The 230,686-nt window shown below is 62.7% G+C and carries 192 protein-coding genes, 1 tRNA gene, 2 pseudogenes, 1 CRISPR repeat array and 1 riboswitch (1 of these 197 running past the window's edge); of the genes and pseudogenes, 70 read left to right on the forward strand and 125 right to left on the reverse strand.

The window, feature by feature from the left end; genetic code table 11:
- Positions 1 to 25: 25 nt before the first annotated feature.
- Complete coding sequence (locus D5125_05620; protein QFY88995.2) at positions 26 to 2,776, reverse strand: glycosyltransferase; 2,751 nt, start codon at positions 2,774 to 2,776, stop codon at positions 26 to 28.
- A gap of 563 nt (positions 2,777 to 3,339) precedes the next feature.
- Between D5125_05620 and D5125_05625 the strand changes: the two genes are divergently transcribed.
- The 4 genes from D5125_05625 to D5125_05640 all read left to right on the forward strand — a co-directional run bounded on the left by D5125_05625 (position 3,340) and on the right by D5125_05640 (position 8,780).
- The gene (locus tag D5125_05625; protein QFY88996.1) at positions 3,340 to 5,052 is read left to right on the forward strand and encodes a type I secretion system permease/ATPase; all 1,713 of its coding nucleotides are present in this window, start codon (positions 3,340 to 3,342) and stop codon (positions 5,050 to 5,052) included.
- Between the two features lie 33 nt (positions 5,053 to 5,085).
- Positions 5,086 to 6,507, forward strand: coding sequence for an HlyD family type I secretion periplasmic adaptor subunit (locus tag D5125_05630; protein ID QFY88997.1), 1,422 nt, complete (start codon positions 5,086 to 5,088; stop codon positions 6,505 to 6,507).
- 3 nt (positions 6,508 to 6,510) lie between these two features.
- A complete protein-coding gene (locus D5125_05635; protein QFY88998.1) occupies positions 6,511 to 7,824 on the forward strand; it encodes a TolC family outer membrane protein in 1,314 nt (437 codons plus the stop codon).
- Between the two features lie 167 nt (positions 7,825 to 7,991).
- Positions 7,992 to 8,780: a SapC family protein gene (locus D5125_05640; GenBank protein ID QFY88999.2), complete on the forward strand. Its 789-nt coding sequence runs from the start codon at positions 7,992 to 7,994 to the stop codon at positions 8,778 to 8,780.
- A gap of 227 nt (positions 8,781 to 9,007) precedes the next feature.
- On the opposite strand, the gene aroK is transcribed toward D5125_05640, so the two are convergent.
- The 4 genes from aroK to D5125_05660 all read right to left on the reverse strand — a co-directional run bounded on the left by aroK (position 9,008) and on the right by D5125_05660 (position 12,763).
- The gene (gene aroK, locus D5125_05645) at positions 9,008 to 9,508 is read right to left on the reverse strand and encodes a shikimate kinase AroK (GenBank protein QFY89000.1); all 501 of its coding nucleotides are present in this window, start codon (positions 9,506 to 9,508) and stop codon (positions 9,008 to 9,010) included.
- Positions 9,509 to 10,148: 640 nt separating this feature from the next.
- Complete coding sequence (locus D5125_05650) at positions 10,149 to 11,444, reverse strand: FAD-dependent oxidoreductase (protein QFY89001.1); 1,296 nt, start codon at positions 11,442 to 11,444, stop codon at positions 10,149 to 10,151.
- Between the two features lie 10 nt (positions 11,445 to 11,454).
- Entirely contained in the window at positions 11,455 to 12,039 is a 585-nt protein-coding gene (locus tag D5125_05655) for a c-type cytochrome (GenBank protein QFY89002.1), read from the reverse strand.
- A gap of 154 nt (positions 12,040 to 12,193) precedes the next feature.
- Positions 12,194 to 12,763, reverse strand: coding sequence for a NapC/NirT family cytochrome c (locus tag D5125_05660; protein ID QFY89003.1), 570 nt, complete (start codon positions 12,761 to 12,763; stop codon positions 12,194 to 12,196).
- 840 nt (positions 12,764 to 13,603) lie between these two features.
- Between D5125_05660 and djlA the strand changes: the two genes are divergently transcribed.
- From djlA to D5125_05675, 3 genes are all read left to right on the forward strand, one after another.
- Positions 13,604 to 14,410, forward strand: coding sequence for a co-chaperone DjlA (djlA, locus tag D5125_05665; GenBank protein ID QFY89004.1), 807 nt, complete (start codon positions 13,604 to 13,606; stop codon positions 14,408 to 14,410).
- A gap of 51 nt (positions 14,411 to 14,461) precedes the next feature.
- A riboswitch (cobalamin riboswitch) is annotated at positions 14,462 to 14,700 on the forward strand.
- Between the two features lie 30 nt (positions 14,701 to 14,730).
- Positions 14,731 to 16,569, forward strand: a complete 1,839-nt coding sequence (btuB, locus tag D5125_05670; protein QFY89005.1) for a TonB-dependent vitamin B12 receptor — start codon at positions 14,731 to 14,733, stop codon at positions 16,567 to 16,569.
- Positions 16,563 to 17,408 carry a cobalamin-binding protein gene (locus D5125_05675; GenBank protein ID QFY89006.1) on the forward strand — a complete coding sequence of 282 codons (846 nt, stop codon included), beginning with the start codon at positions 16,563 to 16,565 and terminating at the stop codon, positions 17,406 to 17,408. The genes btuB and D5125_05675 overlap by 7 nt, the downstream gene beginning before the upstream one ends.
- A gap of 11 nt (positions 17,409 to 17,419) precedes the next feature.
- Here the strand turns inward: D5125_05675 and D5125_05680 are convergent, their stop codons facing one another.
- Positions 17,420 to 18,232, reverse strand: a complete 813-nt coding sequence (locus tag D5125_05680) for a DUF3530 family protein (protein ID QFY89007.2) — start codon at positions 18,230 to 18,232, stop codon at positions 17,420 to 17,422.
- Positions 18,233 to 18,778: 546 nt separating this feature from the next.
- On the opposite strand from D5125_05680, the gene rpe reads away from it, so the two are divergent.
- From rpe to D5125_05710, 6 genes are all read left to right on the forward strand, one after another.
- Positions 18,779 to 19,471: a ribulose-phosphate 3-epimerase gene (gene rpe / locus D5125_05685; GenBank protein QFY89008.1), complete on the forward strand. Its 693-nt coding sequence runs from the start codon at positions 18,779 to 18,781 to the stop codon at positions 19,469 to 19,471.
- Between the two features lie 50 nt (positions 19,472 to 19,521).
- Positions 19,522 to 19,899, forward strand: coding sequence for a GxxExxY protein (locus D5125_05690; GenBank protein QFY89009.1), 378 nt, complete (start codon positions 19,522 to 19,524; stop codon positions 19,897 to 19,899).
- A gap of 55 nt (positions 19,900 to 19,954) precedes the next feature.
- Positions 19,955 to 20,632, forward strand: coding sequence for a phosphoglycolate phosphatase (locus D5125_05695; GenBank protein ID QFY89010.1), 678 nt, complete (start codon positions 19,955 to 19,957; stop codon positions 20,630 to 20,632).
- A gap of 215 nt (positions 20,633 to 20,847) precedes the next feature.
- The gene (locus D5125_05700; GenBank protein QFY89011.1) at positions 20,848 to 22,215 is read left to right on the forward strand and encodes a protein kinase; all 1,368 of its coding nucleotides are present in this window, start codon (positions 20,848 to 20,850) and stop codon (positions 22,213 to 22,215) included.
- A 206-nt stretch (positions 22,216 to 22,421) separates the two neighbouring features.
- Positions 22,422 to 23,276, forward strand: a complete 855-nt coding sequence (locus D5125_05705; protein ID QFY89012.1) for a pentapeptide repeat-containing protein — start codon at positions 22,422 to 22,424, stop codon at positions 23,274 to 23,276.
- A 59-nt stretch (positions 23,277 to 23,335) separates the two neighbouring features.
- Positions 23,336 to 24,022, forward strand: coding sequence for a tRNA 2-thiocytidine biosynthesis protein TtcA (locus D5125_05710; protein ID QFY89013.1), 687 nt, complete (start codon positions 23,336 to 23,338; stop codon positions 24,020 to 24,022).
- Positions 24,023 to 24,432: 410 nt separating this feature from the next.
- Here D5125_05710 and D5125_05715 read toward each other — a convergent pair whose 3' ends face one another.
- Positions 24,433 to 24,936: a chemotaxis protein CheW gene (locus D5125_05715; GenBank protein QFY89014.1), complete on the reverse strand. Its 504-nt coding sequence runs from the start codon at positions 24,934 to 24,936 to the stop codon at positions 24,433 to 24,435.
- Between the two features lie 5 nt (positions 24,937 to 24,941).
- Positions 24,942 to 25,577 carry a YihA family ribosome biogenesis GTP-binding protein gene (locus D5125_05720; protein ID QFY89015.1) on the reverse strand — a complete coding sequence of 212 codons (636 nt, stop codon included), beginning with the start codon at positions 25,575 to 25,577 and terminating at the stop codon, positions 24,942 to 24,944.
- A 142-nt stretch (positions 25,578 to 25,719) separates the two neighbouring features.
- Between D5125_05720 and D5125_05725 the strand changes: the two genes are divergently transcribed.
- Both D5125_05725 and D5125_05730 read left to right on the forward strand, forming a co-directional pair.
- Positions 25,720 to 26,334 carry an SCO family protein gene (locus D5125_05725; GenBank protein ID QFY89016.1) on the forward strand — a complete coding sequence of 205 codons (615 nt, stop codon included), beginning with the start codon at positions 25,720 to 25,722 and terminating at the stop codon, positions 26,332 to 26,334.
- Between the two features lie 15 nt (positions 26,335 to 26,349).
- On the forward strand, positions 26,350 to 26,802 hold the full coding sequence (locus D5125_05730; protein QFY89017.1) for a copper chaperone PCu(A)C: 453 nt from the start codon (positions 26,350 to 26,352) through the stop codon (positions 26,800 to 26,802).
- 122 nt (positions 26,803 to 26,924) lie between these two features.
- Here the strand turns inward: D5125_05730 and D5125_05735 are convergent, their stop codons facing one another.
- The 6 genes from D5125_05735 to D5125_05760 all read right to left on the reverse strand — a co-directional run bounded on the left by D5125_05735 (position 26,925) and on the right by D5125_05760 (position 33,568).
- Positions 26,925 to 28,175, reverse strand: coding sequence for a heme biosynthesis protein HemY (locus tag D5125_05735; GenBank protein QFY91066.2), 1,251 nt, complete (start codon positions 28,173 to 28,175; stop codon positions 26,925 to 26,927).
- Between the two features lie 2 nt (positions 28,176 to 28,177).
- Entirely contained in the window at positions 28,178 to 29,371 is a 1,194-nt protein-coding gene (locus tag D5125_05740) for a uroporphyrinogen-III C-methyltransferase (GenBank protein ID QFY89018.1), read from the reverse strand.
- A 300-nt stretch (positions 29,372 to 29,671) separates the two neighbouring features.
- Positions 29,672 to 30,412, reverse strand: coding sequence for a uroporphyrinogen-III synthase (locus D5125_05745; GenBank protein QFY89019.1), 741 nt, complete (start codon positions 30,410 to 30,412; stop codon positions 29,672 to 29,674).
- 178 nt (positions 30,413 to 30,590) lie between these two features.
- Positions 30,591 to 31,520, reverse strand: a complete 930-nt coding sequence (gene hemC / locus D5125_05750; protein QFY89020.1) for a hydroxymethylbilane synthase — start codon at positions 31,518 to 31,520, stop codon at positions 30,591 to 30,593.
- 147 nt (positions 31,521 to 31,667) lie between these two features.
- Positions 31,668 to 32,420: a response regulator transcription factor gene (locus D5125_05755; protein QFY89021.1), complete on the reverse strand. Its 753-nt coding sequence runs from the start codon at positions 32,418 to 32,420 to the stop codon at positions 31,668 to 31,670.
- Between the two features lie 104 nt (positions 32,421 to 32,524).
- Positions 32,525 to 33,568 carry a histidine kinase gene (locus tag D5125_05760; GenBank protein QFY89022.1) on the reverse strand — a complete coding sequence of 348 codons (1,044 nt, stop codon included), beginning with the start codon at positions 33,566 to 33,568 and terminating at the stop codon, positions 32,525 to 32,527.
- A 177-nt stretch (positions 33,569 to 33,745) separates the two neighbouring features.
- On the opposite strand from D5125_05760, the gene argH reads away from it, so the two are divergent.
- From argH to xerC, 8 genes are all read left to right on the forward strand, one after another.
- Positions 33,746 to 35,134 carry an argininosuccinate lyase gene (gene argH, locus D5125_05765; protein ID QFY89023.1) on the forward strand — a complete coding sequence of 463 codons (1,389 nt, stop codon included), beginning with the start codon at positions 33,746 to 33,748 and terminating at the stop codon, positions 35,132 to 35,134.
- Between the two features lie 746 nt (positions 35,135 to 35,880).
- A complete protein-coding gene (locus tag D5125_05770) occupies positions 35,881 to 36,264 on the forward strand; it encodes a nucleotide pyrophosphohydrolase (GenBank protein QFY89024.1) in 384 nt (127 codons plus the stop codon).
- A complete protein-coding gene (locus tag D5125_05775; GenBank protein QFY89025.2) occupies positions 36,251 to 39,049 on the forward strand; it encodes a class I adenylate cyclase in 2,799 nt (932 codons plus the stop codon). The genes D5125_05770 and D5125_05775 overlap by 14 nt, the downstream gene beginning before the upstream one ends.
- A gap of 186 nt (positions 39,050 to 39,235) precedes the next feature.
- Positions 39,236 to 40,483, forward strand: coding sequence for a diaminopimelate decarboxylase (gene lysA, locus D5125_05780; GenBank protein QFY89026.1), 1,248 nt, complete (start codon positions 39,236 to 39,238; stop codon positions 40,481 to 40,483).
- Positions 40,484 to 40,835: 352 nt separating this feature from the next.
- On the forward strand, positions 40,836 to 41,045 hold the full coding sequence (locus tag D5125_05790) for a hypothetical protein (protein ID QFY89028.1): 210 nt from the start codon (positions 40,836 to 40,838) through the stop codon (positions 41,043 to 41,045).
- Between the two features lie 281 nt (positions 41,046 to 41,326).
- Entirely contained in the window at positions 41,327 to 42,157 is an 831-nt protein-coding gene (dapF, locus tag D5125_05795; protein QFY89029.1) for a diaminopimelate epimerase, read from the forward strand.
- Positions 42,154 to 42,831 (forward strand): DUF484 family protein, encoded by a 678-nt coding sequence (locus tag D5125_05800; protein QFY89030.2) that lies wholly within the window; start codon positions 42,154 to 42,156, stop codon positions 42,829 to 42,831. The genes dapF and D5125_05800 overlap by 4 nt, the downstream gene beginning before the upstream one ends.
- Positions 42,832 to 42,844: 13 nt before the next feature.
- The gene (xerC, locus tag D5125_05805) at positions 42,845 to 43,828 is read left to right on the forward strand and encodes a tyrosine recombinase XerC (GenBank protein ID QFY89031.1); all 984 of its coding nucleotides are present in this window, start codon (positions 42,845 to 42,847) and stop codon (positions 43,826 to 43,828) included.
- A 38-nt stretch (positions 43,829 to 43,866) separates the two neighbouring features.
- Here the strand turns inward: xerC and D5125_05810 are convergent, their stop codons facing one another.
- The 3 genes from D5125_05810 to soxB form a co-directional block, all read right to left on the reverse strand.
- Positions 43,867 to 44,703, reverse strand: coding sequence for a symmetrical bis(5'-nucleosyl)-tetraphosphatase (locus D5125_05810; GenBank protein QFY89032.1), 837 nt, complete (start codon positions 44,701 to 44,703; stop codon positions 43,867 to 43,869).
- 89 nt (positions 44,704 to 44,792) lie between these two features.
- Positions 44,793 to 45,191, reverse strand: a complete 399-nt coding sequence (gene apaG / locus D5125_05815) for a Co2+/Mg2+ efflux protein ApaG (GenBank protein ID QFY89033.1) — start codon at positions 45,189 to 45,191, stop codon at positions 44,793 to 44,795.
- A 186-nt stretch (positions 45,192 to 45,377) separates the two neighbouring features.
- Positions 45,378 to 47,141 carry a thiosulfohydrolase SoxB gene (gene soxB / locus D5125_05820; protein ID QFY89034.1) on the reverse strand — a complete coding sequence of 588 codons (1,764 nt, stop codon included), beginning with the start codon at positions 47,139 to 47,141 and terminating at the stop codon, positions 45,378 to 45,380.
- A 442-nt stretch (positions 47,142 to 47,583) separates the two neighbouring features.
- On the opposite strand from soxB, the gene D5125_05825 reads away from it, so the two are divergent.
- A complete protein-coding gene (locus tag D5125_05825; protein QFY91067.1) occupies positions 47,584 to 48,606 on the forward strand; it encodes a response regulator in 1,023 nt (340 codons plus the stop codon).
- On the opposite strand, the gene D5125_05830 is transcribed toward D5125_05825, so the two are convergent.
- The 5 genes from D5125_05830 to D5125_05850 all read right to left on the reverse strand — a co-directional run bounded on the left by D5125_05830 (position 48,591) and on the right by D5125_05850 (position 52,916).
- Positions 48,591 to 50,309, reverse strand: coding sequence for a fused response regulator/phosphatase (locus D5125_05830; GenBank protein QFY89035.2), 1,719 nt, complete (start codon positions 50,307 to 50,309; stop codon positions 48,591 to 48,593). The two genes, D5125_05825 and D5125_05830, sit on opposite strands and share 16 nt — an antisense overlap.
- A complete protein-coding gene (locus D5125_05835) occupies positions 50,306 to 50,608 on the reverse strand; it encodes an STAS domain-containing protein (GenBank protein QFY89036.1) in 303 nt (100 codons plus the stop codon). The genes D5125_05830 and D5125_05835 overlap by 4 nt, the downstream gene beginning before the upstream one ends.
- 129 nt (positions 50,609 to 50,737) lie before the next feature.
- Positions 50,738 to 51,025: a heavy-metal-associated domain-containing protein gene (locus tag D5125_05840; GenBank protein QFY89037.1), complete on the reverse strand. Its 288-nt coding sequence runs from the start codon at positions 51,023 to 51,025 to the stop codon at positions 50,738 to 50,740.
- Positions 51,026 to 51,367: 342 nt separating this feature from the next.
- Positions 51,368 to 52,258 carry a sigma-54-dependent Fis family transcriptional regulator gene (locus D5125_05845; GenBank protein QFY89038.1) on the reverse strand — a complete coding sequence of 297 codons (891 nt, stop codon included), beginning with the start codon at positions 52,256 to 52,258 and terminating at the stop codon, positions 51,368 to 51,370.
- Positions 52,259 to 52,265: 7 nt separating this feature from the next.
- Entirely contained in the window at positions 52,266 to 52,916 is a 651-nt protein-coding gene (locus D5125_05850) for a sulfite exporter TauE/SafE family protein (protein QFY91068.1), read from the reverse strand.
- Between the two features lie 297 nt (positions 52,917 to 53,213).
- Between D5125_05850 and D5125_05855 the strand changes: the two genes are divergently transcribed.
- The 3 genes from D5125_05855 (at position 53,214) to D5125_05865 (ending at position 59,369) form a co-directional block, all read left to right on the forward strand.
- Positions 53,214 to 55,142 (forward strand): TonB-dependent receptor, encoded by a 1,929-nt coding sequence (locus D5125_05855; GenBank protein QFY89039.1) that lies wholly within the window; start codon positions 53,214 to 53,216, stop codon positions 55,140 to 55,142.
- Between the two features lie 227 nt (positions 55,143 to 55,369).
- Positions 55,370 to 56,821 (forward strand): 4Fe-4S binding protein, encoded by a 1,452-nt coding sequence (locus D5125_05860; protein QFY89040.1) that lies wholly within the window; start codon positions 55,370 to 55,372, stop codon positions 56,819 to 56,821.
- A gap of 241 nt (positions 56,822 to 57,062) precedes the next feature.
- Positions 57,063 to 59,369 carry a TonB-dependent receptor gene (locus D5125_05865; GenBank protein QFY89041.2) on the forward strand — a complete coding sequence of 769 codons (2,307 nt, stop codon included), beginning with the start codon at positions 57,063 to 57,065 and terminating at the stop codon, positions 59,367 to 59,369.
- A 190-nt stretch (positions 59,370 to 59,559) separates the two neighbouring features.
- Here D5125_05865 and D5125_05870 read toward each other — a convergent pair whose 3' ends face one another.
- The 3 genes from D5125_05870 to ribF form a co-directional block, all read right to left on the reverse strand.
- On the reverse strand, positions 59,560 to 60,396 hold the full coding sequence (locus D5125_05870; protein QFY89042.1) for a glycosyltransferase: 837 nt from the start codon (positions 60,394 to 60,396) through the stop codon (positions 59,560 to 59,562).
- 22 nt (positions 60,397 to 60,418) lie between these two features.
- Positions 60,419 to 61,210, reverse strand: coding sequence for a DUF3782 domain-containing protein (locus D5125_05875; GenBank protein QFY91069.1), 792 nt, complete (start codon positions 61,208 to 61,210; stop codon positions 60,419 to 60,421).
- 156 nt (positions 61,211 to 61,366) lie between these two features.
- Complete coding sequence (ribF, locus tag D5125_05880) at positions 61,367 to 62,332, reverse strand: bifunctional riboflavin kinase/FAD synthetase (GenBank protein ID QFY89043.1); 966 nt, start codon at positions 62,330 to 62,332, stop codon at positions 61,367 to 61,369.
- 241 nt (positions 62,333 to 62,573) lie between these two features.
- Between ribF and glgB the strand changes: the two genes are divergently transcribed.
- The 8 genes from glgB (at position 62,574) to D5125_05920 (ending at position 69,604) form a co-directional block, all read left to right on the forward strand.
- Positions 62,574 to 64,757 carry a 1,4-alpha-glucan branching protein GlgB gene (gene glgB / locus D5125_05885; protein QFY89044.1) on the forward strand — a complete coding sequence of 728 codons (2,184 nt, stop codon included), beginning with the start codon at positions 62,574 to 62,576 and terminating at the stop codon, positions 64,755 to 64,757.
- A 65-nt stretch (positions 64,758 to 64,822) separates the two neighbouring features.
- The gene (locus tag D5125_05890) at positions 64,823 to 65,152 is read left to right on the forward strand and encodes a hypothetical protein (protein QFY89045.1); all 330 of its coding nucleotides are present in this window, start codon (positions 64,823 to 64,825) and stop codon (positions 65,150 to 65,152) included.
- 249 nt (positions 65,153 to 65,401) lie between these two features.
- Complete coding sequence (locus D5125_05895) at positions 65,402 to 66,241, forward strand: response regulator (protein ID QFY89046.1); 840 nt, start codon at positions 65,402 to 65,404, stop codon at positions 66,239 to 66,241.
- Between the two features lie 47 nt (positions 66,242 to 66,288).
- A complete protein-coding gene (locus tag D5125_05900) occupies positions 66,289 to 67,434 on the forward strand; it encodes a response regulator (GenBank protein QFY89047.1) in 1,146 nt (381 codons plus the stop codon).
- A gap of 181 nt (positions 67,435 to 67,615) precedes the next feature.
- Complete coding sequence (gene ispB, locus D5125_05905) at positions 67,616 to 68,584, forward strand: octaprenyl diphosphate synthase (protein QFY89048.1); 969 nt, start codon at positions 67,616 to 67,618, stop codon at positions 68,582 to 68,584.
- A 12-nt stretch (positions 68,585 to 68,596) separates the two neighbouring features.
- Positions 68,597 to 68,673 (forward strand) — tRNA-Pro (locus D5125_05910).
- A gap of 360 nt (positions 68,674 to 69,033) precedes the next feature.
- The gene (locus D5125_05915) at positions 69,034 to 69,276 is read left to right on the forward strand and encodes a ribbon-helix-helix protein, CopG family (GenBank protein QFY89049.1); all 243 of its coding nucleotides are present in this window, start codon (positions 69,034 to 69,036) and stop codon (positions 69,274 to 69,276) included.
- Positions 69,266 to 69,604 carry a type II toxin-antitoxin system RelE/ParE family toxin gene (locus D5125_05920; GenBank protein QFY91070.1) on the forward strand — a complete coding sequence of 113 codons (339 nt, stop codon included), beginning with the start codon at positions 69,266 to 69,268 and terminating at the stop codon, positions 69,602 to 69,604. The genes D5125_05915 and D5125_05920 overlap by 11 nt, the downstream gene beginning before the upstream one ends.
- Here D5125_05920 and rnhB read toward each other — a convergent pair.
- The 25 genes and pseudogenes from rnhB to rpsB form a co-directional block, all read right to left on the reverse strand.
- Positions 69,564 to 70,166: a ribonuclease HII gene (rnhB, locus tag D5125_05925; GenBank protein ID QFY89050.1), complete on the reverse strand. Its 603-nt coding sequence runs from the start codon at positions 70,164 to 70,166 to the stop codon at positions 69,564 to 69,566. The two genes, D5125_05920 and rnhB, sit on opposite strands and share 41 nt — an antisense overlap.
- Positions 70,156 to 71,304, reverse strand: a complete 1,149-nt coding sequence (gene lpxB, locus D5125_05930; protein ID QFY89051.1) for a lipid-A-disaccharide synthase — start codon at positions 71,302 to 71,304, stop codon at positions 70,156 to 70,158. The genes rnhB and lpxB overlap by 11 nt, the downstream gene beginning before the upstream one ends.
- Positions 71,305 to 71,625: 321 nt before the next feature.
- Positions 71,626 to 72,147, reverse strand: a complete 522-nt coding sequence (locus D5125_05940; protein QPB72216.1) for a hypothetical protein — start codon at positions 72,145 to 72,147, stop codon at positions 71,626 to 71,628.
- Between the two features lie 32 nt (positions 72,148 to 72,179).
- Positions 72,180 to 73,199, reverse strand: coding sequence for an IS630 family transposase (locus D5125_05945; GenBank protein QFY89053.1), 1,020 nt, complete (start codon positions 73,197 to 73,199; stop codon positions 72,180 to 72,182).
- A gap of 51 nt (positions 73,200 to 73,250) precedes the next feature.
- Positions 73,251 to 75,398 (reverse strand): annotated as a pseudogene (locus D5125_05950) (DEAD/DEAH box helicase family protein).
- Positions 75,395 to 76,159, reverse strand: a pseudogene (locus D5125_05955) (DUF1016 family protein). Before D5125_05955 ends, D5125_05950 begins: the two co-directional pseudogenes overlap by 4 nt.
- Before the next feature lie 5 nt (positions 76,160 to 76,164).
- On the reverse strand, positions 76,165 to 77,349 hold the full coding sequence (locus tag D5125_05960; protein QFY89054.1) for an IS4 family transposase: 1,185 nt from the start codon (positions 77,347 to 77,349) through the stop codon (positions 76,165 to 76,167).
- A gap of 137 nt (positions 77,350 to 77,486) precedes the next feature.
- The gene (locus tag D5125_05965) at positions 77,487 to 77,909 is read right to left on the reverse strand and encodes a DUF1016 family protein (protein QFY89055.1); all 423 of its coding nucleotides are present in this window, start codon (positions 77,907 to 77,909) and stop codon (positions 77,487 to 77,489) included.
- Position 77,910: 1 nt separating this feature from the next.
- Positions 77,911 to 79,593, reverse strand: coding sequence for a site-specific DNA-methyltransferase (locus D5125_05970; GenBank protein ID QFY89056.1), 1,683 nt, complete (start codon positions 79,591 to 79,593; stop codon positions 77,911 to 77,913).
- A 23-nt stretch (positions 79,594 to 79,616) separates the two neighbouring features.
- Entirely contained in the window at positions 79,617 to 80,270 is a 654-nt protein-coding gene (locus D5125_05975) for a DUF4276 family protein (protein QFY89057.1), read from the reverse strand.
- Entirely contained in the window at positions 80,267 to 81,367 is a 1,101-nt protein-coding gene (locus D5125_05980) for an AAA family ATPase (GenBank protein ID QFY89058.1), read from the reverse strand. The genes D5125_05975 and D5125_05980 overlap by 4 nt, the downstream gene beginning before the upstream one ends.
- 799 nt (positions 81,368 to 82,166) lie before the next feature.
- On the reverse strand, positions 82,167 to 82,937 hold the full coding sequence (lpxA, locus tag D5125_05990; GenBank protein ID QFY89060.1) for an acyl-ACP--UDP-N-acetylglucosamine O-acyltransferase: 771 nt from the start codon (positions 82,935 to 82,937) through the stop codon (positions 82,167 to 82,169).
- Between the two features lies 1 nt (position 82,938).
- Entirely contained in the window at positions 82,939 to 83,373 is a 435-nt protein-coding gene (fabZ, locus tag D5125_05995; protein ID QFY89061.1) for a 3-hydroxyacyl-ACP dehydratase FabZ, read from the reverse strand.
- Positions 83,374 to 83,378: 5 nt separating this feature from the next.
- Complete coding sequence (gene lpxD, locus D5125_06000) at positions 83,379 to 84,449, reverse strand: UDP-3-O-(3-hydroxymyristoyl)glucosamine N-acyltransferase (GenBank protein ID QFY89062.1); 1,071 nt, start codon at positions 84,447 to 84,449, stop codon at positions 83,379 to 83,381.
- Positions 84,450 to 84,464: 15 nt separating this feature from the next.
- Complete coding sequence (locus tag D5125_06005) at positions 84,465 to 84,965, reverse strand: OmpH family outer membrane protein (protein ID QFY89063.1); 501 nt, start codon at positions 84,963 to 84,965, stop codon at positions 84,465 to 84,467.
- Positions 84,966 to 84,993: 28 nt separating this feature from the next.
- Positions 84,994 to 87,294 carry an outer membrane protein assembly factor BamA gene (gene bamA / locus D5125_06010; protein QFY89064.1) on the reverse strand — a complete coding sequence of 767 codons (2,301 nt, stop codon included), beginning with the start codon at positions 87,292 to 87,294 and terminating at the stop codon, positions 84,994 to 84,996.
- A gap of 209 nt (positions 87,295 to 87,503) precedes the next feature.
- Entirely contained in the window at positions 87,504 to 88,859 is a 1,356-nt protein-coding gene (rseP, locus tag D5125_06015) for an RIP metalloprotease RseP (protein QFY89065.1), read from the reverse strand.
- 143 nt (positions 88,860 to 89,002) lie between these two features.
- Complete coding sequence (locus D5125_06020) at positions 89,003 to 89,263, reverse strand: type II toxin-antitoxin system Phd/YefM family antitoxin (protein QFY89066.1); 261 nt, start codon at positions 89,261 to 89,263, stop codon at positions 89,003 to 89,005.
- A 131-nt stretch (positions 89,264 to 89,394) separates the two neighbouring features.
- A complete protein-coding gene (locus D5125_06025; GenBank protein ID QFY89067.1) occupies positions 89,395 to 90,609 on the reverse strand; it encodes a 1-deoxy-D-xylulose-5-phosphate reductoisomerase in 1,215 nt (404 codons plus the stop codon).
- On the reverse strand, positions 90,606 to 91,424 hold the full coding sequence (locus tag D5125_06030) for a phosphatidate cytidylyltransferase (GenBank protein ID QFY89068.1): 819 nt from the start codon (positions 91,422 to 91,424) through the stop codon (positions 90,606 to 90,608). Before D5125_06030 ends, D5125_06025 begins: the two co-directional genes overlap by 4 nt.
- Positions 91,418 to 92,161, reverse strand: coding sequence for a di-trans,poly-cis-decaprenylcistransferase (uppS, locus tag D5125_06035; protein ID QFY89069.1), 744 nt, complete (start codon positions 92,159 to 92,161; stop codon positions 91,418 to 91,420). The genes D5125_06030 and uppS overlap by 7 nt, the downstream gene beginning before the upstream one ends.
- A 160-nt stretch (positions 92,162 to 92,321) precedes the next feature.
- Entirely contained in the window at positions 92,322 to 92,879 is a 558-nt protein-coding gene (gene frr / locus D5125_06040) for a ribosome recycling factor (GenBank protein ID QFY89070.1), read from the reverse strand.
- A gap of 1 nt (position 92,880) precedes the next feature.
- Complete coding sequence (pyrH, locus tag D5125_06045; GenBank protein ID QFY89071.1) at positions 92,881 to 93,603, reverse strand: UMP kinase; 723 nt, start codon at positions 93,601 to 93,603, stop codon at positions 92,881 to 92,883.
- A gap of 110 nt (positions 93,604 to 93,713) precedes the next feature.
- The gene (locus D5125_06050) at positions 93,714 to 94,598 is read right to left on the reverse strand and encodes an elongation factor Ts (protein ID QFY89072.1); all 885 of its coding nucleotides are present in this window, start codon (positions 94,596 to 94,598) and stop codon (positions 93,714 to 93,716) included.
- Positions 94,599 to 94,880: 282 nt separating this feature from the next.
- Positions 94,881 to 95,615, reverse strand: a complete 735-nt coding sequence (gene rpsB / locus D5125_06055) for a 30S ribosomal protein S2 (GenBank protein ID QFY89073.1) — start codon at positions 95,613 to 95,615, stop codon at positions 94,881 to 94,883.
- Positions 95,616 to 95,852: 237 nt separating this feature from the next.
- On the opposite strand from rpsB, the gene map reads away from it, so the two are divergent.
- Positions 95,853 to 96,632: a type I methionyl aminopeptidase gene (gene map / locus D5125_06060; protein QFY89074.1), complete on the forward strand. Its 780-nt coding sequence runs from the start codon at positions 95,853 to 95,855 to the stop codon at positions 96,630 to 96,632.
- A complete protein-coding gene (gene glnD, locus D5125_06065) occupies positions 96,619 to 99,267 on the forward strand; it encodes a [protein-PII] uridylyltransferase (protein ID QFY89075.1) in 2,649 nt (882 codons plus the stop codon). The genes map and glnD overlap by 14 nt, the downstream gene beginning before the upstream one ends.
- Before the next feature lie 9 nt (positions 99,268 to 99,276).
- Here the strand turns inward: glnD and D5125_06070 are convergent, their stop codons facing one another.
- The 27 genes from D5125_06070 to cas1e all read right to left on the reverse strand — a co-directional run bounded on the left by D5125_06070 (position 99,277) and on the right by cas1e (position 138,926).
- Entirely contained in the window at positions 99,277 to 100,206 is a 930-nt protein-coding gene (locus D5125_06070; protein QFY89076.1) for a hypothetical protein, read from the reverse strand.
- Positions 100,207 to 100,287: 81 nt separating this feature from the next.
- On the reverse strand, positions 100,288 to 100,944 hold the full coding sequence (gene adk / locus D5125_06075; protein QFY89077.1) for an adenylate kinase: 657 nt from the start codon (positions 100,942 to 100,944) through the stop codon (positions 100,288 to 100,290).
- A 308-nt stretch (positions 100,945 to 101,252) separates the two neighbouring features.
- Complete coding sequence (gene pssA, locus D5125_06080) at positions 101,253 to 102,026, reverse strand: CDP-diacylglycerol--serine O-phosphatidyltransferase (GenBank protein ID QFY89078.1); 774 nt, start codon at positions 102,024 to 102,026, stop codon at positions 101,253 to 101,255.
- A gap of 246 nt (positions 102,027 to 102,272) precedes the next feature.
- On the reverse strand, positions 102,273 to 103,283 hold the full coding sequence (gene ilvC, locus D5125_06085) for a ketol-acid reductoisomerase (GenBank protein ID QFY91071.1): 1,011 nt from the start codon (positions 103,281 to 103,283) through the stop codon (positions 102,273 to 102,275).
- Between the two features lie 315 nt (positions 103,284 to 103,598).
- On the reverse strand, positions 103,599 to 104,090 hold the full coding sequence (gene ilvN, locus D5125_06090; protein ID QFY89079.1) for an acetolactate synthase small subunit: 492 nt from the start codon (positions 104,088 to 104,090) through the stop codon (positions 103,599 to 103,601).
- Entirely contained in the window at positions 104,090 to 105,820 is a 1,731-nt protein-coding gene (locus D5125_06095; GenBank protein ID QFY91072.1) for an acetolactate synthase 3 large subunit, read from the reverse strand. The genes ilvN and D5125_06095 overlap by 1 nt, the downstream gene beginning before the upstream one ends.
- A gap of 184 nt (positions 105,821 to 106,004) precedes the next feature.
- Positions 106,005 to 107,096 (reverse strand): redox-regulated ATPase YchF, encoded by a 1,092-nt coding sequence (gene ychF / locus D5125_06100; protein ID QFY89080.1) that lies wholly within the window; start codon positions 107,094 to 107,096, stop codon positions 106,005 to 106,007.
- A gap of 149 nt (positions 107,097 to 107,245) precedes the next feature.
- Positions 107,246 to 107,548: an STAS domain-containing protein gene (locus D5125_06105; protein ID QFY89081.1), complete on the reverse strand. Its 303-nt coding sequence runs from the start codon at positions 107,546 to 107,548 to the stop codon at positions 107,246 to 107,248.
- 43 nt (positions 107,549 to 107,591) lie between these two features.
- Entirely contained in the window at positions 107,592 to 109,307 is a 1,716-nt protein-coding gene (locus tag D5125_06110) for a SpoIIE family protein phosphatase (protein ID QFY89082.1), read from the reverse strand.
- Between the two features lie 110 nt (positions 109,308 to 109,417).
- On the reverse strand, positions 109,418 to 110,653 hold the full coding sequence (locus tag D5125_06115) for a hypothetical protein (GenBank protein QFY89083.1): 1,236 nt from the start codon (positions 110,651 to 110,653) through the stop codon (positions 109,418 to 109,420).
- Between the two features lie 339 nt (positions 110,654 to 110,992).
- Positions 110,993 to 112,048 carry a chemotaxis response regulator protein-glutamate methylesterase gene (locus tag D5125_06120; protein ID QFY89084.1) on the reverse strand — a complete coding sequence of 352 codons (1,056 nt, stop codon included), beginning with the start codon at positions 112,046 to 112,048 and terminating at the stop codon, positions 110,993 to 110,995.
- Between the two features lie 113 nt (positions 112,049 to 112,161).
- Positions 112,162 to 112,800: a chemoreceptor glutamine deamidase CheD gene (gene cheD, locus D5125_06125; protein QFY89085.1), complete on the reverse strand. Its 639-nt coding sequence runs from the start codon at positions 112,798 to 112,800 to the stop codon at positions 112,162 to 112,164.
- Positions 112,800 to 113,645 (reverse strand): protein-glutamate O-methyltransferase CheR, encoded by an 846-nt coding sequence (locus D5125_06130; protein QFY89086.1) that lies wholly within the window; start codon positions 113,643 to 113,645, stop codon positions 112,800 to 112,802. The genes cheD and D5125_06130 overlap by 1 nt, the downstream gene beginning before the upstream one ends.
- Before the next feature lie 22 nt (positions 113,646 to 113,667).
- Positions 113,668 to 114,198, reverse strand: a complete 531-nt coding sequence (locus D5125_06135) for a hypothetical protein (protein ID QFY89087.1) — start codon at positions 114,196 to 114,198, stop codon at positions 113,668 to 113,670.
- A complete protein-coding gene (locus D5125_06140; protein ID QFY89088.1) occupies positions 114,195 to 114,710 on the reverse strand; it encodes an STAS domain-containing protein in 516 nt (171 codons plus the stop codon). Before D5125_06140 ends, D5125_06135 begins: the two co-directional genes overlap by 4 nt.
- Positions 114,707 to 115,471 (reverse strand): ParA family protein, encoded by a 765-nt coding sequence (locus D5125_06145; protein ID QFY89089.1) that lies wholly within the window; start codon positions 115,469 to 115,471, stop codon positions 114,707 to 114,709. The genes D5125_06140 and D5125_06145 overlap by 4 nt, the downstream gene beginning before the upstream one ends.
- 220 nt (positions 115,472 to 115,691) lie before the next feature.
- Positions 115,692 to 116,183 carry a purine-binding chemotaxis protein CheW gene (locus D5125_06150; GenBank protein ID QFY89090.1) on the reverse strand — a complete coding sequence of 164 codons (492 nt, stop codon included), beginning with the start codon at positions 116,181 to 116,183 and terminating at the stop codon, positions 115,692 to 115,694.
- A 186-nt stretch (positions 116,184 to 116,369) separates the two neighbouring features.
- Positions 116,370 to 118,343 (reverse strand): HAMP domain-containing protein, encoded by a 1,974-nt coding sequence (locus tag D5125_06155; GenBank protein QFY91073.1) that lies wholly within the window; start codon positions 118,341 to 118,343, stop codon positions 116,370 to 116,372.
- Positions 118,344 to 119,239: 896 nt separating this feature from the next.
- The gene (locus tag D5125_06160; protein ID QFY89091.1) at positions 119,240 to 119,761 is read right to left on the reverse strand and encodes a purine-binding chemotaxis protein CheW; all 522 of its coding nucleotides are present in this window, start codon (positions 119,759 to 119,761) and stop codon (positions 119,240 to 119,242) included.
- A gap of 14 nt (positions 119,762 to 119,775) precedes the next feature.
- Entirely contained in the window at positions 119,776 to 121,881 is a 2,106-nt protein-coding gene (locus tag D5125_06165) for a chemotaxis protein CheA (protein ID QFY89092.1), read from the reverse strand.
- A 41-nt stretch (positions 121,882 to 121,922) separates the two neighbouring features.
- The gene (locus D5125_06170) at positions 121,923 to 122,285 is read right to left on the reverse strand and encodes a response regulator (GenBank protein QFY89093.1); all 363 of its coding nucleotides are present in this window, start codon (positions 122,283 to 122,285) and stop codon (positions 121,923 to 121,925) included.
- A 746-nt stretch (positions 122,286 to 123,031) separates the two neighbouring features.
- On the reverse strand, positions 123,032 to 124,300 hold the full coding sequence (locus D5125_06175; protein QFY89094.1) for a DEAD/DEAH box helicase: 1,269 nt from the start codon (positions 124,298 to 124,300) through the stop codon (positions 123,032 to 123,034).
- Between the two features lie 162 nt (positions 124,301 to 124,462).
- Positions 124,463 to 125,914, reverse strand: a complete 1,452-nt coding sequence (gene sbcB / locus D5125_06180) for an exodeoxyribonuclease I (GenBank protein QFY89095.1) — start codon at positions 125,912 to 125,914, stop codon at positions 124,463 to 124,465.
- A gap of 448 nt (positions 125,915 to 126,362) precedes the next feature.
- On the reverse strand, positions 126,363 to 126,548 hold the full coding sequence (locus D5125_06185; protein ID QFY89096.1) for a hypothetical protein: 186 nt from the start codon (positions 126,546 to 126,548) through the stop codon (positions 126,363 to 126,365).
- Positions 126,549 to 126,564: 16 nt separating this feature from the next.
- Positions 126,565 to 127,035 (reverse strand): hypothetical protein, encoded by a 471-nt coding sequence (locus tag D5125_06190; protein QFY89097.2) that lies wholly within the window; start codon positions 127,033 to 127,035, stop codon positions 126,565 to 126,567.
- 68 nt (positions 127,036 to 127,103) lie between these two features.
- Positions 127,104 to 137,588: a CRISPR direct-repeat array (repeat unit 29 nt; unit sequence CGGTTCATCCCCGCAGGCGCGGGGAACAC).
- Positions 137,589 to 137,725: 137 nt separating this feature from the next.
- Positions 137,726 to 138,034, reverse strand: a complete 309-nt coding sequence (gene cas2, locus D5125_06195) for a type I-E CRISPR-associated endoribonuclease Cas2 (protein ID QFY89098.1) — start codon at positions 138,032 to 138,034, stop codon at positions 137,726 to 137,728.
- Positions 138,015 to 138,926, reverse strand: coding sequence for a type I-E CRISPR-associated endonuclease Cas1 (gene cas1e / locus D5125_06200; protein ID QFY89099.1), 912 nt, complete (start codon positions 138,924 to 138,926; stop codon positions 138,015 to 138,017). Before cas1e ends, cas2 begins: the two co-directional genes overlap by 20 nt.
- A gap of 264 nt (positions 138,927 to 139,190) precedes the next feature.
- Here cas1e and D5125_06205 point away from each other — a divergent pair, with 264 nt between their 5' ends.
- Genes D5125_06205 through D5125_06210 form a run of 3 tightly spaced genes read left to right on the forward strand, consistent with a single transcriptional unit; the run spans position 139,191 to position 140,069 of the window.
- Positions 139,191 to 139,466, forward strand: coding sequence for a hypothetical protein (locus D5125_06205; GenBank protein ID QFY89100.1), 276 nt, complete (start codon positions 139,191 to 139,193; stop codon positions 139,464 to 139,466).
- 43 nt (positions 139,467 to 139,509) lie between these two features.
- Positions 139,510 to 139,863: a hypothetical protein gene (locus D5125_16945; protein ID QPB72217.1), complete on the forward strand. Its 354-nt coding sequence runs from the start codon at positions 139,510 to 139,512 to the stop codon at positions 139,861 to 139,863.
- Positions 139,860 to 140,069: a DUF4926 domain-containing protein gene (locus D5125_06210; protein QFY89101.1), complete on the forward strand. Its 210-nt coding sequence runs from the start codon at positions 139,860 to 139,862 to the stop codon at positions 140,067 to 140,069. The genes D5125_16945 and D5125_06210 overlap by 4 nt, the downstream gene beginning before the upstream one ends.
- Before the next feature lie 224 nt (positions 140,070 to 140,293).
- Here the strand turns inward: D5125_06210 and D5125_06215 are convergent, their stop codons facing one another.
- From D5125_06215 to rnd, 18 genes are all read right to left on the reverse strand, one after another.
- On the reverse strand, positions 140,294 to 140,578 hold the full coding sequence (locus tag D5125_06215; GenBank protein ID QFY89102.1) for a type I-E CRISPR-associated protein Cas6/Cse3/CasE: 285 nt from the start codon (positions 140,576 to 140,578) through the stop codon (positions 140,294 to 140,296).
- A gap of 180 nt (positions 140,579 to 140,758) precedes the next feature.
- Positions 140,759 to 141,439 (reverse strand): type I-E CRISPR-associated protein Cas6/Cse3/CasE, encoded by a 681-nt coding sequence (gene cas6e / locus D5125_06220; GenBank protein ID QFY89103.2) that lies wholly within the window; start codon positions 141,437 to 141,439, stop codon positions 140,759 to 140,761.
- Positions 141,440 to 141,448: 9 nt separating this feature from the next.
- Entirely contained in the window at positions 141,449 to 142,201 is a 753-nt protein-coding gene (cas5e, locus tag D5125_06225) for a type I-E CRISPR-associated protein Cas5/CasD (protein QFY89104.1), read from the reverse strand.
- Between the two features lie 4 nt (positions 142,202 to 142,205).
- Positions 142,206 to 143,261 carry a type I-E CRISPR-associated protein Cas7/Cse4/CasC gene (gene cas7e / locus D5125_06230; protein QFY89105.1) on the reverse strand — a complete coding sequence of 352 codons (1,056 nt, stop codon included), beginning with the start codon at positions 143,259 to 143,261 and terminating at the stop codon, positions 142,206 to 142,208.
- 40 nt (positions 143,262 to 143,301) lie between these two features.
- Positions 143,302 to 143,808, reverse strand: a complete 507-nt coding sequence (casB, locus tag D5125_06235) for a type I-E CRISPR-associated protein Cse2/CasB (protein QFY89106.1) — start codon at positions 143,806 to 143,808, stop codon at positions 143,302 to 143,304.
- A gap of 79 nt (positions 143,809 to 143,887) precedes the next feature.
- A complete protein-coding gene (gene casA, locus D5125_06240; GenBank protein QFY89107.1) occupies positions 143,888 to 145,471 on the reverse strand; it encodes a type I-E CRISPR-associated protein Cse1/CasA in 1,584 nt (527 codons plus the stop codon).
- Between the two features lie 251 nt (positions 145,472 to 145,722).
- Entirely contained in the window at positions 145,723 to 148,377 is a 2,655-nt protein-coding gene (gene cas3 / locus D5125_06245; GenBank protein ID QFY89108.2) for a CRISPR-associated helicase Cas3', read from the reverse strand.
- Positions 148,378 to 148,587: 210 nt separating this feature from the next.
- The gene (locus D5125_06250) at positions 148,588 to 148,899 is read right to left on the reverse strand and encodes a succinate dehydrogenase assembly factor 2 (protein QFY89109.1); all 312 of its coding nucleotides are present in this window, start codon (positions 148,897 to 148,899) and stop codon (positions 148,588 to 148,590) included.
- Positions 148,889 to 149,587, reverse strand: coding sequence for a succinate dehydrogenase iron-sulfur subunit (locus D5125_06255; GenBank protein ID QFY89110.2), 699 nt, complete (start codon positions 149,585 to 149,587; stop codon positions 148,889 to 148,891). The genes D5125_06250 and D5125_06255 overlap by 11 nt, the downstream gene beginning before the upstream one ends.
- An 85-nt stretch (positions 149,588 to 149,672) precedes the next feature.
- Entirely contained in the window at positions 149,673 to 151,436 is a 1,764-nt protein-coding gene (gene sdhA, locus D5125_06260) for a succinate dehydrogenase flavoprotein subunit (GenBank protein ID QFY89111.1), read from the reverse strand.
- Positions 151,437 to 151,609: 173 nt separating this feature from the next.
- Positions 151,610 to 151,951: a succinate dehydrogenase, hydrophobic membrane anchor protein gene (sdhD, locus tag D5125_06265; GenBank protein ID QFY89112.1), complete on the reverse strand. Its 342-nt coding sequence runs from the start codon at positions 151,949 to 151,951 to the stop codon at positions 151,610 to 151,612.
- Complete coding sequence (sdhC, locus tag D5125_06270) at positions 151,948 to 152,325, reverse strand: succinate dehydrogenase, cytochrome b556 subunit (GenBank protein QFY89113.1); 378 nt, start codon at positions 152,323 to 152,325, stop codon at positions 151,948 to 151,950. The genes sdhD and sdhC overlap by 4 nt, the downstream gene beginning before the upstream one ends.
- 284 nt (positions 152,326 to 152,609) lie before the next feature.
- Positions 152,610 to 154,859 (reverse strand): NADP-dependent malic enzyme, encoded by a 2,250-nt coding sequence (locus D5125_06275; GenBank protein QFY89114.1) that lies wholly within the window; start codon positions 154,857 to 154,859, stop codon positions 152,610 to 152,612.
- Positions 154,860 to 155,038: 179 nt separating this feature from the next.
- Positions 155,039 to 155,527, reverse strand: coding sequence for a universal stress protein (locus D5125_06280; GenBank protein ID QFY89115.2), 489 nt, complete (start codon positions 155,525 to 155,527; stop codon positions 155,039 to 155,041).
- Positions 155,528 to 155,774: 247 nt separating this feature from the next.
- Positions 155,775 to 157,172, reverse strand: coding sequence for a TRAP transporter large permease subunit (locus tag D5125_06285; protein QFY89116.1), 1,398 nt, complete (start codon positions 157,170 to 157,172; stop codon positions 155,775 to 155,777).
- Positions 157,169 to 157,714, reverse strand: coding sequence for a TRAP transporter small permease (locus D5125_06290; protein ID QFY89117.1), 546 nt, complete (start codon positions 157,712 to 157,714; stop codon positions 157,169 to 157,171). Before D5125_06290 ends, D5125_06285 begins: the two co-directional genes overlap by 4 nt.
- Before the next feature lie 93 nt (positions 157,715 to 157,807).
- Positions 157,808 to 158,788: a TRAP transporter substrate-binding protein gene (locus D5125_06295; GenBank protein ID QFY89118.1), complete on the reverse strand. Its 981-nt coding sequence runs from the start codon at positions 158,786 to 158,788 to the stop codon at positions 157,808 to 157,810.
- 323 nt (positions 158,789 to 159,111) lie between these two features.
- Positions 159,112 to 160,299, reverse strand: a complete 1,188-nt coding sequence (gene rnd / locus D5125_06300) for a ribonuclease D (protein QFY89119.1) — start codon at positions 160,297 to 160,299, stop codon at positions 159,112 to 159,114.
- 335 nt (positions 160,300 to 160,634) lie between these two features.
- Here rnd and D5125_06305 point away from each other — a divergent pair, with 335 nt between their 5' ends.
- The 3 genes from D5125_06305 (at position 160,635) to D5125_06315 (ending at position 163,421) form a co-directional block, all read left to right on the forward strand.
- Positions 160,635 to 161,165, forward strand: coding sequence for a hypothetical protein (locus D5125_06305; protein ID QFY89120.1), 531 nt, complete (start codon positions 160,635 to 160,637; stop codon positions 161,163 to 161,165).
- The gene (mpl, locus tag D5125_06310) at positions 161,166 to 162,533 is read left to right on the forward strand and encodes a UDP-N-acetylmuramate:L-alanyl-gamma-D-glutamyl-meso-diaminopimelate ligase (GenBank protein ID QFY89121.1); all 1,368 of its coding nucleotides are present in this window, start codon (positions 161,166 to 161,168) and stop codon (positions 162,531 to 162,533) included.
- 279 nt (positions 162,534 to 162,812) lie between these two features.
- Complete coding sequence (locus D5125_06315; protein QFY89122.1) at positions 162,813 to 163,421, forward strand: UbiX family flavin prenyltransferase; 609 nt, start codon at positions 162,813 to 162,815, stop codon at positions 163,419 to 163,421.
- A 13-nt stretch (positions 163,422 to 163,434) separates the two neighbouring features.
- On the opposite strand, the gene D5125_06320 is transcribed toward D5125_06315, so the two are convergent.
- The 5 genes from D5125_06320 to D5125_06340 all read right to left on the reverse strand — a co-directional run bounded on the left by D5125_06320 (position 163,435) and on the right by D5125_06340 (position 168,985).
- Positions 163,435 to 164,037 (reverse strand): DedA family protein, encoded by a 603-nt coding sequence (locus D5125_06320; protein QFY89123.1) that lies wholly within the window; start codon positions 164,035 to 164,037, stop codon positions 163,435 to 163,437.
- A 35-nt stretch (positions 164,038 to 164,072) separates the two neighbouring features.
- Positions 164,073 to 165,704, reverse strand: a complete 1,632-nt coding sequence (locus D5125_06325) for a tetratricopeptide repeat protein (protein QFY89124.1) — start codon at positions 165,702 to 165,704, stop codon at positions 164,073 to 164,075.
- A 148-nt stretch (positions 165,705 to 165,852) separates the two neighbouring features.
- Positions 165,853 to 167,133 carry a glutamate-1-semialdehyde 2,1-aminomutase gene (hemL, locus tag D5125_06330; GenBank protein ID QFY89125.1) on the reverse strand — a complete coding sequence of 427 codons (1,281 nt, stop codon included), beginning with the start codon at positions 167,131 to 167,133 and terminating at the stop codon, positions 165,853 to 165,855.
- A 204-nt stretch (positions 167,134 to 167,337) separates the two neighbouring features.
- Positions 167,338 to 167,991 carry a thiamine phosphate synthase gene (locus tag D5125_06335; protein ID QFY89126.1) on the reverse strand — a complete coding sequence of 218 codons (654 nt, stop codon included), beginning with the start codon at positions 167,989 to 167,991 and terminating at the stop codon, positions 167,338 to 167,340.
- 205 nt (positions 167,992 to 168,196) lie between these two features.
- Positions 168,197 to 168,985, reverse strand: coding sequence for a hydroxymethylpyrimidine/phosphomethylpyrimidine kinase (locus D5125_06340; protein ID QFY89127.1), 789 nt, complete (start codon positions 168,983 to 168,985; stop codon positions 168,197 to 168,199).
- Positions 168,986 to 169,103: 118 nt separating this feature from the next.
- Here D5125_06340 and D5125_06345 point away from each other — a divergent pair, with 118 nt between their 5' ends.
- The 9 genes from D5125_06345 to ispH all read left to right on the forward strand — a co-directional run bounded on the left by D5125_06345 (position 169,104) and on the right by ispH (position 178,235).
- Positions 169,104 to 169,586 carry a DUF5063 domain-containing protein gene (locus tag D5125_06345; protein QFY89128.1) on the forward strand — a complete coding sequence of 161 codons (483 nt, stop codon included), beginning with the start codon at positions 169,104 to 169,106 and terminating at the stop codon, positions 169,584 to 169,586.
- Between the two features lie 144 nt (positions 169,587 to 169,730).
- The gene (locus tag D5125_06350; GenBank protein QFY89129.1) at positions 169,731 to 171,728 is read left to right on the forward strand and encodes a SpoIIE family protein phosphatase; all 1,998 of its coding nucleotides are present in this window, start codon (positions 169,731 to 169,733) and stop codon (positions 171,726 to 171,728) included.
- 92 nt (positions 171,729 to 171,820) lie between these two features.
- Entirely contained in the window at positions 171,821 to 172,363 is a 543-nt protein-coding gene (locus D5125_06355) for a hypothetical protein (protein QFY89130.1), read from the forward strand.
- Between the two features lie 67 nt (positions 172,364 to 172,430).
- Positions 172,431 to 172,814, forward strand: a complete 384-nt coding sequence (locus D5125_06360; GenBank protein QFY89131.1) for a DUF1987 domain-containing protein — start codon at positions 172,431 to 172,433, stop codon at positions 172,812 to 172,814.
- Complete coding sequence (locus D5125_06365) at positions 172,811 to 173,617, forward strand: GGDEF domain-containing protein (protein ID QFY89132.1); 807 nt, start codon at positions 172,811 to 172,813, stop codon at positions 173,615 to 173,617. Before D5125_06360 ends, D5125_06365 begins: the two co-directional genes overlap by 4 nt.
- Positions 173,618 to 173,649: 32 nt before the next feature.
- Positions 173,650 to 176,415, forward strand: a complete 2,766-nt coding sequence (locus D5125_06370) for a response regulator (GenBank protein ID QFY89133.1) — start codon at positions 173,650 to 173,652, stop codon at positions 176,413 to 176,415.
- A 281-nt stretch (positions 176,416 to 176,696) separates the two neighbouring features.
- Positions 176,697 to 176,837, forward strand: coding sequence for a hypothetical protein (locus tag D5125_16950; protein QPB72218.1), 141 nt, complete (start codon positions 176,697 to 176,699; stop codon positions 176,835 to 176,837).
- 4 nt (positions 176,838 to 176,841) lie between these two features.
- Positions 176,842 to 177,309, forward strand: a complete 468-nt coding sequence (locus D5125_06375) for an FKBP-type peptidyl-prolyl cis-trans isomerase (protein QFY89134.2) — start codon at positions 176,842 to 176,844, stop codon at positions 177,307 to 177,309.
- The gene (gene ispH, locus D5125_06380; protein ID QFY89135.1) at positions 177,306 to 178,235 is read left to right on the forward strand and encodes a 4-hydroxy-3-methylbut-2-enyl diphosphate reductase; all 930 of its coding nucleotides are present in this window, start codon (positions 177,306 to 177,308) and stop codon (positions 178,233 to 178,235) included. Before D5125_06375 ends, ispH begins: the two co-directional genes overlap by 4 nt.
- 156 nt (positions 178,236 to 178,391) lie before the next feature.
- Here the strand turns inward: ispH and D5125_06385 are convergent, their stop codons facing one another.
- Positions 178,392 to 179,159 carry a flagellar brake protein gene (locus tag D5125_06385; GenBank protein QFY89136.1) on the reverse strand — a complete coding sequence of 256 codons (768 nt, stop codon included), beginning with the start codon at positions 179,157 to 179,159 and terminating at the stop codon, positions 178,392 to 178,394.
- Between the two features lie 270 nt (positions 179,160 to 179,429).
- On the opposite strand from D5125_06385, the gene D5125_06390 reads away from it, so the two are divergent.
- On the forward strand, positions 179,430 to 181,982 hold the full coding sequence (locus D5125_06390) for an EAL domain-containing protein (protein QFY91074.1): 2,553 nt from the start codon (positions 179,430 to 179,432) through the stop codon (positions 181,980 to 181,982).
- A 111-nt stretch (positions 181,983 to 182,093) separates the two neighbouring features.
- Here the strand turns inward: D5125_06390 and D5125_06395 are convergent, their stop codons facing one another.
- The gene (locus tag D5125_06395; protein ID QFY89137.1) at positions 182,094 to 184,733 is read right to left on the reverse strand and encodes a PAS domain S-box protein; all 2,640 of its coding nucleotides are present in this window, start codon (positions 184,731 to 184,733) and stop codon (positions 182,094 to 182,096) included.
- A gap of 226 nt (positions 184,734 to 184,959) precedes the next feature.
- Here D5125_06395 and D5125_06400 point away from each other — a divergent pair, with 226 nt between their 5' ends.
- Positions 184,960 to 186,672, forward strand: coding sequence for a proline--tRNA ligase (locus D5125_06400; GenBank protein QFY89138.1), 1,713 nt, complete (start codon positions 184,960 to 184,962; stop codon positions 186,670 to 186,672).
- Positions 186,673 to 186,976: 304 nt separating this feature from the next.
- Positions 186,977 to 187,495, forward strand: coding sequence for a 3-hydroxyacyl-[acyl-carrier-protein] dehydratase FabA (gene fabA / locus D5125_06405; GenBank protein QFY89139.1), 519 nt, complete (start codon positions 186,977 to 186,979; stop codon positions 187,493 to 187,495).
- On the opposite strand, the gene D5125_06410 is transcribed toward fabA, so the two are convergent.
- From D5125_06410 to D5125_06450, 9 genes are all read right to left on the reverse strand, one after another.
- Positions 187,479 to 188,342 (reverse strand): 6-carboxytetrahydropterin synthase, encoded by an 864-nt coding sequence (locus D5125_06410; protein QFY89140.1) that lies wholly within the window; start codon positions 188,340 to 188,342, stop codon positions 187,479 to 187,481. The two genes, fabA and D5125_06410, sit on opposite strands and share 17 nt — an antisense overlap.
- A 244-nt stretch (positions 188,343 to 188,586) precedes the next feature.
- On the reverse strand, positions 188,587 to 188,847 hold the full coding sequence (fis, locus tag D5125_06415) for a DNA-binding transcriptional regulator Fis (protein QFY89141.1): 261 nt from the start codon (positions 188,845 to 188,847) through the stop codon (positions 188,587 to 188,589).
- Positions 188,844 to 189,818: a tRNA dihydrouridine synthase DusB gene (gene dusB / locus D5125_06420; GenBank protein ID QFY89142.1), complete on the reverse strand. Its 975-nt coding sequence runs from the start codon at positions 189,816 to 189,818 to the stop codon at positions 188,844 to 188,846. Before dusB ends, fis begins: the two co-directional genes overlap by 4 nt.
- A 463-nt stretch (positions 189,819 to 190,281) precedes the next feature.
- Entirely contained in the window at positions 190,282 to 190,842 is a 561-nt protein-coding gene (locus D5125_06425; protein ID QFY89143.1) for a DUF3426 domain-containing protein, read from the reverse strand.
- 429 nt (positions 190,843 to 191,271) lie between these two features.
- Complete coding sequence (gene prmA / locus D5125_06430) at positions 191,272 to 192,153, reverse strand: 50S ribosomal protein L11 methyltransferase (GenBank protein QFY89144.1); 882 nt, start codon at positions 192,151 to 192,153, stop codon at positions 191,272 to 191,274.
- A 9-nt stretch (positions 192,154 to 192,162) separates the two neighbouring features.
- Positions 192,163 to 193,503, reverse strand: coding sequence for an acetyl-CoA carboxylase biotin carboxylase subunit (gene accC, locus D5125_06435; protein QFY89145.1), 1,341 nt, complete (start codon positions 193,501 to 193,503; stop codon positions 192,163 to 192,165).
- A gap of 4 nt (positions 193,504 to 193,507) precedes the next feature.
- On the reverse strand, positions 193,508 to 193,969 hold the full coding sequence (locus D5125_06440; GenBank protein ID QFY89146.1) for an acetyl-CoA carboxylase biotin carboxyl carrier protein: 462 nt from the start codon (positions 193,967 to 193,969) through the stop codon (positions 193,508 to 193,510).
- 12 nt (positions 193,970 to 193,981) lie between these two features.
- Positions 193,982 to 194,431, reverse strand: a complete 450-nt coding sequence (aroQ, locus tag D5125_06445; protein ID QFY89147.1) for a type II 3-dehydroquinate dehydratase — start codon at positions 194,429 to 194,431, stop codon at positions 193,982 to 193,984.
- A 177-nt stretch (positions 194,432 to 194,608) separates the two neighbouring features.
- Positions 194,609 to 196,906: an IS4 family transposase gene (locus D5125_06450; protein QFY89148.1), complete on the reverse strand. Its 2,298-nt coding sequence runs from the start codon at positions 196,904 to 196,906 to the stop codon at positions 194,609 to 194,611.
- A 220-nt stretch (positions 196,907 to 197,126) separates the two neighbouring features.
- Between D5125_06450 and D5125_06455 the strand changes: the two genes are divergently transcribed.
- A complete protein-coding gene (locus tag D5125_06455; GenBank protein ID QFY89149.2) occupies positions 197,127 to 198,005 on the forward strand; it encodes an HPP family protein in 879 nt (292 codons plus the stop codon).
- 12 nt (positions 198,006 to 198,017) lie between these two features.
- Here the strand turns inward: D5125_06455 and D5125_06460 are convergent, their stop codons facing one another.
- The gene (locus D5125_06460; GenBank protein QFY89150.1) at positions 198,018 to 199,034 is read right to left on the reverse strand and encodes a phosphotransferase; all 1,017 of its coding nucleotides are present in this window, start codon (positions 199,032 to 199,034) and stop codon (positions 198,018 to 198,020) included.
- 308 nt (positions 199,035 to 199,342) lie between these two features.
- Between D5125_06460 and D5125_06465 the strand changes: the two genes are divergently transcribed.
- The 4 genes from D5125_06465 (at position 199,343) to D5125_06480 (ending at position 204,139) form a co-directional block, all read left to right on the forward strand.
- The gene (locus tag D5125_06465) at positions 199,343 to 199,702 is read left to right on the forward strand and encodes a hypothetical protein (protein ID QFY89151.1); all 360 of its coding nucleotides are present in this window, start codon (positions 199,343 to 199,345) and stop codon (positions 199,700 to 199,702) included.
- Positions 199,703 to 199,784: 82 nt separating this feature from the next.
- On the forward strand, positions 199,785 to 201,041 hold the full coding sequence (locus D5125_06470; GenBank protein QFY89152.1) for a 6-phosphofructokinase: 1,257 nt from the start codon (positions 199,785 to 199,787) through the stop codon (positions 201,039 to 201,041).
- Between the two features lie 230 nt (positions 201,042 to 201,271).
- Positions 201,272 to 203,293, forward strand: coding sequence for a sodium-translocating pyrophosphatase (locus tag D5125_06475; protein ID QFY89153.1), 2,022 nt, complete (start codon positions 201,272 to 201,274; stop codon positions 203,291 to 203,293).
- A gap of 132 nt (positions 203,294 to 203,425) precedes the next feature.
- The gene (locus tag D5125_06480; GenBank protein QFY89154.1) at positions 203,426 to 204,139 is read left to right on the forward strand and encodes a Fic family protein; all 714 of its coding nucleotides are present in this window, start codon (positions 203,426 to 203,428) and stop codon (positions 204,137 to 204,139) included.
- A gap of 78 nt (positions 204,140 to 204,217) precedes the next feature.
- On the opposite strand, the gene D5125_06485 is transcribed toward D5125_06480, so the two are convergent.
- On the reverse strand, positions 204,218 to 205,720 hold the full coding sequence (locus tag D5125_06485) for a YifB family Mg chelatase-like AAA ATPase (protein ID QFY89155.1): 1,503 nt from the start codon (positions 205,718 to 205,720) through the stop codon (positions 204,218 to 204,220).
- 111 nt (positions 205,721 to 205,831) lie between these two features.
- Positions 205,832 to 206,086 carry an accessory factor UbiK family protein gene (locus D5125_06490; protein ID QFY89156.1) on the reverse strand — a complete coding sequence of 85 codons (255 nt, stop codon included), beginning with the start codon at positions 206,084 to 206,086 and terminating at the stop codon, positions 205,832 to 205,834.
- A gap of 262 nt (positions 206,087 to 206,348) precedes the next feature.
- Here D5125_06490 and D5125_06495 point away from each other — a divergent pair, with 262 nt between their 5' ends.
- Together D5125_06495 and D5125_06500 are read left to right on the forward strand one after the other, a co-directional pair.
- Positions 206,349 to 206,687: a P-II family nitrogen regulator gene (locus D5125_06495; GenBank protein QFY89157.1), complete on the forward strand. Its 339-nt coding sequence runs from the start codon at positions 206,349 to 206,351 to the stop codon at positions 206,685 to 206,687.
- Positions 206,688 to 206,722: 35 nt separating this feature from the next.
- Entirely contained in the window at positions 206,723 to 208,006 is a 1,284-nt protein-coding gene (locus D5125_06500) for an ammonium transporter (protein ID QFY89158.1), read from the forward strand.
- A gap of 294 nt (positions 208,007 to 208,300) precedes the next feature.
- On the opposite strand, the gene D5125_06505 is transcribed toward D5125_06500, so the two are convergent.
- The 4 genes from D5125_06505 to metH form a co-directional block, all read right to left on the reverse strand.
- Positions 208,301 to 208,906, reverse strand: coding sequence for a diheme cytochrome c (locus D5125_06505; protein ID QFY89159.1), 606 nt, complete (start codon positions 208,904 to 208,906; stop codon positions 208,301 to 208,303).
- Positions 208,907 to 208,920: 14 nt separating this feature from the next.
- Positions 208,921 to 209,322, reverse strand: coding sequence for a DUF1924 domain-containing protein (locus D5125_06510; GenBank protein ID QFY89160.1), 402 nt, complete (start codon positions 209,320 to 209,322; stop codon positions 208,921 to 208,923).
- The gene (locus tag D5125_06515; GenBank protein ID QFY89161.1) at positions 209,315 to 209,908 is read right to left on the reverse strand and encodes a cytochrome b/b6 domain-containing protein; all 594 of its coding nucleotides are present in this window, start codon (positions 209,906 to 209,908) and stop codon (positions 209,315 to 209,317) included. The genes D5125_06510 and D5125_06515 overlap by 8 nt, the downstream gene beginning before the upstream one ends.
- Positions 209,909 to 210,374: 466 nt before the next feature.
- Positions 210,375 to 214,079, reverse strand: a complete 3,705-nt coding sequence (gene metH / locus D5125_06520) for a methionine synthase (GenBank protein ID QFY89162.1) — start codon at positions 214,077 to 214,079, stop codon at positions 210,375 to 210,377.
- Positions 214,080 to 214,175: 96 nt separating this feature from the next.
- On the opposite strand from metH, the gene D5125_06525 reads away from it, so the two are divergent.
- The 5 genes from D5125_06525 to D5125_06545 all read left to right on the forward strand — a co-directional run bounded on the left by D5125_06525 (position 214,176) and on the right by D5125_06545 (position 219,816).
- Entirely contained in the window at positions 214,176 to 214,841 is a 666-nt protein-coding gene (locus D5125_06525; GenBank protein QFY89163.1) for a hypothetical protein, read from the forward strand.
- A 16-nt stretch (positions 214,842 to 214,857) separates the two neighbouring features.
- Positions 214,858 to 216,924, forward strand: coding sequence for a VWA domain-containing protein (locus tag D5125_06530; GenBank protein ID QFY89164.1), 2,067 nt, complete (start codon positions 214,858 to 214,860; stop codon positions 216,922 to 216,924).
- A gap of 296 nt (positions 216,925 to 217,220) precedes the next feature.
- The gene (locus D5125_06535; protein ID QFY89165.1) at positions 217,221 to 217,985 is read left to right on the forward strand and encodes an ABC transporter ATP-binding protein; all 765 of its coding nucleotides are present in this window, start codon (positions 217,221 to 217,223) and stop codon (positions 217,983 to 217,985) included.
- Positions 217,985 to 219,190, forward strand: a complete 1,206-nt coding sequence (locus tag D5125_06540) for an ABC transporter permease (protein QFY89166.1) — start codon at positions 217,985 to 217,987, stop codon at positions 219,188 to 219,190. Before D5125_06535 ends, D5125_06540 begins: the two co-directional genes overlap by 1 nt.
- Positions 219,191 to 219,594: 404 nt before the next feature.
- Positions 219,595 to 219,816 carry a hypothetical protein gene (locus D5125_06545; protein ID QFY89167.1) on the forward strand — a complete coding sequence of 74 codons (222 nt, stop codon included), beginning with the start codon at positions 219,595 to 219,597 and terminating at the stop codon, positions 219,814 to 219,816.
- A gap of 593 nt (positions 219,817 to 220,409) precedes the next feature.
- On the opposite strand, the gene D5125_06550 is transcribed toward D5125_06545, so the two are convergent.
- The 6 genes from D5125_06550 to mamC all read right to left on the reverse strand — a co-directional run bounded on the left by D5125_06550 (position 220,410) and on the right by mamC (position 227,948).
- Positions 220,410 to 222,389, reverse strand: a complete 1,980-nt coding sequence (locus D5125_06550; protein QFY89168.1) for a transglutaminase domain-containing protein — start codon at positions 222,387 to 222,389, stop codon at positions 220,410 to 220,412.
- 1 nt (position 222,390) lies between these two features.
- Positions 222,391 to 223,776, reverse strand: a complete 1,386-nt coding sequence (locus D5125_06555) for a DUF58 domain-containing protein (GenBank protein ID QFY89169.1) — start codon at positions 223,774 to 223,776, stop codon at positions 222,391 to 222,393.
- A gap of 448 nt (positions 223,777 to 224,224) precedes the next feature.
- Positions 224,225 to 224,611, reverse strand: a complete 387-nt coding sequence (locus tag D5125_06560) for a hypothetical protein (protein QFY89170.1) — start codon at positions 224,609 to 224,611, stop codon at positions 224,225 to 224,227.
- Positions 224,612 to 224,707: 96 nt separating this feature from the next.
- Positions 224,708 to 225,466, reverse strand: a complete 759-nt coding sequence (locus D5125_06565) for a PDZ domain-containing protein (GenBank protein QFY89171.1) — start codon at positions 225,464 to 225,466, stop codon at positions 224,708 to 224,710.
- The gene (locus tag D5125_06570; protein ID QFY89172.1) at positions 225,463 to 227,400 is read right to left on the reverse strand and encodes a TSUP family transporter; all 1,938 of its coding nucleotides are present in this window, start codon (positions 227,398 to 227,400) and stop codon (positions 225,463 to 225,465) included. Before D5125_06570 ends, D5125_06565 begins: the two co-directional genes overlap by 4 nt.
- Before the next feature lie 197 nt (positions 227,401 to 227,597).
- A complete protein-coding gene (gene mamC, locus D5125_06575; protein QFY89173.2) occupies positions 227,598 to 227,948 on the reverse strand; it encodes a magnetosome protein MamC in 351 nt (116 codons plus the stop codon).
- A 323-nt stretch (positions 227,949 to 228,271) separates the two neighbouring features.
- Here mamC and D5125_06580 point away from each other — a divergent pair, with 323 nt between their 5' ends.
- The 3 genes from D5125_06580 to D5125_06590 all read left to right on the forward strand — a co-directional run bounded on the left by D5125_06580 (position 228,272) and on the right by D5125_06590 (position 230,036).
- The gene (locus tag D5125_06580) at positions 228,272 to 228,511 is read left to right on the forward strand and encodes a hypothetical protein (protein ID QFY89174.1); all 240 of its coding nucleotides are present in this window, start codon (positions 228,272 to 228,274) and stop codon (positions 228,509 to 228,511) included.
- A 289-nt stretch (positions 228,512 to 228,800) separates the two neighbouring features.
- A complete protein-coding gene (locus tag D5125_16955) occupies positions 228,801 to 229,736 on the forward strand; it encodes a hypothetical protein (protein QPB72219.1) in 936 nt (311 codons plus the stop codon).
- A 117-nt stretch (positions 229,737 to 229,853) separates the two neighbouring features.
- Complete coding sequence (locus D5125_06590; GenBank protein ID QFY89175.1) at positions 229,854 to 230,036, forward strand: hypothetical protein; 183 nt, start codon at positions 229,854 to 229,856, stop codon at positions 230,034 to 230,036.
- 33 nt (positions 230,037 to 230,069) lie between these two features.
- Here D5125_06590 and D5125_06595 read toward each other — a convergent pair whose 3' ends face one another.
- Positions 230,070 to 230,686, reverse strand: partial view of an ATP-binding cassette domain-containing protein gene (locus D5125_06595; protein QFY89176.1) — the 3' portion only. Its footprint extends 475 nt past the window's final position; only the last 617 of its 1,092 coding nucleotides appear in the window; the start codon falls outside the window, past its right edge; its stop codon occupies positions 230,070 to 230,072.

The following is a 230,686-nucleotide window of genomic DNA, read 5'->3' on the forward strand; positions in this document are numbered from 1 at the left end:
TTTCAGTCTTTGGCCGAGGGTCATACTAGGCGTCCGATGCCGTGATGGGCGGTACCCTGGGTGGCCAGGCCAGCGAGAAGTCCTCCCGATCCAGACTGAGATTGGGGCTGTAGGCCGGATCAAGCCTCAGCCGCTCCCCCCACTTGTCCTGCATGAAACGAACCTCTTGGGCAAAACGTTGTTGTTTTTCCGGCGTGGTCTCCAGGCCACGACTGGCAGACTCATGGTGATAGAGTTCGGCGTAGGGGGTCCAGATATTCCGGTGGCCCAGGGTTTCCAGCTTGAGACAGAAATCTATATCGTTGAAGGCGATGGCCAGATGCTCCTCGTCCAGTCCGTCCGCTGCCAGAAAAGTGGATCTGCGAACCACCAGACAGGCAGCGGTAACCGCCGAGAAGGATTGCAGCAGTATAGCCCTCTTGGCATAGCCCGGCGCGCCACGGGGCAGCCCCTTGTGGGCATGACCGGCAACCCCGCCGACCATGATGACCCCCGCGTGCTGCAATCTATCATCGGGGTACCACAGGCGGGCACCCACGGCACCTACCCCGGGTTGTGCCGCCAGGCTGACCATCTCTTCCAGCCAGTCGGGGCTGATGACCTCTATGTCATTATTCACCAATGCCACAAATTCGCAGTCCAACTCGGATACGGCCCGATTGTTCAATGCCGAATAATTGAAGGGCCGGTCATCTCTGAGAACACGAACCCCATGGTCACGCCCGAGGGCATCGAAGTAGCTCAGCACTTCGGGGTCATCCGAGCCGTTATCGACGATGAGAACCTGGTAATTGGGATAGGTGCTCTTGTTCAGGATGCTGCCAAGACAGGTCTTCAGAAGCTCCAGGCCATTGCGCGTGGGAATGATCAGTCCAACCCGTGGGGCAGGGTCCGGTAGCTGGTAGCGAACCCGATAATGCCCACCCGGCTGGAGTATTGCCTGGCCAGCTATGCCACGCCGCTGCAGGTGCTGGTTGAGGGCCTTCTCTCCGGCCTCCAGGGCATAGGGCTTAACCGATTCCTCCGAGGCCGTACTGGCATGATGACTGCGCCAGTGATAGAGCACGCGGGGGATGTGTCTGATCCGTTCGGGTGAAATCCGTTCGATCAGACGCAAGGCCAGGTCGTAATCCTGGGCACCGGACAGTGCTTCATTGAAGCCACCCAAGGCCCTGACCTGCGCGGCGTCATAGACACCGAGATGGCAGATCATGTTGTGCGAGAGGAACAGATCATAGTTCCAGTCACACTTGAAGTAGGGTGCATGACGCCTGTTCTGCTCGTCGATCTTGTCTTCATCGCTGTAGATCAGGGCTATGTCTTCCTGCTCCAGGGCCTTGGCTACATGGTAGAGGGCATCTGCAGCCAGCAGGTCGTCCTGATCCATCAGGGCGACGTAGGCCCCGCTGGCGATCTCCAGGGCACTGTTGCTGGCCGCCGCGATATGGCCATTGGTCTTGCGCAAGACCACTTTGATGCGCTGATCCTGAGTGGCCAGGCCCTGCAGCATCTGCCGCACCTCGGGCTGGGTCGATGCATCGTCGGCAATGCAGAGTTCCCAATGGGGGTAGATCTGCGCCAGAACCGAGTCAATGGCCTGTTGCAGCCAGCGCAGGTTGGGATTATAAACCGGCATGAGGATGGAGATTTTCGGTTGCCTGACGAAGGCCCGCATCTGCCTGTGCATGGCCTTTATCTCAGGCTCGCCGGGCTGGTCGTAGTGCTCGATCCAGAGTTGGTAGTCGTTTCCGGATAGCTGACCTGGGTCCGATGATAGCTCCCTTTTGCAACGCCACAAGAACCCCTGCCAACCTTCCTGCCGAACCAATTTGAGGGTCTTGCCTGCGGCATGTGCCAAGCCGCCCTGCTGGCGCACCAGCCGATTCAGATTCCTGCCCAGCTGCCTGGCGCGGGCCAGCACATCCCCTGCCCAGCGCAACGGGGTGGTGACACGCCAACTGGTCGATTGGAGGATTTTGTCGATCTCCGCCTGCAATTGCCGGATATGTACCCATAGGCGGTCTTTCTCAACCTCAAGGCCTTGCACCTTGCTCTGCAACTGTTGCGCATGCTGGCGTAGTGGCCGAGAGAAGTGCATTTCGCTATAGCCCAGCAATTCTTCTATCTCCTCGCCACTGAACCGCAGCCGCCATTTCTCGTAGATGGCCGCCCGCTGGCTGCTGACCGCCATGGCCGAGGGATTCACCGCCGAATTGCCGATATCCCGATAGGTGGCGCTTATTTTGGATAGATGCAGAAAATCCGTGTGGCGCGACATCTGCAACCAGAAATCCCAGTCCTCATAGACCTCCAGCGCCTCATCAAAGCGGCACTGGTCACGGAGAGAACGGTGAAACAGGACCGCGTGAATGGGTATGTAGTTGCCCAGCCGCAGCCTGACCGGCTCATAGGCCTCGTTGAACTCCCTGGCAGAGCCCGGATCAGGCCCTTGGAAACGCACCCCGGCATAGGCCGCCCGGATCTCGGGGTGCTGCTGCAGTAGCACGACGAGGCCCTCGACGTGATTGCTATCCAGCAAATCGTCATCATCCAGAAAACCAATATATTCACCCAACGCATGATCCAGTCCGACATTCGCCGCTGCGGGCCGAGACAGATTCTTGTCGCTGCCTATGGCGCGCACCGGGCATGGCCCGCAGTTTTCGGGTACAGGTCCATGCCGCGTGCCAGAAGCCTTGACCAGGACAACCTCGATAGGGGAATGGCTTTGCTCGCCAATGGATTCCAGGGCCTGCATCAGACAGGGCCTGTCCATGCTACGCACTATAATACTGACCAACGGCTTGGATGGCATTGTGATAAAGGTCCCAGGCTGGCCCATAATGGCTTTCCCAACAAGCTACGGATTGTGCAGGTTATTGCTTTTTTGCAGTAAGCGGGTTAAGGATGCCCGCAATCACCTGCCGGGCAAAGCCACCATCACCACTTTATGGAAACCTGTAGTTTAGATTGTTCTTTCCCGGATTGGCCCAAACCGGAAGAATGCGCGAATTCAGGCCGATCCGCAATCTTGTCAACTAGGAGCCTGTCGGGTTTAGGTGCCCGTAGCGAGCAAGGTGGGAGAGCGAGAACAAATTTTCACGATTTTGAGGCGCATAGTTGGCCTACGCAACGAAAAATCGGGGCCAATGTTTAAAACAATTCTGAGCCGTTCTTCCCACCGACGCAGTAGGAGCATCCTAAATCCGACAGGCTCCTAGTACACGCCCACACCGACATTGAAAAAAACGGGCCAAACCCCAATAATAGCCGGTTCTTACGGAAACCCCAGGCCGCTTGGCTCCCTGGCCCTGCTCACACCACGAGTACCGCTGCGTCATGAACAAAACCGACCACAAATCCCCCCTGGCCGAGGTCCTTTCCCGCGTCAGCCGTTCCTTTGTTGCCGCTGGGATATTCAGCTTTTTCATCAACTTGCTGATGCTGACCCCGCCGCTGTACATGCTCCAGCTGTACGACCGGGTGCTGACCAGCCGGAGTGAATCGACCCTGGTGATGCTGACCCTGGTGGTGGTGTTTCTGTTTATCAGCATGGCCATGCTGGAGTTCATCCGCTCGCGGGTGCTGATCCGGGTGGGCAGCCAGATCGAGGAGTCGCTCAATCAGCGCCTGTTCGATGCCTCGATGAAGCTGAGCCTGATGAACCCCGGCCAGGGCGGCTCCCAGCCGTTGCGGGACCTGACCACCCTGCGCCAGTACATGACCGGCAACGGCCTGTTCGCCTTCTTTGACAGCCCCTGGCTGCCGATTTATCTGGCCATTCTCTACCTGTTCCACCCCTATTACGGCATCTTTGCCACCCTGGCCGCGGTTGTTTTGGTGTCCCTGGCCTTTGTCAACGAGTGGCGCACCAAGAAGCTGCTGGCGGCGGCCAATGGGGAGAGTATCAAATCCTTCAACCGCGCCGCCAGTACCCAGCGCAATGCCGAGGTGGTACACGCCATGGGTATGCAGGACAACCTGCGCGGGCGCTGGCTGGAGGGGCACAACAAGTTCCTCGGCCTGCAGACCCAGGCCAGCGACCGGGCCAGCGTGTGGAGCAACGTGAGTAAGTCCATCCGCCTGACCTCGCAGTCGCTGATGCTGGGGCTGGGTGCCTATCTGGTGATCGAGATGGAGCTGACGCCGGGCATGATGATCGCCGGTTCCATCCTCATGGGCCGCGCCCTGGCCCCGCTGGATTTGCTGATCGGCAGCTGGAAGGGCTTTTCCGATGCCCGTTCGGCCTACGACCGGCTGAACAAGCTGCTGGAGCAGATCCCGGACGAGAAGGACCGCATGAGCCTGCCCGCGCCCCAGGGCCATCTGCTGGTGAAGGGGGTGATGGCCATGCCGCCGGCCAGCCAGAACGTGGTGCTCAGCGGGGTGGGCTTTGACCTGCCGGCCGGTGAGACCCTGGGCATCATCGGCCCCAGCGCGGCGGGCAAGTCGAGCCTGGCGCGGGTGATCCTGGGCCTGTGGCCGATCCGGGCCGGTGAGGTACGCCTGGACGGGGCCGATGTGACCCAGTGGAACCGCAATGAGCTGGGGCCTTACATCGGCTATCTGCCGCAGGATATCGAGCTGTTCGATGGCAGCATCTCGGAGAACATCGCCCGCTTTGGCGAGATCGACCCCGAGCAGGTGGTCAACGCGGCGAAGATGGCCGGGGTGCATGAGATGATACTGCAACTGCCGGAGGGCTACGATACAGTAATCGGCATGGCCGGGGGTGCCCTGTCCGGTGGCCAGCGCCAGCGCGTGGGCCTGGCCCGGGCCATCTATGGCCATCCTCGGCTGGTGGTGCTGGACGAGCCCAACTCCAACCTGGACGAGAACGGCGAGCGCGCCCTGACCGCGGCCATCAAGTCCCTGAAGGAGCGTAAGGTAACCGTCATCCTCATCACCCACCGCACCAGTATCATCGATGTGGTGGACCGGCTGCTGGTGCTGCAGAACGGTCAGGGGGTGATGTACGGCCCCAAGCAGGAGGTGTTGCAGAAGCTGGCCGCCGCTACCCAGGCCAAGCAGCCGCCGGCCCTGACCGCCTGATTGCCCGATTTCTACTTAGGATTGAACGCCTCCATGTCACAAGCCCCGAAAGATACCGAGACCCCCCTGGCCAAGCCCGCCGAGGGTGAGACCCAGATCCAGCCGCACAGCGCCAGGCCGCAGCCCGAGCCCGAGGCTGACGAGTTTGCCAATACCGGCGCGCCGGACTCCAACGACCGCAAGTACCGCCGCTTTGGCAACCTGGTGCTGCTGGTGATGCTGGGCGGCCTGGCCGCCTGGTCGGTCACCGCGCCGATCGACAGCGCCGTGCTGGCCACCGGCCAGGTCAAGGTGGAATCCAACCGCAAGACGGTGCAGCACCTGGAGGGCGGCCTGGTCAGCGAGATCGCCGTCAGCGATGGGGATTACGTGGACAAGGGCCAGCTGCTGCTGAAGCTGGACGACGTACAATCCCGGGTGCAGCTGGACATAGTCCGCTGGCAGTTCTACAACGAGCAGACCAAGCTGGCCCGCCTGCAGGCGGAGCGGGATGGATTGGACAAAATCGAATTCCCCGAGGTGGCCGACCAGGACTTCGATCAGTCGGAACTGGACGACCTGCGCCAGCAGGAGACGCGCCTGTTCGACTTCCGCCAGAGGTCCATGCAGGGCGAGATCGACGTACTGGAGAACCGCATCGAACAGCTCGGCCAGCAGATCGAGGGCCTGGAGGCTGTGTCCCGCATCAAACAGGACCGTATCGTGCTGTCCAGCGATGAGATCGCCGAGTGGCAGAGCCTGTATGACCGCCAGCTGGCGGACAAGCAGCAGCTGCGCCAGATCGAGCACCAGAAGCTGTCCCTTGAGGGCGAGGTGGCCCAGCACAAGGCCGACATCGCCCGCCTGAAGATCCAGATCGGCGAGGCCAAGTCGCAGATCCTGCTGCTCAAACAGCAGTTTCTCACCGATGTGCTGGCCCAGCTGCGCGAGAGCCTGGCCGCCCTGGCGGACTTCCGCGTGCGCATGATCTCGCTCAGCGACCGGGTCGAGCGCACCACCATCACGGCACCGGACAGCGGCCTGGTGGTGGGCATGGACATACATACCCTGGGCGCGGTGATCTCACCCGGCACGCCGATCATGCACATAGTGCCCCAGTCGCAGAAGTTCGTGGTGGACGCCCGCATCGAGACCACGGACATCGACCGGGTGTTTCCCAAGCAACCGGCGGATATCCGCTTTTCCGCCTTTGACATGACCGATACGCCGGTGATCGAGGGCGAGGTGCAGCGGGTCTCCGCCGATAGCCTGGTGGACGAACACAGCGGCGTGCCGTACTATGAGGTCAAGGTGCTGGTCACCGGAACAGGCATGCAACAGATGCAGGAATACAACCTGGAACTCATGTCCGGCATGCCCGCCGAGGTGATGATCAAGGCCGGGGCCCGTACCTTCGCCCAGTACCTGGTTCAACCCATCAGCAACATGTTTGCCCGCGCCTTCAAAGAGGAGTAAGCCATGTCCTTTCTGAGCGCGCCCCTGCGCCGCCCCCTGCTGCTTTGCTGCCTGTGCCTGCTGCCCGGCCTGGGGCAGGCCCAGGTCGGTCTGGCCGACGCCTTCCTGCTATCGCTGGACAACGATGCCCGCCTCTCCGCCGCCCGGCAGCGTAACCGAGCTACCGCCGAGGGCATAGACCAGGCCAGGGCGCAGATGCTGCCCAACATGGGCCTGTCCGCCAGCTATACCTCGGCGGACTACGAGCAGCGCGGGGTGGAAACACCCATCGAGAGCAGCAACATCAATCTCAACATCAGCCAGCCGGTATTCGACAAGCGACTGTTCTCCAGCTACGAACGGGCCAAGCTGAGCAAGGGCTCGGCCGATATCGAGCTGGAGGGCGAGCGCCAATCCCTGGCCCTGGGGGTGGCCGAGGCCTATCTGGCGATCCTGCTGGCAGACAGGCAGCTGGCCCTGTATCAGGCCGAGACCAAGCGCTACAAACAGGAGGCGGTGAAGGTATCCGCCGCCCTGGAACTGGGCCTGGCGAGCAAGGCCGATCTGCTCGACGCCAAGGCACGCAACGAGGAGGTCATGTCCCAGGTGACCAGCGCCCAGCGCCAGCTGGAACAGCAGCGCCTGGCCCTGCAACGACGGGTGGGCAGGCTGTTCAGCACCCAGGAACTCAAGACCCTGCCGGAATTCACCTACCGGCCGCCGGTGTTCGATGCCGAGGACTGGGTGGAGCGGGTGGCACGGCAAAACGTGAATGCCCGCCTGGCCGGTAGCGAGGTGCGGGTGGCCGACAGCAGCGTCAAGGTGGAGCGTGCCGACCACTTCCCCAAGCTCAGCCTGCAGGCGCGGGTAAGTGATTCGTCCAACGATGATTACTCCATCCAAAGCGGGCCGGACGCCCGTATCACCCTGGCCCTGGAAGTGCCTATCTACCGAGGCGGCTACACCAACTCACGGGTGCGCCAGGCCCTGGCGGAGAAGAATCAGGCCAGCGAGCGCCTGCGCGATGCCCACGAGCAGGCCCTGCTGGAGGCCCAGCAGGTGCTGCTGACCCTGGACTCCGGACGGGCCCGGATCCGTTTCCTGCGCTCGGCGGTCAAGGCCCGGCAAAGCTCCCTGGAAGCGGCCGAAGAATCGCGCAAGCTTGGGCTCAAGGACCTGGTCTATGTGCTGGACGCCCAGGCCAACCTGTACCAGACCCGGCGCGAACTCAATACCGCCATCCACGAACACCTGCTCAACCGCGCCTATCTCTACTCCCTGGCCGGCGAACTGAGCGAAGAGACCCTGGCACAGCTGGATCGCCTGCTGGTGAAGTGACATTAGCCGTCAGCTGTCAGCCATCAGCGGCCAGCTATGTGGCGTGTTGGGTGTGCTGACCTGATCTGCTCCCCCTCTCCCCAACCCCTCTCCCCAAAGGGGCGAGGGGCTTAACTTAGGCTGACAGCTGGCAGCTGATGGCTGGCAGCTTCAAATCGGAGACCCCCATGGCCAACTACAGCGTAATTTCCAAAGAACAACATGCCGACAAGGGCTGGCGGCGCTATTCCAGCTACGCCTTTGCCGCCGGTGACAACCTGGCACCCCTGGTGATGCAGGAGCTGCCACGGGCGGCGATGACCCTGCCCATTGGCTTCATCCAGGTAGAGGAGCACTTTGTGCCGGTGGCGGTGCAGGGTCTGGCCCAGGGCAAGAACCTGTTCGTTGCCGCCGATGGCCGCTGGCTGGCGGGCTACATCCCCGCCGCCTACCGCGCCTACCCGTTCAAGCTGGCGCGTACCGAAACCGATCAGCAGGTGCTGTGCATCGATGAAGACAGTGGCCTGATCTGCGCCCAGGGCGAGGGCGAGGCCTTTTTCGACGCCGAGGGCAAGGCCAGCCAGGCGGTAAGCGATGTGCTGAACTTCATCAGCCAGGTGGAGGCCAACCGCCAGGCCACCCAGACCCTGTGCGACCGGCTGGCCGAGCAGGGGTTGTTTCAGCCCTGGCCGATCAAGATCAAGCTGGCCGAGGGCGAACGCGATATCGGCGGCCTGTTCCGCATCGACGAGGCCCGGCTCAATAGCCTGGAGCCTGAGCAGTTCGAGGCCGTGCGCAAGGCCGGTGGTCTGCCCCTGATCTACTGCCAGCTGCTGTCCATGCAGCACCTGGCTATCCTCGGCAAACTGGCCGAGGCCCACGCCAAGGCCAGCCAGCCCCTGCCCCAGACCGCGCAAGGCGAGCTGGATCTGGAGTTTCTCAACCAGAGCGACACCATCAACTTCAGTGGGCTATGAATCGGAGGACAGAGGACAGAGACGGGAGACGGTTGTTGCTCTTGAACCAATTTAACCGAAGGGAGTTTGATGGGTAGAGAATTGGCCTCCCCCTTTGCAAAAGGGGGATTTGACGCTCTTTCCTTGGAGATGAGCCTGGGTGAGTAGTTGGATTTATCGAATATTTATCGCTCAAGCCGATTTATGCCCTGCGCCCTCTGCGTCCTGCCTTTTCCCCTCCGGCTTGTTCAGCCCTGGTCTTTTGTGGCGCTCTGTTCCAGGCGTTGCAGGATCTCGCGGGTAACTGACGTGGCCGGGCGTTTCTCCGTAATGATGGTGATGTCCGCCAGCTCGCGGTACAGGGGGTCACGCTGCTGGAACAGGGTCCTGAGCCGTGCCTGCGGGTCCGGCGTCTGTAGCAGGGGCCGGTTCTTGTCGTGGCGGGTGCGCTCGAACTGCTGCTCCGGGGTGCAGTAGAGATACACCACCCGGCCCCGGCCACTGAGGTGACGGCGGTTGTCGGCATCCAGCACCACGCCGCCGCCGGTGGCCAGCACCACCCCCTCCCGCCGACTGAGTTCCTCGATCATGTCACGCTCGCGCTGGCGAAAACCGGCCTCCCCCTCAAACTCGAAGATGGTGGGTATGTCCACCCCGGTTCGGTGCTGCAACTCGTGGTCGCTATCGACAAACTGCATGCCCAAGCGGGCGGCCAGCTGTCGGCCTATGGTGGTCTTGCCGGCACCCATGGGGCCGATAAGAAAGAGGTTTTGCTGTTTCACGCTACTGTTACTCGCTGTAAGGGGTCAGTGTACTGCCCCTCGGCCTAAACCGGAACGGCCGGAATCAAAGAAGGACGCAAAGAAGCGCGCAGACCGCAGAATTGAATCCATGAACCTAAAAAGAACATTTGGCCACAGAGCCACAGAGCACACAGAGAAAAAATCAATGAGTTAGAAAGCGAACATTCAACACCTTCTAGGTGAGTCTGGTCTGATGTGTAACTCTTTGAAACAACTCTGTGATCTCGGCTCTGGCTCCAGGCTTCGCTCTACCTCCTCCGTCCCTGGAGTCGTCGGCTCTGGCTCCAGGCTTCGCTCTACCTCCTCCGTCGGGCCTACAGGGAGGTAGGTCATGCCAAACCGATGACTGGATCATCGGTGGCCCTGGAGTCGTCTGTGTCTCTGTGGCTTAACTGAGGAATATAGGATGAAGTGCCGATTATCGCAGATCAAACAGCCCGGTTTCAGCTAATGAGCGCATTTCAAGGAATCAGCTGTCGAAGCGCTGCCCTGAGCCTGCCCCAAAACAAACCGCTCGCTGAGCGAAGCCGAAGCACAAAAAAGGGGCGCCGCAGCGCCCCAAACCTATTGCTATAGGCTTTTATTATCAGCCGAAGCTGTCATGCACTATGTTTTTGTACCAGGAATAGGCGTACTGCACCTCACGGGCGCGCATGGCGTCTGTGGTCTTGCCGTAGGGCGGGGTGAGGCCACCGGCTCCCTGCACGCCTGAGATCTTGCCGTCGGCATAGCGGTACACGGCGGCTACCGAGATACCGTCATCGGGGGCGATGATGGAGTAGCAGGTGTTGACATAGGCCGGGTCCGGGGCCTCCTGGCCGTTGAGCAGGGCCACCACGGCGGCGGCGCAGACCTTGCCCTGGGAGTTGGCGGAGTAGCCGGACTTGGACATGGGTGAGGCGATGGAGGCATCACCAATGACATGCACGCCGGCCTTGACGCTGGACTCAAAGGTCTTCTGGTTGACCGGGCACCAGCCCTTGTCGTTGGCCAGGCCTGAGTCCAGCGCGATCTTGCCGGCCTTCTGCGGCGGGATCAGGTTGAGCACATCGGCCTTGATTTCGTCAAAGGCGGTGGTCACGGTCTTGTTGGCCGCATTGATGGCGGTGACCTTGTTGTCATCGGCCCCCTCCGGGGTGCCACGCCACTCGATCATGTCGCCGTAGTGCTTCTTCCAACCGGCGGTGAACAGGCCCATCTTGGAGAACTTGGCCTTGGGGTCGAGGATGATGATCTTCGATTTGGGCTTGTGGTTCTTCAGATAGAGGGCCATCTGCGCGGCGCGCTCATAGGGCCCTGGCGGGCAGCGGAAGGGGTTGGGCGGGGCGACCATGACGACCACGCCGCCGTCTTTCATGTCCACCAGCTGCTTGCGCAGCAGGGCGGTCTGCGGTCCGGCCTTCCAGGCGTGGGGCACGGGGCCTTCGGAGGCCTCCTTGCTGTAGCCCTCATAGGCATCGTACATCAGGCTGATACCGGGGGAGACCACGCAGCGGTCGAAGGGGAAGTTGCCCTGATCGGTAACCACCTGCTTTTTATCGGCATCTACCTTGCTGGCCATGGCCTTGACCACCTTGATACCGTGCTTCTTCAGGCCATCGTAGCTGACGCTGATCTGTTCCATGGTGCGCACGCCGGCCAGTACCTCGTTGCTCAGGTAGCAGGTGTGGTAGATCGGATTGGGTTCGATCAGGGTAACCTCTATGCTGGGGTCTGCCATGCGGATGTATTTGGCGGCGGTGGCACCGCCGGTGCCGCCACCAACGACCACGACCTTTTTCGCCGCGCCGCCTATGGCGAAGGGGCTGAAACCCATAGTGGCGGCCGCCGCAGTGGCGCCACCGGTCAATTTGATAAAGTCTCTACGACTGAAATTACTCATTATCTCCCCCTTATTTCTGGCTGGCGTAGAAGTGCAGTAGCTGCTCTGCGGCACCCTTTCCGGCCCGTTTTTGCATCTTTTCTACCTGACGCTTCATCTTCTTCGGCATCTCACGCGCACCGCTCATGAAGTCCTCCATGGCATAGACCATGTAAGGCGTCCACTGACCGGCCAGGATGCCGCCATCCTCGGCCGAACGGCCGCCGTCTTCGTGGCACTTTTCGCAATAGCGCTCATGCACCTTGCCTCCCTTGTCCGCCAGGGCGGGGTCAAAGGGCTGATCGGCCGGTTGGAACTTCTGCCCGGCGAAGTATTCCGCCATGGCGGCAATTTCATCCTCGCTGTAGCCCTTGGCCAGACGCCCCATGATGGTGGAGGGACGGGAGTCGTCCTTGTAGGTGGTCATGGCATCGATGAATACCTCGGTATCCATGCCGGCAATGGTCGGGCTGGCCGGGCCCACACTGTTGCCGTTGGTGCCGTGACAGCCGGCACAGGTGTTGCCCAGCATGGCACCGCTGGGAGCGGCAAAGGTGGCGCCGCTCAACGCCAGACTGCACGCCAGCAGCGTGCCCTTGAGTTTCAATTTCTGCATCAGAGATCCTCCGCTTGGTTTTATTGACGCATTTATGGGCGGGATAACCTCCCGCAACTTATCATCCCATCCCTGTGGAAATCCTCTGATCGCTGCGCGCCATATCCCCCGGGTGATTGCCAGGGTCGGGGAACGATCAGTTAAATCTGTAGCCTCAGCCCTTGCTGCCATCCGTTGCCGCAGGCTCCGGCTCGGGTTCCGGCTCGTAGGGCATGTAGTGGGCCACGCCCTTGTGGCAATCGATACAGGTCTCGCCCGCCTCCATGCCCCTGGGGTGCTTGCGCCGGGCGGAGCGCCCCTGGGCGCTCAGGTCCATGTTCTCGAAGGCGTGGCAGCTGCGGCACTCGCGGGAGTCGTTGGCCTTCATCCGGTCCCAGACGGCATTGGCCATGTCCCAGCGGTGCGCCTCGTATTTCTCGGAGGTATCCACCGTGCCCATGATTTCATGATAGACATCCTTGGCCGCCAGCAGCTTGGCCTTGACCTTGGGGAAGAAGGCCTTGGGTACATGGCAATCGGCACAGGTGGCCTGCACGCCGGAGGCGCTCTTGAAATGGGCGGTTTCCTGATATTCCTCCAGATTCACCTTCATCGAGTGACAGGAGGTGCAGAATTCCATCTGGTTGGTGACGGCGAAAAAGCCGTTCACCCCGGCCAGGGAGACCATGCCGAAGACAAAGATGGCCACGGCAAAGATGAACTTGGCGGATAGGAGAAACTTCATGGCGCTGATATCACCCTGAGTGTTCCCGTTTGCCCACCCTGAGGGCGGCGCTGAACGGTCAGTTGTATGGTCATGATCTACCGGTGTGGGCAAAAGCCCGCCCTGCTCACCGGGCATCTAAGAGTAAAGGAACAAGAAGGATTTGAAAAGGGTTATTAGTGGATAATCGCTGTATTCACTGGCATTAGAGGGCAGGCATTTTGGTATATTACTTTATTTTGTTATTATGTTTTTAGCATATTAGAATGTTCTTGTTTAATGATTTTCTGTCCGTGGGTTTGCGCCGCTCGAAAGCGCGGGGCCACAGCCGCCGTTCACTTCGGCTTCGCTCAGTGAACGGTTACACTCAGGTATTTACGGTTGAGCCTATAAACCCTGGATGTAACCATTCTCCTGATTACCCACAAATCCCGGCCAATCGAATAGGCCGGCCCGTGGCCGCCGAGCACCCACTAGGGGCAGGCTTCATTGCCGTGGCTTGGCGGCGGACGCGGCCCGACCTATGCCAAAGGGGATTGAAGAAATCCCCCCTGCCCCCCTTTTGTAAAGGGGGGAGAAATATGAAGAAATCCCCCCTAGCCCCCCTTTTGTAAAGTGGAGAGAAATATTGAGAGGGATTGAGGGAATCCCCCCCCAGCCCCCCTTTTGTAAAGGGGGGAGAAATATTGAGGGAATCCCCCCTGCCCCCCTATTTGTAAAGGGGGGAGAAATATGAAGGAATCCCCCCTGCCCCCCTTTCGTAAAGGGGGGAGAGATTGAAGGGCGAGTAGTTACTGAAAATCCGCATAAATCTGTAAAATCCGTGGTTCAACTGCTCTTTCCAGGTTGAGGAGACATGCAATGGCGTGGTGGGGAAAACTGGTGGGCAGTGCCTTTGGGCTGCTGGTGGCCGGGCCGTTGGGGGCCTTGCTGGGCGCGGCTTTGGGGCATCGCTTTGACAAGGGGCTGGCCCATCTGGGGCAGGAGCCGGAATTGCTGGAGGGCGACAAGGAGCGGGTGCAGATGGCCTTCTTCACCGCCACCTTCTCGGTGATGGGCGCGGTGGCCAAGTCCGATGGCCATGTCACCCGCGAGGAGATCGCCCTGGCCGAGTCGGTGATCCGCGACATGGAGCTGAACCCCAGCCAGCGCGAGATCGCCATCCGCCTGTTCAATGAGGGCAAATCGGCCGACTTCCCCCTCGACGAGGTGATCGAGCAGCTGCGCCGGGAATGTCGGCGGCGCAAGAACCTGCTGCGCATGTTTATCGAGATCCAGCTGCAAGGGGCCTATGCCGATGGTGCCCTGCATCCCGCCGAGGAGGCCCTGCTGCTACGCCTGTGCCGCCAGCTGGGCCTGTCTGAGCTGAGCTTTCGCCTGCTGCGCCAGCGCATGGAGGCGGAGCGCCGCTTCAGTGGCAGCACGGGGCGCGGCCAGCGGGCGCGCTCGGGGCCACGGCTGGAGGCGGCCTACCAGCTGCTGGGCCTGACCCGCCAGGCCAGCGAGGCCGAGATCAAACGCGCCTACCGCCGCCTGATGAGCCAGCACCACCCGGACAAGCTGGTCTCCAAGGGCCTGCCCGAGGAGATGATCAAGGTGGCCGAGCAGAAGACCATAGAGATCAAGCAGGCCTATGAGCAGATCAAGGCGGCAAGGGGCCTAGGCTGACCGCTGGCCGCCACTGACCCCTTGCGCCAGCCTGCCCAATGGCGTAGATTCGCCGCCTCTTTTGTGTCAGGTGCCCCCGCCGAGGGGGTGAAACGGGAAGCCGGTCTGAGTCCGGCGCTGCCCCCGCAACGGTAGATGAGTGATCCTGGCCCGGACCTTGAACGTCCAACCCAGGACCAGGGATGCCAACGGCCACTGTCTGGACCCCGTGCAAGCGGGCCTGATGGGAAGGCGGCATCTCGACGGCCCGCTCATGAGCCCGGAGACCGGCCTGGCATATCACCCCGGAAAGGCGTACGGGTGGTGCGCCGGAGATTGCCATGAAAACCCCTCTGCTTGGGCTGGCCGCCTGCTGCGCCCTGCCCCTGCTCGCCGTTGCCGAGACCGACGAGGTCATCATCACCGCCTCACGCCTGGCCGAGACCGCCGATGCCAGCCTGGCCTCGGTCAGCGTCATCGACCGCACCGAGATCGAGCGCCGTCAGGCCCAGTCTCTGCCGGACCTGCTCGCCGGCCTGGCCGGGGTCGGCCTGGCCAATCAGGGCGGGCGCGGCAAGCTCTCCTCGCTGTTTGTGCGCGGCACCGAGTCGAATCACCTGCTGGTGCTGATCGACGGGGTCAAGGTCGGCAGCGCCAGCTCCGGCACCAGCGCCATCGAGCTGTTGCCGCTGGCGCAGATCGAGCGCATCGAGCTGGTGCGCGGGCCGCGCTCTGGCCTGTACGGCTCCGAGGCCATCGGCGGGGTGCTGCAGATCTTCACCCGCAGCGGCGCGGCCCCAAGCGGCCCCAGCCTGGGCCTGACCCTGGGCAGCGACAACCACCGCAAGGCCGATATCCAACTGGCCGGCGGCGACCAGCGGGCCTGGTACAGCCTGGGCCTGAGCGGCGAGGCCAGCGACGGCTTCAACGCCTGCACCGGCGACCCCCTGAGCTTTGCCGGTTGCGCCACCCTGGAGCCGGATGACGATGGCTTCGACAGCCTGTCCGGCCACCTGAGCGGCGGCTGGAGGCTCGCCAACGGGGCCGAGCTGCGCCTGAACTGGCTGCGCGCCGAGGGCGAGAGTGAATTCGACGGCAGCTATCAGAACCGCTCCGAGTATCGCCAGGAGGTGTTGGGCGGCCAGCTGGACCTGCCCCTGAACGGGCGCTGGCGCATGGAGTTCCGGGCCGGGCGCAGCATCGATGAGGGCGACTTCTTTAAGGAGCAGACCCCAAGGGGCCGCTTCCGAACCACCCGCGACAGCCTCTCCTGGCTGAATCATGTGCAGCTGAACGGGCAGCAACAGCTCAGCCTGGGGCTGGATTACCAGCGCGACCAACTGGCCAGTGATACCGCCTACAGCCGCAATACGCGGGACAACCGGGGCGGGTTTGGCCAGTATCTGGGGCAATTCGGCCGCCATAGCCTGCAACTGGCCCTGCGCCGGGACGACAACCAGCAGTTCGGCCAGCAAGACAGCGGCAGCCTGGCCTGGGGCTACGACCTGACCGATGGGCTGAGGCTGACAACCGCCTACGGCAGCGCCTTTGTCGCCCCCAGCTTCAACGACCTGTACTGGCCGGCCGACCCGGTCTGGGGCGGTGGCGGCAACCCCGATCTGGGCCCGGAGACCGCCCGCTCCCTGGAGCTGGGCCTGAGCGGTGAGCTGGCCAGGGGCGATTGGTCGATCAACCTCTACCGGACCCGGATCGAGGATCTGATTGCCTACGATTTTGCCAGCGGCGGCATGGTCAATCTGTCCCAGGCCCGCATCAGCGGGGTTGAGCTGAGCCTGCGCCAGCAACTGGCCGACTGGCGGCTGGCGGGCAACCTGACCTTGCAGGACCCGGAGGACAGGTCCGGCGGGCCCAACCAGGGCAATCAGCTCAATCGCCGCGCCCGCCAAATGCTGTCTGTCGATCTGGATCGGGACCTGGGCCGCTATAGCCTGGGTGCCAGCCTCCATGCCGAGGGCCGTCGCTATGATGACCTGGCCAACAGCCGCGAACTGGACGGCTACGGCCGGGTCGATCTGCGCGCCGGTTACCGCTTCAGCCGACGCCTGCGCTTGCAGGCCCGGCTGGAAAACCTGCTGGATGCCGATTATGAAACCGCCAGCTTCTACAACCAGCCCGGCCGCAGCCTGCTGCTCAGTCTAAGCTACCGACCGGAATGGTAAGGGCCATCGGGGGAGGCGGCCGCCGCTGGCGGCTTTGCTGGCTGCTGGCCGCAATCGGCTGGCTGCTGGTCGAGCCGACCCTGGCCGCGCCCCAGCGCTGGATCAGCCTGTCGCCGCACATCACCGAGCTGGTGTTTGCCGCCGGGGCCGGGGATTGGCTGGTGGGCGTGGCCGAGCACAGCGACTACCCGCCCGCCGCCCGCGCCATCCCCAGGGTGGGCGGCCACGGCGGCCTGGACTATGAGCGCATCCTCGCCCTGCGCCCCGACCTGGTGCTGGCCTGGCCCAGCGGCACCGGCAGCCGGGTGATGGAAAGGCTTAGAGCGCTGGGACTGAAGCTGGAGACCTCGGAGCCCCATAGCCTGAGCGCCATCGCCGATGACCTGGAGCGCATCGGCCAGCTCGGCCCGGACCCCGCCATCGCCCGCCAACGGGCAGAGCAACTGCGGCAGCGGATCATCCGCCTGCAACGCAGACACCACCTGCTGCGGCCGGTGCGGGTGTTCTATCAGATCTGGGATCGACCCCTGATGAGCATCAATGGCGAGCATATTCTGAACCAGGCAATTGAACTCTGCGGCGGCCTGAACCCCTTTGCCGAGCTGACCACCCTGACCCCGCATCTGTCACGGGAGGCGGTACTGCTGAGCCAGCCGGAGCTGGTACTGCTGCCTGTGGCCGAGGAACTGGCGCAACGCTGGCAGGCCGACTGGCAGCGCCTGCCCGCCAGCGCTGATTGGCAGTTCGCCCAGCTCGCCCCGGACCTGTTGCAGCGCCCCACCCCGCGCATGCTCGACGGGGTGGAACAGCTGTGCCGGGCGCTGGAGCGGGTGCGTTAGCGGGTCTGACCTCAGGGCCCTATACCCTTGTAGCTGCCCGGCTCATCCGGCTTTAGGTGGCGATTCAACCAGCCGACAATGCGCAGCAGCAGCATCTGCTCCCGATTGTAGAACTCATGATCGGCACCTATGATGCTCACCTGCCGATAGTTACGGTTGCCGCCGTAGCGCGCCGTCTTGCGTCGCAGCCGCTTGCTGGCCAGTACCGCCGGGCTGTCGCGCTGGCCCATCAGGTCGAGCAGGGGTAGCTGGATCTTGCGCAGCTGCTCCTTGCCGGCCTGATCCGCCTCATCCAGGGCCATGCCGATCAGCACCAGGCCACGGGCGCTGGCCGGTTGATTGCCGGCCAGGGCGGCCAGGGCCATGCGCGCCCCCAGGCCGTGGCCGATCAGCACCGTCTGCTTGATATTACGCTTGGCGTAATAATCGCCTGCCGCCTGGATGCGCGGCAGGGCCTGGGTGATCAGCCCCTGGCGCTCGAATTGCGGGGCACCCTCGCTGGCCAGGGGCAGTTGCAGGGAGAGGGTCTCCCAGCCGTGCCGGGTCAGGCCGATGCGCAGGTGCTGGATCACCCCCAGGCGGTCGGCATGGCCGTTCCAGTCGTGCAGCAGGATCACCCCACCCTTGATTTCCTGGCTGTCGGCCTCCTCGTGCAGGGCCAGAAACTCCCACTGACCGGCCTTGAGGCGCAGCGCCTGGCCAAAGCTCAGGTAGCGCTCTATGTCCGCGCTGATACGCTGTTCCCGGGCCAGGTCCGCCGCCGTCAGCAGGGCCGGGCCGCAGCAGAACAGACAAAGCAGCAGGAATCTGGGGGCTTGGATCAATCGATAAACCACGGATTACACCGATTATCGTAGATTAAATGTTTTATTTTCATAGGGTTAAAATAATTTAGCGCATTGCCGTGAAACACAGACTTGCAACCTAAACCATACCCATCCGTCATTCCGGCATGGACCGCCGGAATCCAGTCGCCAGGGAGGGCAAGGCCTGTTCATTGCGAAGGCTGCCATCCTTGGTACGGGCTTCCCGCCACTCCTTGGCGGGAATGACGAGGGAATAGGCCCTTACTGTGAAACATCCGTGGCAACTCACGAGTCCCGAGTCCCCAGTCCCGAGTCCCGGAGCCGCCAAGAGATGTTTCATGTTCCGGGGTATCGCTGTCCGCTCCATGTCCGTTAGTTTGCAACTTCATTAACTCTTTGCCTTCTTTTCGATCCGTTTTTGCATCCGGCTTCGCCGGGTTAGGATCACTGGAATTTTCATCGAATTCGGGTAGAGTGGCCGATTCTGAATTTTTTCTCAACGCCCTGGCCGGGCAATCCCTCGCCCGGCCAGGGCCTCAAGCACAGCCTAACAGGAGACCCCAGATGGCCCGTCAGCCCGATAAACTCGCCCCTTCCATCCTCTCTGCCGACTTCGCCAAGCTGGGCGAAGAGGTGGACCTGGTGCTCGCCTCCGGCGCCGAGATCGTCCACTTCGACGTCATGGACAACCACTATGTGCCCAACCTGACCATAGGCCCGCTGGTGTGCGAGGCCCTGCGCAAGCACGGCGTCAGCGCCGAGATCGACGTGCACATGATGGTCAAGCCGGTGGATCGCATCATCCCCGACTTCGCCAAGGCCGGTGCCAGCTACATCACCTTCCACCCGGAGGCCTCTGAGCACATCGACCGATCCCTGTCCCTGGTGCGCGAGCAGGGCTGCAAGTCCGGCCTGGTGTTCAACCCGGCCACGCCCCTGAGCTACCTCGACTATGTGCTGGATAAAGTCGATATGATCCTGCTGATGTCGGTCAACCCTGGCTTCGGCGGCCAGAGTTTCATCCCGGCCACCCTGGACAAGCTGCGCGCCTGCCGCAAGCTGATCGATGACTCAGGCTTTGACATTCGCCTGGAGATCGACGGCGGCGTCAAGGTCGATAACATCGCCGAGATCAAGGCCGCCGGTGCCGACACCTTCGTCGCCGGCTCGGGCATCTTCGGCTTCCCCGGCGAAAACGACCCCAACCGCTACGACAGCATTGTCGCCAAGATGAAAGCGGAACTGGCTAAAGTATAGTTTCTGGGACGCAGAGCTCGCAGAGAAGCGCAGAGAACGCAGAGGTCACCATGGATGAAAACCTTCTGACAGATCAGATCATCGGCGCGGCTATAGAAGTACACAAAAGCCTTGGGCCAGGGCTGCTGGAATCCAGTTACCAGCAGTGCCTGGCCCGAGAATTTGATCTGCGGCAGATTGCCTATCAGAGGGAAAAGCCTCTACAGGTCAGCTATAAGGGCATTCTGATCGAACAAGCCTACCGATCAGATTTTGTCGTAGGTGAACGGGTCATTGTCGAAATCAAGGCTGTCGATTGCATCGAACCGGTACATCGTGCCCAAGTGCTGACCTACTTGAAATGGTCGACTCTGAAGCTCGGTCTGCTACTGAATTTCAATGTACGGCTGATGAAATCGGGCATTCACCGCATTGTGAATAAACTCTAAAGACCTCTGCGGTCTCTGCGCTTCTCTGCGCACTCTGCGTCCTAAAGGATCAAACATGACCTTCAACAAACCTGAGATGATCCTCATTGATGTGGACGGCACCCTGGTGGACTCGGTGCCCGACCTGGCCTTTTGCGTCGATGAGTTGATGCGCCACCTGGGCCGTGCGCCCCATGGCGAGGCGCTGGTGCGCAACTGGGTGGGCAATGGCGTCGAGCGATTGTGTCGGCGGGCGCTGATTGGCCAACTCGATGGCGAACCCAGTGAGGCGGACTTTGCCCGCGCCTACCCGGTATTTCTTGAGCTTTACGCGGAGAACACCTGCAAGCGTTCGTGCCTCTACCCTGGGGTGCGCGAGGGCCTGGATTATCTGAAGGCCGCCGGTTACAAGCTCGGCTGCGTCACCAACAAGGCGGCCCAGTTCACCCTGCCGCTGCTGCGCGAGCTGGGGGTGCATGATGACTTTCAGATCATCGTCGCCGGTGACAGCCTGGCGCAGAAAAAGCCCGACCCGGCACCCCTGCTGCACGCTGCTGCCACCCTGGGTGCCGCCCCCGAACGCTCGCTGATGGTGGGTGACTCGCAAAGCGACGTCAAGGCCGCCCGCGCCGCCGGTTTCCAGATCATCTGCATGAGCTACGGCTACAACCACGGCGAAGACATCCGCAACTACCACCCAGACGCCGTCATCGACAGCCTGACCGAGCTGCATGGCCTGCTGGAATCGAGCTAAAGAGGGACGCAGAGGGCGTGAAGAAGCGCAGAGATCGCAGAGTTGAACAAGTTGTAGCTGGAAACTCAGCGATGTCTGCGCCATTAATCATCGCAGTTAAGACGAATAGGGCAAAAAGCGCAGAAGAGGCAGCGTTTTTAAAAATAATCTCTCTGCGCCCTCTGCGCTTCTTTGCGCCCTCTGCGTCCTAAACATCCACTGCGTCCTGAAATGCCATGCCCCACGACAGTACCTACCCGCAGATACCCGGCTACCGCATTGAGGCCTTGATTGCCGAGGGCGGCATGGCGCGGGTGTATCGCGCCCTGCAGGAGTCCCTGCAGCGGCCGGTGGCGCTGAAGTTGATGCAGGCCGCAGCGGACCCCAGCGACAACCGCCGTTTTCTTGAAGAGGCCCGCACCGTGGCCGCCCTGCGCCACCCCGGCATTGTCACCGTGTTTGACATCGGCAGCGCCGGGGATCAGCACTTCATCTCCATGGAGCTGGTGGAGGGGGGTGATCTGGAATCGCGCATCGGCAAGGGCATGGCCGAGGATCAGGCGCTGCGGATCGTCCGCCAGCTGGCCGAGGCCCTGGGCCATGTCCATGCCCAGGGCGTGGTGCATCGCGACATCAAGCCCGCCAACATCCTGTTTCGCGACGACAACGGCCCATTGCTCAGCGATTTCGGCATCGCCAAGCAGCTTAAGCTGGACCTCAAACTGACCCAGGCCGATCTGGCCCTGGGCAGCCCCTATTATCTCAGCCCGGAGCAGGCCCAGGGCAAGAAGATCGATGGCCGCAGTGATATCTATAGCCTGGGCATAGTCCTGTACGAGATGCTCAGCGGCAAGCTGCCCTTCCGGGGCAAAGAGGCGATGGACACCATCCTCATGCACCTCAACCAACCGCTGCCGCCGCTGAAGAAATCCCTGGCCCACCTGCAGCCCCTGCTGGAGCGGATGACCGCCAAGCAGCCCAGGCAGCGCTATGCCAACGCGGCCCAGCTGCTACAGGCCCTGGATGAACTGGCCCGCCAACCGCCCAAGCAGGGGCCAGCCAGGCCCGAACCAGCGGCCAAAAAGGCCCGCGTGCCCAAGCCCAGTGCCCCGCCGCAGGGGCCGCAGCCACCCCGCAACGCCCAGATCCCAGGCCAATCCCTGCGCCCCTGGTTGATCGGCGGCCTGCTGCTGGGTCTGTTTCTGCTATTCGATGGACCGGACTGGGTATTGCGCCAAGGCGGCCTGATCGGCCCCAGCGCACCCCGGCAGGCCGATGGGCTGGCCATTCGCTGGCGTGATCAGGAACAGGCGCAGCTGCGCCAGCTGTTGCAGGCCGGCCGCCAGGCCCTGGCCGAGGACCGCCTGAGCCTGCCTGCGGGCAACAGCGCGCGCGACCACTTTCGGCAGGCCCTGCAACTGCGCCCCGGCCACCCCGAGGCCCTGGCCGGGCTTGCGGCCATCGCCCAACGCTACCTGCAGCTGGCGCAGCAGGCCCGTCAGAGAGGCCAACAGGAGCAGGCCACCCGCTACATCCAACGCGGCCTGGCCCTGCAACCAGACCACCCAGAACTACGCGGGCTGGCACTTGAGATGCGGCAATAAGGGTATGCTTAGGGTGAACCTATATTCCTCAGTTAAGCCACAGAGACACAGAGATCACAGAGTTGTTTCAATGAGTGTAAGTACTCAGGCCATTAGGCCTCTCACCCCTTTGACATATTTCCTGTTCCGGGGTGTCGCTGCTCGCCCCATGCTCGTTAAAATGTATCCAGTCCACCACCCCCAGCCCACCAACCCGAGAGGTTCAGATGATCGAAATCAAACACCGTCACAGCGGAGAAGTCCTGGCCAGTTGGGCGGGCGATAGCCTGGCCAATGCCGATCTGCGTGCCATGGACCTGGCCGGCGCGGACCTGAGCGGCCAGGATCTGTGCTGCGCCCAGCTGCAGAACGTGGACCTGGAGGGGGCCGACCTGCGCGGTGCCAATCTGGGGCGGGCCAACCTGATGAATGCCTACCTGGCGCGCGCCGATCTGACCAGGGCCGACCTGACCAGCGCCCGGCTGGGCCATGACCACCGCGCCAAGGCGGCCAACCTGGCCGGGGCCGATCTGACCGGGGCCAATCTCGGCCGTGCCGATCTGCGCAAGGTCGATCTGCGCAACTGCAACCTGCAAGGGGCCGATCTGTCCCATGCCGACCTGCGCGATGCCGATCTGCAGGGCAGCAACATGCACGGCTGCAGGGCGGTCTTTGCCCTGTTCATCCGCGCCAACATGCAGGAGGTGCAGCTGGAGCAGGCCGACCTGCGCAACAGCCACCTCAACAGCGCCGATCTGCATCAGGCCAATCTGCGCCACAGCAATCTCGGCAGCAGCCAGGCAGAGGGCTTCACCGTGCTCAACCTGGCCAACCTGAAACGGGCCGATCTGAGCGGTGCCAACCTGGCCAACGCCTCCGCCGAGGATGCCGATTTCAGCAAGGCCAAGCTGGTCGATGTGGATCTGAGCCATGCCGTGATCAGCGGTGCCATCCTCGATCGCTGCGATGTCAGCGGGGCCAATTTCGATGGCGTGGAGCTGGCCACGGTATCCATGGACTTCGCCAACTTCTCCCAGGCGCAAAACGCCAACATCCCCTCCTACAAGGAAAACCTGCGCTGAGCGGCACCCCTCCCAAGGCCCTGCTGCGCAAGGTGGGCCGCGCCGTTGCCGATTTCGGCATGATCCGCGAAGGCGACCGCATCCTGCTCGGCGTGTCCGGCGGCAAGGACTCCCTAAGCCTGTTGCAGGTGCTCCGGCATCTACAGGGCTATGCCCCGGTGCGTTTCGAGCTGGGGGTACTCACCGTGGACCCCGAGGTGGAGGGCTTTGACCCCCAGGCCCTGAAGGACTACTACGACGGGCTGGGCCTGAGCTGGCACTACGAGCGGCAGCCGATCCTGGAACAGGCGCGGCGACACATGGACGGTGACTCCTTCTGCTCCTACTGCTCGCGCATGAAGCGCGGCATCATGTACAACTGCTGCCGCCAGCAGGGCTACAACGTGCTGGCCCTGGCCCAGCACCTGGACGACCTGGCGGAGAGCTTTCTCATGTCGGCCTTCCACGGTGGCCAGCTGCGCACCATGAAGGCCCACTACCGCAATCAGGACGGCGATATCCGCATCATCCGCCCCCTGGTCTATGTGCGCGAGACCCAGACCGCCGCCTTCGCCCAGGCCGCCGGGCTGCCGGTGATCGCCGACTCCTGCCCGGCCTGCTTCAGCGCCCCCACCCAGCGCGAACACATGAAGCGGCTACTGGCGGCAGAGGAGAGGCGCAACAGGCAGCTGTTCGCCAGCCTGCGCCAGGCCATGCGGGGGCTGATGATGGAACCGGGGCAAGAGGATTTGCTGCGCCCGGACTAGGAGCCTGTCGGGTTTAGGTGCCCGAAGCGAGCAAGGTGGGAGAGCGAGAACAAATTTTCACGATTTTGAGGCGCATAGTTGGTCTAGGCAACGAAAATCGGGGCCAATGTTCAAAACAATTCTGGGCCGTTCTTCCCACCGGCGCAGTAGGAGCATCCTAAATCCGACAGGCTCCTAGACTGGGGATTCAGACCCACTGGGAGCATTGCCTAATTATTCTAGCCAAATCAATAGGATAGACCCAGATAGGGAGCGGGCTTGGGCGCGATTCTAAAAAAACGCCCGCAGGGCTCATTCCTTCAAACTTCACCCCTCAAACTTCTAACTTTATCAAGCACCCTTCGCGGCCAAGGCCGCTCCTACACCCATGGGCTGTCCAGTGGGAGCGGGCTTGCCCATGATTCCAGCGACTATGTTCCCTGTTTGGCTTTAGGCCGCGTCGGCTTGGGGGGCAAAGATTCTGCCAGGCACTGGTTCAGGTAATCCAGGTCGGGTATCGCCAGCAGGCCCTCCTCGCTCTGCGCCCAGAGGCTGATACCGACTTGGCTTGGCTGCTGCGGGGCCGATTGCAGGCTGTCTTCGGAGGCGCGAAACAGGCGCGGCACATCGGTGGAGAGGATGCCGACATAGGGTGCCTGCTCCACCTGCCGACCCAGACCATAGAGCACTATGATGCGCCCCTTGATGCCGGGCGGGGCCATGTTGCCACCCACCAGGGCCTCGAAGGACACCAGCGGCAGCCCGACCCCGCGCCAGGCGACGCTGCCCAGCAGCCAGTCCGGGCTGTTGTCTATGGGGTCCGGCTGGACATAGCCGAATACCTCGGCCACCAGGGCATTGGGCAGCAGCAGGCGCATGTCGCTCAGGGGGATGAGCACCGAGCGGATGATCTGCTCTTCGGTCTGGCTCTTCATCGTGCTTACCTCGTTCGGGTTTGGCCTGGGTCCTGGGCTCGGGCGTCCCGCCCCAACCAGTCATCCAGCAGGGCATGTACCTGCTCCACGCCCTGTTTTTTCAGGCCGGAGAAGGGCTGCACGCTGGGCTGGGCGCTGTGTCCCTGCAACTGCGTCTGCAACCGCTGTGCCTGCGCCTGGGCGGCCTTCTGCCTGAGCTTGTCTGCCTTGGTCAGCAGGATATGGCAGGCCAGGCCCTGCTGGCCGGTCCAGTCGAGCATCTGCCCGTCAAACGGCTTGAGTGGGTTGCGGATATCCATCACCAGGATGATGCCACGCAGACAGCCGCGCTGGGCGAGAAATTCCCCCATGTTGTTCTGCCAGTCGCGCTTGACCGATTCGGCCACCTTGGCGTAGCCGTAGCCGGGCAGGTCCACCAGGCGCCGCTCTCCGTCCAGGGCGAAGAAGTTGAGCAACTGGGTCCGCCCCGGCGTCTTGGAGGTACGCGCCAGGGCCTTCTGGTCGCAGATGGCGTTCAGGGCGCTGGACTTGCCGGCATTGGAGCGGCCAACAAAGGCCACCTCATGGCCCTGATCGGGCGGTGCCTGGCCGATATGGCTGGCGCTGAGCAGGAAGCTGGCCTGGCGATAGAATGGGTTCATGCTAATAATTCAGTGATTTGACTCGACCCAGCGGGGCAAATGCCCGCACAATAACGGCTTTGGACCGCTGCCCTGGCCTGCTGTAGCGGCCCACGACAATTATCAAGCCAGCCACCCGTGCAATCCATTAGATTCTATCGCCATGAATGCCTCCAAACCGATCTCCCCCAATCCCCTGCTGCTCGCCGCCATTGCCCTGAGTCTGGCCGGCCTGCTCGTCGCCCTGCTGTTCTGGCAGCCTGCCCGCCCCGGTGCCGACAACGCGGCCCCGGCGGGCGGCGACTTCCAGCTCAACAGCCAGGCCGGGCCGGTCAGCCTGAGCGATTTTCGCGGCAAGCTGGTGTTGCTCTACTTTGGCTATACCCAGTGCCCGGACATCTGCCCCACCTCCCTGGCCTTTCTCACCCAGGCGGTGAACGAACTCAGCGCCGAGGAGCAGGCCCGGCTGCAGGTAATCTTCATCAGCGTTGACCCGGAGCGGGATTCCCTGGAGCATCTACAGGTCTATAGCAGCTATTTCCATCCCGACTACATCGGCCTGACCGCAAGCCCGGCGCAGGTGCGCCAGGTGGCGGACAACTACGGTGCCGGTTATCGCCGGGTGGATTCCGACTCCGAGATGGGCTACATCATCGACCATACCGCCGAGCTGTATCTGGTCGATGCCCAAGGCCAGTTGCAGACCCGCATTCCCCACGGCACCGAACCTGAACAGATCCTTCAGGTACTGCGCCAGTGGCTACCCACCCCACCCTGAACCCAGGAGCATTGCATGATCCACCAAGCCAGACAACTCTCTGTTTCCGCCCTGTTGCTGTTGGCCTCCGGCGGCCTGTTGGCCGAGTCGGCCATCGGCATCGACAACCCCTATGTACGCGCCGTGCCCCCCGGCACCCCGAACAGCGCCGCCTTTATGACCATCAACAACCGGGGCAGCGCCGATAACGCCCTGGTTGGTGCCGCCAGCCCTGCCTCCAAGGTAGTGGAGCTGCACACCCATGTGATGGAGGACGGCATGATGAAGATGCGCCAGGTGCAGCAGATCGACCTGCCCGCCGGCAAGGCCGCAGTGCTCGAACCCGGTGGCCTGCATATCATGCTGATCGGCCTCAAGGGCAATCTCAAGCCCGGCGAGCAGGTGGACCTGACCCTGAAGTTCGCCGATGGCGCAGAGCAGAAGCTAAGTGCCCCGGTGAAGAGCCCGATGGGCATGAAGATGCGCTAAAACAGAAGACAGAGGACGGAAGACAGGGGACAGAATTTTGCGTCGCTGCGCAACGGATCAATAAACCTGGCATGAAGCCCTCAGTCCTCTGCCATCTGTCCTCTGACCTCAGTCCCCTGTCCTCAGTCCTCTGACCCCTGTCCCCTGTCATCTGTCATCTGCCCCCTGTCCTCTGTCAGTAGCAGGGTCGGGGATTTGCCGCTGGTGGATAACTCCAGGCCCTTGCGGTAGCAGGCGCTGGCGGCCTGGGGCTCTTCCAGGCCCTCCAGCAGGGCACCCAGCTCACGATAGGCGGCGGGGGATTCAGACACGCCGATGCAGGCCTCCAGATAGGTACGCGCCTTGCCCCAAAGGCGGCCGCGCAGGGCCAGGCGGCCCAAGGCCAGCAACAGGGCCGGGTCACGCGGGCGCTGCTGCAGCCAGTGTTCGGCCTGGGTCAGCAGCTTCAGTGGCTCATCGCTGCCGAGCTGGCCGTAGAGTTCGATCAGGCCCTCGTCCCACTCCTGCTCCAGGCTTTCGCGCAGCAGCTGTTCCATCTCCTCGCAACGGCCCGTGCCGATCTGCAACCGGGCGTAGAGGCCCACCAGCTCGGGCTGCCGTTGCAGGGTGCGCGACATGTTCTCCCAGACGTGGCGCAGGGGGCCTTCGCCCCCCTTGGCGGCGGCCTGGTTGAGCAGATGCACCTGCAGCCGGACCTCCAGGGCATAGAGCTCGCCGCTGGCCAGGGTCTTTTGCTTGCGCAGGGTTGGCAGCAGCTCCACCAGGGCATCCCAGTCCTTCAACTCCTGCAGCACCTGGGCCAGCATCTTCAGCACCTGCTGGTGTTTGGGGGCCAGATTGTGCAGATGATTGAGGGTGGCCAGGGCCTGTTCCATCTGCTGATGACGGATGTGCAGCTCGGCCTGGATCAGGCCTACCGCCAGATCGGCTGCGGGCATGCTTTCATGGGCCAGACGCAGATATTGGTCGCGGCGCTCCTCGGCACCCTGCTCCTGGGCCACCCGGGCGCTGGCCAGGTAGTTGATCATAGGCATGTCGGACTGCTCGGCATGGCGCAACAGCTCCTTCTCCGCCGCCTGCCAGTTGCCCTCGGCCAGGGCGATCAGGCCCTTGGTCAGGGAGCTTCTGGCACGCTGGATCTGCCGCTGGCTGCGCCAGTCGCGCAGGCTGGCAGGCACCGCCAGCAGGTTGGACAGGCCACGCACCAGTCCATAACCAAGCAAAAACAGCAACAACACGCTGAGCACGAACAGGGCCAGACTGCCCTCCACCGTCCAGACCCCGTAGCCGAGCAGGAAATAGCCATTCTCCTCGCGCAACAGCAGGGTCAGGGCGACGCTGGAGAGCATGACCGCCAGGGCGGCAAACAACATCCTCATTGCCTTGCCCCCCCGTTGCCATCGGTGCCCGCCTCGGCATGACTCCCGGCCTTAGCATCACGATCCAGATAGGACTGCCGCATCTGTTGCTGCAATACCACCAGGGCGCTGGACACATCAGGCAGCTCCAGGCGAACCTTCAGACCGGCCAGCTGGGCCAGATCCTGGGCCATGGCCTGGGTACTGTCCGCCTCGGCCTCGAAGAATTCCTTGAGCCAGTCACGGGCCGTCTGCAGGGCACCGTCGTACAGGGCCTGGTCCCGCCGCAACAGGGCCAGGCGGGCCGATTCCAGCTGCAGACGCAGGTTCTGGCCGAGGAAGAAGCGCTGCTCCGGCGGCAGCATGGCGCTGATGGGCTGGTCATGACGGCGCACCACCACCAGGGAGCGCAAGCCCTGCCAGCCATCGGCCAGGACCTTTTTCCAATCCACCGGCTCCTCGCCCGTCTGGGCACCGTCCAGGGCGGGCTGGTTGAGCAGGGCGGTCTTCACCGGCAGCTGTTCCACCTGCTTGGCCAGCCCGGCCAGCCGTGCCGATAGCCCGGCATAATCCAGCGGGGCCAGCCCCTTGAGCCGGGCGATGTCCTGCGCCAATACCTCACGCACCGGCGTCCACAGCGGGTCGGCAGTATCCCGCAGACGCTCGTCGGCGGCCTGCAGAGCGCTCAGGGCGGTGCGCGGATCGGCCTCCAACTGCAGGCGGTGATTGGCCACCCGCACCAGGTATTCGGCCTCGGCGGCCATCCAGCGGCTGGTGCTGCGGCCCATGCGTTTTTGCAGGGCATCCAGCGCCTGCAGGGTCTCCTGTCGACCGCGCTCGTAGCGGGTGCGTTCCTTCTCCAGCATGGCCAGGCGCTGCTCGGCCTGCACCTCCTGTTGTTGCAGCAGGCTGTTTTGCTGGTTGATCATGTCCGCAAGCTCGCCCAGCTGCGATTTGGCCGCCGCAAGCCCGGCCAGATTGGCCTCGATACGCTGCTGCATCCCCGCCTGCAATTGTTCCAGCTGCTGCTTTTGTTGCTGGCCAAACCAGCCCAGGGCCGCCACCGCCGCCAGGGCCAGCAGACCCAGGACCAGGCCTATCAGCGGCAGCGCCGAGTTGTTATTCTGGGCCTGCTGCGCGCCGTCCTGCTCAACAAAATCGCCCTCCTCGGCCTGCATCTCCTTCAGGGGTTTGTCCGCCTCATCTGTCATGATTCGCTGTGCCTCTTGGTTTCAGTCGGTTGTTCAATTCAGTGTTCTGGGAGCCTTCGCGGCCAAGGCCGCTCCTACATCCTTGGGCTGGCCGGTGGGAGCGGGCTTGCCCGCGATTCCAGCCGTTTGCTTCATCCTATATTCCTCAGTTAAGCCACAGAGACACAGAGATCACAGAGTTGTTTCAAAGAGTTACATATCAGACCAGGCTCACCTAGAAGGTGTTGAATGTTCGCTTTCCAACACATTGATTTTTCTCTGTGCGCTCTGTGGCTCTGTGGCCAAATGCTCTTTTTAGGTTCATTCCTCTCTGCGTCCTCTGTCTTCTGCCGCCCAGCGCTGAATGGCGGCGAGCACCTTGGCGTCTTCCGCCCCCTCCGCCTGGATCACCCGGCTCAGGCCCAGTTGCCGGGCCAGGGCCAGGCCACGGGGGCTGACCACCAGCAGGTCCTTGTCCACCAGCAGGGCCTGGGCCTGGTCACCGAGCAGCGCGATGAGATTCTCCAGGGCCTCGGTGCTACTGGTGAGCAGCAGGTCGATCTGCGGCCAGAGCGCCAGCAGCGCCTCCCGCCCCTGATCGGGTGGCCGCCGCCGATAGACCTCGGCATAGTCCACCTCGGCCCCGCGCTGGCGCAGCTGTTCGGCCAGCAGGGCGCGACCGCCCTGGCCGCGCAGGATGAGCACCCGCTGGCCCTGCATCCGTTGCAGCTCGGGGCAGGCCAGCAGGCCCTCGGAATCGGCCGTGGTGCTGGGCTGCAGATCGACCCTGAGGCCGGCCCGGGCCAGTTCGGCGGCCGTGCCCTTGCCCACCACCGCCAACCGTGGCAACCGGCTGTGCAGGCGCGGCAGGCCATGCAGCACGGCGTTGCGGCTGACGAAGATCAGCCAATCATAGCCCGCCACGTCCAGTTCCGCGCCCGGCAAAGGCTCTATGCTCAGCAGGGGAAAGGCCAGGGGCCGCCAGCCCAGTCTCTCTACCTGCCGCAACAAGCCCTCGGCCTGGGCCTGGGGCCGGGTGACCAGAATACCTGGGGTGTGCATTGATGGGCCTATCCAATTCGGGATTGGGGACTTAAAAATTATCGCCTATGACTCCGGCTTGCCCTATTGCATAGGGCGGGCCGCGCCCGCCGCCAAGCCACTGGGCCAGGGCTCTGACAGGGCACGGCGGCCACGGGCCGCCCTATGCCCGTGGATCCTGCAATCTCCACCCCCGGCATCAATTCTGATACAGGGCCTGCAATATGGGGCCGGCACCCTGGGCAAGCAGTTCCTCGGCCAGGGCCAGGCCGAGCAGTTCGGCGTTTTCCGGGCGGTCGCGGCGCTCGGCGCGAATCACCCGGCTGCCGTCGATCTCCGCCACCAGGCCGCGCAGGCGCAGGCCGTTGCCGTCCAACTCGGCAAAACCGGCGATGGGCACCTGGCAGCCGCCGTTGAGGCGTCGGTTCATGGCCCGCTCGGCGGTCACCGTGGTGGCGCTTTGTGGGTGGTTGAGCGGGGCGATCAGGCGATTGACCCGCTCGTCATCGATACGGCATTCGATGCCCAGCGCCCCCTGACCTATGGCCGGCAGGCTCTGCTCCGGGCTCAGGCAAGAGCGGATGCGCCCATCAAAACCCATGCGCTTGAGACCGGAGGCGGCGAGGATGATGGCGTCGTAGTCACCGGCATCCAGCTTGGCCATGCGGGTGTGGATGTTGCCGCGCAGGCTGAGAATGCGCAGATCGGGCCGGTACTGCGCCACCTGGGCCTGACGGCGCAGGCTGGCGGTGCCCAGGCGGGCACCCTGGGGCAGCTGGTCGATGCTGGCGTAGTGATTGCTGAGGAAGGCATCGCGTGGGTCGTGGCGCTCCAGGATGGCGGCCAGGTGAAAGCCCTCGGGCAGGGTCACAGGTACGTCCTTCATGGAATGCACCGCCAGATCGGCGCTGCCATCCATCATGCCCTGCTCCAGTTCCTTGACGAACAGGCCCTTGCCTCCGATCTTGGCCAGGGGGGTGTCGAGAATCTTGTCGCCCTGGGTGCTCATGCCCACCAATTCCACCTGAAGCCCTGGGTGCAACTGCTTGAGCCGCGCCGCCACATGCTCGGCCTGCCACAGGGCCAAGAGGGACTTGCGGGTGGCAATGCGAAGAATCTGGCTGCTCATGGTCGAATCCTGGTCACTGAAAAATGCCGCCCATGCTAACGCCCAAGGGGCGGCGGCGCTAGTACAGAGGACGGAGGACGGAGGACAGAGTTTTGTGTCGCTGCGCGACAGATCAATAAACCTGGCACGAAGTGCCTCAGCACTCTGTCATTTGTCATCTGTCATCTGTCCCCTGCCCCGCAGCCAATCACGCACCTGGGGCAGCAGGCGGCGGCTGATCTCCAGGCAGGCATCACAGCCCTTGAGGGCGGCGCAGGGGTAGCCAGCGGGGTCTTTTTTCAGGCCGATCAGATAGCTGAGATTGACCAGGGCGTTGCGGTGAATACGCAGAAAACGCCCGCCGAAACGCTGCTCCAGGGTTTTCAGGCTATCCTCCAGCAGGGCCTCGCCGTCGCGGTGACGCACCAGCACGTACTTATCCTCGGCGCGGAAGAAATAGACATCATCAATCTCGATGCGCAAAAGCTCGCCGCGCAGGCGCACGCAGATGGCATCGGTCGGCCTGTCCTTGACCTGCTGCAGGCTGCGCAGCTGCACCCGGCTCAGTGCTTGCGCCCGGTCCAGGGCCTGCTGCAGGCGTTCCCTGCGGATCGGCTTGAGCAGGTAGTCCAGGGCCTGGCGCTCAAAGGCATCCAGGGCGCGCTCGGGGTAGGCGGTGGTAAAGATTACCACCGGGGCCGGTTGCAGCTGGCGCAGCTGGGCCGCCACCTGCATACCGTCCAGGCCGGGCATGCGGATATCCAGCAGCACCAGGTCAATATCCCCCTGGGCGCAGCGACGCAGCACCGCCGGGCCGTCGGCCACCTCGGCCGCCAGCCGCCAGGGCGGGCCGATCTCCTGTAACAGTCGGCCCAGGCGCTCCCGCGCCAGGGGCTCGTCATCGGCAATGAGAATACGCATGGGTGATCCTGACAAACCCTGAAAAAGGGCGCAGAGGGTGCCACAGCCAAGGGGTTAGCGCACCCTGCAACAAGCCCCACTCACCACTCACCATTCCCCAATCCTCAAGGCAAGGGCAGGGCCAGGCGCAGCCTGAAGCGGCCCTCGGCGCTGGTGGTGGTCAGTTCAAACCGGTTGGCGTAGAGGGCGCTGAGGCGGGCGCGGACGTTGTCCAGGCCCAGGCCGTGGCGCTGCCGCTGGCTGCCGACCCCGGTCCCTGTCGGCAGGGGGTTTTCCAGCTCCAGCAGCAGGCGGTCGCCCTCTACCCTGCTGCTGATGCGGATGCAGCCGCCCTCCAGCCGCCCCTCGATGCCATGATACACGGCATTCTCCAGCAGCGGTTGCAGGCTCAGGCGTGGCAGACCCAGGCCCTGGGGCAGGGCCTCAAGCCGCCAGTCCAGTTTGAGCCGCTGCCCCAGACGCAGGGCCTCGATGTTCAGATAACGCCGCGCCAGCTCCAGCTCTTCTTCCAGGCTGGAGAGCTGATCGGCCTGGGACAGGCTGGCGCGAAACAGATCGGCCAGGTCTATCACCAGCTGCTCGGCCAGCTCGGGCTGGCTGCGGGTAAGCCCGGCGATGGTGTTCATGCTGTTGAACAGAAAGTGCGGTCGGATACGCGATTGCAGGGCCTGAAAGCGGGCCTGGGCCTCGGCCTCGGCCTGCAGGCGCTGCAGGTATTGCACATAGAGATAGCGCAGCAACAGGCCGGTGAAGATCAGGCTGGCACCCCAGAAGCGCAGCAGGAACAGGCCCAGCTCTTCGCCGGGGCGCAGGAACCACCAGGCCCCGGCGCTGAGCAGCAGGCTCAGGCCACTGACCAGCAGCAGCGCCGCCATGCCCTGGCCACCCGGGCCATAGTGCCGGGCCAGCCAGGGCCGCAGCCGACAGAGCAGTGCGGCGCTGGTCAGCCCCAGCCATTGGCCGTAGAGGGAGCGCAGACCCAGTACAATGACATAGTTCTGATCCAGGGGATCGGCGGCCAGGCTGATGGCCATCACCAAAAGCTCGGTGGTGAGCACCACAAACAGCAGGATGCGCACCGCGCAGAAGTCCGGCAACAAGGGCTCCTGCGTGGCCTTGACGGAATCTGGGGCATTTTGCTGGGGCACCGGGTTATACTCCTTGCAGGAAGTTTGAAGGGGGAAGGGTGAAGTTTGAAGAGGTAAGTTCTAAGAGGGAAAGCCGGTTTAGGTAGCTTTTACTCTTCACACTTCCAACTTCTAACTTCCGACTGTGCGTGCTTTGCGATCCTGAATTAAGCACTGAAATCAACGGTAACTTCATACATGAGCGATAACAACAAACTCTGGGCCGGCCGTTTTCAGGAGCCGATCGATGCCTTTGTCGAGGCCTTCACCGCCTCGGTGGAGTTCGACAAGCGCCTGGCACCCTTTGATATTCAGGGCTCCATCGCCCACGCCCAGATGCTTGCCCGCCAGGGCATCATCAGCGCCGCGGAGAAGGACAGCATTGTCGCCGGTCTTTCGCAGATTGCCGAGCGCATCCAGCGCGGCGAGTTCACCTGGTCCATCGCCCGTGAAGATGTGCACATGAACATCGAGGCGGCGCTGACCGAGGCCATCGGCGAGGCGGGCAAGAAGCTGCACACCGGCCGCTCGCGTAACGATCAGGTGGCCACCGACGTGCGCCTCTGGCTGCGCGAGGAGATCGGCCTGATCCGCGCCGAGCTGATGCGCCTGCAGACCGCCCTGCTGGATAGCGCCGAGGCGGAAGCCGACACCCTGATGCCCGGCTTCACCCACCTGCAGACCGCCCAGCCGATCAGCTTCGGTCACCATCTGCTGGCCTGGTTCGAGATGCTCGAGCGCGACCGCGAGCGCCTGGCCGACTGCCTCAAGCGAGTCAACATCCTGCCCCTGGGCGCCGCCGCCCTGGCCGGCACCAGCTATCCCATCGACCGGGTCTATGTCGCCGAGCGGCTGGGCTTTGAGCGGCCGGCGGAAAACTCCCTGGATGCGGTGTCCGACCGCGACTTCGCCATCGAATTTGCCGCCGCCGCCAGCATTCTGATGATGCACCTGTCACGCATGTCCGAGGAGCTGATCATCTGGTCTTCGGCGCAGTTTGGCTTCATTGAGCTGTCGGACAGCTTCTGCACCGGCTCCTCGATCATGCCGCAGAAGAAGAACCCGGACGTGCCCGAGCTGGTGCGCGGCAAGAGCGGGCGGGTGTTCGGCCACCTGATGGGCCTGCTGACCCTGATGAAGGGCCAGCCCCTGGCCTACAACAAGGACAACCAGGAAGACAAGGAGCCCCTGTTTGACACCGCCGACACCCTCAGGGGCTGCCTCAAGGTGTTTGCCGACATGATCCCGGCCATCAGCCCGCGCCGCGAGACCATGCGCGCCGCCGCCCTCAAAGGCTTCGCCACCGCCACCGACCTGGCAGACTATCTGGTGCGCCAGGGCCTGGCCTTCCGCGATGCCCATGAGGTGGTGGGCAAGGCGGTGGCCCTGGGGGTGGCAAGCGGCCGCGACCTGGCGGAGATCCCCCTGGCCGAGCTACAGCCATTCTCGCCGCTGATCGGCGCGGACGTCTATACCGTACTCAGTCTGGAGGGCTCCCTGGCGGCGCGGGACCATATCGGCGGCACCGCCCCGCGCCAGGTGCGCGAGGCGATCCAGCGCGCCCGCCAGCGACTGGAGCTGAACTGAAAATGGGACGCAGAGAACGCAAAGGAGCGCAAAGGACGCAGAGAAGAATGAGGAAGAAGTTGTAGCCCGGATGCAGCGCAGCGATCCCTATCGGCATCCTGCCTCACAGGACACTCGCACATCCTTGTGCAGCGGAATCCGGGTTGGCAGCATCCACCCACTACCGGACCCTGGGGCAGAAATCATGGGACGCAGAGAACGCAAAGAAGCGCAAAGAACGCAGAGAAGAATGAGGGGAGCATTACCCACTTGTCTCACCTCGATCAGCAAGCGACTGGAATCGCAGGCAAGCCCGCTCCCATCGGCCAGCCCAGGGGTGTAGGAGCGGCCTTGGCCGCGAAGGGCGCTTGAAAAGTCAGAAGTTTGAAGGGTGAAGTTCGAAGGAATGAGCCCTTCGGGCGTTTTTTTAGGATCGCGGGCAAGCCCGCTCCCACTGGGCCTACCCTATCGATGCGGTGAAAAATGACCAGCTTGGGCTGGAACAAATGGGTAATGCTCCCAGAATGAGGAAGAAGCTGTAGCCCGGATGCAGCGCAGCGGTCCCTATCGGCATCCTGCCTCACAGGACACTCGCACATCCTTGTGCAGCGGAATCCGGGAGGCGGCGTCCATCCTCTGCGAACCCACGGCGGCCACGGGCCGCCCTATGCTGATGGCTGGCCGCTGGCAGCTGAAAAAACCCTTTGCGTCCGCGGTACTTCTTTGCGTACTCTGCGTCCCGGATTTCATCTAGTAAGAGCAGTAACATGGACTCACCACCCGATAGCCTGCAACGCCTGAATCAGACCCTGCTGGAGTTCGCCCGGGAGCGCGATTGGGAGCAGTTTCATTCGCCGAAAAACCTGTCCATGGCCCTGATTGCCGAGGCCGCCGAGCTGGTGGAGCATTTCCAGTGGCTCAGCCAGGAGCAGTCCTACCTGCGTGACCAGCCGGAGAAAAAAGCAGCGGTGGCCGAGGAGCTGGCCGATATCCTGATCTTTCTCATCCGAGCCGCCGAGCGCCTGGACATCGATCTGATTGCCGCCGCCGAGGCCAAGATTCTACGCAATCAGCAACGCTACCCCGCCGAGCGGGTGCGGGGCGATGCCCGCAGGGCCAGTGAATACGGACCGGGACATGCAGCCGATTGATCTCTCCCACGGCCTGGGGCGACGTGAGGTTCGCGCCATCACCTGCCGCTTTCTCGATCTGCACCGGCAGCGCCTGGAGCGTATCTACGAAGACCTGCACAGCACCAAGTCCGACGTACTCAGCGTACTGCCCCTGCTGCTGCATCTGAACCACCCCATGCTGCCCGGTTACGTCTCCGGCTCCACCCCGGCCGGCATCCCCGACTTCCAGGTCACCCCGGACCTGGCGCGCATCGCCAAGGGCATGTTCCGTGGCTTCAACGATACCCACCGCGCCCAGCCACGCTATGTGATCCACGGCCTCTACGTCATGGGCAGCGTTGGCAGCATGGCCTACAGCCGCCGCAGCGACCTGGATTTCTGGGTCTGTCACGACCCCAATCTGAACGAGACCGAGCTCGAGCAACTGCGCAGCAAGCTGGAGAAGATCGAGGTCTTTGCCGCCGATCACGGCCTGGAGGTGCATTTTTTTGCCATGAACCTGGAGCGCTTCCGCGCCGGCCAGAGCGAGGCCCTGTCCAAGGAGTCCAGCGGCAGCACCCAACATATCCTCCTGCTGGAGGAGTTCTACCGCACCGCCATCCACATCGCCGGCCGCTACCCCCTGTGGTGGATCGTGCCGGTTGCAGAAGAGGCCAATTACGAGGCCTTCTGCCAGCACCAGATCGGTCGCGGCATCATCAGCCTGGATGAGTTCATCGACTTCGGCGGCCTGCAGCGCATCCCGCCGGATGAGTTCTTCGGCACCGCCCACTGGCAGCTGTTCAAGGGCATAGGCTCGCCCTACAAATCGGTGCTCAAGATCCTGCTGGTGGAGGCCTATGCCCGCGAGTACCCGGATATCCACTGGCTGTGCAACGACATCAAGTCCGCCGTGTTCAGCGGCCAGGTGGAGCAGCTCGACCCCTATCTGCTGGTGTACAGGCGTATCGCCGCCTACCTCAGCCAGCGTGACGAGCTGGAGCGGCTGGAGCTGGCGCGGCGCTGCTTCTACTTCAAGGTGGACCGCAGCCTGACCAAGCAGCGTTCGCGCACGGCCAGCAACTGGCAGCTGGACCTGCTGGAGCAGCTGACCCAGGACTGGGACTGGGACAAGACCACCCTGATCAGCCTGGACAACCGGCGCGGCTGGAAGGTGCGCCAGGTGATCCAGGAGCGTGATCGGCTGGTACGCGAACTGACCCGCAGCTACAAGGTGCTGGTGGAATTCGCCCAACGCTTTGGCGACAGCAGCAAGATCAACCCGGTGGAGCTGAAGCTGCTCGGCCGCAAGCTCTACGCCAGCCTGGAGCGCCGTCCGGGCAAGATCGACAGCATCAACCCCGGCATCTCCACCGACCTGACCGAGCCCATGCTCTCCCTGCACCGCACCGGTCAGTACTGGAGCCTCTACCTGGGCGCGGTCAACCCGCAACAGACCAAGAACGAGCAGCCGCTGAAGCAATCCGAGATACTCACCGAGCTGATCGCCTGGCTGCACCTCAATGGCATCCTGGCCCAGGATAGCCGACTGCGCCCCTTTGCCCAGAACCTGCTGGGCGAGACGGAACTGCTGGCGCTGCGCCAGGCGGTGGCCAAATTCCTGCCAGATCGCAACGCCGTGTTCCGCAGCACCCTGCGCGCCCTGGGCCGACCGGCCCGGCTGCGCCAGTGCGGCCTGTTCATCAACCCCGAGGGCATGCAGGTCAGTGGCAGCCCGATCATCACCGACAGCTATGACCCACTCTGCTTCGGTCACAAAAAGAAAAATCTGATCAACAGCCTGGAGCAGATCCTCTGCACCAACTGGGGGGAGGTGCACTGTGCCCGCTATGAGGGTGGCCAAGGCCTGGTCGAGGCCCTGGTGAAATACCTGACCCTGAGTCTGGGCAGCGCCGGCACCCCCCACCTGCCGGAACTGGAGGTACACTGCGGCGATAAGCTCTACGGCAACAGTATCGCCCGCCGGGTGGATGAAATCTTCCGCCACGTCGGTCAGGTATTCGGCCCCGAGGGCAGTGGCGGCCGCTGTCGTTACATACTGCCCCTGGCCAACACCCATTACCTGATCCAGCGCCAGGGCGAGGGCTTCGGCTGGCAGGAGATCTCCAGCCAGAAGGAACTCTACCAGCTCATGGCCGAACCCATGGACCAGTTCAGCCCCCTGGTGCCCGACCCCCGCGCCTTCCCCGGATCACCCCTGACCAGCATCTGCAACCACGCCGAGGAGGGCTGCTTGCAGTTGTTTTATCTGCGCCAGCGGGCCTGCATTGATCTCTACTTCATGGACGAGAACGGCAGCATCTTCTACCAAAAGGTGACCGAGACCGACCCCCAATTCGTGCTGGCCCGGCAGCACCGCTTCCTAAGCAGCATCCAGCAATGGCAGGGGCTGACCTCCAACGATGCCATGGAAGCCCTGTTGCAGGAGCCGCCGCGCTATTTCCGCATGGAGCTGTCCGGTCAGGGTCAATGGCTGGCCATCCCCATGGCCCCGCCCGAGTCGGAGTTGGACAGCAACTACCTGCCCCTGCGCCTGATGGTGCTGAGCAACAAGCAGTTGGTGCTCAGCTGTGGCGATGTGGAGTTCAGCTCGGCGGTACACGGCAAGCAGCTGTTTCAGGCCATAGTCGAGCACATCCTGGCCCTGCGCCAGGGGCGCAAGGACTACCCCATCTACCTGACCGCGGTGCAGCCCCAGTCCCTCGACAGCAGCGATGCCTGGCATACCATGCGCCTGCTGCAATACCGCCGCCAGATCGAAACCCAGCTCAACCGCATCATGCAGCAGCTGACCCAGGCATAGCATCACCCAATCCTTAATCGTAGAATGCGAGTATCCACCCGCCACCCGGAGCATCGATGTCCAGCCCAACCCCCTACCTGCTGTTTTGCCTGATCCTGCTGGCCCTGATCCTCGGCGGCTGCGGTCAGAAGGGCGAGCTTACCCTGCCCGATCAGCCACAGACTCCATCCAGCCAACGGGACTGACATGGACCACTTCAACTACCGCGATGATCGCCTGTTTGCCGAAGAGATCCCCCTGGCCGATATCGCCGAACGCTTCGGCACCCCCTGCTACGTCTATTCCCGCGCCACACTGGAGCGCCACTGGCGGGCCTTTGACCGTGCCCTGGCCAATCACCCGCATCTGATCTGCTACGCGGTCAAGGCCAACTCCAACCTGGCCGTGCTCAATGTGCTGGCACGCCTGGGGTCGGGCTTTGACATCGTCTCGGTGGGGGAGCTGGAGCGGGTACGGGTGGCCGGTGGCGATCCGGCCAAGGTGGTGTTCTCCGGCGTCGGCAAGCGCGCCGATGAGATGCAACGCGCCCTGGAGTTGGGCATCCGCTGCTTCAATATCGAATCCGAGCCGGAACTGGAGCTGCTCGATCAAGTCGCCGCCGACATGGGACTGCAAGCGCCCGTATCCATCCGCGTCAACCCGGACGTGGATGCCCAGACCCACCCCTACATCTCCACCGGCCTGAGGGAAAACAAGTTCGGCATCGACATCAACCGCGCCCGCGCCGTCTATGCCCGTGCCGCCGAGCTGAGTCACATTCAGATACTGGGCATAGACTGCCACATCGGCTCCCAGCTCACCGGCCTGACCCCCTTCATCGATGCCCTGGAGCGGGTACTGACCCTGGTGGCGCAGCTCAGGGAGGACGGCATCGAGCTTAAGCACCTGGACCTGGGCGGCGGCCTGGGGGTGCGCTATGTGGATGAAGACCCGCCGGAGCCGGCCGACTACGCCGCGCAGATCGGCAACCGCCTGCTCAACCTGCCCTATGAAATACTCATCGAGCCGGGCCGGGCCATCGCCGCCAATGCCGGCCTACTGCTGACCCGGGTGGAATACCTGAAAAACGCCGAGTACAAGCACTTTGCCATCGTCGATGCGGCGATGAACGACCTCATGCGCCCGGCCCTGTATCAGGCCACCCAGGGCATCATCCCGGTGGACCGGCGTCGGCTGGGGGAGGAGCAGGTGTATGACGTGGTCGGCCCGGTGTGCGAGACCGGCGACTTCCTCGGCAAGGGCCGCCGCCTGAGCCTGCAACCGGGCGACCTGCTGGCGGTGCGCACCAGCGGTGCCTACGGCTTCAGCATGAGTTCCAACTACAACTCGCGCCCCCGCGCCGCCGAGGTCATGGTGGACGGCAGCTACAGCCACCTGGTACGCCGCCGCGAGAGCATCGAGGACCTCTACGCCCTGGAGTCGGTGTTGTTGTGAACAGCGGTCAGCCACATAAGCCCGGATGGAGCACTGCCCTGAACCAGCCGAAGGTAGAAAGGGCTGCCATGACAGGACAAGCCGTCACAGCCAGATCCACAACCCACTGACCCAAAAGAGGTGCCAGGATGCAAGCCATAGAATTTGACGCAGAGATCCACGATAGCATGATCAGGCTACCCGCAGAGTTGCAGCAATGGGAGGATCGACAGGTCAGGGTGATTTTACTGGAAACCCAAGCCCCGGCAGCCAGGTCAACCCCGCCTCGACGCCAACCACACCCGAGCATTGCCGGCAAGGGGAAAACCCAGGGCGACCTGCTCGCCCCCCTGGTTGATGAAGAAGACTGGGCATGTCTGACCTGATTCTGCTCGATAGTCATGTGTGGTTCTGGTGGATCAACCTGGAGCATGAGCGACTTTCCGAGACGATGCTGAAAGCCATAACTGTGTCCCAGCGCGTAGGCGTATCACCGGTCTCTTGTTATGAATTGGCCCTGGCGCACAAGCGCGGACGCCTGCAACTGCCAATGCCTGCCAATCAACCTATATTCCTCAGTTAAGCCACAGAGACACAGACGACTCCAGGGACGGAGGAGGTAGAGCGAAGCCTGGAGCCAAAGCCGAGATCACAGAGTTGTTTCAATGAGTTACCTATCAGACCGGGCTCACCTAGAAGGTGTTGAGTGTTCGCTTTCCAACACATTGATTTTTCTCTGTGTACTCTGTGGCTCTGTGGCCAAATGCTCTTTTTAGGATCAATGTTTCAATTTTGCCCTAACGGACATGGAGCGGGCCACATACTGGCCCCTCACCTCTGGCCGCTGAAGGCTGACAGCTCCCCATGAACCTCGAATTTTGCAAGATGCAGGGCCTGGGCAATGACTTTGTGGTGATTGACGCCACCCAGCGGCCCATCCACCTGGGCGCGGCGCAGATCCGCCACATCGCCGACCGCCATTTTGGCGTGGGTTGCGACCAGCTGTTGCTGGTGGAGCCTGCGCGCCTGCCCGGCACGGATTTTCATTACCGCATCTTCAACGCCGATGGCGGCGAGGTGGAGCAGTGCGGCAACGGTGCCCGCTGCTTTGCCCGCTTTGTGCGCGACCAGGGCCTGACCGACAAGGATGTGATCGACGTGGGCACCGCCGCCGGGCCGATCCGCCTGTACCTGCAAGACGATGGCCAGGTACGGGTAAACATGGGCGCGCCGCGTTTCGCCCCGGCCGGAATCCCCTTTCAGGCCGCCGCCGAGAGCGAGGTCTATGAACTGGAGGTGGATGGCGAGCGGCTGATGATCGGTGCCCTGTCCCTGGGCAACCCCCATGCGGTGCTGCGCGTGGCGGACCTGGCCCAGGCCGAGGTGGAGCGGCTGGGACCGCTGATCGAGGGCCACAGGCGCTTTGCGCAGCGGGTCAACGTGGGCTTTATGCAGCGCCACGACCGCCAGCACATCGGCCTGCGCGTGTATGAGCGCGGGGCCGGCGAGACCCTGGCCTGCGGCACCGGCGCCTGCGCCGCCGCCGTGGTGGGAATACGCTGGGGCCTGCTGGACAGCCCGGTGCGAGTGAGCCTGCCCGGCGGTGATCTTATGATAAGCTGGCAGGGCAATGCCGAGCCGGTATGGATGACCGGTCCCGCCACCCCTGTATTTCGAGGAGCCATGCCCCTGTGAGCCAACCCAGCGCCAATGATGACCCCTGCGAACTGGTCATAGATTACCTGCAAAAAAATCCGGATTTCTTCATCCTGCACGAGGATCTGCTGGCCCTGCTCAGCGTCCCCCACCCGAGCGGCGAGGCCGTGTCCCTGGTGGAGCGTCAGGTCAAGGTGCTGCGCCAGCAGCTGGATAGCTGCTCGCACAAGATCACCGAACTGGTGGCCATTGCGCGGGAGAACGAGCTGCTGGGTGATCGTATGCACCGCTTCAGCCTGGCCCTGTGCGGGGCGGATACCTTCGATGAGCTGATCAGCCTGCTGCAGGATGAGCTGTATGACCAGTTTCAGGCCGATGCGGTGGAGTTAAAGCTGTTCTCCAGCGCCGATCTGGACTGCCAGACCGGCCCGGATGTGCGGGTGCTGCGCCAGATCCGTGATTTCCTTGAGGCCGGCAAGCCCGCCTGCGGCCAGCTCGACCCCGAGCAGATGGCCTTCATCTTCGGCCCCCTGGCCGAGAGCGTGCAGTCCACCGCCATCATCCCCCTGCACAATGAGCGCAGCAGTGGCATCCTGGCCATCGGCAGCCGCGACCCGGAGCGCTTCAGCGCCAACAAGGGCACCCTGTTTCTCAGCCGCCTGGCCGAGCTGCTCAGCCAGCTGTTGCGCCGGGTCTCCCTGCCTGGGCTCTGATCCCCAAACGCCAATGCAAGCGCAGCTGGAGGCCTTTCTCGCCTATCTTAAATACGAGCGGCGGCTATCCCCCCACAGCCTGGAGGCCTACCGGCGTGATCTGGGCCAGCTGCTCGACTGGCTTGAGCCCCAGCCCATAGCCCAGTGGTCGCAGCTCAACCCCCATCTGGTGCGGGCCTTCATTGCCCAGCGCCACCGCCAGCAGATCGGCGGCAAGAGCATCCAGCGCCAGCTCTCGGCCATCCGCGCCCTGTTTCGCTACCTGCTGCGCGAGGGCCTGGTGCAGAACAACCCGGCCGACGGGGTGCGCGCCCCCAAGAGCGAGCGCCGCCTGCCGGACCACCTCGATGCCGACCAGCTGGGTGCCCTGCTCGATGGCGTGGCGGGCGAAGACCCCCTGAGCCGCCGCGATCGCGCCATCCTGGAGCTGTTCTATTCCTCCGGCCTGCGCCTGTCCGAGCTGGCCGGGCTGAATCTTGCCGACCTGCCCGCCGCCGGTGAACTGCTCCGCCTCACCGGCAAGGGCGGCAAGACCCGTCAGGTGCCCATCGGCGGCAAGGCACATGAGGCCCTGGAGCTGTGGCTGCAGGTACGCCCCCAGCTGGCCCCGGCGGGCGAACCGGCCCTGTTCGTCAACCACCGGGGCGGCCGCCTGGGCAACCGGGGTATGCAGAAACGCCTGCGCCAGCAGGGCATCCGCACCGGCACGGCACGCCCCATCCACCCCCATCTGCTGCGCCACTCCTTCGCCAGCCACCTGCTGGAGTCCTCCGGTGACCTGCGCGGGGTACAGGAACTGCTCGGTCACGCCGACATCGGCACCACCCAGATCTACACCCACCTGGACTTCCAGCACCTGGCCGAGGTGTATGACCGGGCCCATCCGAGGGCGAAACAGAGGACAGGGGACAGGGGACAGAGGACAGAGGACAGAGGACAGGGGACAGAAGACAGAGGACAGAAGACAGAGGACAGGGGACAGGGGACAGAGGATTGAGATTCAGTGCCCTTGGAGCGCAAAGCGTCCCGAGCCTTCTACTTGCCCTTGGGCTTGAGTATCCCTGGGCAGGGTTGAAAGATGGGTTCGGGTGCCTCGCCGTCCAGCCTCAGGGCGGTGAGATGTCCGCCCCAGAGACAGCCCGAGTCAATCGCCCAGACGTTGTGCTGATTGAGGTAGCCCAGGGTGGACCAGTGGCCGAAGACGATGCGCTGCTGGCGGGTCCTGCGGTCGGGCATCTTGAACCAGGGGTAGTAGCCGATACGCTGGCTGCCGGGCTTGCCCTTCTCCTTCAGCGCCAGGCGGCCGCGAAAATCGCAATAGCGCATACGGGTAAGACAGTTGGTAATGAAGCGATAACGCTCCATGCCCCTGAGGCCTGCCTTCCACTGCCTCGGCTCGTTGCCGTACATGTCCTGGAAATAGGCCTTCGCCTCACGCCCTTGCAGCACCGCCTCCACCTCTCGGGCGCACTGGCAGGCCAGGTCGATGTCCCACTGCGGCGGCAGGCCGGCGTGGATCAGGCAGAAGCCCAGCTGCCGGTCCCGGTGCAGCAGGGGTTGGGATTGCAGCCAGCCACAGAGTTCATCGCTGTCCTTGGCCTTGAGGATGGCCTTGAGGCCGTCCTCCTTGAGGCGCTTGCGGTTGCCGTTGAAGGCGGCCAGCAGGTGCAGGTCGTGGTTGCCCAGCACGGTCAGGGCGGCGGGCCCGAGCGCCTGTACAAAGCGCAGGGTTTGCAGGGACTTGGGGCCACGATTGACCAGGTCACCGGCAAACCAGAGTTGGTCGCGCCGGTCATCGAAGTCGATGCGTTGCAGCAGCCGTTGCAGGTCGTCGTAGCAACCCTGAATATCACCAATGGCGTAAACCGCCATGGCTCAACCCAGGATGCTTGGGGCGGGCCAGGCCAGCAGGCAGCGGGATTTCTGGGCCCTGTGCGGCGCGGGGCTCGGGTTGCGGGAAATCAATGCAGGATCCTGGGCACCGCCAGAGAAAAGGGGGGGATCACGGCCTCGAACTCCACACCCTCGTCGGTGACCATGCCGTAGCTGCCTTCCATGCTGCCCACCGGGGTCTTGAGGATGGTGCCGCTGGTGTACTGAAACTGCTCGCCCGGCCCCAGATAGGGCTGCTCGCCCACCACGCCCCGGCCACGCACCTCTTCCACCCCACCCTCGGCATCGGTGATCAGCCAGTGGCGATTGACCAGCTTGGCCGGGTATTCGCTCTGGTTGCTGATGGTGATGGTGTAGGAGAAGACATAGCGATTATCCTCCGGCGAGGATTGCTCATCCAGATAGCGGGTATAGACATCGATCTGAATCTGATACAGGCGGTCTTCGTCCAGGTCTTCTTCACTCATGCTCAATACAGCGTCTATGGCCAATGGGGGTCAGATTAGACCATGCCTGCCCCCAAGCAGCAAGGCCGACACCAGATGGCAAGGGCCTGCCGACGGGGCAAGCAAGCGGCGACAACCCGAGTGTGAAACATCCGTGGCAACTCCCGAGCCCGAGCCCCGAAGCGACCAAGAGACGCCCCATGATCCTCAGGCAAGACCGGGATTGCCCGCGACATTGACCAGTTTGGGCGTGTTGATCTTGTCCAGCTGGGCCGATTTGCGCTCGCGCAGGTAGTCGGCCACCTGATCCCACACCGGCGCGCCGGGGGATTGAGCGCCCACCGTGGCCCAGCCGGCCACCACATAGTTCTTGTCTGCCTGCACCTTGTCGCCGTTATCCAGCACCATATCCTGGATGCGCTGACCCATCTTGGCGGTGGGGTCGCAGACGTAGTCCAGCCCGCCGACGCGGACCATGTCGCCGCCCTGCTGATAATAGGGGTCGGGGTTGAACAGGTTGTCGCAGACGTCCTCCAGGATCAGCTTGATCTCGGCCCCCTTCATCTCCCGACGGTAGGTCTCGGGGTAGGTCATGCAGGTCTGATCCAGCACGTTTTCCATGCTGATGCTTTGGCCCGGCAGCACCGTGGTGCCCCAGCGGAAACCCGGTGAGAGGGAGACCTGGGCGTCGTTCTGCTGGCGCAGGGCATCGCAGATGAGCTGGTCGAAGGTGCCGTTGAAGTTGCCGCGGCGGTAGAGCAGCTGGTCGGCCACCGCCAGCTCCTCGTTGAGCCAGGCCAGGTGCGGCTGGCGCACCTGCTCGATGTAGGCGGCCATCTCGGCATCGGCCTCGATCAGGTTGGAGAAGATCGGCAGCAGGCGGTATTTGAAGCCCTGCACCTTGCCGTTGCGCACGTCCATGTCCATCACGCCGAGGAACTTGCCGTTGGAGCCGGCGTTGGTCACCAGGGTCTTGCCACCGGGGTTGGCGATTTCCATAGCGCCGGGCACGCCATCGTGGGTGTGGCCGCCAAAGATGACGTCTATGCCACTGACCACCGAGGCCATCTTCAGGTCCACATCCATGCCGTTGTGGGACAGCACCACCAGCAGGTCCGGCCGCTCCTTGGCGCGTACTTGATCCACCAGCTTCTGCATGGCATCGTCGTTGATGCCAAAGGTCCAATCGGGGATGAAGCGCTGCGGGTTGGCGATTGGGGTGTAGGGGAAGGCCTGGCCCACCACGGCCACCCGAACCCCGCCGAGATCCTTCATCACATAGGGCTTGAAGGCGTGACCTGAGTCCTCGTTGAAGCCGTCGAAATCGGTGAAGCGGTAATCGAACAGGGCGTCTTCCCGCACCTTGACGTTCTGACAGATGAAATCACCCTTGAATTCGTTAACATTCTGGATGATCTCATCGTCCTGATAGGTGAACTCCCAGTGCCCGGTCATCACATCTACGCCGAGCAGGTTACAGGCACCCACCATGTCCCTGCCCCGGGTCTTGAGCGAGGTGCCCGAGCCCTGCCAGGTATCGCCGCCATCCATCAGCAAGGTTTTGTCCGGGCCGAATTCGGCGCGCAGTCTGTCGGTCAGGGTCTTCAGGTGGGCAAAGCCGCCAACCTTGCCGTATTGCTCGGCGGCCGTTGCAAAATCCAGGTAGGTGAAGGCATGGGCCAGACGACCACCCTCGGGGATGTTGAAGCGCTCCAGCAGGGCCTGGCCCACCCGATGCGGTGGGCGGCCATAGGCATCGCCCAGGCCCAGATTAACGCTGGGCTCACGGAAGTAGATGGGCATCAGCTGGGCGTGGGTATCGGTGAAGTGCAGCAGGCGCAGATTGCCGAAGCTGGGTAGCTGATACAGGTCCGCCGGGGCCTGGCGATTGGCCAGCAGGGAACCGGGGAACATGCCTGCGGCACCGGCCAGGGCCAGGGTACGGATGAATTCGCGTCGGGATAGGCTCATGATGTGCTCTCTTCTTCTGGATTGGTTTACTGATAGGATCATAAAACAGATGAATAAAAAAGTCCCCCCTGGGCATTGGCCGATCAGCACTGCTGGCCTTGGGTAGCGGAATTTGATAGATTTCATGGAAAGTCAGGAGAAAGTCTGGGCCGCATTGAGCCCTCAATACTGCCCACTCAGGCCGCTCACCTCGGCCCTTTGACAGGCTTAGGGACAAACCCAGGACGGTGCCGTGCTCAGTGAACGGCCTATCAGGCCAAGGGTAGCGGCCTGCCTGAGCGGGTCTTACCTCAAGGACAGGCCCTATCGCCACCTCATCTTGCCGAGAGTATTCGCGCAGCGCCACAGAGAGCCGATCTTGGACAGCACAGACATCGACAAAGCAAACTGCAAGCTCCTGCTGGTGGATGATGAGCGGGCCAATATCCTGTTGCTGCAGCGCATGCTTGCCAGCGGCGGCTACCACAATCAGGTCAGCACCACGGATTCCCGTCAGGTCATGTCCCTGCTGGATGAGACCATCGATCTGGTGATCCTGGACCTGACCATGCCCTACCTGGATGGCTTCGAGGTGATGCAGTTGATCGCCGAATCGGACCTGGCGCACAAGCCGCCGATCCTGGTACTTACGGCGCTCAATGACCACCAATACTGCATCCGCGCCCTGCAGGGCGGTGCCCGCGATTTTCTCACCAAGCCCTTCGAGCGCCTGGAACTGCTTGCCCGCACGCGCAACCTGGTGGAGAACCACCTCTATCAGAAGGCCCTGTTACGGGAGAAGGAGAACCTGGAGCAAAGAGTAGAGGAGCGCACCCGAGAGCTGACCGAGACCCGCCTGCAGGTGATCCGCCAGCTGGGCCGGGCGGCGGAGTTCCGGGATAACGAGACGGGCATGCACATCATCCGCATGAGCCAGATGGCGGCGGCCATCGCCCAGGCCGCCGGGCTGAGCCCGGACGAGTGCAACCTGGTGCTCTACGCCAGCCCCATGCACGACGTGGGCAAGATCGGCATCCCCGACCAAATCCTGCTCAAGCCGGGCAAGCTGAACGCCGATGAATGGGCGATCATGCAGACCCATACCACCATAGGCGCTGACATCCTGGCCAGCGGGGATTCCGAGCTGATGCAGGCCGCGCGGGAGATCGCCCTCTACCACCACGAGCGCTGGGATGGCCAGGGCTACCCCCATGGCCTGAAGCGCGAGCAGATACCCCTGCTGGCGCGCATCACCGCCATTGCCGATGTCTATGACGCCCTCACCTCAGACCGCCCCTATAAGAAGGCCTGGCCGGTGGAGCAGGCGGTGAGGGTGATTCACGAGGGCTCCGGCAGCCAGTTTGACCCGCAACTGACGCGTCATCTGGACGACCTGCTGCCCATCTTCTCCACCATCCGCAGCGTCCACCCCGACCCGCCGGTGGATTACGACAACCCCATGCAGCGGCTTCAGGCCAACCGGTAGAACAGACGCGCCTGGCGGCCATGGTCGGCGTATTCCAGCCGTTCGCAAAAACGCTGCAACAGGGCCAGACCGCCAGTGCCGCAGGCCTCCTGAACCGGCTGGTGCGGAGAGGCCTCGGCGGCAAAGCCACGACCATTATCCTGCAGGCCTATTTCCAGCAGCCAGCCCTGGGCATCGCGGGACAGGGCAAGGCTGAGCTGGATACGCGCCTGCTCCAGCCCCTGCAGCCGCTCCTGGCGTTGCTGGTAGTACCCCAGCATGGCCTGGGGATCGTTCCGGTCCACCGCATCCAGGCCCAGCAGGCTGTGCTCCAGGGCGTTGCTGTAGAGCGCCGCAAGCAGGCTGTGGATCATGTCCTGGTGCGGCCGCAGGCCGGGTTGCTGGGCCAGCATGGCGCTGCACAGGCCGCTCGGGTCGAGCCTGCGGATATCCTCCGCGCCCAGCTCCAGCTCCAGGCGGAAGGGCATCAGGGGTGCCTGGGGCGGGCGCTCCTGGGGCCTGTCCGGGGCCTTCAGGATATCGCACACCGGGGCCAGGTCCAGCTCCACCAGGATGATGTCGTCCTCCTGCTCCAGGCCCTGGCGGTAGCCGGAAAAGGCCTCGATCACCTGCTCGAAGCGGCCCGCCTGGGGCTGGCTCAACAGCCTTTGCAGGCGCTGCGGACCAAACTCCTCGCCGGCCGCGTTGGTCATCTCGGTCAGGCCGTCGGTATGCAGATAGAGGTGGGCATCGAGGGGGATCTCCAGCACCTCCATGGTGGCGTCGAATTCGTCTTCCTCCAGCACCCCCAGGGGCATGTGGCGGGACGGTAGCTGGCGCAACAGATCCCCTGCGGGGCTGAACAGATAGGCATCGGGCATGGCCCCGCTCCACAGGCTCAGACGGCCGCGGTGCAGGTCCAGCTGCAACAGGATGGCGGCGCAGAAGATGTCCGGCGGCAGGAACTCGCGCAAGTGGTTGTTGATCTCGCGCGCCATGTCACTCAGCGAGGCACCCGCCTCGCTGAGCTGGAAGAAGCTCTGTTTGACCGGGAAGGTGCCCACCGCAGCCACCAGGCCGTGGCCGGTGAAATCGCCCAGCATGAGATAAAACAGCCCGCCCGGACCCAGGTCACTGAGCAGTAGGTCGCCATTGAAGCCGCTCACCGGGGCGATGTGGTCACGCACGCAGCAGCCCGGCTTGTAGTTGCGCCGATAGGCGTCTTTCAGCAGGTGCTGCACCAGACGGCGTTCGTGTCTGAGGTAGTGATTGAAGCGGTCCAGATCGGCATTGGTCTGCTCCAGCTGTTGGTACAGGGAGCGGATGCGCAGGTGGGCGTTGATCTTGGCCTCCAGCACCGGGAAGCTGATCGGCTTGCTGATGAAGTCATCGCCGCCGGCGGCCAGGGCCTCGACAAAGGCCTGTTGGGAATTCAGCGCGGTGACGTAGATGATGGGCAGGTGCAGGTGGCGATCATTGCGGCTTTGGCGGATCTGCCGCGTTGCCTCCTTGCCGTTCATGCCTTCCATCATGATGTCCATCAGGATCAGGTCATAGGCCGTTCGGGCATTGAGGTCCAGCGCCGCCTGGCCGGAATCCGCCTCGTCCACCCAGTAGCCCTTGCCCAGCAGGTAGCGTTTCAGCAGGGTGCGGTTGGCGGCCACGTCATCGACCACCAGGATGCGCCATTGTGGGGGAGAGGCATCCATTGACAGAGGGTTCAAAGGATCTCGAACTTCCTGTCGAAGCGGGCCATGAGCAGCAGCTTGAGGATATTGTCCGGCACCCGAATCAGACGGATCTCACGATCGGCGCTGCCCAGGGTCTGCTTCATGTTCAGCAGCATGCCCATGGCGGAGCTATCCATCGAGCTGACCTCGCCCAGGTCCAGCACCAACCTGGTCTTGGGGTCCAGCGACTCCAGCGCGGCGCGAAACTCGCTGTACAGGTCGAACCTGAAATCCCCTTTGATTGACAAGGTTGTTGTATCGCCGTTGACCACGGACTTGATGCTGGCCGTCATGGACCTTCCTCGATTGCTGGATGTATCTGCCGCAGACCGCCACCACAAGGACCCAAGGCCCCGGCGGGATTGGCGTGGAAAACCTATTGCGACATGGCCTGGCCCGGTGGATGGGGCCTGGGCGTCGTTTCAGCCGTGGGTCATGTTGTCAATCCGGCCCACGGCGCAGCTGACAAAGGACTTGGCCTTGCTGGTGGCGGCCTTGAAGCCCTCCACCGAGCCGACCTCGGGATAGCCCATGTGGGCCAGCGCGGCCACCAGGTCGTTGCGGCTGGCCTCATCGGCATCGATGCTGACCCGGCCCTCGGCGACATCCACCTCCACCGCGCGCACCCCCTCATGCTCTGCCAGCTTGTTGCGGATGCTGGTGGCGCAGCCATTGCATTTGATGTTCTCTACAGAAACGCTGAAGCTCATCGTCTTGCCCTCTTGCGAATGATTCTGAGCCTGAGTATAGACCAAAACCCAGAGCCTTGATCAACTATGACCGGTCAACCTAACGGACATGGAGCGGGCGGCATCATCCCGGAACCTGAAACAGCTCCTGACTACCTCGGGACTCGGCAGCCCCTGTGGCCCGGATCAGGTGCAACGAATTCCGGGGTGGCCAGCTGGGGCGGCCGACCTGAAGCCGCCGTATCGCGCAGCAAGGCCTCCCTCCCACCAGCGGAGCGGCATTTTGCACCTCCGCGCCAGCGCTCGGAACCCCAGGCAAGGGGCAGCGACAATACTGTTCACGGTCACTCTAAAGGGGCCGTCTCAGACATCCACGGCAAACTTCTGCAAGCGATAGAGAAAGGTGTCGCGGGAGATCTTCAACAGGCGCGCCGCCTTGCTGCGATTGCCCCCGGCCTGGAGCAGGGCCTGGCGCAGGATATCGGCCTCCAGCTGGTTCAGGTCGATGCCGCCCTCGGGCAGCTGGAACAGGCCGCCGCGGGCAGCGCCGGGCTGGCTCTTCATCTCCGTCGGCAGGCCTTCCGGCTGGATCAGCTGACCGGGCAGGAGGATCACCATGCGCTCGGCAAAGTTGCGCAATTCACGCACATTGCCGGGCCAGGTATAGGCCTTGAGCAGGTTCATCGCGCCGACCCCGAACTGCGGTGCCCGGCGCCCGTGCTGGCGCGCGAATTCTCGCACAAAGGCCTTGAGCAACAGGGGGATATCACCGTTTCGCTCGCTCAGCCGGGGCACCTCCAGGGGCACCACGTTGAGGCGGTGGTAGAGGTCCTGGCGGAACAGGCCCTGCTCGACCCGTTGCAGCATCTGCTCACTGGCCGAGGCGATCAGGCGCGCATCCAGCGGCCTGCCGGCCAGCTGCCCGGTCTCCAGCCAGGCCAGCAGGCCGGCCTGTAACGGCTGCGGCAGCTGATCCACATCGCCCAGGAAAATGCTGCCGCCGTCGCCCTCAAGCAAGGGCTGCAGGTCGTCGAGAATGGCGCAGTTGAAGCTGAACAGGTCCTGCTTGCGGCGCGTGCTCAAACGGTGGATCTCACCGGCCAGGCGGCAGCGACCGGAGCCGTCGGGGCCGCGCAAGAGCACCGAGGCCTCGGTGGCGGCGACCATCCGGGCGGCCTGCAATACACGCTGAAACTCTGCCGAGTTGCCTACCAGTTCGGTCTCTGGCGGCTGTTTATGGGGTTGTTTGTTCATCTGTATTTCACTCCAGCAAGCCCGGCGTTGCCTGTTTCCAGTCAATCAGCGCCGGATAGATCAAAACCAGTAAACCAAAGGCCGTCAGGCTGAGCCCGGCCAACAGCCGCAAGCGTGCGCGCCTGGCCCAGTCTTGCAGCTTGCCCGCCAACACCCCGGTGAGCATGACCGCCGGCAGGGTGCCCAGGCCAAACATCAGCATCAGTATCCCGCCATTGAGGGGCGACCCCTGACCGGCGGCTATGACCAGCATGGCATACACCAGACCACAGGGCAGCCAGCCCCAGATCAGGCCATAGAGCAGGGCCACCGGCAGCCGCTGTACCGGCATCAGCCGCCCGGCGATCGGGCTGAGGTAGCGCCACAGGGGCAGGCCCAGCCGTTCCAGGCCAATCAACTGCGGCAGCAGACCGGCCAGATAGAGGCCGATGATGACCATCACCAGCGCCGCCAGACGCTGCGGCCAGCCCTGTCCCAGCCAGGGTTCGAGCAGGTCGAACAGACCCGCGCCAAACACCCCGAACAGGGCCCCGGCCAGGCCGTAGCTGATCAACCGGCCCAGGTTGTAGGCCAGCAGAAACAACAGCAGACGGCGTGAGTTTTGCCGTACCTGCGGCGGCAGGCCAAAGGTCAGGGCACCCATGATGCCGCCGCACATGCCCACGCAATGCAGGCCGCTGAGCAGGCCCACGGTGAAGGCGACCGGTAACAGGGTCTCCACGTTGCATTCACTCCTGATCGTTTCCAGCGGGCAAGAATGCCGCGAAGCCTCGATCAGGGACAAGATGAAAGCGTGCTTTCCCGTTTTCTGGCCAACCCAACTGGGGGATATGGCGCAATCTCAACAGAAACCGGGCAAATGTTCAAGAAATCCGAGCCAGGACCTTTGAACCCCAGGGGTAATTGGTCGAAAGTGCCCCGTCATAATAAATTCAAAATCCCCGTGGAGAGAGCCATGCACCTGCAACCCCCATCCCCCCTGCCCGCCCCACTGGCCTGGACCGGCCCGATCAAGACCCCTTTGGCATCCGCCCTGCTTGCCCTGCTGCCCCTGGCCCAGGCCCAGGGGTTCGAGGACTATGACGAGGTCATCGTCTCGGCGACCCGTATCGAACAACCGGTGGAGGACGTCAACGCCTCGGTGCAGGTCATTTCACGGGAGCGCATCGAGAAGTTCTCGGGGCGCAGCATTTCCGATGTCCTGCAATCCGCCGATGGCGTGCTGGTGCGCGACGGCGGCAGCACCTCCACCATCAGCCTGCGCGGTTTCGACGCCGGCCACACCCTGATCCTGGTTGACGGCATGCGCCGCACGGAGAAATACGCCGGCAGCAACGTCAACAACGTCTCCCTGGAGAACGTCGAGCGCATCGAGATCGTGCGTGGCCCCATGTCGGCCCTGTATGGCTCTGAGGCCCTTGGCGGAGTCATCAACATAGTCACCCGACAGGCCGAGGGCAGCCCGTCCACCCGCGCCAAGCTGACCCTGGGGGCCACCGATGACGGCCAGCGCGAGACCGCTCTGCTGCATCTGTCCAGCGGCTGGGCGGGCGCGTCCAGCAGCCACCGCGTGGGGCTGGAGGCCAAATACCGCGACCCCTTCCGGCTTGACAAGGACAGCCTGGCCACCGATCTGCGTCAGGAGCAGCGGCTGTTTCTCAATTACGATGGCCGCTTCAATCTGGGCGCGGATGCCAAGCTGGGCATCAGCCTGGAGTACCTGGATCAGGATGACGAGGGCACCGGGCTGGACCGATTTGGCACCCCCTACGACCAGATCGAGCAGGAGACCCGGCATTTCGCCGGGGCCACCTACTCCAACCGGTTAGGACAGGGCACCCTCAGCCTGAACCTGGGCTACGGCAGCAGCAGCGCCACCGTCAATCGCGGCACGGTGACCGACGAAACCACGGAGTTCGACGAATTCCAGACAGAGATCGCCTACGCCTGGGAGGCCTCGGAGGCCCATCTGATCAATCTTGGCGCAGGCTACCGGTCTGACGACGTGGAGATCAGCCTGCTATCAAAACAGGCTGATCGGGATGTGAGTCATGTATTTATCCAGGATCAATGGGCGATATCGGAGCAGGTGGAGCTGACCCTGGGCGGCCGCTACGATGACTACAGTGATTTTGGCGACACCTTCAACCCCCGCGCCACCCTGGCCTGGCGGCCAGGAGACTGGGGCCTTAGGGTCAGTCACGGCACCGGCTTCAAGGCCCCCACCCTGCTCAATCTCTACATGCAGGACATGGTGCGCGGGCGTTATCTGATTCGCGGCAACGAGAACCTGCAACCCGAGGAGTCCAAGACCACGGAACTGGCCCTGACCTACGGCTTTGATCTGGGCCAGGTGGAGTTCATCGTCCATGATTCCAGCCTGACCGACCTGATCAGCTCACAGGCGACCGGCAATCTGGTGGGCGGCCTGGCGGAGATGGTCTATCAGAATGTGGATCAGGCCGAGATCAGCGGCGCGGAGTTTTTGCTCGACCTGGAACCGGCCGATGACACCCGCCTGCGCTTCGGTCTGGAATACCTGGATGCGCGTGACGCCCTCAGCCAGGAGCGCCTGACCGACCGGCCGCGCTGGCAGATGCATGTGGGACTGAGCAAACAGATCGGCCGCACCAGCCTGGACCTCAGGCTAAGGCACATGCGCGACTTCTGGGCCACCGACCCCGTGCCCTTCGCCAGCCCCTATGCCAGCAACTTCACCACCGCCAGCCTGCATCTGGACTATGAACTCTCCCCCTCGATCAACCTGTTTGGCGGGGTGGATAACCTGTTCGACCAGGAGATGCCGGAGAATATCGCCTTCCGTGGCACCCCGGACGACCCAGGTGCCCGGTATTTCTTTGTCGGCGTCAAGGGCTCGCTTTGACCTGAGCAGGACGCAGAGTACGCCAAGGGGCGCGGAGATCGCAGCGTTTTAACCTAAAAGGGAATTTAGCCGCAGAGCCACAGACGACTCCAGGGACTGAGGAGGTAGGTCATGCCAAACCGATGACTGGATCAGCTTGACCCACACCTAGCCCTAAAGGGCGGTAGGCGTGGGGCGGTGGCCCTGGAGTCGTCTGTGTCTCTGTGGCTTAACTGAGGAATATTAGGATGAACGAACAACAAGTGACCGTAAATCCGCCCGAGACTGACGATAACCGCCCGGGCAGGGCCTGGCGCTGGGATATCACCGCCACGCCAGCCCTGGCCTGGACGCTGCGCAAACCCTGGCCCCTGACCGGCCTGCGTCTGCTGGTACTGGGCCTGCTGCTACTGGGCATAGGCCACGGCCTGACCCAGCCGGACAGCAAGACCGGGCTGAGCCTGCTGCTGTTCTGGGGGCTGTTCTGGCCCCTGCTGACGGTGATGGTCACCCCCAGCTTCGGCAACCTGTTCTGCGCTATCTGTCCGCACGGCTTCATCGGCCGCTGGCTCTCCCCTGTGGGGCTGAAGCGGCGCTTCCCCAAGGCCCTGCGCGGCGGCATGATCGGCCTGTCCATCCTGGTGTTCGGCTACTGGTTCATCCACTACAGCATGCCCGGTCAGCTGGAGCGCTCGACCCAGGTGACGGCCTGGTATTTCCTGGGCTTCAGCCTGTTCGCCCTGGCCAGTTTCTACCTGTTTTACGGCATGGCCTATTGCAAGGAACTCTGCCCCCTGGGCCGGCTTTTGGCGGTATATGGCAAGCTGGGCGCGACCCGGATCAGCACCCGGAAAGCCGACTGCGCCAGCTGTCGCGGCTTTGAATGCGCCAAGGCCTGCCGCTACAAGCTATCCCCCTTTCTGTTCGAGAAAAACAACAACATGGAGCAGTGTACCCTGTGCATGGACTGCGTACAGGCCTGCGACAGCGTGCGCGTACAGCTGCAACCACCGGGGCTGAGCCTGTTCCAGCCGATCAAACGCATCGGCGGCTCCTCCGATTACTGGGTGCTGCTGGTGGTGCTTGCCGTTGCCGGGGTGGCGGTGCAGATGCTGCACGGCCTGCAGCACAGCGGGCTGCGCGACAGCCTGCCCTGGAATCTGGCCGGTGCCTGGCTCAATACGGCCCTCGGGGTGTCCCCCAAGGTGTTTGATTTTGGCCGCGTTCTGGGCCTTGGCCTGGCGCTGATCATGACCCTGATCGCCGCCGGGATCGGCTACCGCCGCGCCGCCCGACTGGCCGGCACGGATTATCTGACGGCCCGTCAGGGCCTGGTCTATGGCCTGGCCCCGGCGGTCATCCTTGGCCTTATGCCGCACACCCTGACGCGCTTTTTCACCAATGATGCCCACGCCCTGGCCAATGCCTTTTCCGGCCTGCTCGGCGGCAACCTGGCGCTGGAGCCCCTGGCCAGCCGTGGCGACCCCTGGCTGTTCTCCCTGAGCCTGCTGGCCTACCTGGGCATGATCTGGTCTCTGACCACCCTGTGGAAACGCAGCCGCCTGCTGACCCCCCATGCCGATCTGGGCCTGCGCCTGCGGGTCTGGTTCTGGGCCTGCCTGCCCCTGCTGCTGTTCATCGCCATCTACCTGTTCAAGGCCTGGGCCTTCATGACCTACGGCCCCGCGCCTCGCCATTGAGCCCAAGGGCATGGGGTGGGAGGTCGCCCCTGTCCGGCCTGGCCGATTGGCTGTGGTTTGTGGGCAATCAGGAAAAGGCATTTCCCCACGCGACCGCAACCGGCTGCGGCATATGCCGCAAATACAGCGAGATTTCGCCCTTTCGGTGCAAGAATCAGCCACCAAGGCTTGTCTCCGTCGGGGCTTTTGTCGATAGTGCGCCACTAGAACAATCGCCCCCTGATCCCAGCGGGCAACCTTGATGGAGAAAACCATGCACTTGCAACGCAGTCTATCCCTTGCCCTGCTTAGCGGAATTTCCTTCACCGCTCAGGCCGAACCCCTGGCCGATGAGATCCTCGTCACCGCCAGCAAGACCGAAACCCCGCCCGCCGCTGTGCGCCAGCTGGATACTGAGGACCTGCGGCCGCTGATGTCCGCCACCAACGACAGCGCCAGCCTGCTGCGCGATGTCCCCGGCATGAGCCTGTACGGTTCCGGCGGCGTGTCCAGCCTGCCGGTGATCCACGGCCTGGGGGATGACCGTTTGCGCACCAAGATCAATGGCATGGATATCATCTCCGCCTGCGGCAACCACATGAACTCGCCCCTGTCCTACATCGACCCGAGCAATGTCGGCAAGGTCACTGTGTTCTCCAACCTGGCCCCGGTCAGCTCCGGCGGTGATAGCATCGGCGGCACCATCATCGTCGAATCCGCCGCGCCCGAGTTTGCCGAGGCCGGTGGCATTCTGCGCAAGGGCAGCGCCGGGGTCTCCTACCGCAGCAACGGCGACGTGCTCAGCGGTAATCTCTCCGCCACCCTGGCCAGCGACCGCTTCAGCCTGAACTATCAGGGCGCTACCGTTGAATCAGAAAACTACACCGCCGGCGGCAACTTCAAGCCCGCTGGAGTGACCTACGCCAATGATGTGGGCGACCCCATCCTGGATGCCGATGAGGTCGGCTCCAGCCGCTACAAGGCCACCAATCAGGCCATCACCCTGGGGGTGCGCAACGACAACCACCTGTTCCAGCTCAAGGTCGGCGTGCAGGACATCCCCTACCAGGGCTGGCCCAACCAGCGCATGGACATGACCGGCAACGAGAGCGAGCAGTTCATCCTCAGCTACAACGGCGACTATAACTGGGGCAAGCTGGAGGCCAAGGCCTACAAGGAGCATACCCGCCACTGGATGCAGTTCGATCGTGACAAGCTGTACTGGTACGGCTCCAACAGCCCTGCCGCCGTGCCCTACTACCCCCAGGGCGTGCCCTGCCCGACCATCCCCGGCGCGCCGGGTACCAACGGCTGCGCCGCCGGTATGCCCATGGACACCGAGGCCGACAACCTGGGCTTCTCCCTCAAGGCCGACGTCAACCTCAACGAGCGTGACCTGCTGCGGATCGGCGCCGAGGCGCAGAACTACACCCTGGACGAATGGTGGAATGCCTCCGGCAAGGGCATGGCGCCCAACACCTACATCAACTTCAACAACGGCGAGCGTGACCGCCGCGCCCTGTTTGGCGAGTGGGAGGCCAGCTGGAGCCCGCAGTGGCTGACCCAGTTAGGCCTGCGCTATGAGCGGGTGAATATGGACACCGGTCCGGTGCAGGGTTACAGCCCGACCTATGAAGGCGTGGATGCCAGCCTGTTCAACGCCGCCGACCGCGCCCGGGAAGACGACAACATCGACCTCACCGCCATGGCCCGCTTCACCCCGGACGATACGCGCAGCATTGAGTTCGGTTACTCGCGCAAGACCCGCTCGCCCAACCTGTACGAACGCTATGCCTGGTCCACCCATGGCATGTCCATGCGCATGATCAACTGGGCCGGCGATGCCAACGGCTATGTGGGCAATCTGAATCTGGAGCCCGAGGTGGCCCACAGCCTCAGCGCCACCTTCAATCTGCATGACCCGGATCAGACCCGCTGGGGCCTGAGCATCACCCCCTACTACACCTACGTGGACGACTACATCGATGCGGCCCGTTGCGACAGAGGCGGCGCTGCGCCGAACAATGCCTGTACCGCAGCCAATATGAGCGGCAGCGACAAGTACGTCTATCTGGAGTTCGTCAACCAGTCGGCCATCCTCAAGGGTTTGGATATCTCCGGCCACGCCACCCTGGCCGAGGGCACTGCCCTGGGTACCATCACCCTCAACGGCCTGCTCAATGTGGTTGATGGCGAGAACGACACCACCGGCGACAACCTCTACAACATCATGCCGCTGAATGCCAAGCTGAGCCTGAATCAGGAGCTGGGCAACTGGAACAGCAGTCTGGAGCTGGTGCTGGTGGACAGCAAGGACGATGTCTCCGCCACCCGCAACGAGATGCAGACCGATGGCTACGCCCTGGTCAACCTGCGCGGCAGCTACCAGTACAAGCAGGCGCGCTTCGACTTCGGCGTGGAGAACCTGTTCGACCGCAACTACGACCACCCCCTGGGCGGCGCCTACATGGGTGAGGGCCAGACCATGGCCGGTACCGCCGTGCCCTGGGGCACCCCGGTGCCGGGCATGGGCCGCTCGGTCTATGCCGGGGTACAGGTGGATTTCTAACGGATCAGCGGCCCTCGCCCCCACCAAGGGGGCGAGGGGCCTGAGGGTCTGAGCAGTTACCACAGGGCTGGTCTTCCCGCCATTTTTTGAGCCAGCCTCTTTCAAGCCCCGCCATCTCCACGCCTCTTTGTGTTTTCCGCTTCCTGTAGCTTCCCTTCACCCCGTGTAATCCGGCCTTGCCCCTTGCCAGCTAATCATCCTTGTACATCAGCGCCGTGATCTGCTCCGATACCAGACCGATGAGAAATACCAGCATGGAGGTGGTAAAGAGCAATGCGCTCATGTTGGTAAAGCGCCAGGTAGCGAGGAAATAGCCCAGGGCGAGCAGAAAGAAACCCAGGCTTACCGGGGCGAAGAGCTTCAGGGGCGAGTACAGGGTGCCGACGCGGAAGATGATGAGCAGAAAACGCACCCCGTCCTTCAGTGGCTGGATGTGGCTTTTGCCCTCGCGCTTACCCGCCACTATGGGCAGGTAGCTGAGGGCATAGCCCGCCCGGAAGAAGGCCATGGTGATGGTGGTGGGGTAGGAGAAGCCGTTCGGCAACAGATAGAGGAACTGGCGGAATTTCTCGGCCCGGACAACGCGAAAGCCCGAGGTCAGGTCTTCGACCCGCTGACCTGTCATGTAGCTGGCCAGGCCGTTGTAGATGCCGTTGGCCAGGCCCCGCCCCAGGCTGGCCTGGGAGGCGAAGCTGCGCGCCCCTATGACCATCTCGAAGCCCTCGTCCAGGCGGGCCAGAAGGCGCGGGATGTCCGCCGGGTCGTGTTGGCCATCGGCATCCATGAACAGCAGTATATCCCCCTGGGCATGCCGGGCACCGTTCTTGATGGCGGCACCATTGCCCATGCGATAGGGGTTGTGAATGACCCGCGCACCGGCGGCCTTGGCCACCTGGGCGGTGTCGTCGCTGGAGCCATCGTTGACCACCAATACCTCGTCGGCCAGGTTCAGGGCGAAGATGCGTGGCAGCAGGTCGGCCAGGGATTTGGCCTCATTGCGGGCGGGGATGATGAGGGAGAGGCGCATGGTTTGGGACCCGGGTTGGGGGCTAGAGGGATTTGATGTCCAGGGTATCGGTAAAGACCTCAACACCCAAGCGTTGGGCCAGCTTCAGGGCCTTTTCTTCCACCATGGGCGAGACAAAGATCAGCCGGTCGGCCTTGCGCTGGTGGCGTCTTTCATAAAAACGGCATTTACGCTCAAAGAAATGGATATCCGCCTTGCTGGCGGAGGACTTCAGCTCAAACAGCAGCAGCGTGCCGTTGCTGATGACCACGTCCAGCTCTACCTGATCGGGCCGTCCAAATACCTCGCCGCTGTCATCAAACTCATTGACGTTGAATACCTCTACGGCAAAGTTCTCTGTCAGTACCGCAGCCAGGGCATTGCGGAAGGTGCGCTCGGAGGAAATGCCCCAACGCGCCCCCAGGGCACCAATGGAGCGCTCCTGTTTACGCGCCAGGTTCATGATCTCCTCATGCACCCGATCAAACTCCTGTCGGTACGCCTTATCCCGTTCCTCCCACTTGCGCTCGGACTCCTCACGGAATTTCTGCAGCTCGGCCCGATGCTCCGCCGATCTGCGTTCACACTCCTTGCGGTAGGCCTTCAGCTCGGCGCTGTGCTGCGCTGATCTAGCCTCGGACTCCTCGCGCAATTTTTGCAGACCGGCCTGATGCTCCGCCGATCTGCGTTCACACTCCTCGCGGTAGATCTGCAATTCGGCTCTATGTTGTTCCCACTTACGCTCGGATTCCTCACGGCTGCGCTGCAACTCGTCCATGACCCGATCAAAGCGTGACTCGGTTGTGCGCTGGTCGGCAAACTCACCACGCAGCATACGCGCCAGGGCCGCGCGGAAGGCGGGGTCCTGTTCAATCCACTGCGGAAGCTCCTGCAGTAGCTCATCGCGTACCTGTTCGCTCAGCAAGGCGGGCCCTCTCCAGAATCAACTTATGCAAATGACCCCTTGCACAGGCGCAGGAGACCTCTGTGATTATAGGCCATTTTTGTCTTGATCAGGGGACACGCCAGCCCCCAACACCTGCCTGGCCCTGAATCCGTCCAGCTCGATCTGACGACGCAATTGTTCGAAGGAGTCAAAGCGCCGCTCCTCGCGCAGGCGTTGCACAAACTCCACCTCCACCTGGCGGCCGTAGATCTGCTCTGTAAAATCGAACAGATGCACCTCCAGCAGGTAACGCGGTGGGCCGCTGACCGTGGGCCGGTTGCCGATATTGGCCACGCCCGGCAGGGCCTGGTTGGGGTAGAGGCCCCCCAGGCGCACGGCAAACACCCCCCGCAGGGGGCAGACCCGGCGCTTAAGATCCAGATTGGCGGTGGGAAAGCCGATGGTACGGCCCCGTTTGGCACCGTGGATGACCCGGCCGCAGACTCGATAGGGCCGCCCCAGGCAGGCGGCGGCCAGGGCCAGGTCGCCCTGCTCCAGGGCGGCGCGGATGCGCGTACTGCTGATGCGCGCGCCGCCCAGACTGCGGGTGCAGAGATTGTCCACCGCAAAGCCCAGCCGTCGGCCCATGCGCTCCAGCAGGGCCTTGTCGCCACCGCGCCCCTGGCCGAAGCGGAAATCATCGCCCACATAGAGGTGGCGCACCCCCAGACCATCCAGCAGAATACGCTGCACAAAATCCTCCGCCGTCATGGCCGCCAGGTGTGGATTGAACTCCAGCAGCAAGACCCGCTCGATACCACTGGCGGCGATAACCTGTAGCTTTTCCCGCAGCCGGGTCAGTCGCGCCGGTGCCCGCTGCGGGGCAAAGAACTCCAGGGGCTGTGGCTCAAAGCTGATAACGCAGGCGGGCAGGCCCAGCCGACGCCCCTCGGCCAGCAGTTCGGCGAATACCGCCTGATGGCCCAGGTGCACCCCATCGAAATTGCCGATGGTGGCAACACAGCCGCGATGCTCCGGTTTCAGGTTGTGCAATCCACGAATCAGTTGCATAGGCTCGGCATGGGTCAGGTCTGTGGCAGGATTAATGGGCAATTGTATCAACAAAGGGTCAAATCGCCCTTAACCCTCCGACCTCTGTCCTGCGCGGATCGCCATGGTCCGGTTACAACCGCGTATCAGCCGGGTACGACAAGATGGATTGGAAAAAAACCGCCCTTGGCGTTTCATCTGCCCGGATTTCGGCGGACAATAGACCAATACCGTCAATCAAAACCACGAGACCTGCCCTGTCATGGCCAAAAAATCCCCGATTAACCCAGACCTGCAACGCATCATCGACGCCCGCCATCAGGATCCCTTCGAGGTCCTCGGCCGCCACGAACAAGACGGTCAGGTGCTGGTGCGGGTGTTCCTGCCCCATGCCGAGCGGGTACAGATCGCCGAGGGCGGGCTTTCGCTTGAGCGCATCCCCGGCACCGATTTCTTCGAGTGGCGCGGCCCGGCCGAGCAGGTACCCTACCGTTACCGTCTGGTCTGGCATGACGATGAACACCACGAACAGGTCCATCACGACCCCTATTGCTTCCCGCCCCAGTTGGGGGACGTGGACCTGCACCTGTTCGGCGAGGGCCGTCACTGGCATGCCTATAGATTCCTCGGTGCCCATCTGCATCAGGTGGACGAGGTGGCCGGGGTGCTGTTTGCCGTCTGGGCACCCAACGCCGCCCGGGTCAGCGTGGTGGGCGACTTCAACCGCTGGGATGGCCGCGCCCACCCCATGCGCATGCGCACCGGCGGGGTCTGGGAGCTGTTCATCCCCAACCTACATGCCGGTCAGTTGTACAAGTTCGAGATCCGCAACGACAAATGGAACGCGGTATTCTCCAAGGCCGACCCCTATGGCCGCCGCCATGAGCTGCGCCCCCTGACCGCCTCCATCATCGAGGCACCCAGCCAGTACCAGTGGGGCGATGCCGAATGGCTCAAGCAGCGCGCCGACCACGACTGGCAGCACCGGCCCATGTCCATCTACGAGGTCCACCCGGGCTCCTGGCAGCGCGGCCCCGAGGGCGAGATGCTCAACTACCGCGAGCTGGCCCATCGTCTGGTGGACTATGTGCAGCAGCTGGGCTTCAGCCACATCGAGCTGCTGCCCATCACCGAGCATCCCTACGACCTGTCCTGGGGCTATCAGGCCACCGGTTACTACGCGCCCACCAGCCGGTTTGGCACGCCGGACGATTTCCGCTACTTTGTCGATCACTGTCACCGCAACGGCATTGGCGTGATCATGGACTGGGTGCCGGCCCACTTCCCCAAGGACGCCCACGGCCTGGCCCGCTTCGATGGCACGCCGCTGTACGAACATGAAGACCCGCGCCTGGGCGAGCACAAGGACTGGTCCACCCTGATCTATAACTTTGGCCGCTATGAGGTGAAGAACTTCCTGCTCTCCTCCGCCCTGTTCTGGCTGGAGGAAATGCACATCGACGGCCTGCGCGTGGATGCCGTGGCCTCCATGCTCTACCTGGACTACTCGCGCAAGGAGGGCGAGTGGCTGCCCAATCAGTTCGGCGGCCGCGAGAACCTGGAGGCCATCACCTTCATCCGCGATATGAACGAGGTGGTGCACGGCCAGGTGCCCGGCGTACTGACCATGGCCGAGGAGTCCACCTCCTGGCCCCAGGTCAGCCGCCCCACCTACGTCGGCGGCCTGGGCTTTGACCTGAAGTGGAACATGGGCTGGATGAACGACAGCCTCAGCTACTTCAGCTACGCCCCTATCTTCCGCCAGTACCATCAGGACATGCTCACCTTCAGCATGCTCTATGCCTTCACCGAGAACTTCCTGCTGCCTTTCTCCCACGACGAGGTGGTGCACGGCAAGGGCTCCATGCTGGGCAAGATGCCCGGCGACGAGTGGCAGCGCCATGCCAATCTGCGCCTGCTCTACACCTACCTGTTCACCCATCCGGGCAAGAAACTGCTGTTCATGGGCACCGAATTCGGCCAGGGCCGCGAATGGAACAGCGCCGAGGTGCTCGACTGGTATGTGCTCGACTACCCCCTGCACCAGGGTATGCAGACCCTGGTCAAGGACCTCAACGGGCTCTATCACCACAGCCCGGCGCTCTATCATTACGAGTTCGACTGGCAGGGTTTCGAGTGGATCGACTGCAGCGACGCCGCCCATTCCATCCTCATCTTCCTGCGCAAGGGTGCCCAGGGTGAGAGCCTGGTGGTGGCGCTGAACCTCACCCCCGAGGTACGCGAGGGCTACCGCATCGGCCTGCCCCAGAATGGTGCCTATCGGGAGATCTTCAACTCGGACTCGGAGTACTACGGCGGCAGCAACACCGGCAACGGCCCGAACCCGCTGCAGGCGGAGGAAAGGCCCTGGATGAACCGGCCCTATTCGATTGAACTGACCCTGCCGCCACTGGCGGGCATAGTTTTGCGGCCTGAACTCGGCTGATCAGCAGCGGCCAAAGGGCCAATCCATCTGCGGTTTTATAGGCATTCAATAGGAGTAGAATTCGGATGAACGACGATAGCTTCACCGCCAAACTGGTCTATATCCTCTATCTGGTCAGCCTGGTGTTTGGTATCACCGGCCTGGTCGGCCTGGTCATTGCCTACATCAACAAGGGCGACGGCAGCAGCTGGCTGGACAGCCACTACCGATTCCAGATTCGCACCTTCTGGATCGGCCTGCTGTATTCCATCATCGGCGGCCTGACGGTGATACTGCTGATCGGCTATGTCATCCTGCTGTTCACCCTGATCTGGTTCATCGTCCGCTGCGTGGTGGGTTACAAATACCTCAACCGCAATCAGGCCTACCCGGCACCGGCCAGTTGGTTGTTCTGAGCCACGACAGGAGCAGTACTCCTGGCGTTCTGGTAGGCTTTCGGCTCTATCGGATTTCATCAGGCAACGGTCATGCCCGTGTCATCATAAACAGGGAAGATGCCTCGCCTGGCAGATAGCAGGCATCCACGCCCTGGGCATGAATACCGCCAGGAAAACCCGGTTACCGGAGCCGCTGCCCGATCTGCGCCCGATCCGTGCCCAATTTAGGTAAGCGACACCACAACCCCGTTTTACAGACAGACCCCCATGGACAAAGACAACCACACCCCACAGGATTTGGCGCAAGCCCAGGGGCTGACCGTCCTGCTGGTGGACGACAACCCGATCAACCGCAAGCTGGCCAGCAAACAGCTCCAGCGACTGGGCTTTACGGTCAACTGCGCCGCCGGGGGCGAAGAGGCCCTGGCCCTGTGGCGCCAAAGGCCCCACTTCCTGCTCCTGACCGACTGCCAGATGCCGGGCATGAACGGCTACGACCTGGCCCGCAGAATTCGCGCCGAAGAGCCCGCTGGAGCGCATATCCCGATCATCGCCCTGACCGCCGACGTCACCGAAGAGGCCAGCCAGCAATGCCAGCAGGCCGGCATGGATGACTACCTGAGCAAACCCATCGAACTGGGGCAACTACGGCAGGCACTGTATCGCTGGCTGCCGCAGGACTCGGGCTCGGCCACGGCGGAGCAGAACCAGGATGGATTCAAGGCCCAGCCTTCGACATCGCAGCAGGCAACAGAACCCGAGGCAGTGGACACCCAGGGCCTGATCCGCGTGCTTGGCACCAGCGAGGCCGACATTCTGCAGGGTTTCTACCGTGAATTTATCCCCTTCAGCCAGGATCTAACCCAATCACTGAGCCAGGCCCTGGAGCAGGGCGATGCGGCGCAGATTCAACGCCTGGCGCACAAGTTGGGCTCATCGGTACGCACCCTGGGGGCCTTCGCCCTGGGGGATCACTGCCAGCGCCTGGAGCAACAGGCCGCTCAGGGTGAACCCGAAAAACTGGCCCAAAGTGTGCAAGAGCTGCTGGCCGAATACCACCGGGTACTGGCCTGGATTGACCGGACCTGTTCGCCGCCATCGGCCTAGCACCCAACCCAGATACACGAAAACCCCGGACAACAGGGATCCCAAAGATGACAGAGACGACCATCGGCCCGAAGCGCATCCTCATCTGCGAGGATGACCCCATGACCCAGATGGCACTGCAACAGGTGCTCAAGGAACACCAGCTCAAGCCGGTGGAGTCCGGCGAGCAGGCAATCGAGGCGGCAGAGGGGTTTGCCCCCGAGCTGGTCATCATGGACATCAACCTGCCCGGCATCGACGGCTACGAGACCTGCCGTACCCTGCGCGGCATGGACAGCGCCCACAACGCCCAAGTGATCTTTCTGTCCAGCTACAACTCCCTGCAGGACCGCCTGCTGGCCTATGGCGTTGGCGGCAATGACTACATCGCCAAACCCTTCGATAACCGCGAACTACTGAGCAAGATCGAACTGCACGGCGGCATCGTCGAGCGCCATCAGGCCGCCTGGCGCAGCGTGGAGGAATCCACCCAGCTGCTGCTACAGGTGCAGACCTCCGCCGGCAACGTGCAGAGCGTCTCCCGTTTCATCCAGGCCACCCTGTTCTGCCATGACTTCGACAGCCTGTACTGGCACTTCTTCAAGACGGCGCGGGAGATCGAACTCGACTGCATCCTGCAGATCAGCACCCAGGACTACCTGGACACGCGCTCGGTGACGGGCAACATCAGCAACCTGGAGCAGGAAATCCTCGACATGTCCTCCACCATGGGCCGCATCCACCAGTTCGGCCAGCATCGCGCCATCTACCGCTGGAGCACCGCCACCCTGCTGGTACGCCGGGTGGGTGATTTGATCGACATCCTTGCCCTGCTGATGGACGCCCTGGAGGCCGGGATCAAAAAGATCTGCACCGAGACCCAGCTGATGCACCAGGTGGCGCAGATCCAGGAATCCAACGAGCTGATGCGCAAACGAGTAGCCGAGCAGTTTGCCACCATGGTCACCGAGATTCAGGACACCATCATCTCCCTGGGCCTGGTAGATGCCCTCGACGAGGAAGAGGAAGAGCGCCTGGCCCACATGGTGGAACAGACCCGGGAGCAGATCGACGGCGAGCTGGACAGCCTCAACCATAACAACGAAACCGTGCGCCAACTGATCGAAGAACTGCGCAAGCCGCCGCCCGAGCTGCAAGAGATGATGAACGCCTCCGCAGACGAAGAAGAAACCGGCGACATGATGTTCTTCTAAGGGCTCAGAACCTCCCTGGATGAAGAAAGGCCGCCAGGTATCGTCCCCAAGGACAACCGGGGACAGCCAATCGATCCCAACGCCCGTCCCCAAGCCAACGCCCCTGACCAAGGCGCTGGATTTTCCCGCGCCCCCGCTTTAGCATGGCCCGCTTTCAACCAGCAACCAGACCGAGCCCAGAGTGGAACTTGATGCCATCCGAGACCTGACCGCCGCCGACATGCAGGCGGTCAACCAGCTGATCCTCCAGCGCCTGCACTCCGACGTGGTGCTGATCAACCAGATCGGCGGCCACATAGTCCACAGCGGCGGCAAGCGCCTGCGCCCGCTCATCGTCCTGCTCGCCGCCCGCGCCGCCGGTTATCAGGGTAACCAACATATCGACCTGGCCGCCATCATCGAATTCATCCACACCGCCACCCTGCTGCATGACGACGTGGTCGATAACTCCGACAAGCGCCGCAACCGCGACACCGCCAACGCCGTCTGGGGCAACGCCGCCAGCGTGCTTACCGGCGACTTCCTCTACTCGCGCAGCTTCGAAATGATGGTCGCCATCGACAACATGCGCGTCATGCAAATTCTCTCCACCGCCACCAATCGCATCGCCGAAGGCGAGGTCCTGCAACTGCTCAACTGCAACAATCCGGACACCAGCGAGCAGGAATACCGCGAGGTCATACTGCGCAAGACCGCCGTCCTGTTCGAGGCCGGCAGCCGCTTAGGTGGCGTCATCGCCGGGCTGGACCAGGCCGGCGAACAGGCCCTGGCCGACTACGGCCTGCACCTGGGTATCGCCTTCCAGTTGGTGGACGATGCCCTGGACTACAGCGCCAAGGCCGAAGACCTGGGCAAAAACCTCGGCGATGACCTGGCCGAAGGCAAACCCACCCTGCCCCTGATCCGCGCCATGGCCCAAGGCAGCGCCGAGCAGGCCCGGCTGATCCGCAGCGCCATCGAAAACGGCGGCCTGGAACAGATCGACGAGATCATGGCCGTCATTGAATCCACCGATGCAATCCAGTACACTGCCCGGCTTGCGCAAGCGGAGGCAGAACAGGCCAAGCAGGCCCTAACCCCACTGCCTCCAAGCCCCGAGCGCAAAGCCCTGGCCTCACTGGCCGACTATGCAGTAAGTCGTACTTACTGAATCCACCCAATTCGGAGTGTAGCTCAGCTTGGTAGAGCACTGCCTTCGGGAGGCAGGGGTCGAAGGTTCGAATCCTTTCACTCCGACCAATTAAATCAAGCGCCTAGGAAACTACATGCAGGGCCAGATCGGCCTGCAGGTAGAAATACGGAAATCCCCCCCATCAAATTGCCCTCAATCTATCTCCTTTGGGGTAAGTCCTTGGCCAGTCGTCCTACTTCTCTGGATGCAGCACATCAACACCTGCAGTTGCTGTTAGTCATTGCCCACAATGGCTAGCTAGAACGATCTCCACCACCGTCAACCACCAGCCGCGCCTCCGCCCAGCGCCAGCCCCCGGGGTGCTGTAGGTACCATCGGGCCCCTGATCAGCATCCTTGATCAGACAGCGGCAGCCATGGCAACGCTGTGCTAAGGTGCACACATCAACATGCATTTCAGGATGTCGTATGTCCAGCACGATGACGGTTCCCCTTGATTCCGAGCTGAAAGACCGTTTGGAATCCTTGTCTGGGGCGACAAATCGCTCTAAATCCTTTCTGGCCGCAGAAGCCATTCGCGAATATGTTGAGCTCAACGAATGGCAAGTGGGCGAGATCCAGAAGGCTATCAATGAGGCCGATGCCGAGGATTTTGTCCCTGACGAGACAGTGAAGCAATTCTTCAGCAAATGGGATGTTGATGCAGGTTAAGTGGCTCCGAACTGCGCTACTGAATCTGGAGCATGAAGCAGAGTACATCCGCCAAGACAACCCGGCTGCAGCTCGCTTGATCGTGCAGCGTGTTCGCTCAGCGGTGAGCAAGCTACAGGAAAATCCTGCTATGGGTCGACCCGGTCGAATTACGGGCACCCGGGAGTTGGTGGTGCCAGATACCCGCTATATCATTCCGTATCGGGTAAGGCACGAGTATAATCGGATCGAGATACTGCGGGTGTTTCATTGCTCCCGGAAGCCGCCCGAACACTGGTGGCCGGTCTTCAGCTTGGTGCAAACAGGTCGGCTTGGCGGAGCCGCTTGATTGGGCCGAAGCTTTTGCGGTGCTCTGGGGTTGGGCCTAGTTGGCTCAGGGCCTGCAGGTGGGCCTTGGTAGGGTAGCCCTTGTGTTTGGCCAGGCCGTAGCCGGGGTAGCGGCTATCCAGCGCCTGCATCTCGCGGTCGCGGGCGGTCTTGGCCAGGATGGAGGCGGCGCTGATGGCAGGCTCCAGGGCATCGCCACCGATCAGGGCGCGGGCGGGCATCCGCAGTCCGGCGGGGATGCGATTGCCATCGATGAGTGCCTCGGTCGGCTGGATGGATAAGGCCTCTATGGCCCGGCGCATGGCCAGCAGGCTGGCCTGAAGTATGTTCAGGGCATCGATCTCCGCCGCCTCGGCCCGGCCCAGGGCCCAGGCCAGGGCCTTGGCCTTGATCTCCGGCTCCAGCTGTTCGCGGCGTTTTTCGCTGAGTTTTTTGGAGTCGTTCAGACCGAGGATGGGCCGGGCGGGGTCGAGGATCACCGCCGCGCTGACCACGGCGCCGATCAGCGGCCCGCGTCCGGCCTCGTCCACCCCGGCGATGAGGATCAGCCGTTCAGAGCGCATGACCGCGGCTCCTGAGCAGTTCCAACACCGCATCGGCCGCCAGCCGGGCGCTGTCCAGGCGCAGCTCGGCGTGGATTTCGGCATAGCGCTGAGCGATTTGCTGGCGCCGCTCGGGGTCTTCCAGCAGGGCCAGCAGGGCATCGGCCAGGGCCTGGGGCTGGCAGCGTTCCTGGATGAACTCGGGGGCCAGCTCGGCCTGGGCCAGCAGATTGGCCATGGCCACCCAAGGCACCCGCAGCAGGCGGCGCACCAGGGCAAAGCTGAGGCCATTCATGCGATAGGCCACCACCATGGGGCGCTTGTGCATCAGACCCTCGATGGTGGCGGTGCCCGAGGCGGTGAGCAGCAGATCGGCGGCGGCCATGGCCAGGTGAGAGTCATCCAGCAGCTGGATCGGCGGCGGATCGGCCAGCGCCGCCAGCTGGGCGCGCACCTGCTGGCCCTGGCTGGCCCCGGCCAGGGGCAGGATCAGGCGCAGGCCGGGACGCTGGCGCAAGAGCAGCCGCACGGCCTGGATGAAGGGCCCGGTCAGGCGCTTGATCTCGGCGCCGCGGCTGCCGGGCAGCAGGGCCAGCACCTCGTCATCCTCGGTCAGACCGAGCCGGGCGCGGGCACCGGCGCGGTCGATCTGCAAGGGGATCTGTTGCGCCAGCGGGTGGCCGACGTAGCGGGCGTTGACGCCGTGTTTTTGGAGAAATTCAAGCTCGAAGGGAAAGATGGACAGCACCAGGTCACAGGCCTGGGTCAATATACGCACCCGGCCCTGACGCCAGGCCCAGAAGCTGGGGCTGACGTAGTGCACCGTGGGGATACCGGCGGCGCGCAGTTGGCGCTCCAGGGCCAGGTTGAAGTCGGGGGCGTCAATGCCGATGAACAGGTCAGGACGGCTGGCGAGAAAGTGACGGGCCAGCTGGCGGCGGGCGCGCAGCAGGCGGGGCAGGTGGCGCAGCACCTCGAACAGGCCCATCAGCGCCAGCTCCTCGGGCGGCAGCAGACTGCGGCAACCGGCGTCTTGCAGGCGCGCTCCAACCACGCCTTCGAACTCTACCGCGCCCAGCCGCTGCCTGAGTTCCAGCAGCAGGCCCTCGCCCAGGCGATCCGCCGATACCTCATAGGCCATGATGGCGATGCGGAGCATGGCTTAGCCTAGCAACGCCAGAACCAAGGATCGGATCGCAAAGCAAGCGCAAAGAACGCAAAGCATTACAAGCGTTGTGAACCCGTGACCCGGATGCAGCAAAGCGATCCCTATCGGCATACTGGCCAGCGGGATACCCGGATATCTCCCCCGGGATTGAAACCCTTGCTCAAATGTAATTCGCATTCGTTGCGTTGACTGCTCGTAACCGACAGCGCACATAGCACTTGATCTGACCTGGATCATTTCCATTGCGAATACCCTTTTGTTATGCACCACTAGCAAAAATAAAACCGTTACCTTTTCCATGCTATGACACTCTCATCCACCAAACCGCGCGGCTAAACCAGTGAGAGTTCTATTCTCAGCAATCTCATCATGTGGAATCAGCAGGTAGCGCCATGGCTTACCGCCATAGGTGCTCGCATGGTCCGATGCATTGACACACCATTTGATCGCCACTTCCTTTTTGGCAATTACAATCGGATCATCCAGTTCCTTGCGCATTTTTGGTTCCAACATGTAGATCATGTCGGCCGTCTCGGCCACGAAGTCCGGTTGGTATTCCGGATGGTCCGCGCCTGACTTGTAGTAGATCTGAAATTGTCCTTTTGCCGGCTTGAACCAACGAATGGCGTCGCGTTCAAGTATCACCGCCAGCTTGCGTTCCGTGTCGGAGTCGAATTTTTGCACGGGATAGAGACAACGCTGGAAATTACCGAACAGGTATCTCGCCATATTGCTCTTGTCCGCTGGAGCAACCCGGTAATCGGCGGGCGGTTCTTGCACGGAAGAGGTATAGGCGCTCTGCTTCAGCTCGGTGAAGCCCTTGCTGACCTTCACTTCATATTAATCGTTGCAAAAGTATTGGCAGTTTATCCCAAGGCTTCCAATATATACCGGGTGCTGTCCATTCTGAAGAAACTGCGAATGAGCGAGCCCTGCTTCTGGATAGAGCGCAGTATGGACGTCAGGTGCCGCTTCATATCGCGCAGGTTGAATATTGAAAGTTGGCTCAAGCGTCGCTTGGCATGGTTCCACACCTGCTCATCGGGATTGAGCTCCGGGGAATATGCGGGCAGGAAAGCCAGCAGTATCTTGCCCTCCTGTTCAGCGATGAATCGCTGCGTTTCCTTGCTGTGGTGATAGCGGGCATTGTCGGTAATGACCAAGATCGGCTGGCCGGCATCACGGTGCAGCTTTTTCAGGAAGGCGATAAATTTCGTCGAGTTCATTTTGTCTTCGATAAAGCTGAAACGCATGTCGCCGCGAGGCGAGACCGCGCTGATCACCTTCAGACCAAAGCGGCCACCGCTGTTCTTCACCACGGGCGTTTGGCCGATCTTGCCCCAGGTCAGGCCGCGATGGGCATCACTGCGCACTGCAGCCTCATCCACGAAGAAGATGGCCGCGCCAAGGCGCTGCGCCTGTGCCACGGCCTCGGGAAAGGTTTCCTTGAGGTAGCGGTCGATCTTGCGCGGGTCTTGCTGGTAGGACTTGTAGATGGGGCGCTGCGGGCTGAGGCCCAAATGCCTCAGCAGACGACTGACGGCGCTCTTGCTCAGTTTGACCTTGCGTTCCTTTTCGATCAGCGTCCGTAAGGCATTGAGTGTCCACAGGCAGAAATCGAACTGGTACTGCTGCGGGTTTCCCAGGGTTACCGCGTAATAGACCCAGCGCATGTCTTCCGTTGACAGTTTGCGCGGACGGCCACTGCGCGCTCCCTCACGTAACGCATCCCAGCCACCACTGCGATACAGAGACAGCCAGTTAAACACGGAGCGTTCCGGCACATTGTAAATTCGCTGCACTAAATGCACAGGCTCTTGCCTCAACACGATGGCCTCGACCACCTCCCTACGGCGCTGTTCACGTATTTCGATCTGTGTGCTCATGCAGCCAATTATATACTGCCATTACTTATGCAACAATTAATACCCTGCCGCCTCTTCCCAATAATGTTCCTGCATCTGCACGTGAATAAACCGTGCGATATCCCGTTGAAAGCAGCGCAGCACTTTGCGTGACTCTTCATCGGAGAGATAGGTCTGAAAATGGCGCACCGTTTGTGACGCCAGGTCGTAGAGCAGGTCGGCATGCTCATCGTAGGAAATATCATCGAAATCCACAAGACCGCTCACCACATAATCTTCCAGCCGCTCTTCTTCGATACCGCCTCGACCAAGCGCCAGGACTTCACGCTCATTGGTGCGCAGCGTCTGAATCCATAGCTCATCTGACACCGCCGGATATCTCAATGTATCCAGGTTCAGCGTAAAGGGCTTGAAGCCTGACTGCACCTCACCCCGAGGCACCACCAGGATGCGTGGGATATCGATCGTCTGTTGCGTGACCAGCTCCACGGTCCTGGCCACCACGGCGGCGATGTCCGGCTTCTCGGTCAGACCTTCTAGTTCCATTTGTCCCGGCGTGCGTTGCTCCTCGACCGCTCTGACGATGGCGGCCTGAATCTCCGGCTTCTTCAGGTGTTCGACCGTCGGCAATGACTGCGGCTGATTTTCATATTGTTTGATAACCTCGTAAGCAATCTGCGCGACTTTTTGTTCTTCCGGCTTACTGAATGCAGGCGCCTCATCCTGCCCGGCCAGGGTCGTACTGCTCGTCACCTGTGCAGGCTTGAATCCCAGTCGGGTGGCCAGCTGCGATTGCGAAACCACCGTAACTGTTTTCTCTCCCAGTTCATCTGCATCCAGCACTACTGCCTGCAGCCGAATGGTGGAATCCGGTTTATTGGCCTCCTCGATGATCTCCTGGAACTTGTCATGGGCGATGATATTCAGCCGGTCCAGGGCGGTCACGCCAGTACGTTTGCCATAAGGCAAACGCAGACCACGTCCGATGGATTGCTCGATAAGGATGCGGGCATTGGCGGCTCGCAGAGGCACAATGGTGTAAAGATTGGTTACGTCCCAGCCTTCCTTGAGCATGTTGACGTGAATCACAATCTCGGTCGGCTCGGAGGTCAGCTCGACCTTGAGCAGGCGCTCCACCATCTCATCCTCCTTCGCGCCGGTCTGGCTGGAATCCACCTGGATAACTTTATCCTTGTAGCGTCCCTCGAAAAACCCGTCCGATTGGATCAAGGACAACAACTGACCCGCATGAGTCGTATCCCGCGCGATCACCAGCAAGAAGGGCTTGACGATAGCGTTACCGCTTTCGCGAGCGTAGGTCTCCAGCTCCACCTTGACACTTTCGTGCAGACGCAAGCCGTCTTCGAGCTTCAGGCGCTCAATCTCTTCCGCCGACATCCCGGCCGGGTTGAAGTCCTTGCGCGTGACCACCGCTGGCTCTTTCACAAAGCCATCGGCCATGGCCCTGCCCAGCGGATAGTCGTAAATGACGTTCTTAAAGGTTACCGCTCCGCGCGCCGACTCTACGCAGGGGGTAGCCGTCAGCTCAAGGCCAAGGATAGGTCGTAATTCATTGATCGCCCTGATCCCGGCGCTGGCACGATAGCGGTGTGATTCATCCATCAACATCACCAGATCAGGCAACCCGGCCAGATAGTCGAAGTAACTCTCACCGATGTATTCCGACAGCCGTTTGATGCGGGGAGATTTGCCACCGCGCACCTCAGAATTAATCTTGGAGATATTAAAGATGTTGACCCGCACACCACCAAACAGCGAGCCACTTGCCGGGTCACGCTGGTCGTAATTGTCGCCAGTAATAATGGCAGGTGTATTGGTTGCAAACTCCGCAATCCCCTTGAATACATACTTGGGCGTGTTAGGCGTGAAGTCCGCAATCAGCTTGTTGTAGATAGTCAGGTTCGGCGCCAACACAAAGAAGTTGTTGATGCCATGGGCCAGATGCAGATAACTGATAAAGGCACCCATAAGCCGCGTCTTGCCTACGCCGGTAGCCAGGGCAAAACACAGCGAGGGAAATTCGCGCTCGAAATCGGTAACCGTCGGAAACTCGCTGCGGATAATCTCCAGCACCGCATTGATGTCCGGCTCTTTACCGGGTGGCGCAATCTCCGTGATGCGATCGAGAATCTCCAGCGATCGACGCTGCGGTGGGCGCAGGCTCAGACGGCCGGTAATGGAATTGACATGGCGGTTCATTTCTTGCTGGTTCCTTTTTTCTTGACTGCCTTCTTAGACGGTGCATTTTGCGGAATAAGAAAACGTAGCTCCCGACGCAATTCCTGTTGCAACTCTTCCACAGTCGGTAAATAGAGTTGGTAACGGCTCGTGAATATATTGCGTTTCAGTTGCTCACCCAAGGTGTATTTCACCACCGCGTCATTCTTGTCCGGGCACAGGATCAGCCCCAAGGTGGGGTTGTCCCCTTCGGTGCGTCGCTCGCGGTCGTAATAATTCACATAGAACTGAATCTGCCCCAGGTCAGCGTGCGTCAGCTTACCCACCTTCAAGTCGATGAGAACATAACACTTCAGAATGGCGTGATAAAAAACCAGGTCGATGTAAAAATGGTCACCGTCAAGGGTAATGCGCTCCTGCCGTGAGACAAAGGCGAAGCCCTTACCAAGCTCCAGCAGGAAGGTTTTCAGATTACCGATCAGCGCCTGTTCCAGCATCGATTCAACCAGACGCGGTGACTCCGGCAAACTGAGGAACTCCAGCACCATCGGATCCTTGAGTACATCCATAGGTCGTGTTACCTCCTGACCTTGACGCGCCAGTCGCATCAGTCCCTTTTTGTCGCGGCTTTTTGCCAGCCGGTCGAACAACAGGCTGCCTATTTGCCGAGACAGCTCGCGCACCGACCAAGCGTTGTTAATCGCCTCGACCTCATAAAACGCGCGGGCCTCCGGCCTCGTCACCCGTAAGAGACTGCGGTAGTGGCTCCAGGACAGATTCGGACTCACTAGTGTCCCGTTAAATTATCGAATAAATCCAATTGCTTAGGGTTGCCATGGTCTTCCTGCGCGCGATCTCTTAAATTAAGTACTTGTTCTATAGATGTTTTCTCAAACAAGGTTAGGCTCAGAACCTGTAGGATTGTGTAGAGATCGGCCTTGATGTCGTGGCGCTTTTTGATGATGGCCACGAGCACGTAGACTGAGATGGCAATCCAGATTTGGCTTTTGACCGCATTCTCTGTGGTGCCGAAAAACGACTTGATGCGTAGATGCTGCTTGATCCATTTGAAGAACAACTCCACTTGCCAGCGATAGCGGTATAGGTCGGCCACCGTCTGTGCCTTGACGCTGAAATTGTTGGTCAGAAAATCGAATGTCTTGCCGGTCTGGGTATCGTGATACTTGATCCGGCGTAACGGCTGCGGGTAATCGACGGCTGAGCGCACACCCGTGAGTACGACGGTCTGATCGCAGCGCACCCCGCCGGCGGTGTCGACGGGATGGGAATAGCGGCGCCGATACTTGGTATTGGATTTGGCGCGGATGACAAAGAATGCGCCTGCGGCGTTCAAGGTGAATAAGCGTCGGAAGTCCACATAGCCACGGTCCATGATGTAGAAAGCGCCCGGTTCCGGCAGCAACATATCGAGGGCGTTGACGTCGTGTACCTTGCCGTCCGTGATATGGATAAACGTGGGGATGTTGCCACGCAGGTCCAGCAGGGTATGAAGCTTGACGGCAGACTTGGTGGTACGAAACAGCGCCCAAGGGAATATCGATAGACACAGGTCGATGGTGGAGGCATCCAGCGCATAGACCGTATTGTCCAGTTCCAGCCCTAGGTCTTCGTCGGCATAGAGAGGGCGGGCGACACGAATCAGGGCTTGTGCGAAGTCGGCGTAGATACGCCAGTCCCGACGCTCGTTGGCTTTTGCCAGGGTATTGCGCGCGACGGAGGGAGCACGAAGCCCCATGTGATAAAGCTTGCTCTGGTGGGCACGAAGGCAAGCCTCGATGTCGCGCAAGCTCTCCCGATAAGTGAGCTGGGCAAAGGCCATGACATAGTATTGGTCGAGACAGCGGAAATGCTTGACGTAGTGTTCGCCTCGATAGCGAGCGACACAACGCCGAAAAGTGTGCAGTGGCAAGTGCGCCATGACCTGCGAGAAAATCAGCCTGCCGGTGTACATGATCTATCCTCGTTGGAGTCCAGCAGGAATGATCAATGGGTATCGGATCGATTTTCAAGTTGCTAACACCACAAATTTTAGAAATTACCAAATAGAAACATTATCTTGCAGGGATCTATGGCTTTTTTAACGGGACACTAGTGATTCGGACTCAAGGTACCCGGTTGCCATGAACCGTCGGACTCCGTCCTGCTCGATTTCCGAGACACCGTCTCGGAAATTATGGGAAGACTAAAATTCCGTGACACCGTCCCGGAAATCAAGTGCGGGTATTCAAGATAGAACTGCCGAAACGCCTCCAGATTGTCCACCGAGTAACCACGGCCAACCTCACGCCCCAAACGGTCAGACAAATCAGCCAACAGCTTGCGGCCATAGTCAGCACGTTTCATGCCTCCTTGTTCCTCCTCCACAATCTCACGCCCGATCAGCCAGTTTGCCAACACCTGCGTGGTATTGACCGTGCGGGCAATACTGGCGTGGGCCGATTCGAGAATCTCCCGGATGCGGTCGAAAAGAGGCGCGGCAACTGGCGCTGGTTTCTTAGGCTTCGTTGCCATGCTATTCCTCCCCCTCGCCAAACAGCGACGCCTGCCCCGAATTTGCTTTTTCCTCCCTCTCCCTCCGGGAAAGGGTTGGGCTGAGGGAATCCTGAATTGAAGGCGGTGCCTCCGGCAGGTTCTCCACCTTGAGGCTGTAATCATCGTGCCCCCACTCGCAGCGCTTGAGTACCGCTAGGGGGATCTTTTTCACTGTCAAATTTGGCCAGCGCTCCGCCTTGCCCCGGAAGGCAGAGCACAGCACCAACAGGCTCCGCTCCGTGCCCACGTCCTCGCTCAAGGCATTGAGCTGGTCGGCGGTCAAACTCTGTGTGGTGACATAGATGAAGTCCCGCTCGGTGGAACGGCCGTGCTGCCAATACACTGCATCCGATGGTGCATAGGTGAAGCCCTCCAGCTTGCAGGCCGCCTCCGCCAGCATGGTGGCGTTGAATTCCTTGCTGATGACCCAGTTGCCCCACTTGTCCTTTTCCAACAACGAGGGCGCAAGTTTGTAATAACGGAAACCGCCGCCGCCTTGCCAGTTGACGGCCTTGCTGATGCCGCCCTGGTCCGCACCATCCACCACCTTCTTGAGGCGGGGAATGATGTGCGTATGGCAGTGCTCGCCCAACTCGATCATGATCCAGCGGCGACCCATTTTGTGTGCCACGGCACCGGTTGTGCCAGAGCCGGCGAAAGAGTCGAGAACAAGGTCGCCTGGATTCGTGGCGATGTGGAGAATACGTTCGATGAGGCGCTCTGGTTTAGGTGTATCAAACGATTCATCCGCGCCATATAGTGCATGCATTTCCCTCTTTGCCTCATCAGTGTGCCCTGCGTCTTCATGTGGCCACCATGTCCATGGGGCCATGCCCTCAATGTCCTTTAGAAATTGAATACGAGAAGGAACAGCATTTCCATCTTTTCCGAAATAAACTCTATTATCTCGCAATAGTTCATTGTATTTGCTTTCGATAACCTTCCAGCACGACCCCGCTGGTGGTTTATGTCTCTTACCTGTTATCGGTGAACTAATTTCGTACATCTGATTAGGTCTATAGCCCTGTGCTGAAAGAGAAACTGCTCGCCACAGACCCCCTGGATCATTGTTTGGATTCTTATAAACTTTTTTTTGCTTCTCACCTAATGGCAGCTTATTCCGAATAGCCTTGAAGGTTTTCTTGTCCTTTACATAAGTCAACACATATTCATGAGCATCCCCAATAGCTTCACGATTTTCTCTCGAATAACGCTTCTGCCATACGTTTGTAGCCAGGAAACTACCCCTTCCACAGATCTCATCCATAAGTACCCTAAGGTATGGCATCTCTCTATCATCAATAGAGATCCATATCGTCCCCTCCGTTGGATGAAGAAGTCGCCATAGAATGGCAAGTCGTTCCCGAACAAGAGATAACCAAAGAGAATGTTCCACTCCATCGTCGTAGTGTTCAAATGCACTTCCAGTATTATATGGCGGATCGATATAAATACACTTCACCTTCCCAGAAAACTCCGCCTCCAACGCCTTCAACGCCAGCAGGTTGTCCCCGAAGATAAGCCGGTTATCAAAGATGTCGTTCTCCGTTACCCGATGTTTGGCGTGGTGGGACTTCTCCGAGTCTTCCAGCAGAATCCTCGGCTCCAGTTTCGACCGGTTTTCTTTACCGATCCAGGTGAGTTCTAGTCTTTGTTTTTTCATATCAATGCTTCAATTCTGTGAATTCAGGCAAGCAATTGCTCCAGTCTTTGCAGCCATCCGTCGAAGCGCGGACACGTCTGGCGCATCGCATCCAGACCGATATCGCACGCGATCAGCGGGCCGTGGAAGGTTTTCTCGTATTCTGGCATCAATGCCAGAATACGTTTTGATGGTGCGGTTTGCGGGTTGTCATTAATGTCCTCCGGACCCTGGTGTTGAACAACAGAACTCAAACCGGCCACAACATCTATACTATCCGTCCAGTCAGAGAATTTTTCGGGCTGCACGAATAACAGCGCCTCGAACTCATGCACCATCAGGTTTGGAATGAAGTTCGGCTCGTTCACATCCTGTGTCAGTGCGGCCTCAAGAAATGCCGCTTTTTGGGCGCCGTTACCGTTCAAAGGGTATTGTGCGGACGACTTGCCGGGAAAGTCATTGGGCAATGCATAAAGGTCAAACATGGTCGAAACGCAGGCAGTGCGATCCTGCCTGCATAGGCGAATTAGCTGCGGTCTGATCTTGCCATAACTCGTGACGCCACCTTTATAACCCGGGCTTGTGCGTACGATAATTGGTGTGATGAACAGACTCGACCTGGCATAGTTCGGAGTGAGCAATTCACGGACGAAGGTTTCCTCGGTCTGGCCTTCTACGAGCAGATATAGCCGCTTCATTTCGCCGGCCTCCCACCGAGCAAGTTCTTCTTCCATAGTTCACCGAGGGTGAACTCATTCAACCATTCCGAAAGTGCCGTGACGTCGGGCCGTTTTAGTGTAGAGCCTCCCTCCAGTTTATCTACGATGATGAGATCCTCCACCTCGAATTCGTTAACTAGCTCGACAGATTGGGTGGAGACAATCATTTGATGCTTTTCCGAGGTGGATTTCATCAACGCACCGAGCACGGTGATCGCGTAGGGGTGTAGGCCCAACTCAGGCTCATCCACAAGAATCGTGGCTGGCATGAATTGCTCAGGCTGTAACAGCACTGTGGCAAGGCAGACGAAGCGAAGCGTACCGTCGGACATCGCGCTTGCGGAAAAAGGTACGTCCTGTCCAGCCTCAGTCCACTCCAGCTGGATTTTTTCCCTGTTATCTACTGTCGGGCGAAGATGAAAATCACCAAAAAATGGAGCGACGAGCTGAACGGCTTTCACGATACGCTTGTAGTGCGACTCGTGTTGATTTTTGAGGCGATATAGGAATGCCGCGAGATTACGAGCGTCATCGCGCAGATATTCATTGTCGTTAATACCATGAATCTGCTTGACCAGTGCGCTTTGGCTGGTGTCATGAAAATGATAGACCCGCCAACTACGCATGGCCGGTACGACATAATCATAAATATTGGTTTTGCCCTTCTGCGATTCGGCATAGGACTCAAAATGTCCCGACTGCGGACGCCAATCGCCATGCATGTTCCACCAGAGACATTCGTTCGCGAACATTATGCGATTGTCTTGGGTCGGGGTGAGTATGAACTTGTAGCCATTGTTACCGAAGTACAGCTCAGCGCTCAATTGCTCAGTCTTCTTACGGCCGAAGTAGAGCAACGCATCCGGTCCACCAGCCGACCCCACTGACGCCTGTAGTTGCTGATCCAGAATTCGGCTGATCAGTCGAAAAAAACCAATGAAGTTGGATTTACCTGCACCATTGGCACCGATCAATAAATTCAACTTTCCCAGTTCAAGATCACATTCTGCTATGGATTTGTAGCCGTGCAGGATCATCCTGGAGATTTGGTTTAAATCGTTTACTTTTTTAATCATCTCAACACCCGGTTGTTAGACGGAACATCATGCGGTGTCCATTGCACAAAGAACAGCCTATCGCATTCATCCTAATAAGAGCATTTGGCCACAGAGCCACAGAGCACACAGAGAAAAAATCAATGAGTTAGAAAGCGAACATTTAACACCTTCTAGGTGAGTCTGGTCTGAGATGTAAATCATTGAAACAATTCTGTGATCTCGGCTCTGGCTCCAGGCTTCGCTCTACCTCCTCCGTCGGGCCTACAGGGAGGTAGGTCATGCCAAACCGATGACTGGATCATCGGTGGCCCTGGAGTCGTCGGCTTTGGCTCCAGGCTTCGCTCTACCTCCTCCGTCGGGCCTACAGGGAGGTAGGTCATGCCAAACCGATGACTGGATCATCGGTGGCCCTGGAGTCGTCTGTGTCTCTGTGGCTTAACTGAGGAATATAGGATCAAGGATCTCTGCCCGGATAGCAGAGCCAGCCCGTGTGAAAACAGCGAGGACAGGCAACAGAGGTCTATTTAGTTCGACCGGTGTTTCGCAGGGGATCATAGCCTTGTGGCTACCGACAAAATCCTCGCCAAATCCCTGTGAGAGCGCGGCCAGCACCTGGGCAGGTGAATAATCAAACAGGGGCTTGAACGCCTCGGACATTACATAGGATCTAACCTTGGTGTCGTAATCGAGATTTTGGGCACCAGCTCTCTATAGAGGGTGATATCGAGCGTTGCCGCCGCCTCCCCAATACCAAACCGGGACACAACAGCCAACCTCAGCGGGAAGCTGACTGCTGACAACTGGTGGCCGCTCCCCATCAGCGCACTATGCCACGGTTGCTATCCTGCAGGAATTCGCTCAGGCAGAGCAGTTCGCTGTGGCCCTGGGCCAGCTCGGCGATGGCCTGGCGGGACTCTTCCAGCTTCAGGCCGGATTTGTACAGCAATCGGTAGGCCTGCTTGAGGGTGCGCTGGGCCTGCTCGGAGAAACCACGGCGGGCCAGGCCCTTGCTGTTGATGCCGTGGGGCTCGGCCGGGTTGCCCGCCACCAGCAGGTAGGGCGGTACATCCCGGGTGATGGCCGTGTTCATGCCGATGAAGCTGTGGGCACCGACCTGACAGAACTGGTGCACCAGGGCGAAACCGCTGAGGATGGCCCAGTCCTGGATATGCACATGGCCACCGAGGGAGGCGGCGTTGGACATGATGACGTTGTCGCCGAGGACGCAGTCGTGTGCGACGTGGGTATAGGCCATGAGCAGGCAGTCATTGCCGATGCGGGTCTCGCCCCGGTCCTGCACCGTGCCCCGGTTGATGGTGGCGTATTCGCGGATGGTGTTGCGCTCGCCGATCTCCAGCCGGGTGTTCTCGCCGGCGTATTTCTTGTCCTGCGGGGCATCGCCCACCGAGGCGAACTGAAAGATGCGATTGTCCCGGCCGATGCGTGTGGGTCCCTTGATCACCACATGGGAGCCGATCACGCAGCCGGGACCTATCTCCACCTCCGCACCTATGACGCTGAAGGGGCCAACCACCACGTCATCCGCCAGGCGGGCGCGGTCATCGACCACCGCTCGGGGATCAATCATCTCAGTGCTCCCGCGAGGTACACATGATCTCGGCACTGGCGGCCAGGGCACCATCCACCCGCGCCTGGGTGCTGAACATCCAGATGCCGCGCTTGCTGCCCTTGATCACCACCTCCAGGTCCAGGCGGTCGCCGGGCTCGACCATGCGCTTGAAGCGGGCCTTGTCTATGCCGACCAGATAATAGAGGGAGCGCTCGCTGGTCTGCTCCGGGGCCGATTCCATCGCCAACAGGCCGGTGGCCTGGGCCAGGGCCTCAAGGATGAGCACGCCGGGCATCACCGGCTTGGCCGGAAAATGGCCGGCGAAGAAGGGCTCGTTGTAGCTGACGTTCTTATAGCCGCGCAGCCGCTCACCGACCAGGCATTCTTCCACCCGGTCGATGAGCAAAAAGGGATAGCGGTGAGGCAACAACTCCATCACCCGTTTGATATCCATGGAAATCAATGGTCTTCTCCCGCGCCGGGGCGCCGCTGTGGTTCGGATGGGGTGTCTGAGTGGCGCTCAAGCCGCGCCTCCAGCTGTTTGATACGCCGCTCCAGCTGTTCCAGTCGGCGCAGTTGTGCCATGTTCTTCAGCCAGTCCTTGTTCGGCTGGGCCGGCAGGCTGCTGCTGTAGCTGCCCGGCTCCTTAAGCGAGCGGGTCACCAGGCTTTGGGCATTGACCTGTACCCCAGCGGCCAGCTCCAGGTGGCCGAGCACGGCCGTGGCACCGCCCAGGGTACAGTGGCGGCCGATGCGGGTGGATCCGGCGATACCGCTGCAGGCGGCAATGGCGCTGTGCTCGCCCAGCTCGACGTTGTGCGCGATCTGGATCAGGTTGTCCAGCTTGACCCCGTCGTGAATCCGCGTATCCCGCAGCGAGCCACGATCGATACAGGTGTTGGCACCGATCTCCACGTCATTGCCCAGCTGTACACCCCCCAGCTGGGGTACCTTGACCCAGCTGCCGGCGTCGTTGGCAAAGCCAAAGCCATCGGCCCCCAGCACGGCACCGGGCTGGATCAGCACCCGCTCGCCCAACACCACCCCAGCCAACAGGGTGACCCGTGCCAACAGGCGGCAATCGGCACCGATCTGGCAGTTGGTGCCGATGATGCAGCCCGGGCCTATGTCCACCCGCTCGCCCAGCACGGCACCGGACTCGATCACCGCCAGCGGGCCGACCCGCACCGACTCGGCCAGCCGGGCATCGGCCGCCACCACGGCGCTGGGATGCACCCCAGGCGAGCGCACAGGCTCGGGATACAGCAGGCCCGCTGCGCGGGCGTAGGTCAGGTAGGGGTTGTCTGAGATCAGCGCGGCACAGGGGCAGTCCGCCAGCCAATCCTGGCGCAACACCACCGCCGAGGCCTGGGTCTCGGCCAAATGACGCCGGTATTTGCGGTTGGCCAGAAAGCTCAGGGCACCGGGCTCGGCGTCCTCCAGGGGGGCAATCCGATCAATCGGGGTGGCCGGATCGCCGCTATGGCCGACACCCAGCGCCGATGCCAGTTGTTGCAGGGAATAGCGCAAGCCAGGCCGTCCGGATCAGTTCGCCCCCAGCTCCTTGAGGATCTTATCGGTCAGGTCGATGCGCTCGCTGAAAAAGACCACGCCGTCCTCCACCACCAGGTCAAATTCATTGGCCTTGGCGTATTCGCGGATGGTCTCGCCGATCCTCATGCGCAGGCGGTTGGACTCCTCGTTGCGGCGCAGGTTGAAGTCCTCGCGGAAGGCGGCACGGTCGTTGTTCAGCTTGCGGGTGCGCGAGAGTATGTCTTTCTCCAGCCGACCACGCTCTTCTGCATCCATGCCGGGGCCGTCCTTCAACAGCTTCTGCTCCAGCTCTTGCAGGCGTTTCTGCTTGGCCACCAGGTCGCTCTCGCGGGACTTGAACTCGTTTTGCAGCAGCAGTCGGGCCTCTTCGTACTGGGGCGAGTTTTCGACGATCTTGGCCGAGTTGACAAAGCCGATCTTCAGCTCCTGGGCGACAAGCCAGGTCGAGCACAGCAGCAGGCCAAGGGCCAGCAAGGGGCGGGAAAAACGCATCAATTTACACCTCCGGTACGGGCAGGATTCAGAAGGCCGAGCCCAGGGTGAACTGGAAGCGCTGCTCCTTGTCGCCGGGCTCGCTGACGATGGGCTCGGCCAGGCTCAGGCCGAGCGGACCCACGGGCGATAGCCAGACCATGGCCAGACCGGCCGAGGCGCGCAGGTCGTCGGCATCGAATTCGTTGCTGTCGTCAAATACATTGCCCACGTCGATGAAGGCGCTGAAGCGCACGCTCTGGCCCACCAGGTCGAACGGCGGCGGGAAGTACAGCTCGATATTGCCGACGGTCTTCAGTGAGCCGCCGATGGGGTCGGTGGAGGCCCCGGTGCCCAGAGGCCCCAGGGTGTTGTCCTCGAACCCGCGCACGCTCTTGGGACCACCGGCGAAGAAGTTTTCATAGAAGGGCAGCTCGGTGGTGTCGCCGTAGCTGTCGCCATAGCCTATGTCCAGCTTCAGACCCAGGGTCAGGCCGTCCTCGATGATGGGGAAGTAACGCTGATGCCGGTAGCCGAGCTTGTAGTACTCCAGGTCGCTGCCGGGCAGGGTGAATTCACCGTACAGGCTCTGCTTGCCGCCCCGGGTGGGGAAGAAGCTGTGGTTAGTGGAGTTGTGGCTCCAGTTCAGCGAGACCTTGTAGTTGAGGAAATCATTGCCGTTCTGGGCAACGAAGTCGGTGATCTCGTTGGGCACCACGCTGCCCAGCTTGAAGTCGATGCTTTCTATGTCAAAGGCCAGGCCGATCTTGTCGGTCTCGTTCACCGGTATGGCGAAGTTCACCCCGATCACCCCGGTATCGGTGACGTAGTCGGCGGTGCCGGCCTCGTCGAAGTCGGTGGAGCGGTACATCAGATTGAAGCCACGGCCGACGCCATCCACGGTGTAATAGGGGTTGAAGTAGGACAGCTGATAGTGGGTGTTGACATCACTGGTGTTGAAGGCAAAGCCGACCTTCTTGCCGGTGCCCAGGAAGTTGGCCTGGTTGATACTGGTGCTGAAGATCACCCCCTCGGACTGGGAGTAGCCCAGGCCGGCCATGATCGAGCCCGAGGCCTTTTCCTTGACGCTGACGTCTATGTCCACCTGATCGGCGGAGCCGGGTACGGGCCGGGTCTGCAGGTTGACGTCTTCAAAATAGCCCAGGCGCTGCAGGCGGTCCTTGGACAGCTTGACCTTGGAGGCGGAGAACCAGGCCGATTCCATCTGGCGGAACTCGCGCCGCAGCACCTCGTCACGGGTGCGGGTGTTGCCCTTCATGCTGATGCGGCGCACATAGACGCGCTTGCCGGGATCGACAAAGAAGGTCAGGGCGACCTGCTTCTGTTCGCTGTTGATATCGGGGATGGTGTTGACGTTGGCGAAGGCATAGCCGCTATCGCCCAGGAGTTCGCTGATACGCTCGGCGCTCTTGAGCACCTTCTTGCGGTTGAACACCTCGCCCCGGCTGATATCGATCAGGGGGTAGAACTCCTCCGGGTCCACCACCAGATTGCCGGCCAGACGCAGGTCGTTGATGGTGAAGACATCGCCCTCGCGGATGTTGACGGTGACGTAGATGTCCTTCTTGTCCGGCGAGATGGTCACCTGGGTGGAGTCGATGCGGAAGTTGATGAAGCCCCGGTCCAGGTAGAAGGACTTGAGGGTCTCCAGATCACCCGCCAGCTTCTGCCGGGAGTACTGGTCCTCCTTGGTGAAAGAGGACAGCCAGCTGCCATTGGATAGCTGCATCAGGTCCAGCAGGTCGTCCTCGTCGAAGGCCTGGTTGCCAACGATGTTGATCTGCTTGATGCGCGCCGATTCACCCTCGGAGATGCGGATACTTACCGCCACCCGATTGCGCTCCAGGGGGGTGACATCGGACTCCAGGGTCATGGCGTACTTGCCCAGGCTGAAGTACTGGCGGTTGAGTTCACGCTCGATCCGATCCAGCACCGAACGGCTGAACACTCGGCCCTCGGCCAGGCCTATGTCCTTCAGGCCCTGCAGCAGGGGCTCCTTTTCGATGCTCTTGTTGCCGGAGATGCTGATCTTGGCAATTGCCGGGCGCTCCTGCACGCTGACCACCAGCACATTGCCCTCGCGCTCCAGGCGCACGTCCTTGAAGAAGCCGGTGCGATAGAGGGAGCGGATCACCTCGCCGGTCATATCGGGGGCAATGGTCTCGCCGATCTGCACCGGCAGATAGTTGAACACGGTACCGGCGGAGATGCGTTGCAGGCCCTCAACCCGAATATCCTCCACTTTGAAGCTCTGAGCCGCAGCGCTCAGGGCAAAACCCAGCAGAAACAGGGCGGTGACAAGTCGCGGAAGCTGTGCAGAAAGGCCCATAATCACTCAATCCAGGTTGGTTTTGGCCGGCACCTCCGCATTGGGCGGCAACCGGGTGGGGAATGAACAGAATTGGGGCCGATTATAGGGGGGAAAGGGGAGGATGAGAAGCGCTAAAAGCCAGCACCCGGTCAGGTAATATCTTTATATTTCAATCAATTAGAATGAAGACAAGTTGATAAATCACATTAACTAGCGGCCTTTAGCTCCTATTTTAGAAGCCGAATAATATCCACGTAGAAGGCCAGTATCATCAATGAAAAAAGAAGCCCCAGACCCAGCCGCTGGGTCTGCTCCAGGGCCTGATCGCTGAGGGGCTTGCCGCGCAGGGCCTCGATCAGGATATAGACCAGATGACCGCCGTCCAGCACCGGCACCGGCAGCAGGTTGAGCACCGCCAGGCTGACGCTGACCAGGGCGAGGAACTTGAGAAAGGGGATGAAGCCGTAATCGGCGGTGCGCCCGGCGGTCTGGGCGATGCTGATGGGGCCGCTGAGGTTGTGTACCGAGGCCTCGCCGCTGAGCATCTTGCCCATCACCCTGAGGGTCAACAGGGACAGGTTGGCGGTCTTCTCCAGGGACAGCCACAGCGCGGTGATGGGGTCATAGCGCACCAGGCTGCGCATACGCTCGAAATGTCCCTCGGGCAGATAGACCCCGGCCCCGACCCGGCCGATGCGCTGGCCGTTGCGCTCCAGCACGCCCACCTGCAGCGGGATCTGAAGCTCACTGCCGGCGCGTTCCACCAGCAGGTCCATGGGGCTGTCCGGATTGGCGCGGATGCGCTCCACCCAGTCACTCCAGGAGCGCACCGGCTCGCCGTTGGAGCTGAGCACCCGATCCCCCGCTTGCAGGCCGGCCCGCTCGGCCGCCTCGCCCGCCACCAGATCGCCGATCACCGCCGGCAGACCCATGGGCTCCAGGCCCAGCTGTTCGAAGATATCCTTGTCCTCCCGCACCAGCTGGGCCAGGGCCTGACCGGGCAGTTGCAGGGCCACCCGGTCACCCTGTTCGGTGCGCACCTGCACCGGCACATCCACGCCCTCCACGGCGGCATCGAGCAGGGCATAGAGGGCCTGCTCCCAGCTGGCCACTTCCCGCTCGCCGATCTGCACCAGCTCATCGCCATAGCCAAAGCCCGCCTGCTCCGCTACCGATTGAGGGGCAATATAGCCCACCAGGGGTTTGACCCCGGCATCACCCAGGGTGAACACCAACCACCAGGCCAGGATGGCAAAGATGAAATTGAACAGGGGTCCGGCCACCACGATAAAGGCTCGCGCCGCCTTGCCCTGGTTATTGAAGGCCAGGTGCCGCTCGGCCGGGTCCACCTCGGCCTCGCGCTCGTCCAGCATCTTTACATAGCCCCCCAGGGGGATGGCCGCCAGCACATACTCCACCCCATCCTTGCCGCGACGGCACAGCAGCGGCTTGCCAAAGCCCACGGAGAAGCGCAATACCTTGACCCCCATGCGCCGCGCCGCCCAGAAATGGCCGTACTCATGCACAGTGACCAGGATGCCGATGGCAAGGATGAAGGAGAGGAGGCTGGTGATGAAGTCCATGTTTAGCTTTGGATAAAAGTTTGAAGTTCGAAGGGTGAAGTTTGAAGTGAACTGGCCTGCGGCCGTTTTCCAAGACTGCCCGCAGGGCTCATTCCTTGACGTAGCTCGGAAATCACATTGGTATCGAGCAGGTACATGGCCCCTCAAGCAAAATCAGCAGGCTTGAAACCCTTGCCATCCAACCGGGGAGGCTCAAATTCGACCTCACCACAGGGGATTGCTGCCATGACTTGCATCAGGCTGAAGGGCTCAGACCCAGTCAGGCGATAGTAGTCATCAATCTTGAGCAGGGCATAGCTCGGCTGCCCATGATCCGTGACTATGACAGGCCCCTGGCTGGCAGCCTCCTTGAGGCTGGCCAAATCATGTGAGAAATCGTTAAGGTTCAGTATGGTAATGCCCATGACTACACTCCTCCGGCTTCACCGGACTTCTCTCAAACCATCTCGGGAACTATCGAGCCCTGCAGCAATGCTGCCTGCAACCTTGTCTGCCAGTTTTATTAAACCGCCCGCAGGGCTCATTTTTTCAAACTTCAAACTTCAGTCTTCCCACTTGTTATGAGGGTTTCTGCCCTTTGTCGGCTTTCCCGATCCAGCTGCAATAATGCATCCAGGTCTTTGGCTGTCTGCTGGCCCATTTGTTCCATTACCTGCTGGATTATACGGGGTATGGTGCTGAAACCGAGGCGGTGGTCAAGAAAGGCGGCCACGGCCACCTCGTTGGCGGCGTTGAGCACGGCAGGGGTGCCGCCGCCCTGCTCTATGGCCGCGTAGGCCAGGCGCAGGCAGGGGAAGGCGGCGAAGTCCGGCGGCTGGAAATCCAGCCGGGCCACGGCAAACAGGTCCAGCGGCGCTACCCCCGAGGGGATGCGCTCGGGCCAGGCCAGGGCGTGGGCGATGGGGGTGCGCATATCCGGGTTGCCCAGCTGGGCCAGCACCGAGCCGTCCACATACTGCACCAGGGAGTGGATCAGGCTCTGCGGGTGTACCACCACCTCGATCTGCTCCGGCCGGGCGTTGAACAGCCAGCAGGCCTCGATCAGCTCCAGGCCCTTGTTCATCAGGGTCGCCGAGTCCACCGAGATCTTCCGCCCCATGGCCCAATTGGGATGGGCGCAGGCCTGCTCCGGCGTCACCTGCTGCAACTGCTCGGCGCTCCAGCCGCGAAAGGGCCCGCCAGAGGCGGTAAGCAGAATGCGCTCCACACCCTGAGCGGCCAAGTCGCCAGTCAAACCACCAGCCAAACCGGCAGCGGTCTGGGGCAAACACTGAAACACCGCGTTATGTTCGCTGTCGATGGGCAGCAGCTCGGCGCCCTGGCGGCGCGCCTCGTCCATGAACAGCTGGCCCGCCACCACCAGCGCCTCCTTGTTGGCCAGCAGCAGGCGCTTGCCCGTGCGCACCGCCGCCAGGGCGGGCAACAGACCAGCGGCACCGACAATGGCCGCCATGACGATGGGCGCATCGGCATGGGCGGCGATGAACTCCAGCCCGGCAGTACCCGCCAGTACCTCGATATCCTCACCGGCGAGGCGTGCGCGGAGCCGCTCGGCACAGGCCTCATCGGCCATCACCGCGTAGCGCGGGTGAAATTGACGGCACTGCTGCTCCAGCTTGTCCACCGCGCCATTGGCGCTGAGGGCAAATACCTGATAGCGCTGGGGATGACGCGCCAGCACATCCAGGGTACTGACGCCGATGGAGCCGGTGGAGCCGAGCACGCAGACGCCCTGGGCTGGTGCGCTCATGCCGCCCCCAGCAGATTCAGGCCGAACAGGAACAGGGGCAGGGCTGCGGTCAGGCTATCGATGCGATCCAGCACGCCGCCGTGGCCCGGCAGCAGCCGGCCGCTGTCCTTGACCCCACGGCGGCGCTTGAGCAGGCTCTCGAACAGGTCACCGACAATGGAGAACAAACCACTGACCAGGCAAAGCAGCAACAGCGCCGCCAGATTGCCCGGCACCGGTGCCCACCAGGACAACAGCAGACCGGCCAGCAGCAGGCCGACCATGGCCCCCTGGACCCCCTCCCAGGTCTTGCCCGGACTGATCCCAGGGGCCAGCTTGGTCTTGCCGAAGCGACGTCCGGCGAAATAGGCACCACTATCGGCCAGCCAGATCATCACCAGTACAAACAGCAACAGACCCGGCCCGGCCTCGCGGCTGTGCAGTTCCACCATGGCCAGCCAGGCCGGGGTCAGCACCAGTAATCCGGCCAGGGCAGTGGGCCAGGAAGGGCCGGACTGACTTGTGGTCTGGCGATGCCGCCGCTGCCAGAGGAGGCCCAGCACCAGCAGCCACCAGAGGCTGGCGGCGAGAAAGATCGGCGCGCTGAGGCCCTCGCGCCTGAGCCATTCGGCGGCCACCATGAGCAGGGTCAGCGCCACCAGAAACAAGGAACGCCCCACCGGTGAGGCAAAACCGCTCAGCCTGGCCCATTCCTGCGCCCCAATCAGCACCACCAGCCCCAGCAGCAGGGCCAGTGTCGGGGTCGGGGCCAGCAGTACCAGGGCGACCACGGCCGGCACCAGGATCAGGGCGGTGATGAGGCGTTGTTTCAGCACGGGTCGGTCTCCTGCACCTGCTCGCCGGTCTTGCCGAAGCGGCGCTGGCGACCGGCGTAATCCGCCAGGGCCTGATCCAGCGCCTCAGGGCCAAACTCGGGCCAGAGCAGGGGGGAGAAATAGAGCTCGGCATAGGCCGATTGCCAGAGGAGGAAATTGCTCATGCGCTGCTCGCCGCCGGTACGGATGAACAGATCGGGGTCGGGCTGGTCGGCGAAGCTCAGCTGCTGGCCGAGACAGGCCTCGTCGATCTGCTCGGGTTGCAGCTCACCGGCCTGGACCTGAACGGCCAGGGCGCGGCAGGCCTGCAGCAGGTCCCAGCGACCACCGTAGTTGGCCGCCACCTGCAGCAGCAGGCCGGTAGAAGGAGCGGTGATCGCCTCGGCCTCGGCCATCTGCCGCACCAGGCGCTCGGGGAAGGCGCTGCGCTCACCGATCAGGCGCAGGCGCACATTGTTATCGCGCAACTGCGGTGCCTCGCGGCGCAGGGCCTCGGTGAGCAGTTGCAGCAACAGATTGACCTCGCCCTTGGGGCGGTTCCAGTTCTCGCTGCTGAAGGCGAACACGGTCAGCACCTGGATGCCACGGCGGGCACTGTGACCGACGATCTGGCGCAGATTCTCATAGCCGGCGCGATGGCCCTTATGCCGCGCCTGGCCCCGAGCCTTGGCCCAGCGGCCGTTGCCGTCCATGACCAGGGCGATGTGGCGGGGCAAGGCGGCGGAGGTCATGGGCATGTCAACCTAACCTGGCGCAGCCGGAATCGGAATAGGGACGCAGAGAACGCAAAGGAGCGCTGAGATCGCAGAGTAAATAAATGAGCTGGGTAAAAAGCCGGGAAGGACGAGCCCGAAATATGCATCTGTGAAACCTGCGATTTAGGGCCTTAAACCCGCTTCAAACCGCCATCAGGTCCTCTTCCTTCTTCGCCAATACCTCGTCGATTTCCTTGACGTATTGGTCGGTGAGCTTTTGGATCAGGTCCTGGCCGCGGTGCTCGTCATCCTCGGAGATGAGCTTTTCCTTCACCGCCGTCTTCAATTCGTTGTTGCCGTCGCGGCGGATGTTGCGCACCGCCACCCGGGCCTGTTCCGCCTCGGCACGGACCACCTTGACCAGGTCGCGGCGGCGTTCTTCCGTCAGTGGCGGCATGGGTACGCGGATCACCACCCCGGCGCTGTTCGGGTTGAGCCCCAGGTCGGACTCCATGATGGCCTTTTCCACCGCCTTGACCATTGATTGTTCCCAGGGCTGGATGGACAGGGTGCGGGCGTCCTCGACGCTGACATTGGCCACCTGATTGAGCGGCGTCGGCGTGCCGTAGTAGGACACCTTGATGTGGTCCAGCAGGCTGGGGTGGGCACGGCCAGTGCGCACCTTGGTCAGTTCCACCTTGAGCGCCTCGACGCTCTTGGCCATGCGCTCGGTCACGTCTTTTTTGATATCGTCGATCATCTCATGCTCCAGAATGCACCAAAGAGCCCACTGCCTCGCCCTGCACGGCGCGCAGGATGGCCTTCGGCTCTTGAATATTCATTACCTGCAAGGGCAACCCCTGATCCCGGCAGAGGACGATGGCGGCGGTGTCCATCACCGCCAGCTTCTCCGCCAGTACCTGATCATAACTCAGACTGGGATAGAAGCGGGCATCGGCTACCTGCATCGGATCGGCCGAGTAGATGCCGTTGACCTTGGTGGCCTTGATCAGCAGCTGGGCCTGGATCTCGATGGCGCGCAGACTGGCGGCCGAGTCGGTGGTGAAGAAGGGATTGCCGGTACCGGCGGCAAACAGGGCCACCTGCCCGGCCTCAAGCAGCTGCATGGCGCGGCGCTTGCTGTAGCTGTCACAGACGCTGTCCATGGGGATTGCCGAGAGGGTGCTGGCGGCGATGCCGGCCTTTTCCAGGGCATCCTGCATGGCCAGGGCGTTCATCACCGTGGCCAGCATGCCCATCTGATCGCCGCGCACCCGGTCCAGGCCGCCCTCGGCCAGGCCCGCGCCACGGAAGATGTTGCCGCCGCCGATCACCAGCCCGACCTGCACCCCAGCGGCCACCAGCTCGCCGATATCCGCTGCCAGACGCCGCAGCATGGCCGGATCTATACCAAAATCACCGCTGCCCATCAGGGCCTCACCACTGAGCTTCAGCAGGATGCGTTGGTATTTGATCGCGCTCATTGGGTGTTGCCTTTGTTGTTGGAGCCGCCAGCTGTCAGCCTTCAGCCTTCAGCTTAGAGTGAAGCTGGCGGCTGGCCGCTGGCGGCTGACCGCTGGCGGCCGAAAGCCGCCTAAAGCCTGGCCTGGGCCATGACCTCTTCGGCGAAGTTTTCCTGCTTCTTCTCGATGCCCTCGCCTACCTCGAAGCGGGTGAAGGCGACTACCTTGGCCCCTTCCTTGGCAAGCAGCTTGGCCACCGTGGTGTCCGGGTCCTTGACGAAGGGCTGGCCAAGCAGGGTGACCTCTTTGAGGTATTTGGCGATGCGGCCATTGATCATCTTTTCGATGATCTCGGCGGGCTTGCCGCTGTCGGCGGATTGGGCCTCGATGATCTCGCGCTCCTTTTGCAGCAGTTCGGCCGGCACCTGGTCTTCATCCACGCAGACCGGGTTGGTGGCGGCGATGTGCATGGCGATATCCCGCGCCAGATCGGGGTTGCCGCCGGCCAGTTCGACCATCACGCCGATGCGCACCCCGTGTGCGTAGCTGGCCAGCTCGCCGCTGCTGGCGCTGAAGCGGGCAAAGCGGCGCACGCCCATGTTCTCGCCGATCTTGGAGATCAGCGCCTGACGCGCCTCTTCCACCGTGCCGCCTTCGCCATCGCGCAGGAGCAGGGCCATCAAGGTCTCCACATCGGCGACGTCCGAGCCCATCACGCGCTCGGCCACGGCCTCGGCAAAGGAGACGAAGTTTTCGTCCTTGGCCACAAAGTCGGTCTCGCAGTTGACCTCGACCATGCAGCCCTGGCGGTTGTCGGCGCTCTGCTGGATGACGATGACGCCCTCGGCGGCCACCCGGCCGGCCTTCTTGGCGGCCTTGGCCTGACCGGACTTACGCATGTTCTCAATCGCCAGTTCGATGTCGCCATCGGTCTCCACCAGGGCCTTTTTGCATTCCATCATCCCGGCGCCGGTGCGCTCGCGGAGTTCCTTAACCAGTGCGGCGGTAATTGCCATGGGTTTTACCTCTGAATTCTGTATCTCGCTAAACAAAGTCCGCACCTAGGAGCCTGTCGGATTTAGGATGCACCTACTGCGCCGGTGGGAAGAACGGCCCAAATTTCCCCGATTTTTCGTTGCGTAGGCCAACTATGCGCCTCAAAATCGTGAAAATTTGTTCTCGCTCTCCCACCTTGCTCGCTACGGGCACCTAAACCCGACAGGCTCCTAGAGGGGCGGCCTGATTCGATTTCAGGATCTCTAAATCAATCCTGAACCTGACTTGGCAAAGCCTGTAGGTTATTCGCCTACCTCGACAAAGTCCTCGCCCGCGCCAACCGAGCCTGCGGCCACCGTCTTGCCCTCCAGCACGGCGGCGGAGGCCCCCTGGGTGTAGAGCTGAATGGCGCGGATGGCGTCGTCATTGCCTGGGATGACGTAGTCGATGCCATCGGGGGAGTTGTTGGTGTCCACCACGCCGATCACCGGGATACCCAGGGTCTGGGCCTCGCGGATGGCGATTTTTTCATAGCCCACATCGATGATGAACATGGCATCGGGGATGCCGTTCATATTCTTGATGCCGCCCAGGCTGCGGTTGAGCTTTTCCAGCTCACGGCGCAGGCCAAGGGCCTCCTTCTTGTTGAATTTCTTCTCGATGGAGCCGTCTTCCACCATGGCCTCAAGGTCCTTCAGGCGCTTGATCGACTGCTTGATGGTCTTGAAGTTGGTCATCATGCCGCCCAGCCAGCGGTAATTGACGTAGGGCATGTTGCAGCGCTCGGCCTCTTCTCGCACGCTGTCGCGGGCGGAACGCTTGGTGCCGACGAAGAGAATCTTGCCGCCGTTGGAGGCTAGTTTGCCGATGAAGTTCATCGCATCGTTGAACAGCGGCAGGCTCTTTTCCAGATTGACGATATGGATCTTGTTGCGGTCGCCAAAGATGTAGGGGGCCATCTTGGGGTTCCAGTAACGGGTCTGATGGCCGAAATGGCAGCCAGCTTCAAGCATCTGGCGCATGGAAATTGCACTCATGGGGTTCTCCGGTGTAATGGGTTGGACCTCCACGTCTCCCCTGGCGCAACCCGGTGATTCACCGGGCACCCAACGGCAGGTGTCGAGACGTGTGTGGATTCAAGTTACATTCAGGGGCCGTGAAGGGCCGCCACAGTGGCGATTTCATGGCCCCATGAATTAGGTGTTTGCCCGCAGGCGGCGCGTTTTATACCATAGCCCCCCGCCTATCACAAACCCCCTGACCCAAACCACCCCATGCCTGTCTCAATCAAATCCCCTGCGGAAATCGAAAAAATGCGTATTGCCGGTGGTCTGGCGGCGCAGGTCCTGGAGATGATCGCCCCCCATGTCAAACCCGGCGTAACCACCGATGAGCTGGATCGCCTGTGCCACGACTACATGGTGCATAGCCTGCAGGTGATCCCCGCTCCGCTCAATTACCGGGGCTTTCCCAAGTCCATCTGCACCTCGGTGAACCAGCAGGTCTGCCACGGCATCCCGGCCAACAAGCCGCTCAAGGACGGCGACATCCTGAATATCGACATCACCGTGATCAAGGACGGTTACCACGGCGACACCAGCCGCATGTTCGAGGTGGGCAAGGCCCCGGCCCATGCGCGCCGCCTGTGCCAGTTGACCTATCAGGCCCTGTGGCAAGGCATAGCCCAGGTGCGGCCGGGGGCCACGCTGGGGGATATCGGCCACAGCATCCAGGACTTTGTCGAGCGCAATCACTGTAGCGTGGTGCGTGAATACTGCGGCCATGGCATCGGTCGCGACTTCCACGAGGAGCCCCAGGTGGTGCACTACGGCAAGCGTGGCGAGGGCCTGGTGCTGGAGCCGGGCATGTGTTTCACCATCGAGCCCATGGTCAATCTGGGCAAGCGCCAGGTGAAATTGCTCAAGGACGGCTGGACCGTGGTGACCAAGGACGGCCGTCTCTCGGCCCAGTACGAACACACCCTGGCGGTCACCGATCAGGGCCATGAAGTCCTCACCCTGCGGCAGGACGAGAACCCCCATGGACCGGCCTGATGCGGACTTCAACCCCCGCCTGATCGACAGCGTCAGCCAGCAGTTGCAGCTGGACAGCCCCAGCCTGCAGGCCTATCGCAACACCCTCAAGGCCGGCCAGCAGCGGCTGGGGGAGCGCTTTGCCCGGGGCGAGAACGTGGAGCAACTGGTCGGCTCGCGCAGTCGGCTGATGGACGAGGTGCTCTCCGCCGCCTGGCAGCAACACCTGGACGAGGACGCACCGGCCTGTCTGGTGGCCGTGGGCGGCTACGGCCGGGGCGAGCTGCACCCCCATTCCGACGTCGATCTGCTGATCCTGATCGAGGCCGAGGACGCAGCCAACAACGAGGCCCTGGGCCGCCTGCTCACCTTCTTCTGGGACATAGGCCTGGAGGTGGGACACAGCCTGCGCACCCTGGAGCAGTGCCACCACGAGGCCTTGGCCGATGTCAGCGTGATCACCAATCTGATGGAATCCCGCTATCTGTGCGGCCGCCGTGGCCTGTTCCAGGCCATGCGCGAAGACATAGAACCGCAGCGCATCTGGTCCAGCGAGGACTTCTTCGCCGCCAAGCTGGAAGAACAGCAGCAGCGCCACCGCAAGTTCGGCGGCAGCTCCTACAACCTGGAGCCGAACATCAAGGAAGGCCCCGGCGGCCTGCGCGACATCCAGATCATCGGCTGGGTGGCCAAGCGCCACTACGGCGTGGAGACCATGTTCGGCCTGGTGCGCCATGGCTTCCTCACGGCCCAGGAATACGGCACCCTGATGGACGGCCAGCGCCTGCTCTGGCGCATCCGCTTTGCCCTGCACCTGCTCACCGGCCGCCGCGAGGACCGCCTGCTGTTCGACCACCAGCGCACCCTGGCGGCCCGCTTCGGCTACCAGGACGAGGACAACAACCTGGCGGTGGAGCAATTCATGCAGTGCTACTACCGCACCATCATGGGCCTGAACCGGCTCAACGACATGCTCCTGCAGCTGTTCCGCGAGGCCATAGTGCTGCACGGTCAATCCTGCATCCCGCAGCCCATCAACCGCCGTTTTCAATCCTGCAACGGCTATCTGGAGGTGGTCGATGAGCAGGTCTTCCAGCGCGAGCCCTATGCCTTGCTGGAGCTGTTTCTGCTCTTGTCGCAGAACCCCCAGCTACAGGGGGTGCGGGCCAATACCATTCGCCTGATCCGCCACCACCGCCATCTGATCGACGATGGCTTCCGTAACGACCTGCGCAATCGCGCCCTGTTCATGGAATTGCTGCGCCAACCCGGCGGCTGCGTCACCGAACTACGGCGAATGAACCGTTACGGCATACTCGCCGCCTACCTGCCCGCCTTTGCCAACATCGTCGGCCGCATGCAGTACGACCTGTTCCATGTCTATACGGTGGACGAGCACAGCCTGTTTGTGATGCGCAACCTCAGCCGCCTGCTCGGTCCCGAGGCCGACAACCCCTTTCGTATCCCACAGGATATCCCGCGCCGTATCGCCAAGCCCGAACTGCTCTACCTGGCCGCCCTGTTCCACGACATCGCCAAGGGCCGAGGCGGTGACCACTCGGAGCTGGGCGAGGCCGAGGCGCGCCGGTTTTGCCAGCAGCACCTGCTCAGTGAGCACGACACCGAGCTGGTGGCCTGGCTGGTGCGCCAGCACCTGCTCATGTCCATCACCGCCCAGCGCAGGGACATCAGCGACCCCGAGGTTATTGCCGAATTTGCCGCCATCGTCGGCGATGCCAACCGCCTCAACCACCTGCTGCTGCTTACCCTGGCCGATGGTCAGGCCACCAACCCAGGCCGCTGGAGCGCCTGGAAGGAGGCCCTGCTCGGGGAGCTGCACCGGGCCGCCAGCCGGGCCTTGCAGCGGGGCCTGGACAACCCCCAGGATCAAGAAGACCTGATCGCGGAAAAGTGTGCCCAGGCCCTGTCCCTGCTCCAGTCCAGCGGGCTGGATACGCAGCAGATCGAGGCCCTGTGGCAGGAGTTCGACGCCCACTTCTTCCTCCACAATCAGGCCGACGAGATCGCCAGACAGACCCAGGCGGTGCTGTCCACCCCGCTGCGCCAGCTGCCGCTGATCCGCATCAGTGATGACGAGGGACGGGCCAGCAGCGAGGTGATGATCTACACCCGTGACCGCAAGCAACTGTTCGCCCTGATCACCGGCCTGCTCGACCGGCTCGGGCTGAATATCGTCGATGCCCGCCTGCAGACCACCCGCGATGGCTATACCCTGAACAACTACAGAATACTGGAGGAGAACGGCGACCCGGTGCTGGATGCCCGGCGCAAACAGGAGATCGCCGACCGCCTGCGCCAATTGCTGCTCATGCGCAGCCCCATGGACCCCAAGGCATCCCGCCGCATGGCGCGGCGGCTGCGGCACTTCGATACCAGTACCCGCATCCAGTTCAACGATGAGGACGGCTACCCCTACAGCCTGCTGCACCTGGTCACCGGCGACCGCCCCGGCCTGCTGGCCCGCATCGGCCTGGCCCTGTCCGACTGCGGCACGCGCCTGCACGGGGCCAGAATCGCCACCCTGGGCGAGGTGGCCGAAGACATCTTCTACCTCACCGGCCCCGACGGCATGACCCTGGATCAGGCCCAACGTCAATGCATAGAACAGGCCCTGCGCCAACGCCTGGAGGTCTGAGCCCCGGCCTCAGCCCTGGTCGAACTCCGCCCGTGGATAGCGCACCAGGCTGATCACCCGCGCCCGCTCATCGCCAATGCCCAGCTCGTGGAATAGCAGGCGGTCGTGGTGGCTGGCCTGGCTCTCTGCCAGGCGGATGTCCATGGAATTGAGGCACAGCTGTTCCCGCTTCATCTGCAGCAGCCGCTGCGGGTTGGCCAACAGGCCGGTGAGCAGATGCAGATAGACCTCGGGGTTGTTCAGGCTTTGCTCTGGATGCAGCCGCGCCTGCCGTTTCTGCTCCTGACTGAGGGACTCGCGCTGGAACAGGATCTGCCGTTTGACATGGCCCACGGCGCTATCGAACATCAACTGCCTGACCGCCTTGCGCGCCTCCTCCTCGCTGGGCCGGGGGAGGGTCAGCTGACGTGCGGTGAAGTTCACCGCCGTCTGGCGCACCTCGCGCAGGATCATGTCGCCGCGCATCTCCGAGCCGAGCACGGTCTTTTCGTAGCGCAACAGGCTGAGCAGGCCAAACACCTCGGCGCATTGGCTATGCTTGGGGTCGGCAAAGAATTGCTGCACCTGGGGATTGCGCCGGAACAGCTGTTCGATCTGCTCACGGCTGCGGATCAGCCGTCGCAGCAGGGGGTCGGTGGTGAGTCGGCGGCGGCTCACCGGCAAGGCCGGCGGCAGGGCCGCCGCCAGCTCCTCGACGTACCCCAGCAGGGCGCGGGCGCTCCGGCGCAGGGCCTGCTTGTAGTGCGATGCCAGGCGCAGGCGGCCATCGGTGCCGGTGACTATGGACTCCACCGCGCCGGCAACGGCCTGATCCTGCCGCTGCCGACCCAGTTGCCGTTGATGCTGCTCGTGCAGCAGGTGCTGCAGGGTATCCCACTGCTCCTGAAAGAAGCGGCGCAGGGCCGAAGCCTCGGCAACCCGTTGTTCCGGCTGAGTCAAGGGCCTATCCACAGGGGTGGCGACAGAAAACAGCGGACCGGGCCAACGACAGGGGGCCCGGTCCGCTCCAGAGGGAAAGGATCAGCCCTTGACGGCATCCAGGCCGGTAAAGATCTGACCCTTGATGTCATCCACCCCGCCCACGCCGTTGATCTTCAGGTAGGTGCAGTCACCGCCATCTGCCTCTTTGGAGTAGAAGGCAATCAGGGGCTCGGTCTGGTCGTGATAGACCTTGAGTCGGGCCTTGACCGTCTCTTCCTGATCGTCATCGCGCTGGATCAGGTCCTCGCCGGTCTCATCGTCCTTGCCCGCCACCTTGGGCGGATTGAATTCAACGTGATAGGTACGCCCCGAGGCCAGGTGAACACGGCGGCCGGACATGCGCTTGATGATCTCCGCATCGGGCACGTCGATCTCCACCACGGCATCGATCGGCACCCCAGCGGCCTTCAGCGCCTCGGCCTGGGGGATGGTGCGGGGGAAGCCGTCGAACAGGTAGCCGTTCTGGCAGTCATCCTCGGTGATGCGCTCCTTGACCATGCCCATGATGATGTCATCCGAGACCAAACCGCCCTCATCCATGATCTTCTTCGCCGCCTTGCCCAGATCGGTACCCGCCTTGACGTGGGCGCGCAGCATGTCACCGGTAGAGATCTGCGGAATACCGTAACGCTCCTTGACGAAACCGGCCTGAGTACCCTTGCCCGCACCGGGGCCACCTAACAAAATCACTCGCATGGTATTTTCCTCGTTGTTTTAGCCTCACCCGAGTCTGCCACAGGCAGACGCAAGTTTGAAGCAGAACCGTGCTGCACCGGAACCGGACAACGGACATGGGGCGGGTGGCATCAGCCCGGAACATGAAGCCTGTAGAGAGTTGGCCTCCCCTTTTGCAATAGAGGGATTGAGGAAATCCCCCGAAATCCCCCCTTGCCCCCCTTTGATAAAGGGGGGGGATTGAAGAAGCCTCCCTTGTAAAGGGGGGAATTGAATTTTCTCTGTGTGCTCTGTGGCTCTGTGGCGAAATGCGCTTTTTAGGGCCTGTTTCATGTGACGGATTCTTTCTTCCGTACTGCGCGGCGTTCCTTCAACTGCATCAGGGTCAGCACCGGGCCGGAACAGACATAGAGCAGGAAGCCGACGAAGAGTATGGTGGGCGGGTGCAGCACAAACACGGCGAAGCCGAGCATGATCACCACCAGGGCGACGAAGGGGATGCGGTCGCGGGGGTCGAATTCCTTGAAGCTGTGGTAGCGAATATTACTGACCATGAGCAGACCCAGCAGCAGGGTCAGCAGGGCTGCGGGCCAGGCCAGGCCATCGGCACCCAAGTCGCGGTCCACCGCCATCCACAGGGTGGCGGCAAGCATGGCCGCCGCCGCCGGGCTGGGCAGACCCTGAAACCAGCGCTTGTCGGCCATTTTGATCTGGGTGTTGAAGCGGGCCAGGCGCAGGGCGGCACCGGCGGTATAGACAAAGGCCGCCAGCCAGCCGATCTTGCCCAGGCCCTGCAGGGCCCAGAGGTAGATCACCAGGGAGGGAGCCAGGCCAAAGGCGACCATGTCGGACAGGCTGTCGTACTCGGCCCCAAAGGCCGATTGGGTGTTGGTCAGGCGCGCCACCCGGCCATCCAGACCGTCCAGCAGCATGGCGACGAAGATGGCCAGCACCGCCGCCTCATAACGGCCATTGATGGCCGAGAGGATGGCGAAGAAGCCACCGAACAGGGCGGCGGTGGTGAACAGATTGGGCAACAGGTAGATACCCCTGGGGCGGGCCTTCTTGTCGCAGTCTTGCTCGGAAGGTTCTGGCTCTGACATCTTTGCCTCGGCAGATGAAGGAGTTTGCAAATGAACGCCAATGATAAACCAGAGAATGCCCGGATTGACGCCGATTATTCGGCACCCATACCCACAGCGGGCGGCCGCAGGGCATAGGGCGGGCCGCGCCCGCCGCCAAGCTCCAGCTGGCGTGCCCCTGATCGGGACACGGCGGCCACGGGCCGCCCTATAGGCTGACAGTAAAAACCGCCCCTGGGGGCGGTTGTCTGGTTCAGGCCTGTGGCATCAGTTCTTGGATTTGTCCACGATCTTCTTGATCCAGGGCATCATGGCACGCAGCTTTTCGCCAGTCTGCTCGATCGGGTGGGCGGCGTTGAGGCGGCGGTAGGCGGTCATGGAGGGATAGTTCAGCTGGCCTTCGGCGACGAATTGCTTGGCGTATTCGCCGGTCTGGATATCGTGCAGGGCCTGGCGCATGGCCTGGCGCGATTCGGCGTTGATCACCTTGGGGCCGGTGACGTATTCGCCGTACTCGGCGTTGTTGGAGATGGAGTAGTTCATATTGGCGATGCCGCCTTCGTACATCAGGTCAACGATCAGCTTGAGTTCGTGCAGACACTCGAAGTAGGCCATTTCCGGGGCGTAGCCGGCCTCGGTGAGGGTCTCGAAACCGGCCTTGACCAGCTCCACGGCGCCGCCGCAGAGCACCGCCTGTTCGCCGAACAGGTCGGTCTCGGTCTCGTCCTTGAAGCTGGTTTCGATGATGCCGGTGCGGCCGCCGCCGATGGCGGAGGCGTAGGACAGGGCCAGTTCCTTGGCCTGGCCGCTGGCGTTCTGGTGCACGGCGATCAGATCCGGGATGCCACCGCCCTTTTCAAACTCGGAGCGTACCGTGTGGCCAGGGGCCTTGGGGGCGATCATGATCACGTCCAGGTCTTCGCGTGGCACGATCTGGTTGTAGTGGATGGCAAAGCCGTGGGCAAAGGCCAGGGCGGCACCCTGTTTGAGGTTGGGTTCGAGCTTTTCCTTGTACAGCTGGGATTGAAACTCATCCGGGGTGAGCACCATGACGACGTCCGCGTCTTTCACCGCATCCTCCACCGAGCCCACCGACAGGCCAGCGGCCTGGGCCTTGGCGGCGGAGGCGGAACCGGGACGCAGGGCAACGCTGACATCCACGCCGGAGTCCTTCAGGTTGTTGGCGTGGGCATGGCCCTGGGAACCGTAGCCGATGATGACGACCTTTTTGTTCTTGATCAGGGAGAGGTCGCAGTCTTTGTCGTAGTAGATATTGATTGCCATGGGGTTTCCTAAAAAGTTGCCATTATGAGTAACAGGACGCAGAGGCCGCAGAGTAGCGCGGAGACCGCAGAGTTAAAATTGTTCCTTACCCGTGAAATACTAAAAATGTCAAAATTCAGTACGTAGAGCATGCAATGAAGCGCAGAGATTATAGATCCAAGCTCCTTCTCTCCCTCCCCCAAGGCTCCCCCAAGGCTCCTCCAAGGGCTGATGGGCTTAACGGCCTGAGAAGTTGCTGTACAAAAAATTAAATGCTCTGCGCTCTCTGCGCTTCTTTGCGATCTCTGCGTCCTGAATTTAAGTCCGGGACTAGAGATTCAGCCCCTTGTCGCCGCGGGCTATGCCCAGGGGGCCGGAGCGTACCACCTCTACCAGCATGTCCGGATGCACTGCCTTGATGAAGGCGTCCAGCTTATCACCGTCACCGGTCATTTCTATGATGTAGCTGGTCTCGGTGACATCGATGATGTTACCGCGAAAGATATCGGCCAGGCGCTTGAGCTCGTCGCGGTAGGCCTTTTCGGCGCGTACCTTGATCAGCATCAGCTCGCGCTCGATATTCTTGCCCTCGGACAGGTCCACCAGTTTGACCACGTCGATCAGCTTGTTCAGCTGCTTGGTGATCTGCTCGATGATGGCATCGCTGCCACGGGTGACCAGGGTCATGCGCGACAGGGTCGGGTCTTCGGTGGGGGCCACGGTGAGCGACTCGATGTTGTAGCCACGGGCCGAGAACAGACCGGCCACCCGGGACAGGGCACCGGCCTCGTTTTCCATCAACAGAGAGATAATGTGTCGCATCAGGCCAACCCCCGCTCAGCGTTCAGTTGCGGTGACATATACATTTCATGGTGGCCCTTGCCGGCCTCGATCATGGGATAGACATTCTCCTCGGGATCTATGGTGATATCCATGAACACCAGCCGATCCTTCATGGCAAAGGCCTCTTCATAGGCGGCCTCCAGGTCCCCCGGACGGGTCACCTGCATGCCGACGTGGCCGAAGCTCTCGGCCAGTTTGACGAAGTCCGGCAGGGAATCGACATAGGAGTGGGAATAGCGCCCGGAGTAGAAGAATTCCTGCCACTGACGGACCATGCCCAGGTAGCCGTTATTGAGCAGAACTATCTTCAATGGCAGATTGTATTGTTTGCAGGTGGCAAGCTCCTGTATGCACATCTGTATGCTGCCCTCGCCGGTTACCACCGCCACGTCGGACTTGGGATGGGCAAACTTGACCCCCATCGCCGAGGGCAGGCCGAAGCCCATGGTGCCCAGGCCGCCGGAACTGATCCAGCGCCTGGGTTTGTCGAAGGGGTAGAACTGGGCGGCGAACATCTGGTGCTGACCCACGTCCGAGGTGATGTAGGCATCGCCCTTGGTGACCTTGTGCAGCATCTCGACGGCGTATTGGGGCTTGATCACCTCGGCCGAGCGGTCATAGCGCAGGCAGTCCACCGCGCGCCATTGCTCGATGCGCTCCCACCAGTGCTTGATCGCGCCGCCATTGATCTCCGCCTTGCGCTCCTGGGCCATCTTGATCATGTCCCGCAGTACCTGCTTGACCGGGCCAACGATGGGCACATCCACGCGCACGTTCTTGGAGATCGACGAGGGGTCGATGTCGATATGCACGATGCTGGCATTGGGACAGAAGTGGGCGATCTTACCGGTGACCCGGTCATCGAAGCGGGCACCCACGGCGATCAGCACATCGGTCTCGTGCATCGCCATGTTGGCCTCATAGGTGCCGTGCATGCCCAACATGCCGAGGAACTGCCGGTCGCTGGCGGGGAAGGCCCCCAGCCCCATCAGGGTGCTGGTGATGGGGAAGCCGGTCTCATGCACCAGGTCGGTCAGGGGCTTGGCGGCCTCGCCGCTGATCACCCCGCCACCGGTATAGAACACCGGCCGCTCGGCCTTGAGGATCAGGTCCATGGCCTTCTTGATCTGGCCGGAATGGCCCTTGGTCACCGGGTTGTAGGAGCGCATCTCGACCTTTTTCGGATACACATAGGGGATGCGCACCGCCGGGTCCACCACGTCCTTGGGGATGTCCACCACCACCGGGCCTGGGCGGCCGCTGGTGGCGATATAGAAGGCCTTTTTGATGGTCTCGGCGATATGGCGCACGTCCTTGATCAGGAAGTTATGCTTGACGCAGGGCCGGGTGATGCCGACGGTATCCACCTCCTGAAAGGCGTCCGAGCCGATGAAGGGGGTGGCCACCTGGCCGGTGAGCACCACCATGGGGATGGAGTCCATGTAGGCAGTGGCTATGCCGGTGACGGCATTGGTGGCACCCGGGCCGGAGGTCACCAGGGCCACGCCGGGCTTGCCGGTGGCACGGGCATAGCCGTCGGCGGCATGGGTGGCGGCCTGCTCATGACGCACCAGGATGTGATGCACGTCCTCCTGTTCGAACAGGGCGTCATAGATATGCAGCACGGCCCCACCGGGGTAGCCGAATACGTACTCGACACCTTCGTCACGCAGGCACTGCACAACGATTTCGGCACCGTTCAATTCCACGTTAACCTCCTGGGTCAGGGGCCCAAGAACCGCCATGCTGCGGCCCTCGGGCTAAATGCGAGCCGTACAACCTACCCAGACAAGGGCGTAAGGTCAAGGACAGATATCAAATGTCAACCCAATTCAGAACCATCCCCTCTTTCTCGTTCCCACGCGGCGCGTGGGAACGAAAATAAAAGTAGAGTTAGACGTTGAACCGAAAATGGATTACGTCGCCGTCCTTGACGATGTATTCCTTGCCCTCGGAGCGTAGCTTGCCGGCCTCTTTGGCCCCCTGTTCGCCCTTGGCCTTGACGAAGTCCTCATAGCCTATGACCTCGGCGCGGATGAAGCCGCGCTCGAAATCGCTGTGGATCACCCCGGCGGCCTGGGGTGCGGTGGCACCCACCGGTAGGGTCCAGGCGCGTACCTCCTTCTCGCCGGCGGTGAAATAGGTCTGCAGGCCGAGCAGCTGATAGCCGGCCCGCACCACCCGGTTCAGACCCGGCTCGTCCAGGCCCAGGTCGTCGAGAAATAGGCGGCGCTCGGCGTCATCCAGCTCCACAAGCTCCATCTCGATGGCGGCGCACACCGCCACCACCACCGCGCCCTCGGCGGCGGCGTATTGCTCCACCGCAGCCAGGGCGGGGTTGTTGTCGAAGCCGTCCTCGCTGACGTTAGCGATGTACATGCAGGGCTTGATGGTGAGCAGGAAGAGATCGCGGATCTCCTGCTGCTGGTCCTTGTCCAGACCCAGGCTGCGCACCGGTGCGCCGGTGTCGAGGTGGGCCTGGATGCGCCCCAGCAACTCCTTGCGGGCAAGGATTTTCTTGTCGCCGGTCTTGGCCTGACGGTTGACCCGATCCAGGGCCCGCTCCACGCTCTCCAGGTCGGCCAGGGCGAGTTCGGTGTTGATGACTTCGATGTCGGCCAGGGGATCGATCTTGCCGGCGACATGGACTATGTCGTCGTTCTCGAAGCAGCGCACGACGTGGGCCACGGCATCGGTCTCGCGGATATTGGCGAGGAACTTGTTGCCCAGCCCCTCGCCACGGGAGGCACCGGCCACCAGACCGGCGATATCCACAAACTGCATACTGGTGGGGATGATCGCTTGGGGCTTGACGATGGCGGCGATGACATCCAGCCTCGGGTCGGGCAGCGGCACCACGCCGACGTTGGGGTCTATGGTGCAGAAGGGGTAGTTTTCCGCCGCGATGGCGGCCTTGGTCAAGGCGTTGAACAGGGTCGATTTGCCTACATTGGGCAGGCCGACGATACCGCATTTGAAACCCATGATAGTGATACCTAAGTCAGCAGCCCGATAGGGGGCCGGTCTTGGAGGGGGAGTAGTGTCTGGGCCGGGCGCTTGAGCCCGCTGGTTTTGCGCCGTTCCCGGATTCCGCTAGGCTCCATCCGAGCTACAGTCGCTGGCCGCTGGCCGCTTCACTGCACCTTGAACAGCTTCTCGAAATTGGCGATGCGCAGAATATCCGCCACGCCTGGGGTGGGATTGGACAGTACCACTGACTCATTGCCGCCCTTTTTGGCGTGTTCGCGCAGCTGCAGCAACATGCCCATGGCCGAGCTGTCCATGTACTGCACCCTGGAGAGATCCACCACGAAGCTCTTGCTGCCCTTCTCAAAGGCCTTGTAGGCGGAAGAGAATTCCCGGTGCTGGGAGAAGTCAAAGCGCCCGTCGATGGCCAGGGTCACCTCGTTGTCGTTGTCTGTTACCTGTATTGCCATTTTTGTTATTACCGGTCGGGTTTGTCTTGCTGGTGTGCGCCGCTCAGCCCTTTGCCTGGCCTGGGTTGCGCGTCCAGGGATAGGTGATTTTAACCCTGTTGCCGGGGGAAAAATAGACCACGTCCTCGGCCATCTTGCGGATCAGGCCTATGCCGCGACCGCTGAGGCCATCCAGGGCCAGGCTACCCTGCCCCTTGTTCTGGTAATCGAAGCCTGGCCCGCTGTCTTCCACCTCCATGCTGAGGATGCCGCCATCGCTGCTCGGCTGGTGGTCCAGGCTGAAGCGGACGAAGCCCTGCTGCACCTGTTCCAGGCGCTGCTCCCGCTCCTGATAATACTCGGCAAAGCCCTCGGGGCTGGATTTGAGCCCCGAATCCAGGCGCAGTACGCCATGCTCCAGGGCATTGGAAAACAACTCCGCCACCAGGGTATAGAGCTGCTCACGGTGGTCTTGCAGCCCCTGCACCTCCACCAGTAATTGGGTGAGCATGGGGCGCGGGTCCAGGTTGCGCAGGGTATCGGGGTCGAGCAGGATATCGTAGTGCCAGCAGGTGCTGCTGCCGCCACCGCGCAATATCTCCCGCTCCCCGGCCGGCTTGCGCGCCAGGCGCGCGCCCATGCGCAGCACCAGCAGGCTGATCTCATCCCGCCCCAGACGCTGGCGCAGGTGTTGGCTGACCTGCTCCAGGGTCTGTTCCAGATCGGGCCCCAGGCAGGCGGCCAGGCCATCCAGGGCGATGGGCCAGGGCAGGGCCTCGGAAGGCTGCTGGCCGCGGCCGCCGGTGGCCAGCAGCAGGTGGTCACCCTGCTGCAGGGTGAAGGGCTCCAGGCCGCGACCGAGCTGGGCATTGTCCAGTATCGCCAAGGGGGTGTGCTGGGAGCCGAGCCGCTGCGCCGCGCCATCGGCCCGTTGCAGCAACATGCAGGATAGACCGCCGTTCCAAATCGCACCCCCGCCCTGCTCCAGGTCGATCTCCAGCAGGCTGGCGGCAAAAAAGCCCTCGCTGGGCAGCAGTGCCTTGAGGCGCTGGTTGATCTCCAGCAGTATGTCCACCAGGCCAAAGCCCTTGGCGGTCATGGTGTAGAAGATCTCCGCCACCGGCAGGACGCCGATGGAGGCGGCCAGGCCATAGCCGGGAAAGCTCCCCAGCAGCAGGTAGATCTTGCCCATGGGGGATTTTGCCGCCAGGATCAGATCGCCGTTGTACAGCGCCCGGGGCGATAGCCGCCAGCGCAGATTGGACAGCTCCTGTTGCAGGTCATCACGCACCACGCTGGCCAGCACGGTCTGCGCCACCGCCTCCTCACGCGCCACCAGGGCGCGGTAGCCAACCAGCTCCTGACGCCGTTGCAAACAGCTACAGTGGTGGCTCAGACGCAGGCGGAACAGGGACGCCTCTTCAGCATCCGGCAGCAGGTCATCGCCACCGGCCTGGATGAAAGCCTCGGCCCGTGCCGTTGTGACCTGGCCGAGCAGCAGCACCAAGGGCTCTGCCGCAGCCAGCTCACGCAGGTGGCGCAGGGCATCGAGCAGGCCCTGCCAGGCGTCTGCCGCGTCCTCCGCCGGGGCCTGGATGAGTACCGCCTCGGGCCGCTGCTCGCGCCAGCTATGCAGCAGCTGGGCCAGCCGACAACTGGCCAGCTGCTGCGCCAGCCCGTTGAGCACGCGCAGCGGCTCGGCCAGGGCCTGTGGCTCGCCGACCAGCAGAAAAAGGGTTTGGGCACAGGGGTTGGGCTTGGGTGCGAGGGGATGGGTCAAACTCTGGCCTTTGTTGCAGGATGAAGGTGGGGATGAGCATTGGCCCTGGACTTCAGCCAATTTGCGATCTCCGCGCTTGTTTGCATCCTCTGTGTCCTTTTGGGTTAGGGTCAAAACAGCTCCACGTCCCCCTCGTCCATGGACTTCTGCTCTACCGGCCCTTGGCCGTGGCTGGATTTGGCTGCATTATCCATCTCTTGCAGCTGTCCGTGCAATGCCTTGAGCTGCTCGGAGTAGTCGGCAAGGCCGCCGATCATGGCCAGATCGATCTGCTCGATGCTGTCCTTCAGCTGGGCCAGCAGCTGCTCCATGCCCGCCACCCGCTTGCCCGCGTGTTGACTCAGTTGGGTGACTATATCCTCGAATTGCAGCGAGCGCACGGCCTGATCCACCAGCCCGTCGATCTGACCGTTGATCTGCGCCACCCTTTGCAGCTGTTCGGCCAGACGCTCGTTGAAGGCACCTATGTTCTCCATCATGCGGTCCACCATGCTCTTGGAGCGGACCAAGGAGGTCATATCGCTGGAAGCCATCTCGCCGATGGTCTGCTTGGCCTGCCCGATGCTGGAGCGGGAGTTGTTGATCACGCTGCGGATCTGGTCGTTGAATTTGTCCGAGCGCTGCGACAGCTTGCGCACCTCGTCGGCCACCACGGCAAAGCCGCGCCCGGCCTCGCCGGCCCGGGCCGCCTCTATGGCCGCGTTCAGGGCGAGCAGGTTGGTCTGATCGGCAATCACCTTGACGTCGCTGAGCAGGGCATCGGCCTTGTTCATCTCCTCGGCGGTCTCGTCGATGATGTCCACCATGACCATGCTTTTCTGGCTGACGCTGACGATGTTGTCGATGAACTGCTGCAACAACTGCTTGGTCGTGTCGGCGAATTGCTCGAAGCTGGTGATCTGCTCCGCGTCGGACGGCGAGTTCTGCTCGGCGCAACAGCCCATGCCCTGCACCAGGCCGGCGACCAGGTCGCTTTGTTCATTGGAGGCCTGATGCAGGCCCTGAAAACTGTGCTGCAGGCTGCCTATGGCATCCCCCAGCAGGTGTTGAATGCGCTCCAGGTCGGCACGCAGGGTTGCGCCTGTGTCCTGGGCGGCGCTGTCCAGGCCGCCGCTGAGTTGGGTCAGGCTGCTATTGAGTTGCCGCAGTTGGTCATCTGCCCCCGGCTGCGGGGCGCTGTCCTGCTCCTGCCGCGCCCCCAGCCAGAGGCTGACAAACCAGAGCGCAAAGGGCAGCAGCAACCAGCCCAGGGTGAACAACCCGGCACCGGTCAACCAGGCCAGCAACAGCACCAGGGGAGCGGCAAGGCTGGGCAGAATCCATTTACTATTGCTTTGATTTGTCATTAGTTAACTACAATTTATTGATCTCATGACCCTTTTTATCGGCACATCAAGACCAAACCTTTAATCTGTGGTTTGCTGTGAAACGGCCTTGCCCTTGTCCTTGCCCATCTCCCTTCAAACTTCAATTTGATTACCCATGTATCTCAGCCATTATCTCGGCTTGGCTGGCCGTGCGCGTCCGGGGCTGAAAGGTCGGCCTTGCCGTGCGGCATAGGGCGGGCCGCGCCCGCCGCCACGCCACAGCAATGAAGCCTGCCCCTGGTGGTTGCGCGGCGGCCACGGGCCGCCCTATTCAATTGGCTGAGATTTTTGGGTAATCAGGAACTTCAAACAACTCACTCACTCCCAGTCGATCAGCCGTTGGCCGATGCGATGCAGGGGCAGGATTTCATCGGCGAAGCCACGTCGCGCCACTTCGCCGGGCATGCCCCAGACCACGCTGCTTTTTTCGTCCTGCACCAGGATGCGCGCGCCCTGCTCGCGCATTTCGCCGGCGCATTCGGCACCGTCATCGCCCATGCCGGTGAGCATCACCCCCAGGGCGTTGGGGCCGACGTTGTCGGCCAGGGAGCGAAACAGCACGTTCACCGAGGGCTTGTGCCGATTCACCGGCGGGCCGTCGTTGAGGCGGCAGATGTAGCGCGCGCCATCGCGCTGCACCAGCAGGTGCTGGTCGCCGGGGGCCAGATAGACGTGGCCGGACAGGATCTGCTGGCCGTCGCTGGCCTCCTGCACCTGCAGGGCGCAACTTTCGTTCAGCCTGCGCGCGAAGGAGCCGCTGAAGGCCTTGGGGATGTGTTGGGTGATGACAATGCCGGGCATGAAGGGGGGCAGGCCTTCGAGTACCTCCTTGATGGCCTCGGTGCCGCCGGTGGAGGCCCCTATGCCAATGATGCGCTCGGTGGTCTGAAAGTGCTTGCGCCCGGAGCGGGCCAGCACCGCATCGGCATTGTATTTCTCCGCCACGGCGCGGGGCTTGCGGGCGGTGTAGGGGCGCACCCGCGCCTTGGCTGCCGCATGTACCTTGGCGATGATCTCGTCGGCGTACTGACCCAGGCTGGCACCCAGGTCGATCTTGGGCTTGGAGACAAAGTCGATTGCGCCTATCTCCAGCGCCTCCAGGGTGATGTTGGCCCCGGCCTCGGTCAGGGAGGAGATCATCACCACCGGCATGGGATGCAGACGCATCAGGTTGCGCAGGAAGGTGACGCCATCCATGCGCGGCATCTCCACGTCCAGGGTGATGACGTCCGGGTTGAATTTCTTGATCTTTTCCCGCGCCACATAGGGGTCGGGGGCGGCACCCACCACCTCTATATCCTTGGCCTGGCCGAGGATCTGGCTCAGCATCTGCCGCACCAGGGCGGAGTCATCGACGATGAGTACCTTTATCATAGTGAAGTCAGAGTCCTTTACATGTGTTCAGCGGCCCATGTCGGGGATTATTTTTCCACTCTGCGCTCTCTGCGCTCCTTGGCGTTCTCCGCGTCCTTGCCTCCCGCCTGGGTTCAAAACAACTCGATCTCGCCCTCCACCGGGGCCTCTTGCAGTTCGCTGCGGTAGCTGAGTTCGCGCCGGATGACGGTGTCGTTGTGCAGGTGCTTGAGCTTTTTGACCCGTACCCGGCCGGTGGCGGGATAGTACACCACCTTGCGCGGATAGACGTCACCCAGGTCCTGGCCGAGCAGGTTGAGGCCTTCGGTGCTCAGGTATTCCCGCACAAAACGTATGTTCTGTTCACCGATATTGGTCATGCTGTCGATGATCTGACCCCCGCCGAACAGCTTGACCTCCAGGTTGCGCCGGTGGCCGCCGTGCTTGAGGATGTCGTTGATCATGTGCTCCATGGCGTAGTTGCCGTAGCGCGTGGCGGTGCTGGCCGGGTTGCCGGTTCCGCCGCCCCAGGAGCCGGTATCGGACAGGGGCAGCATGAAGTGGTTCATGCCGCCGATGCCGAACAGGCGATCACGGATACAAGCAGACACACAGGAACCCAGCACCGTGGTGATCAGCTCGTTGTGCGCGGTAACGTAGTACTCCCCCGGCAGTATCTTGGCCGCCACCATGCCCTGACTGCGGTCCCAGTAGCGATTGATGCGCTCGAAACCGGGCAGGGGCTTGCCCAGCTGACCTGGCTGGGCCTGCATCAGGCCACCCGCCTGTAGATGGTATTGCCGATCGACTCGAAGCGCTCGCTTACCTTGTACAGGGATTCGGAATGGCCGATGAACAGGTAGCCGCCCAGCTTCAGGTTCTGCGCATACCTATCCACCAGCCGCGCCTTGGTCTCCTTGTCGAAGTAGATGATGACGTTGCGGCAGAAGATCACATCCAGCGGTCCCTCCATCTGCCAGTCCTCCATCAGGTTGAGCTGGCCGAAGTCGATCAGCTCCCGCAGGCTGGGCTTGACCCGCACCAGGCCCTGATTGGCCCCATGACCGCGAAAAAACCAGCGCTTCAGGCGGGCGTGCTCTATGCCCTTGGTGCGCTCAAGGGGATAGACGCCGCGGGCGGCGGTGGCCAATACGTTGGAGTCGATATCGGTGGCGTTGATGCGGTAGTCCCAGCCGCTGAGCTGGCTTGCCGCCTCGCGCAGGGTGATGGCCAGGGAGTAGGGTTCCTCGCCGGTGGAGCAGCCCGCCGACCAGATACGCAGGCGGCGCTGGGCGGCGTTGCCCTGGCGAATCTGCGGGATCACCGTGCGACTAAGGTAGTCAAAGTGGTGCCGCTCGCGGAAAAAGGCGGTGAGATTGGTGGTGATGGCGTTGACCAGCTCCAGCACCTCCTTGCCGCTGGGATCGTCACGCACATAGGCGCAATAGGCGGAGAAGTCGCTCAGGCCGAGGGCGCGCACCCGGCGCGACAGGCGCGAGTAGAACATATCGAACTTGTCGTCACTGACGACTATGCCGGTACGCTGGTTGGATATCTTGCGCAGGAAGTTGAAGTTCTTGCGTGTAAAGCGGAATTCCCGTTGTTTTTCCTCCACCATGGCCGCCTGGTGCCCCTTGCGCTCAGAAGAATTCAATATCGCCGGCATCGGCGTTGGCTTCTTCGCTGGCCTGGTAGATCAGGGGGGCCAGGGGCAGATGGCGCAGGAACAGGTCCTGCTCTTCGGGCATGCTGTGGCGCCGATTGATGCCATCGAGCAGCTGCCGCCAGGCCTCGTGCCGGTCCAGCTGACCGGGCTGCTGGGTCAGGCCGGCCAGGTCATCCAGGGCCCTGGCCACATGGTCCAGGCGCTGCGACAGGCGATCATAGAACTGCAAGGCAGTGAGTACCCCCTGCACGTATTCCAGTACCTGGCCATCGAAGCGGTGCAGGGGTGAGTCGTCCGGCAGGCCGCTGAAGGCCACGCTGATCTGTACCGTCTCATCCACATAGCGTACCGCCTCAAGCAACTCGGTGATGGAGCCGGTGAGGCTGTCCATGGAGTGGTTGGCCTCGGCCAGGGCGTCCTTGATCTGCGCCGCGTTCAGGTCCAGCAGCCAACGTGCCGCCTGCAGGCCTTCCAGCCGATCCTGTTCTTCTGTTTGCTGATTCATGTCAACCTCAGGGCTTGATCCAGACCCATATCGGCGGCGGCCTTGTTCAGGGCCTCCGAGCTTGCCTGCCAGTGCAGGCCACAGCCGCGCCGGGTCGCCTCCTGGACGAAGGCTACCAGCATCTGCACGGCAGCGCCATCCACCTGTTGCAGCTCGGCGGCGGACAACCGGTAGTCCTCGCCGCCCTGGTCGATCAGCGCCTGCAGCAGGCGCTCGTGCATCTGGCCCACCTCGCGGATGGTCAGTACATCGCCCAGGTCGATCACCTCAGCGGCCTGGGTGGCGGCTGACTCAGGCTCAGGCTCAGGCTCAGGCTCAGGCTCGGCAGCAGCGGCCGGTTTGGCCGGGATCGCCGCCACCTCCTGTTCGATCTGCTCCAGCCCCTGCAACTCATCCTCCAGGGTAAAGTCATCCCCCAGACCAAGAAAATCATCGGCCGCCGTGGACAGGTCTTCGATATCGGCCAGGGGGTCGTGGGCCATCAGCTCGGCACTGGATTCTTTGTCCTTCATTGCAGGATCCTCCGTTGCAACAGGTCTTGCGCCAGCTGAATGAACTCCTCGGCAGCGGCGCTCTTATTACGGTATTCAAAGATGGTGCGGCCCATGCTGGGGCACTCGGTCAGCACCGTGGATTCCTTGATCGCCGTGGCCAGCACCCGTTTGGGCATGTGCTTGGCCAGCCGGGCTATGACCTCGCGCGAGATGCGCCGCCTGGGGTGAAAGCGGCTGAGCACCACCCACAGATCCAGCCCCTTGCCCCGAAAGGGCTCGAAGCGCTTTACCGTGGCCAACAGCTTGGCGAGCCCGTTGAGGGAGAGATAATCCCCCCCCACGGGGATGATACCCCTATCCACGGCCATGAGCACATTGGCCATCAGCAGGCCGAACATGGGCGGGCAGTCGAACAGGATGTAGTCATAGTTCAGCTCGGTCCGTTGCAGGGCATCGCTCAGCCGCCGCGCCCGCGCCGCGCCGCCTTCATGGATCTGTTCCACCCGCTCCAGCCGCGCCCCGCTGGGCAACAGCCAGAGGCCATCGCGGCTGGACAGGGTCAGCTGGGTCATGTCGGCACCATTAAGCAGCACTTCATCCACACCTTGGCTGGGCTGGCGGAACAGGCCCAGACAGGTGGCCAGATGCCCCTGGGGGTCCATATCCACCAGCAATACCCTGTGCCCGGCCAGGGCCAGGGCATGGCCCAGATTGACGGTCAGCGTGGTCTTGCCAACGCCACCCTTCTGGTTGATCACGGCAAGGGTTTCAGCATTCATGGGTGTTCATCCTAAGTTGGCCAAGCCGGAACCAAGAAAAGGAGGCAGAGGGCGCAAAGAACGCAGAGTGGCAAAGGGGTTTTCGCAAGAAGAATCAATCCCCTGCGTACTCTGCATTTCCTCACTCTGGCATCCTGCTTTGTTCTACCTCCTGCGTCCTGAAATTCTCGATATTTTGTTCGCTATTTTACTGGCAAGAAACGCACACGGGCGGTCGGCCTCACACCTCGGCCGCCAGGTCCTTGAGTTCTTCCGGGTCGAGCAGTTGGTCGGAGTCCAGCAGCACCACCATCTGCTCCTGCCGATTGACCATGCCGACCAGGTAACGGTAGTCGATATGGCCGCCCATGCGAGGCGGTTTGCGCACCTCATCGGCGGCCACGTCGAGCACGTCGGAGACCGAGTCCACCACCACGCCGATGACCAGGGGCTGGTCGTCCTGATGTACCGCCAGGACGATGATCACCGTGGTCGGGGTGTATTCGCCTGGGTCCAGGCCGAAGCGGATGCGCAGATCGACAATGGGCACTATCACGCCACGCAGGTCGAGCACCCCTTTGACATGCTCCGGGGTGTTGGGCAGGGGCCGCACCGGTGCCCAGCCCCGGATCTCCTGCACCTTGAGGATCTCCACCGCGTAGAGTTCGCCGCCAAGCTCGAAGCTCAGATACTGGCCCTGGCGGGCGGCGGGGGCATCTTTTGGCTGGTTCATGGATCAGGCCCTCCTGCGACGGGCAAAGCTCTGGTTGGTTCGTCCTAGGATCATGGGGTGGCCCGTGGCCGCCGCGCCCGCGCCAGGCGCAAGCCTCATTGCCGGGGCTTGGCGGCGGGCGCGGCCCGCCCTATGCGGCACTGACTTTTCAAGCGCTCTTCGCGGCCAAGGCCGCTCCTACACTGCTCAGAACTCTTCCCATTCTTCATCGTTGTCGTCGTGCACCTGGGCTATGGGGCCGGGCTTGACCTTGCCGGGGGCGGCCAGGGCCGGGCGGTTCTGTGCCCGCTTTGGGCCTGGGCCGTTGCCGGCCGAGCGGTTCTGCGCCGGGGCGCTTGCCCTGGGTCGGGCCGAGCTGGCCGGGGCCGAGGCATAGCCCGAGCGGCGCACCCCGCCGTTGCGCCCGGAGACGGTGAAGAAGCCCATCAGCTCCTCCATCTCCCGCGCCTTCTCGGTCATGGAGGCGGAGGCGGCGGAGGTCTGCTCGGCCAGAGCGGCATTCTGCTGGGTGACCTCGTCCATGGCGGTTACCGCCTGGTTGACCTGGTCGATGCCGGAGGACTGCTCGGCGCTGGCGGCGGCGATTTCGGCGATGATATCGCCCACCTGCTTCACCCCGAGCACGATCTCCTGCAAGGTAGCGCCGGACTCGTTGACCAGCTCGGAGCCGCCCTTGACCTTTTCCACCGAGTCCTGGATCAGCTCCTTGATCTCCTTGGCGGCAGCGGCGGAACGTGAGGCCAGGTTGCGTACCTCGGTGGCCACCACGGCAAAGCCGCGACCCTGATCGCCGGCGCGGGCCGCCTCCACCGAGGCGTTCAGCGCCAGCAGGTTGGTCTGGAAGGCGATCTCGTCGATCACGCCGATGATCTCGGCGATCTTGTTCGAGCTGGCGTTGATCTCGCTCATGGCGCTGACGGCGCGGCTGACCACCTCGCCGCCCTTTTCCGCCAGCTGGCGGGCATTGGCGGAGACCTGATTGGCCTGCTGGGCGTTGTCGGCGTTATTGCGCACGGTGGAGGTGAGTTCCTCCATGCTGGCGGCGGTCTCTTCCAGGTTGGCCGCCTGCTGTTCGGTACGCTGGGACAGGTTGTTGTTGCCGGAGTTGATCTCATCGGCGCCGGTGGCGATCACATCCGCCGTCTCCAGCAGCTGGGAGACAATGGACTCCAGCTTGCCGATGGTCTGATTCACCGCCTCCTTGACCTCGCCGTAGGTGCCCTGATAGTCGGTCTCTATGGGCTGGGTCAGGTTGCCCTCGGACATCGACTTCATCACCCGGGCGATGTTGTCGAATACCTCTTCCACCACGCCGATCAGCTCATTGATACCCTGGCTGAGCTTGAGGAAGAAGTCGGTCTTGTTGCGGGTGTCGATGCGTCGCGCCAGATCACCGCTGCGGGCCGAGGCGATGATGCCATCCACCTCCTGCTCCACCTCCACCTCGGCGGTACGGTCGGCCCATTCCACCACCGTGCCCAGGCGGGTGCCCTCGTCGTCCACCACCGGGTTGGCGACGAACTTCATGGTGCGGCCACCGACCACAAACTCGGCACGGTGCGGCGCGTTGAGGCGATCGATCAGGCTGCGTTGATGGGAGGGGTTCTTGTGGAACTGATCCATGTTGCTGCCGATCAGGCTGCGGGCGTCAAAGCCCGGAATATCCTGGCGCAGATCCCGTTCGATCGTGCTGAACATGGTCTGGCCGCTGTTATTGAGGTAGATGACATTGTGCTTGGCGTCGGCCACCATGACGCTGGAACTGACGTTATCCAGCGCCACCTTGAGGCGCAGGTTGACCGCCGCTATCTCACGCTCGGCGGCGATCTGGGTGCGCAGGTTGTCGCGCATGGTGCTGACGGCGGCGAAGATGCCGGTCTTGGCCTTGCCGCTGTCCTGGATCTCTATGTCCAGATTGCCCTGGGCGATGTTGTTGGCGATGTCTTCCAGATAGGCCGGCTCGCTGCCCAACTGGCGAAGTATGCTGCGCGCCAGATACCAGCCGAGCAGGATGGAGAACAGAATCCCACCCAGGGCGATGGCCCCGACCTGCATCAACTGCTGACCAGCTTGCTGCGCCAACTGGCCTGCCGTGCTGGTCAGATCCTTTTCCATGCGTGACTCCACCTCGGCCAGCAGGTTGATCTTGCCCGTCTGCATACGGAACCACTGACCGGAATCTATGCCAAAACCGCCCAGATCGGCACGGTTCTTGGCGATCTGGCGCATACGCTCGGTCTCGCTGATAAACTCACCGGTCATCTTGCTGGTAAAGAAGTTCAGCCCCTCCTCCGTGGCCAGGGCCTTGTATTGCTTGAGAAAGGCCTCCTGGGCCGCCATCAGCTCCAGGAATCGAGCGTACTGGCCTGAGGCAAAGCGGTCGCTGGCGAATACCGCCGAGAGCACGGCGCGCTCTATGCCGGCCCGCTCCTTGGCCTCCAGCAGGCTGTAGTAGGCGGTGTTCAACAGGGTGATCTGGGCGTCCGAGCTGACCTTGGACAGTTCCGGTACCAGAGCGAGGAATTGGGCGTTGGTCTGGGTGTAAAAGCCGATGGCATCGCGCACCTCGATGCCGCTGGTATCCACCCGGGAGCGGATGCCGGGCAGCTGCTGCATCCGATCCAGGCTCTGGCCGAGCATCTCGGCCAGGGTCTTGCCCAGGATGGCCTCTTCCAGGCCCTCGGCGTAGTCGCGCAGGACCTTGAGTTTCTGATCGCTCAGACCCCGCTGACTGGCCAGCTCAGAGGCAAAGCTGCGCCCGCCGCTGCCGATGAAACCGGCGGTCAGGCCGCGCTCCTTCTGCAGCTCATGCACCAGCTCGCCGGTGCGGGCGGCCAGTATCTCCAGCCGCTCCAGCTGTTGCGCCTCACTGCGTTTATCCAGCGCCTCCAGCACCTGGGTCAGGGCAAAGTAGCTCAGCACCAGTACAGGTACCAGCATCAGCAGCACCAGCTTTTGCACGAATTTGAGGTTGTTGATGAATCCCATGATCTTTCCCCCAGGATTGGCTAAGGTTCGTTAATAAAATAAAGTGGCTTGTGCATCAGCAACGGGTATCAGCCGGTCACGGCATCCTCCGCCGCCCCCTCCTCGGGCAGTTCAGCGAACATGCGATCCACATCCAGCAGCATGATCATCTCTTCGCCCCAGGTGGCCAGACCGGAGATCCACTCGGTGGCGATACGGCCGCCGAACTCCGGGGTGCCGGAAATATCCTGGCTGGTGGCATTGATCACGTCTGAAACGCCATCCACCACCACGCCGACGCTGCGGGTCTGGCCACCCTGCTTGACCATCAGCACGATCACCACCGTATCCTTGCTGTAGGGCTCCACCTCCAGCCCCAGGCGCAGGCGCATGTCAAAGATGGGCACTATGCTGCCGCGCAGATTGACCACGCCCTGAACGTAGGATTCCGAGTTGGGGATGCGGGTCACCCGCTCCCAGCCGCGAATCTCCTGCACGCGCAATATATCCACGCCGTATTCCTCGCCGACCAGCTGGAAGGTCAGGTACTGGTCGCCCTTGACCTCCACCTGGTCGCCGCGCGGGTCGGGAATATCGCCTTGAACGCTCATCTGTCTGTCTCCACTCAGCCGACCAGGCTCATGGGCGGCTCCACCGGCGCTGGCCGCTGGCTGCGATTGGCCAGGCGGATCAGACCGGGGATGTCGAGGATCAGGGCCACCGAGCCATCCCCCAGGATGGTAGCGCCGGAGATGCCTTCGACGCGCTTGTAGTTGGCCTCCAGGGATTTGATCACCACCTGTTGCTGACCGAGCAGGTCATCGACGAACAGGCCGCAACGACGCCCCTCGCCCTCCACCACCACCAGCAGGCCGCCGCCCAGGTCGCGGGAGCGGGCGCTGCTGATGCCAAACAACTGGTGCAGACGGATGATGGGCAGGTATTCGTCGCGCAGCTTGAAGGTCTCGCCGCGCCCGGCCACCAGGTTGATCATGTGCTTGCGCATCTGGATGGATTCGACGATGGATACCAGCGGGATGATGTAGGTCTCATCCCCCACGGCGATGCTCTGGCCATCCAGAATGGCCAGGGTCAGAGGCAGGCGGATGATGATGGCGCTGCCCTGCCCTGGCGTGGATTCGATCTCAATGCTGCCGCCCAGCTCGTTGATATTGCGCCGTACCACATCCATGCCGACGCCGCGCCCGGACAGGTCGCTGACGGCATCGGCGGTGGAGAAGCCGGGCTGAAAGATCAGCTCGTAGATCTGCTTATCCGACAGGCTGTGCTCGGCCTCGATCAGGCCGCGCTCTATGGCCTTCTGCTCGATCCGGTCACGGTTCAGGCCGCGGCCATCGTCGCGGATTTCAATGATGATATTGCCGCCCTTGTGGAAGGCGTTGAGCTGCACCGTGCCGGTCTCCGGCTTGCCGGCGGCGCGGCGCTCCTCCGGCCCTTCCAGGCCGTGGTCGATGCTGTTGCGCACCAGATGCACAAGGGGGTCGCCGATCTTTTCGATCACCGTCTTGTCCACCTCGGTATTCTCGCCGCTCATCTTCAGCTCGATCTGCTTGCCCAGCTTGGCGCTGAGGTCGTGTACCAGGCGCGGAAAGCGGCTGAAGGTGAAGCTGATCGGCAACATGCGGATCTGCATCACGCTCTCTTGCAGCTCGCGGGTGTGGCGCTCCAGCTGCACCAGGCCCTCTTGCAGGCGATCCAGCCGCGCCATGTCAAAGTCGGCACCGAGCAGGCCGAGCATGGATTGGGTGATCACCAGCTCGCCGACCATGTTGATCAGGGCGTCTATCTTGTGGATATCGACGCGGATGGAGCCGCCGCCACTGTTGGCTGCGGCCTTGCTGGGCGCGTCCTTGCCCTTCGTCGTCGACGCTACTGGCGCTGCGGTCTGCGCGGATTGCAGCGCCGCTGTGGTCGGCTCCGCTTCGGCCTGCGCCGTTACGGCCGCCGGCCGGGGGCTGTGCAGGGGCATCTTGGGGATGATGATCAGCTCGCAGTCGTCCTCGACCCAATCGAATACCTCGCTCACCGCCTCCTGGTCTATGCCCTCGCCCTCCAGGTGCAGGTCCCAGGACAGATAGCAGGCCTCGGGGTCAAAGTCCTCGAAGGAGGGCAGCTCGCTGCTGTCGCAGTCCAGGCGCAGATCACCCAGCCCGCCCAGCTCGCGCAGGATGCGCAGGGGGTCGTTGCCGGTGCGCATCATCTGCTCCAGCGGACGGAAGACGATGTGCCAGCCGATCGGCTGTGGCTCTGCCTGTTCGGCCGTCTCGGCCGCTGGCCCTGCCGGGCCTGAGGTCTGCGCGGCCGACTGTGGCTCAGAGGGGTTGCTTTTAAGCTCCTGATCCAGCTCCTGCTTCTGCGCGGCGACCCGCTGCGCATCCACATCACCGCCATCACGGGCCGCCTCCAGCATGGCCTTGAGCACGTCCACCGAGCGCAGCAACACATCCACCCCGCCGCTGGTCACGGCGCGGCGGCCATCACGCATCTCGTCGAGCAGGGTCTCCATGACGTGGGTGAAGTCGGCGATATTGGTGAAACCAAAGGTGCCGCTGCCGCCCTTGATCGAATGGGCCGCACGAAAGATGGCGTTGATGTCCTCCGGGTCCACCGCTGAGGGGTCCATGCGCAACAGCCCGGATTCCATGATATCCAGGCCTTCGAAACTCTCTTCGAAGAATACCTGGTGGAATTGGGCCATATCGATGGACATAAAAGACTCCTGAGGGGACAGAAAGGCTCGGCGGGAGGGGATCAGCCCAGCACCTTCTGCACCGTCTTGACCAGTTGATCGGGATTGAAGGGCTTGACGATCCAGCCGGTGGCCCCGGCTGCCTTGCCCTGTTGTTTCTTGTCGGCACCGGATTCGGTGGTGAGCATCAGCAGCGGGGTAAAGCGAAACGCCGGCAGGGTGCGCAGTTCCCTGATCAGGCTGATGCCATCCATATTAGGCATGTTGACGTCGGTAATCACCAGGTCAAAGGATTGACGCTTGGCGATGGCCAGGGCCTGCACCCCATCGGCCGCCTCGGTCACCGTATGCCCGGCGCCCTTGAGGGTAAAGGAGACCATCTGGCGCATGGAGGCCGAGTCATCAACAGTCAGAATGGTTGCCATGAAAAACTCCTAAAAAAACATGATGGAAAAGGCGCCAAGCTTGCCATCTCTTGTGTTAGCGGTAAACCGGGAAAAATCTTGAGCCAAATCGGCAAACTGGCCAAAAAACCTCTACCTTAAGCAGGAACTATTTTTCATCTCCATGAATTCTCAAGTATTTTCTGGGCTAAACCTGCCAACTGGCTGGCAATTCACCTAAAGAACCACCGCCAAGAACCCGATAACTGTGGAAATCTGCTCAGGACAAAAGCAAGAAAGATGCCAGGCATTGCGCCCAAAGGATGGCCCCGCCTAGGAGCCTGTCGGGTTTAGGTACCCGTAGCGAGCAAGGTGGGAGAGCGAGAACAAATTTTCACGATTTTGAGGCGCTGAGTTTCCCTACGCAACGAAAAATCGGGGCCAATGTTTAAAATAATTCTGGGCCGTTCTTCCCACCGGCGCAGTAGGAGCATCCTAAATCCGACAGGCTCCTAGGCGAGTCTGGTCTGATGTGTAACTCTTTGAAACAACTCTGTGATCTCGGCAACTGCTCCTGCGTTGCTCTACCTCCCCACATCCTGTGGGTCGTCGGCAACTGCTCCTGCGTTGCTCTACCTCCCCACATCCTGTGGGTCGTCGGCAACTGCTCCTGCGTTGCTCTACCTCCCCACATCCTGTGGGTCGTCGGCAACTGCTCCTGCGTTGCTCTACCTCCCCACATCCTGTGGGTCGTCTGTGTCTCTGTGGCTTAACTGAGGAATATAGGTTTATGGGATCGAACTTCTTTTCGGTTTGCCCTTATTCTTGCTATCCCGCCACCTCAGCTTGGGCTTTTTCTTCTCCAGCTTGGGCGCAACCGGTTTTTTCTTCTTTTTCTTGCGTTTGAATTCCGGTTCCTTGTGCCTGGGCTCCAGCCCCTGGCGTACCGCCCTGGGGATCTGTTGCTGCTGGTAGCGCTCGATGCGGCCGAGCAGGCGGGCGTCGTGGGCCTCCACCAGCAGCAGGGCCTCGCCCTCGCCACCACGGCCGGTGCGGCCGGAGCGGTGTACATACAGCTCGGCGCTGCGCGGCAGGTCGAAGTGGATCACCCGGCCGACATCTTCGATATGCAGGCCACGGGCGGCCAGGTCGGTGGTCACCAGCACCCCAAGCCGCTGTTCGCTGAACTGATGCAGGACACGGTTGCGCTGCCTCTGCGGCATCTCGCCGTGCAGGGCGGAGCAGGCAATGCCACGGGCCTGCAGCTGACTGGCGATCTGCTCGCAGCGGTCGCGGCTGTAGGTGAACACCAGACTGTGACCGCCCTGGGCGAGGATATCCCCCAGCAGGGCCAGCTTGTGCTCCAGGCTGTCGGCCAGATAGGCCCGCTGCTGGATATGGCTGGGCAGGCTGCGCGCCGAGCCGATGGATAACAACAGCGGGTCGTGCAGCCAGTCATTGGCAAAGCCACTCAGGTCGCCCTCCTCCAGGGTGGCGGAGAATAGCAGCAACTGGCGCTGCTCCGGCAGTAATTGCAGGATGTCACCGATTTCGGCGGCAAAGCCCATGTCGAGCATACGGTCGGCCTCGTCCAGCACGCACAGCTGGACGTCGAACAGGGCCAGGGTTGCGTCCTCCAGCGCCCGCAGCAGGCGACCGGGGGTGGCGATGAGCAGATCGGGCAGGTGCTGATGCAGACGTTGCAGTTGCTCGGCGTAGGACTCGCCGCCGGCAATGGAGACCACCCTCAGGCTGGTGTGTTCAGCAAAGCGGATGGCCTCCTTGAACACCTGCCGGGCCAGCTCACGGGTGGGCACCAGTACCAGTGCATGGGGACCGCCCTTGCGCCCATGCTGCTCCAGCAGCAGGTGCATCACCGGCAGCAGATAGGCCAGGGTCTTGCCCGAGCCGGTGGGCGATTGCACCAGCAGGTCACGCCCCTCCAGCAGTGCCGGGATCACCTCCGCCTGCACCTCGGTCGGCCGCTGATACTGGTTATTGCCCAGGGCCCGCAACAGACGGGTATTCAGGTCCAGCTCGGCAAAGGATTCAGTCATCGGGCTTCTCGGCTTGCAAGGGTCGTTGATTTTGACAGAATGGGCGCAAATGGTTTGATCCTTGCCAAGCTTCAGCGTGGTAACAAGCAAACCTTTCTACACTTTGCGTTCTTTGCGTTCCCTTTGCGCCCTTTGCGATCCAATTTTTAGAACCATTTGCGTCTATTTATGTTCATTGGCGGACCCTTCTGCCTCAGCGTGCAACAGCTCCGCCCAGTCCAGCAGGCTGGCGAGGACGGCGGCACGGTCCGGGCGCTCCTGGCTGAGGCGGGCGATTTCGCTTTGCAAGGCCTCGCCGCTCAGCTCGCCCTGCTGCAGATGCTGCCTGCACAGCTGGTGCCAGCGCTGTTGTTCTTCCGACTTGAGGCTATGCGGCCAGTTACGCGCGCGGTAGCGAAACAGCAGCTCCGGCAGGCGCGGGTCCTTGAACGGGATGCGGGTGGTCGCCAGTGCCTCGGGGTTCTCGCTCAGCTGCAGCACCAGGTCACAGCGCTTGCGCTCGGCGTTGTCGATAAAGCCCTGATACAGCGCCTGCTCCGGATCTGTCTCCGGACCAAAGGGATTGGCGGAGAAGACCTCCAGCAGCTTGGGGGTCAGACCGGCCATGGCCGCCAGCAGCCGTTGGCGGTGGTCCTCGGCCTGCTGCAAATCAATCGACCACTCGCGCCGGGCCGAGTCGGTGAGGGTGTTGAGCGGCACCAGCACCGGGCACTTGTTCAGATGCACCGTCTTCAGCGCCGGGCGCTGCTCGTTCTCGGCCAGATCGCTCTGGCTGGTGTAGAGCAGGCGGGTGATCTCCTCGGCGGGCAGGTCCAGCCAGGCGCACGGGTCCTGGGTCAGGTCGCAGACGACTATGCCGTTGTTGTTGCTCGGATGCTGCAGCAGGGGCATCACCGGGGCTATGCTGCCGCGCTCGGCGGGGAACATGCCGGAGACGTGCAGCAGCAGGCCTTTCTGGTTGAGATCCAACAGGCCACGGGCCGCTGTCTTGCCCTTGTGATCCAGCACATACTGATACAGCTTGGGCTGGCGCTGGCGCACCAGCCGGGCCAGGGCGATGCTGGCATAGACGTCCGCCAGGGCATCGTGGGCGGCACCGTGTTCGATGTGATTGGCGACCGTCAGCTGATCCAGGCGGAAGCTGGGGGCGCCGTCCTCGCGCACCGGCCAGTTGATGCCCTCGGGACGCAGGGCGCGGGTCAGACGCAGCATGTCGATGATGTCCCAGCGACCGCACTGGTTCTGCCATTCGCGACCATAGGGGTCGCGGAAGTTGCGGTAGAGGCCGTAGCGAGTGACCTCGTCATCGAAACGGATGCTGTTGTAGCCAACGCCGCAGGTGCCCGGCTCGCTCAGGTGTCTATGCACCTCGGCAAAGAAATCGGCCTCGATCAGGCCCTGCTCATCGGCATACTGCGGGCTGATGCCGGTGACCACCAGCGCCATGGGGTGCGGCAGCCGGTCCCGCGGCGGCTTGCAATAGAAGTTCACCGGCTCGCCAATGAGGTTCAGGTCCAGATCGGTGCGCACCCCGGCAAACTGCGCCGGCCGGTCCCAGCGCGGATTACTGCCCCAGGTCTCGTAGTCATGCCAAAAAAAGCTGGTTTCTTGCATGGGTGTTCTCTAGATACAAAATGGGACGCAGAGGGCGCAGAGTTTATTCCAGCAGCCAGGGGCCTGTCGGATTTAGGCTGCTCCTACTGCGCCGGTGGGAAGAACGGCCCAGAATTGTTTTAACCTATAAACCGCAGATTACGCCGATTATCGCAGATTAAATGTAACTACTCGCCCACTCTCATCTCTTAAGGACAGAGCATCTAATCCCCCCCCTTTGCAAAGGGGGTAGGGGGATTTCTTCAGCCAGAATCCCCCTCAATCCCCCTTTTGCAAAGGGGGAGGTCAATTCTCTACCCATTAAACCCCCTTTGGTTAGGGGCAATAGCCGGTCGCCAAGGGCTGAGGTAGTTTCCACAGCTGTTCCACCTGAGGCATCCCTACAGTCGTTTATTTGACGGATGTCAGGGGATGGGATTAGGCGGCTGTCGGATGTCAGGGGATGGGATTAGGCGGCTGCTCGCTGCTCGCCTTGGATGAACTCAACCAGGTCGCGCATTTCGTCTTCTTCCCACATACCACGCGCCTTGGCAGCAACGGATGGCACCAGCGCATCTGTCTCTGCGATTTTCTGCTTGTCTTGGTCTGACAAGACGCCCAGCTGCGTCTCAAGAAACCGGCGCTCACTGTTCAAGACCCCAGCCTCACCGTCACCGGGATAGAAATTCCTGATACCGTAAGCGTAACCCTCGATTGATTGCTTTAATGTAGTCATTAATTTCGGCCTCGCTAACTTGCCATCTTAGCCGGGTATACCTTTCCTTCGGCGTTTCCCGACCCTTGACCTTCTGAAAAGAAGTTACCAGCATCCCTGATTCAGTATAGACCAAAGTCCAGTCTGCTGACTCCAAGACGACCATCCTTTCATAACCGCCCCTTGCGGTGGCAAATGCAGTGGCGTCTTCTAAGCAGTCACAGGTCTTGCGTATGTATTCCTGCACATCCTTGGCATGGCCTAGCTTGATTCTATCGCCAATGTGTCGCAGCAAGCTGGCCTCACCATCACGCCAAACCTGGCTGAAGTCTGTTGCTTCCTTGGCAACAGCCTGGGCGGCCAGCATGAATCCTGCAGCTTCGTCAGATCGCATACGCTCAAGTATACCCCTGGCGCGTTCTGCCACAACCGGGTCCGCGCTTGCCAGTCATGCTTCCAGTATCTGATCCAGCTTGGCATCCTGGCCGTCCAGGGCGGTTCATCCCCGCAGGCGCGGGGAACACACTTCCTGCTTGTTGGCAAACCCAACCCATTGCGGTTCATCCCCGCAGGCGCGGGGAACACATTTGCTGGCGCGCCTGCCGGGTCTGCTGCAACGGTTCATCCCCGCAGGCGCGGGGAACACTCCCTGCCCGTAGCCGCATCCCTGGCCCAATCCGGTTCATCCCCGCAGGCGCGGGGAACACGGCCGCCAGGGCGGCCCGGATACGGTGATTCCCGGTTCATCCCCGCAGGCGCGGGGAACACTTCAGCTCTTTCAGAAACGGAATCGGCGTGTGCGGTTCATCCCCGCAGGCGCGGGGAACACATGGCATCACTAAACGTATTCAACTCCGACGCCGGTTCATCCCCGCAGGCGCGGGGAACACCCCAGCGCTCGGCCCATCAGCTCCGCGCAACCCGGTTCATCCCCGCAGGCGCGGGGAACACCATCCGCTGCGACGACTACTGCCCGGTAGCCCCGGTTCATCCCCGCAGGCGCGGGGAACACTCGCACATCACCTGATCCGTCATCGGCACCGCCGGTTCATCCCCGCAGGCGCGGGGAACACCCGCAAGGGCACGTTGGCAGGCGGGTTGATTGCGGTTCATCCCCGCAGGCGCGGGGAACACAGCGCCGATGGCGGCTGTGGTTACGGCTGGGGCGGTTCATCCCCGCAGGCGCGGGGAACACCCCCATGACCCTGATCGAAGGCCGCCAGACCACCGGTTCATCCCCGCAGGCGCGGGGAACACGGCGAAACCGCCGATGCCGAGGTCTGGGAGGACGGTTCATCCCCGCAGGCGCGGGGAACACTGGCGATCTCCTGGCGCAGCTCCTGGTAGTAGCGGTTCATCCCCGCAGGCGCGGGGAACACGCGCTTGAATGCGTCGTGGTCGCGGGCTGCGGCGGTTCATCCCCGCAGGCGCGGGGAACACTACATCGGCGAGTTCGGCCTGACCGATACAGACGGTTCATCCCCGCAGGCGCGGGGAACACATCGCCTGGAAGCTGGCAAAGGCCGTGTGGTACGGTTCATCCCCGCAGGCGCGGGGAACACTGATAAACAGATGTTACACCAGATGAGTCTATCCGGTTCATCCCCGCAGGCGCGGGGAACACGGCCCACAACCTCTTCCAGCTCCATCCGCTGGCGGTTCATCCCCGCAGGCGCGGGGAACACTCACCACTGGTCGTTACCCTTGCGAACAAGCACGGTTCATCCCCGCAGGCGCGGGGAACACGGCAGGGTCCATTGGCTGCGCCCGGCGCGGAGCGGTTCATCCCCGCAGGCGCGGGGAACACGACTTCCGTAGAGTCAGAGTTTCTCGGTTACTAGGTTCATCCCCGCAGGCGCGGGGAACACAGGGCCGCCGAAAGTAAGTAGAATCCTAAACTCGGTTCATCCCCGCAGGCGCGGGGAACACACCACTGATACTGTTTTTTCAGCAGTCAAAACCGGTTCATCCCCGCAGGCGCGGGGAACACCCACCACTGCTCCGCTTTGGCGCGGGGGAAGCCGGTTCATCCCCGCAGGCGCGGGGAACACGAAAAGCTAATATGCACCGATGGTAAAACTACACGGTTCATCCCCGCAGGCGCGGGGAACACACGTGGCTATGTGGGTTGCAGCACTTGGTTTACGGTTCATCCCCGCAGGCGCGGGGAACACAACACCCACCAGTCCGGCTCGGTGGAGCGCAGCGGTTCATCCCCGCAGGCGCGGGGAACACTGTACTGTCCAACCCCGAATACCGGACCGCAACGGTTCATCCCCGCAGGCGCGGGGAACACGCCCTAAGAGAAAACCATGAAACCACAGCATCCGGTTCATCCCCGCAGGCGCGGGGAACACCGAATGTGCTGCAACGCCTCAGCAGCCGTCGCCGGTTCATCCCCGCAGGCGCGGGGAACACGCTGTTCCAGAGTTGATGACGGGTAGTGGCGTCGGTTCATCCCCGCAGGCGCGGGGAACACCTCCGGATTCATCGGCGCCATCTGCTTCAGCTCGGTTCATCCCCGCAGGCGCGGGGAACACTAGAAACCCCGGAGGAACAGCAACGTGACCGCCGGTTCATCCCCGCAGGCGCGGGGAACACCCGGAGACCGCCTTGGCCAGGGCCGTGCGCGTCGGTTCATCCCCGCAGGCGCGGGGAACACTTACGGAACGAGGGTGAGGCGGCCGCCGATGCCGGTTCATCCCCGCAGGCGCGGGGAACACGTGGTAACGAAGCCATGTGGGCGCAAATGCGCCACGGTTCATCCCCGCAGGCGCGGGGAACACTCCAGCAACTGCTTGACCGACTGCCTGATCGACGGTTCATCCCCGCAGGCGCGGGGAACACTCATGAATCTCGCACGCCGCCAAATACGCCTCCGGTTCATCCCCGCAGGCGCGGGGAACACACCACCCATGGCTCGGGCACAACGCGCGATGTCGGTTCATCCCCGCAGGCGCGGGGAACACGGTTTTGTAAATCCACCCATCACCACGACTCCCCGGTTCATCCCCGCAGGCGCGGGGAACACGCTGGTATCGGGTTCGGCGGGCGCTTCCATCGCGGTTCATCCCCGCAGGCGCGGGGAACACGACCCGGACAAAAAGGCTGAGTTCGAGACCCGCGGTTCATCCCCGCAGGCGCGGGGAACACCCCGTTGACTATTGGCCTGGCGTCCACGAAGTCGGTTCATCCCCGCAGGCGCGGGGAACACAGGCTGGGCATGCTGATTTCGTTCTCGGCCGCCGGTTCATCCCCGCAGGCGCGGGGAACACTGCAGTAGCGGTCCGCCGGGCAACTCCAGGCGCGGTTCATCCCCGCAGGCGCGGGGAACACCCTGAGCGGGTTGCCGTTGATGGTGGCGATGACGGTTCATCCCCGCAGGCGCGGGGAACACCCAGCCGATGGGGCTGCCGTTGATCTGTAGGGCGGTTCATCCCCGCAGGCGCGGGGAACACATCTGAGGGCGGGGCCTGCATCTGATAGCTGGCGGTTCATCCCCGCAGGCGCGGGGAACACAGGGTCTTGCCATCGGCCAGCAGGTCCTCGGCCGGTTCATCCCCGCAGGCGCGGGGAACACCGAGAAGGCGTAGGCTGTAGGCTGGCCGGTGGCGGTTCATCCCCGCAGGCGCGGGGAACACCAGTTCCAGGCTGGGCAATACCACCATCATGTCGGTTCATCCCCGCAGGCGCGGGGAACACTCCCTTCGCAGGAGTCCACAAATGGCAGGTCTACGGTTCATCCCCGCAGGCGCGGGGAACACAGCGAGTACCCCGCCACGCCGGGCAGAATTTCCGGTTCATCCCCGCAGGCGCGGGGAACACAGTACGCAGCGGCTGGCCGAGGGGATGCGCGCCGGTTCATCCCCGCAGGCGCGGGGAACACGGGCGCTTTTCGGCAGGGATGGTTACGCAGACCGGTTCATCCCCGCAGGCGCGGGGAACACGTGGAAATGCCGCACTGCCTAGCCAGCTCTCGCGGTTCATCCCCGCAGGCGCGGGGAACACGCGGGTTGGCCAGGGGCAGGGCCTGCTGCTCGGCGGTTCATCCCCGCAGGCGCGGGGAACACTCGAGGGCGCGCGTCCGCGTGCCAACCTAAACCCGGTTCATCCCCGCAGGCGCGGGGAACACGTTCTTGCCTATCCGTGAACTATTGTGCAATACGGTTCATCCCCGCAGGCGCGGGGAACACCTCATGGGGATAAGTATGCACAATAGTTCAATCGGTTCATCCCCGCAGGCGCGGGGAACACTTACAAGCATGTCAGTGATTGATGATACCGACCGGTTCATCCCCGCAGGCGCGGGGAACACTTGGCGAGTGACGCACTCGAAAGGGGTTCGGGCGGTTCATCCCCGCAGGCGCGGGGAACACCAGGTTTGGTTGGACGCCGCCGAGGGCGAGTGCGGTTCATCCCCGCAGGCGCGGGGAACACTTCGTAGATAACCAGAGGGAAGCGAAAAAAAACGGTTCATCCCCGCAGGCGCGGGGAACACTTTCATTCCCGAAATCTGGCATCGAATGATGGCGGTTCATCCCCGCAGGCGCGGGGAACACCCCAGCGCCTTGCCCATCAACTCCACGCAGCCCGGTTCATCCCCGCAGGCGCGGGGAACACCGCACACCTGCCAGTTGGGCACGAGGCAGCGGCGGTTCATCCCCGCAGGCGCGGGGAACACAAGCTCGGCTTCTGCGATGCCGGCATCCGAGCCGGTTCATCCCCGCAGGCGCGGGGAACACGACCTGGCAGGGAAAGAGGTGGATGAGACCGCCGGTTCATCCCCGCAGGCGCGGGGAACACTGGTGTACCCGCCAGCGGCCACTACGGCGCAGCGGTTCATCCCCGCAGGCGCGGGGAACACCAAGCTGGAGCTGGTGATCGACAAGGCCATCTCGGTTCATCCCCGCAGGCGCGGGGAACACAGCTGGGTGGTCTCGATGGTGTTGGTGATGGTCGGTTCATCCCCGCAGGCGCGGGGAACACTATGCCTGGCCGTTGACGCCTGCCGTCATCGGCGGTTCATCCCCGCAGGCGCGGGGAACACGGCTAAATATGGCTCCGGGTATTCGGTCAGCCACGGTTCATCCCCGCAGGCGCGGGGAACACGGCGCAATGACCGAGCAAGAGCGAATCGAGCGCGGTTCATCCCCGCAGGCGCGGGGAACACCAATGGACCCTGCCCGCACTGAGCGCCGATGACGGTTCATCCCCGCAGGCGCGGGGAACACTCCGTTGTCTATGGCTTCGCTCCATTCTCCGGCGGTTCATCCCCGCAGGCGCGGGGAACACTACGGCAAAGATCACCAGATCGCCGCTGGTTGCGGTTCATCCCCGCAGGCGCGGGGAACACAGAACAGACCCAGAACAGTTAAAAAACAACCACGGTTCATCCCCGCAGGCGCGGGGAACACTCGTGCATCCCGACCATCAATCCGCCGATGGCCGGTTCATCCCCGCAGGCGCGGGGAACACAGCAAACCGGACGCCGCTGCTACGCAATGGAACGGTTCATCCCCGCAGGCGCGGGGAACACCCGGCTACTGGGAGGTATCCCAGCGCCAATACCGGTTCATCCCCGCAGGCGCGGGGAACACCGTTGGCGGCAGTTCTCATTTTCTCGTATTGTTCGGTTCATCCCCGCAGGCGCGGGGAACACCGGAGTTTTGCGCGCAGACCGGGGATGAGCTGCGGTTCATCCCCGCAGGCGCGGGGAACACACCACGACGGTCGGGCGCTGGCGGATATAGACCGGTTCATCCCCGCAGGCGCGGGGAACACGATTTCATACAGCGGGCAATCATATCTACCGGCGGTTCATCCCCGCAGGCGCGGGGAACACCATAGTCCCAATGTACAGCGAGCATCACCAAGCGGTTCATCCCCGCAGGCGCGGGGAACACAGCTGGGTGGTCTCGATGGTGTTGGTGATGGTCGGTTCATCCCCGCAGGCGCGGGGAACACGCTAATCGTCTCTTTGCAGGCAATCCCATGCGTCGGTTCATCCCCGCAGGCGCGGGGAACACCCTCTCTATGGTTTAAATAATAGCGTAAGAATCGGTTCATCCCCGCAGGCGCGGGGAACACATTATGTCCTCTAGTACCTGTATCTGCTCTGCGCGGTTCATCCCCGCAGGCGCGGGGAACACTTGACCATCCCCGCCGCCTTGTCCCGCTCATACGGTTCATCCCCGCAGGCGCGGGGAACACTGCCTACGCCGTGCCCGAGGGCGTGCCGGACCTCGGTTCATCCCCGCAGGCGCGGGGAACACCCCTGACTGATCGTCACCGGCACCACCACGCTCGGTTCATCCCCGCAGGCGCGGGGAACACACCCCATCGGCACCGCCCAGGCCGACGCCTACCGGTTCATCCCCGCAGGCGCGGGGAACACCAGCTGGTGGTGCCGTTTTTTCTGGCCAGATACGGTTCATCCCCGCAGGCGCGGGGAACACCACTAACGACCCGTTCGATACCCGATTGGAAGCGGTTCATCCCCGCAGGCGCGGGGAACACAAGAACGCGGCCGGAACTCGCTCAGCAGTTAACGGTTCATCCCCGCAGGCGCGGGGAACACCTCTTCAACTGGATCGGCTACATCATGGCCCACTGGTTCATCCCCGCAGGCGCGGGGAACACTGCTGCTCGGCTATCTCGCGCCGGGTGCGGGTCGGTTCATCCCCGCAGGCGCGGGGAACACGCCACCCGCGCCTGGATGGAGTCTGGCGAGTGCGGTTCATCCCCGCAGGCGCGGGGAACACACAACAACTATACCCACTGGTCAGTGGATGCACGGTTCATCCCCGCAGGCGCGGGGAACACTCTTGATGAGCAAGCCGGTGAACTACTGGCGGCGGTTCATCCCCGCAGGCGCGGGGAACACGCGGGCTTCTTGGGGCGCGGCAAGCGGCGTTACGGTTCATCCCCGCAGGCGCGGGGAACACGCGCCGTAGCCCTCGCCCAGCTTGATGTACTCCGGTTCATCCCCGCAGGCGCGGGGAACACGATCCAGGACTGCCGAGCAGCGGCTTTGGATTTCGGTTCATCCCCGCAGGCGCGGGGAACACCCGGCGCAGCACAGGCATCAACGCATCGGTCGCGGTTCATCCCCGCAGGCGCGGGGAACACACACCGCGCCGGGCACGGCGCAGACCGACACCCGGTTCATCCCCGCAGGCGCGGGGAACACTGCTTCCTGCCGAAGTACCGGGCTGATGTGGACGGTTCATCCCCGCAGGCGCGGGGAACACATCCAGCTGGTACAGTCGCGCCAGCTCCTGTTCGGTTCATCCCCGCAGGCGCGGGGAACACCACCCTGGCCAATCTGCCAATCTTGCCTGCTACGGTTCATCCCCGCAGGCGCGGGGAACACTTGACCATCCCCGCCGCCTTGTCCCGCTCATACGGTTCATCCCCGCAGGCGCGGGGAACACGCTCAGAGCAACCCGCTCAACATCTGCACCCGCGGTTCATCCCCGCAGGCGCGGGGAACACCGATCTGGTCAGGGCTGTGCATGGGTGTTCTCCGGTTCATCCCCGCAGGCGCGGGGAACACGTGGCGCAGGCGTCGGAGTGCGTTGACATATTCCGGTTCATCCCCGCAGGCGCGGGGAACACCCCGACCTGTGGCGCCTGTGGTATCGCGGCGGCGGTTCATCCCCGCAGGCGCGGGGAACACGCACGGCATCGGCCAGGCTGTTGAGGGCCTTGCGGTTCATCCCCGCAGGCGCGGGGAACACCTCGCCCTGTTTGTTGCACCAGCGCCGATAGGCGGTTCATCCCCGCAGGCGCGGGGAACACCTGCCCGGCACCGCTGCGGCCTTCGGTGAGGGCGGTTCATCCCCGCAGGCGCGGGGAACACACCAGCATGGTGGAAGGCACACTGGATCGCGGCGGTTCATCCCCGCAGGCGCGGGGAACACGCAAACGTGGTCCCACCCCTGCACGCCGAGCGCGGTTCATCCCCGCAGGCGCGGGGAACACTCGGCATAGGTCGAAACCCCCTGCTGGCGGCCCGGTTCATCCCCGCAGGCGCGGGGAACACGGTCATATCAATCATCGGGCTGCTGGGTAGCGGCGGTTCATCCCCGCAGGCGCGGGGAACACCCTACGGCGCTGTAAACCGCTGAGCCGGAATACGGTTCATCCCCGCAGGCGCGGGGAACACATCAGCCTGCTCGACCACCTGGTCCGCGACGCCGGTTCATCCCCGCAGGCGCGGGGAACACTTTGCTGCCCAAAACAGGATCAATCCCCAGGTCGGTTCATCCCCGCAGGCGCGGGGAACACGGATGGGTTGTCAACCCCGAAAATCGGACCATACGGTTCATCCCCGCAGGCGCGGGGAACACCTGTGATTAGAGTAATCATAAACCAACAGCACCGGTTCATCCCCGCAGGCGCGGGGAACACTAGGGGCTGCAGATGTTACACCCAGCAGGCTACCCGGTTCATCCCCGCAGGCGCGGGGAACACATTTGCGCTCCAACTTAGTATGAATCTCGGCACGGTTCATCCCCGCAGGCGCGGGGAACACAGGGCGAGCGCAGCGCCCGCGTGGCTCCGCAACGGTTCATCCCCGCAGGCGCGGGGAACACGCCGATGCCGCGCAGCTCGGCCACCAGGGTGGCGGTTCATCCCCGCAGGCGCGGGGAACACTTCATCGGGCCGTCGATCACATCCCAGCGCAGCGGTTCATCCCCGCAGGCGCGGGGAACACAGCAGGCCAGCCTCGGCGGACAGAATGACCGGCGGTTCATCCCCGCAGGCGCGGGGAACACAGCATTCCGAAACAGTCCATTGCCACCAGGGTCGGTTCATCCCCGCAGGCGCGGGGAACACGGGAACAATCGGTGCCGTTCTGAGAGGCAACGCGGTTCATCCCCGCAGGCGCGGGGAACACGACCTGCTATGCGGCAACGGTGTATGCACCAACGGTTCATCCCCGCAGGCGCGGGGAACACCCGAAGAAGGAACGCGAGCACCTGGTGGCCGACGGTTCATCCCCGCAGGCGCGGGGAACACACCTTGCGGTTCATCCGCCCGGTGGTTGTCACCGGTTCATCCCCGCAGGCGCGGGGAACACATGCCTGGGACACCACGCGGCACGGCAATGGCCGGTTCATCCCCGCAGGCGCGGGGAACACATCCCCAGCCTGTCGCTCGCCATGTCCGGCGACGGTTCATCCCCGCAGGCGCGGGGAACACTCGGCCAGGGTCAAGGTGCCAGCATCAAGGTCCGGTTCATCCCCGCAGGCGCGGGGAACACGATCTCGCGCAAGGTGCGCCCTCTGGCACCGCCCGGTTCATCCCCGCAGGCGCGGGGAACACGAAATCCAAATAGTTGTTCATCGTATCCGCTCCGGTTCATCCCCGCAGGCGCGGGGAACACCTTGCCTGCGCCGCGCCAAGGGTAATCACTCACGGTTCATCCCCGCAGGCGCGGGGAACACGCCCTCGACGGTCGTGGCGGCACTGGATGCCCCCGGTTCATCCCCGCAGGCGCGGGGAACACGGCGGTGCACAACAAGGCGGCGGCTGATGCTACGGTTCATCCCCGCAGGCGCGGGGAACACACCGGCGACATCACCGGCGCGGCCGCCGTGGCCGGTTCATCCCCGCAGGCGCGGGGAACACCTCGGCTCGGTGGACCGCAGCAGACTCAATATCGGTTCATCCCCGCAGGCGCGGGGAACACATTGGCCACCGACTTGCAGGATGTGCTGCCGTCGGTTCATCCCCGCAGGCGCGGGGAACACTCTGACCAGTCAGACGGGCGATCTGCTATCCGCGGTTCATCCCCGCAGGCGCGGGGAACACTGGCGCTGGGCGCTGTAGGTGCCGTCGTAGGTCGGTTCATCCCCGCAGGCGCGGGGAACACCCGGTGTTTGCCGACATCCAACTGGCGAGCGACCGGTTCATCCCCGCAGGCGCGGGGAACACTCACCGTCCCAGCGTTGGCTAGCGGGTGGCGCCGGTTCATCCCCGCAGGCGCGGGGAACACTGCGGATAACCTGCGAAGGGGTAACACAAGCTCGGTTCATCCCCGCAGGCGCGGGGAACACAAGCCCGATGGCACCTGGGGCAAGTGGACCGACGGTTCATCCCCGCAGGCGCGGGGAACACTGAGCCAGCACGCTGGCGGCCAGCATATTGGCCGGTTCATCCCCGCAGGCGCGGGGAACACGCCCAGGTGGATAGCCACTGCCAGAAACGGACCGGTTCATCCCCGCAGGCGCGGGGAACACGGCACGCGCTACCGGGTGCGCTGCGGCATCGACGGTTCATCCCCGCAGGCGCGGGGAACACGGCGGATAGGGTGATGGTGGTCATTGGTGATCCGGTTCATCCCCGCAGGCGCGGGGAACACGCCTGAGGCGGTGGCGGTGGAGACAGTTCAGCCGGTTCATCCCCGCAGGCGCGGGGAACACCAATTGGCAGCATCTACCGCGATGCGCATGTGCGGTTCATCCCCGCAGGCGCGGGGAACACGCCCTTCACTATGCCAGCCTGGGCTGGCACGTCGGTTCATCCCCGCAGGCGCGGGGAACACGAAGAAAGCCGGATCGCCTGGCTGATAGACCTCGGTTCATCCCCGCAGGCGCGGGGAACACGGTCGACGGTGGGCCGATCGAGCAGGCCGTGGGCGGTTCATCCCCGCAGGCGCGGGGAACACGCTGGCGTGCCGAGCACTCGCATCTACGTCGACGGTTCATCCCCGCAGGCGCGGGGAACACCTGACCGACGGCAAGAAGTCCGTTTTTATCCGCGGTTCATCCCCGCAGGCGCGGGGAACACTTGTGGGGTGACTGCATAAAGGTGGCCGTGGCCGGTTCATCCCCGCAGGCGCGGGGAACACGCAATGATCCTGCTGCGCCACCACTGCTCCGCCGGTTCATCCCCGCAGGCGCGGGGAACACGTCCCAGCTACTCCCGGTAGCCGGGTCACTGCCGGTTCATCCCCGCAGGCGCGGGGAACACACTTCCTGTAGCAATTTGATTATCCGTCAAAAAAAGCACCGAAAAAAATCCACCAGCAAATGAGGGCCGTTGGCATAGCGAGAAAATCGCCTTCAGCATGGAACCGCAGGGGTATTGTCATCGATTTTGCCGGGTTGTTAAAGAGCGTCCAGCTCGTCGTCGTCCGGCACTTCAGGCAGGAAGTTGACGAGGCGGAATCCGTCGTAGTCGCAGGGCATACGGCGGTTGGGACCTAGGGTCTTGAAATCGAAGCCGGATTCGTTGCGCTCACGCCAGACCATTACCGCATTGCCCTCTTCGATACCCGATTCTACCTGCTCCCAGATCATGTCCCGCACCCGCACCGAGTAATTGCCCACATAAACCCCGGCACGCACTTCCAGCAGCCAGACGGCGAGCCGACCGCGCAATCGTGGCGGGACGTTTTCAGTTACGATGACCAGCATCGCCGAGACCCTTTTTGTTAGGGATGGCCGGTGGCACTGCCTCAGGGGCGGGTTCGGGGGGCTTTTCGCCGGCGGCGTCTAGTACCTGGTTGATCATGGGGATCAGCTTATCGAGCATCTTGCTTTCACGAAAGGCATCACGGCAGGCATGACGCACCTTGCGTTCGGGACTGGACGGGCCTTGCGCGGCGATCCTGAAGGCGGCCGGCACTACGGTGTCGAATTTGACGATGTCGGCAATATCATAAACAAAGGAGAGGGGCTTGCCGGTGTGGACAAAGCCGATGGCCGGGGCATAACCGGCGGCCAACACCGCAGCCTCGGTGACGCCGTAGAGGCAAGCGGTAGCGGCGGAGAGGCAGCGGTTGGGCAGGTCGGCCTTGTCCCAGTCTTCCTGATCGTAGCTTCGGCCTTTCCAGACCAGGCCGAATTTGTTCGCGAGCAGTTGGTAGGTCTTTTTTACCCGTGCGCCCTCGATGCCGCGCAGTTGCTCTACGCTGCGTCGGCTGGGCGGCTCTTCGCCAAACCGCAGCTCATACATCTTGCGTACCACCTTGAGCCGCGCCGTTTCATCCAGCGCCAGCTTGGCTTGATAGAGCAGTTTGTCAGAGCGCGCCCCGCCGGGCTGGCCAGCGGAGTAGAGCCTGATCCCGCCTTCCCCCACCCATACCAGCAGGGTACCCACCTTGGCCGCCAACGCGGCGGCACGGTGGGAGAGGCGCACACCGGGCTCCAGCAGCAGACAGGCGGTGCCGCCCACAGGTACATGGGTGCGCGTGCCTTGTTTGTCGATCATGACGAAGGCCCCGTCGCGCACGTCCACATGGCAGCGCTCGACAAAGAGGATGGAGTTGCGTTCCTTGATGGGGATGGGGGTCAGGTCAGGCAGCATGGTGGTGTATTTTTCAGTCGGTCCAGTGGGTTGCAATTCGCACCGGGAATGACGCGAAGCCCTTTTTGTTGCAGGTGACGAGCACCAGATCGTGGCACATTGCGGTGGCAATGATCAGGCTATCCATGAGGGAGGGCGTTCGTCACTGGCGTTGAAGTTCACCGTAAATCCTGCCTCAAAGCAATACCGTTTTGGCTCCTCAACAAAGGCTGCTTGCGTTTGCCATTATCTGGTTTTGCGACCTCTGGGCTTATCAGGACGCCTATGGGCTGGGGGCTGGGGGCTGGCATCTACCCCAAGAAGCAGGCACCGATCCGAACGGCGCATCCTTATTGCCGGTGCCGTCTTATCATCAAGCGCCTGATCGACGGCAGCCAGGGCAAGGAAAACGCCAAGGCGCAGAAGGCGTTTCTGGCCAAGGTGCTACGCGAGCAAGGCCCGCGCAAGGCGGCCCGGATCGCCGGCAGTCGGCAGAAGCTGGAACAGGTGCTGAAAGGGGCAAAGATCGAGGACTTGGTGAACCCACCCGTACCGGCCTGAGCCGTATCAGTTGGGGCGCCCCGCTGGTGGTATAGTCAACGATATGACGAGAATCCCCGAGAACGACAAGGCTATTGTTCCAGCTAGCAAGCTGACTGGGTACGTTTTGAACCGAGCCCATCCAGTTGGGCGGAACAAGGCGCGTGTTTTTGAGTCGATACTTGGAATCACCGCTGCAAAAGCCGGCCTGCTTGAAGATCAGATCAGAGAAGGGGTCAAGCATGCATCTTTCGAATCGTCCAGGGAATCAGACTACGGCACCACATACACAGTTCCGATTCCTATTACAGGACCGAAAGGAACTGCTATAGTTACTACTGCATGGATCGTTAGGGAAGCCGGTGGCGCACCACAGTTGGTCACGGCCTACATAGACACCAAGAGGCAAAAAGAATGACTGGGTTCTCTGAATTAGACGTTGTTACCGCAACACACGACCTCGACGGGATCAGTGCAGGAACTCGCGGCGTGGTTTTGCTGCCGTTGGGGGAGGATGCCTACGAAGTAGAATTCGTGGACGAAAAAGGCGGTACCCTGGAAGTTATGCCTGTAGAGGGGCGCTTTTTATCGTCTGTTGACTACTTTGGCGCACATGCCGCCTAACCCTCCACCTCAACCCGCACCGCCATCAGTTTGTAAAGCTCCAGCCGGTCCTCGTCGGTGATGGTGCCCAGGTACTTGCTGCGTCAGCCGGGTCTGATAGACGCCTTCCAGGCCGATCTTGCTGGTGGCTACGCCTTCAACCGCAGCCAGAGCGGCCTTGAGCTTGGTCCGTACCGGCCAGACGCAAATCGCACAGGAAGGGCGCCTTGGCCCATCCTGCGCGCTTATCCATCACGCTGGGTTTTGCTCGGTGCCAGACTCAACAGCCCGCACCCCAGTCCTTTGGCGGGGCCGATACCGTTTTCCAGGGTCTTGCCAAATGCCTTGGGTTCGATGATTTGGAGCATTCCCTCGTAGCGGGCGGCGCGGATGGTGAGGCGTTTGCCTCTGGGTTTCTGGCCTTTGGGTGGTTCCTGGCCCTCGTCCTTTTTCCAGGCGGGCAACAGCCCCTCGTCGATCACGGTGCAGTCGAGCAGGCGGAAGCCGCAGGCTTCGGCGCGTTTTTCCAGCCACGCTTGCCTAAGAAGCCCCTAAACTATTTCACGCTTCTCTTCTGCCGCACACCTAATCTTGCGAAGGCGTATTGATAGGCATGGCGCTGCGAGTTCTGCACAATTATTGCGCATAGGTGTAGCACCTTTGCCCATCCACTTGGCCCGACTAAAGCATCGACTTTCCCAAGAGCCACGCTACCCACCCCCAACCCGCCGCACCAGCAACAACCCGCAGCCGAAGCCCTTGGCGGGACCGAGGCCGCTCTTGAGGGTCTGGACCAGTCGTTCGGGATCGGTGACGGTGAGTAGGCCGGAACAGTCGAGGGTGCTGAGGCGGATCGGTGAGTTACCGGGTTTGCGCAGGCGGTGTTGGCGGTACTCCTCGGCCATCAGCTCGCCCTCGTGCAGTTCAAAGCCTGCCGTCTTGGCGCGCTGGGCGAGCCATTGCACGCCGGTGCGGCGGGCCAGTTCGCTCTGGGCGGGCCATTGGTCGCGGGGGATGCCCTCCTGCTCCAGTTGCTTCTTTTGCTCCATCACCAGGTCGTGGCGGTGTTGGCGGCCCTGCTCGTCCCGCTTCTTCACCACCGGGTTGAGGCGGATGGAGAAAGCGAGGCGTTCGCCGGTGGTGAGTTTGGGAACGTAGGGTTTGGGCTCGATATCCCAGATACCCTTGGTATCTATGGGTTCCTCCTCGGAGAGAACCAGCAGACGCGGCAGGCCTTGGTGCCTCTCCTGACGGTAGAGAAAGGAGCGCTGGCCTTCGACTTCTTCGAACAGATTCCACACCAATTGGTGCAGACGGTAACCGTCGGCGGCGCTGACCTGGACCAGCTGGCTCGGTTTGGCCTGCTCGGGGAGCAGGGTCAATCGACTCATATACATGCTTTACTCCTCCGTGGACAGGGTGCCGTGGTGCTCCTGGCGTTCGTCGAACTGCCAGCGGAAGCGGGTGCGCGGGTGGTCGCGGCGGGTGTAGGTCTGGCGCGCCGAAATGCCGGCCTCCATGCCGGCCTCCCAATATAGGGAACCGCCTTCCTGTTCCAGTCCGTGCCCCTTCGCGATTAGCCCCAGTTCGGCCACGAAGCCTTCGGGGCCGGTGAAGTCTCCTTGGGCGAAGGCGGCTTGCAGGGAGTCGGCCTCGACGATTTGAGGCTGCAAGGGCAGTGCCGGCGGGCAGGCCTTGCGCCCGAGGTAGAGGTTGAAGCGGGGTCGGCCCAGGGCCTCGGCCAGTTGCTCCAGGTCGTGGGGCGGCGAATCGCCGGTCGCCTCCACCGCCACCTGCCAATAGCCGTCGCAACGGTAGTCGCGGGCGGAGAGGATGGTGTTTACTTCCACCGCCAGTTCGTCACGCCGGGTGTAAGCCGGGGCCTTTTTCAGGGCTGCACGGGAGGGGACCTGGGCGGTGTGATAGTCGCGCAGCAGGCTGCCCTGGGCCAGCTCGCGCACCGCGAAGCGATAGCCCTTGGCCAAGCCATCCTGCCCCGCCTCGTCGTCACGACGGATACCCAGTGCCGCGCCCAATAGGCCGATCAGGGCCGAACGACCGGGCCGGGTGGCGCTGGGGCGGGATTCGCCCACCGCTACGTCACCCCAGGCGGCGAGCGGCGCATAGAGTTGAAACAACAGATAACGGGCCATGGCGTTACTCCGTGGCACAGGCGATGACATCGGCCAGCGAGCCCTCGCCGGTGTAGGCGTTGAGTACGGCATCTTTATCGGAGCATGAACCGTAGACCCGGTCCATCTTGTCCCGGGCATCGGTCAGCCGTTCGATGGCCTCCTTGAGCATGGTCTTGCCGCGAATGGATTCGAGGAAGGCCACCGACAGGGAACGGGGCTGCTGATTTCCAGTCTCGGCCAGTAGATAGGAGGCGCGGGCGCGAGAGGCGAAGCTGTTCTGCTTGCCTGTGGGCGACACCGTGGCGGCGCTCTCCACCAGTGCGGCGAGGGTCTTGTTGGCCAGCTCCCGGTCGCCCTGGAGGTTCTTGACCAGCAACTCGCGGTCGATACAGACATAGAGGTAAAACAGCCCCGCGCCGAATTCCGTCTCGCCCATGTGGCCGGCACCCATGTCCTCTTCGCCGTTATTGAGGTCGTCCACGGCGGTGAAGAAGTCATCCTCCACCGCCACCTTGTGGACAGTGATGGCGTGAGCCACCTGGGCTGCGGCCTCCACGTTGAAACGGGGGGCTGCGGCGAGCATGCGACCGAACAGAGCGATATCGGCGGCCTGCTGATCGCCGCGCAGGAGTTTCAGCTCTTCGGCTTCGGGCGCGCTTTGGCGTTCGGCCAGGGCCTTGCAGAGGGCGTCCACCCCGGCCTCTTCTTCTGGTCCGAAATGGGCCAGTTGTTCGATGTGCAATCCTTCTTCGCTGCCGTCATCCTTGGCCTTCTTGAGCTTGCCGAACTGTTCGGCGATGGCGCGCGCCCACTCCCGGGCCTGTTTCTCTTTCACCCCGGTATCGGTCAGGAGTTTGGCGGTGCGATTACCCATCTCCTTGGTGCGGGTGCCCACGTGGCCTTGCAGTGCTTCCACAAAGGTGTCGGAGGTGCGCCAAGCCCGCTTGAGGCTTTGGGAGGAGACACGCAGGCGGGTCTCGCCGCCCATCATGGCGGTCTTGGGGCGGCCCAGGTCGTCGCGGTTAAGATTGGAAGGCGGATAGCTGGTCAGCAGGTGCAGTTGTAGAAAACGGTTCATGGTTGGCTCCTCGATTTCTCGTTTGTTTCGTTCGTGGTCTTCATTCGGCCTTGGGGTTCTTGGCGTAGTAGGCGAAGGCCCATTCCCGGCGCTTGCGATCGCCCCACCAGTGGATGCTATCGGCCAGATCGGTGACGTTGGCGGTCTTGTCCAGCAGGCGCACGGCGCGGATCAGCGGCCCCATCAGCTCTTCGGGGGTGCGATGTTGCAGCAGTCGGCGAAAGCGCAGTCCGCTGACCCGCGCCTTGTCGCCGCCCTTGCCGGAGGGTGCGGCCAGTTGGGCGGCGAAGAGGGCCTTGCCGTCGTGGATCTCCACCTGGGCCAGCACCGCGGCCACCACCGTCAAGGCAGTGTCGTTGCGCCAGCCGGCAGGCATCAGACGATAACGTAGGTCGTGGTAGGACGGGGTCAGGATCACCTCGGTGGGGGTCTTGGCTCGCCGCAGCTCGGCGCGGGCACCCCGGTCCTGCTGCATCTCCCTCCACCACTCCAGGATGTGAGCCTTGGAGTCCGGTTTTTCCGGGGCCTTGGGTTGTGGGTTGGTCATAGTTGGCTCCTTTGGGTGTCATTTGCTCCAGGAGGAGTGCCAGTCATTGAAGGACTGGCACTCCTCCTGGACTTCGGCATCACGCTGCCTTCTTATTGGATATCCGCAGCGCATCGGTGATGGCCTTTTTGTAGTTGAACTTGTGCAGCTCGTTGCGGGCCACGGCGATGCGCTTGGGGTCTTCGTCCTCCAGCGCGCCGGTGGCGGTCCACTGGTCGAACAGGGCGACGGATTGTTCGCGCAGGATGCGGAACCAGGCCTCCCGCAGATCCTGGACCGATTCGCCCTTTTCCAATCGTTCGCGCAGTTGTTCCAGGTGGTTGTAGAAATCCGGCTCGGTGTGGTGCCAGAAGGCCTCCACCACGAAGGAGAGATCGCCGCTGACCTTGTGTTTGGGCTTGAACCAGGCCTTCTTGAGCTGGCCGCGCAGGTTGGAGGCGATCTCGGAGGCGGCGAGGATCATGCCTTTCACATCATCCACAAAGGCGTCGCGGATGGTCTCTTCGATGTGGTAGAGGGGCATCAGCGACTCGTACCAGGCACGGGCCTTCATGTTGTCCATGTCGTAACCGAAGGCCCAGAGGCGGGTATGGCGTCGACGGCGGGCGCGGGAGGCGTGGCTGTTGGTCACCACTTGGGCCGGCTCGACCTTGTCCTGTTCACCCAGTACCAATCCAAGCCAGTGGCGGTAGCCGATGCCGCCGGGTTGGGGGTGCAACGGCAGGTAGTCGCCGTCCTTGTTTCGGCTATAGGGCGATAGGGGATGTTTCCAGGGGCCGGTGTAGTTCACGCCGTAGTTACGGGTGCGGTAACCGCTGACCAGCGGGCTCGGTTCCCGTGTCAGGGGGCATTCGTCCTTCTCCAGCTCGTCCAGTTCCAGGCGGATTCGACGGGGCATACCCCAATACACTTGGTAGGGATGAATATCCATGGGCGTGGTCTCCACGCCGGTTTTAGCCTCGCTGGTGCGGGTGGGGGCGAGCCAGGGGAAGATGTCGGCGGGTTTGTCCTGGGTCGGATCACCGCTCATGGCAGAGAGTTCGGTTTGGCTGAGGACATTCAGCCAGACCAGTCGCCAGAGATTCACCGGCAATGGGTCGCGCAGTGGGTCGGGAACCAGCAGCGTGGTCAGCGGGCCGCCGCCGCGCATGGAGGTGCGATGGCCGACTCCGCCGCTGGGGGCGTTGGTCTGAAGGGTAATCAGCGCGGCGATGGTGGCAGGCAGGCCGAGGTGGTCGTACTGGCCGCGCTTGATGAAGAGATCGCGGTTCTCCTTCAGGGTATTGCCGCCCGGCTCTTCGATCAGCAGACCGCCGATGCCCTTGATGTCGTCTTTGAGAATGTCATAGTCCTGCAAAAAACGCGGCCCATCGCCATCCAGCTCGAAGGCCTCGCGGTAGGCTTGGCCGGCGGCCTTGATCTGCTCGGGCTCGGGGGGCTTTTCGTACAATTTGCCCCATTGGGATTCGTTCTCGGGCGCAAAGACGGTTTGCACGAAGCCGACCAGGAACTGCACCAGCGAGCCGTTGAAGTCGGCCCTGGGTGTGTCCAGGGCGACGATGGGATCGGTGTCGATCTGGTCGGTGAGTTGCCAGGGGACGATCAGCGTCCGTTCACCGCTCTGCCTCCGCACCGGCAGCCAGGGGTCATCCAGCAGGTTCATCGTGTTCTCCTTTGTTCTATCAGATCGTTAATCGTAGGGTGCGTTAGCGTCGCCCTGTTTTGTCCCACCGACCTTCGCATACCGCGAGAGGCAGAATAATGCATCACTTGGTTGATCACTCGCAACGCGTAACGCACAAGCTCCGTGCCATGGTGCGTTACGCGCCGCAAAGCTTCCCAGCTCTTCCATCCTTTTCAAATCTCTTGGCTCATCAGGGTTCATTGCTTGGTTCGAGGCGGCGCTAACGCACCCTACGCGGTTTTTTCGATCGTCAGGCCATGGCGTCGGGTGTAACGAATTGTTACCGTGTCGCCGCGTTCGTTGATGGCTTCGCCGGTCCATGCCTCGTTGTCTTCGGTGAGGGGGATCAGCAGGTAGCCCTCGCCCTTGCGCGGCCAGTTCTCCTTGAGGTTCTTTCGCGCCTCGGCCTGTTCCGTGGATGCCGCCGGGGCCTCCTGGGCCGCCAGTTTGTGGCGGATGTTCACTTCGCTGAGGGACCAGGCGTTCTCCTGTTGCTCACTCCAGGGCCGCAACCGTTCGCCGTCCCAGCGCGCCAGGCGCAGAGTGATGGTTCTATCGCCGAGTCGGGTGGGTGTGTGGGTGTCTTCCCACCAGTCGCTGCCAGGGTAGCGATAGCCCTGTTCGAAGTCGATGGTATTGGCTTGGGCCAAGGAGGCCTGGGCGCGGGCTTCGCCGTCGGCTTCCCAGTAGTTTTCCAGCAGTTCCGTTGGCAGATCGGCGTCGGCATCATCGGAGTAGACCGCCTCCACCGCCATGCGCAGCTCTTCGGGGATCGCGAGGGCCTGTTTGTCTTCCAGCAGATTGGCGGTGAGCCAGAGCCGGGCGTGGTTGGGATAGACATAGGCCCCGTTCGGGAAGAGGCGGGCGTACCATTTTTCATCCGGATTGTCGTTGGGGTCGGGGGCCAGTAGATGCAGGCAGGATTCGCCGCGCTGGTCCGGGCCTTCGACGGGATCACCATCCAGGGAACGGCAGTGGCGGCGCAGGCGGCCGGCACGCTGGATCAGTAGGTCGATGGGGGCAAGGTCGCTAACCATTTGATCGAAGTCGAGGTCCAGGGATTGCTCGATCACCTGAGTGGCGATCAGCACCCGGCCCTTGCGTCCGTTGCCGGTGCTCGCCTTGCCGAAGGTCTCCAGCACCCGGTCTTCGATGGCCAGCCGGTCGCTGAGGGCGAAGCGGGCATGAAACAGGTCGAGCCGTTCGGCGGGGAGGCGTTTCAACAGGGTTTCGAAGGCCTCGATGGCGTCGCCCACGGTATTGCGCACCCAGGCGATGCACTGGCCGGCCTCGCTTTGAGCGACGATCCAGTCGATGACCTGTTCGAATGCGCGCAGGCTGGTGAAGCGGAGATTACGTTTTACGCTTTGCCGTGTATCCACCTTTTCTTCGTCCACCCCGTCAAGGCGGATGCGGGTGACCAGGGGGTAATCGGTGGAATCGAGTTCCGCCGTGGGCGCGTCCAGGCCTTCCCGAAAGGCCTTGGCCAATTCGCGGCGCATGCGCTGCGGCAGGGTGGCGGAGAGCAGGATGGCGCTGCCGCCGGCGCGGGCGTGGATGCGCAGCAGTCGCCGCAAAAGCCCGAGCATGTAGTCGTCGGCGGCGTGGACCTCGTCCACCACCAGCACCTTGCCCAGCAACCCGAGCAGGCGCAGGGACTGGTGGCGGGAGGTGAGCACCGCGAGCAGGGCCTGGTCGATGGTGCCTACGCCGATCTGGGCGAGCAGGGCGCGCTTGCGGTTGTCGGCGATCCAGGCGTTGCAGTGGGCCTGGGCATTGGCCTCGCCCTTTTCATAGGCATCGCCGCCGGCGGACTCGGATAGCAGGGAGCGGCGAAAGCCGTCATGCAGCTGGCGGCTGCCGTGGGCAAGCACCAGGGAGGGTTCGGTCTCGCCCTCGAACAGGCGGCGGTAGACCTTGCCGGTGCGGCCATACATGGCGTTGGCGGTGGCCATGGTGGGCACGGCCAGATAGGCACCCTGTCCCGCGCCGACCGCCAGCAGGCGATTGAGCAGCAGGAAGGCGGCCTCGGTCTTGCCCGCGCCGGTGACATCCTCCAGGATCAGCAGTTCGGGCTCGCCGCCGGGTTCGAGTCGTTCGCAGAAGGCCTGGAGCGGTGTGGGCGTAACGAACCCATCAAATAGCTCCGAGAGACCCTGACGACCAGCGGTCATGCCCGGCAGCAGACCGGCCTGTTCGATGGCCCGGTCGGCATTGGGCAAGGCAATCTCTTGCCAATAGCGCTCCAGGGGCATGGGCTCGCCGCAAAAGGGGAAAAAATCCTGATTGGAGCCGAGCCAGTCGGCGAGCACCGCGAAGCCGGCGAGCCACCAGGAGAATTCGGCGGTGGGTCCCAACCATTGGCCGGGCGGAGGGTAGTCCGTGCTCGGGTTGTCCGAAAGGAACAGTGCGGCCACGTCGAGGAAGAAGGCCTCCGCCGCTTCCAAATCGGCGGGAGCGAAATATCGGCTCAGGCTGAACTTCGCATCCTTGGGCGGCTGACCATGGTGGCCGGTGACCGCCCGCGCCCAATGATCCAGCAGATCGAACCACTCATCTTCGTCCCCAGCATCGGCCAAACCGAAAAGATCCCGCTTCCACAACGATTCGGAAAGCTTTTCCTGCCACAACAAGAAACCCAGGGAGTCATGACGAGGGTTATAGGGTGCATTTTTGATACATCCTGATGGCATTAAATCGGTACGCAGCCCCTGGAAGGCGCTGGAGAATTTGCCAATATCATGTAGGGCGAGAAAAAAACGGAGCCAGGTCACTAAGGCTTCCTCACCCATGCCTGTCAATCGACTGAAGGAGCGCCTGAAGCCAGCTTGCCTCATCAACAATCTTTCACCGCAAGCGGCAACATCTAGGCAGTGATAGGGCAACAAATGACAAGCCGACCGATCTCGTTCTGCCTTACCCCAATATTTCACATTGGCTTTGCTCATCATTTTTTCGATCAGCGACACAGTTTGGATCTTGTGGACGCAAACCAATCCGCATGCTCGCGGTGGTCAGAGGAAAGAGGCAAATCACACTGAGTGACAGTTGGTAACAAGTTGCACAGCAGACCTGGCTTCCAAAGGTTGACTTGGTTAGGTCGACTTCAGCGCCACGGCACGGATCAGCGCTACCATTGGGGCGAATTCGGCGCTGGGGGCCTGTTGGGCCAGGAGCCAGGCCTGCAGGTCCGGGTCGGGCTGTTGCAGCAGGCGCTGGAATTGGTCGCGCTGGGCGGCATCCAGTTGGGCATAGCCGCGCTCAAGGAAGCTCTCGAACAGCAGGTCCAGCTCTAACAGCCCGCGCCGACATTGCCAGCGCAGCCTGGCGAGTTCCGAGTCTTCTAATTCCGACCCCCCAAGTCCGAGTCCCGAGTCCCGAATCCCGAGTCCCGCCTCAAAGGGCATCTTTCAGCATCAGCTGTTTGATGTGACCTATGGCCTTGGTGGGGTTGAGGTTCTTCGGGCAGGCCTCGACGCAGTTCATGATGCTGTGGCAGCGGAACAGCTTGTAGGGGCCTTCGAGGGCGTCCAGGCGTTCGCTTTGGGCCTGGTCGCGGCTGTCGGCGAGGAAGCGGCAGGCGGTGAGCAGGGCCTGGGGGCCAAGGAATTTCTCCGGGTTCCACCAGAAGGAGGGGCAGCTGGTGGAGCAGCAGCCGCAGAGGATGCACTCGTAGAGGCCATCGAGCTTGTCGCGCTGGGCCGGGCTTTGGCGGATTTCCTGCTCCGGCAGGGGGTCGCTGCGTTTGAGCCAGGGATCGACCTTTTTGTATTGGGCGTAGAACTGGCTCATATCCACCACCAGATCACGCACCACTGGCCGACCGGGCAGGGGCCGCACCTCGATGGGGGCCTTGAGCTCGCTCAGGGGGGTGACGCAGGCGAGCTTGTTGCTGCCGTTGACGTTGACCGCGTCCGAGCCGCAGACGCCCTCGCCGCAGGAGTGGCGGAAGCTGAAGGATTCGTCCATCGCCTTGATCGTCAGCAGGGCATCGCGCAGCATCATGCCGCGCTCGGTCTCTACCTCGTAGTCCTGCATGCGCGGCTCGGCGTCGATGTCGGGGTTGTAGCGGTAAATGCGGAATTTCATGGTCATCAACCTTCGGTTGAGCCGCCAGCGGCCAGCGGCCAGCGGCCAGCAGGAATTGCTGGCGGCTGGTGGCTGGTGGCTGAAGGCTGGATCAATACACCCGCTCCTTGGGGGGGAAGCTTTGTACGCTCAGGGGTTTGGTGCGCACGGGCTTGAAGTCCATCCGCTCGTCCTGCTGGAAGTACAGGCTGTGTTTGAGCCAGTTGGCGTCATCGCGCTTGGGGTAGTCCGGGCGCGAGTGGGCACCGCGGCTTTCCTGCCGGGCCTGGGCCGAGACGGCGATGGCCATGCCGGTGTCGATCAGGTTCTCCAGCTCCAGGGCCTCGATGCGGGCGGTGTTGAAGGCCTTGGACTGGTCGCTCAGGCGCACCTCCGCTAGTTTCCCGCGTACTTCCTTCAGCAGCTCGACGCCCTCCTGCATGATCTCCTCGGTGCGGAACACCCCGGCGTGGTCCTCCATCACCTTGCGCAGCTCGCCGCGCAGTTCGGCAACGCTGAGGCCCTCCCCCTTCTGCTCCCAGCGGGTCAGCCGGGCCATGGCCTGCTCGACGCTGGCCTGGTTCAGCGGCCGGTGGTTGGGGTTGTCGCGCACGTAATCAATGATCTGTTTGCCGGCGGCGCGGCCGAACACCAGGATGTCCAGCAGGGAGTTGCCGCCCAGGCGATTGGCACCATGCACCGAGGCGCAGGCGCATTCGCCGGCGGCATAGAGGCCGGGGATGACCTCTTCGGGACCATGACGGGCCGGCGAGACCACCTGGCCGTAGCGGTCGGTGGGGATACCGCCCATGACGTAGTGGGCGGTGGGGAAGACCGGGATGGGCTCGCGGGCGGGATCGACCCCGGCGAAGATGCGCGCACTTTCGCGGATGCCGGGCAGGCGCTTGGCCACCAGTTCCTCGCCCAGGTGATCCACCTTGAGCAGGACGTGATCCTTGCGCGGGCCGCAGCCGCGGCCTTCCTTGACCTCGGTGATGATGGAGCGGGAGACCACGTCGCGGCTGGCCAGGTCCTTGGCGTTGGGGGCGTAGCGCTCCATGAACCGCTCGCCTAGGCTGTTGATCAGATAGCCACCCTCGCCGCGCACCCCCTCGGTGATCAGCAAGCCCTTGCCGGCAATGCCGGTGGGGTGGAACTGGAAGAACTCCATGTCCATCAGCGGCACCCCGGCGCGCAGGGCCATGGCCATGCCATCGCCGGTGTTGATGTGGGCGTTGGAGGTGGTGCGATAGACCTGGCCGCAGCCGCCGGTGGCGATCAGGGTGGTCTTGGCCTCGATCAGCAGGGGCTCGCCGGATTCGATGTCCAGAATCAGGGCGCCGAGGATGGCGCCCTCGTCGTCGCGGATCAGGTCGATGGCGAAGTATTCATCGAAGAAATGGGTCCTAGCGCGCAGGTTCTGCTGGTAGAGGGTGTGCAGAATGGCGTGACCCGTGCGGTCGGCTGCAGCGCAGGTGCGCGCCGCCTGATCGCCACCAAAATTCTGGCTCTGGGCACCGAAGGCGCGCTGGTAGATGGTGCCGTTGTCCAGGCGCGAGAAGGGCACGCCGTTGTGCTCCAGCTCATACACCGTGGGGATCGCCTCGCGGCACATGAACTCGATGGCGTCCTGATCCCCCAGGTAGTCCGAGCCCTTGACCGTGTCGAACATGTGCCAGTGCCAGTTGTCCGGCAGCACATTGCCCAGCGCCGCATTGACCCCGCCCTGAGCCGCCACCGTGTGCGAGCGGGTGGGAAACACCTTGCTCACCACCGCCACCCCCAGGCTGGCATTGGCCAGCTGCAAGGCAGCGTTGAGGCCAGCACCACCGGCACCGATGATCAGGGTATCGAAACGTCGTTTTTGCAAGGCCATAGTTCCTTACCAGTGAAATGCTGAACAAAAACCCGAAAATTCAGGACGCAGAGCCCGCAAAGCAGCGCGGAGAGCGCAGAGTTTTAAGTAGATCATTCCCGCAGAAAAAATTAACTCTCCGCGTTCTTTGCGATTCTCCGCGATCTCTGCGTCCTCTTTGCACCTGGCTAGTGCTAGCCGATCGATGCGTGAAAGATCACCAGGGCGGCCCAGAGGCCGCAGGCGATCAGGCTGAAGCCTAACAGGCTGAGCAGCGTCAGGCGCAGGGGCGTCAGCGGCACATAGTCGATGAGTACATCGCGAAAGCCCACCCAGGCGTGGATCAGCAGGTTGACGAAGAACAGCAGCGAGGCCACTTGCATCGCCGGTGCCGCCATCAGCGCCTGCCACTGCGCGAAGTCCACTGGCGGGGCGAGCAGAAACAGGCCAAGCAGAAACAGGCTAAAACCGGTCAGATAGACGGCGCTGATGCGCTGCAGAAACCAGGCCCTCAGGCCGGTGGCATGGCGGCTCATCGCATCACCCCCGTGAGCAGGGCGGCCAGCAGGGGCGCGGCCAACATCACCCCCCAGGCGCTGTGGCGGTAATGGGGCTTGTCGATACCGATGTCCAGATCCAGCAGGAAGTAGCGGATACCGGCAAGCAGGTGATGCAGCAAGGCCCAAAGGGCAAGGAACAGAATCGCCAACCCCAGCCAGCCGCCAAACCAGGCCTTGAGCTGGCCGAATGATGCAACATCCGCCAGGGAGAACTGCAACAGCCCGATCAGCAGGGGAATTGCCAGCACCATGAGCACGCCACTGACCCGGTGGGCAATGGACATCACCCCCGCAATGGGCAAGCGAATCTGCAAAAGATTCAAATAAATATGCCTACCGTTAAGTTTCATCTAGGCTCCCAAATGGTTAAGTCTGGCCTGTTGAGGACGCAGAGGGCGCAAAGAAGCGCGGAGTACGCAGAGATGACATTTTTTCTTTGCACGCATATTGCGTCCTGATCACCACCAATATGCGCTACAGCCCTTCACAATGCCAGACCAGGGCTAGCAGGCTGGCGCTATCAGGTAGTTTAAATCTTTGCGCTCTCTGCGCTTCTCGACTCGGGCCTCCTGCTTCGTTCTACCTCCTGCGTCCATGCAGTCGTCCGCGCCCTCTGCGTCCATCTCATTCTTACTCAAGCCCGCACCGCTGCCAGGGCGGTCATGTTGAGCAGGCCGCGCACCGTGATGCTGGGGGTGACTATGTGCGCCGAGCGTGCCGTTCCCAGCAGCAGCGGGCCTATGGCGATGCCGTCGGCTACCACCTTGAGCAGGTTGAAGGCTATGTTAGCAGCATCCTGGTTGGGCATCAGCAACAGGTTGGCGCTGCCCCGCAGTTGGCCCAGGGGGAAGCGCTGCTGGCGCAGGGCCTCGGACAGGGCCAGGTCGGCGTGCATCTCGCCTTCGATCTGCAACTCCGGCAGCTGGGCGCGGGTCAGCTCCAGCACCCGGCGCATCTTTTGCGCCGATGCTGAGTCATGGCTGCCGAAGTTGGAGTGGGACAGCAGCGCCACCCGCGGCTCCAGGCCGAAGGCGCGCACCGCCCCGGCGGACAGGCGCAGGATCTCCAGCAGGGCCTCGGCGTCCGGGTCTTGTTGCACATAGGTATCGGCAAAAAACAGGCTGCCGCTGTCCATCACCAGCCCGCTCAGTGAGGTCAACCGGGCGACGCCGGGGGCCAGGCCGATGATCTGCTCGATCTGCGCTAGATGCTGGTTGTAACGGCCGACGCTGCCGCAGATCAGGGCATCGGCACGGCCGGATTGCAGCAGAGTGGCGGCAAAGGCGGTGGCGGAATGGCGCAGGGTCTCCCGTGCCTCCGCCGGTGACAGGCCGCTGCGGGCTACGCGCTGGTAATAGGTCTGCAAATAGGTCTCAAACTCGGCGCAATCAGCCGGGTCGATAATCTCCAGCCGGTCTTTCAGGTCCAGCCCCAGCGCGGCGATGCGGCTTTCGATCAGGCTGCGATTGCCCAGCAGCATCGGCTGCGCCAGACCCAGCTCCAGGGCCTGCTGGCAGGCCTGCAGCACCTTCTCCTCGGCACCCTCGGCAAACAGCACTCGGCGCGGGTTGGCGCGGGCCTGCTCGAACACCGGGCGCATGGTCAGGCTGGTGCGGAACACGCGGGATTGCAGCTCGGCACGGTAGTCCGCCAGGTCACGCGGGCGGCTGGCGGCGCCGGATTCCATCGCCGCCTGGGCTACCGCCAGGGGCACCTGCTCCATCAGCCGGGGGTCGAAGGGCTTGGGGATCAGATAATCCGGGCCGAACTGGTGCAGCTGACCGCCATAGGCGGCGCGCACCACGTCCGAGGGCTGCTGCCGCGCCAGCCCGGCGATGGCGCGCACCGCCGCCAGCTTCATCGCGCTGTTGATCTCCCGCGCCCCCACATCCAGGGCGCCACGGAAGAGGAAGGGGAAGCAGAGGACGTTGTTCACCTGATTGGCATAGTCCGAGCGGCCGGTGGCGAGGATGGCATCGGGCCGCACCGCCTTGGCTGCCGCCGGATCGATCTCCGGGTTGGGGTTGGCCAGGGCGAGGATCAGCGGCCGCTCGGCCATGGCCGGCAGCCACTCAGCCTTGAGCACACCGGCGGCGGACAGGCCGAGAAACACATCGGCACCGGCCAGGGCCTGCTGCAGGCTGCGCTGCTCGGTATCCCGCGCATAGCGCGCCTTGTAGGGGTCCATCTCCTCGCTTCGGCCCGCATAGACCACACCGGCAATGTCGGTGACGGTGATGTTGGCCGGGTTCAGGCCCAGCTCCACCAGCAGGTCGAGACAGGCCAAGGCAGCGGCACCGGCTCCGGCGGTGACCAGGCGCACCTGATCCAGCGGCTTGCCGACGATCTCCAGACCGTTGAGAATGGCGGCGCTGACGACAATGGCGGTGCCGTGCTGGTCGTCGTGGAACACCGGAATCTGCATCCGCTGCTTCAAACCCTCCTCGATGATGAAACACTCCGGCGCCTTGATGTCCTCCAGATTGATGCCACCGAAGGTGGGCTCCAGCCGGGCCACGGTGTCGATAAAGGCCTGGGGGTCGCGCTCGTCGATCTCGATGTCGAACACATCGATGCCGGCGAACTTCTTGAACAGCACCGCCTTGCCCTCCATCACCGGCTTGCCCGCCAGGGCGCCGATGGCCCCCAGGCCGAGCACGGCGGTGCCGTTGGAAATCACCGCCACCAGATTGCCACGGGCGGTCATCTCGGCAGCGGCCAGGGGATTTTCCACAATCGCCTCGCAGGCATGGGCCACGCCGGGGGAATAGGCCAGGGCCAGATCCCGCTGGCTGGCCAGGGGCTTGGTGGCGCGAATCTCCAGCTTGCCGGGGCTGGGATGGCGGTGGTAATGCAAAGCGGCTTGTTTGAGGTCAGTGGTCATGGGGTTTTCTTAGTCTAGGTCCGCTAATAAACGCGAATGCACGCCAATCTGGCTAAATACCGGGACTCGGGATTGGGGACTCGGGACTCGCAGATAGGGGGACGCTGCGCGTCCCATTCGAGTCCCGAGTCCCGAGTCCCGAGTCCCCAATCCCGAGTCCCGTTCTTCAATCCTCACCCTTAGTCCGAACAATTTGGCACGATCAACACCGGCACCTTGGCGTGTTGGGTCAGGCGGTGGGTGCTGTCCCCGTGCAGGCCCTGGCGTCGGTAGCAACTGCCCAGAAGGATAAGGTCGGCCTGATGCTTTTCCGCCTGCTTGAGGATCTGCTCGTCCACCCGGCCGCTGGTGACGACGATGTCGGAGACGTGCAGGGAGTCGAGATTATGCGCCTCCATCTCCTCTTCGCAAAAGCGCTCCAGGCGCTGGCGCATCTGCTCCACGGTCTTGCGCATGCCCTCGTGCTCGACGCGCTCCAGGTCGCTATCGGGCAGATAGACCGAGAGAATGGAGGCACCGGTGCGGCCCAGGGGCTCGACCACATGCAGCATGATGATGTTGGCGTTGAATTTCTGCGCCAGGCGCACCGCCTGACGAAACACCGGCCGGGTGTGCCTGCCCAGGTCGGTGGCATAAAGGATGTGCTTGAAATCAAGTTCGGCGAGCATGTCAGTGGTTGCTCCAGTAAATACCATTCAACCCGGCGAGGCCGGGAGTTTGCAGGCGGCTAAGAGCGCTTAGGACGCAGAGTACGCGGAGAAGCGCGGAGCACGCAGAGTTTAATCACTGCGAAAAGCCTGGCCGTTGCCCATTCGCCTGGTGTCCCCATTAGAAGAAGCGGCAACCAGCTATTACCACACAATTATTTCTTCAACTCTGCGCTCTTTGCGCTCCTTTGCGTCCTCTGCGTCCCTTTTAATACCCCCGCAACGCATCAATGTACTCCGGCAGGAACAGGGAGATCTGCGGGATGTAGGTGATCATGATGAGGAACACCAGCAGCAGCGCCAGCCAGGGTAGCACCGCCTTGATCACCCAGCCGATGCTCTGGCCGGTGATGCCCGAGGTGACGAACAGGTTCAGCCCCACCGGCGGGGTGAGCATGCCGATCTCCATGTTCACCACCATGATGATGCCGAAGTGGATGGGGTCAATCCCCAGCTCCATGGCGATGGGGAAGAGGATAGGTGCCATGATCAGCAGGATCGCCGAGGGCTCCATGAAGTTGCCCGCCATCAGCAGCAACAGGTTAACCACGATGAGGAACATCCAGGGGGTCAGGCCCCAGTCAACAATGGCCTGGGTGATGATGTGGGGGATGCGCTCCGTGGTCAGTACATGGGCGAAGAGCATGGCGTTGGCGATGATGAACAGCAGCATGATGCTGACCTTGGCCGCGTCCATGATGGTCTTCTGGATCTCGGCGTTGAAGCCGCAGCGCGGCAGGGCCCAGGTTATTTGCCAGCTGTTGCGCAGCAGCATCTGGCCTATGCCCTCATTCTCCTTGCGCCAGGGCTGGTTTTTCAGCGGCCCCATGTCACGGTAGCCGAACACGGAGACGAGGAAGGCATAGACCGCCGACACCGCCGCCGCCTCGGTGGGGCTGGCGATGCCGCCGTAGATGGAGCCCAGCACGATGACGATGAGCAAGAGCCCGCCGCTGGCGCTGAAGCCGGATTTGAGCAGGGCGCGAAAGCCCGCCCAGGGCTGGGCCGGCAGGTTCTTGATCCGCGCCACTATATAGATGGCGACCATCAGCATCAGCCCCATCAGCAGGCCAGGCAGGAAACCGGCCATGAACATGCGCGCCGCCGACACCTCGGTGGCGGCGGCATAGACCAGCATGACGATGGAGGGTGGGATCAGAATCCCTAAGGTGCCGGCGGTGGTGATGACCCCGGCGGCCAGCTCCTGCGGATAGCCCGAGCGCATCATCCCGGCGATAACGATGGTACCAATGGCCGCCACCGTCGCCGGTGAGGAGCCGGACACGGCGGCAAACAGCATGCAGGCCATGATCGAGGCCATGGCCAGACCGCCACGGATGTGGCCGACCACGTCGATGGCGAAGTTGATCAAGCGCCGCGCCACCCCGCCGGTGGAGAGAAAGGTTGAGGAGAGGATGAAAAAGGGAATCGCCAGCAGGGTGTAATGGCCGGAGAGGGCCTCGAACAGCTTCAGGGCGATGCTGGCGATGGAATCATTGGAGAACAGCAGTATGGTGACAATGCTGGAAAAGCCCAGGGAAATGGCAATCGGCATGCCGATCAGCATACAGCCAAACAGCAGCAGAAACAGGGTGGCTATGGTCATTTGGCGACATCCTCCTGCTTCAGCTGCTCGGCCAGTTTCATGCTTTCCTCGGCCTCGTTGTGGCGCGCAAAGCCGGTGGCCTGGCCACTGATCACTCGCCACAGTAGCTGTAGCAGACGCAGGCTAAGCAGCATAAAGCCGATGATCAGTATGCTGTGGGCAATCCAGGTGGGGATGGGCAGGTCCTCAAGCTCAATGCCGATCATCTTCATCTTGGCCAGATAGATCCAGCCGCCGTAGATGAACAGGCCGCAATAGAGCAGGCTGAGCAGGGCGGCGATGACAGTGAGTATGCGCTGACCCAGGGGGCTGAACAGGCGCACCAGGGCATCCACGCCAATGTGCGCCCCCACCTTGAGGCCGTAGGACACCCCAAACAGCACGAACCAGGCGGACATCAGCAGGGTCAGTTCCTCCGACCACATCAGACCAACGTGAAAGCCAAAGCGCATCACCACATCGGCAAACACCAACAGGGTCATGCACACCAGCAGCAGGGAGATGATGGCCTCTTCGGCCTGATTGATAAGGCGCACCAACATGGTTGCTCCTATTATTGAAGCGGCCAGCTGCCAGCCTTCAGCGGCCAGCTATAAACAGCTGGGGGCTGGCCGCTGACGGCTGCAGGCTGCCGATTATTGATTCGCCTGGATGGCTGCTTCGATCAGGTCCTTGCCGATCTCGTCTTCAAACTTCTTCCACACCGGCTTCATCGCCTCGACCCACAGGGCGCGTTCCTCCGGGGTGAGGGGAATGACCTGGCTGCGGCCGGAGTCTATGACCTTCTGCCGGTCGCTCATGGCCTGTTCGGCGGCGATCTGGTTGCCGTAGGCCAGGGCCTCGTCGAGGGATTTCTTCAGTACCTTGCGGATGTCATCGGGCAGGCCCTTCCAAAACTCGGCGGAGGTTACCACCATGTAGTCCAGCAGGCCGTGGTCGGTCTCGGTAATATAGGGCTGCACCTCAAAGAATTTCTTCGAATAGGTGTTGGACCAGGGGTTCTCGGTGCCGTCTATGGCCTTGGTCTGCAACAGGGTGAAGACCTCGGAGAAGGGCTTTTTCACCGGTGCCGCGCCCAGCTGTTCATACTGGGCGGCGAGCACGTCCGAGGCCTGGATGCGGAACTTCAGGCCACGGGCGTCCTCCGGGGTGCGCAGGGGCTTGAAGGCGGACATCTGCTTCAGGCCATTGTGCAGATAGCCCAGCCCGAGCAGGCCCTTCTTCTGCAGGGAGTTGAGCAGCTGCTGACCGGCCGGGCCTTGCTGGAAGCGGTCCACTGCGGCTATGTCCTGGAACAGGAAGGGCAGGTCAAAGATATTCAGCTGCTTGGTGTAGCGGCTGAACTTGGACAGGCTGGGGGCGGCCAGCTGCACATCACCCAGCAGCATGGCCTCCAGCACCTTGTCGTCGCCAAACAGTTGGGAGTTGGGATAGACCTCGACCACTACCTTGCCGGGCAGGCGCTGCTCGGCCAGTTCCTTGAATTTTTCTGCCATGCGCCCCTTGGGGGTCTTCTCGGCAACGACGTGGGCGAACTTGATGGTGATGGGGGCGGCCTGTACCGCGCCACACATCAGGCTGGCGGTCAGGGCCAGCGCAGTGATGAGTTTTTTCATGGGTTATCTCCAAAGGGCTTGGTGGGTAGTAGGCCGCAATGCCTACAGGCGTTTTTATACCCCAATTAGGTCCGCTGTGTCAGCCAGATTCTGCGAGGAGGGGAGTTTGACGAAAAAATCTGACGCTGATTTGATTTAGGTCATGTTTTATGGCCCCGGCTCGACCGACGGCCAGATGTTTGCCCCTGGCCGATGGGACGCAAAGCCTGGTTGGGAGCATTGCCCATTTGTTCCAGCCCAAGCGGGTCTTTTCTTCACGGCATCGATTAGGGTAGGCCCAGTGGGAGCGGGCTTGCCCGCGATTCCCGCCGCTTGCTGCGCGATCAGAGCTGCCCTGCCGGGTCGCTCGGCAGAGCTGGCTTCCCACCCCAGCCCAGCACCTGGCTCTCGGGCTGAATGCGCAGCTGCAGCTGGCCTTGCAACAGGGCCTGCAGGCGGTCGCCGGCGACCCTTTTTTGCCAGCCGCCGAGCAGGGCGGCGTCGGCCTCGCCACGGATCAGGGCCTCCAGGTCCTTGCGGTTGGCCAGGGCGGCGGGGCTCAGGCCTTCCTCCTCGGCAATCAGCTTGAGCGCGGCATTGAGCAGGTCCAGCTTGGCGTCCTCTTGGGGGCTGAGGCGCTGCTTGATCTCCGGGCTGGGCCAGTCTGCCTTGGCCATCTGCCGGGCCTGCTCGATCAGACCAAGCCAGGTCGCCCCCCAGCGTTGCAGCTCGCGCTCGCGCAGGCTGCGGATCTTGCCCAGCTCCTCCAGGTGGCGCGGCATGCGCCGGGCGATGTCGATCAGTACCTCGTCCTGCACCAGGTGGCGGCGCGGGCGATCACTGGCCTCGGCCTGGGTCTCGCGCCAGGCGGCCAGTTTTTGCAGCACGGCGTATTGCGCCCCGCGCAGCAGTTGCAGGCCCTTGACCCGCGCCCAGGCCTGCTCGGGCGGGTTGATGTAGGTCTCGGGCCGGGTCAGGCGCTCAAAGTCCTCCTGCAACCAGTCCAGGCGGCCCTTTTCCGCCAGCTGCTGGCGCATTTTCGGGTAGAGCTGGGCCAGGTAGATGACGTCGTCATAGGCATAGTCGATCTGCTGAGCGTCCAGGGGCCGCTGCGCCCAATCGGTGCGGCTGTGACCCTTGGCCAGCTTGATCCCGAGCATCTGCTCCACCAGGTTGCCATAGCCCAGCTGATCCCCCAGGCCGAGCAGGGCGGCGGCGGGCTGGGTATCGAATACCGAGGTGGGCAGGCGGCCCCAGCGGTGATGGAATATCTCCAGATCCTGGCGTGCGGCGTGAAAGACCTTGGTCAACGACGGGTCATAGAGCAGCTCCAGCAGGGGGTCCAGGGCCTCCAGGGCGATGGGATCGACGCAGGCGGCAATCTCGCCATCGCACAGTTGCAGTAGGCAAAGTTTGGGGTAATAGGTGGTTTCGCGCATGAACTCGGTGTCCAGCGCCAGCCAGGGCCTGCCACGCAGCTGCTGACACAGGCGCTCTAGCTGCTCTGGGGTGCTGACGTAGATCTTTTCCATCGGCTGGCCTTTGTGTGGGTTAGTGTGAAACTCGCGGCAGCAACTGGCTTGCCGTGCGGCATAGGGCGGGCCGCGCCCGCCGCCAAGCCAGAGCAATGAGGCTTGCCCTGAGCAGGGGCTGGGAGCTCCGAGCGCTGGCTCGGAGGTAAAAAGGGGTGGGTGTGACCATGCCTAGCGGCCACCCCGGATTCCGCTTCGCTGCATCCGGGCTACGGGGCTGCCGAGTCCCGAAGCAGCCAAACGCTGTTTCATATTCCGGGACTGTGCTGCCCGCTTCATGTCCCTTAGGGTATCATCACCCCGCCGATGGGGGCGAAACCGGAACTGGCCTTGTTGTGAAACGCCTGCTGCTGTTTTTTATTGAACTCTGCCTGCTGCGCGCGGCACCCCAGGATCTGCCGGGAGTCTGGGTGCTGTTCTGGCTGCTGCTGCCGGTCAGTCTGCTGCTGGGCATGCTGCTCATCGGCAGCGGCCTGGGCGGGCTGGATCGGGCCTTTTTCGCCGCCCTGATCGACCTGGGGATCATGCTCGGCTGGACCGGCCTGCTGCTGGGCTTCAAGCGCCATGGCGAGCGCTTTTTGCAGACCGTCACCGGCTTGCTGGGCATAGGCATAGTCCTGGGTCTGCTGGTGCTGCCCCTGCAGCTGGCCCTGGCCGATATCCCGGCGGATGCCGAGCTGGGTCTGATCACCCAGCTGGCCTCGGTGCTGCTGCTGTTCGCCATGGTCTGGTCGATGGTGGTCAGCGGCCACGTCTATCGCCACGCCCTGGATGTCAGCCTGGGTCTGGGCATGGGTTTGGCGCTGAGTTATTCGGTGATCACCACCCTGGTGATCGGCCTCATCTTTCCGGCCACAGGAGGCTAGGTGCACATTCACATTCTGGGTATCTGCGGCACTTTCATGGGCGGCCTGGCGCAGATCGCCAAGGCCCTCGGGCATGAGGTGACCGGCGCCGATGCCAATGTCTATCCCCCCATGAGCACCCAGCTGGAGGCCGCCGGCATCGGCCTGATTCAGGGCTATGCGGCCGATCAGCTGAGGCTTGCTCCGGATCTGATCGTCGTCGGCAACGCGATGAAGCGCGGCATCGAGGTGGTCGAGGCCATGCTCGATCAGGGTCTGGCCTACACCTCCGGGCCGCAGTGGCTGGCGGAGCATCTGCTGCAGCAGCGCTGGGTGCTGGCGGTGGCCGGCACCCACGGCAAGACCACCACCGCCAGCATGCTTGCGTGGATATTAGAAGACGCCGGCCTCAAGCCGGGCTTTCTCATCGGTGGCGTGCCGGAGAACACCGGCCAGAGCGCCCGGTTAGGAGAGAGTCCCTTCTTCGTTATCGAGGCGGACGAGTACGACACCGCCTTTTTCGACAAGCGCTCCAAATTCGTCCATTACCGCCCGCGGACCCTGGTGCTGAATAATCTGGAGTTCGATCATGCGGACATCTTCGATGATCTGGCGGCGATCCAGCGCCAATTCCATCATCTGGTGCGCACCGTGCCCCGCTCCGGGCTGATTATCTCGCCGCTGCAGGACGACAACCTGCACGAGGTGCTGGAGCAGGGCTGCTGGACCCCGCTGGAGTATTTCGACAGCCGCATCGAGGCGCAGTGGAGCTGCCGGCTGGAAAGCGCCGATGGCAGCCGGTTTCAGGTGCTCTGCGCTGGCAAGCACCAGGGCGAGGTGGATTGGGCGCTCAACGGCCAGCACAATGTGGCCAACGCCCTGGCCGCCATCGCCGCGGCCCGCCATGCCGGGGTGCCGCCGCGGCTGGCGGTGGAGGCGCTGGGGCGGTTTCGCAACGTCAAGCGACGCATGGATCTGCGCGGCGAGGTGGATGGGGTGCGGGTGTATGACGACTTCGCCCACCATCCCACCGCCATCCGCACCACCCTGGAGGGCCTGCGCGCTGCCCAGCCGGAGCGGCGCCTGATCGCCATTCTCGAACCGCGCTCCAACACCATGCGCCTGGGCACCCTGGCCGCCCAGCTACCCAAGGCGCTGGAGCTGGCGGATCAGCTGCTGGTGTACGTGCCCGACAGCCTGAACTGGGATGCGCGCCAGGTGTTCGCCCCCATCTCCAACCGCACCGAGCTGTGCCGCGAGGTGGCCGACATCGTTCAATGGGTCTCGGCGGAGGCCCGCCCCGGCGATCAGATATTGGTGATGAGCAACGGCGGCTTCGAGGGCATCCACCAGCGCCTGCTGGATGCCTTGGCGGCGCGGCGGGGATGAGGAAAGAGGGACGCAGAGGGCGCAAAGCAGCGCAGAGATCGCAGAGATAAACCCAGTAAAAGCATTTAGCCATAGGCGACTTTGCAGCAGGCGAGGGAGGTCGGCTTTGCCGGGCGACCTGGCGGGACATCGCTGATCGCACTGCATCCGGGCTACAACTCAACACATCCGAGCGCCAGTTGAGAATTTCCGGTGCTCGGAGCTACCAGGATGATGGGCAATAGCAATGAAAATAAATTATTTAATCTGCGCTGATCGGCGCAATCTGCGGTTCAATAAATGAATCCGGCCATTGCCTTAGCCATCACCGGCGCTTCCGGCAGCCTTTACGCCCTGCGTCTGCTGGAGGAACTGGTGCGCGCCGAGCGACCGGTCTATCTGATGATCTCCCAGGCCGCGCAGGTGGTGCTGCAGATGGAACTGGGGCTGGATATCCCGGCCCGGCCCGAGGCCGCCGAGCACTGGTTCAGCCAGCGCTACCAGGCGGCGCACAATCAAATCCAGGTATTCGGCCGCCAGCAGTGGACCGCGCCGCCGGCCAGCGGCTCCAACCCACCCCAGGCGATGGTGGTGGCACCTTGCACCACCGGCACCCTGGCGAGCATCGCCAACGGCATCAGCAATGACCTCATCGGTCGCGCCGCCGATGTCGCCCTCAAGGAGCGGCGCAAGCTGATCCTGCTGGTGCGCGAAACCCCCTTCTCCGAGATCCATCTGGAAAACATGCTGCGCCTGAGCCGCATGGGCGCCATCATCATGCCGGCCAATCCCGGCTTCTACCACCGGCCCCAGTCGGTGGCTGACCTGGTGGACTTCATGGTGGCGCGGATGCTCGATCACCTGGGCATAGAACATCAACTGACGGCCCGCTGGGGCAGCCAGGCCTGAGCGCCCGCCCCGATCAGCCCCGATACCGATACCGCTGTACCAACCACCAGACCAGCACCACCAGGGCGACGCCGACCAGGGGAATGGCCAGTTTCAGCCAATCGCCATCGCTGGCGGCCTGGCCCACCAGGGTGCCGGGCAGCAAGTAGGCCGGTGCCCAAACCAGGGCCGAGAGGATGTTGGCCGCGTAGAAACGCCTGGGCGGCATGTGCATCAGTCCCGCCACCAGGGGGATGATGGCGCGAATGGGGCCAAAGAAGCGGCCCAGGGCCACGCTCAGGTCACCGTAGCGGGCGAAGAATGCTATGCCCTTTTGCAGCTGATCCGGGTGCAGACGAAACCAGCGCAGCTCCCCGGTGTAGGCATCCAGCCGGTGCCCCAGCCAATAGCTCAGACCATCGCCGATGATGGCCCCGGCAGCGGCATAGGCGCACATGGCCCAGAAATCCAGCACCCCGGCACCCACCAGGGTGCCGACGGCGAACAGCACCAGCACCCCAGGGATCAGCACCCCGACCAGGGCCAGGGACTCTGCCAGGGCCACGGCAAACACCACCCAACCGGCCCACTGGGGCTGGGTGCCTATCCAATCGATAAGGGGGTTGATCAGGTCCATGGGGGCCGGGGATCATGGAGTCCGTACCAGGGCCATCAGAATTTGCTCGCCAGGGCCTGCAGGCGTGGCACCAGGCTGGTCAGACGCCAGTCATCCGGAGCGGCCTGACGCACCCGTTCGATACAGTCGGCGGCCTGACGCAGGTTTTCGCTACTGGTGCCCTCTTTCTCCATATACATGATCAGGGCCTTGGCGGCATTCAGGTTGACGGTCTTGTTGCTGGGCAGTTCGCTGGCGGATGCCCGCAGCAACTCCACCGCCTCCGCCAGCTTGCCCTGCCTGATCATGCGCACGCCTTGATTGTTCTTACTGAAGACATCCTTGCGTACCTTGGCGATGAGTTCACCCGTATCCACCTCCATGCCGGCATTGGTGAGCATGTGGCCCATGGAGCCCAGCAAGGCGTCGTTGTCGTGATTGTTGGCGATGATGGAACTCACCAACTTGAGGGCCTTTTCCTGCTGGCCCAGCTGGATACAGGCATTGGCCAGCTCCAGCCCCAGGTTGCCGGTAACCCCGTGCTTGATGCGGCCTATCAGGGACTCGGCCCGGTCCAGCTGCTCATTGGCCTGGGTCTCGTCCCCTTGCCCCTGGTAGATCAGGGCCAGGCTGGTGGCCTCTAAAAATCTGGCCTCGTTGTCATTTTTGTTGAAGCTGGTGCCTATGCCCTTGACCACCTTCAGGGCCTCCTGGAACTTCTTGTTGGCCACCATGACCTTGGCCAGCCCGGCATTGGCCGTGGCGGATTTGTGAATCGAATGGCGACCCATCTGCACCGCCGCCCCATAGGCCTGCTCGGCCTTGGTCAGATCACCGTTGATCATGGCCAGCTCACCCAGCTCCTGCTGGCGCATGACCCCCTTGGGTGAGCGCTCCACGGCATGGCTCAGGGTCTCCTCCGCCGCCCGGGTGTCGGCCTCGATACGCTGAATCTTGGCCAACAGGTCAAAGGCCTCCATCAGATTGGGGTATTCCCGGACCATATGCTCCAGCACCACCTTGGCCTGCACGTATTGCTGTTTGGCAAACAGCACCTTGGCCTTGCCCATCTGCGCCCAGGCAACATCGCGCAGCATGAGGAACTGTTCATAGATGGCCAGGGCATCGTCGTATTGACCCGCGCCAAACAGGATACCGGCCTTGAGCTTGACCAGCTCACCGGTGTATTTGGTCTGGGTTGCCAGCCGTTCATTGATCAGTTCCAGGGCCTTGGCGTGGTTCTTGCCCGCCAGGCTGGCGTGGATCGGCACCATGGTCTTCTTGTGCTCCATGATCTTGAGCAGGCGCTCGCGCAATACATCCTTGTTGAAGGGCTTGGAGATATAACTGTCAGGCTCATACTCGATCACCCCCAGCACCATGTCCCGGGAGTTTTCCGCCGTAATCATGGTAAAGATGCTGTTCATGCCCACCAGCCCCAGATAACGGGCCTCTTCCAGCACCTGCATGCCGTCCTTGCCCGGCCCCAGGTTGTAGTCGCAGAGCACCACGTCATAACGGGTGGTCCCGCCCAGCTTGTACACGGCCTCCTCGCCGTTACGGGCGGTGTGTATCTGCTCCGCCGGGGCACCCAAGGCCTGGAGCATGGCCCGGATCATCGAGCGCATATCAGTAAAATCGTCAACCACCAGGTAGTTAAGTCGAAAAAAAGGATTGGCCTTAAGCATGGAACGGAATCAGCCTGGAATAATCGCGAAAAGGGAGACATTCTACGCGATTTACTGCAATACGCGCGGTGTTAACCCCAGCGCCGCCGAGCTGGGGGCCTGTTGGGTTTGGGCGTTTTGGGGCTTCCCCGCCCCAGTATCGGCTGTATCAACCCAGCTCGGCAAAGGCCTCCGCTGCGGCCGTCAAAGTCGCGTCAATATCCGCCTCGCTGTGGGCCGCCGAGACAAAACCTGCCTCGAAGGCCGAGGGGGCCAGATAGACGCCGTGATCGAGCATGGCGTGGAAGAAGCGCTTGAAGCGCACCTGATCGCAGGCGGTGGCCCCGGCATAGCTGCTCACCTGCTCAGGGCTGAAGAACAGGCCGAACATGCCGCCGACGCGGTTGGCCGTCATCGGGATGCCTGCCTTGGCCGCCTCCGCCAGCAGGCCATCCACCAGCCGCTCGACTTTGCTGCTGAGCTGTTCAAAGAAGCCCGGTGCCGAGATCAGCTTCAAGGTCTTCAGCCCCGCCGCCATGGCCACCGGATTGCCCGACAGGGTACCGGCCTGATACACCGGGCCGAGGGGGGCGATTTTCTGCATCACCTCCAAACGGCCGCCGAAGGCACCCACCGGCATGCCGCCGCCGATGACCTTGCCCAGGGTGGTCAGATCGGGGCGGATGCCATAGAGCGTCTGAGCGCCACCGAGGGCAACGCGAAAGCCGGTCATCACCTCGTCAAAGATCAGCAGGGCGCCGTACTGGTCGCAGACCTCGCGCAGGGTTTGCAGAAAGCCCGGCTGCGGCGGGATGCAGTTCATGTTGCCGGCCACCGGCTCGACGATAATGCAGGCGATCTGCCCGCCCAGCTGGGCGAAGCAGTCGCGCACCTGCTGGCTGTCGTTGAAGCTCAGAGTCAGGGTGTGCTCCGCCAGGCTGGCAGGCACGCCTGGCGAGCTGGGCTCGCCCAGGGTGAGGGCACCGGAGCCGGCCTTGACCAGCAGGCTGTCGGAGTGGCCGTGGTAGCAGCCCTCAAACTTGACGATCTTGTCGCGGCCGGTGAAGCCCCGCGCCAGGCGGATCGCCGACATGGTGGCCTCGGTCCCGGAGCTGACCATGCGCACCATCTCCATGCTCGGCACCAGCTCGCAGACGCGATCGGCCATCTGCGTCTCCAGCTCGGTGGGGGCACCGAAGGACAGGCCCTTGCCGATGGTCTCGGCGACGGCGGCTATCACCTCGGCATGGGCATGGCCCAGCACCATAGGCCCCCAGGAGCCGACATAGTCGATGTAGCGCTTGCCATCGGCATCCCAGGTATAGGCGCCGCTGGCGTGGTCGATAAACACCGGCGTGCCGCCAACCCCTTTGAAGGCGCGCACCGGCGAGTTGACCCCTCCGGGGATGTGTAACTGGGCGGCTTGGAACAGGCTGTCGGAACGGTTCATGCTGTGGGGTTCTCCGTTATTTTTGATTTAAAAAGTCCGCAAATGAATGCGAATTAACACAAATGGACCAGGTCGCAAGCCTTCGACTATCAGCTGAATCTTGCCCGGATGCAGGCGGTAGCCGGAATCCGGGATGGCGCTGTCTAAGCCCCTCGCCCCCTCGGGGAGAGGGGCAAGCGGGTTGCGGAAACGCTCAATTTCCCCTCATTTGCGTCCATCTGGGTTCATTTGCGGACCAAATAGCGCTGAAAACTCACGACTGGCAGCGGCAACATCCGCCTGACCGAACAGGGCCTGGATCACCGCCAGCATGTCGGCACCGGCCTGGATCAGCGGGGGGCCATTTTCGGGGGTTATGCCGCCGATGGCAACCAGGGGCAGGTCAAAACGGCCACGGGCCTCTCGCAGCACCTCCAGCCCCGCCGGGCTGGCACCGGGCTTGCTCTGCGAGGGGTAGAAGCGGCCGAAGGCCAGATAATCCGCCCCTGCCGCCGCCGCTGCCGCCGCCCGGTCCAGGTCGTTGTAACAGGAGATGCCGATGATCGCCCCAGGCCCCAGGCGAGCGCGAGCCAGCTCCAGGGCACCGTCCTCGCGGCCCAGATGCACCCCATCGGCGGCCACCTTGGCGGCCAGCTCCACATCATCGTTGATGATCAGCAGGGCCTGGCGCTCAGAGCACAGCCGCCGCAGGGCTTGGGCCTCGGCCAGCCGCCGCGAGCGGTCCTGGGATTTGTCCCGGTATTGCACCAGCCGAGCGCCACCTTGCAGGGCTGCGGCCACGCGCTCGATCAACTCAGCAGCGCAAAGGGCGCTATGGGTAATGGCATAAAGGCCACGCAGACGGGGGTCAGATGTCATGGGTCACAGTCTCGGCATGAAAGCGGGACGCAGAGAGCGCAAAGAAGCGCAGAGAACGCTGAGATTGTTGGGTGTTAGGCATGGATAAAGTTCGCAACTGATTAAAAGCCATCAGCTGTTATAAAGTATTTGCGTTCATTCGCGGACCAAAATCAAGTAGCAGCTCTGCGCTCTCTGCGCTTCCCGGCGGCCTCTGCGTCCTTCTTCAAACCCCATAACGCCCTGGGTTGAGCTGGTGCTGGCCGATGCGGCGGGCCTGGGCCAGGCTGTTCCAGGTGAAGCGCTGGGCCTGTTCCAGGGCGCTGATCAGGTCGCAGCCCTTGGCCAGCAGGGCGGCGCTGGCGGCGGCCAGGGTGCAGCCGCTGCCGTGGAAGGTACCGGGCAGGCGCGGCCAGTCCCATTCCTGGATCGGGCCGCTGGCATCGTAGAGCCGATTCACCAGCCGGGTTTCTTCATTGTGGCCGCCGCTGATCAGCACCGCCTCGGCGCCCAGCTGGCAGAGGGCAGAGGCGCAGTCCGCCAGTTGCCGCTGGCCGCTGAGGCGCTGGGCCTCGGGTAGATTGGGGGTGAGCAGGCGCACCTGGGGCAGCAGGCGGCGCAGGGCGGCGAGCAGCTCGGTATCGCTTAACTCCAGACCACCGCCGGCGGCCAGAACCGGGTCGAGCACCGGCGACGGCAGGCGCGCCTGGGCCAGCTGCTGGCCGAGCCAGTCGATCAGCGCCACGCTGCCCAGCAGCCCCAGCTTGAGGCCGTGGATCGGCATATCTTGCCGCAGGCAGTCCAGTTGCGCGGCGATCAGCTCCAGTTCCACCGGCACCAGGCGGCGCACATTGGCGCTGTTCTGCACCGTCAGGCAGCTGATGAGGCTCAGGCCCTGCACGCCGAAGGCGGCGGCGCTTTCCAGGTCGGCCTGGATGCCGGCCCCGCCGCTGGGGTCGTGGCCGCCGATGCTGAGCAGCACCGGCAGGTCGCTATGTAGTTGTTGGCTATGCATCGGTCTATGGTAGCAGGAGCAGGGAATTTGCCGCCAATGGTCAGATAATGAGGCATATTTCAAATTCTTGACTACACTTCACCTTGCATTGGGTTTTGAGCAGCGTGGAGGTGCAGGCATGAGCCCGGAGTTACGCAATCTGCTGGCCATTGCCAGGAACTATTGCCATCTGATCGAGCATAGCGACACGGAGCAATGGCTGGATGACATAGCGGAATTGCTGCCGCAGATGCACGCGGCCATCGCCCGCCTGGGCCTCAGGCCCCGATCAGAGGACGCGCTGCCGGGGGAGGAGCCGGTTGATCTGGACCAGCGTTTTGATCTCTATGTGCAGCTCAAATCCCTGCTTGGCGACAACGACCCCTACTGGATGGAGTACGACGGCCAGGATGCGCAACAGATGAGCGGCAGCCTGGCGGATGACCTCACCGATATCTACTGCGAACTCAAGCGCGGCCTGGAGGCCCTGGGCCGCACCGAGGAGGAGGCCGCCCTGCCGGTGCTCAACGGCTGGCGTCAGGGCTACCAGTTGCACTGGGGGCAACACCTGCTGGATGCCGAGCGGCATCTCTATCTGCTCTATCAGGAAGGTCGGCTGTGAATGAAGGCCGAGCGGACAAGGTCGGCTGCATCTCGCTTCGACTTCGCTCAGCGAGCGGCTCGGCGTACGGCTCAAGTTGACGCCTTAAAATCAGGTACACTGAGGCCATGAGCCCCCAGCTACAGCCCATCGAACACTGACCCCATGCCTGCTTTCGGTTTTGGACTGCGCGCCAAGTCTCTGCTGGCCCTGCTGCTGGCCTGCCTGTTTGCCCTGTTGCCCACGGGCTTCATCGGCTGGCAGGTGCTGCAGGGGGTACAGAGCCACTTTGGCCTGGCCTATGCGAAAAATCTCACCCAACTCAATCGGCAGAACATCCTTGCTCCGGTAAGCCGTGATCTGGCCCTGGCCCGGCTGCTGGCCCGCTCTTTGCTGGCCCGCCAGTGGCTGCTGGAGGAGGACAACACGGCAAAGCGGGAGCTGTTCTTCCGCGAGGCGGAACATTACCGTCAGGGCTTTAGCGATCAGAACTACTTTCTGATCAGTGCCCTGAGCCGCAACTATTTCCTCAACGCCAAGGACAAGCCCCACAGCCAACAGCCGCGCTACCGGCTAGACCCGGAAAAAACAGAGGATGCCTGGTTTTTCAATAGCCTGGAGCATACCCAGGACTACAACATCAACGTCAACACCGATGTCCACATGGGCATAACCCAGGTCTGGCTGAACGTCATCGTGCGTGAGGGAGAGCGCAAGATCGGCCTGGCCGGCACCGGTCTGAATCTGACCGGGTTCCTCAAGGAGTTCATTGCCACCGGCGAGCCTGGGGTGACGCCCATAATTCTCGATAGCCAGGGGGCGATTCAGGCCCATCCGGACACCCGTTTGATTGCCTTTAACTCCGGCAGTGGCACCAGGAATCAGGCCAAGACCCTGGCCTCCCTGCTGGATTCGGCGCAGCAACGCAGGGCCCTGGAGCAGACCATGGCGGCGGCCCAGGCGAAACCGGCTCTGGCGCACAGCCTCTGGGTCAATCTGCAGGGCAAGCGCCAGCTGCTGGCCCTGGCCTATATCCCTGAGCTGCGCTGGCATCTGGTCACGGCGGTGGACCTGAACGAGGCGCAGATCATGGAGCCGGGCTGGGCCCTGGCGGTTACCGGCGTATTGGCGTTGCTGCTGCTCGTCTTGCTGCTGGCCTTTGGCGCGGCGGTGGAACGGGTGGTGCTCAAGCCCCTGCGTACCCTGCACCAATCCGCCACCGCCCTGGCCGAGGGCAATTACCAGGTCAGCCTGCCGCCGCCTGGGCGAGACGAGCTGGGCGACCTGAACCGTGCCTTCGGCACCATGGCCAGCCAGATCAAGGCCAACACCAAGCAGCTGGAAGACAAGGTGCGCGAACGCACCCAAAAGCTGGAGCAGGCGAACCGGGACATGGCCAGCGCCCACCAGAAGATCAACGACTCCATCGACTACGCCAGCCTGATCCAGCGCGCCATGCTGCCCAGCGGCCAGTTATCGGATATGCTCGGGGCGCATCACTTTGTGCTTTGGCACCCGCGTGACGTGGTCGGCGGTGATTTTTACCTGTTCCGCGCCCAGGACGATGAGCGCTACCTGATCGGCGTGGTGGATTGCGCCGGGCACGGGGTTCCGGGGGCGCTGATGACCATGCTTGCCCGCGCCGCCTTCGACGATGCCATGAATCGGCAAGGCCTTGACTCACCTGCCGCCCTGCTCGGCCACGCCGATGCCAGCCTGCGTGAGATGATCCAGCAATCGGAGCTGCCCAGGGCCATAGCCACCAACATGGATGCGGGCCTGGCCTATATTGACCGCAAGGCCGGACAACTACGCTATGCCGGGGCCAAGATCGCGCTGTACTGGAGCGATGGCGCGGAGGTGGGCGAGATCAAGGGCGGTCGTCGCCCCCTATGCGACCGCAAGCTGGGGGTGTACAGTGATCAGACGCTGGAAATGCGTCCGGGAACCACCTACTATCTGGTCACCGATGGCTATCTGGACCAGGCCGGCGGCGAGCTGGGCTATGGCTTTGGCAACAGCCGCTTTGCCGCCCTGCTGCAGGAACACGCCCGACTGCCGATGCAGGAGCAGGCCGCAGCCCTGAACCAGGCCCTGGAGGCCTATCGTGGCGACCATCAGCAACGTGATGACATTACCCTGTTGTCGTTTCGAATTGGCTGAGGCATCGGCCAATCAATGGGGCTGCCAAGTCCCTTAGCGCAAGGCTGCATAGCCTGTACCAGATATTTTCACTAGCTCAAGGTGACGCCACTGTGGATGCCATAGACCTGTTTGAACTGCGTGATTACTTCAACCAGCGGCAGATGATGCTCTGCTTCAACGGCCCCATCTCCCGCAGCCTGATCGAAGAGGTGGGCAACGCCCTGAGAAACTACCTGCAGGCGGAAAACGCGCACCCCTCGGCGGCCATGGATGTATTTGCCGTGTATATAGAAATGACCCAAAATATCCGCCATTATTGCCAGAGCCGCGGATATACCGATGTAGATGCCTCGGCCACCGTGGTGGTGGCCCGTGACAGCGAGGGGCTGTATCTGGTGCAGGCCGGCAACCTGGTGGAAACAGCCGATGGTGAGGCCCTGGTGCAGCGGCTGAAACATCTGGCCGGCCTGGACAAGGCCCAGCTCAAGGCCGCCTACAAGGAACAACTGCGCCGGCCACGGCAGGAGATGGCCGCTACGGGGGCTGGCCTGGGCATTCTCGACATGGCACGCAAGTCGGCCCGGCCCTTGCAGGCCAGTCTGTCGGCCACCGCCGATGGGCGCAGCTTTTTCAGCCTACGCGCCTTGATATGATGCCTGCGCCAGCGGCCCAGGCGGCTGGCGGCCATTCGACAAGATAAAACCCTAGGCAACAACCGTTATGAATGATCTGAACATCCCGGCCACCCAATCCACCCCCAGCATCCACGCCCAGTGGCAAGCGGGCGTGCTGCTCATGGCCGGTGATTCCTATCCGGAGAACTCCTTCGACTTCTTCACCGAGGTCATCGAATGGGTGGAGGCCTACCTGAATCAGGAGCAGCGGCCGTTGCGCCTGGAGTTGAATCTGGTGTACATGAACACCAGCTCGGTCAAGGCCATGCTGGATATCTTCGATATGCTGGAAGAGGCCCACGGCGAGGGCCGCGAGGTCAGCGTCAGCTGGTACTACGACCCGCGCAACGAGCGCGTGGTGGATCTGGCCGATGAGTTCAAGGAAGACTGCACCTTTCCCTTCGAGATCAAGCCGGACAGCGGTTCATGACCAAGGCCTGCCCCAGCCTGCATACGGAACAGGAACTGTTTGCGCGCATCCGTAGCCTGCTAGATGATACGGCCCAGGCCAACAACCCACTGCATGACCCCCTGGCTGAATTGCTTCAGCTGAGCCAGACACAGAACGAGCGACTGCAACGGCTGGTGCGCATCTCCGATGGATACCACGAGGTCGGTCGCCGTCAGACCGAGACCCTGACCCAGCAGTACGACCGGCAACTGCGCCGCCTGGAAAAGCTGGCGCGCATCTCCGACCGCTACCAGAACAGCCTGCGCCAGCTGAGCGAGGCGCTCAAGGTGGCCGCCCTGCAAGACCCGCTCACTGGCCTGGGCAATCGGCGTTATCTGATGGAGCGGCTGCGCGAGGAGAGCGAGCGGGTGGTGCGCAAGGGCAACCCCTACGCCTTGGGCCTGATCGACGTAGATCACTTCAAGACCTTCAATGACCGCTTCGGCCACGAGGTGGGCGATCGGGTGCTGTGCGAGATCAGTCAGAGCCTGCATCTGCAACTGCGTGATTATGACCTGTGCGGCCGCTGGGGGGGCGAGGAGTTTCTCATCATCCTGCCCGAGTCCGACCTGGCGGAGGCCGGTGCCGTAGCCGAGCGGGTGTTGCAGGCAATCAAGGAAATACATCTGGAGGATATCGACAGCGCCAGGGGCCTGACCGCCAGCATGGGCCTGAGCCTGCACCAGGCAGGGGAAAATTACTCCGAGACCATCCGGCGTGCCGATGACGCCCTCTACCGGGCCAAGGAGCTGGGTCGGGACCGCCTGGAAATCGCGCCCTAGCCTATTTCACCTGGGCTGGAGGAAGGAGGCCCGTGCTCGACTACCTCATCAACAAAATCCGGCTGAAAGACCGCATTCGCCTGGTCTATCTGCTGATCGTGCTGGTCGCCCTGCTGGTGGGGGGATTTTCCTATCTGGGCTTTGAACGCCTGGAACAGGAGTTCAAGCGCTTCTCACGCGCCAGCAACGAAACCCAGCTGGGCCTGGAACTGGCCCGCCAGATCGCCGACTTGCAGCGTACCGCAGAGATCTTCACCCATGAGGGCCACCAGTCCGCCGCCGAGCAGGTGGAGTACGGCTATGCCAACATCCGCGAGCTGATCCAGCGCGGCCAGGGCTCCAGCCTGACCGGCATCCAACCCTACATCGAAAAGATCGACCGCCACCTGGGGCGTTACTATCAGGCATTCCAGCAACTGCAAGAGCAACGGGTGCTGCAATCGCGCCTGGTCAGTCGGGCCATCCGCGACCAGGCCAGCCTGGCCGAGCAAGGCATACGCCAGCACCTGCGCGACATCCCCCCGGAGCAGACCGCGCGCCAGTTACAGGCCATCCAGCTGCTCAGCGACCTGCTGCTGGTGGAAAAGAGCATCTACCGTTATTTCGACTCCCTGCATTCACCCCAGGTGGACCAGGCCAAGCAGCACCTGGCGCGGGTGCGCCGGGGGCTGGATCAGGCCCCTGGCCAGTACGCCGGGGCGGAGGGCCTCAAGCGGCTGCTGAATACCTATGAGAGCACCATCCTGGAGGCGGTGCAGCGCACCCGCGGCTATCTCTATCTGGTGAATGTGGTAATGGCTGCCGAGGCCTATGAGATACTCTATCAATCACGCCAGATCAGCCAACTGCTGGGCGTGGAAATGGCCGCGGCAGAGACCGAGATCGGTACCACCCTGGACCGGATGGTACAGATGGAGCTGCTGGTGGGCCTGGCCTTTCTGATTGCCGTCAGCCTGTTGTCGCTGCTCATCGGGCGCAGCATCACAGACCCCCTGGACCGCCTCACCGAGACCTTCCGCAGCCTGGCCAGGGGTGAGGGGGATACCGAGATCCCGGCCTATCCCCTGGACGATGAGCTGGGCGATCTGACCCAGGCGGCGGAGGTGTTTCGGCTGAAGAATCAACAAACCCAGCAGCTGATGCAGCGTTACCAGCGCCTCAGCGGTGACCTGGAGGTGATGGTGCAGCGGCGCACCCAGCAGCTGTCCGACTCCAACCGCAAGCTGACCCTGGCCAAGGAGGCGGCAGAGGCCGCGACCCGGGCCAAATCCGCCTTTCTGGCCAACATGTCCCATGAGATCCGCACCCCCATGCACGCCATCACCGGCATGGCCTATCTGGTCAAGCAGACCGAGCTGGACGCCGAGCAGCGAGACCATATCGACTCCATCGACCTGTCCGCCAAGGCCCTGCTGCAACTGCTGAACGACATCCTCGATCTGTCCAAGATCGAGGCCGGGCGGCTGGATCTGGAGCGCATCGTATTCGACCTGACGGAGGTGCTCGACCAGGTTGGCAGCCTGATCGCGCTACAGGCCAGGAACAAGAAGCTGGACTACCGTATCGACTACCCGGCCGATCTGCCTCGGCATTTTCTCGGCGACCCCACCCGTCTGCGCCAGGTGCTGATCAACCTGCTGGGCAACGCGGTCAAGTTCACCGAACAGGGTGCGCTGGGGCTTGAGGTGCGCTGGCAACAGGGCCAACTACACCTGCGCGTGTGGGACACGGGCATAGGCATGAGCGAGCAACAGCAACAACGACTGTTTCAGAGCTTCAGTCAGGCCGATGTCAGTACCACGCGCAAATACGGCGGCAGCGGCCTGGGCCTGTCCATCAGCAAGCAACTGGTGGAGCTGATGCAGGGCCAGATCCGGGTACAAAGCCGACCCGGCAAGGGCAGCAGCTTCGGCGTCGAACTGCCCCTGGCCCTGGCCGATCCGGCCACATCGATTGACCCCAGCGAAGGCCCGGACCCGGCGCGAGGGCACCGGGAGCAGGCCCTGCGCGCCCGCCTGCCGCAACTGGCGGGCAAGCGCCTGCTGCTGGTGGAGGACAACGCCATCAACCGCAAGGTGATCCAGGGCATGTTGCGCCACTCCGGCATAGTCATCGAAGAGGCCTTCGATGGGGCCCAGGCGGTTGCCCGCTACGCCCAGGGGCAGGCCGATTTCGACCTCATCCTGATGGATGTGCAGATGCCGGTGATGGGCGGCTACGAGGCCACCCGGCAGATCCGCCGCCTGGCCCCGGATACGCCCATCTTCGCCCTCACCGCCGATGCCCAGATCAGCGACGTCGAACAGGCCCGCGCCTGCGGCATGAACGAACACCTGCACAAGCCCATAGACGTTGCACAGCTGTTCTCCCTGCTGCTCGACTACCTGGGCGAGGGGCCGACATCCGCGCCCGTGCCGCCTGAACAGCCAGGCAGACCCAGTGCCGCGAGCCCGAGCCTGCCTGCCGCCGCCACCCCGCTGCTCGATCGCCAGGCCGGGCTAGAGCGCATGGGTGGGGATGCCGAGCTGTACGCCGAGCTGCTAGAGGAATTTCACCACCGCTACGCCCCCCTGGCCGACGGCCTGCGGACGGCCATGGCCGAAGACCCCCAAGCCACCCGCCGCCTGATCCACTCCATCAAGGGCATCAGCAGCACCCTGGGCGCGGATCGACTGGCGCAGATCGCCGCCCAGATCCAGGCCAGCGGGGATGATTTTGATCCCGCCCTGCTGGAGCAATTTCAGGCCGAGCTAAAACGCCTGTGCCGGGAAATAGGGTCGCGGGATTCGGCCCCTTGACTTGGCTTGGCCGGGCCGCCCTGTCGGCCGCCTATGCCCTAGGAGCCTGTCGGATTTAGGATGCTCCTACTGCGCCGGTGGGAAGAACGGCCCAAATTTCCCCGATTTTTCGTTGCGTAGGCCCACTATGCGCCTCAAAATCGTGAAAATTTGTTCTCGCTCTCCCACCTTGCTCGCTACGGGCACCTAAACCCGACAGGCTCCTAGCTGGCTTGTTTTTGTGCAGGGATATGGGTTAAGTTGCGGACACCGAAACGGGATCCCATCACGGAGAAACCCCATTGAAGAACTGCAAGCTTTGTCGCCTCAACGCCGTGTGCAACGACCTGCCCGGTATCTGCATCCTGTTGCAATATGCCGCGCCCCTGCTGGTGGGCGGCGTGCTCATCTACCTCTTCATCACCCAGGAACTCATGGGTTAGCCCCTTGCCCCCCCGTTCCCAACCAGGCCACCAACCCAGGCCCGGCCCCCTGATCGGCCCCGGCAGCCGGGTGCGGGCGCACCTGGCCCTGTATCTGGTAGATGGCGAGGAGCTGTTGTCCACCTTCGCTGAGGAACCCCTTGTGTTTCAAATCGGTGATGGCAGCCTGAGTCAGGGCCTGCAACTGGCCTTCTATGGCCTGCGCGCCGGGGCGCAAGAGGATTTGCTGCTGCAACCGGGGCTGGCCTATGGGCAGCGGGATGAGGGCCTGCTGCGCTGGCTGCCGCGCCAGTCCTTTGCCGGGCTTAAGCTGGTTGTTGGCCAGCACATGGCCTTCGATCTGGGGGATGGCGAACAGACGCCGGGGCTGGTGTTGCGGCTGGAGCCGGAGCGGGCACTGATCGACTTCAATCACCCCCTGGCCGACCAACCCCTGCGTCTGCGCCTGCAGGTGCTGGAGGTGAGTGCATGAACATCGTCCTGGCCAACCCGCGTGGCTTCTGCGCCGGGGTGGATCGCGCCATCGAGATCGTCGAGCGCGCCCTGCAGGCCTTTGGCGCGCCCATCTATGTGCGCCATGAGGTGGTACACAACCGCTTTGTGGTGAACAGCCTGAAACAGCGCGGCGCGGTCTTTGTCGATGAACTGGACGAGATCCCCGATGCCAGCACGGTAATCTTTTCCGCCCACGGTGTCTCCCGTCAGGTACGCGAAGAGGCCGAGCGGCGCGGCCTGCGCATCTTCGACGCCACCTGTCCGCTGGTGACCAAGGTACACCTGGAGGTGGCGCGCCATGGCGACGAGGGCCGTGAGGTGGTGCTCATCGGTCACCGTGGCCATCCCGAAGTAGAGGGCACCATGGGCCAGTATCGAGGGCGCGCCGGTGGCATCCATCTGGTGGAAACCCCCGAGGACGTAGCCGCGTTGCAGCTGGCCGATGCCGAGCGCCTGGCCTTTGTCACCCAGACCACCCTGTCCATGGATGACACCGCGAAGGTCATAGCCGCCCTGCGCGAGCGCTTTCCCCACATCATCGGGCCGAAGAAGAACGACATCTGCTACGCCACCCAAAACCGTCAGGACGCGGTGAAACAACTGGCCCAGCGCTGTGACCTGCTGCTGGTGGTGGGCTCGCCGAATAGCTCAAATTCCAACCGCCTGCGCGAAATCGCCGAGTTGCAAGGCACCCGCGCCTACCTGGTGGACCGCCCCGGCGACCTGCAGCGGGATTGGCTGGCGGACAACCCGCGTATCGGCATCAGCGCCGGTGCCTCGGCCCCCGAGGTGTTGGTGGCGGAGATCATCGAGCAGTTGCGCCGCTGGGGCGCGGACCCGCCCGAGGAGCTGGCCGGGGTGGAGGAGAACGTGCGTTTTGTCCTGCCGCCGGAGCTGCGCTAAATCTCAGCCAATGGCATAGGGCGGGCCGTGGCCGCCACCAAGCTACCTGTGATCGGGTTGTGCCTGCGAGGGCATGGCGGCCACAGACCGCCCTATGCGGCACAGCCGCTGGGTGGGAGGGCAGTGCTACGCGACAGCGCAGCGCGGTGGGTTCTCTTAGTTGGCTTTGTTGCGCAGGGTGCGCAGCTGGATGGCGAACACCACCTTGCCCATGACCACCATCTCGTGGCTGTTCATATTGATGTCAGTGAACATGAAGCCGACCCGCTTGTTCGGTACCCCGCCCGGCCTGCCCGCTGGGATTGGCAGCTCCGCCTTGGCCTGCACCGGGATGCTGAACCTCAGCCGCTGGCCCCGCTCACCGGCGCTTTCGATGATGTCCTCGTCGCTGAACTCCAGGCGCAGCAGGAGCGGCTGATCCTGAGGTATATGCAGCTGGGCGTCGGCAAACTCCACCGCCACGCCGCCCTTGGAGATATCGAACAAAATGCCCTCGGCCAGGGGCTGTTGCTCTTCACCGGTATCCAACAGTTGAACGCTGTTGCGCACCCCCTTGGCCGATACCCGGAAGTATTCGCGCAGCTGGTTGTAGCTGAGCTGTTCGGGGTAGCTCAGGGCGTGGGCCGGGCTGCCCTGATAGTCCAGGGGGCGCAGATAGCGGCAGGCAAAGGTCAGGCTACAGCCGTCTATCTTGCCCCGCAGCAGGACGCGCTGGGCCTTGGCTATGTCCTTGTTTTTGCTAAAGGGAATGAGTTCATCGATGATCAACTCACGGGTCTTGCGCTCCAGCACGCTGGCCAGCAGCATGGAGCCTGCCGGGGTCTTCTCCTTGTCGAGAAAGACCTCCAGCCGGGCCTTGCCCTTCTCCAATTGGTAGAGATAAGGCCGCATCTTCTCCTGGGTGGTGATCTTTTCAGCGGACATATTGTGGCGTTTTCCGTGGGATTGGCCGACTCAAATTCCTCCCTTTGCAAAGGGGAAGGTCAGGCTGCGCAGAATAAGCAAAAACGACGCCCAGGCCAAACCGGATATCGGCAGGAGGGCTAGACAATTTCCCGACTGAATTACTGGTTTTGCTGTGGTAGTCTTTGATAATTCTCAACCGGTCGTCAGTCAGCCCCTCGGCCAAGGTCGTGGGCTGTCCTGGCGGCCCCAACTGAAAGGAAGGACAGCGTGAATTTTCTGCCAGCCTATCTGAATCCGCGCAGCCTCAGGGGCTTTATCCTGCTGGCCGCCTCCGTGGTGTCCCTGGTGGTATTCATCGGCGTCTATCTGGTGGTGCACGATCTCTACCAACGCACCATCAAGGAGGACGCGCGCAATGTCTCCGAGCTGATTGCCGAGCAAACCTTCAACTCCATGTATCAGGTGATGCGCAAGGGCTGGTCGCGGGCGGACCTGGATATCTTTCTTGAGGGCCTGCGCGAGCCCTTCAACAATACCCCCTACAGCGTCACCATCTATCGTGGGCCAAGGGTGGATGCCGAATTCGGCGGCATCGCCCAGCCCGCGCTGGACGATCTGGGCCAACAGGCCCTGCTGCTGGGCAAGGCCAGCCGCCATGAGGACGGCTATCAGATCCGCTACCTCTACCCCCTGCTGGCGCGCAAGGAATGCCTGCGCTGCCATGAGACCGTAAAGCCTGGCCAGGCCCTGGGTCTGATCGACGTGCGCCAGAATCTGCTGCCGGTGCTGGAGCGGGCGCGCAGCGCCTTTCTCGATACCCTGATCCTGATCGTCCCGGTGACCCTGTTTCTGGCCCTGATCAGCGCCATCCTGATCCATCGGCGTATCAATCACTCACTAAATTTCGTGCGCAATCAGGTGGACAGCATCCAGCGCGTCGATGACCTGACCCGGCTGCGGCTGGAAACGGCGCGTACGCCGGGCTTCACCGAGGTGGCCGCCATCGCCAAGGAGGTCAACAAGCTGGCGGAAAAGCTGCGTACCTTTGCCGTGGACAAGGATCTGCTGGAGTTCGAGATCCGCCTGCTGGAGCGCTTTGTGATCACCTCCGAGGTGGTCAGCGACTGGCGCGAATATGTGCAGCAACTGCTGGTCGAGATCAATCAGGTGATGGAGATCTACGCCCTGTTCTCCATCTTCAAGCAGGACGAGGACGAATACGAGCTGGAACTGTTCTGGCTAGCACCGCCCAGCGCGGCCACCTCCCAGGCCCTGGAGCAGGTGATCCGCCGCGCCATCCAGAGCAATCAGCGCCTGGGCGAGGCGGTGGTGGCGCACACCCACCAGCAGGTGGCCAACCCGGATTTGCCACCGATTGAGGTATCGGTGGAGATGCTGGAGGTACAGGTCAAGTCCCTGCTGCTGGACGCCCCCAAGATCGGCGGCATCGTCGGCATTGGCGTCCACAGCGACCTGACCCGCAACGAGACGCGCATGCTGGTGATCGAGAGCGTGCTCTCTACCCTGCTCAACGTGGTCGGCTCGGTCAAGGCCATCTCTCGTTACACCAAGGATCTGGAGCACTACGCCACCCGCGATCCGCTGACCGGCCTGTACAACCAACGCCTGTTCTGGGAGCTGCTGGAGTATGAGGTGGGCCGCGCCGGTCGGCACCACCACAAGTTTGCCGTGCTGATGATGGATATGGACAACTTCAAATCCATCAACGACAGCTTTGGTCATACGGTGGGCGACCGCTTCTTGCAGGCGGCGTCCAAAAGCATCGGCGACTGTCTGCGCCAGGGCGACATCTTCGCCCGCTACGGCGGCGACGAGTTCGTCGCCATACTGCCGGAGATCGACGACGCCCTGCCCTACACCGCCGCCCGGCGCATCCTGGAGGCCACCGATCAGGTGCTGCTGGAGACCGAAGACGGCCAGGACATCAAGGCCACCCTGTCCATCGGCGTGGCCACCTACCCGGATCATGCCAAGAACGCCAAGGACCTGTTCCTGTTCGCCGACAACATGATGTACAAGGCCAAGGCGGAGGGCAAACACCGCTTTGCCGTACCCTCGGAACAGGACGTGGTGGACGGCTTTCGCCAGATCGGCGAGAAGAGCAATCTGGTCAAGCGGGCCATGGAGGAACGCTGGGTGGTGCCCTTCTTCCAGCCCATCGCGCGGGTGGACGACGATCGCATCTACGCCCATGAGATCCTCAGCCGCATCCGCCTGCCCGACGGCACCCTGCTGGGGGCGGGGGATTTCATCGAGATCGCCGAACAGCTGGGCATCATCCACCGGCTCGACTACATCGCCATGGAAAAGGCCTTCGAGAAGGCCCGCGCGGAGAACTACGAGGGCCTGCTGTTCGTCAATATCTCGCCCAAGGCGCTGGTACTCAGTGAGTTCTTTCAGACGGTCAAGCGTCTGGTGGTGGATGCCGGGCTCACTCCGGGCAACATCGTGTTCGAGCTGACCGAGCGCGACACCGTGCGCAACATGAGCCTGCTGGAGGCCTTTGTGCAGCGCCTGCGGGATGAGGGCTTCAAGTTCGCCATCGACGACTTCGGCTCCGGCTTCTCCTCCTTCCACTACCTCAAGCGCCTACCCATCGATTACCTGAAGATCGAGGGGGACTTCGTCGCCAACATGCACCGCGACGCCAAGGACCGCGCCTTCGTGCGCAGCATGGCCATGCTGGCGCGGGAGCTGAACATCATGACCATCGCCGAATTCGTGGAGAGCGAAGAGGTCAAGCAGGAGGTGCGCGAGGCCCTGGTGGACCTGGTGCAGGGCTACCACATCGGCCGCCCAACCTCTGAACTCATTCACTGATACAGAAGACAGAGGACAGAGGACAGAGGACAGAATTTGGAGTCGCTGCGCGACAGAACAGTGAACTTGGCGCAAAGCGCCCTCAAACTTCTGTCCTCTGCCCTCTGTATTTCAGCCTTCGGTCTTTTCCTGATCCAATAGCTGTTCAAAATCCGCTATGGGCATGGGCCGGGCCAGCAGATAGCCTTGATAGCTGTTGCAGCCCTGTTCGGCGAGGAAGTCCAGCGCCGCCTGGGTCTCTACCCCTTCGGCGATTACCTCCATGCCCAGGTTCTGCCCCAGGCTGATGATGGTGCATACGATGGCGGCATCCCTGTCCCCTGGGTGCAGGTCACGCACAAAGGATTGGTCGATCTTGAGCTGATCAAAGGGCAGGCGCTTGAGGTAGGACAGGGAGCTGAAGCCGGTACCGAAGTCATCCAGAGAAAAACGCACCCCCAGGGCCTTGATCTGGTCCATCTTGACCATGACGCTGGCCAGGTCATCCAGCAGCAGGCTCTCGGTAATCTCCAGCTTGAGCAGCTGCGGCGGGGTGCCGAATTCCTCCAGGGCAGCGGCCACCTGATCGACGAAATCCGCCTGCTGGAACTGCTTCGGACTGACGTTGACCGATAGGCTCAGCCGCCGCCGGGCCGCCTGCCCCTGCCATTGCTCCAGCTGGCGGCAGGCGCTGCGCAGGATCCACTGCCCCATGGGCAGGATCAGCCCGCTCTGCTCGGCCAGGGGGATGAAGGCGGCCGGCGAGATCAGACCGCGCTCCGGGTCCTGCCAGCGCACCAGTATCTCCGCCCCCAGGGCCTCGCCCTGGGCGTTGGCCTGGAGTTGATAATGCAATACCAGCTGCTCCGGTATGGCCTTGCGCAGCAGGGCCTCCAGGCCAACCCGCTGCTCCAGCGCCTGCTGCATGGCGTGGTCGAAGAAGTGCAGGCGGTCACGCCCGGAGCCCTTCACCTGCAACATGGAGGCATCGGCCCGCCTGAGCAGGTCGGCCATGCTGTCCAGGTTGCCGTCGAACAGGCTGATGCCCATGCTGGCGGTGATGACGAACTCGCTGCCGTTGATCGGGATGGGTTGGCGGATGGTATTCAACAGCCGCTCGCCCAGTTCCTTGGCCTGCACCAGGGCGTGTTCCTTGTCCTGGTGCAGGTTTTCAACCACCACCACGAACTCATCACTGCCGAAGCGGGCCACGGTGTCGTCGCCGTGTACCGAGCCGACCAGGCGCTGGGCGATCTCGATCAATACCCGATCACCGACGTCATGGCTTTGGGTGTCATTGAGGGCGCTGAAGCCGTCCAGGTCGATGAAGTACACCGCGCCGAGCCGGTCCAAGCGCTTGCTGCCGAGCAGGGCCTGCTGCAGGCGGTCCATGAACAGGCGCCGGTTGGGCAGCTTGGTGAGTACGTCGAAATAGGACAGGCTGTGGATCTTGGCCTCGGCCTGCTTGTGCTGGGAGATGTCCTCAAAGGCACCGATGTAGTTGCAGACATGGCCCTGTTCATCCAGCACGGCGCTGATGTGCAGCCATTCGGGGTAGATCTCGCCGTTCTTGCGCCGGTTCCAGATCTCCCCCTGCCACTGGTGGTCGCGGCTCAGCTCCTGCCACATCTTCTGGTAGAACCCGGCCTCATGGCGGCCCGACTTGAGCAGGGCCGGGGTATGGCCTATGACCTCGTCAGGGCGGTAGCCGGTGGTTTGGCTGAAGGCCTGATTGACCCTGAGGATGGATTGCTCGGCATCGGTGATGATCATCGCCTGCCGGGTCTCGAAGGCGGTGGCGGCGATGCGCAGCTCCAGCTCCGCCTCCTTCTGCTGGCTGATGTCCTCGGTGAATATGACGATGCCGCCGATGCCGCCATCGGCCCGTCGCCAGGGCCGCACCTCCCAGCGCTGCCATTGGTGACGACCATCGGCACGGATGATGAAATCGTTGTCCGTCCGTAACACCTCGCCGACCAGGGCCCGTTGATGTACCTCGCGCCAGCGCGGCGGGATCTCGGGGAAGACCTCATAATGGCTGCGGCCAATGATGTTTTCATCCGTCAGGCCGTAATCGCTCAGCCAGCGGTTGCTCACCACCATGAAGCGCATCTGCTCATCGAACATGGCCAGGGCCGCCGGGGCGTGCTGGATAAACAGGCGCAGGCGGGTCTCGCTCTCCTGCAGGGCCAGTTCCATCTGCTTGCGCGCCTGGATGTCTTCTATCACCGAGATGAAATAGTCCGGCTGGCCCTGCTGATCCCGCACCAGGGCCACGGTCAGGTTGATCCAGACCAGCTGGCCGTCCTTGCGCCGGTAACGCTTCTCCAGGCTGTAACTCTTACGCTGGCCCTTGAGCAGCTGATTGAGCAGGTCGAGGTCGGCATCCAGGTCCTCGCCATGGGTGATATCCTGAAAGCCGATCCGCAGCAGCTCCTCCTCGCTGTAGCCAACCAGGGCGCAGAGCCTCTGGTTGACCTGCAGCCAGCGGCCATCGGGGGCCACCAGGCCCAGGCCCACCGCCGCCTGCTCGAAGGTGGCCAGAAAGCGCGTCTCACTGCGTTGCAGTTGGCGTTGACGCACCTGCAACAGACCGAACAACAATAGGGCGGTGACCAGAATAAAGGCAATGCCCTTATAGCTCTGCCACTCGGCCAGCTGCACCGCATCGGCCGTGAGCAGGGTCAGTACCGCATCGGAAAGCAGGATCCATAGACTGCCAAAGGCCAGGTAGATCAGGGTGATCCAGACGGCGGGGTTTTTGCGCAACATATTCAGGTCCTGCTGTCGAAACGCTCGGCTGTTGGCCCCATGCTAACGGACAGGGGGTGGTTGGCACCAGCCCCTGTTTCCCGGATTCCGTTGCGCTCCACCCGGACCGCAACCACTCAGTCGCTGGACTGGGTTTCATGCCAAGCCGCATCGCTTTGGTTCAGGCGGCGTGACGTATACAATGCGCCCTTGCCGATTCTTCATCCAGCCCAGACCAGGAACCCAGATGCGCGTCTCCCAATTCCCCTTCAGCACCCTGAAAGAGACCCCGGCCGATGCCGAGATCGTCAGCCACCAGCTGATGCTACGCGCTGGCCTGATCCGCAAGCTCGGCGCCGGTCTCTACACCTGGCAGCCCATGGGCCTGCGCGTGCTGCGCAAGGTGGAGGCCATAGTCCGCGAGGAGATGAACCGCGCTGGCGCCCTGGAGGTGCTGATGCCGGCGGTGCAACCTGCCGAGCTGTGGCAGGAGTCCGGCCGCTGGGAGGCGATGGGCGCGGAAATGCTGCGGCTGAAGGACCGCCACGGCCACGAGTTCTGCTTCGGCCCCACCCACGAGGAGATCATCACCGACCTGGCGCGCAACGAACTGCGCAGCTACAAGCAGCTGCCGGTGAACTTCTACCAGATCCAGACCAAGTTCCGCGACGAGCGCCGGCCCCGCTTTGGCATCATGCGCGCCCGCGAATTCCTCATGAAGGACGCCTACTCCTTCCATCTGGATCAGGCCTCGCTGCAGCAGACCTACGATCTGATGTACCAGACCTACAGTCGCATCTTCCAGCGTTGCGGCCTGGCGTTTCGCGCCGTGGCGGCGGATACCGGCAGCATCGGCGGCAGCGGCTCGCACGAATTTCATGTGCTCGCCGACTCCGGTGAAGACGCCATCGCCTTCTCCACCGCCAGCGACTACGCCGCCAACGTCGAGCTGGCCGAGGCCCTGGCGCCGGTGGGTGAGCGCCCGGCCCCCAGCGAAGCCCTGCGGGAAGTGGCTACCCCCAACGCCAAAACCATTCAGGAGCTGGTGGAGCAGTTCGCTCAACCCATCGAGCGCACCCTCAAGACCCTGCTGGTGGCGGCCTCGGATGAGGTCGATGCGCCCCTGGTGGCCCTGCTCCTGCGCGGCGACCACGAACTCAACCCGATCAAAGCGGAAAAGCTGCCCCAGGTAGCCGCCCCCCTGCGCATGGCGGAAGAGACGGAGATCCGCGCCGCCATCGGCGCCGGTCCCGGCTCGCTCGGCCCGGTGGGTCTGCAGCTGCCGATCATCGCTGATCGCAGCGTCGCCCTGATGGCCGACTTCAGCGCCGGCGCCAATCAAGACGGCAAGCACCTGTTCGGCATCAACTGGCAGCGCGACCTGCCCCTGCCGGAGCTTGCGGACCTGCGCTCGGTACAGGAGGGCGACCCCAGCCCGGACGGCCAGGGCAGCCTGACCATCGCCCGCGGAATCGAGGTCGGTCACATCTTCCAGCTGGGGCAGAAATACAGCAAGGCGATGAACGCCAGCGTGCTCGACGAGCAAGGCAAGGCGGTGGTGATGACCATGGGCTGCTACGGCATCGGCGTGTCCCGCGTGGTCGCCGCCGCCATCGAGCAAAACCACGACGAGCGCGGCATCCTCTGGCCCGCCAGCATCGCCCCCTTCCAGGTCGCCCTGGTGCCGATGAAGCTGTACAAGTCCCAGCGCGTGCGCGAGGCCGCCGAGCAACTGCACAACGAGCTGCAGGCCGCCGACATCGAGGTCATCCTCGACGACCGCGACAGCCGCCCCGGCATCCAGTTCGCCGACATCGAGCTGATCGGCATCCCGCACCGCATCGTCATCGGCGAAAAGGGCATAGACGAGGGCGTGCTCGAATACCGCAACCGCCGCGAAAGCGAAAACCGCTTCATCCCGCGCGGGGAGATCGTCCGCTTTATCCGAGAGCAGTTATGAAGTCCACGAAAAAGGACGCAGAGAGCGCAGCCTGTGAAATGACCACTGCGCAAGAAGAAAAACCATAAACTCCGCGTGCTCTGCGCTACTTTGCGACCTCTGCGTCCTGAATTTCCTCTCGTTCCCACGCAGCGCGTGGGAACGAGAAAAACGGAGCGATCGCGGAGTTGGCACTGCTCCCTGCGCAAGAAAAACTATAAACTCCGCGTGCTCTGCGCTACTTTGCGACCTCTGCGTCCTGAATTTTCAGGATGTTATTGGCGTTAATTCGCGGCCCCAAATTCAAAAAACCAGGACAACACCTATGTTTGACAAGAAAAACAGCTACAACAAGGACGAGCTTCTGCAGTGCAGCCGGGGTGAGCTTTTTGGCCCCGGTAACGCCCAGTTGCCGGCCCCGAACATGCTGATGATGGACCGTATCTGCCGTATCTCGGACGAGGGCGGTGCCAACGGCAAGGGGGAAATCATCGCCGAGTTGGATATACGACCTGATCTCTGGTTTTTTGACTGTCACTTCCCCGGCGACCCGGTGATGCCCGGCTGTTTGGGGCTGGATGCCATGTGGCAGATCCTGGGTTTCTTTCTGGGCTGGATCGGCAACCCCGGCCACGGTCGCGCCCTGGGCGTGGGCGAGGTCAAATTCACCGGCCAAGTGCTACCCAGCGCCAAGCTGGTGCGCTACCAGATCGACATCAAGCGCGTCATCGCCCGCAAGCTGGTGCTGGGCATCGCCGATGGCCGCCTGGAAGTGGACGGGCGCGAGATCTATACCGCCAAGGACCTGCGCGTGGGCCTGTTTACCTCTACCGAGGGCTTCTGACCTGGGCCAGGGCACCCTTTCCCACTCCCTCGAAGGCGCGTACCTGAATGGTCTCGCCGGGCTGGTCTGAGGCCAGTTCGGTGGCGATGTGCTGGGCGATCCGCTCCACCGTGGTATCGCCCTGCAGCAGGACGCAGGCCTCGGCGGGCAACTCCAGCTCATAGCGCCCCTCGCCGGTATCATAGCCAAACCGGGCATAGGTCCGCCCCTGGTAGGCGTACTCCCCCAGCAACACCGCCCGCTCGGCCAGATAGGCATGCCGCCAGCGCCGCGCCCAGGCCGCTGCCAGCTCCGGGGCCGCCACCCCGTTGCGCTGGACCTGAATGGCCGAGCGATGGCCGTGGGCAATGCGTCGGCAGTTGCCGGCGTGTTGGCGCAGACCATGGCTGTACTGATAGAAGGGACCATCGATCGCCTCCGGGTAGAGGCGCAGGCGCAGCTCGGTACAATTCTCCGCCAGGCCCGGCAGCAGCCGCTGGCGGATGCAGGCGGCCACCCCCTCGGGTTCGATGCGTGGCAGTGGCAGCGGGCACAGGGCCGCCTGCGGCGAGCTATGTCGGATGCGTTGGCCGTCCTGGCAATGAAACACCAGCTGGGCGGTCCCATTTACTTGATCCAGCTGGCAGCCGGGGTATTCCAGCGGGACCAGCAGACAGTGATCAAAGGCCTGATCCAGCAACCACTTGACCTGCTTTTTCACCAGACCAAAATCCAGCACCATGCCCTCGGCATTGAGCTGTCCCTCCAGTTCCAGATCCACAAGCCAGGTCTCCCCCAGCAGGCCCAGCTGCGGATCCAGGTAGGCGAAATCCAGGTTGGTGAGTCGATTGACGAAGAGCTGTGGCATGGGGCTACTTGATCCTAAAAAGAGCATTTGGCCACAGAGCCACAGAGTACACAGAGAAAAATCAATGTGTTGGAAAGCGAACACTCAACACCTTCTAGGTGAGCCCGGTCTGATAGGTAACTCATTGAAACAACTCTGTGATCTCTGTGGCTTAACTGAGGAATATAGGTTGATGGGGTCTGGGAATCGGGGTTTCGGGTTCAGGGTCCTGGTCAAATACCTCTGCCATCCCCTGCACTTTGGATCAGTCCAGTCCGTGTTGACTCAGCTTTTTGCGCAGGGTGCCACGGCTGATGCCGAGCATGGCGGCGGCCCGGGTCTGGTTGCCATCCACGTAGTTCAACACCGAGCGCAGCATAGGACGCTCCACCTCGGACAGCACCAGTTGATAGAGGTCGCTGGTCTGGTGGCCGTCCAGTTCATGCAAATAATCCTCCAGGGATTGGGTGACGCATTCGGCCAGGGTCTTACCCCGGATCTCCCTTGCCGCGCCGAGCCGCTTCATGCTGCCAGCTCCAGCTGGCGTTGAAAAAAGACCTGGATCAACCGGCGCTGTTCGCCGCAAGTGCTGCTCTGGTTGATCTGGCGGCGCAGCTCGGCGCCACCCAGCATGCCCTTGCTGTACCAGGCGATGTGCTTGCGCGCCACCCGCACCCCGGCGCTGCCGTAGAGCTCATAGAGCCGCTCCAGATGGCCCAGCAGCAGGCCCTGTACGCGCAGCGGATGGGGCGCGGGCAGCGGCTGGCCGGTGTGCAGAAAGTGGTTGATCTGGGCAAAGATCCAGGGCCTGCCACGGGCGGCGCGGCCGATCATCAGGCCATCGGCACCGGTCTGCTTGAGTACCTGCAGGGCCTTTTCGCCACTGTCGATGTCGCCGTTGGCGATCACCGGAATGGACAGGGCCTGTTTTACCTGGCGGATGGTCTGATATTCCGCCTGGCCGGAGAAACCGCAGGCACGGGTACGGCCGTGAATACTCAGGGCCTGGATGCCGGATTGTTCGGCGATGCGCCCTATGGCCAGGGCATTGCGGCTGGCCGGGTCCCAGCCGGTGCGGATCTTCAGGGTCACCGGCACCTCCACCGCAGCGACCACCGCCTCTAGGATACGCGCCACCAGCCGCTCATCGCGCAGCAGGGCAGAGCCGGCCGCTACCTGACAGACCTTTTTCGCCGGGCAGCCCATGTTGATGTCGATGATGTCCGCCCCCTCGCCGCAGTTGATCCGCGCCGCCTCGGCCATGGCCTGGGGGTCGGCACCCAGGATCTGCACCGCGATGGGGCCTTGCTCGCCGCTGTGATCCAGCCGCAGCAGGCTCTTGCGGCTGCCACGCAGGGCCGAGTTGGAGCTGATCATCTCGCCCACGGCAAGCCCCGCCCCCTGCTGCCGACAGAGGTTGCGAAAGGGCTTGTCGCTGACCCCGGCCATGGGGGCCAGGATCAAGCGGTTGGTCAGGCAATGGGGGCCGATGCGCATGGTGTTATTTGAACCTAAAAAGGGCAGTTGAACCGCAGATTTCACAGATTTACGCAGATTTTTCAGTCCATTTGACTAACGCTCATGGGGCGAGCAGCGACACCCCAAAACATGAAACATCTCTTGGCCGCATCGGAACTCGGCGGCCCCGTAGCCCGGATGCAGCGAAGCGGAATCCGGGGAGGCGCTGCAAAGCATACAAATGTCAGCCCAGCAGGCCATAACTCTGCACCTCCGAGCCAGCGCTCGGAGCTCCCAGGATGAGTGGCAAACCCCAATGTTGTTTCACAGTAACACAGCTACTCACCTATAAGATAATTGCCAAAGTCACTACAAACCAATGAAAAACATGAATTTAATCTGCGATAATCAACGTAATCTGCGGTTTGTTAGGTTGAAATTGGGTTCCGGGATGCGTGTTTGGGACCCGGCAGGGGGCGGGAATTCTAGCCAAGTTCCCGGCTTAGAGAAAGTCGAACTCGAAGCCGCTGATGTCTGCGTTCGGGTCGTACAGCCTGAGTTGTAGCGATTGGGGCCGGTCGGGTTGCAGCAGCGACGGCTGGGCCTGGGCAGGAAGATACTCCGCCGGGCTGAAAAGGCGTTGCCCGGCCAGCCGGTTGGCCGGGCCGTACAGGGCCAGGCGGATGAAGGGGTAGGGCTGGGCAAAGTCGGCGCGGTTGACCAGGGTGATATGCAGCGCCAAGGCCTGGGGTTGGTCCTCAAGCCGCTGCAGACGCCGCTGCAGCACCTGAATCTGCGCCAGATCGCGCCGCTGCGGCAGTTGACAGGGCCAGCGGTTGCAGGCCAGCTCCAGCCAGGGGTGCAGGCTGGGCTGCTGTATCAGCCAGCCACGTTCCAGCCAGGCCCATTGGCCCAGCGCCGCCAGACCGAGCAGCAACGCCAGCAGCGGCCAGGCCCAGCCAGGCCTGTGGTCTGGCCGGCGCAGGGGCTCAGGCAGCTCGTCCTGACGGGCCGGGCGCAGGGCCTGAGCATCTGAAGCGGTGCGGGTTAGCGTTGGGTTCATTTTATCCTATAAACCGCAGATTAGGCTGATTGAAGCCTGGAGCCAGAGCCGACGACTCCAGGGATGGAGGAGGTAGAGCGAAGCCTGGAGCCAGAGCCGACGACTCCAGGGACGGAGGAGGTAGAGCGAAGCCTGGAGCCAGAGCCGACGACTCCAGGGACGGAGGAGGTAGAGCGAAGCCTGGAGCCAGAGCCGACGACTCCAGGGATGGAGGAGGTAGAGCGAAGCCTGGAGCCAGAGCCGAGATCACAGAGTTGTTTCAAAGAGTTACACCTCAGACCAGACTCACCTAGAAGATGTTGAATGTTCGCTTGCCAACTCATTGATTTTTTCTCTGTGTGCTCTGTGGCTCTGTGGCCAAATGCTCTTTTTAGGACTAACTCTTCTCTGCGTCCTTTGCGCTCCTTTGCGTCCTCTGTGTCCCATCCTTTAATCGCTGCGCACCCCGTGCAGCAGCACCCAGCCGTCCCGGCTGGCGGCCTGTTGCATCTGAAAATGCGGCCGATAGGCCTCAAGCACCGCCTCGGCCTGTTCCTGCAGTATGCCCGAGAGCAGCAGTTCGGCACCGGGCTGGGCCAGCTGGGTCAGGGTCGGTTGCAGCTTGATCAGGCTGCCGGAGAGGATATTGGCCAGGATCAGACCTACCGGCGACGGGGGCAGCTCGCCGGGGGCATAGAGCCGCAGGCGTTCGATTACCTTGTTGTTGCGGGCATTGCCGGCGCTGGCCTGGATCGCTTGCGGGTCGTGGTCCAGGGCGTGTGCCCAGGCCGCGCCCAGTTTCAGGGCGGCTATGGCCAGGATGCCCGAGCCGCAGCCGAAATCCAGCACCTCGCGGCCTTGCAGGTCGGCCCCGTCCAGCCACTCCAGGCAGAGGGCAGTGGTGGGGTGGGTGCCGGTGCCGAAGGCCAGGCCGGGGTCCAGGTCGATGATCAGGGCATCGGCCGCCTCTACCCGCTGGCCGCTGGGGCAGATCCACAGGCGATGGCCAAAACGCATGGGCCGAAAGTGCTCAAGCCAGGCCCGCTCCCAGGGCTGATCCTGCAACGACTCAAAGCTCAGGTCGCTGGCCTGCCCCTCGCCCAGCTGGTCGCGCAGGGCCTGGGTGATGGCAGCGGGGTCGGCATCGGCCTCGAACAGGGCGCTCAACTGCATTTGCTGCCATAGGCGGGTTTCACCCGGACCCAGCTCCAGGATGGGCTCGTCGGCGGCATCGGCCAGGGTCACCGAGAGGGCACCCAGGTCTTCCAGGGTCTGCTCCAGCCGCGCCTCATCGGCCTTGCTGGTGCGCATGTGCAGTTGCAGCCAGGACATGACGCGGGCTCAGAGGCCCAGCTTTTCTTCCAGATAGTGGATATTGGCCCCGCCGGCCATGAAGGCGGAATCACGCAGGATTTCCCGATGCAGGGGGATGTTGGTCCTGATCCCCTCCACCACCATCTCGTCCAGGGCAGTGCGCATCCGCGCCAGGGCCGACTCGCGGGTCTCGCCGTGGGTGATGAGCTTGCCGATCATGGAGTCGTAGTGGGGCGGTACCCGGTAACCGGCGTAGATGTGGGTGTCCACCCGCACCCCAGGCCCGCCGGGGACGTGCAGGCTGGAGATGTCGCCGGGCGAGGGCATGAAGCTCTTCGGGTCCTCGGCGTTGATGCGGCACTCCACCGCGTGGCCGCGCAGCACTATGTCCTGCTGCCGATAGGCCAGGGGCTCGCCGGCGGCGATGCGGATCTGCTCCTTGACGATGTCCACGCCGGTGACCAGTTCGGTGACCGGGTGCTCCACCTGCACCCGTGTGTTCATCTCGATGAAGAAGAATTCGCCGTTCTCGTAGAGGAATTCAAAGGTACCGGCGCCACGGTAGCCGATCTGGCGGCAGGCCTCGGCGCAGCGCTCGCCGATGCGGACGCGCTCCTCCTCGGTGATGCCCGGTGCCGGGGCCTCTTCAACTACCTTTTGGTGGCGGCGCTGCATGGAGCAGTCGCGCTCGCCCAGGTAGATGGCGTTGCCCTGGGTGTCGGCCAGCACCTGAAACTCGACGTGGCGCGGGTTTTCCAGGTACTTCTCCATATACACCATGTCGTTGCCGAAGGCGGCGGCGGCCTCGGAACGGGTCATGGTGATGGCGTTGAGCAGGCTGGCCTCGGTGTGCACCACCCTCATGCCGCGCCCGCCGCCACCACCGGCGGCCTTGATGATCACCGGGTAGCCGATCTGCCTGGCCAGGCGCAGGGAGCGGGTGCCGTCATCGTTCAGCGGCCCATCGGAGCCGGGCACGCAGGGCACCCCGGCGGCCTTCATCGCCTCGATGGCGGAGACCTTGTCGCCCATCTTGCGGATGGTGTCGGCACGCGGGCCAATGAAGATGAAGCCGCTGTTTTCCACCCGCTCGGCAAAATCGGCGTTCTCCGAGAGAAAGCCGTAGCCGGGGTGGATGGCCATGGCATCGGTCACCTCGGCGGCGCTGATAATGGCGGGGATGTTGAGATAGCTGCGGGCCGAGGCGGCGGGGCCGATACAGACGGTCTCATCGGCCTGGCGTACATGCATCAGGTCGTGGTCCACGTCGGAGTGTACGGCCACGGTCTTTATGCCCATCTCCTTGCAGGCGCGCAGGATACGCAGGGCGATCTCGCCCCGGTTGGCGATTACGATTTTTTCGATCATGGCGTTACTCGATGACAAACAGCGGCTGGTCGTACTCCACCGGCTGGCCGTTCTCCACCAGGATCTTCTTTACCTTGCCCGAGACATCGGAATCGATCTGGTTGAGGATCTTCATCGCCTCGATGATGCACAGGGTCTGGCCGGCTGAGACGCTGTCGCCCTCCTCGACAAAGGGCCTGGCGTCGGGCGAGGGGGAGCGGTAGTAGGTGCCCACCATGGGGGAGCGGATCAGGTGGCCGCTGACCTCCTCGGCCTTGGCCTCGGGCGCGGGCTCGCTGGGGGCGGCGGCCGGGGTGGCCGGGCTGGCCGGAGGCATCATGCCGGGGTGCATCATGAAGGGCATGGCGGTCGGGCTTGAGCCATGGCGGCTGATGCGCACCGACTCCTCGCCCTCATGAATCTCGATCTCGGCGACATTGGAGTCTTCGAGCAATTCGATCAGTTTTTTGACTTTACGTATATCCATGGTTCCAACTCTCTAGGGTTGTGTGCTGGCAAGTTTGTGCAGCGCCGCGCTGAGGGCCAGGCGGTAGCCATCGCCGCCCAGGCCCATGATGATGCCGACGGCGATGTCGGAGAAATAGGAGTGGGCGCGGAAGGGCTCGCGGGCATGTACGTTGGACAGATGCAGCTCGATAAAGGGGATGGCCACCGCCAACAGGGCATCGCGCAGGGCCACGCTGCTGTGGGTGTAGCCGGCCGGGTTGATGATGATGAAGCCCACGCCCTGGGCGGGGGCCTGATGGATGCGCTCGATCAGTTCATGCTCGGCATTGCTCTGGAAGAAATCCAGCCCCACCCCGGCCTCCATGGCCTGGCGTTGCAGCTGTTGCTCAATCCCCGCCAGGGTCAGCTGGCCGTAAATGCCGGGCTCGCGGCTGCCCAGCAGGTTCAGGTTGGGGCCATTCAGCACCAGGATTCGTGACATGGCAGCCTTGTCTGTGGATATAAGCAGGTTGAGATGACAGGGGCGAAACGATTTGCGAATTCTGCGCAATTGCCGGGAAAATGTCCAGTACGGTCGGGAAAATACGGTTTTGGCACCCGTCCCCTCCTCCCAACCCCCTCGGGGGGGGCTGTCTATTACCCACACTGGACACAATCCCTAAGGCCCGCCGGGTACCGATGGGTGAAAGATGCGGAAGCCCTCGGTGAGGTAGTAGAGTTTATCCAGCCCGCGCCATAGGGTGGTCGCACCGGGGTGACCATCGCCCTTGCGTCCGAGAAAGCCGCCGAGCTTGGCCACTCGACGCATGGCATCACCCAGCGGAGGCGGGCTTTCGGGGGGTACGGGGGTCTTGTCGGTGTAGCAGTACAGGGCTTTCCATTCATCCACTTCGAAGCACACCGAGCAGGGCAGATCGGGGGCCTCGCGGCCAAGTTTGGTGAGATAAAGGATGCGCCAGGCGACCACCAGGTCAATGGCCAGGCAGGATGCCAGGCTATCGGCATCGCCCAGGCGACGGTCTTCGATGCGACAACCGCTCTTGAGGGTGCGGTGATAGACCTCGATGTTCCAGCGTGCGGCATACCAGCCCAGGCGCTCACTGGCCTCCTCCAAGGTCTGGGTAGGGACCGTGGTGAGCAATAGCCATTCGACCGCATCGCCCTCTTCTGGGGGGCAGGATTCAATGGCATGGATCGCCCAGAGGTCAATCGGCTCGGCCTGGAGTCGCTTGGGTGGCTGCAGCCGGATGGGGGCAAGGCGCAGCGCCAGCTCGGCCAGCCGTGCCTTGCGTCCGCCACGGCTGGGAATCTGGATCAGCTGCCGACCGATCAGGGGCTGAGCCGGCAGGTAGTCCCACAAGGGGGCGATACCCTCATCGATCTCGACCTGGCGCTGCGTGGTGCGGTTGGCACGGATCAGCAGGTGCGGACCTTGGGGATCCCGGGTGGCTTCTTGAAACAGTTCGTACAGATCGGATTCGCGATCGGCGATATTCACCAGCCGGGTCTGAGGACAAAGGCGCTGAAACTCGGCGGTACGTCGAAAGCTGGTGAGCCAGCGCAGGCTCTCCTTCTCTTCGATGGGCCGCTGCTTGCGCTGCCTCGCCTGGCCCATGGCCTCGGCATCACGGGCCCAGAGCTGGATATCCACCAATCCCAGGGGTACGCCCTCGGGAGTCAGGGCCAGACTGTCGTGCAGCTTCAGGCCCAGGGCACCATCGGCGCGGGTATTGATGGGGCCCAGACCCGACGTGGCGGGGTGGGCTGCGTAATTGAGGCTGGTGGTGTCTTGTGCCACCAGCACCCAGGGGTGGGCCGTGATACGCGCCAGGGTATTTTGGTAATGGGGTTGCAGCAGGGTTTGGAGAGTCACTTGGGGGTTCTTGAAGAAACGGTAAGCGGCCTTGGTTTGTCCGGCATCGCCCTGCAAGGCGCTGCTGAGGGTGGCGGTCGGCTGGGCGAAAAAGGCCTCGGCCAGACGGATTAGGCGTGTGCGCAGACGTCCATCGGGCAAGGCCAAGGTGCCGAATTCCTGCGCTGCCCAGGAACCACCGCCCGTTGGGATCGCCTCAGGGTCTAGGGGCTCCGGTATGCGCAGCTCGGGCTTGGGCTCCTGGCAGAGTACGCTACGCCAGTTTGGCGTCAGCGGCAAGGCATAGACGGCCTTGCTGACACCCGCGCCGCGATCCTGTCGTCCACGTCCGCTGGTCTGCCCCAGCCGCTGCCAGTTGGCGGCACGATAGACGGTTCCGGCAAACTGGGTTTCATCGACAAAGGTCTCCAGCAACACCGGCGCCTGGCCATAGTCCCGCGTCCAATCCGCCACCACCTGACGGCTGGCCAAAGCCAGCACGTGGGAGCCCAGATGGGGAACCTGAATACTGGGCAGCAGCAGAAAACGGCTATTGGCCACCACCCGCGACAGATTGGCCCGGCGGGCCTGCGGGCTCCAGCCGATCCAGCGGTCCCGTTCCCGCAAATGCCAGGCCGAGCCACTGAAGGCCAGCCCGCCCAGCCAGCCCATCTGCGGCGAATGGATCAGATAGCGTCGTTGCGCACCACACAGGGGCCCCGCTCCCTGCGGGTGATGGGTGGCCATCATGCGTCGCCAAAGCAGGCTCAGTTCCTCACCGGTCACCGCCACCAATTCCACCCCGCCCAGCTCTGCCAGCGTGCCGCTGAAGCGCGGTCCCTGCCAGGGCTCCAGTGGCGCGTCATCACGCTGCTGTGGCGGCAGACGATGTGGCGGGGGTAGCTCGATCAGGCCACGCCGATCCAGTTCCAGCAAGGCCTTGCGGGCACGAACCTCCTGCAACCGCCCGTTCGCACCACGCCAGTTGAGCCAACGGCAAAGCTCACGCGACAAGGCGCTGCGGCTGAGGTCGGCCCCCACCGACAGCCGCTCGCGAATCCGCCCCAGAATAGACGGCGTAAAAACGTGCCCGCAAATCTGCATGGGGCGCTAGGATAGACATTCAGGAGCATTGTGTCCAGTGTGTCTAATAGACAGCGGGGGGGGGGGGGAGGCGAGGCAAATGGCCTCTGCTGATATCCCTCTTGGTAGATTGCACCAAAAAGGTGCCTGCCCCATCATGCCCCCTCATGGCCGGAATGCAGCCCTGCCGGGCCGCCATTGATCACCCATGGCCAGTCCCAACCACCGCAGAGGAAAATGCATGACCGATCGCAAAGGCAAATCCTGGTGGCGCTATCACCTGGGTCTGGCGGTGCTGGCCCCCTCCTGGCGTGAGCGCCTGGTGGCGGTGGGCGGTAGCCTGCTGACCATCTTTGCCCTGTACCAAATCAGCCTGGCGCTGCTGGGCGAGAGCGCCTCGCCCCTGATCGTTGCCTCCATGGGGGCGACGGTGATGCTCTTGTTTGTCATCCCTCATGGCCCCCTGTCCCAACCCTGGCCCATCTTCGGCGGGCAACTGATCTCGGCCCTGGTCGGCCTGGCCTGCGCCCATTACGTCGGGCATGATGCCCTGTCGGCGGCTCTGGCGGTGAGCCTGGCCATCCTCGCCATGCAGTTGATCCGCGCCCTGCACCCGCCCGGTTGCGCCACCGCCCTGTTTGCCGCCACCCATACCCTGGATGGGGCACCCCTGGGCTATGCCCCCATGCTCGGCCTGATGCTGACCAACCTGCTGCCCATCCTGGCCCTGGGGGTACTGCTGAATCTGCCCTTTGCCTGGCGCCGCTACCCGGCACGGCTGGCCAGCGCCGCCACTCCGGTGGCCGGTGGCGTGATCAACCATGAGGACCTGGTGATGGCCCTGAGCGAGATGGATACCTTTGTCGATATCAACGAGGACGACCTGCTGCGCATCTATGCCCTGGCGACCCATGGCAAGGAGCTAAAGCGCCTGCACACCACGGACATCGCCGTGGGCGAGACCTATCGGGGTGCCAATGACGAACGCCGCCAGGTGGTGGAGATCTTCCCCTCGGAGCAGGGCAGCCAGGTGCGTTTTCGCGTGCTCAACGGGCCACGCCGGGGCAAGGGCAGCTGTTCCCTGTACGACTTCAGCCACTGGGCCCAGGATCGGGTCTGAATTTGACCTCCTTCATCCCGACTTGGCACAGCCAGAACCCAGGGTAAACTCCGGGTTTGCCAGCACCTGGCGCTGGAGAAATACCGCCAGTTCGGCCAGTTGCGGGTATTCCGGGGCGATCTCGACGAGATAGCCCAGGGTGCGCGGGATATCCTTGAGATACCCCGGCTTGCCGTCACGCAGATTCAGGCGGGCGAAGATGCCGGCCGCCTTCAGATGACGCTGGGCACCCATCAGATCGAACCAGCGCTGGAAGTGCTCCTCGTGCTCGGGGCGCACCACGCCCGATTGCAGGGCCAGCTCAAAGTAGCCCTGTACCCAGTGCTTGACCTGCTCCCGCGGCCAGGCGATGTAACAATCCCGCAGCAGCGAGGCCAGGTCGTAGGTGACCGGGCCGAGCACGGCGTCCTGAAAATCCAGCACGCCGGGGTTGGGGCTGGAGACCATCAGATTGCGCGAGTGAAAATCCCGATGCACGCAGACCTGGGGCTGTTCCAGGGCGTTGTCGATCAACTGCTGAAAGGTGCGCTCCAGCATGGCGTTGTCCGCTGCGCCAAGCTCCAGGCCCAGGTGTTTGCCCAGCAGCCAGTCGCGAAACAGCTCCATTTCCTGCCAGAGCAGGTCGCGGTCGTAACGGGGCAGCCCCTCCTGGGGGCCGCAGGCCTGGATCGAGACCAGGGCACCCAGGGCATCGCCATAGTGGCGCTCCACGTTATCCGGGTTGAGCGCGTCCAGATAGGGCACAGAGCCCAGGTCGCTGAGCAGCAGAAAGCCCTGCCGACGTTCGGTGGCCAACACCTGGGGCACATGGATGCCGAAGCGGGCAAAGGCCTCGGCCACGCGCAGGAAGGGGTCCAGGTCCTCGCGATCCGGCGGGGCATCCATGGCGATCAGGCTACGGCCATCGGCGCAGCTGACGCGGAAATAACGCCGAAAGCTGGCGTCGTCCGAGGCCGGGGCCATGTCAAACGCCCCCAGCTGATCCAGGCCCTTAAGCCAGTCTGTCAATGCCGCCAATCTGTCTGCCATCGGATACCCCTTCTAAGTAAGTTATCGCCACAGAGACCTGGTAAACACAGAGCCGATAAGCAGCTTGATGCGCATTTGTGCAATGCACAAGCGGGCTTTTCTAGTGGTTTTTGGCCGTGGCTGAAAGCTCGGTGATTGAAGGCGTAAAAAGACCATACCATTCTGATTATTCAGGAATTCTCTGTAATCTCTGTGGCTCTGTGGCAATTTAAAGAGTGACCAATTTAGCAGATTTTCCGGCTTTTCATTAGCCCATCGGCGCTCAGGTGTTTAGAATACGGCCTCCCAAAACCAGCGGTGGTTGCCCGATGCAGCAAATTCCCGATTTTAGCGAGACCGAACTGTGGATCATCAATACCACGCTCAAGGAGCGCTATGCGCAGCCGCCGGAGTTGCAGTTGGCCGACAGTGAGATCCGCCTGCATCCCTCCGACCGGGAGGTATCCCAGGTCCCTGCCGCCATCTGGCAGGCCGACGAGTGCAATTTTGTCATCTTCAAGACCGGTGACCGCAACTACCGGGGCCAGTTTTTTTATCGGCTCTATCAGCAGTACGGCACCGGGGTACATGAATACGATGACCTGACCGAGTGCATTGTCTCCCTGCTGCAGACCCAGGCCGATTACCAGGCTCAGGACCAGGGCGATATACCGGAACAGCGCCGCTGACCGATTCTTGCCCGCTATTGCGGGCTTGTTTTTGTTTGAACGCCTATCTGAAACCCGATCATCCAAAACCCAGGGGGAACCCATGACCGTAAAAAATGCCTTTTATGCCCAGTCCGGCGGCGTGACCGCCGTGATCAATGCCTCTGCCTGCGGCGTCATCGAGACGGCACGCAAGCACCCCGAGCAGATCGCCAATGTCTATGCCGGTCGCAACGGCATCATCGGTGCCCTTACCGAGGAGCTGATCGACACCAGCCAGGAATCCGCCTCCGACATCGCCGCCCTCAAGCACACCCCCTCCGGCGGCTTCGGCTCCTGCCGCTTCAAGCTCAAGAGCCTGGAGGAGAACAAGCGCGAATACGAACGCCTGATCGAGGTGTTCAAGGCGCACAACATCGGCTACTTCTTCTACAACGGTGGCGGTGACTCGGCCGACACCTGCTACAAGGTCTCCCAACTATCGGAGAAGATGGGCTTCCCGGTGCAGGCGATCCACGTGCCCAAGACGGTGGACAACGACCTGCCCATCACCGATAACTGTCCCGGCTTCGGCTCGGTGGCCAAGTACATCGCCGTTTCCACCCTGGAGGCCAGCTTCGATGTGCGCTCCATGGCCGCCACCTCGACCAAGATCTTCGTCATTGAGGTGATGGGCCGTCATGCCGGCTGGATCGCCGCTGCCGGTGGCCTGGTGGAGGATCAGGGCATACCGGTGGTGATCCTGTTCCCCGAGGTGGAATTCGACAAGGACAAGTTCCTGGCCAAGGTGGACGCCAAGGTCAAGGAATACGGCTATTGCTCGGTGGTGGTGTCCGAGGGCTGTCACTGGCCCGATGGCAAGTTCCTCGCCGAACAGGGCACCCGCGATGCCTTCGGCCACGCCCAGCTCGGTGGCGCCGCCCCCGTCGTCGCCAACATGATCAAGGAGGCCCTGGGCCACAAGTTCCACTGGGCCGTGGCCGACTACCTGCAGCGCGCCGCCCGTCACCTGGCCTCCGCCTCCGACGTGGAACAGGCCTACGCCTTGGGCGAGGCGGCGGTGAACAAGGCGCTGGAAGGCAAGAACTCCATCATGCCCACGGTGGTGCGCGAGTCCTCCAGCCCCTATAAGTGGAGCATCGGCGAGGCACCCCTGTCCGAGGTGGCCAACGTGGAGAAGATGATGCCCCTGGATTTCATCACCGAGGACGGCTTCGGCATCACCGCCAAGTGCAAGGAATACCTCTACCCCCTGATCCAGGGCGAGGCCTATCCGCCCTACCTGGCCAACGGCATGCCCGACTATGTCACCCTCAAGCTGGCGGCGGTGGAGAAGAAGCTGGAAGGCTTCGAGATCTGATTCGACTTTTTCGGATTTGCCGGGACAGGGCCAAACCCCGTTTGACTGGAAGTAGAACGAAGCGGGGGCCTGTGCCCAGTGTTGCCGTGAATGCCGGGCCTGCGCCCTTGATCATTGTCAATGGTGTGGTATCCCCGGCGTATTAAGGTTACCCTCCTCTGACTGTGTCCATGGTCGGTGCAGGGTCTGTATCATTATTTCCAATTCACTCAAATAACAGGAGAAAGAAGATGTCTGCAGGGTTAATATTCGCCCTGGTCTGCGCCTTCCTGGCGCTGGCCTACGGTTTTATCTCGGTCAAGTGGATTCTCGCCCAACCCGATGGCAACGATCGCATGCGCGAAATCGCCAACGCCATCCAGGAAGGGGCTGGTGCCTATCTGAATCGTCAGTACACCACCATCGGCATCGTCGGCGTGGTGCTCTTCCTCCTGCTTTGGGTGGGCCTTGACCCGGAAACCGCCATCGGCTTTCTCATTGGCGCGGTCATGTCCGGCGCGGCCGGTTACATCGGCATGAATGTCTCGGTGCGCTCCAACATCCGTACCGCCGAGGCCGCCAACAGCGGCCTCAATGCCGCCCTGCAGGTGGCCTTCCGCGGTGGCGCCATCACCGGCATGCTGGTGGTGGGCCTGGGCCTGCTCGGCGTGGCCGGTTACTTCGCCATCCTGCAGGCCATGGGCGTGAGCATGGATCAGACCCTGCATGCCCTGGTCGGCCTGGCCTTCGGTGGCTCGCTGATCTCCATCTTCGCCCGTCTCGGTGGTGGTATCTTCACCAAGGGCGCGGATGTGGGCGCGGACATCGTCGGCAAGGTCGAGGCCGGTATCCCGGAGGATGACCCGCGTAACCCGGCGGTCATCGCCGATAACGTGGGCGACAACGTCGGCGACTGCGCCGGCATGGCCGCCGACCTGTTCGAGACCTACGCCGTGACTATCATTGCCACCATGATGTTGGGAGCCCTGCTGGTCAAGGGGGCCGCTATCGAGGCCGCCATCTACCCGCTGGTGCTGGGTGGCGTGTCCATCATAGCCTCCATCATCGGCACCTTCTTCGTCAAGGCGAAGGAGGGCGATACCAAGATCATGACCGCCCTGTACAAGGGTCTGATCGTCTCCGGCGTGATCGCCGCCATTGGCTTCTACTTCGTCACCGATGCCTTCGCCGCCGACATGGGCGGCTACAACACCATGGCCCTGTACGGCTCGGCCCTGATTGGCCTGGTGCTTACCGCAGCCATGGTGGTGATCACCGAGTACTACACCGCCACCGAGTTCTCGCCGGTACGCCACATCGCCGAGGCCTCCACCACGGGTGATGGCACCAACGTCATCGCCGGCCTGGGCGTGTCGATGAAGTCCACCGCCCTGCCGGTGCTGGCGGTCTGTGCCTCCATCTGGGGTGCCTACGACCTGGCCGGCCTGTACGGCATCGCCATTGCCGCCACCTCCATGCTGTCCATGACCGGCATCATCGTCGCGCTGGACGCTTACGGCCCGATCACCGACAACGCCGGTGGCATCGCCGAGATGGCCGAGCTGGACGAAAAGGTGCGCAACATCACCGACCCGCTGGACGCCGTGGGCAACACCACCAAGGCGGTGACCAAGGGCTACGCCATCGGCTCCGCCGGTCTGGCCGCCCTGGTGCTGTTTGCCGACTACACCCACGCCCTGACCAATGCCGGCCACAACGTGACCTTCGCCCTGGACAACCACATGGTGCTCATCGGCCTGCTCATCGGCGGTCTGGTGCCCTACCTGTTCGGGGCCATGGCGATGGAGGCGGTCGGTCGTGCCGCAGGCGGCATAGTCAACGAGGTGCGTCGTCAGTTCCGTGAGAAGCCCGGCATCATGGACTACAGCGAAAAGCCCGACTACGGCCGCGCCGTGGACATGCTGACCAAGTCCGCCATCAAGGAGATGATCGTGCCCTCCCTGCTGCCGGTGCTGGTGCCGGTGCTGGTGGGCGTGCTGCTGGGTAAAGAGGCCCTGGGCGGCCTGCTGATTGGCACCATTGTCACCGGCCTGTTCGTCGCCATCTCCATGACCACCGGCGGTGGTGCCTGGGACAACGCCAAGAAGTACATCGAGGACGGTCACTTCGGCGGCAAGGGCTCGGACGCGCACAAGGCGGCCGTCACCGGCGACACCGTCGGCGACCCCTACAAGGACACCGCCGGCCCCGCGATCAACCCGCTGATCAAGATCATCAACATCGTCGCTCTGCTGATCGTGCCGATCCTCTGAGTGGGTTGCTGATTCAGAACCTGAAAGCCGCCTTCGGGCGGCTTTTTTGGGTTTAGGAGCCTGCTTCGGAATTGACGGTTCAGGCGGGTTTATGGCAAATCAATAACAGGCAAAATTCTGGTAGGCGTAAACATGGCGACTGACAAACACTGGAAAATACAACCGGACGTGGATAGAGCATTGATGCTTGCACAGCGGCAGATATCGGTATTTGTTTATGATGCAGTGAATTTAGAAGGCATAGCATTTACCTTACCGGAAATACAAACCCTGCTTGATGGCATAGCGGTTGGCGGGCACAAACTCAGCGACCAACAAGTTGCCATCAATCAAGGGAATACCTGGCGTTTTTTGATTAAAGAAATCAAACAGGGCAGATTTTCACTGCACATGGCGTTTGCCAAATCCCTTCACTCAATCGCCGGAAAGGAAGACGCATTAAACTGGGGTGATTTCAGAAACGGCAATGTCACCATTGCCGGAACCGATTACACACCGCCAGATTGGACTCTTCTACCAGGGCTTTACGCCGATCTGCTGCAACAAATTGAGCAGATCGATGATATCTATAACCAGGCCATTTACGTGTTTCTTGATATGGCCAGGCAGCAATATTTTTTCGATGTAAACAAGCGCATGGGCCGCTTCATGATGAATGGCCTCCTGCTCAGCAATGGCTATCCGGCAATCAATTTACCGGCCAGGCGGCAGCTTGAATTAAATCAGTTGATGCTGGAATTCTATTCGTCTGGAGATATGTCGCCGATGAATAAGTTCATGCGCTCATGCCTGGATGAGGCCACGCTAAAAATCATGCTGGAGGGCCAGTGCAGTAGCCCAGGCTGATCAGATAGGGAATCTATCCAGGCCTGGCCGCCTTCACCTTAGAAGACACAGCAACAAAGACAAGACTGATCATCTGGCTTAGGCCTGGCGATCCAGGCGGCGGTAGCCTATGGCCTCGGCGATGTGGGCCGCCTGGATCGCCGGGCTGGCGGCCAGGTCGGCGGCGGTACGGGCCACCTTGAGGATGCGGTGATAGGCGCGGGCCGACAGACCAAGGCGGCGGATGGCGTCTTGCAGCAACTGGCCGCTGGCAGGGTCCAGGGCGCAGTGGCGCTGGATCTCCGCCGGGCCCAGGGCGGCATTGGCCTTGCCGGCACGTTCCAGTTGGCGTTGGCGGGCGGCGAGCACCCGCTGGCGCACCTGGGCGCTGGTTTCACCATCGGCCTGGGCCTGCAGCAGCAGGTCCGGCGGCAGGCGTGGGGCCTCGACGTGCATGTCGATGCGATCCAGCAAGGGCCCGGAGATGCGCGCCCGATAACGGCGTACCTGTTCCTGACTACAGGCGCAGCGGCGCTCGGAGTCGCCCAGATAGCCGCAGGGACAGGGGTTCATGGCGGCGATCAACTGAAAGCGGGCGGGAAAGTCCGCCGAGCGGGCGGCGCGAGAGATGGTGATGTGGCCGTTTTCCAGGGGCTCGCGCAGCACCTCCAGCACCTTGCGGTCGAATTCCGGCAACTCATCCAGAAACAGCACGCCGTTGTGCGCCAGGGAGATCTCCCCCGGTCGCGGGTTGCCGCCACCGCCCACCAGGGCCGGGCCGGAGGCCGAGTGATGGGGGGCGCGATAGGGCCGCCGCGCCCAATCACCGATATCGAAGCCGTTGTTGCTGACCGAGTGGATGGAGGCGGTCTCCAGGGCCTCGGCCTCGGTCATGGGCGGCAGTATGCCGGGCAGGCGCTGGGCGAGCATGGATTTGCCCGAGCCGGGCGGGCCGAGAAACAGCAGGCTGTGGCCGCCGCTGGCGGCGACCTCCAGGGCGCGCTTGGCCTGGGGCTGGCCCTTGACCTCCAGCAGGTCGGCCACCTGCAAGCCCCGACCCACCGGCTCGATCTCCTGCCAGGGCAGGGGCTGGTGCCCGCTCATGTGCTGACAGACCGCCAGCAGGCTGTCCGCGCCAAACCGCTCCAACTCAGAAACCAGCGCCGCCTCGGCCAGGTTTTCCTGCGGCACGATGAGGCTGCGGCCCTGTCCCCGGGCGGCCAGGGCGGCAGGCAATACGCCCTTGATCGGGCGCAGCTGGCCGGACAGAGCCAGCTCACCCATGAATTCCACATCACCGATGCCGGCACGGGGGACCTGGCCGGAGGCGGCGAGTATGCCCAGGGCGATGGGCAAGTCGTAACAGCCGCCCTCCTTGGGCAGGTCGGCCGGGGCCAGGTTGACGGTGATGCGCTGGATGGGAAAGCTGAAGCCGCTGTTGATGATGGCACCGCGCACCCGATCCTTGCTCTCCTGCACCGCCTTTTCCGGCAGGCCGACGATGGCCAGCCCCGGCATGCCGTTGGCCAGGTGTACCTCGACATTCACCAGCGGGGCCTGGATGCCGTTGCGGGCGCGGGAGTAGAGTTGGGCTAGGGACATCCGGGCTCCTGATTAGCCACAAAGCTCAGCCGCTGGGTGGAAGGGCTGCTGACTGCACAACTGAGGGCCTTGCCAATATCGCCCAGCAAGCTGTCCTCCCGCTGGTCTCGATCAGTCCCGCCGCTCGGACAGGCGTTTTTCCAGCTCGGCAAGCCTTTGCTCCAGCTGGTCGAGTTTGGCGCGGCTGCGGGCCAGCACGGCGGCCTGGATATCGAATTCCTCGCGGCTGACCAGGTTCATGCGGCCCAGAGCGGCCTGTAGGGCGGACTGTAGGTTCTTGCCGGCATCGGCCTGCAGCTGTTGCAGGCCCTTGGGCAGGTTGTCCATCAGGCGTTGGGCGAGATCATCTAGGTGTTTTGGGTCCATGGCGGCAACAGTAACCGCAGCGGCCGGGCTTGTCCAGAACTCGGCAGGGGCCCTGCTGCACCAAGCCGGTGCAGGGTCGGAAAAAAACCGTCATCCGCGACCCAAACAGGTGCGCCCGTGATTCCCGAAGACTTGGCTCGTCACTATCTATCAGCCTGAATATACTAAAAAAACAATCGATGGCATGATGCTTGATTAGGCCTGATGGAAGACCCATTCCCTCACCCCCGGCCAGTCCGGACCTAATCAGGAGACCTGAGTGATGAAACTGATTTCAGCCATCATCAAACCCTTCAAGCTCGACGATGTGCGCAGCGCGCTTTCGGAGATCGGCGTCAACGGCATCACCGTCACCGAGGTCAAGGGCTTCGGTCGGCAAAAGGGCCATACCGAACTCTATCGCGGTGCCGAATATGTGGTGGACTTTCTGCCCAAGATCAAACTGGAGGCGGCGGTGGACGCCAGCCTGCTGGAGCAGGCCATAGAGGCCATCACCAGCGCCGCCCGCACCGGCAAGATCGGCGATGGCAAGATCTTTGTCTTTGACATCGAGCAGGCCATTCGCATCCGTACCGGCGAGACCGGTTCCGAGGCGCTTTAACCCCCACTCATGCCCCATAATCGAGGTTGATTCCGATGGAAAACAATATCTATGAACTGCAGTACGCCATGGACACCTTTTACTTTTTGGTCTGTGGTGCCCTGGTGATGTGGATGGCGGCAGGCTTTGCCATGTTGGAGGCAGGCCTGGTGCGCGCCAAGAACACCACCGAGATCCTGACCAAGAATGTGGCCCTGTTTGCCATCTCCTGCATCATGTACATGATCTTTGGCTACGCCATCATGTACGGCGGTGATCTGTTCCTGTCCGGCATAGCCTTGGACGGCGCAATCCAGGCCGATGCCCTGTCCGCTACGGTGTTGAAGGAGTCCGCCGAGACCGGCTTTGGCGGCGGCGCGGTCTATTCCAATGCGGCGGACTTCTTCTTTCAGGTGGTGTTCGTGGCCACCGCCATGTCTATTGTCTCGGGTGCCGTGGCCGAGCGCATGAAGCTCTGGGCCTTTCTGCTCTTCGCCGTGGTGATGACCGGCTTCATCTACCCCATGGAGGGCAACTGGACCTGGGGCGGTGGCTCGGTGTTCGGCCTCTATAGCCTGGGGGATGACCTGGGTTTCTCCGACTTCGCCGGCTCCGGCATAGTCCACATGGCGGGTGCCGCTGCCGCCCTGGCCGGGGTACTGCTGCTGGGGCCGCGCAAGGGCAAGTACGGTGCCCAGGGTCAGATCAACGCCATCCCTGGTGCCAATCTGCCCCTGGCCACCCTGGGCACCTTCATCCTCTGGATGGGCTGGTTCGGCTTCAACGGCGGCTCAGTGCTCAAGCTGGGTGACATCGCCAGCGCCAACTCGGTGGCCATGGTATTCCTCAACACCAACACTGCCGCCGCCGGTGGCCTGGTGGCCGCGCTGATTCTGGCCCGTTTGTTGTTTGGCAAGGCCGACCTGACCATGGCCCTGAACGGTGCCCTGGCCGGCCTGGTGGCCATCACCGCCGAGCCATCCACCCCCTCGGCCCTGGAGGCGACCCTGATCGGCATGGTCGGTGGTGTGATCGTGGTGTTCTCCATCCTGACCCTGGAGAAGCTGCGCATCGATGACCCGGTGGGTGCCATCTCAGTACACGGCGTGGTGGGCCTGTGGGGCTTGCTGGCGGTACCCCTGACCAAAGCCGACGCCAGTCTGGCAGGGCAGTTGGCAGGCGCGGCGACCATCTTCATCTGGGTGTTTGGCATATCCCTGCTGGCTTGGTTTGTCATCAAGCTGTTTATCGGGCTGCGGGTCAGCGAGGAAGAGGAGTACGAGGGCGTCGATCTGAGCGAATGTGGCATGGAGGCCTATCCCGAGTTCACCAACAAGTAGCCCGGCTCAAGCAGGCAACCAAGCGCAGGTTTCTCCTCCGGCAGCTGAAGGAACGGCGTTTAGATACCGTACAGGGACGTCCTTAGACCCGCAGTCATCGACCGACTGCGGGTTTTTTTGGCGCTGGTAGTTACGCAGGTGCCGAAGTCCCCCCTGCCCCCCTTTGTAAAGGGAGAAATTTGACGCCCTCTCCTTAGGGATGAGAGTGGGCAGGTGGTTACAAATCGGGTTCAGATCCCTTTGCCCTACCTGCGTCCCAGCTTGGCCGGGGGCGAGCGGTTGAGCTCATCGGCCTCAATCCTCCCAGCGGCCAAAGCCGGGAATGCTGACCTCATCCTCATCGAAGGAGCCCTGGTCGGCGCGGCTGTGGCAGGCCTGGCACTGGCTGAAGCTCAGAACCTTGGGGTTGTCCTTGACCATCTCTGCGCTGAGCTCGTGGTGTTTGCCGATGAAATACTGGGTGTCGGTGATGCGCATCATCGTCGGTTGCCCCTGGGTGGCGCGGGCCATGCGTTCGGCATACTCGGCGCTGGATTTTTCTGCGGAATGGCGTAGCAGATAGGCCTGTAATTGCAGGACGCTGACCTCGTCCAGCTCGGCGTTGTCGCCAAAATGATCGGCCAGGCCACCCATCACCCGCTGCCAGGCGCTGCCCGGCATCAGTCCGGGCGGGTAGGCCAGGTGGCAACTGCCGCATTCTTCCTGATAGCGGGCATGGTCGCTGTCCTTGAGGTAGGCGCTTTGACGGCCGTGTTTATCCCCCTCGCCAAACCAGCGTTGGATGATGCCGCCTTCGCGCTCCGAGTCGTCATCGGCGCTGAGCTGGCCGGCCAGTGTCAGGCTGAGGCCAAGGACCAGCAGGCTGGCAGTGCCGATCATCAGTGTGTTGTTCATTTTCATGGGTAATTTCTCTCTTAGCGGCTGTTGATGAAACTGATCAGATCACCCTTTTCCTGAGGGCTGCATTCCCGGCCGAAGGTCCATTTGCAGTTGCGCTTGAGCCACTTTTCCACCTTGGCCGACTCGGTCAGACGTTCGGCCAGCGCCGAGGGTGCCAGGGGCTCGATGGGCTTGCCGGTGGTGGCTTGCTTGCCCGGCTGGCGTAGGTCCTCGCCGTGGCAACTGCTGCATTTACGCTGACTATCACCCGCGGTGGTCCACAAGCGCCCGCCGGTATCGGCGCTGAACGGCCCGGCGGCACCCTGTTGTTGATAGCTCCGCAGCAGGGGCTGGATATCGGCAGCCTGGCAGGCAGCAGCCAGCAGGCTGGCGCAGAGACCGCCACAAATGGTCAGAGTGAGTGATGTTTTAGTCATGCAATTGCTCCTTTTTCAGGTCGGCCTTCAGGCCGGTTAACATGGATTTGATCAGGTTCTCCCGGTGCGCCAGGCTGCTGAACAGCACCCCGGCCAGGTGCAGGCCGATGAAGATCAGGCTTAGCTGGGCGAGAAACTCATGGGTCTCCTCCAGAAGATCGGCGGCGAGGGTGCCGCTGAACCAGCCAGCCATGGGTCCGGCAAAGTCGGTGCTGCCATAGAGGGCCATGCCGCTAAGGGCGGTCAGCCCCAGGGTCAACATCAGGGCGATGACCATGGCACCGCCGGCGGGGTTGTGGCCGAGGTAGCGCGGGCCCTTGCCCCGAAGGTTCTGTCGCAGATAACCGAGCACCGCCGAGGGTGGGCGGACAAAGTCGCCAAAGCGGGCATGGCGACTGCCGATAAAGCCCCAGAGCAGGCGAAACAACAGCAGGCTGGCGATAAAATAGCCGATCAGGCTATGCAGGTAATCCAGGTCGTTCTCGCCGCTGAGATAGGCGAGCACAAAGCTAACGGCCAGGCTCCAATGGAACAGGCGGACCGGCAGGTCCCAGACGCGGACTTGAGGGTGGGTTTTATTGGTCATGACATTCTCCAGGTGTAGGTGAACCTGGAGCTGACTTTAGGGGATCCAGCTGAAATCAAACTGAATGGGTGCCGTCTAGGAGCCTGTCGGATTTAGGATGCTCCTACTGCGCCGGTGGGAAGAACGGCCCAGAATTGTTTTAAACATTGGCCCCGATTTTTCGTTGCCTAGGCCAACTATGCGCCTCAAAATCGTGAAAATTTGTTCTCGTTCTCCCACCTTGCTCGCTACGGGCACCTAAACCCGACAGGCTCCTAGGGCTGTGCTGGCAGTGCTCAAGGGCAAGCCAAGACTTGGCAAAGCCGGGGTGCTGGTGGTTACCGGCGATACCAGGGTGGTGGCCGATGGCCGAGCCTTGCGCATTTCTCGTTCCCACGCGCCGCGTGGGAACGAGAATAAAACTCTGCGATCTCTGCGCTTCTTTGCGTCCTCTGCGTCCTATTTGCTCCATGCATCAGCGTCAAACTCAAACCTCATAGGCCAGATTCGGCCCCAGCCATTTTTCCATCGCCTCCTGCTCCATGACCTTGCGCTGGGCGTAGTCCGTGACCTGGTCCTTGCCTAGGGCACCGACAGCAAAATAGCGCGCTTGCGGGTGGCTGAAGTAGAGGCCGCTGACCGAGGCGGTGGGTAGCATGGCCTTGGATTCGGTCAGGCTCATGCCGATGCGCGCGTGCACATCCAGCAGTTGCCAGAGCAGGTCTTTTTCCGTGTGGTCCGGTGAGGCCGGGTAGCCCATGGCCGGGCGTATGCCCTGGTATTTCTCCTCGATCAGCTCGGCGTTGCTCAGGCCCTCATCGGCACCGTAGCCCCAGATCTCCCGCCGCACCTTGGCGTGGAGCCATTCCGCCAGGGCCTCGGCGAGGCGATCGGCCAGGGCCTTGAGCATGATGCTCTGGTAGTCGTCGTGCTCGGCCTCGAACTCGGCCAGCTTGGCATCTATGCCCAGCCCGGCGGTACAGGCGAAGGCGCCGATGTAATCGGCCTTGCCGCTGGCAGCCGGGGCGATGAAGTCCGCCAGACACTCGTTGTAGCGCCCCTCCGGCTGCTTGCCCTGCTTGCGCAGATTGTGCAGGCGCATCTGCTCCTGGCTGCGCGTCTCGTCCCTATAAACCAGGATGTCATCTCCCTCGGCCTGGGCCGGGAACAGGCCCACCACCGCCCTGGCCTGCAGCCAGCCTTCGCTGATGATCTGGTCCAGCATGGTCTGGGCATCGGCGAACAGCTTGCGCGCCTCCTCGCCCTTTTCCGCGTCATCCAGAATCTGCGGGTAGCGGCCCTTGAGCTGCCAGGCGTGGAAGAAGAAGGTCCAGTCGATGTAGTCGGCCAGCTCGGCGATGCCGACCTCGATCAGCTGCACGCCCAGCTGCCGGGGCACCGGCGGTTGGTAGCCGGCCCAGTCGATGGGCACCGGGTTGGCGCGGGCTTCGGCCAGGCTGGCCAGGTTCTTGGCCTCGTTGCGGCTGGCGCGGCGCAGGCGCACCTGCTCGTATTCCTCGCTGAGCTTGCCGAGATAGGCGGCCCTCAGAGTAATTGACAGCAGGTTGCTGGCCACGCCGACGGCCCGGGAGGCATCGGCCACGTAGATCACCGGGCCGCTGTAGGCCGGGGCGATCTTCACCGCCGTGTGCGCCAGGGAGGTGGTGGCACCGCCGATCATCAGCGGGATAGTAAAGCCCAGCCGCTGCATTTCTTTAGCCACATGCACCATCTCATCCAGCGAGGGGGTGATCAGCCCGGACAGGCCGATGATGTCCACCTGATGCTCGCGGGCGGCCTGGAGGATCTGCTCGGCGGGGATCATCACCCCCAAATCGATCACCTGATAGTTATTGCACTGCAGCACCACGCCAACGATGTTCTTGCCGATGTCGTGCACATCCCCCTTGACCGTGGCCATGAGGATCTTGCCCTGGGCCTTGGCATCGGCGCTCTTTTCCGCCTCCAGATAGGGTTGCAGATAGGCCACCGCCTTTTTCATCACCCGCGCCGACTTGACCACCTGGGGCAGGAACATCTTGCCCGCGCCGAATAGGTCGCCGACCACATTCATCCCATCCATCAGCGGACCTTCGATCACCTCCAGGGTCTTGCTCGCCTGCTGGCGGGCCTCCTCGGTATCGGTGTCGATGAATTCGGTGATGCCCTTGATCAGGGCGTGCTCCAGGCGCTTGGTCACCGGCCAGCTGCGCCATGCCAGGTCTTCCTTTTTCTCCGTGACGCTGCCGTCGCCCTTGTATTTGGGTGCCAGCTCGATCAGGCGCTCGGTGGCACTGATTTCATCCCCAGTGTGGCGATTGAGGATGACGTCCTCGACCGCATCACGCAGCTCGGCGGGGATCTCGTCATACACCGCCAGCTGGCCGGCGTTGACTATGCCCATGTCCAGCCCGGCCTGGATGGCGTGATAGAGGAACACGGCATGGATCGCCTCGCGCACCGGGTTGTTGCCACGGAAGCTGAAACTCACATTGGATACGCCGCCGGAAACCAGGGCATGCGGCAGGTTGTGCTTGATCCAGCGCGTCGCCTCGATGAAATCGACGCCGTAGTTGTTGTGCTCCTCGATGCCAGTGGCGACGGTGAGGATGTTGGGATCGAAGATGATGTCTTCGGCGGGGAAGCCGACCTGCTCGGTGAGGATGCGGTAGGCGCGGCCGCAAATCGCCTGGCGCCGGGCCAGATTGTCCGCCTGGCCCTGCTCATCGAAGGCCATGACGATGATCGCCGCACCGTATCGGCGGCACAGGTGCGCCCGTTCGATGAAGGCGGCCTCGCCCTCCTTCAGCGAGATGGAGTTGACTATGGGCTTGCCCTGCACGCACTTGAGCCCGGCCTCGATGATCTCCCACTTGGAGGAGTCGATCATGAAGGGTACCCGAGCGATGTCCGGCTCCGAGGCCATCAGATTCAAGAAGCGGCGCATCGCCTCGACGCCATCGAGCATGCCCTCGTCCATGTTGACATCGACGATCTGCGCTCCCTCCTCCACCTGGGTACGGCAGATATCCAGGGCCTGGTCGTACTCCTCGCTGAGGATCAGGCGCTTGAACTGGGCCGAGCCGGTGACATTGGCGCGCTCGCCGACGTTGACGAACAGACTCTCGGCACCGATGTTGAACGGCTCCTGGCCGGACAGGCGGCAGGCCGGCGGCAGCTGCGGGCGCTGGCGCGGCGGCTTGCCGGCGACGGCTGCGGCTATGGCGCGGATGTGCTCAGGCCCGGTGCCGCAACAGCCGCCGACGATGTTGATGAAGCCGGACTCGGCCCACTCGCCGATGTATGCGCCCATGCGCTCGGCATCCAGGTCGTACTCGCCGAACTCGTTGGGCAGACCGGCGTTGGGATAGACGCTGACGTAGCACTCGGCGATGCGTGACATTTCCTCGACATACTGGCGCAGCTGCTCTGGCCCCAGGGCGCAGTTCAGGCCCATGGACAGGGGCCTGGCGTGGCGCAGGCTGTTGTAGAAGGCCTCGGTGGTCTGGCCCGACAGAGTACGGCCGGAGGCGTCGGCGATGGTGCCGGAGATCATGATCGGCAGACGCTTGTTGCCGATAAGGCCATCTTGCTCAAACACCTGCTCGCAGGCGAAGATGGCGGCCTTGGCGTTGAGGGTATCGAAGATGGTCTCGATCAGCAGCAGGTCAACACCGCCGACAATCAGGCCGCGAATCGCCTCGCTGTAATCGGCCACCAGCTCGTCGAACTGGATGGCGCGGGCGCCGGGGTCGTTGACGTCCACCGACATGGAGGCGGTCTTCTGCGTCGGCCCCAGGCCACCGGCGACAAAGCGCGGCTTGTCCGGCGTGCTGTACTTGTCGGCGGCGGCGCGGCACAGTTGGGCGGCGGCACGGTTGATCTCGAAGGCATGCTTCTCCAGGCCAAAGCGCTCCAAGTCCTTCGCCGTGGCACCGAAGCTGTTGGTCTCGATGATATCCGCCCCGGCGTCCAGGTAGGCCTCATGGATGCCGCTGATGATCTGCGGCTGGGTCAGGCAGAGCAGGTCGTTCATGCCCTTGAGATTGCTCGGCCAATCGGCAAAGCGCTCACCGCGATAATCCGCCTCCGCCAGCTTGTGGCGCTGGATCATGGTGCCCATGGCACCGTCCAGGATCAGGATGCGTTCTTCAAGCAGGGTTTGAAAATCTGTGCTATGACTCTGAGACATTAGGATTTCTTTGTTCCAATTATGGCAGTATGATATAAAGCGGTGCGTAGTTGACCGCACAAACCACGGCAGCGGTGTTGCCAATGGGGAGAGTAAATGAGCGAGAGTAAATTATTTAATGCTCTGCGTGAAGAAGACCGACAAACGAGCAAGGGCAAAAAGGGCGGCGGCCCCCTGCGCTATGTGCTCATTGTCGGTATCGTCATCCTGCTGGGCTTCAATCTGCTGTTTGTCGATTTCGGTGAGGATGACGGGGGCCAACAGCCCCTGCCGGAGCCCCAGATCCAACCCATCACGCCGCCGCCGGGCCAGGATGCCCAGCCCGGTCAATTCACCCCGGATCTGGGCCGACAGCCGATCGAACAAGGCAGCGCGGATGAGGGCAACCAGGCCCGAGCGCTGATCGACGATGTGCGCAACCGGGGCAACACCGCCGACCCCGAGGCCCTGTTTGCCCAGGCCGGCACCTTTATTCAAGAGGGCAAGCTGGCGGATGCCTATCTGATCTACTTCTATCTGGCCAAGCAGGGCCATGGCCCGGCCACCCTGACGCTGGCGGAGATGGCCGACCCGGCCTACTACGACCCCAGGACCAGCTTCTACGAGGCACCAGACTTCGCCCAGGCGCACAAGTGGTATCTGCAGGCCATAATGCTGGGTGAAGACAGGGCCGAGGCCCAGCTGCGTGACCTCAAGCTGCGGGTCAAGGCCGCCGCCGCCAGCGGAGACGAAAAGGCCCGTCGCCTGCTGGTGGGCTGGTAAGACAATTGGGAAGGACATGATGATCAAACGAATTCTGACACCCCTCATCCTCCTCGCCGGTCTGCTGCTGGTCAGCCCCATGGGCCTGGCCGAGCCGGGCCAGAGGCCGCTGCTTATCGAGGGCAAGAAGACCCTCTACCAGCGCACCCTGGCCAAGCCCGGTGCCAACCTGGTGACCAGCCCCGGTAATCTGCTGGCCCAGCCCGTCAACCCCTTCAACATCTACTACGTCTATGCCCGCGAGCAGCACAATGGGGTTGACTGGGTACAGGTGGGGCTGGACAGTCACGGCAATACCCAGGGCTGGATCCAGCGTACGCAGCTGATCGACTGGAACCATGGCCTGACCATCGCCTTTCGCGACCCCAGCGGCCACGACCGGGTAATGCTGTTCCGCGACCCCGAGCAGCTGAGCCGACTGGCCGAGACCACCCCCGGCGACCCGGCCCCCTACGATTTTCTCTACAGCGCCGCCGAATCCGGCCAGCTACCGCCGGAAAGCCCGGTAGTGGCGATGCAGCCCAAGGGCTACGTGGATATACGCAACGACTTCTACCTGGTGCCCATCCGCGAATACCGCGACATCTTCATCGGCGCGGAAAAGGGCCGTATGCTGCGCGTCTCCACCGTGCCGCACAACAGCAACGAGGCCGGCACGGCCAGCCTGGGCGCGCCGGTGGACAGCGCCGTGCGCAGCGACACCGCCACCCCGGCAACGGCCTCTGATCGTATCGCCCTGGATACCGGCGTGGTATTCGTGGTGGACGCCTCCAAGTCCATGGACCCCTACATCACCCGCACCCGAGCTGCGGTACAGAAGATCTACGATGACATAGCGCGCAACGACCCGGATGGCGACGTGGCCTTTGGCCTGGTGGCCTATCGCGATGACACCAATGCCGTACCCGGACTGGGCTACCGCAGCAAGCTGTTCGCCGACCTGAAAAAGGGCCGTTCCGCCAGTGACTTCTTCGCCAGCGTGGCCGAGGTCAAGGCCACCCAGGTCTCAAGCCAAGACTTCCGCGAGGACGCCTACGCCGGCATCAAGCAGGCCATAGATCAGATCAGCTGGGGCAACTTTCAGGCCCGCTACATGATCCTGATCACCGACGCCGGTGCCCGCGAGGGCAGCGACCCCCTATCCGGCACCGGCATGAGCGCCCAGTCCCTGCGGCAGCTGGCGCGGGACAACAATATCGCCATCTTCGTCCTGCACCTGCTCACCGACAGCGCCGGGGCGGACCACGCCACCGCCCGGGAACAATACAAGACCCTGTCCTACGTACCCGGCATCGGCGACCTCTACTACGGCGTGCGTACCGGTGCCGTGGGTGAATTTGGCCGCGTGCTGGATACCCTGGGTGCCCAGCTGGTGGCGCAGATGAGCCAGAATGCCCCGCCCCCGGACGCCATGGCCAGTGCTGAAACCAGTGCTGAAGGCAGTAGCGAGGTGGCTCAACCCACGGCAAGCCCGGCAGCGGACAACCCCGAGCTGGCCGCCCTGCAGGCCAAGGTCAGCAAGCTGGGTTACGCCCTGCGCATGCAATATCTGGACACCCCGGAGAAGGGCGAGATCCCTGCCGTGTTCGATGCCTGGATCGTCGATCGTGACCTGAAACAGCCCGAACGCCGCGCCCTGGACGTGCGCGTACTGCTCACCCGCGACCAGCTCAGCGAGCTGTACCAGATGCTGCGCGAGGTGCTGGAGGCGGCGGAAGAGGGCATGCTCTCGCCACGCACCTTCCTCGACGACATCAAGACCCTGGCCGCCACCGCCAGCCGCGATCCCGAGCGCCTGGCCGGCTCCACCCGCTCCAGTGGCGGCGCGCGCAACCTGGCGGACCTGGGCTTCATCACCGAATACATCGAGGACCTGCCCTACACCGGCGACATCATGAATGTTACCCTCAGCGACTGGCGTAACTGGCCGGCCAAGAGGCAATTGACCTTTATCCAGCGGCTGGAGGAGAAGGTGCAGTATTATCGCGCCGTACACGACCATACCGACCTCTGGGTCTCCCTGGACCAGGGCCCGGTGGACGGAGACTCGGTGTTCCCGGTGCCCTTGGAAATGCTGCCTTGAACCTGAAAAGAGCAGTTGAATCGCAGATTTCACAGGGTTAGGCAGGTTTTTCAGTCTGTTTGCCAGGCACAATCCAGGTCGCCCAGCACGGCTGGCCTCCCACGCTGTGCTGGGCCAGACCCGGAAAGCAACCGCCTGAATCACTCTATGAATAGGCAATACTTAAATCTGCGATAATCGGCGTAATCCGCAGTTTATAGGTTGAAAATTCTCCGTGGTCTCTGTGACTCTGTGGCCAAATACTTTTTCGGGTCGATGTCGCCGAACCCCAATTCCCGCTTTTAGAAGGTAACCCCGTGGAAGCTGAAGACACCGCTCGCGCCAGTGAGAAGGTACTGATTTATCATTTGCGCGATGTGATCAAGAGCCGCGAGGACGAAGACGCGGCCTTTCAGCTGCGCGTGCCCAGCCTGCAGATCGCCCGGGGAGAAAAGATCGCCCTGATCGGCCACAGCGGCTGCGGCAAGAGTACCCTGTTGGACATGCTCGCCTTTATCCTGCAGCCCAGCGATGTGGGGGCCTTTCGTTTCCGTCCCGAGGCCAACGAAGAGCCCATCGATATCGCCAACTGCTGGCGCAAGGGGCAGCAGAACTTTCTGGGCAAGCTACGCAAGAACACCATGGGCTATGTGATGCAGACCGGCGGCCTGGTACCCTACCTGACGGTGCGCGACAATATGACCCTGTCGCGTCGGCTGATGGGCATGGGCGGCAACGACGCGGCGGTGGAGGAACTGGCCAATCACCTGGGCATTCGCCGCCAGCTGGACAAGTATCCGGGCAACCTGTCCACCGGCGAGCGCCAGCGGGTAGCCATAGGCCGCGCCCTGGCCCACCGCCCGCCCATTGTCATCGCCGATGAGCCCACCGCCTCGCTGGACCCCATTGCCGCCGAAAAGATCATGAACCTGTTTATCGAACTGGTGGATGAACTCAACATCACCGTCATCGTCGCCAGCCACGCCTGGCGGCATATCGAAAAGCTCGGCCTGCGCCAGCTCTCCCACCGTACCCAGCGCACCGCCGGGGGCACCATGACCGAAACCGTGGTGACCGGCTGATGGGACACCTGACCGAGTCTGTCCGCCTCTCCAGCAAGGACTATTTCCGCGAGTGGCGCATCTCCGGGGCCTATATCATCGCCCTGGCGGCGGTGCTGGGCCCGATGATGGTGCTGTTCGGCCTCAAGTTCGGCGTGGTCGGCGGCATGATCGAAGACCTGGTCAAAGACCCACGCAACCGCGAGATCACCCTGCTCGGCAATGGCCGCTTTGGCCCGGACTGGTTCATCCAGATGCGCCAGCGCAGCGATATCGCCTTTCTGGTGCCGCGCACCCGGCGCATCGCCGCCAGCATGGAGATGACCACCCCAGGCTCGGGCCGGATCAGCTCCATAGAACTGATCCCCTCGGCCCCCGCCGACCCCCTGCTGGAGGGGGTCGGCGAGGTCAGGGGGCTGAATCGCATCATCCTCTCCAAACAGGCCGCCCAGCGCCTGCAGGTGGAGGCCGGTGATCGGCTCAGCGGCAGCGTATCGCGCCGTTTTCAAGGCCAGGCCGAACGCCAGGAGCTGGAGCTGATCGTCGCCGCCGTGGCCCCGGCGGTGGCCTTCAACCGCGAGGGGGCCTTTGTCTCGGTCGAATTGCTCGAAGCGGTGGAGGACTTCCGCGATGGCCGCCGGGTCCCGGCGCTGGGCTGGGGCGGGCTGGAGGACCAGTCCCCGCGCAGCTATCCGGGCTTTCGTCTCTACGCCGCCGACATCCGCGATGTGGCCGGGCTGAGCCAGGCCTTCATGGCCCAGGGTATGCAGGTGCGCACCCGCGCCGACGACATCGAGGTGGTGCAGGACATGGACCGCAACCTGACGGTGCTGTTCTGGGCCATCGCCATCATCGGCCTGGCCGGCTTCTCCCTCTCGCTGGGGGCCAGCCTGCTGGCCAACGTGGACCGCAAACGCAAGGAGCTGAGCGTATTGCGTCTGGTGGGCCTGAGCACCGGCGATATCGTGCTGTTTCCCATGCTGCAAGCGCTGTACACCGCCATCATCGGCTGGATGATGGCCACCGGCATCTTCTACGGCGTGTCCCATGCCATCAACGTGCTGTTCGCCGACCAACTGCAGGGCGGCCAGAGCCTGTGCCGCCTGCTGCCCGAGCACCTGCTCATCGCCCTCGCTCTGACCACCGGCTGCGCCATCATGGCCGCCTTCCTCGGCGGCGTGCGCGCCTCGCGCATCGAACCCTCGGAGGGGCTGCGGGATCTTTAAACCGGTCAGCTGTCAGCCGTCAGCGGCCAGCTTTCTCGTTCCCACGCTCGGCGTGGGAATGCCGACGTTCCCCTCGCCCAATCAAATAGCTATCGGATTCTGCTCTATACTTTCCGGCATGGCAGGCGCAGCTTATACAGAGGCAAAATCAGGTGGGCGGCATGGAGGCTGGTACAAAGATCAATTAGGGCTTGGGCAGAATCAGCTTAGAAAAGGCATAAAGTCGTTGGCTGGGCAGATTGAGAAACACGAGAAATGGATTGCCAATCCAAGCGCTAAAGTCACAGATTGGCTAGATCGGGACCATAGGTACAAGGCAGGTCTGATAAGAAAATGGGAATCTGACGTTTCCAGACAGAGAGAGCAACTGGACATTTTGCAGGGCATCCTAGAGGAAAAAACCAATGGCAGAATATAACCCGTACAAAGCTGCGCTTATTGCGCTAGTTGAGTTGCTTAAAGAGCAGGGGCTTGAGAGTGCAGGACGCATTGAAGGCTTGAACGCTTATCAAGCCCTGGAGGAAGTGCTGTCCCAGGCTGAAATATGCGGCATCCCGCTGGAAGAGATCGGCATGGACGGATTCGACATTGATTCTCTGATAAACCCAAACAAGAAAGCCGCCTAACGCTCATGGGGCGGGCAGCATCACCCCAGAACATGAAACTTCTCCTAATCGATGGGACGCAGAGAAGAATGATGAAGAAGTAGCCCGGATGGAGTGAAACGGTCCCTATCGGCATCCTGCCTCTCGGGACACTTGCACATCCTTGTGCAGCGGAATCCGGGGTTGCCGTTAGACATGGCTACCCCGTTGCACCTCCGAGCCAGCGCTCGAAGCTCCCAGATTGACAGGCGGCAATGTTGTTTCACAGTAAGCTTCACATCCACCCGAACTGCAATCAGCTTGTAAACCTATATTCCTCAATTAAGCCACAGAGACACAGAGATCACAGAGTTGATTCAATGAGTTACCTATCAGACCGGGCTCACCTAGAAGGTGTTGAGTGTTCGCTTTCCAACACATTGATTTTTCTCTGTGTACTCTGTGGCTCTGTGGCCAAATGCTCTTTTTAGGGTAAAGCACAGCCGTATCTCAGCCGTTCCGTGTCTCCGCAGCGCGGAGGGCCTGCATTCCCACGCAGCGCGTGGAACCGAGAAAAAACCCTTTTAACTCTTTGCGGCCTTTGCGATCCGGTTTTTGCTTTCGGATTCGGCGCTTCAGCTTCCGCGACCGGCTGGTAGATGGCGCTGCGCCTGCTGCAACAGCTCAGCCAGGCGCTGTTGTTCCGCTTCGGCCAATCCAACCAGGCCGTAGCGCTGGCGGTAGTGCAGGCGCAGGGGCTCGTGCAGGACCTCGATCAGGGGGCCAAGCCCAGGTTCCTGGCGCAAACGCCCCAGCCAGCGGCCGTAGGTCTCCCAGGGCTGGCGCGGGTAGCCTGCCGCGTCCAACTGGCGCTCGATCTGCGCCCAGGGTCCGCTGGCCTGGGGTTGTCCACCCCCCTTGCCTGGCTGCACATAGGCCCGACCCAGCCTGAGCCTGTAGGCCAGGGCCAGGAACAACAGCCCGAGCAGGCCCCACAGCCAGGGGTTCTGCCCCTGCCCCCTGGGCTGTTCCTGCCACAGGCCGAGGCGATAGCGCAGCTCGGAAAGGGCATCCAGCAGGGGCCGCCAGAAGGGGCGGGCATCGGCCTCCTGCCCGGCCCAGATCGCCGGGGTGGTGTCCAGATTCCACCAACGGCCCCGATGCCAGTAGAGGGTCCAGGCGTGGCCGTGGCTGTGGCGCACCAGATAATGGCCCGACCCGTCTTGCTCCTGCACCGAGTAACCCACCGCATAGCGGGCCGGGATACCGGCCTGGCGCAGCAGCAGGACGCTGGCACTGGCGAAGTATTCGCAGTGCCCCTGTTTTAGCTGGCGCAGAAAATGGCCGATGGCGGTCTGCCCGGCCACCCGGCCTGGCAGCTTGAGGCTATAGCGAAAATTCTGCCGGAAATAGGCCGCCAACCGCTCGATGCGTCCGCTCGGCGGCAGATCGGCCAGGCCCAGCCGCTCTACCAGGCCAGCCAGCAGGGGCTGCTCGGCCGGGGGTACGCGCAGATCGGCCTCGCCCGGTGGGGCATCGGTGGTCTCACCCTGATCCCGGTAGCTGAGGCGATAGCGCAGCCAGCGCGGGCCATCACGGGTCCGTATTGCCCCCAGGGGGTGGCGCTCCAGGCCAGCCACCGGTAGCCAGTCCAGCCGCCAGGTGCCCAGCGGCAGGGGCAGGATGCTCTGCTCGGCGGCGCGGCGGCCGCCGATCCACAGCTGGCGGTCGGCCGAACTATCGCCCGCGCCCCACTGCCAGCTCTGCGGGCCGCTGGCAGTCAGGGGGGCAAAGCCCTGCTGCCGGGTCAGCCAGATGCCATCCACATAACGGTCATAGCTGGCGCTGCGCAGCAGCAGGGGTCGGCGCAGGGGCGGCTCGGCCTCTATTCGATAGAGGATACGATCGGACAGCTGCAGCCGACCCAAATCGCCTAGGGCGGTGGTGCTGCGAAAGGGGTCGCTGTCGCTGGCAAACCAGCCGCTGAGTAGCTCCACCGCCAGCTCGCCCAGCCTGCCCTGCACCTCGCGCAGACCGGCCTGGGTGAGCAGCCCCGCCGCCAGGGCCAGGCTCATCAGCAGCACCCAGGGGGCCAGCGGCCTGCGCGGCCTCTGCCACCAGAGCAGCCAGGCGATGACCAGAAACAAGCCGAGGAAATACAGCTGGGGCTGCTGGCTGTCCTGGCCGGCGGCCAGCAGCACCGCCGCCAGATAGATGGGCACCAGGTCGATGGTCCGGTCGGCGGCCGGGTCGCGGCTGCGTCGTTGGGAATAGAACAGGGCACGGCGGGTGATGCCGCTACGGCCACTCAACAGCTGGGCCAGCAACAGCGGCAGCAGCACCAGCGGCGACCAGTGCAGCAGGGCAAACAGCCCCAGCGCCAAGGGGCCATGGCTGAGGTGAAACAGCACCAGCGCCAGCATCGCCAAGGCGGTGAGATCGGCCAGGCGCAACAGGCTGGTATCGCCCAAGGCCCAGCGCCTGGGGGTGCGCTGCGCCCATTCCAGCAGCAGGGCAAGCAGCCCGCCCAGCAGCCAGCGGCCGGACTGCCAGCCCCACAACAGCAGGGGCAGGCCGAACAGCAGCGGCGCTGGCTTGGGTCTGAGGTCGGCCAAGTTAGGGTCTCCCCTGAGTGGCTGTATTCAAACGGCCCAAATCTTCCGCCAGATGATGTGGCCGAATCCAGTGCAGGCGCAGCCCGGCTGGGGGCGGCCGGGCCTGATCCTGGGCCGGGTCCGGCTGTGCCTGAGCCATCACCAGCACCTCCAGGGGCAGGCCGCTGGCCTGGAGGCCGGCCACCAGGGCCTGACGGGGTTCATCCCAGGCCAGCAGCAGCAAGACCAGGGCGCTGAGGCGATCCCGCTGGGCCAGCAATTGGCCCTGCAGCAGGCCCAAATCACCCGTCTCACTGGCCTGGACCGAGGCCAGCAGCTCCAGCAACTGGGCGCTGCCGGCCAGGCCCCGACCGGCGGTGAGCGGCTCGCCCTGAGCGCTGAAAAAGATCAGATCGAGCAGGCTGTCGCGGCCCTGCATGGCCTCGCAGAGGGATGCGGCGACGCTCAGCGACGCCTCAAAGCGGGGGTCGCCCGGCCAGCTGAGGTTGTCCAGCAGCAAGGCCTGGCGGTTGAAGTATTCGTCCTGGAACTCACGCACCTGGGGCTTGCCGGAACGGGCCCAGCTGGGCCAATGGATGGCTCGGGGCGAATCCCCCGGCCGGTAGTCACGCAGGCCGATGAACTCCTGGGAGTCGCCCACCTTGGCCGCCAGGCCCCAGCCGCCCGGTTGAAAACAACGCCGCCCGGGCAGGGCCAGGGGGGCCAGGGGATAGCGCCTGGGCAGCACCAGCAGGCTGGCCGGGGCCGGAAAGAAAACCCGGCTGCGAAACAGGCCCAGGGGGTCGGGCCGGGTCAGCACCAGGCCGCTCAGGCACAGGCGGCCACGGCGGCGGGGCCGCAGGCACAGGTTCAGACGCAATTGGCCCTGCTCCAGCGGCCCGCGCAGGGGCACGGCCTCAGGCCAGTCGGCCCAGCGGTTGGCGCGGTGCAGCCGTCGCCAACGCGGATAGCCCATGAGCCGGTCAAAGGCGCTGTCGCTGGCCGATTCGGCATCGGGTCGGCGAAACTGGGCCAGGCTGGGACGGGGGTCGGGCAGTTGTTCTTCGATAAAACAGCCCCGCAGCCAGCGCCGTTGCTCAGACCTGATCAGCAGGGGGTAGCTCAGGGGCTGGTCCAGGGTGGCGTAGCGCGGCAGCCTGCGTTGCAGCCCAAGGCGCAGGCGTAACCGGCGCTGCATGAGCAGGGCGCTGAGGCTGGAAAACAGCAAAAGCCCCAGGCCCAGGGCAAAGGCCTGATGCAACAGGTTCATGCGCGTATCCACGCCGAACACGCCGGCGGCCAGGGTAAAGCCCATGACCAGACGCCCCAGCGCGGTCGGCCGGGTGTGCATGAAACCCTGCCAGCGATCGAGCAGGCACAGGCTGCGGTAGATGAATGGTTTGAGCATGGGGCTTCAAGGACCAAGCCCTGCAATGGCCTCTGGCAAGAAAAGGGATTTGGCCGCAGAGCCACAGAGCGCACAGAGAAAAATCCTTACTACATTAACCACTTGCTCCACCCCAAGCGGGTCATTTATTAGCGCCCCAATTAGGGTAGGCCCAGTGGGAGCGGCCTTGCCTGCGATTCAAAAAACGCCCGAAGGCTCATTCCTTCAAACTTCACCCTTCAAATTTCTCACTTTTTACCTGATTAGCCACCAATCTCAGCCCATCGAATAGGGCGGCCCGTGGCCGCCGCGCAACCACTAGGGGCAGGCTTCATAGCTGTGGCTTGGCGGCGGGCGCGGCCCGCCCTATGCCGCTGCCTGAAGACAGAGGACGGAAGACAGAATTTTGTGTCGCTTCGCGACAGATGAATTAAGCCTGGTACGAAACACATCTGTCCTCTGACCTCTGTCATCTGACCTCTGTCATCTGCCCCCCGTCTTCTGACCTCTGACCTCTGTCTTCTGTCATCTGTCCTTCGCAGCCGGTGTCGCAATCGGCGCAATCCTGTTTGGCACTCAGTTCGCGGGCCTTGTTGACCCCCTTTTTCACCCATTCGGCACCGTCCTGGGCGGCATACTGCACCCCTTTGAGGCTGTAGCCGCCGAAGGCGCTGACCGGGGCCAGGCCGTATTTGATGGCATTGAGCAGGCCGCTGCCGAGTTCCTCCACCGGGATGGCGATCTGCTCTGCTGGCTGCTCTGCACTATCAGGCAAATGGCGACCGACGTGGCGCTGCCAGAGGTCGCTGGCCATGCCCAGGGGGTTCTTCCAGGGGTTGCTGGTCTCTTCGTTCATTGGCTTCTCCAAAGGGGTTGATAGGAAAATCTGGGGGCTTGCGCGGCCAGCGGTCGGTTGCGCCTGGGCCCGGGATTTGCCGCCTCTGCCCAGGGGCTAAGGCAGCAGCTTATGGCAGGCCAGGCAGGGCCCGCGATCACCGTGGGGCGAGCGATTCTTGTCCACGTCCGCCGCCTTTATCCGCGGCGGCGGCAGGGTGATCAGGTCCGGGTCGGGCATGGTGAAGCGGCCATCTCCCAGGCTGTGGCACTTGGTGCAGGGGCCACGGTCCGGGTGCGGCCTGGGCTCGCCGGGCAGGATCATGGGGGCCGATTCCATCTGCGCAAAGCCCAGCTCACCCTGGGCGCGCAGTACGAACACCATCTGGTTCATGATGTAGCGGTCGCCGTTCTGGGCGTCGGATTTGCGCAGTATCTTGATCGGCGCATGGTTGCGCAGGCGCATACGATAGGACTCCCGCTTGAAGCCTTCCAGGTCGGTCACCGGGTTGCCGTCGATGGCGACGATGACATCGCCGCCGAGCATCCCGGAGAGGGCGGCGTTGAGGGTCACCTCGTTGATGATGACGCCGCGCAGGCCCATGGGGTATCTGAGCTTTTGCCGCAGTTCGGCATCCAGCAGCATCACGTCCATGCCCTGCCAGTGGCCCTCGTACAGGGCAATGTCCCGCGCCATGAAGATGCCCGAGTTGGGCGGAGCGATGTTCTCAACCTGGCTGCCCCGATGGCCGACCAGGCCGTTCATGGAGGGCCTGGCGGGGGTGGCATTTTCCGCTTCACCGGGGTTGGCGCTCGGCCCGCCGCCGAGCAGGGCAAGGGCCAGGCCGACCAGGCATGGGGTGGCTCGGGCATTCATTGGTTGAAGAACATGGCCAGGGCGATGAACAGCATGACCAGGGCGAACAGAGAGCGTTTCAGCCGTGGATCCAGGTTCTGCAAGAACTTGGCCCCCAGCAGGGCACCGGCGAAGATGGCCGGGATCAGCACCATGGCCAGGGTCAGCGGGGTCTGCCAGGCAAAGGCCCCGACCAGGCTGCCGTAGAAGAAGGACACCAGGGCGGCGGTGAAGGAGGCAACGATCACCATGACCACCGTATTGGCCAGGGCGTTGGCCGAGGCGATACCGGCCAGGCGGCGCTGGTAGAAGGCCTCGGTCACCCCGCCGCCTATGCCCAGGATGCCAGTCAGCAGGCCCACCGGGGTACCCATGGTGATGTTTTCCAGCAGCAGTTTGTTCGGGTCTGGGCGGCGCTCGGCCTGCAGGCCTACCCGTTCCACAAACTGGCTGATTTCTTCATCCCTGTTGGATGGGGCGGCCTCTACCACCGGGGCCAGGGGGGCGGGCCTGGGACCGAATACCTCATACAGGGCGATGGCCGCCATGGCCAGGGCATAGAGGCCCAGCAGGTAGCCCACCAGGTGGTCGTGCAGGTTGTGGCCGATGAAGAAGCCGAGGATCACGCCGAAGATGATCCAGGGGATCAGCCCCAGCACCCGACCACGCATCACCAGGCCCTTGTTGAACAGATGCCGCGCCTGGATGCCGTAGGTGACCAGGTTGGTGAGGTAGATCACCGGCCGGATCAGGTAGAGGCCATAGCCGAACAGCAGCATCATGGCGGTGACCACCAGGATGCTGCCACCCATGGGCATCAGGGAGCCGAGCAGGCCACCAAGCACGCCCAGAATGGCCAGGCCGAACATGGCATCCAGCTTGAAGCTGCCCAGGCTGAAACCGGTATCGTGCTCCAGATCGGACAGGGTGACCTTGTCACCGGCCTTGCCGATGTGGTCTATGGGCGGGCCCTGGGGCAGGCTGCCAGGGACTGTGGCTATACTCATGCCCTGCGCCGCCGACGGGGCCTGCGGCGCTGGTTGGGCCGGGCTGAATTGCTGGTGGGCGCTGCCCCACCAGGCGGCCGCCAGGCCCAGCCCGGATGACCTGGCCTGGCCCTGGACTGGCTTTGGGCTGGGCGGATCGAAGCTGACCACATCCTGGAAGTGGGAGCGGATGACATGAGCCGGCACCGTATAACCGGCCACCCCGCCATTGTTGGGCTGGTTGACCACTATGTTGATGCCCACCAGCTCGGCCTTGTCGTTGACCATGGGGCCGCCGCCCTGGGCTGGGGTGAAGGGCAGGTCCGTCTCGATCAGGTGGGTAAGCTGGCTGTTGCCCAGGTTCAGGGTCAGGCCGCGCCGCGCCATGGGGCCGGATTTGGCGATGATGGCTCCATTCAGGGTCTTGCCAAAGGCGGTCAGACGCGCCCCCGGCCTGAGCTGCTGGGTATCGGCCAGTTTCAGGTACCGGAATTTGTCGTTGGTGACCATCTTCAGCAGGGCCAGATCGTGCTGCCTGTGGGTCTTGATCAGCCGGGCCTCGTACTTCAGCGGCCCCTGGGAGCTGAACACCACCACGGCGATATCCCGCACCTGCTGCACCGAGTGGGCGGTGGTGAGGATGTAGCCCTCGGCATGGACTATGGCCCCGGAGGCCAGGGAGCGGCCCTGGGGGGCATTGTCGATGACGGTGACCACGGCATTGGCCACCAGACCCTGCTGACCCATGCCGGGCATCCCGGTGGCCACATTGACCATGCCCGCCATGCCGCCATCCACCGCGTTGATGGAGTAGTCGTGCAGGTCGTAGGACTCCAGGTAATGGGTGAGGATGTAAAAGGCCCAGAGGAAGGTGAAGGCAATCAGCAGCCCAAACACCACCGCCACCGGCTTCCAGCGTCTTTCGCAAAAGACGATGCTGTTGGGGGCTAGGGGATGATCCTTATGCATGGCTAGGGCTCATTGGCGTGGTCACGGGTACGGCTGGCGACAAGTCTCTGGTGAGCGTTACCGGCTGGATCTTGTTCTGGCCGGGAGGATAAGGCAAGAGCAAAAACCCAGATGCAAGATCCGGGCTTTGGGGTATTCACAGCTCCCAGGCCTCCCTGATTCAGCCAGGGTCCGAGCCAGGGACGCAAGGCCGTTGATCAATCAGCCAGGGCGCTGTCGATCTCGTCCATGTCGCGCTTGCTGAGCTGGGCATCGACCGCCTCCATGCCCCGATCCCAGGCGTACTTGGCACCGGCCGCAACCACCACCGCAGTGCCCAGGCTGAGGGCCAGGCTACTGCCCACGGCACCTGCCGCCACGGCGCTGACGACGGTGGCCAGACCGGCACCGGCGGTCTCCTTGGAGGTGTTGATCACCGCGTCCTTGGTACTGACCAGGCCGTCCTGATTGTCCTTGTAATTCTTTGCCGCCGCCGCAGCGCCGCCAACGATGGCACCAAACACGCCGATGCCGCTGGTCGATTGGGTCAGATATGCTGCCAGATTCATGGGTACAACCTCTATGCTAAATAAACTAAATTATGACTAAGCGTCCATTGCCTTTTCCAGCCCCGATGCGGGGCTGGTTCTGTGGCTTGATGCCACAGTTGTTTAAGGTCGGGCGCGATGGATTTGCCGGGCAGTATCTTTCGGAAGCCAAGCAGCTGTCAAATCGGCTTGATCCCGAGGCCGGATCCCGAGGCGGGTTGCCAAGTCTGGAGCCGGTGCTCGCGCCTTATTGCAAATAATTCGCAAAAACTGTTGACAGGGAAAAGTGACCTGACTAAGCTAAATGCGAAACGTTACTATTACCAAGCTAAGAGGTCTGCATCATGTCCCATTACCGCTGGATGAAACGCCGTCACCGCAACCATCGCCTGTCCTCCGTATTGGCGGCCTCACCGCTGGGCGCAGGGGCTGCGGTCAAGGGTGGCATGCTCGCCAAGGGTGCCCTGTTGGCCAAGCTGGGCGTGGGACTGGCCAGCTTCATGCCGGGCCTGGTGGTGGTGGCCGGCGGCGTGGCCCTGCACCAGAGCCTGGTACAGCGCGACCGCCCACTACGCAGCCTCTGATTGCAGCGAGTCTCGCGGCCCTCTACCTTTTCCCTGGGTAGAGGCCTGCGGCTTGCGCTTTCTCATGGCGCTCAGGCCCGTCCCTGGCGCAGAATGCTGCCTGGTTTCATTCAATCTGGATGCCCCGCATCCGGAGGTTTTTCCCTGCCCGTTGTTCCTGCCCGTTAAATTCTCTGCTACTATCCGAACCCATTAGCCCTGATTGCGTATTCCCCCTATCTGGCCGCCAACCCAAGGCCGAGGGAACCGCGCGGCGGGTTTCGGATTTTAACTCAACGTGGAGAAGCTTATGGCCGCAGAAATCGTAATGGCGCAGGTCGATGGCGCATCTCAGGTAACCCAGCTGCTCAGTGCCACCGGCAGCAAGACATTCACCCTGGGCAAGGTAAGCACGGTGGCCGGGGCGGGCAATCAGACCCTGCTCACCCTGACCCCTTCCGCTGGTGGATCGGCGGTAATGGTCAAGCTGGAAGGGGCGCGCCAGGCGGCGGAGCTGTCTGCCCTGGCGGGCAAGACCGTGGCCATCGGCAAGCCCTCCATGATGGCCGGTGGCGCTGCGGCCAACAACTGGCTGATCTTCAAGCCCGTGGGTGCCGGAGCCGCCAAGGCAGCGGCCGGTTCCACCACATTGCTCAAGCTTGAGGGTGCCCGCCAGGGGATGCAGGCGGCCAGTCTCAGCGGGCAGAAGTTCACCGTGGTACAGCCAATGATGGCGGGCAAGACCGCCGCAGGATCCACCCTCTATCTGCAACCCGCCGCCGGTGGCGACATGGTGGCGCTGAAGATGGCCAACGGCACGGCGGCCAGCAACCTGGTGGGCAAGAGCGTGGTGGTGGGCAAGGCCCCGGTGATCGCCGGTGGCAATACCAGCACCTGGCTGGCGCTCAAACCCGCCGCCGCGACCGGGGCCAAGACCGCAGGCGCTGCCACGGCCAAATCCGCCGCTGCCGCCAGCACGGCCCCGGCGGCCCTCAAGATGCAGACCGTGGCCATGACCACGACCACCCCGGCCGCCGCCGCAGCGGGCAAAACCGCAGCGGCCGGTACTGCGGCCAAGTCGGTGGCCACCGGCGGTACCATCTGGAAGGGAACCGGCCTGAGCCTGGGGCTGGGCATGGGCCTGGGCGTCTGGGGCCCGGTGATCCTGGCCGGCGTTGGTGCCAGCGCCGCCTACGGCTACTGGCGCAGCCGCCGCAACAGCGGCAGCGAAGAGGTGGCCGTATAGGCCAGACCGGGTTTAGCACAGCCACGCAAGATCCAGGGGCGACCGTTAGGTCGCCCTTTTTTTTGCGTACCTTGGCAACCTTTCTTGCATCCGACAGATCCCTAGAATATCCCACCCATGAACTGGTCCGAGATCAACTGGAGGCCCCTGCTCTGGCTTTTGCTGCTGCTGGTGGTGGTCAAATTTATTGGCCTGTGCCGTGCCGTGCCCGTGTTTCAGGAGATCAACCAGCAGATTGACCGCAGCGCCGATGGTGCCCCCCAGGCCCCAGAACCCGCTCCCCTGCGGCAACGCCCCTGAATTGCCCCCCTGAATCCTCCCCTGAGGCCCGACTCAGCCAATGCTGTAGGCCCGCCCCAGGTCCACCGGCTCTTCCTTGTCCGGGCGGAATACCATCAGGTGCGGCATATCCACCCGGAAGCAGAATTTCTTGCCCAGGGCCAGGTCGATCTGGCTGGGGGCGGTGACCGGGATCACCGAGCCCTCCTCCAGCAGCAATCGATAGTCGATATACCCGCCCAGAAAGCGCTTGCTGGTGATGGTGGCGCACCTCAGGCCGCGCTTTTCAAAGCGCACATGCTCTGGCCGCAGCAGGAACTCGATCGGCCTGCCGGTACGAATCCAGTCGTTGTCCTGGCTGAACCTCAGGCCGCCCAATTCTGAACTCAGGCTGTTGTCCGGCTGGACGAAACCCTGCAGAAACACGCCGTTACCCGTTGCCCGGGCCACATCCCGCTGAGCCGGACAGTGATACAGCCGCTCCGGGCTATCCCATTGCAGCAGGCGCTCGTCGTCGCACACCCCCAGGCGCTGGGCCAGGGCCATACCGGCGCGGACATTGGCGGTGGTGATCAGGCAGGTCAGCCGCCGCGCCTGGAGGATCTGCTCGATCTCATCCACCAGCGCCATCTGCTCGCCCTCGGGGTAAGGCGCGAAGGGCTCCTGCCACA

Origin of the sequence: gamma proteobacterium SS-5, from assembly GCA_009497875.2 — a bacterium.
Taxonomy (GTDB): domain Bacteria; phylum Pseudomonadota; class Gammaproteobacteria; order Chromatiales; family Chromatiaceae; genus Magnetovirga; species Magnetovirga frankeli.

Excerpts from the sequence above, each read along its gene's own strand:
- D5125_06280 (QFY89115.2), bottom strand. The coding sequence starts at position 155,527 with ATGCTCGCCGAACTTGATTTCAAGCACATCCTTTATGCCACCGACCTG.
- apaG (QFY89033.1), bottom strand. The coding sequence starts at position 45,191 with ATGAGTGAAGAAGACCTGGACGAAGACCGCCTGTATCAGATTCAGATC.
- sdhC (QFY89113.1), bottom strand. The coding sequence starts at position 152,325 with ATGAAACTTAACGGTAGGCATATTTATTTGAATCTTTTGCAGATTCGC.
- D5125_06395 (QFY89137.1), bottom strand. The coding sequence starts at position 184,733 with ATGTTGCGCAAAAACCCCGCCGTCTGGATCACCCTGATCTACCTGGCC.
- D5125_05850 (QFY91068.1), bottom strand. The coding sequence starts at position 52,916 with ATGTGCGGCGGCATCATGGGTGCCCTGACCTTTGGCCTGCCGCCGCAG.
- D5125_06500 (QFY89158.1), top strand. The coding sequence starts at position 206,723 with ATGGAAAACAATATCTATGAACTGCAGTACGCCATGGACACCTTTTAC.
- D5125_16955 (QPB72219.1), top strand. The coding sequence starts at position 228,801 with ATGGCCGCAGAAATCGTAATGGCGCAGGTCGATGGCGCATCTCAGGTA.
- pssA (QFY89078.1), bottom strand. The coding sequence starts at position 102,026 with ATGTCAGAGCCAGAACCTTCCGAGCAAGACTGCGACAAGAAGGCCCGC.
- uppS (QFY89069.1), bottom strand. The coding sequence starts at position 92,161 with ATGCCCATGACCTCCGCCGCCTTGCCCCGCCACATCGCCCTGGTCATG.
- D5125_05660 (QFY89003.1), bottom strand. The coding sequence starts at position 12,763 with ATGAAGTTTCTCCTATCCGCCAAGTTCATCTTTGCCGTGGCCATCTTT.
- lysA (QFY89026.1), top strand. The coding sequence starts at position 39,236 with ATGGACCACTTCAACTACCGCGATGATCGCCTGTTTGCCGAAGAGATC.
- fabA (QFY89139.1), top strand. The coding sequence starts at position 186,977 with ATGTTTGACAAGAAAAACAGCTACAACAAGGACGAGCTTCTGCAGTGC.
- ispH (QFY89135.1), top strand. The coding sequence starts at position 177,306 with ATGAACATCGTCCTGGCCAACCCGCGTGGCTTCTGCGCCGGGGTGGAT.
- D5125_05860 (QFY89040.1), top strand. The coding sequence starts at position 55,370 with ATGAACGAACAACAAGTGACCGTAAATCCGCCCGAGACTGACGATAAC.
- glnD (QFY89075.1), top strand. The coding sequence starts at position 96,619 with ATGGACCGGCCTGATGCGGACTTCAACCCCCGCCTGATCGACAGCGTC.
- D5125_06255 (QFY89110.2), bottom strand. The coding sequence starts at position 149,587 with ATGACCATGAAATTCCGCATTTACCGCTACAACCCCGACATCGACGCC.
- cas6e (QFY89103.2), bottom strand. The coding sequence starts at position 141,439 with ATGAGTCGATTGACCCTGCTCCCCGAGCAGGCCAAACCGAGCCAGCTG.
- D5125_05845 (QFY89038.1), bottom strand. The coding sequence starts at position 52,258 with ATGAACAAACAACCCCATAAACAGCCGCCAGAGACCGAACTGGTAGGC.
- sdhD (QFY89112.1), bottom strand. The coding sequence starts at position 151,951 with ATGAGCCGCCATGCCACCGGCCTGAGGGCCTGGTTTCTGCAGCGCATC.
- D5125_06545 (QFY89167.1), top strand. The coding sequence starts at position 219,595 with ATGGCAGAATATAACCCGTACAAAGCTGCGCTTATTGCGCTAGTTGAG.
- D5125_06350 (QFY89129.1), top strand. The coding sequence starts at position 169,731 with ATGCCTGCTTTCGGTTTTGGACTGCGCGCCAAGTCTCTGCTGGCCCTG.
- D5125_05735 (QFY91066.2), bottom strand. The coding sequence starts at position 28,175 with ATGTTGTTTGCCGCCCTGGCGGTCATGCTCTCCAGCGTCGCCCTGACC.
- D5125_05770 (QFY89024.1), top strand. The coding sequence starts at position 35,881 with ATGGACTCACCACCCGATAGCCTGCAACGCCTGAATCAGACCCTGCTG.
- frr (QFY89070.1), bottom strand. The coding sequence starts at position 92,879 with ATGATCGACGATATCAAAAAAGACGTGACCGAGCGCATGGCCAAGAGC.
- D5125_05725 (QFY89016.1), top strand. The coding sequence starts at position 25,720 with ATGAATGCCTCCAAACCGATCTCCCCCAATCCCCTGCTGCTCGCCGCC.
- cas1e (QFY89099.1), bottom strand. The coding sequence starts at position 138,926 with ATGCTGCCTGACCTGACCCCCATCCCCATCAAGGAACGCAACTCCATC.
- D5125_05900 (QFY89047.1), top strand. The coding sequence starts at position 66,289 with ATGACAGAGACGACCATCGGCCCGAAGCGCATCCTCATCTGCGAGGAT.
- D5125_06295 (QFY89118.1), bottom strand. The coding sequence starts at position 158,788 with ATGAAAAAACTCATCACTGCGCTGGCCCTGACCGCCAGCCTGATGTGT.
- D5125_05690 (QFY89009.1), top strand. The coding sequence starts at position 19,522 with ATGGATGAAAACCTTCTGACAGATCAGATCATCGGCGCGGCTATAGAA.
- D5125_06485 (QFY89155.1), bottom strand. The coding sequence starts at position 205,720 with ATGTCCCTAGCCCAACTCTACTCCCGCGCCCGCAACGGCATCCAGGCC.
- metH (QFY89162.1), bottom strand. The coding sequence starts at position 214,079 with ATGTCTCAGAGTCATAGCACAGATTTTCAAACCCTGCTTGAAGAACGC.
- D5125_06560 (QFY89170.1), bottom strand. The coding sequence starts at position 224,611 with ATGAACGAAGAGACCAGCAACCCCTGGAAGAACCCCCTGGGCATGGCC.
- ribF (QFY89043.1), bottom strand. The coding sequence starts at position 62,332 with ATGCAACTGATTCGTGGATTGCACAACCTGAAACCGGAGCATCGCGGC.
- D5125_05655 (QFY89002.1), bottom strand. The coding sequence starts at position 12,039 with ATGCAGAAATTGAAACTCAAGGGCACGCTGCTGGCGTGCAGTCTGGCG.
- D5125_06275 (QFY89114.1), bottom strand. The coding sequence starts at position 154,859 with ATGACCACTGACCTCAAACAAGCCGCTTTGCATTACCACCGCCATCCC.
- prmA (QFY89144.1), bottom strand. The coding sequence starts at position 192,153 with ATGTCCTGGCTGCAACTGCACATGCGCACCAGCAAGGCCGATGAGGCG.
- D5125_05650 (QFY89001.1), bottom strand. The coding sequence starts at position 11,444 with ATGAGTAATTTCAGTCGTAGAGACTTTATCAAATTGACCGGTGGCGCC.
- D5125_05970 (QFY89056.1), bottom strand. The coding sequence starts at position 79,593 with ATGAAAAAACAAAGACTAGAACTCACCTGGATCGGTAAAGAAAACCGG.
- D5125_06495 (QFY89157.1), top strand. The coding sequence starts at position 206,349 with ATGAAACTGATTTCAGCCATCATCAAACCCTTCAAGCTCGACGATGTG.
- D5125_05915 (QFY89049.1), top strand. The coding sequence starts at position 69,034 with ATGTCCAGCACGATGACGGTTCCCCTTGATTCCGAGCTGAAAGACCGT.
- dusB (QFY89142.1), bottom strand. The coding sequence starts at position 189,818 with ATGCGCATCGGCCCCCATTGCCTGACCAACCGCTTGATCCTGGCCCCC.
- D5125_06025 (QFY89067.1), bottom strand. The coding sequence starts at position 90,609 with ATGAGCGCACCAGCCCAGGGCGTCTGCGTGCTCGGCTCCACCGGCTCC.
- rseP (QFY89065.1), bottom strand. The coding sequence starts at position 88,859 with ATGGACTTCATCACCAGCCTCCTCTCCTTCATCCTTGCCATCGGCATC.
- fabZ (QFY89061.1), bottom strand. The coding sequence starts at position 83,373 with ATGGATATCAAACGGGTGATGGAGTTGTTGCCTCACCGCTATCCCTTT.
- D5125_06140 (QFY89088.1), bottom strand. The coding sequence starts at position 114,710 with ATGAAGGACAAAGAATCCAGTGCCGAGCTGATGGCCCACGACCCCCTG.
- D5125_05835 (QFY89036.1), bottom strand. The coding sequence starts at position 50,608 with ATGACGGCCAGCATCAAGTCCGTGGTCAACGGCGATACAACAACCTTG.
- D5125_05755 (QFY89021.1), bottom strand. The coding sequence starts at position 32,420 with ATGCGTATTCTCATTGCCGATGACGAGCCCCTGGCGCGGGAGCGCCTG.
- djlA (QFY89004.1), top strand. The coding sequence starts at position 13,604 with ATGGCGTGGTGGGGAAAACTGGTGGGCAGTGCCTTTGGGCTGCTGGTG.
- D5125_06285 (QFY89116.1), bottom strand. The coding sequence starts at position 157,172 with ATGACCATAGCCACCCTGTTTCTGCTGCTGTTTGGCTGTATGCTGATC.
- D5125_05855 (QFY89039.1), top strand. The coding sequence starts at position 53,214 with ATGCACCTGCAACCCCCATCCCCCCTGCCCGCCCCACTGGCCTGGACC.
- D5125_05790 (QFY89028.1), top strand. The coding sequence starts at position 40,836 with ATGTCTGACCTGATTCTGCTCGATAGTCATGTGTGGTTCTGGTGGATC.
- D5125_06170 (QFY89093.1), bottom strand. The coding sequence starts at position 122,285 with ATGGCAACCATTCTGACTGTTGATGACTCGGCCTCCATGCGCCAGATG.
- D5125_06165 (QFY89092.1), bottom strand. The coding sequence starts at position 121,881 with ATGTCCATCGATATGGCCCAATTCCACCAGGTATTCTTCGAAGAGAGT.
- D5125_05720 (QFY89015.1), bottom strand. The coding sequence starts at position 25,577 with ATGAACCCATTCTATCGCCAGGCCAGCTTCCTGCTCAGCGCCAGCCAT.
- soxB (QFY89034.1), bottom strand. The coding sequence starts at position 47,141 with ATGAGCCTATCCCGACGCGAATTCATCCGTACCCTGGCCCTGGCCGGT.
- D5125_06210 (QFY89101.1), top strand. The coding sequence starts at position 139,860 with ATGACTGGGTTCTCTGAATTAGACGTTGTTACCGCAACACACGACCTC.
- cas5e (QFY89104.1), bottom strand. The coding sequence starts at position 142,201 with ATGGCCCGTTATCTGTTGTTTCAACTCTATGCGCCGCTCGCCGCCTGG.
- D5125_05705 (QFY89012.1), top strand. The coding sequence starts at position 22,422 with ATGATCGAAATCAAACACCGTCACAGCGGAGAAGTCCTGGCCAGTTGG.
- D5125_06490 (QFY89156.1), bottom strand. The coding sequence starts at position 206,086 with ATGGACCCAAAACACCTAGATGATCTCGCCCAACGCCTGATGGACAAC.
- cheD (QFY89085.1), bottom strand. The coding sequence starts at position 112,800 with ATGCAGGCCCAGCCAGGTCAGCTGGGCAAGCCCCTGCCCGGTTTCGAG.
- D5125_06120 (QFY89084.1), bottom strand. The coding sequence starts at position 112,048 with ATGATAAAGGTACTCATCGTCGATGACTCCGCCCTGGTGCGGCAGATG.
- D5125_06570 (QFY89172.1), bottom strand. The coding sequence starts at position 227,400 with ATGCATAAGGATCATCCCCTAGCCCCCAACAGCATCGTCTTTTGCGAA.
- D5125_06590 (QFY89175.1), top strand. The coding sequence starts at position 229,854 with ATGAACTGGTCCGAGATCAACTGGAGGCCCCTGCTCTGGCTTTTGCTG.
- D5125_06130 (QFY89086.1), bottom strand. The coding sequence starts at position 113,645 with ATGGTGGAGGAAAAACAACGGGAATTCCGCTTTACACGCAAGAACTTC.
- D5125_06160 (QFY89091.1), bottom strand. The coding sequence starts at position 119,761 with ATGAGCGTTCAAGGCGATATTCCCGACCCGCGCGGCGACCAGGTGGAG.
- D5125_06475 (QFY89153.1), top strand. The coding sequence starts at position 201,272 with ATGTCTGCAGGGTTAATATTCGCCCTGGTCTGCGCCTTCCTGGCGCTG.
- D5125_06360 (QFY89131.1), top strand. The coding sequence starts at position 172,431 with ATGAATGATCTGAACATCCCGGCCACCCAATCCACCCCCAGCATCCAC.
- D5125_05775 (QFY89025.2), top strand. The coding sequence starts at position 36,251 with ATGCAGCCGATTGATCTCTCCCACGGCCTGGGGCGACGTGAGGTTCGC.
- cas2 (QFY89098.1), bottom strand. The coding sequence starts at position 138,034 with ATGCTGGTCATCGTAACTGAAAACGTCCCGCCACGATTGCGCGGTCGG.
- D5125_05965 (QFY89055.1), bottom strand. The coding sequence starts at position 77,909 with ATGGCAACGAAGCCTAAGAAACCAGCGCCAGTTGCCGCGCCTCTTTTC.
- D5125_05625 (QFY88996.1), top strand. The coding sequence starts at position 3,340 with ATGAACAAAACCGACCACAAATCCCCCCTGGCCGAGGTCCTTTCCCGC.
- D5125_06455 (QFY89149.2), top strand. The coding sequence starts at position 197,127 with ATGACCGATCGCAAAGGCAAATCCTGGTGGCGCTATCACCTGGGTCTG.
- D5125_05895 (QFY89046.1), top strand. The coding sequence starts at position 65,402 with ATGGACAAAGACAACCACACCCCACAGGATTTGGCGCAAGCCCAGGGG.
- D5125_05640 (QFY88999.2), top strand. The coding sequence starts at position 7,992 with ATGGCCAACTACAGCGTAATTTCCAAAGAACAACATGCCGACAAGGGC.
- D5125_06105 (QFY89081.1), bottom strand. The coding sequence starts at position 107,548 with ATGGCAATACAGGTAACAGACAACGACAACGAGGTGACCCTGGCCATC.
- D5125_05870 (QFY89042.1), bottom strand. The coding sequence starts at position 60,396 with ATGCGCCTCTCCCTCATCATCCCCGCCCGCAATGAGGCCAAATCCCTG.
- D5125_06315 (QFY89122.1), top strand. The coding sequence starts at position 162,813 with ATGAATCCGGCCATTGCCTTAGCCATCACCGGCGCTTCCGGCAGCCTT.
- adk (QFY89077.1), bottom strand. The coding sequence starts at position 100,944 with ATGCGAGTGATTTTGTTAGGTGGCCCCGGTGCGGGCAAGGGTACTCAG.
- D5125_06385 (QFY89136.1), bottom strand. The coding sequence starts at position 179,159 with ATGTCCGCTGAAAAGATCACCACCCAGGAGAAGATGCGGCCTTATCTC.
- btuB (QFY89005.1), top strand. The coding sequence starts at position 14,731 with ATGAAAACCCCTCTGCTTGGGCTGGCCGCCTGCTGCGCCCTGCCCCTG.
- D5125_06005 (QFY89063.1), bottom strand. The coding sequence starts at position 84,965 with ATGCGTTTTTCCCGCCCCTTGCTGGCCCTTGGCCTGCTGCTGTGCTCG.
- D5125_06150 (QFY89090.1), bottom strand. The coding sequence starts at position 116,183 with ATGAACCAGCCAAAAGATGCCCCCGCCGCCCGCCAGGGCCAGTATCTG.
- D5125_06145 (QFY89089.1), bottom strand. The coding sequence starts at position 115,471 with ATGAATGCTGAAACCCTTGCCGTGATCAACCAGAAGGGTGGCGTTGGC.
- map (QFY89074.1), top strand. The coding sequence starts at position 95,853 with ATGCCTGTCTCAATCAAATCCCCTGCGGAAATCGAAAAAATGCGTATT.
- sbcB (QFY89095.1), bottom strand. The coding sequence starts at position 125,914 with ATGCAAGAAACCAGCTTTTTTTGGCATGACTACGAGACCTGGGGCAGT.
- D5125_05865 (QFY89041.2), top strand. The coding sequence starts at position 57,063 with ATGGAGAAAACCATGCACTTGCAACGCAGTCTATCCCTTGCCCTGCTT.
- lpxA (QFY89060.1), bottom strand. The coding sequence starts at position 82,937 with ATGATTGATCCCCGAGCGGTGGTCGATGACCGCGCCCGCCTGGCGGAT.
- D5125_06290 (QFY89117.1), bottom strand. The coding sequence starts at position 157,714 with ATGTTGGTGCGCCTTATCAATCAGGCCGAAGAGGCCATCATCTCCCTG.
- D5125_06155 (QFY91073.1), bottom strand. The coding sequence starts at position 118,343 with ATGCAGACGGGCAAGATCAACCTGCTGGCCGAGGTGGAGTCACGCATG.
- D5125_05730 (QFY89017.1), top strand. The coding sequence starts at position 26,350 with ATGATCCACCAAGCCAGACAACTCTCTGTTTCCGCCCTGTTGCTGTTG.
- sdhA (QFY89111.1), bottom strand. The coding sequence starts at position 151,436 with ATGGCCTTGCAAAAACGACGTTTCGATACCCTGATCATCGGTGCCGGT.
- D5125_06250 (QFY89109.1), bottom strand. The coding sequence starts at position 148,899 with ATGCCCTTTGAGGCGGGACTCGGGATTCGGGACTCGGGACTCGGACTT.
- D5125_06365 (QFY89132.1), top strand. The coding sequence starts at position 172,811 with ATGACCAAGGCCTGCCCCAGCCTGCATACGGAACAGGAACTGTTTGCG.
- xerC (QFY89031.1), top strand. The coding sequence starts at position 42,845 with ATGCAAGCGCAGCTGGAGGCCTTTCTCGCCTATCTTAAATACGAGCGG.
- D5125_06020 (QFY89066.1), bottom strand. The coding sequence starts at position 89,263 with ATGGGCATTACCATACTGAACCTTAACGATTTCTCACATGATTTGGCC.
- D5125_05890 (QFY89045.1), top strand. The coding sequence starts at position 64,823 with ATGAACGACGATAGCTTCACCGCCAAACTGGTCTATATCCTCTATCTG.
- rpsB (QFY89073.1), bottom strand. The coding sequence starts at position 95,615 with ATGAGTGCAATTTCCATGCGCCAGATGCTTGAAGCTGGCTGCCATTTC.
- D5125_06460 (QFY89150.1), bottom strand. The coding sequence starts at position 199,034 with ATGGCAGACAGATTGGCGGCATTGACAGACTGGCTTAAGGGCCTGGAT.
- casA (QFY89107.1), bottom strand. The coding sequence starts at position 145,471 with ATGAACCTGCTGGATGACCCCTGGCTGCCGGTGCGGAGGCAGAGCGGT.
- fis (QFY89141.1), bottom strand. The coding sequence starts at position 188,847 with ATGAAGCGGCTCGGCGCGGCAAGGGAGATCCGGGGTAAGACCCTGGCC.
- D5125_05635 (QFY88998.1), top strand. The coding sequence starts at position 6,511 with ATGTCCTTTCTGAGCGCGCCCCTGCGCCGCCCCCTGCTGCTTTGCTGC.
- D5125_06345 (QFY89128.1), top strand. The coding sequence starts at position 169,104 with ATGAGCCCGGAGTTACGCAATCTGCTGGCCATTGCCAGGAACTATTGC.
- D5125_06440 (QFY89146.1), bottom strand. The coding sequence starts at position 193,969 with ATGGATATACGTAAAGTCAAAAAACTGATCGAATTGCTCGAAGACTCC.
- D5125_05740 (QFY89018.1), bottom strand. The coding sequence starts at position 29,371 with ATGACAGATGAGGCGGACAAACCCCTGAAGGAGATGCAGGCCGAGGAG.
- D5125_06505 (QFY89159.1), bottom strand. The coding sequence starts at position 208,906 with ATGAAAATGAACAACACACTGATGATCGGCACTGCCAGCCTGCTGGTC.
- D5125_06470 (QFY89152.1), top strand. The coding sequence starts at position 199,785 with ATGACCGTAAAAAATGCCTTTTATGCCCAGTCCGGCGGCGTGACCGCC.
- mamC (QFY89173.2), bottom strand. The coding sequence starts at position 227,948 with ATGAATCTGGCAGCATATCTGACCCAATCGACCAGCGGCATCGGCGTG.
- dapF (QFY89029.1), top strand. The coding sequence starts at position 41,327 with ATGAACCTCGAATTTTGCAAGATGCAGGGCCTGGGCAATGACTTTGTG.
- D5125_06510 (QFY89160.1), bottom strand. The coding sequence starts at position 209,322 with ATGACTAAAACATCACTCACTCTGACCATTTGTGGCGGTCTCTGCGCC.
- ilvN (QFY89079.1), bottom strand. The coding sequence starts at position 104,090 with ATGCGACACATTATCTCTCTGTTGATGGAAAACGAGGCCGGTGCCCTG.
- D5125_06425 (QFY89143.1), bottom strand. The coding sequence starts at position 190,842 with ATGAACCCAACGCTAACCCGCACCGCTTCAGATGCTCAGGCCCTGCGC.
- D5125_06515 (QFY89161.1), bottom strand. The coding sequence starts at position 209,908 with ATGACCAATAAAACCCACCCTCAAGTCCGCGTCTGGGACCTGCCGGTC.
- hemL (QFY89125.1), bottom strand. The coding sequence starts at position 167,133 with ATGAACCGTTCCGACAGCCTGTTCCAAGCCGCCCAGTTACACATCCCC.
- ychF (QFY89080.1), bottom strand. The coding sequence starts at position 107,096 with ATGGGTTTCAAATGCGGTATCGTCGGCCTGCCCAATGTAGGCAAATCG.
- D5125_06320 (QFY89123.1), bottom strand. The coding sequence starts at position 164,037 with ATGGACCTGATCAACCCCCTTATCGATTGGATAGGCACCCAGCCCCAG.
- D5125_06135 (QFY89087.1), bottom strand. The coding sequence starts at position 114,198 with ATGAATCAGCAAACAGAAGAACAGGATCGGCTGGAAGGCCTGCAGGCG.
- D5125_06565 (QFY89171.1), bottom strand. The coding sequence starts at position 225,466 with ATGAATGCCCGAGCCACCCCATGCCTGGTCGGCCTGGCCCTTGCCCTG.
- D5125_05710 (QFY89013.1), top strand. The coding sequence starts at position 23,336 with ATGATCCGCGAAGGCGACCGCATCCTGCTCGGCGTGTCCGGCGGCAAG.
- D5125_05675 (QFY89006.1), top strand. The coding sequence starts at position 16,563 with ATGGTAAGGGCCATCGGGGGAGGCGGCCGCCGCTGGCGGCTTTGCTGG.
- D5125_06530 (QFY89164.1), top strand. The coding sequence starts at position 214,858 with ATGATGATCAAACGAATTCTGACACCCCTCATCCTCCTCGCCGGTCTG.
- D5125_05810 (QFY89032.1), bottom strand. The coding sequence starts at position 44,703 with ATGGCGGTTTACGCCATTGGTGATATTCAGGGTTGCTACGACGACCTG.
- D5125_06175 (QFY89094.1), bottom strand. The coding sequence starts at position 124,300 with ATGACTGAATCCTTTGCCGAGCTGGACCTGAATACCCGTCTGTTGCGG.
- D5125_06400 (QFY89138.1), top strand. The coding sequence starts at position 184,960 with ATGCGCGTCTCCCAATTCCCCTTCAGCACCCTGAAAGAGACCCCGGCC.
- bamA (QFY89064.1), bottom strand. The coding sequence starts at position 87,294 with ATGGGCCTTTCTGCACAGCTTCCGCGACTTGTCACCGCCCTGTTTCTG.
- lpxB (QFY89051.1), bottom strand. The coding sequence starts at position 71,304 with ATGCTCCGCATCGCCATCATGGCCTATGAGGTATCGGCGGATCGCCTG.
- D5125_05920 (QFY91070.1), top strand. The coding sequence starts at position 69,266 with ATGCAGGTTAAGTGGCTCCGAACTGCGCTACTGAATCTGGAGCATGAA.
- D5125_06050 (QFY89072.1), bottom strand. The coding sequence starts at position 94,598 with ATGGCAATTACCGCCGCACTGGTTAAGGAACTCCGCGAGCGCACCGGC.
- D5125_06525 (QFY89163.1), top strand. The coding sequence starts at position 214,176 with ATGAGCGAGAGTAAATTATTTAATGCTCTGCGTGAAGAAGACCGACAA.
- pyrH (QFY89071.1), bottom strand. The coding sequence starts at position 93,603 with ATGAGCGCGATCAAATACCAACGCATCCTGCTGAAGCTCAGTGGTGAG.
- D5125_16945 (QPB72217.1), top strand. The coding sequence starts at position 139,510 with ATGACGAGAATCCCCGAGAACGACAAGGCTATTGTTCCAGCTAGCAAG.
- rnd (QFY89119.1), bottom strand. The coding sequence starts at position 160,299 with ATGGAAAAGATCTACGTCAGCACCCCAGAGCAGCTAGAGCGCCTGTGT.
- D5125_06410 (QFY89140.1), bottom strand. The coding sequence starts at position 188,342 with ATGCCACAGCTCTTCGTCAATCGACTCACCAACCTGGATTTCGCCTAC.
- D5125_06480 (QFY89154.1), top strand. The coding sequence starts at position 203,426 with ATGGCGACTGACAAACACTGGAAAATACAACCGGACGTGGATAGAGCA.
- D5125_06205 (QFY89100.1), top strand. The coding sequence starts at position 139,191 with ATGGGCTGGGGGCTGGGGGCTGGCATCTACCCCAAGAAGCAGGCACCG.
- casB (QFY89106.1), bottom strand. The coding sequence starts at position 143,808 with ATGACCAACCCACAACCCAAGGCCCCGGAAAAACCGGACTCCAAGGCT.
- D5125_05825 (QFY91067.1), top strand. The coding sequence starts at position 47,584 with ATGCTTGCCAGCGGCGGCTACCACAATCAGGTCAGCACCACGGATTCC.
- glgB (QFY89044.1), top strand. The coding sequence starts at position 62,574 with ATGGCCAAAAAATCCCCGATTAACCCAGACCTGCAACGCATCATCGAC.
- D5125_05700 (QFY89011.1), top strand. The coding sequence starts at position 20,848 with ATGCCCCACGACAGTACCTACCCGCAGATACCCGGCTACCGCATTGAG.
- D5125_05980 (QFY89058.1), bottom strand. The coding sequence starts at position 81,367 with ATGATTAAAAAAGTAAACGATTTAAACCAAATCTCCAGGATGATCCTG.
- D5125_06340 (QFY89127.1), bottom strand. The coding sequence starts at position 168,985 with ATGCATAGCCAACAACTACATAGCGACCTGCCGGTGCTGCTCAGCATC.
- D5125_05695 (QFY89010.1), top strand. The coding sequence starts at position 19,955 with ATGACCTTCAACAAACCTGAGATGATCCTCATTGATGTGGACGGCACC.
- rnhB (QFY89050.1), bottom strand. The coding sequence starts at position 70,166 with ATGCGCTCTGAACGGCTGATCCTCATCGCCGGGGTGGACGAGGCCGGA.
- argH (QFY89023.1), top strand. The coding sequence starts at position 33,746 with ATGAGCGATAACAACAAACTCTGGGCCGGCCGTTTTCAGGAGCCGATC.
- D5125_06465 (QFY89151.1), top strand. The coding sequence starts at position 199,343 with ATGCAGCAAATTCCCGATTTTAGCGAGACCGAACTGTGGATCATCAAT.
- D5125_05620 (QFY88995.2), bottom strand. The coding sequence starts at position 2,776 with ATGGACAGGCCCTGTCTGATGCAGGCCCTGGAATCCATTGGCGAGCAA.
- cas7e (QFY89105.1), bottom strand. The coding sequence starts at position 143,261 with ATGAACCGTTTTCTACAACTGCACCTGCTGACCAGCTATCCGCCTTCC.
- D5125_05960 (QFY89054.1), bottom strand. The coding sequence starts at position 77,349 with ATGTACACCGGCAGGCTGATTTTCTCGCAGGTCATGGCGCACTTGCCA.
- rpe (QFY89008.1), top strand. The coding sequence starts at position 18,779 with ATGGCCCGTCAGCCCGATAAACTCGCCCCTTCCATCCTCTCTGCCGAC.
- D5125_05975 (QFY89057.1), bottom strand. The coding sequence starts at position 80,270 with ATGAAGCGGCTATATCTGCTCGTAGAAGGCCAGACCGAGGAAACCTTC.
- D5125_06555 (QFY89169.1), bottom strand. The coding sequence starts at position 223,776 with ATGCTCAAACCATTCATCTACCGCAGCCTGTGCCTGCTCGATCGCTGG.
- D5125_06115 (QFY89083.1), bottom strand. The coding sequence starts at position 110,653 with ATGACAAATCAAAGCAATAGTAAATGGATTCTGCCCAGCCTTGCCGCT.
- D5125_05840 (QFY89037.1), bottom strand. The coding sequence starts at position 51,025 with ATGAGCTTCAGCGTTTCTGTAGAGAACATCAAATGCAATGGCTGCGCC.
- D5125_05630 (QFY88997.1), top strand. The coding sequence starts at position 5,086 with ATGTCACAAGCCCCGAAAGATACCGAGACCCCCCTGGCCAAGCCCGCC.
- D5125_06540 (QFY89166.1), top strand. The coding sequence starts at position 217,985 with ATGGGACACCTGACCGAGTCTGTCCGCCTCTCCAGCAAGGACTATTTC.
- D5125_06335 (QFY89126.1), bottom strand. The coding sequence starts at position 167,991 with ATGACATCTGACCCCCGTCTGCGTGGCCTTTATGCCATTACCCATAGC.
- D5125_06580 (QFY89174.1), top strand. The coding sequence starts at position 228,272 with ATGTCCCATTACCGCTGGATGAAACGCCGTCACCGCAACCATCGCCTG.
- aroK (QFY89000.1), bottom strand. The coding sequence starts at position 9,508 with ATGGGTGCCGGCAAGACCACCATAGGCCGACAGCTGGCCGCCCGCTTG.
- D5125_05715 (QFY89014.1), bottom strand. The coding sequence starts at position 24,936 with ATGAAGAGCCAGACCGAAGAGCAGATCATCCGCTCGGTGCTCATCCCC.
- D5125_06325 (QFY89124.1), bottom strand. The coding sequence starts at position 165,704 with ATGCTTAAGGCCAATCCTTTTTTTCGACTTAACTACCTGGTGGTTGAC.
- D5125_05945 (QFY89053.1), bottom strand. The coding sequence starts at position 73,199 with ATGAGCACACAGATCGAAATACGTGAACAGCGCCGTAGGGAGGTGGTC.
- D5125_05875 (QFY91069.1), bottom strand. The coding sequence starts at position 61,210 with ATGCTGCGTGGTGAGTTTGCCGACCAGCGCACAACCGAGTCACGCTTT.
- hemC (QFY89020.1), bottom strand. The coding sequence starts at position 31,520 with ATGAGCAGCCAGATTCTTCGCATTGCCACCCGCAAGTCCCTCTTGGCC.
- aroQ (QFY89147.1), bottom strand. The coding sequence starts at position 194,431 with ATGTCACGAATCCTGGTGCTGAATGGCCCCAACCTGAACCTGCTGGGC.
- D5125_06450 (QFY89148.1), bottom strand. The coding sequence starts at position 196,906 with ATGCAGATTTGCGGGCACGTTTTTACGCCGTCTATTCTGGGGCGGATT.
- D5125_05745 (QFY89019.1), bottom strand. The coding sequence starts at position 30,412 with ATGCACACCCCAGGTATTCTGGTCACCCGGCCCCAGGCCCAGGCCGAG.
- accC (QFY89145.1), bottom strand. The coding sequence starts at position 193,503 with ATGATCGAAAAAATCGTAATCGCCAACCGGGGCGAGATCGCCCTGCGT.